Origin of the sequence: Streptomyces puniciscabiei, assembly GCF_006715785.1 — a bacterium.
GTDB lineage: Bacteria > Actinomycetota > Actinomycetes > Streptomycetales > Streptomycetaceae > Streptomyces > Streptomyces puniciscabiei.
Genome location: NZ_VFNX01000003.1, coordinates 54,164 through 281,327 on the forward strand (window position 1 = coordinate 54,164; position 227,164 = coordinate 281,327).

199 protein-coding genes, 3 tRNA genes, 7 pseudogenes and 1 riboswitch (2 of these 210 cut by a window edge) are annotated in these 227,164 nt (G+C 72.0%); of the genes and pseudogenes, 90 read left to right on the forward strand and 119 right to left on the reverse strand.

Going from position 1 to position 227,164, the window contains the following annotated elements:
- Together FB563_RS36055 and FB563_RS36060 are read left to right on the forward strand one after the other, a co-directional pair.
- Positions 1 to 479, forward strand: the 3' portion of a protein-coding gene (locus FB563_RS36055; RefSeq protein ID WP_142219173.1) for a hypothetical protein. 85 nt of this gene lie to the left of the window's left edge; only the last 479 of its 564 coding nucleotides appear in the window; its start codon lies beyond the left edge, outside the window; it ends in the stop codon at positions 477 to 479.
- A gap of 34 nt (positions 480 to 513) precedes the next feature.
- A complete protein-coding gene (locus FB563_RS36060; RefSeq protein ID WP_079048975.1) occupies positions 514 to 1,275 on the forward strand; it encodes a bestrophin-like domain in 762 nt (253 codons plus the stop codon).
- A gap of 152 nt (positions 1,276 to 1,427) precedes the next feature.
- Here the strand turns inward: FB563_RS36060 and FB563_RS36065 are convergent, their stop codons facing one another.
- Positions 1,428 to 2,270 (reverse strand): hypothetical protein, encoded by an 843-nt coding sequence (locus FB563_RS36065; protein WP_063797124.1) that lies wholly within the window; start codon positions 2,268 to 2,270, stop codon positions 1,428 to 1,430.
- 332 nt (positions 2,271 to 2,602) lie between these two features.
- On the opposite strand from FB563_RS36065, the gene FB563_RS36070 reads away from it, so the two are divergent.
- Complete coding sequence (locus FB563_RS36070) at positions 2,603 to 3,274, forward strand: class F sortase (RefSeq protein WP_055708647.1); 672 nt, start codon at positions 2,603 to 2,605, stop codon at positions 3,272 to 3,274.
- A gap of 38 nt (positions 3,275 to 3,312) precedes the next feature.
- Here FB563_RS36070 and FB563_RS36075 read toward each other — a convergent pair whose 3' ends face one another.
- Positions 3,313 to 4,146, reverse strand: coding sequence for a polysaccharide deacetylase family protein (locus FB563_RS36075; protein WP_055708646.1), 834 nt, complete (start codon positions 4,144 to 4,146; stop codon positions 3,313 to 3,315).
- 223 nt (positions 4,147 to 4,369) lie between these two features.
- Here FB563_RS36075 and FB563_RS36080 point away from each other — a divergent pair, with 223 nt between their 5' ends.
- Positions 4,370 to 4,567: a hypothetical protein gene (locus tag FB563_RS36080; RefSeq protein WP_055708645.1), complete on the forward strand. Its 198-nt coding sequence runs from the start codon at positions 4,370 to 4,372 to the stop codon at positions 4,565 to 4,567.
- A gap of 69 nt (positions 4,568 to 4,636) precedes the next feature.
- On the opposite strand, the gene lysX is transcribed toward FB563_RS36080, so the two are convergent.
- Positions 4,637 to 7,915, reverse strand: coding sequence for a bifunctional lysylphosphatidylglycerol synthetase/lysine--tRNA ligase LysX (gene lysX / locus FB563_RS36085; RefSeq protein ID WP_055708644.1), 3,279 nt, complete (start codon positions 7,913 to 7,915; stop codon positions 4,637 to 4,639).
- Positions 7,916 to 8,847: 932 nt separating this feature from the next.
- Between lysX and FB563_RS36090 the strand changes: the two genes are divergently transcribed.
- From FB563_RS36090 to FB563_RS36115, 5 genes are all read left to right on the forward strand, one after another.
- Positions 8,848 to 9,321 carry a universal stress protein gene (locus FB563_RS36090; protein WP_055708982.1) on the forward strand — a complete coding sequence of 158 codons (474 nt, stop codon included), beginning with the start codon at positions 8,848 to 8,850 and terminating at the stop codon, positions 9,319 to 9,321.
- Positions 9,322 to 9,527: 206 nt separating this feature from the next.
- A complete protein-coding gene (locus FB563_RS36100; RefSeq protein WP_055708983.1) occupies positions 9,528 to 10,952 on the forward strand; it encodes an amino acid permease in 1,425 nt (474 codons plus the stop codon).
- 176 nt (positions 10,953 to 11,128) lie between these two features.
- On the forward strand, positions 11,129 to 11,698 hold the full coding sequence (locus FB563_RS36105; RefSeq protein ID WP_055708984.1) for a sigma-70 family RNA polymerase sigma factor: 570 nt from the start codon (positions 11,129 to 11,131) through the stop codon (positions 11,696 to 11,698).
- A gap of 142 nt (positions 11,699 to 11,840) precedes the next feature.
- Complete coding sequence (locus tag FB563_RS36110) at positions 11,841 to 12,356, forward strand: hypothetical protein (RefSeq protein ID WP_055708985.1); 516 nt, start codon at positions 11,841 to 11,843, stop codon at positions 12,354 to 12,356.
- Positions 12,357 to 12,529: 173 nt separating this feature from the next.
- Positions 12,530 to 13,183, forward strand: a complete 654-nt coding sequence (locus FB563_RS36115) for a zf-HC2 domain-containing protein (protein ID WP_055708986.1) — start codon at positions 12,530 to 12,532, stop codon at positions 13,181 to 13,183.
- 3 nt (positions 13,184 to 13,186) lie between these two features.
- Here FB563_RS36115 and FB563_RS36120 read toward each other — a convergent pair whose 3' ends face one another.
- From FB563_RS36120 to FB563_RS36130, 3 genes are all read right to left on the reverse strand, one after another.
- A complete protein-coding gene (locus FB563_RS36120) occupies positions 13,187 to 14,050 on the reverse strand; it encodes an Fpg/Nei family DNA glycosylase (RefSeq protein WP_055708987.1) in 864 nt (287 codons plus the stop codon).
- A 45-nt stretch (positions 14,051 to 14,095) separates the two neighbouring features.
- Entirely contained in the window at positions 14,096 to 16,177 is a 2,082-nt protein-coding gene (locus FB563_RS36125) for a SpoIIE family protein phosphatase (RefSeq protein ID WP_055708988.1), read from the reverse strand.
- 127 nt (positions 16,178 to 16,304) lie between these two features.
- Entirely contained in the window at positions 16,305 to 16,751 is a 447-nt protein-coding gene (locus FB563_RS36130) for a hypothetical protein (protein ID WP_055708989.1), read from the reverse strand.
- 365 nt (positions 16,752 to 17,116) lie between these two features.
- On the opposite strand from FB563_RS36130, the gene FB563_RS36135 reads away from it, so the two are divergent.
- Entirely contained in the window at positions 17,117 to 18,538 is a 1,422-nt protein-coding gene (locus FB563_RS36135; RefSeq protein ID WP_055708990.1) for a lipase maturation factor family protein, read from the forward strand.
- 59 nt (positions 18,539 to 18,597) lie between these two features.
- Here the strand turns inward: FB563_RS36135 and FB563_RS36140 are convergent, their stop codons facing one another.
- The 9 genes from FB563_RS36140 to FB563_RS36180 form a co-directional block, all read right to left on the reverse strand.
- The gene (locus FB563_RS36140) at positions 18,598 to 18,975 is read right to left on the reverse strand and encodes an SH3 domain-containing protein (RefSeq protein ID WP_055708991.1); all 378 of its coding nucleotides are present in this window, start codon (positions 18,973 to 18,975) and stop codon (positions 18,598 to 18,600) included.
- Positions 18,976 to 19,127: 152 nt separating this feature from the next.
- The gene (locus tag FB563_RS36145; protein ID WP_142219174.1) at positions 19,128 to 20,003 is read right to left on the reverse strand and encodes an amidohydrolase family protein; all 876 of its coding nucleotides are present in this window, start codon (positions 20,001 to 20,003) and stop codon (positions 19,128 to 19,130) included.
- Positions 20,000 to 20,350, reverse strand: coding sequence for an L-rhamnose mutarotase (locus FB563_RS36150; protein ID WP_055708170.1), 351 nt, complete (start codon positions 20,348 to 20,350; stop codon positions 20,000 to 20,002). The genes FB563_RS36145 and FB563_RS36150 overlap by 4 nt, the downstream gene beginning before the upstream one ends.
- Entirely contained in the window at positions 20,347 to 21,318 is a 972-nt protein-coding gene (locus tag FB563_RS36155) for an aldo/keto reductase (RefSeq protein ID WP_055708171.1), read from the reverse strand. The genes FB563_RS36150 and FB563_RS36155 overlap by 4 nt, the downstream gene beginning before the upstream one ends.
- The gene (locus FB563_RS36160; protein WP_055708172.1) at positions 21,315 to 22,070 is read right to left on the reverse strand and encodes an SDR family NAD(P)-dependent oxidoreductase; all 756 of its coding nucleotides are present in this window, start codon (positions 22,068 to 22,070) and stop codon (positions 21,315 to 21,317) included. The genes FB563_RS36155 and FB563_RS36160 overlap by 4 nt, the downstream gene beginning before the upstream one ends.
- Positions 22,067 to 23,407 (reverse strand): L-fuconate dehydratase, encoded by a 1,341-nt coding sequence (locus tag FB563_RS36165; protein WP_055708173.1) that lies wholly within the window; start codon positions 23,405 to 23,407, stop codon positions 22,067 to 22,069. The genes FB563_RS36160 and FB563_RS36165 overlap by 4 nt, the downstream gene beginning before the upstream one ends.
- Positions 23,408 to 23,443: 36 nt before the next feature.
- On the reverse strand, positions 23,444 to 24,472 hold the full coding sequence (locus FB563_RS36170) for an ABC transporter permease (protein ID WP_055708174.1): 1,029 nt from the start codon (positions 24,470 to 24,472) through the stop codon (positions 23,444 to 23,446).
- Positions 24,465 to 25,955 carry a sugar ABC transporter ATP-binding protein gene (locus tag FB563_RS36175; protein WP_055708175.1) on the reverse strand — a complete coding sequence of 497 codons (1,491 nt, stop codon included), beginning with the start codon at positions 25,953 to 25,955 and terminating at the stop codon, positions 24,465 to 24,467. The genes FB563_RS36170 and FB563_RS36175 overlap by 8 nt, the downstream gene beginning before the upstream one ends.
- The gene (locus FB563_RS36180) at positions 25,952 to 27,016 is read right to left on the reverse strand and encodes a sugar ABC transporter substrate-binding protein (RefSeq protein WP_055708176.1); all 1,065 of its coding nucleotides are present in this window, start codon (positions 27,014 to 27,016) and stop codon (positions 25,952 to 25,954) included. Before FB563_RS36180 ends, FB563_RS36175 begins: the two co-directional genes overlap by 4 nt.
- Positions 27,017 to 27,179: 163 nt before the next feature.
- On the opposite strand from FB563_RS36180, the gene FB563_RS36185 reads away from it, so the two are divergent.
- On the forward strand, positions 27,180 to 27,896 hold the full coding sequence (locus tag FB563_RS36185) for a FadR/GntR family transcriptional regulator (protein ID WP_055708177.1): 717 nt from the start codon (positions 27,180 to 27,182) through the stop codon (positions 27,894 to 27,896).
- Positions 27,897 to 28,097: 201 nt separating this feature from the next.
- On the opposite strand, the gene FB563_RS36190 is transcribed toward FB563_RS36185, so the two are convergent.
- The 6 genes from FB563_RS36190 to FB563_RS36215 are packed head-to-tail and all read right to left on the reverse strand — an operon-like array spanning position 28,098 to position 37,544.
- A complete protein-coding gene (locus FB563_RS36190; RefSeq protein WP_055708178.1) occupies positions 28,098 to 31,118 on the reverse strand; it encodes an alpha-mannosidase in 3,021 nt (1,006 codons plus the stop codon).
- Positions 31,119 to 31,156: 38 nt separating this feature from the next.
- Complete coding sequence (locus FB563_RS36195; RefSeq protein ID WP_055708179.1) at positions 31,157 to 33,184, reverse strand: endo-beta-N-acetylglucosaminidase; 2,028 nt, start codon at positions 33,182 to 33,184, stop codon at positions 31,157 to 31,159.
- A complete protein-coding gene (locus FB563_RS36200) occupies positions 33,181 to 34,437 on the reverse strand; it encodes a glycoside hydrolase 5 family protein (protein ID WP_107100715.1) in 1,257 nt (418 codons plus the stop codon). Before FB563_RS36200 ends, FB563_RS36195 begins: the two co-directional genes overlap by 4 nt.
- A gap of 25 nt (positions 34,438 to 34,462) precedes the next feature.
- Entirely contained in the window at positions 34,463 to 35,368 is a 906-nt protein-coding gene (locus tag FB563_RS36205; RefSeq protein ID WP_055708180.1) for a carbohydrate ABC transporter permease, read from the reverse strand.
- The gene (locus tag FB563_RS36210) at positions 35,365 to 36,252 is read right to left on the reverse strand and encodes a carbohydrate ABC transporter permease (protein ID WP_055708181.1); all 888 of its coding nucleotides are present in this window, start codon (positions 36,250 to 36,252) and stop codon (positions 35,365 to 35,367) included. The genes FB563_RS36205 and FB563_RS36210 overlap by 4 nt, the downstream gene beginning before the upstream one ends.
- A gap of 5 nt (positions 36,253 to 36,257) precedes the next feature.
- The gene (locus FB563_RS36215; protein WP_055708182.1) at positions 36,258 to 37,544 is read right to left on the reverse strand and encodes an ABC transporter substrate-binding protein; all 1,287 of its coding nucleotides are present in this window, start codon (positions 37,542 to 37,544) and stop codon (positions 36,258 to 36,260) included.
- A gap of 220 nt (positions 37,545 to 37,764) precedes the next feature.
- Here FB563_RS36215 and FB563_RS36220 point away from each other — a divergent pair, with 220 nt between their 5' ends.
- The gene (locus FB563_RS36220; protein ID WP_055708183.1) at positions 37,765 to 38,832 is read left to right on the forward strand and encodes a LacI family DNA-binding transcriptional regulator; all 1,068 of its coding nucleotides are present in this window, start codon (positions 37,765 to 37,767) and stop codon (positions 38,830 to 38,832) included.
- 118 nt (positions 38,833 to 38,950) lie between these two features.
- Here FB563_RS36220 and FB563_RS36225 read toward each other — a convergent pair whose 3' ends face one another.
- On the reverse strand, positions 38,951 to 41,287 hold the full coding sequence (locus FB563_RS36225) for an alpha-L-fucosidase (RefSeq protein ID WP_055708184.1): 2,337 nt from the start codon (positions 41,285 to 41,287) through the stop codon (positions 38,951 to 38,953).
- A 219-nt stretch (positions 41,288 to 41,506) separates the two neighbouring features.
- On the opposite strand from FB563_RS36225, the gene FB563_RS36230 reads away from it, so the two are divergent.
- Positions 41,507 to 42,850 (forward strand): amidase, encoded by a 1,344-nt coding sequence (locus tag FB563_RS36230; protein ID WP_055708185.1) that lies wholly within the window; start codon positions 41,507 to 41,509, stop codon positions 42,848 to 42,850.
- Positions 42,851 to 42,865: 15 nt separating this feature from the next.
- Here FB563_RS36230 and FB563_RS36235 read toward each other — a convergent pair whose 3' ends face one another.
- Both FB563_RS36235 and FB563_RS36240 read right to left on the reverse strand, forming a co-directional pair.
- Positions 42,866 to 43,348 carry a GNAT family N-acetyltransferase gene (locus tag FB563_RS36235; protein WP_055708186.1) on the reverse strand — a complete coding sequence of 161 codons (483 nt, stop codon included), beginning with the start codon at positions 43,346 to 43,348 and terminating at the stop codon, positions 42,866 to 42,868.
- A 62-nt stretch (positions 43,349 to 43,410) separates the two neighbouring features.
- Positions 43,411 to 43,584 carry a hypothetical protein gene (locus tag FB563_RS36240; RefSeq protein WP_107100716.1) on the reverse strand — a complete coding sequence of 58 codons (174 nt, stop codon included), beginning with the start codon at positions 43,582 to 43,584 and terminating at the stop codon, positions 43,411 to 43,413.
- A 408-nt stretch (positions 43,585 to 43,992) separates the two neighbouring features.
- Here FB563_RS36240 and FB563_RS36245 point away from each other — a divergent pair, with 408 nt between their 5' ends.
- A complete protein-coding gene (locus FB563_RS36245; protein WP_055708187.1) occupies positions 43,993 to 44,388 on the forward strand; it encodes a hypothetical protein in 396 nt (131 codons plus the stop codon).
- A 163-nt stretch (positions 44,389 to 44,551) separates the two neighbouring features.
- Here the strand turns inward: FB563_RS36245 and FB563_RS36250 are convergent, their stop codons facing one another.
- The 6 genes from FB563_RS36250 to FB563_RS36280 form a co-directional block, all read right to left on the reverse strand.
- The gene (locus tag FB563_RS36250) at positions 44,552 to 46,045 is read right to left on the reverse strand and encodes an SDR family NAD(P)-dependent oxidoreductase (RefSeq protein ID WP_055708188.1); all 1,494 of its coding nucleotides are present in this window, start codon (positions 46,043 to 46,045) and stop codon (positions 44,552 to 44,554) included.
- Between the two features lie 724 nt (positions 46,046 to 46,769).
- Positions 46,770 to 48,101: a wax ester/triacylglycerol synthase family O-acyltransferase gene (locus FB563_RS36260; protein WP_142219175.1), complete on the reverse strand. Its 1,332-nt coding sequence runs from the start codon at positions 48,099 to 48,101 to the stop codon at positions 46,770 to 46,772.
- 153 nt (positions 48,102 to 48,254) lie between these two features.
- Positions 48,255 to 50,576 carry a GH92 family glycosyl hydrolase gene (locus FB563_RS36265; protein ID WP_055709774.1) on the reverse strand — a complete coding sequence of 774 codons (2,322 nt, stop codon included), beginning with the start codon at positions 50,574 to 50,576 and terminating at the stop codon, positions 48,255 to 48,257.
- Positions 50,577 to 50,740: 164 nt separating this feature from the next.
- Positions 50,741 to 51,961 (reverse strand): glucose-1-phosphate adenylyltransferase, encoded by a 1,221-nt coding sequence (glgC, locus tag FB563_RS36270; RefSeq protein WP_055709773.1) that lies wholly within the window; start codon positions 51,959 to 51,961, stop codon positions 50,741 to 50,743.
- 50 nt (positions 51,962 to 52,011) lie between these two features.
- A complete protein-coding gene (gene glgA, locus FB563_RS36275; protein ID WP_079049078.1) occupies positions 52,012 to 53,163 on the reverse strand; it encodes a glycogen synthase in 1,152 nt (383 codons plus the stop codon).
- 40 nt (positions 53,164 to 53,203) lie between these two features.
- Positions 53,204 to 53,953, reverse strand: coding sequence for a (2Fe-2S)-binding protein (locus FB563_RS36280; protein WP_055709772.1), 750 nt, complete (start codon positions 53,951 to 53,953; stop codon positions 53,204 to 53,206).
- A gap of 228 nt (positions 53,954 to 54,181) precedes the next feature.
- On the opposite strand from FB563_RS36280, the gene FB563_RS36285 reads away from it, so the two are divergent.
- Positions 54,182 to 55,360, forward strand: coding sequence for a DMT family transporter (locus FB563_RS36285; protein ID WP_234358043.1), 1,179 nt, complete (start codon positions 54,182 to 54,184; stop codon positions 55,358 to 55,360).
- Here the strand turns inward: FB563_RS36285 and FB563_RS36290 are convergent.
- A complete protein-coding gene (locus FB563_RS36290; protein WP_055709771.1) occupies positions 55,350 to 56,510 on the reverse strand; it encodes a transglycosylase family protein in 1,161 nt (386 codons plus the stop codon). The genes FB563_RS36285 and FB563_RS36290 overlap by 11 nt on opposite strands.
- 272 nt (positions 56,511 to 56,782) lie before the next feature.
- On the opposite strand from FB563_RS36290, the gene gndA reads away from it, so the two are divergent.
- Positions 56,783 to 58,222: an NADP-dependent phosphogluconate dehydrogenase gene (gndA, locus tag FB563_RS36295; protein ID WP_055709770.1), complete on the forward strand. Its 1,440-nt coding sequence runs from the start codon at positions 56,783 to 56,785 to the stop codon at positions 58,220 to 58,222.
- A 543-nt stretch (positions 58,223 to 58,765) separates the two neighbouring features.
- Here gndA and panD read toward each other — a convergent pair.
- The gene (gene panD, locus FB563_RS36305) at positions 58,766 to 59,185 is read right to left on the reverse strand and encodes an aspartate 1-decarboxylase (RefSeq protein WP_055708935.1); all 420 of its coding nucleotides are present in this window, start codon (positions 59,183 to 59,185) and stop codon (positions 58,766 to 58,768) included.
- A 605-nt stretch (positions 59,186 to 59,790) separates the two neighbouring features.
- Between panD and FB563_RS36310 the strand changes: the two genes are divergently transcribed.
- Both FB563_RS36310 and FB563_RS36315 read left to right on the forward strand, forming a co-directional pair.
- Entirely contained in the window at positions 59,791 to 59,967 is a 177-nt protein-coding gene (locus tag FB563_RS36310) for a helix-turn-helix domain-containing protein (RefSeq protein WP_079049003.1), read from the forward strand.
- Between the two features lie 249 nt (positions 59,968 to 60,216).
- Positions 60,217 to 61,923 carry an alpha-keto acid decarboxylase family protein gene (locus tag FB563_RS36315; RefSeq protein ID WP_055708936.1) on the forward strand — a complete coding sequence of 569 codons (1,707 nt, stop codon included), beginning with the start codon at positions 60,217 to 60,219 and terminating at the stop codon, positions 61,921 to 61,923.
- 76 nt (positions 61,924 to 61,999) lie between these two features.
- On the opposite strand, the pseudogene FB563_RS36320 reads toward FB563_RS36315, so the two are convergent.
- Positions 62,000 to 62,236, reverse strand: a pseudogene (locus tag FB563_RS36320) (cytochrome P450); the annotation flags it as partial.
- Between the two features lie 28 nt (positions 62,237 to 62,264).
- Here FB563_RS36320 and FB563_RS36325 point away from each other — a divergent pair.
- A complete protein-coding gene (locus FB563_RS36325) occupies positions 62,265 to 62,408 on the forward strand; it encodes a hypothetical protein (protein ID WP_199832960.1) in 144 nt (47 codons plus the stop codon).
- A gap of 75 nt (positions 62,409 to 62,483) precedes the next feature.
- Here FB563_RS36325 and FB563_RS36330 read toward each other — a convergent pair.
- The 5 genes and pseudogenes from FB563_RS36330 to FB563_RS36350 form a co-directional block, all read right to left on the reverse strand.
- Positions 62,484 to 63,178 (reverse strand): annotated as a pseudogene (locus tag FB563_RS36330) (FAD-dependent oxidoreductase); the annotation flags it as partial.
- Positions 63,179 to 63,431: 253 nt separating this feature from the next.
- Positions 63,432 to 63,827 (reverse strand): DUF3592 domain-containing protein, encoded by a 396-nt coding sequence (locus tag FB563_RS36335; RefSeq protein WP_055708938.1) that lies wholly within the window; start codon positions 63,825 to 63,827, stop codon positions 63,432 to 63,434.
- A 926-nt stretch (positions 63,828 to 64,753) separates the two neighbouring features.
- Positions 64,754 to 65,590 (reverse strand): enoyl-CoA hydratase/isomerase family protein, encoded by an 837-nt coding sequence (locus FB563_RS36340; RefSeq protein WP_055708939.1) that lies wholly within the window; start codon positions 65,588 to 65,590, stop codon positions 64,754 to 64,756.
- 368 nt (positions 65,591 to 65,958) lie between these two features.
- On the reverse strand, positions 65,959 to 66,852 hold the full coding sequence (locus tag FB563_RS36345; protein ID WP_055708940.1) for an alpha/beta hydrolase: 894 nt from the start codon (positions 66,850 to 66,852) through the stop codon (positions 65,959 to 65,961).
- 98 nt (positions 66,853 to 66,950) lie between these two features.
- Complete coding sequence (locus FB563_RS36350) at positions 66,951 to 67,418, reverse strand: winged helix-turn-helix transcriptional regulator (RefSeq protein ID WP_055708941.1); 468 nt, start codon at positions 67,416 to 67,418, stop codon at positions 66,951 to 66,953.
- A 257-nt stretch (positions 67,419 to 67,675) separates the two neighbouring features.
- Here FB563_RS36350 and FB563_RS36355 point away from each other — a divergent pair, with 257 nt between their 5' ends.
- The 6 genes from FB563_RS36355 (at position 67,676) to FB563_RS36380 (ending at position 73,372) form a co-directional block, all read left to right on the forward strand.
- A complete protein-coding gene (locus FB563_RS36355) occupies positions 67,676 to 68,077 on the forward strand; it encodes a tautomerase family protein (protein WP_055708942.1) in 402 nt (133 codons plus the stop codon).
- Positions 68,078 to 68,190: 113 nt separating this feature from the next.
- Positions 68,191 to 68,799, forward strand: a complete 609-nt coding sequence (locus FB563_RS36360) for a DJ-1/PfpI family protein (RefSeq protein WP_055708943.1) — start codon at positions 68,191 to 68,193, stop codon at positions 68,797 to 68,799.
- Positions 68,800 to 68,968: 169 nt separating this feature from the next.
- Positions 68,969 to 69,688, forward strand: coding sequence for a hypothetical protein (locus FB563_RS36365; protein ID WP_055708944.1), 720 nt, complete (start codon positions 68,969 to 68,971; stop codon positions 69,686 to 69,688).
- Between the two features lie 393 nt (positions 69,689 to 70,081).
- Positions 70,082 to 70,432, forward strand: a complete 351-nt coding sequence (locus FB563_RS36370) for a hypothetical protein (RefSeq protein ID WP_055708945.1) — start codon at positions 70,082 to 70,084, stop codon at positions 70,430 to 70,432.
- Positions 70,433 to 70,850: 418 nt separating this feature from the next.
- Positions 70,851 to 72,071 (forward strand): metallophosphoesterase, encoded by a 1,221-nt coding sequence (locus tag FB563_RS36375; protein ID WP_055708946.1) that lies wholly within the window; start codon positions 70,851 to 70,853, stop codon positions 72,069 to 72,071.
- Positions 72,072 to 72,658: 587 nt separating this feature from the next.
- The gene (locus tag FB563_RS36380) at positions 72,659 to 73,372 is read left to right on the forward strand and encodes an LmeA family phospholipid-binding protein (protein ID WP_199832961.1); all 714 of its coding nucleotides are present in this window, start codon (positions 72,659 to 72,661) and stop codon (positions 73,370 to 73,372) included.
- A gap of 73 nt (positions 73,373 to 73,445) precedes the next feature.
- Here FB563_RS36380 and FB563_RS36385 read toward each other — a convergent pair whose 3' ends face one another.
- From FB563_RS36385 to FB563_RS36395, 3 genes and pseudogenes are all read right to left on the reverse strand, one after another.
- Positions 73,446 to 74,720: an MFS transporter gene (locus FB563_RS36385; RefSeq protein WP_055708959.1), complete on the reverse strand. Its 1,275-nt coding sequence runs from the start codon at positions 74,718 to 74,720 to the stop codon at positions 73,446 to 73,448.
- A gap of 17 nt (positions 74,721 to 74,737) precedes the next feature.
- The gene (locus FB563_RS36390; RefSeq protein ID WP_055708947.1) at positions 74,738 to 75,277 is read right to left on the reverse strand and encodes an ArsR/SmtB family transcription factor; all 540 of its coding nucleotides are present in this window, start codon (positions 75,275 to 75,277) and stop codon (positions 74,738 to 74,740) included.
- Between the two features lie 141 nt (positions 75,278 to 75,418).
- Positions 75,419 to 75,826, reverse strand: a pseudogene (locus FB563_RS36395) (SDR family NAD(P)-dependent oxidoreductase); the annotation flags it as partial.
- A gap of 505 nt (positions 75,827 to 76,331) precedes the next feature.
- Here FB563_RS36395 and katG point away from each other — a divergent pair.
- The 3 genes from katG to FB563_RS36415 all read left to right on the forward strand — a co-directional run bounded on the left by katG (position 76,332) and on the right by FB563_RS36415 (position 80,457).
- Positions 76,332 to 78,524: a catalase/peroxidase HPI gene (gene katG / locus FB563_RS36405; RefSeq protein ID WP_055708948.1), complete on the forward strand. Its 2,193-nt coding sequence runs from the start codon at positions 76,332 to 76,334 to the stop codon at positions 78,522 to 78,524.
- Positions 78,525 to 78,677: 153 nt separating this feature from the next.
- Complete coding sequence (locus FB563_RS36410; RefSeq protein ID WP_055708949.1) at positions 78,678 to 79,514, forward strand: YihY/virulence factor BrkB family protein; 837 nt, start codon at positions 78,678 to 78,680, stop codon at positions 79,512 to 79,514.
- A gap of 112 nt (positions 79,515 to 79,626) precedes the next feature.
- Positions 79,627 to 80,457, forward strand: a complete 831-nt coding sequence (locus tag FB563_RS36415; RefSeq protein WP_055708960.1) for a class II glutamine amidotransferase — start codon at positions 79,627 to 79,629, stop codon at positions 80,455 to 80,457.
- Positions 80,458 to 80,490: 33 nt separating this feature from the next.
- Here FB563_RS36415 and FB563_RS36420 read toward each other — a convergent pair whose 3' ends face one another.
- From FB563_RS36420 to FB563_RS36435, 4 genes are all read right to left on the reverse strand, one after another.
- Positions 80,491 to 81,882 carry a diacylglycerol/lipid kinase family protein gene (locus FB563_RS36420; protein ID WP_411573216.1) on the reverse strand — a complete coding sequence of 464 codons (1,392 nt, stop codon included), beginning with the start codon at positions 81,880 to 81,882 and terminating at the stop codon, positions 80,491 to 80,493.
- A gap of 33 nt (positions 81,883 to 81,915) precedes the next feature.
- Entirely contained in the window at positions 81,916 to 82,344 is a 429-nt protein-coding gene (locus FB563_RS36425; protein ID WP_055708951.1) for a DUF7144 family membrane protein, read from the reverse strand.
- A 54-nt stretch (positions 82,345 to 82,398) separates the two neighbouring features.
- Positions 82,399 to 83,130, reverse strand: coding sequence for an SDR family oxidoreductase (locus FB563_RS36430; protein WP_055708952.1), 732 nt, complete (start codon positions 83,128 to 83,130; stop codon positions 82,399 to 82,401).
- Positions 83,131 to 83,249: 119 nt separating this feature from the next.
- Positions 83,250 to 83,585 (reverse strand): hypothetical protein, encoded by a 336-nt coding sequence (locus tag FB563_RS36435; protein ID WP_142219176.1) that lies wholly within the window; start codon positions 83,583 to 83,585, stop codon positions 83,250 to 83,252.
- A 394-nt stretch (positions 83,586 to 83,979) separates the two neighbouring features.
- Between FB563_RS36435 and FB563_RS36440 the strand changes: the two are divergent.
- A pseudogene (locus FB563_RS36440) lies at positions 83,980 to 84,883 on the forward strand (glycoside hydrolase family 15 protein); the annotation flags it as partial.
- A gap of 173 nt (positions 84,884 to 85,056) precedes the next feature.
- On the opposite strand, the gene FB563_RS36445 reads toward FB563_RS36440, so the two are convergent.
- The 3 genes from FB563_RS36445 to FB563_RS36460 all read right to left on the reverse strand — a co-directional run bounded on the left by FB563_RS36445 (position 85,057) and on the right by FB563_RS36460 (position 87,654).
- Entirely contained in the window at positions 85,057 to 85,896 is an 840-nt protein-coding gene (locus FB563_RS36445; RefSeq protein WP_234357931.1) for an SDR family oxidoreductase, read from the reverse strand.
- Positions 85,897 to 86,062: 166 nt separating this feature from the next.
- On the reverse strand, positions 86,063 to 86,401 hold the full coding sequence (locus FB563_RS44610) for a GMC oxidoreductase (protein ID WP_234357932.1): 339 nt from the start codon (positions 86,399 to 86,401) through the stop codon (positions 86,063 to 86,065).
- Between the two features lie 56 nt (positions 86,402 to 86,457).
- On the reverse strand, positions 86,458 to 87,654 hold the full coding sequence (locus tag FB563_RS36460; RefSeq protein WP_055708955.1) for a sensor histidine kinase: 1,197 nt from the start codon (positions 87,652 to 87,654) through the stop codon (positions 86,458 to 86,460).
- 119 nt (positions 87,655 to 87,773) lie between these two features.
- Here FB563_RS36460 and FB563_RS36465 point away from each other — a divergent pair, with 119 nt between their 5' ends.
- The gene (locus tag FB563_RS36465) at positions 87,774 to 88,745 is read left to right on the forward strand and encodes a hypothetical protein (protein ID WP_055708956.1); all 972 of its coding nucleotides are present in this window, start codon (positions 87,774 to 87,776) and stop codon (positions 88,743 to 88,745) included.
- Here the strand turns inward: FB563_RS36465 and FB563_RS36470 are convergent.
- The 9 genes from FB563_RS36470 to FB563_RS36510 form a co-directional block, all read right to left on the reverse strand.
- Positions 88,645 to 90,369, reverse strand: coding sequence for a sodium/solute symporter (locus FB563_RS36470; RefSeq protein WP_055708957.1), 1,725 nt, complete (start codon positions 90,367 to 90,369; stop codon positions 88,645 to 88,647). The two genes, FB563_RS36465 and FB563_RS36470, sit on opposite strands and share 101 nt — an antisense overlap.
- A gap of 31 nt (positions 90,370 to 90,400) precedes the next feature.
- Complete coding sequence (locus FB563_RS36475) at positions 90,401 to 90,646, reverse strand: hypothetical protein (protein ID WP_244329066.1); 246 nt, start codon at positions 90,644 to 90,646, stop codon at positions 90,401 to 90,403.
- Between the two features lie 251 nt (positions 90,647 to 90,897).
- Positions 90,898 to 91,713 (reverse strand): LytR/AlgR family response regulator transcription factor, encoded by an 816-nt coding sequence (locus FB563_RS36480; RefSeq protein ID WP_055709728.1) that lies wholly within the window; start codon positions 91,711 to 91,713, stop codon positions 90,898 to 90,900.
- A gap of 122 nt (positions 91,714 to 91,835) precedes the next feature.
- Positions 91,836 to 94,205, reverse strand: coding sequence for a glycoside hydrolase family 65 protein (locus tag FB563_RS36485; protein WP_199833001.1), 2,370 nt, complete (start codon positions 94,203 to 94,205; stop codon positions 91,836 to 91,838).
- A gap of 2 nt (positions 94,206 to 94,207) precedes the next feature.
- Entirely contained in the window at positions 94,208 to 96,292 is a 2,085-nt protein-coding gene (locus FB563_RS36490; RefSeq protein WP_055709729.1) for a xanthine dehydrogenase family protein molybdopterin-binding subunit, read from the reverse strand.
- 462 nt (positions 96,293 to 96,754) lie between these two features.
- Positions 96,755 to 97,750, reverse strand: coding sequence for an FAD binding domain-containing protein (locus FB563_RS36495; protein WP_142219178.1), 996 nt, complete (start codon positions 97,748 to 97,750; stop codon positions 96,755 to 96,757).
- A complete protein-coding gene (locus FB563_RS36500; RefSeq protein ID WP_055710452.1) occupies positions 97,747 to 98,286 on the reverse strand; it encodes a (2Fe-2S)-binding protein in 540 nt (179 codons plus the stop codon). The genes FB563_RS36495 and FB563_RS36500 overlap by 4 nt, the downstream gene beginning before the upstream one ends.
- A 94-nt stretch (positions 98,287 to 98,380) precedes the next feature.
- Positions 98,381 to 99,676 (reverse strand): RICIN domain-containing protein, encoded by a 1,296-nt coding sequence (locus FB563_RS36505; RefSeq protein WP_055710451.1) that lies wholly within the window; start codon positions 99,674 to 99,676, stop codon positions 98,381 to 98,383.
- A gap of 19 nt (positions 99,677 to 99,695) precedes the next feature.
- Positions 99,696 to 101,054 carry a lectin gene (locus FB563_RS36510; RefSeq protein ID WP_055710450.1) on the reverse strand — a complete coding sequence of 453 codons (1,359 nt, stop codon included), beginning with the start codon at positions 101,052 to 101,054 and terminating at the stop codon, positions 99,696 to 99,698.
- 151 nt (positions 101,055 to 101,205) lie between these two features.
- Between FB563_RS36510 and FB563_RS36515 the strand changes: the two genes are divergently transcribed.
- On the forward strand, positions 101,206 to 102,144 hold the full coding sequence (locus FB563_RS36515) for a hypothetical protein (protein ID WP_055710449.1): 939 nt from the start codon (positions 101,206 to 101,208) through the stop codon (positions 102,142 to 102,144).
- Positions 102,145 to 102,402: 258 nt separating this feature from the next.
- Here FB563_RS36515 and FB563_RS36520 read toward each other — a convergent pair whose 3' ends face one another.
- Positions 102,403 to 104,289, reverse strand: coding sequence for an ABC transporter ATP-binding protein (locus tag FB563_RS36520; RefSeq protein ID WP_142219208.1), 1,887 nt, complete (start codon positions 104,287 to 104,289; stop codon positions 102,403 to 102,405).
- A 96-nt stretch (positions 104,290 to 104,385) separates the two neighbouring features.
- On the opposite strand from FB563_RS36520, the gene FB563_RS36525 reads away from it, so the two are divergent.
- Positions 104,386 to 105,360 (forward strand): lysylphosphatidylglycerol synthase transmembrane domain-containing protein, encoded by a 975-nt coding sequence (locus tag FB563_RS36525; protein WP_055707957.1) that lies wholly within the window; start codon positions 104,386 to 104,388, stop codon positions 105,358 to 105,360.
- A gap of 41 nt (positions 105,361 to 105,401) precedes the next feature.
- Positions 105,402 to 106,166 carry a crotonase/enoyl-CoA hydratase family protein gene (locus FB563_RS36530; RefSeq protein ID WP_055707956.1) on the forward strand — a complete coding sequence of 255 codons (765 nt, stop codon included), beginning with the start codon at positions 105,402 to 105,404 and terminating at the stop codon, positions 106,164 to 106,166.
- Between the two features lie 43 nt (positions 106,167 to 106,209).
- Here the strand turns inward: FB563_RS36530 and FB563_RS36535 are convergent, their stop codons facing one another.
- The 3 genes and pseudogenes from FB563_RS36535 to FB563_RS36550 form a co-directional block, all read right to left on the reverse strand.
- Positions 106,210 to 107,739, reverse strand: a complete 1,530-nt coding sequence (locus FB563_RS36535) for an FAD-dependent oxidoreductase (RefSeq protein ID WP_411573202.1) — start codon at positions 107,737 to 107,739, stop codon at positions 106,210 to 106,212.
- 329 nt (positions 107,740 to 108,068) lie between these two features.
- Positions 108,069 to 109,457, reverse strand: a pseudogene (locus tag FB563_RS36545) (FAD-dependent oxidoreductase); the annotation flags it as partial.
- Entirely contained in the window at positions 109,454 to 110,884 is a 1,431-nt protein-coding gene (locus FB563_RS36550) for an FGGY family carbohydrate kinase (protein WP_055707955.1), read from the reverse strand. The gene FB563_RS36550 and the pseudogene FB563_RS36545, both read right to left, overlap by 4 nt.
- 250 nt (positions 110,885 to 111,134) lie before the next feature.
- On the opposite strand from FB563_RS36550, the gene FB563_RS36555 reads away from it, so the two are divergent.
- The 3 genes from FB563_RS36555 to FB563_RS36565 all read left to right on the forward strand — a co-directional run bounded on the left by FB563_RS36555 (position 111,135) and on the right by FB563_RS36565 (position 114,969).
- Positions 111,135 to 112,121: a hypothetical protein gene (locus FB563_RS36555; RefSeq protein WP_055707954.1), complete on the forward strand. Its 987-nt coding sequence runs from the start codon at positions 111,135 to 111,137 to the stop codon at positions 112,119 to 112,121.
- Between the two features lie 41 nt (positions 112,122 to 112,162).
- Positions 112,163 to 113,695, forward strand: coding sequence for an amino acid permease (locus FB563_RS36560; RefSeq protein ID WP_055707953.1), 1,533 nt, complete (start codon positions 112,163 to 112,165; stop codon positions 113,693 to 113,695).
- Between the two features lie 182 nt (positions 113,696 to 113,877).
- Positions 113,878 to 114,969: a mechanosensitive ion channel family protein gene (locus FB563_RS36565; RefSeq protein WP_055707952.1), complete on the forward strand. Its 1,092-nt coding sequence runs from the start codon at positions 113,878 to 113,880 to the stop codon at positions 114,967 to 114,969.
- Positions 114,970 to 115,072: 103 nt separating this feature from the next.
- On the opposite strand, the gene FB563_RS36570 is transcribed toward FB563_RS36565, so the two are convergent.
- The 3 genes from FB563_RS36570 to FB563_RS36580 form a co-directional block, all read right to left on the reverse strand.
- Positions 115,073 to 115,504, reverse strand: coding sequence for a DUF7144 family membrane protein (locus FB563_RS36570; RefSeq protein ID WP_055707951.1), 432 nt, complete (start codon positions 115,502 to 115,504; stop codon positions 115,073 to 115,075).
- A gap of 34 nt (positions 115,505 to 115,538) precedes the next feature.
- Positions 115,539 to 116,006: an SHOCT domain-containing protein gene (locus FB563_RS36575; protein WP_055707950.1), complete on the reverse strand. Its 468-nt coding sequence runs from the start codon at positions 116,004 to 116,006 to the stop codon at positions 115,539 to 115,541.
- A gap of 120 nt (positions 116,007 to 116,126) precedes the next feature.
- Positions 116,127 to 116,774: an HdeD family acid-resistance protein gene (locus FB563_RS36580; protein ID WP_055707949.1), complete on the reverse strand. Its 648-nt coding sequence runs from the start codon at positions 116,772 to 116,774 to the stop codon at positions 116,127 to 116,129.
- Positions 116,775 to 116,964: 190 nt separating this feature from the next.
- On the opposite strand from FB563_RS36580, the gene FB563_RS36585 reads away from it, so the two are divergent.
- Positions 116,965 to 118,368, forward strand: a complete 1,404-nt coding sequence (locus tag FB563_RS36585) for a DUF2252 domain-containing protein (protein WP_055707948.1) — start codon at positions 116,965 to 116,967, stop codon at positions 118,366 to 118,368.
- 33 nt (positions 118,369 to 118,401) lie between these two features.
- Here FB563_RS36585 and FB563_RS36590 read toward each other — a convergent pair whose 3' ends face one another.
- The 6 genes from FB563_RS36590 to FB563_RS36615 form a co-directional block, all read right to left on the reverse strand.
- Positions 118,402 to 118,599, reverse strand: a complete 198-nt coding sequence (locus FB563_RS36590) for a hypothetical protein (protein WP_055707947.1) — start codon at positions 118,597 to 118,599, stop codon at positions 118,402 to 118,404.
- A 102-nt stretch (positions 118,600 to 118,701) separates the two neighbouring features.
- Complete coding sequence (locus tag FB563_RS36595; protein ID WP_055707946.1) at positions 118,702 to 119,235, reverse strand: hypothetical protein; 534 nt, start codon at positions 119,233 to 119,235, stop codon at positions 118,702 to 118,704.
- 5 nt (positions 119,236 to 119,240) lie between these two features.
- Positions 119,241 to 120,905 (reverse strand): MFS transporter, encoded by a 1,665-nt coding sequence (locus FB563_RS36600; protein WP_324615858.1) that lies wholly within the window; start codon positions 120,903 to 120,905, stop codon positions 119,241 to 119,243.
- A gap of 68 nt (positions 120,906 to 120,973) precedes the next feature.
- Complete coding sequence (locus FB563_RS36605; RefSeq protein ID WP_055707945.1) at positions 120,974 to 123,625, reverse strand: winged helix-turn-helix domain-containing protein; 2,652 nt, start codon at positions 123,623 to 123,625, stop codon at positions 120,974 to 120,976.
- A gap of 292 nt (positions 123,626 to 123,917) precedes the next feature.
- Positions 123,918 to 125,132, reverse strand: coding sequence for a hypothetical protein (locus tag FB563_RS36610; protein WP_063797107.1), 1,215 nt, complete (start codon positions 125,130 to 125,132; stop codon positions 123,918 to 123,920).
- 1,078 nt (positions 125,133 to 126,210) lie between these two features.
- Complete coding sequence (locus tag FB563_RS36615) at positions 126,211 to 127,119, reverse strand: YhjD/YihY/BrkB family envelope integrity protein (protein WP_324615882.1); 909 nt, start codon at positions 127,117 to 127,119, stop codon at positions 126,211 to 126,213.
- Between the two features lie 263 nt (positions 127,120 to 127,382).
- Between FB563_RS36615 and FB563_RS36620 the strand changes: the two genes are divergently transcribed.
- The 3 genes from FB563_RS36620 (at position 127,383) to FB563_RS36630 (ending at position 128,689) form a co-directional block, all read left to right on the forward strand.
- The gene (locus FB563_RS36620; protein WP_411573223.1) at positions 127,383 to 127,841 is read left to right on the forward strand and encodes a DUF6325 family protein; all 459 of its coding nucleotides are present in this window, start codon (positions 127,383 to 127,385) and stop codon (positions 127,839 to 127,841) included.
- Positions 127,842 to 127,910: 69 nt separating this feature from the next.
- Positions 127,911 to 128,237 carry an SHOCT domain-containing protein gene (locus FB563_RS36625; protein WP_142219179.1) on the forward strand — a complete coding sequence of 109 codons (327 nt, stop codon included), beginning with the start codon at positions 127,911 to 127,913 and terminating at the stop codon, positions 128,235 to 128,237.
- Positions 128,238 to 128,269: 32 nt separating this feature from the next.
- Complete coding sequence (locus tag FB563_RS36630; RefSeq protein WP_055706792.1) at positions 128,270 to 128,689, forward strand: DUF4186 domain-containing protein; 420 nt, start codon at positions 128,270 to 128,272, stop codon at positions 128,687 to 128,689.
- Here the strand turns inward: FB563_RS36630 and FB563_RS36635 are convergent, their stop codons facing one another.
- Positions 128,690 to 130,237: a M1 family metallopeptidase gene (locus FB563_RS36635; protein ID WP_055706791.1), complete on the reverse strand. Its 1,548-nt coding sequence runs from the start codon at positions 130,235 to 130,237 to the stop codon at positions 128,690 to 128,692.
- A 218-nt stretch (positions 130,238 to 130,455) separates the two neighbouring features.
- Here FB563_RS36635 and FB563_RS36640 point away from each other — a divergent pair, with 218 nt between their 5' ends.
- Entirely contained in the window at positions 130,456 to 132,675 is a 2,220-nt protein-coding gene (locus tag FB563_RS36640; protein ID WP_055706790.1) for an NADP-dependent isocitrate dehydrogenase, read from the forward strand.
- Between the two features lie 94 nt (positions 132,676 to 132,769).
- Here FB563_RS36640 and FB563_RS36645 read toward each other — a convergent pair whose 3' ends face one another.
- Complete coding sequence (locus tag FB563_RS36645; RefSeq protein ID WP_055706789.1) at positions 132,770 to 133,111, reverse strand: DUF5713 family protein; 342 nt, start codon at positions 133,109 to 133,111, stop codon at positions 132,770 to 132,772.
- 50 nt (positions 133,112 to 133,161) lie between these two features.
- Between FB563_RS36645 and FB563_RS36650 the strand changes: the two genes are divergently transcribed.
- Both FB563_RS36650 and FB563_RS36655 read left to right on the forward strand, forming a co-directional pair.
- Positions 133,162 to 133,983: an N-formylglutamate amidohydrolase gene (locus FB563_RS36650; protein WP_411573186.1), complete on the forward strand. Its 822-nt coding sequence runs from the start codon at positions 133,162 to 133,164 to the stop codon at positions 133,981 to 133,983.
- 88 nt (positions 133,984 to 134,071) lie between these two features.
- Positions 134,072 to 135,295 carry a cytochrome P450 gene (locus FB563_RS36655; protein ID WP_055706787.1) on the forward strand — a complete coding sequence of 408 codons (1,224 nt, stop codon included), beginning with the start codon at positions 134,072 to 134,074 and terminating at the stop codon, positions 135,293 to 135,295.
- Between the two features lie 39 nt (positions 135,296 to 135,334).
- Here the strand turns inward: FB563_RS36655 and FB563_RS36660 are convergent, their stop codons facing one another.
- Genes FB563_RS36660 through FB563_RS36670 form a run of 3 tightly spaced genes read right to left on the reverse strand, consistent with a single transcriptional unit; the run spans position 135,335 to position 137,915 of the window.
- Positions 135,335 to 135,859, reverse strand: a complete 525-nt coding sequence (locus FB563_RS36660; RefSeq protein WP_055706786.1) for a hypothetical protein — start codon at positions 135,857 to 135,859, stop codon at positions 135,335 to 135,337.
- Positions 135,856 to 136,494 (reverse strand): RNA polymerase sigma factor, encoded by a 639-nt coding sequence (locus FB563_RS36665; RefSeq protein WP_199832845.1) that lies wholly within the window; start codon positions 136,492 to 136,494, stop codon positions 135,856 to 135,858. The genes FB563_RS36660 and FB563_RS36665 overlap by 4 nt, the downstream gene beginning before the upstream one ends.
- Positions 136,491 to 137,915 (reverse strand): S8/S53 family peptidase, encoded by a 1,425-nt coding sequence (locus tag FB563_RS36670; protein ID WP_055706784.1) that lies wholly within the window; start codon positions 137,913 to 137,915, stop codon positions 136,491 to 136,493. Before FB563_RS36670 ends, FB563_RS36665 begins: the two co-directional genes overlap by 4 nt.
- Positions 137,916 to 137,991: 76 nt before the next feature.
- Here FB563_RS36670 and FB563_RS36675 point away from each other — a divergent pair, with 76 nt between their 5' ends.
- Positions 137,992 to 140,604, forward strand: a complete 2,613-nt coding sequence (locus tag FB563_RS36675) for a CHAT domain-containing protein (protein ID WP_199832844.1) — start codon at positions 137,992 to 137,994, stop codon at positions 140,602 to 140,604.
- Positions 140,605 to 140,608: 4 nt separating this feature from the next.
- On the opposite strand, the gene FB563_RS36680 is transcribed toward FB563_RS36675, so the two are convergent.
- From FB563_RS36680 to FB563_RS45025, 11 genes are all read right to left on the reverse strand, one after another.
- The gene (locus FB563_RS36680) at positions 140,609 to 142,315 is read right to left on the reverse strand and encodes a LuxR family transcriptional regulator AbsR2 (RefSeq protein ID WP_055706783.1); all 1,707 of its coding nucleotides are present in this window, start codon (positions 142,313 to 142,315) and stop codon (positions 140,609 to 140,611) included.
- A gap of 57 nt (positions 142,316 to 142,372) precedes the next feature.
- Complete coding sequence (locus tag FB563_RS36685; protein WP_055706782.1) at positions 142,373 to 142,606, reverse strand: hypothetical protein; 234 nt, start codon at positions 142,604 to 142,606, stop codon at positions 142,373 to 142,375.
- Positions 142,607 to 142,666: 60 nt separating this feature from the next.
- Entirely contained in the window at positions 142,667 to 144,049 is a 1,383-nt protein-coding gene (locus FB563_RS36690; RefSeq protein WP_055706781.1) for an NtaA/DmoA family FMN-dependent monooxygenase, read from the reverse strand.
- A 25-nt stretch (positions 144,050 to 144,074) separates the two neighbouring features.
- Positions 144,075 to 145,283, reverse strand: a complete 1,209-nt coding sequence (locus FB563_RS36695) for an LLM class flavin-dependent oxidoreductase (RefSeq protein ID WP_055706780.1) — start codon at positions 145,281 to 145,283, stop codon at positions 144,075 to 144,077.
- A gap of 110 nt (positions 145,284 to 145,393) precedes the next feature.
- Positions 145,394 to 145,561 (reverse strand): putative leader peptide, encoded by a 168-nt coding sequence (locus FB563_RS45660; RefSeq protein ID WP_324615848.1) that lies wholly within the window; start codon positions 145,559 to 145,561, stop codon positions 145,394 to 145,396.
- 355 nt (positions 145,562 to 145,916) lie between these two features.
- Complete coding sequence (locus FB563_RS36705; RefSeq protein WP_055706779.1) at positions 145,917 to 146,936, reverse strand: transporter substrate-binding domain-containing protein; 1,020 nt, start codon at positions 146,934 to 146,936, stop codon at positions 145,917 to 145,919.
- A gap of 41 nt (positions 146,937 to 146,977) precedes the next feature.
- Positions 146,978 to 147,769: an amino acid ABC transporter ATP-binding protein gene (locus FB563_RS36710; protein WP_055706778.1), complete on the reverse strand. Its 792-nt coding sequence runs from the start codon at positions 147,767 to 147,769 to the stop codon at positions 146,978 to 146,980.
- The gene (locus FB563_RS36715; protein WP_055706777.1) at positions 147,766 to 148,746 is read right to left on the reverse strand and encodes an amino acid ABC transporter permease; all 981 of its coding nucleotides are present in this window, start codon (positions 148,744 to 148,746) and stop codon (positions 147,766 to 147,768) included. The genes FB563_RS36710 and FB563_RS36715 overlap by 4 nt, the downstream gene beginning before the upstream one ends.
- Positions 148,747 to 148,933: 187 nt before the next feature.
- Positions 148,934 to 149,083 (reverse strand): hypothetical protein, encoded by a 150-nt coding sequence (locus tag FB563_RS43340; RefSeq protein WP_159045524.1) that lies wholly within the window; start codon positions 149,081 to 149,083, stop codon positions 148,934 to 148,936.
- Positions 149,084 to 149,116: 33 nt separating this feature from the next.
- Positions 149,117 to 149,228: riboswitch (SAM riboswitch) on the reverse strand.
- 78 nt (positions 149,229 to 149,306) lie between these two features.
- On the reverse strand, positions 149,307 to 150,197 hold the full coding sequence (locus FB563_RS36720) for a glutathione S-transferase C-terminal domain-containing protein (protein WP_055706776.1): 891 nt from the start codon (positions 150,195 to 150,197) through the stop codon (positions 149,307 to 149,309).
- A 58-nt stretch (positions 150,198 to 150,255) separates the two neighbouring features.
- Positions 150,256 to 150,378, reverse strand: coding sequence for a putative leader peptide (locus FB563_RS45025; RefSeq protein WP_267888651.1), 123 nt, complete (start codon positions 150,376 to 150,378; stop codon positions 150,256 to 150,258).
- Between the two features lie 172 nt (positions 150,379 to 150,550).
- On the opposite strand from FB563_RS45025, the gene FB563_RS36725 reads away from it, so the two are divergent.
- From FB563_RS36725 to FB563_RS36755, 7 genes are all read left to right on the forward strand, one after another.
- Positions 150,551 to 151,720: an NAD(P)/FAD-dependent oxidoreductase gene (locus FB563_RS36725; protein WP_055706775.1), complete on the forward strand. Its 1,170-nt coding sequence runs from the start codon at positions 150,551 to 150,553 to the stop codon at positions 151,718 to 151,720.
- On the forward strand, positions 151,717 to 152,019 hold the full coding sequence (locus tag FB563_RS36730) for a (2Fe-2S)-binding protein (RefSeq protein WP_055706774.1): 303 nt from the start codon (positions 151,717 to 151,719) through the stop codon (positions 152,017 to 152,019). Before FB563_RS36725 ends, FB563_RS36730 begins: the two co-directional genes overlap by 4 nt.
- Complete coding sequence (locus FB563_RS36735; protein ID WP_055706773.1) at positions 152,012 to 153,403, forward strand: NAD(P)/FAD-dependent oxidoreductase; 1,392 nt, start codon at positions 152,012 to 152,014, stop codon at positions 153,401 to 153,403. The genes FB563_RS36730 and FB563_RS36735 overlap by 8 nt, the downstream gene beginning before the upstream one ends.
- A 75-nt stretch (positions 153,404 to 153,478) precedes the next feature.
- Positions 153,479 to 154,375 carry a dihydrodipicolinate synthase family protein gene (locus tag FB563_RS36740; RefSeq protein WP_055706772.1) on the forward strand — a complete coding sequence of 299 codons (897 nt, stop codon included), beginning with the start codon at positions 153,479 to 153,481 and terminating at the stop codon, positions 154,373 to 154,375.
- 16 nt (positions 154,376 to 154,391) lie between these two features.
- Positions 154,392 to 155,393: a proline racemase family protein gene (locus FB563_RS36745; protein WP_055706771.1), complete on the forward strand. Its 1,002-nt coding sequence runs from the start codon at positions 154,392 to 154,394 to the stop codon at positions 155,391 to 155,393.
- Positions 155,394 to 155,435: 42 nt separating this feature from the next.
- Positions 155,436 to 156,131: a GntR family transcriptional regulator gene (locus tag FB563_RS36750; RefSeq protein ID WP_234357787.1), complete on the forward strand. Its 696-nt coding sequence runs from the start codon at positions 155,436 to 155,438 to the stop codon at positions 156,129 to 156,131.
- A 226-nt stretch (positions 156,132 to 156,357) separates the two neighbouring features.
- Positions 156,358 to 157,779, forward strand: a complete 1,422-nt coding sequence (locus tag FB563_RS36755; RefSeq protein WP_055706769.1) for an amino acid permease — start codon at positions 156,358 to 156,360, stop codon at positions 157,777 to 157,779.
- A 17-nt stretch (positions 157,780 to 157,796) separates the two neighbouring features.
- On the opposite strand, the gene FB563_RS36760 is transcribed toward FB563_RS36755, so the two are convergent.
- Together FB563_RS36760 and FB563_RS36765 are read right to left on the reverse strand one after the other, a co-directional pair.
- On the reverse strand, positions 157,797 to 158,486 hold the full coding sequence (locus tag FB563_RS36760; RefSeq protein ID WP_055706768.1) for a response regulator: 690 nt from the start codon (positions 158,484 to 158,486) through the stop codon (positions 157,797 to 157,799).
- Positions 158,486 to 160,150 (reverse strand): ATP-binding protein, encoded by a 1,665-nt coding sequence (locus FB563_RS36765; protein WP_234357786.1) that lies wholly within the window; start codon positions 160,148 to 160,150, stop codon positions 158,486 to 158,488. Before FB563_RS36765 ends, FB563_RS36760 begins: the two co-directional genes overlap by 1 nt.
- 237 nt (positions 160,151 to 160,387) lie before the next feature.
- On the opposite strand from FB563_RS36765, the gene FB563_RS36770 reads away from it, so the two are divergent.
- From FB563_RS36770 to FB563_RS36780, 3 genes are read left to right on the forward strand one after another with little or no spacing between them, the layout of a single operon-like run.
- Entirely contained in the window at positions 160,388 to 161,248 is an 861-nt protein-coding gene (locus FB563_RS36770) for an ABC transporter ATP-binding protein (RefSeq protein WP_079048816.1), read from the forward strand.
- A complete protein-coding gene (locus tag FB563_RS36775; RefSeq protein WP_055706766.1) occupies positions 161,245 to 162,123 on the forward strand; it encodes an ABC transporter permease in 879 nt (292 codons plus the stop codon). The genes FB563_RS36770 and FB563_RS36775 overlap by 4 nt, the downstream gene beginning before the upstream one ends.
- A gap of 58 nt (positions 162,124 to 162,181) precedes the next feature.
- Positions 162,182 to 163,261, forward strand: a complete 1,080-nt coding sequence (locus FB563_RS36780) for an ABC transporter substrate-binding protein (protein WP_055706765.1) — start codon at positions 162,182 to 162,184, stop codon at positions 163,259 to 163,261.
- Positions 163,262 to 163,514: 253 nt separating this feature from the next.
- Here the strand turns inward: FB563_RS36780 and FB563_RS36785 are convergent, their stop codons facing one another.
- The 4 genes from FB563_RS36785 to FB563_RS36800 all read right to left on the reverse strand — a co-directional run bounded on the left by FB563_RS36785 (position 163,515) and on the right by FB563_RS36800 (position 168,289).
- Positions 163,515 to 164,777, reverse strand: a complete 1,263-nt coding sequence (locus FB563_RS36785) for an acyl-CoA dehydrogenase family protein (RefSeq protein ID WP_079048815.1) — start codon at positions 164,775 to 164,777, stop codon at positions 163,515 to 163,517.
- Positions 164,778 to 164,977: 200 nt separating this feature from the next.
- On the reverse strand, positions 164,978 to 166,477 hold the full coding sequence (locus FB563_RS36790) for a sensor histidine kinase (RefSeq protein ID WP_142219180.1): 1,500 nt from the start codon (positions 166,475 to 166,477) through the stop codon (positions 164,978 to 164,980).
- Entirely contained in the window at positions 166,474 to 167,190 is a 717-nt protein-coding gene (locus FB563_RS36795; protein WP_142219181.1) for a response regulator transcription factor, read from the reverse strand. Before FB563_RS36795 ends, FB563_RS36790 begins: the two co-directional genes overlap by 4 nt.
- A gap of 49 nt (positions 167,191 to 167,239) precedes the next feature.
- On the reverse strand, positions 167,240 to 168,289 hold the full coding sequence (locus FB563_RS36800; RefSeq protein ID WP_167528550.1) for a helix-turn-helix domain-containing protein: 1,050 nt from the start codon (positions 168,287 to 168,289) through the stop codon (positions 167,240 to 167,242).
- Between the two features lie 9 nt (positions 168,290 to 168,298).
- On the opposite strand from FB563_RS36800, the gene FB563_RS36805 reads away from it, so the two are divergent.
- From FB563_RS36805 to FB563_RS36815, 3 genes are all read left to right on the forward strand, one after another.
- Complete coding sequence (locus tag FB563_RS36805; RefSeq protein ID WP_142219183.1) at positions 168,299 to 169,810, forward strand: sulfatase family protein; 1,512 nt, start codon at positions 168,299 to 168,301, stop codon at positions 169,808 to 169,810.
- Positions 169,811 to 169,935: 125 nt separating this feature from the next.
- Positions 169,936 to 171,138 carry a beta-1,3-glucanase family protein gene (locus FB563_RS36810; protein WP_142219184.1) on the forward strand — a complete coding sequence of 401 codons (1,203 nt, stop codon included), beginning with the start codon at positions 169,936 to 169,938 and terminating at the stop codon, positions 171,136 to 171,138.
- Positions 171,139 to 171,184: 46 nt separating this feature from the next.
- Positions 171,185 to 172,006, forward strand: coding sequence for a thaumatin family protein (locus tag FB563_RS36815; protein WP_244329067.1), 822 nt, complete (start codon positions 171,185 to 171,187; stop codon positions 172,004 to 172,006).
- Between the two features lie 122 nt (positions 172,007 to 172,128).
- On the opposite strand, the gene FB563_RS36820 is transcribed toward FB563_RS36815, so the two are convergent.
- Both FB563_RS36820 and FB563_RS36825 read right to left on the reverse strand, forming a co-directional pair.
- Entirely contained in the window at positions 172,129 to 172,419 is a 291-nt protein-coding gene (locus FB563_RS36820) for a CAP domain-containing protein (protein WP_244329068.1), read from the reverse strand.
- A 92-nt stretch (positions 172,420 to 172,511) separates the two neighbouring features.
- Positions 172,512 to 172,964: a DUF6924 domain-containing protein gene (locus tag FB563_RS36825; protein WP_142219186.1), complete on the reverse strand. Its 453-nt coding sequence runs from the start codon at positions 172,962 to 172,964 to the stop codon at positions 172,512 to 172,514.
- 271 nt (positions 172,965 to 173,235) lie between these two features.
- On the opposite strand from FB563_RS36825, the gene FB563_RS36830 reads away from it, so the two are divergent.
- The 3 genes from FB563_RS36830 to FB563_RS36840 are packed head-to-tail and all read left to right on the forward strand — an operon-like array spanning position 173,236 to position 175,248.
- Positions 173,236 to 173,904, forward strand: a complete 669-nt coding sequence (locus FB563_RS36830; protein ID WP_244329070.1) for a chitinase — start codon at positions 173,236 to 173,238, stop codon at positions 173,902 to 173,904.
- Positions 173,905 to 173,914: 10 nt separating this feature from the next.
- Positions 173,915 to 174,769 carry a glycoside hydrolase family protein gene (locus tag FB563_RS36835; protein WP_142219188.1) on the forward strand — a complete coding sequence of 285 codons (855 nt, stop codon included), beginning with the start codon at positions 173,915 to 173,917 and terminating at the stop codon, positions 174,767 to 174,769.
- 44 nt (positions 174,770 to 174,813) lie between these two features.
- Entirely contained in the window at positions 174,814 to 175,248 is a 435-nt protein-coding gene (locus FB563_RS36840) for a septal ring lytic transglycosylase RlpA family protein (RefSeq protein ID WP_142219189.1), read from the forward strand.
- Between the two features lie 52 nt (positions 175,249 to 175,300).
- On the opposite strand, the gene FB563_RS36845 is transcribed toward FB563_RS36840, so the two are convergent.
- Complete coding sequence (locus FB563_RS36845) at positions 175,301 to 176,485, reverse strand: ROK family transcriptional regulator (RefSeq protein WP_142219190.1); 1,185 nt, start codon at positions 176,483 to 176,485, stop codon at positions 175,301 to 175,303.
- A 184-nt stretch (positions 176,486 to 176,669) separates the two neighbouring features.
- Positions 176,670 to 178,232: a serine/threonine-protein kinase gene (locus FB563_RS36850; RefSeq protein WP_142219191.1), complete on the reverse strand. Its 1,563-nt coding sequence runs from the start codon at positions 178,230 to 178,232 to the stop codon at positions 176,670 to 176,672.
- A gap of 505 nt (positions 178,233 to 178,737) precedes the next feature.
- Between FB563_RS36850 and FB563_RS36855 the strand changes: the two are divergent.
- Positions 178,738 to 178,860: pseudogene (locus FB563_RS36855) on the forward strand (aldo/keto reductase); the annotation flags it as partial.
- A gap of 483 nt (positions 178,861 to 179,343) precedes the next feature.
- Here FB563_RS36855 and FB563_RS36870 read toward each other — a convergent pair.
- The 4 genes from FB563_RS36870 to FB563_RS36895 form a co-directional block, all read right to left on the reverse strand.
- The gene (locus FB563_RS36870) at positions 179,344 to 180,021 is read right to left on the reverse strand and encodes a TetR/AcrR family transcriptional regulator (protein WP_167528551.1); all 678 of its coding nucleotides are present in this window, start codon (positions 180,019 to 180,021) and stop codon (positions 179,344 to 179,346) included.
- A complete protein-coding gene (locus tag FB563_RS36875; RefSeq protein WP_055708756.1) occupies positions 180,014 to 180,418 on the reverse strand; it encodes a PaaI family thioesterase in 405 nt (134 codons plus the stop codon). Before FB563_RS36875 ends, FB563_RS36870 begins: the two co-directional genes overlap by 8 nt.
- A 1,157-nt stretch (positions 180,419 to 181,575) precedes the next feature.
- Positions 181,576 to 181,649 (reverse strand) — tRNA-Pro (locus FB563_RS36890).
- 45 nt (positions 181,650 to 181,694) lie between these two features.
- Positions 181,695 to 183,122 (reverse strand): MFS transporter, encoded by a 1,428-nt coding sequence (locus FB563_RS36895; RefSeq protein WP_055708757.1) that lies wholly within the window; start codon positions 183,120 to 183,122, stop codon positions 181,695 to 181,697.
- A 193-nt stretch (positions 183,123 to 183,315) separates the two neighbouring features.
- On the opposite strand from FB563_RS36895, the gene FB563_RS36900 reads away from it, so the two are divergent.
- A complete protein-coding gene (locus FB563_RS36900; protein WP_055708758.1) occupies positions 183,316 to 183,894 on the forward strand; it encodes a TetR/AcrR family transcriptional regulator in 579 nt (192 codons plus the stop codon).
- A gap of 26 nt (positions 183,895 to 183,920) precedes the next feature.
- Here FB563_RS36900 and FB563_RS36905 read toward each other — a convergent pair whose 3' ends face one another.
- Complete coding sequence (locus tag FB563_RS36905; protein WP_055708811.1) at positions 183,921 to 184,436, reverse strand: hypothetical protein; 516 nt, start codon at positions 184,434 to 184,436, stop codon at positions 183,921 to 183,923.
- A 130-nt stretch (positions 184,437 to 184,566) separates the two neighbouring features.
- Here FB563_RS36905 and FB563_RS36910 point away from each other — a divergent pair, with 130 nt between their 5' ends.
- A complete protein-coding gene (locus FB563_RS36910) occupies positions 184,567 to 184,911 on the forward strand; it encodes a cupin domain-containing protein (RefSeq protein ID WP_055708759.1) in 345 nt (114 codons plus the stop codon).
- 8 nt (positions 184,912 to 184,919) lie between these two features.
- On the opposite strand, the gene FB563_RS36915 is transcribed toward FB563_RS36910, so the two are convergent.
- Together FB563_RS36915 and FB563_RS36920 are read right to left on the reverse strand one after the other, a co-directional pair.
- Positions 184,920 to 185,501, reverse strand: coding sequence for a poly-gamma-glutamate hydrolase family protein (locus FB563_RS36915; RefSeq protein WP_055708760.1), 582 nt, complete (start codon positions 185,499 to 185,501; stop codon positions 184,920 to 184,922).
- Between the two features lie 13 nt (positions 185,502 to 185,514).
- Positions 185,515 to 186,546 carry a LacI family DNA-binding transcriptional regulator gene (locus FB563_RS36920; protein WP_055708761.1) on the reverse strand — a complete coding sequence of 344 codons (1,032 nt, stop codon included), beginning with the start codon at positions 186,544 to 186,546 and terminating at the stop codon, positions 185,515 to 185,517.
- A gap of 109 nt (positions 186,547 to 186,655) precedes the next feature.
- Here FB563_RS36920 and FB563_RS36925 point away from each other — a divergent pair, with 109 nt between their 5' ends.
- The 4 genes and pseudogenes from FB563_RS36925 (at position 186,656) to FB563_RS36940 (ending at position 190,920) form a co-directional block, all read left to right on the forward strand.
- A complete protein-coding gene (locus FB563_RS36925) occupies positions 186,656 to 187,822 on the forward strand; it encodes a phytanoyl-CoA dioxygenase family protein (RefSeq protein WP_055708762.1) in 1,167 nt (388 codons plus the stop codon).
- Positions 187,823 to 187,840: 18 nt separating this feature from the next.
- Positions 187,841 to 188,666, forward strand: a pseudogene (locus tag FB563_RS36930) (SDR family oxidoreductase).
- Between the two features lie 52 nt (positions 188,667 to 188,718).
- Positions 188,719 to 189,723, forward strand: a complete 1,005-nt coding sequence (locus FB563_RS36935) for a Gfo/Idh/MocA family protein (protein WP_055708763.1) — start codon at positions 188,719 to 188,721, stop codon at positions 189,721 to 189,723.
- A 105-nt stretch (positions 189,724 to 189,828) separates the two neighbouring features.
- Positions 189,829 to 190,920: a hypothetical protein gene (locus FB563_RS36940; protein ID WP_142219193.1), complete on the forward strand. Its 1,092-nt coding sequence runs from the start codon at positions 189,829 to 189,831 to the stop codon at positions 190,918 to 190,920.
- A 27-nt stretch (positions 190,921 to 190,947) separates the two neighbouring features.
- On the opposite strand, the gene FB563_RS36945 is transcribed toward FB563_RS36940, so the two are convergent.
- From FB563_RS36945 to FB563_RS36965, 5 genes are all read right to left on the reverse strand, one after another.
- Positions 190,948 to 191,142 carry a hypothetical protein gene (locus FB563_RS36945; RefSeq protein WP_055708765.1) on the reverse strand — a complete coding sequence of 65 codons (195 nt, stop codon included), beginning with the start codon at positions 191,140 to 191,142 and terminating at the stop codon, positions 190,948 to 190,950.
- 146 nt (positions 191,143 to 191,288) lie between these two features.
- Entirely contained in the window at positions 191,289 to 192,197 is a 909-nt protein-coding gene (locus tag FB563_RS36950) for a sugar phosphate isomerase/epimerase family protein (RefSeq protein WP_055708766.1), read from the reverse strand.
- 2 nt (positions 192,198 to 192,199) lie between these two features.
- Positions 192,200 to 193,111: an ATP-binding cassette domain-containing protein gene (locus tag FB563_RS36955; protein ID WP_055708767.1), complete on the reverse strand. Its 912-nt coding sequence runs from the start codon at positions 193,109 to 193,111 to the stop codon at positions 192,200 to 192,202.
- Between the two features lie 3 nt (positions 193,112 to 193,114).
- Positions 193,115 to 194,185, reverse strand: coding sequence for an ABC transporter permease (locus tag FB563_RS36960; protein WP_055708768.1), 1,071 nt, complete (start codon positions 194,183 to 194,185; stop codon positions 193,115 to 193,117).
- Positions 194,185 to 195,204 carry a sugar ABC transporter substrate-binding protein gene (locus FB563_RS36965; RefSeq protein WP_055708769.1) on the reverse strand — a complete coding sequence of 340 codons (1,020 nt, stop codon included), beginning with the start codon at positions 195,202 to 195,204 and terminating at the stop codon, positions 194,185 to 194,187. The genes FB563_RS36960 and FB563_RS36965 overlap by 1 nt, the downstream gene beginning before the upstream one ends.
- A 179-nt stretch (positions 195,205 to 195,383) precedes the next feature.
- Between FB563_RS36965 and FB563_RS36970 the strand changes: the two genes are divergently transcribed.
- The 5 genes from FB563_RS36970 (at position 195,384) to FB563_RS36990 (ending at position 201,724) form a co-directional block, all read left to right on the forward strand.
- Positions 195,384 to 196,175: a GntR family transcriptional regulator gene (locus tag FB563_RS36970; protein WP_055708770.1), complete on the forward strand. Its 792-nt coding sequence runs from the start codon at positions 195,384 to 195,386 to the stop codon at positions 196,173 to 196,175.
- Positions 196,176 to 196,484: 309 nt separating this feature from the next.
- The gene (locus FB563_RS36975) at positions 196,485 to 197,798 is read left to right on the forward strand and encodes an ABC transporter substrate-binding protein (RefSeq protein WP_055708771.1); all 1,314 of its coding nucleotides are present in this window, start codon (positions 196,485 to 196,487) and stop codon (positions 197,796 to 197,798) included.
- 8 nt (positions 197,799 to 197,806) lie between these two features.
- Positions 197,807 to 198,787 carry a carbohydrate ABC transporter permease gene (locus tag FB563_RS36980; protein WP_055708772.1) on the forward strand — a complete coding sequence of 327 codons (981 nt, stop codon included), beginning with the start codon at positions 197,807 to 197,809 and terminating at the stop codon, positions 198,785 to 198,787.
- The gene (locus FB563_RS36985) at positions 198,784 to 199,677 is read left to right on the forward strand and encodes a carbohydrate ABC transporter permease (RefSeq protein ID WP_055708773.1); all 894 of its coding nucleotides are present in this window, start codon (positions 198,784 to 198,786) and stop codon (positions 199,675 to 199,677) included. The genes FB563_RS36980 and FB563_RS36985 overlap by 4 nt, the downstream gene beginning before the upstream one ends.
- 34 nt (positions 199,678 to 199,711) lie before the next feature.
- Complete coding sequence (locus tag FB563_RS36990; protein WP_055708774.1) at positions 199,712 to 201,724, forward strand: beta-galactosidase; 2,013 nt, start codon at positions 199,712 to 199,714, stop codon at positions 201,722 to 201,724.
- Between the two features lie 3 nt (positions 201,725 to 201,727).
- Here the strand turns inward: FB563_RS36990 and FB563_RS36995 are convergent, their stop codons facing one another.
- Both FB563_RS36995 and FB563_RS37000 read right to left on the reverse strand, forming a co-directional pair.
- Positions 201,728 to 202,666: an aminoglycoside phosphotransferase family protein gene (locus tag FB563_RS36995; protein ID WP_055708812.1), complete on the reverse strand. Its 939-nt coding sequence runs from the start codon at positions 202,664 to 202,666 to the stop codon at positions 201,728 to 201,730.
- A gap of 138 nt (positions 202,667 to 202,804) precedes the next feature.
- Positions 202,805 to 202,878: transfer RNA gene (locus tag FB563_RS37000), tRNA-Pro, on the reverse strand.
- 105 nt (positions 202,879 to 202,983) lie between these two features.
- On the opposite strand from FB563_RS37000, the gene FB563_RS37005 reads away from it, so the two are divergent.
- The 3 genes from FB563_RS37005 (at position 202,984) to FB563_RS37015 (ending at position 204,916) form a co-directional block, all read left to right on the forward strand.
- Entirely contained in the window at positions 202,984 to 203,490 is a 507-nt protein-coding gene (locus FB563_RS37005; protein WP_055708775.1) for a DUF309 domain-containing protein, read from the forward strand.
- A 67-nt stretch (positions 203,491 to 203,557) separates the two neighbouring features.
- A complete protein-coding gene (gene cobF, locus FB563_RS37010) occupies positions 203,558 to 204,331 on the forward strand; it encodes a precorrin-6A synthase (deacetylating) (protein WP_107100745.1) in 774 nt (257 codons plus the stop codon).
- Between the two features lie 90 nt (positions 204,332 to 204,421).
- Entirely contained in the window at positions 204,422 to 204,916 is a 495-nt protein-coding gene (locus tag FB563_RS37015; RefSeq protein WP_055708777.1) for a hypothetical protein, read from the forward strand.
- Here FB563_RS37015 and FB563_RS37020 read toward each other — a convergent pair.
- On the reverse strand, positions 204,903 to 205,649 hold the full coding sequence (locus FB563_RS37020) for a cobalt-precorrin-6A reductase (protein WP_055708778.1): 747 nt from the start codon (positions 205,647 to 205,649) through the stop codon (positions 204,903 to 204,905). The two genes, FB563_RS37015 and FB563_RS37020, sit on opposite strands and share 14 nt — an antisense overlap.
- A 69-nt stretch (positions 205,650 to 205,718) precedes the next feature.
- Between FB563_RS37020 and FB563_RS37025 the strand changes: the two genes are divergently transcribed.
- Positions 205,719 to 206,498, forward strand: a complete 780-nt coding sequence (locus tag FB563_RS37025) for an HAD-IIA family hydrolase (RefSeq protein WP_199832953.1) — start codon at positions 205,719 to 205,721, stop codon at positions 206,496 to 206,498.
- Here the strand turns inward: FB563_RS37025 and FB563_RS37030 are convergent.
- The 3 genes from FB563_RS37030 to FB563_RS37040 all read right to left on the reverse strand — a co-directional run bounded on the left by FB563_RS37030 (position 206,487) and on the right by FB563_RS37040 (position 210,256).
- Complete coding sequence (locus FB563_RS37030; protein WP_055708779.1) at positions 206,487 to 207,266, reverse strand: sulfite exporter TauE/SafE family protein; 780 nt, start codon at positions 207,264 to 207,266, stop codon at positions 206,487 to 206,489. The genes FB563_RS37025 and FB563_RS37030 overlap by 12 nt on opposite strands.
- A gap of 105 nt (positions 207,267 to 207,371) precedes the next feature.
- A complete protein-coding gene (locus FB563_RS37035; protein ID WP_055708780.1) occupies positions 207,372 to 208,886 on the reverse strand; it encodes a long-chain-fatty-acid--CoA ligase in 1,515 nt (504 codons plus the stop codon).
- Positions 208,887 to 209,068: 182 nt separating this feature from the next.
- Positions 209,069 to 210,256 carry a thiolase family protein gene (locus tag FB563_RS37040; protein ID WP_055708781.1) on the reverse strand — a complete coding sequence of 396 codons (1,188 nt, stop codon included), beginning with the start codon at positions 210,254 to 210,256 and terminating at the stop codon, positions 209,069 to 209,071.
- Between the two features lie 156 nt (positions 210,257 to 210,412).
- On the opposite strand from FB563_RS37040, the gene FB563_RS37045 reads away from it, so the two are divergent.
- The 5 genes from FB563_RS37045 to FB563_RS37065 all read left to right on the forward strand — a co-directional run bounded on the left by FB563_RS37045 (position 210,413) and on the right by FB563_RS37065 (position 213,687).
- The gene (locus FB563_RS37045; protein ID WP_055708782.1) at positions 210,413 to 211,222 is read left to right on the forward strand and encodes an alpha/beta hydrolase; all 810 of its coding nucleotides are present in this window, start codon (positions 210,413 to 210,415) and stop codon (positions 211,220 to 211,222) included.
- Between the two features lie 85 nt (positions 211,223 to 211,307).
- On the forward strand, positions 211,308 to 211,814 hold the full coding sequence (locus FB563_RS37050) for a Dps family protein (RefSeq protein WP_055708783.1): 507 nt from the start codon (positions 211,308 to 211,310) through the stop codon (positions 211,812 to 211,814).
- A gap of 29 nt (positions 211,815 to 211,843) precedes the next feature.
- Positions 211,844 to 212,188, forward strand: coding sequence for a DUF3140 domain-containing protein (locus FB563_RS37055; RefSeq protein WP_055708784.1), 345 nt, complete (start codon positions 211,844 to 211,846; stop codon positions 212,186 to 212,188).
- A gap of 2 nt (positions 212,189 to 212,190) precedes the next feature.
- Positions 212,191 to 212,838 (forward strand): HhH-GDP family DNA glycosylase, encoded by a 648-nt coding sequence (locus FB563_RS37060; protein ID WP_055708785.1) that lies wholly within the window; start codon positions 212,191 to 212,193, stop codon positions 212,836 to 212,838.
- A gap of 48 nt (positions 212,839 to 212,886) precedes the next feature.
- A complete protein-coding gene (locus FB563_RS37065) occupies positions 212,887 to 213,687 on the forward strand; it encodes an SAM-dependent methyltransferase (protein ID WP_055708786.1) in 801 nt (266 codons plus the stop codon).
- A gap of 42 nt (positions 213,688 to 213,729) precedes the next feature.
- On the opposite strand, the gene FB563_RS37070 is transcribed toward FB563_RS37065, so the two are convergent.
- Complete coding sequence (locus FB563_RS37070) at positions 213,730 to 214,584, reverse strand: Cof-type HAD-IIB family hydrolase (RefSeq protein ID WP_055708787.1); 855 nt, start codon at positions 214,582 to 214,584, stop codon at positions 213,730 to 213,732.
- Between the two features lie 224 nt (positions 214,585 to 214,808).
- Between FB563_RS37070 and FB563_RS37075 the strand changes: the two genes are divergently transcribed.
- From FB563_RS37075 to FB563_RS37105, 7 genes are all read left to right on the forward strand, one after another.
- Positions 214,809 to 215,621, forward strand: coding sequence for an SAM-dependent methyltransferase (locus tag FB563_RS37075; protein WP_055708814.1), 813 nt, complete (start codon positions 214,809 to 214,811; stop codon positions 215,619 to 215,621).
- 116 nt (positions 215,622 to 215,737) lie between these two features.
- Positions 215,738 to 217,141, forward strand: a complete 1,404-nt coding sequence (locus FB563_RS37080) for a type I glutamate--ammonia ligase (RefSeq protein ID WP_055708788.1) — start codon at positions 215,738 to 215,740, stop codon at positions 217,139 to 217,141.
- Between the two features lie 2 nt (positions 217,142 to 217,143).
- Positions 217,144 to 218,379 (forward strand): amidohydrolase family protein, encoded by a 1,236-nt coding sequence (locus FB563_RS37085; protein ID WP_055708789.1) that lies wholly within the window; start codon positions 217,144 to 217,146, stop codon positions 218,377 to 218,379.
- Positions 218,380 to 218,386: 7 nt separating this feature from the next.
- A complete protein-coding gene (locus FB563_RS37090) occupies positions 218,387 to 218,923 on the forward strand; it encodes an NUDIX hydrolase family protein (protein ID WP_107100742.1) in 537 nt (178 codons plus the stop codon).
- A gap of 183 nt (positions 218,924 to 219,106) precedes the next feature.
- A complete protein-coding gene (locus FB563_RS37095) occupies positions 219,107 to 219,910 on the forward strand; it encodes a COG4705 family protein (protein WP_055708791.1) in 804 nt (267 codons plus the stop codon).
- 832 nt (positions 219,911 to 220,742) lie between these two features.
- Positions 220,743 to 222,077, forward strand: a complete 1,335-nt coding sequence (locus tag FB563_RS37100; RefSeq protein WP_055708792.1) for a PP2C family protein-serine/threonine phosphatase — start codon at positions 220,743 to 220,745, stop codon at positions 222,075 to 222,077.
- A 195-nt stretch (positions 222,078 to 222,272) separates the two neighbouring features.
- Positions 222,273 to 223,337, forward strand: coding sequence for an MASE1 domain-containing protein (locus FB563_RS37105; RefSeq protein ID WP_055708793.1), 1,065 nt, complete (start codon positions 222,273 to 222,275; stop codon positions 223,335 to 223,337).
- A 28-nt stretch (positions 223,338 to 223,365) separates the two neighbouring features.
- Here the strand turns inward: FB563_RS37105 and FB563_RS37110 are convergent.
- A tRNA-Pro gene (locus FB563_RS37110) sits at positions 223,366 to 223,442 on the reverse strand.
- Positions 223,443 to 223,567: 125 nt separating this feature from the next.
- Between FB563_RS37110 and FB563_RS37115 the strand changes: the two genes are divergently transcribed.
- The gene (locus FB563_RS37115; protein WP_055708794.1) at positions 223,568 to 224,275 is read left to right on the forward strand and encodes a thiamine pyrophosphate-dependent enzyme; all 708 of its coding nucleotides are present in this window, start codon (positions 223,568 to 223,570) and stop codon (positions 224,273 to 224,275) included.
- A 43-nt stretch (positions 224,276 to 224,318) separates the two neighbouring features.
- Complete coding sequence (locus FB563_RS37120) at positions 224,319 to 225,233, forward strand: transketolase family protein (RefSeq protein ID WP_055708795.1); 915 nt, start codon at positions 224,319 to 224,321, stop codon at positions 225,231 to 225,233.
- Between the two features lie 140 nt (positions 225,234 to 225,373).
- Here FB563_RS37120 and FB563_RS37125 read toward each other — a convergent pair whose 3' ends face one another.
- The 3 genes from FB563_RS37125 to FB563_RS37135 all read right to left on the reverse strand — a co-directional run.
- Positions 225,374 to 226,663: an MFS transporter gene (locus FB563_RS37125; protein ID WP_055708796.1), complete on the reverse strand. Its 1,290-nt coding sequence runs from the start codon at positions 226,661 to 226,663 to the stop codon at positions 225,374 to 225,376.
- Between the two features lie 94 nt (positions 226,664 to 226,757).
- Complete coding sequence (locus FB563_RS37130) at positions 226,758 to 227,117, reverse strand: MmcQ/YjbR family DNA-binding protein (protein ID WP_055708797.1); 360 nt, start codon at positions 227,115 to 227,117, stop codon at positions 226,758 to 226,760.
- Positions 227,118 to 227,147: 30 nt separating this feature from the next.
- Positions 227,148 to 227,164: the end of a GNAT family N-acetyltransferase gene (locus FB563_RS37135; RefSeq protein ID WP_199832951.1), read on the reverse strand. It continues 514 nt past the right edge of the window; 17 of the gene's 531 nt are visible here — the last part of the coding sequence; the start codon falls outside the window, past its right edge; its stop codon occupies positions 227,148 to 227,150.

Here is a 227,164-nt window from a genome sequence, read left to right on the forward strand (position 1 = left end):
CGGCCGGCAGCGCGTCGGCCGACGCCTGCGCGTACGCCTCCACGGGGCCGGACGGCACGGTGGCGGTGGCCTACGCCGGCGACCACTGGCCGTCCCCGCCGCCACCCTGTACGACGCCCGACCCGCCCACACCCACACCGACCCCGGTGCCCAAGCCGACTCCGACTCCGACGCCGCCACCGCCGAAGCCGACGCCGCGTCCGGCGCCGAGACCCATCCCGAAACCGAAGCCGGCGGACCCACCCGCCCCGGCTCCACCGGCCCCGCGGCCGACCCCGACACCCACCCCCACGCCACCGCCGGCACCCGAGCCGAAGCCGAGGATCGTCCCACGGCCCTCGGCGACGCCGGTGAGCTATCCGGCGTACCACCCCCACACCGCCGCGCATGTCGCGCCCGGCCGCACCACACCGGTCGTCTACGTCCTGCTCATCACCGTTCCGGCGATCGTCGCCGTCGCGGCCCTGCGCCCGCGCTGACGCGCCGGCCCCGCTCACCTTCTGGAGGTATCCGTTGCCGGATTGGCTTGTTCTCGTCCTCGCGATGCTGGCGGCCTGCGCCGTGGTGGTGATCGTCACCGTCGTGCGGCACAAGCGCGCCCCCGAGGACGAGGATCCCAGCGAGACCCCGGACGTCATCGAGTACATGACGATGTGGATCGGTGTCGTGTACGCGATCGTCCTGGGCCTTGCCATCGCGGGCGTGTGGGAGGCCCGCAGCTCCGCGCAGGACCATGTGCAGTCCGAGGCCCAGGCGCTGCACGAGATCTCGGAGCGGGTCCGGGTCTACCCGCCCGACGTCCGTGACAAGGTCCGCCACGATGTCAACACCTATGTCAGCTATGTCGTCCACCACGAGTGGCGGACGATGGCGCACGACGAGCGCGTCACCGACCGCGGCGCGCAGCTGCTGCAGAAGGTCCGCCAGGACGTCACCGACTACCGGCCCAGGAGCGACTTCGAGGCGCAGGCCTACCAGCCGCTGCTGGACCAGATGACCGCCGCCGACCAGGCCCGCAACGCCCGTGCCGACTCCACCGGGGCCACCATGCCGCCCGTGGTGTGGTGGGGCCTGCTCACCGGGGCCGTGGTCACCATCGGCATGGTGTTCGCGCTGCAGATCCGGCGCACCCGGCGCGAGCTGGTCCTGGCGGGGCTGTTCTCCGCGACCATCGCGTTCATGCTGTTCCTCATCTGGGACTTCGACGCCCCCTTCAGCCGGGGCATCGCGGTGACGGCGGAACCGTTCATGAACCTGTTCTCCGGGGTCACCTGACAGCTCCCGACCGCGGGGCGTTTCCCCGAACGTCCGCACACCATGGATCTCCGGCAGGGCTTCGCCCCGGCTCCCCCGCGGGCCGGGGCGATTGCCGTGTCGACGTCCCCCGCACGGCTTCGGGGCCTGGGGAAGGCCGGGCGGCAGGGGCGTCAGGTCCGCTTCTCGTTCCGGCGGCGCAGCCAGAACGCACCGCCCCCCACGACCGCGAGGGTCACGAGTCCGGCGCCGATGGCCATGTCGACCGGAGTGGCACCGGTGGATCTGCCGCCGCCGACACCGCCCTGGACACCGCCGAGCACGGTGAACGCGGCCGGGCGGATCAGGGTCCTGCCCTCGCAGCGGATCCTGATCTCGTACCGGCCGGGACGTGCGTCACGGTCGACGTTGATGGTGCCGCGCGCGGTGTCGTCCTGGAAGGCGTTGAACTGGGTGGTGCGGAAGGCGGGGGAGGAGATGGTGCCGCCGTGGCAGCCGTCCACGGTGACGGCGAGCCGCCCGCCGGCCGGAAGCACGCCGGGTTTGGCGACGATGTTCCGGGGGCCGTCGTCACCACCGCCGCCGAAGTCGTCCGCGCTGTCGGCGAAGTCGCCGTCCTGGCCGGAGTCGTCACCCCGGCCGAGGCTCTCGCCACGGCGGTCGGAGTCGTCACCCCGGCCGAGGCTCTCGCCACGGCGGTCGGAGTCGTCACCCCGGCCGAGGCTGTCGCCACGACGGTCGGAGTCGTCACCCCGGCCGCCGTCCCCGTTGTCGTCGCCCTGACCGGAGTCGTCCCCGTGGGCCGGGGCGCGGCCGTGGCTCGCGGTGTCGTTGAAGTGATCGGGGATGTCGAGGTTGCCGTCGATGCCGGAGATGCCGTCGTCCGGGCCGAGGCCCGCGTTGTTGTGGTACGGGCCGCCGCCGTTGCCCATACCTTGCGGGACGGCTTCCGGGGCGGCGAACCCGAGCACGGCGACCGCGGTGCACGCGGCCGCCAGGGCACGTTGGTTTCGCATGTGATCCTCCGCGGGAGGTGCCCGGGGCCTGTCCCCGGTGGATCGGCGAGAAAACACCTCCCGGAAAGACCGTCCGGCGCGCGGAACACGCCCGCACGTCGAGAATCGTCCGTCCTGGTGAGGCAACACACCGCGCGAAAAGCACATAATCGGATATTGCCGCAGGTCACGGGCCGTCAGAATTTTTCTCGGAATGGCAACTCGGATGGCGCACCAGGCAGGCCGTGGGCCACCCGTTCGCCATTCGTCCCGTTCGCCCGCGGTGCACACGGGATTTAGCGTTTTCCCATGCGCGATGGCTGTGGCGAGGCCGCGTCGAGAGGGGATGGCGAATGTCTGCGTCCGGGCTTTTCGAGCTCGCCGAGGAGGAGGAACGGCGGAGGAGGCGCGCCCCATGGGGCGTGTTGGCGCTTGTTCTGCTGACCGGTGTGGCACTCATCCGGAACGGTTCGGGGGAGTTCGACATCGGTCCGCCGCAGCCTGCCTCGGCGGCGGCCCCCGACAGCCGCGTCGGCGCGGGCACCTTCTCCAGGGCTCCGGCGTCGCTCGGGTTCTCCGCCGCCGGCCGGATCCGCATCCCCGCGATCCAGGTGAACGCGCCGGTCATGCCCGTCAGTCTGGACTCGGCGGGCTGGGTCGCCGCGCCGCCACCGGAGGACCCCAACCTGGCGGGCTGGTTCACCGGTGCGGTCTCCCCCGGCGAGAAGGGCACCGCCGTCATCGTCGGGCATGTCGACAACAAGCGGGGCCCGGCCGTGTTCTACGGACTCGGGTCCCTGAGGAAGGGAAACCGGATCGAGGTCCTGCGCAAGGACGGAAAGACCGCGGTGTTCGAGACCTATGGGGTCGAGGTCTTCTCCAAGAGCAGTTTTCCCGGCGACCGCGTGTACGGCTCGAAGGGAACACCGGAACTGCGGGTGATCACCTGTGGCGGCGGTTTTTCCAGGCAGAACGGATACGACGGGAACGTCGTCGTCTTCGCCCGCCTGGTCGCGGTGAACTGACGCCGCCGCGACCGGGCGGGCGAAGACCCGGGAAACGGTCACACACGCCGGCTCGGCACGGTCATGTGGTATCCGGAATCGAGGAGATGGGGCAGCCATTCACGGATCGCCTCGACGGTCTGTGTCCGGTCGCCCCCGGCGTCGTGGGAGAGCACCACGACGCCGGGGGCGGCGCCGCTCTCCACCCGGTCGACGATGGTGTCGGTGCCGGGCTCCATCCAGTCGGTGGTGTCGACCGTCCAGGCCATCGGCTCCATGCCCATCTCGGCGCCCAGCTGGAATGCGGCCCGGTTCCAGGCGCCGTAGGGCGCGCGGAACCACTGCGGGCGCTCGCCGTAGGTGTCCTCGATGACATCACTCGTCCGCTTCATCTCGGAGCGGATCTGCTTGCGGTTGAGGGTCGTCAGCAGCGGATGCGTCCAGGTGTGGTTGCCCACGACATGGCCTTCGTCGGCCATCCGGGCCACCAGTTCCCTGTTGTCGACGACGCACTCGCCACACACGAAGAACATGGCCCGCACGTCGTACTTGGCGAGGGTGTCCAGGATGTGCGGGGTGTACTCCGGGTTGGGGCCGTCGTCGAAGGTCAGCATCATGCGCCGGCCACGCCCGGAGATCTGGAGAATGGGCTCCTTGCGGACCTTCAGTCTGCGTGGCGCGGCACGCGGCGGTCCGTAGCCGGTGAGCGGCTGGAGCCGGAAGGCGGAGGACCCCGGCGCCTGACGGGCCTGCGGTCCTGGAGCGGGGGCGGCGGTACCGGCGCTGTCCTCGGCGCCGCCCGCGAGGACGACTCCGGCGGTACCCGCGGCGCCCAGCGCGGCGGCGCCGGCCAGGAACATCCCCCGCCGGGTGAGCAACTGATCCTTCTGCATGACCCATCAGTCGCCCCCCATGACTCCGGCGCTCCACAACGACACCGGTACGACAGCGGGAATACACCCGAACGGCCGAGCGCGGGCGCCGTGGTGATCCGCCGCGCGGGCCTCTGACAAGCGATCGGTCCGCAGCAAGTGCCAAGAGGGACACGGGGGTCGAGCCGAGCTGGCCGCACACGGGGGAACACACACGAACGCCGTACCGCGCAGCGCGCTCGCGGTGGTTCTGCCGGCCGTCGCCCCGTTCCTGGTCGCCTTCGACACGACGGCCTACTTCGCGGACGTACTGGTGCCGCTGCTGCTGATCACGTTCGGCTGCGGTGTGCTGGCGCCGCCCGTGGGCTTCACACGGTCCCGGAGCGGCGCTGCCCCGGGGACTGAACTCACTGCTTCGAGCTCGGTGCGGCGCTCTGTCTGACCGGCGCGGCCATCGCCCTGCCCACCCTGCCCCGGCGCGACGACCGCACGACCGCCCCGGTCCCCGGTGTCAGCGGCGGCGCACCAGCGGAAACGGCAGGGTCTCCCTGATCGTCAGGCCGGTGAGGAACATCACGAGCCGGTCGACGCCGATGCCGAGGCCGCCCGTCGGGGGCATCGCGTACTCGAGGGCCCGGAGGAAGTCCTCGTCCAGCTCCATGGCCTCCGGATCACCGCCGGCGGCCAGCAGCGACTGCTCGGTGAGCCGCCGGCGCTGTTCCACGGGGTCGGTCAACTCCGAGTAGGCGGTGCCGAGTTCGGTGCCGAAGGCAACGAGGTCCCAGCGCTCGGCGAGCCGCGGGTCGGTGCGGTGCTGCCGGGTCAGCGGGGAGACGTCGGTGGGGAAGTCCTTGTAGAAGGTGGGGAGTTGGGTGCGTTCCTCGACGAGGCGCTCGTACATCTCCAGGACGATGTCGCCGGGCCCGTCGTCGGCGGTGTACGGCACCCCGGCCCGGTCGCACAGCCGGTGCAGCCGCAGCAGCTCGGTGCCGGGGCCGATCTCCTCCCCCAGCACCTCGGAGATCGCGCCGTAGACCGTTCTGACCGGCCACTTCCCGGAGATGTCGTACTCTTCCCCGTCCTTGCGGGCCACCGGGGAGCCGAAGGCGGCCGTCGCCGCGCCCTGGATCAGCTCGCGGGTGAGGTCGAGCATCACGTCGTAGTCGGCGTGCGCCTGGTAGGCCTCCAGCATCGTGAACTCGGGGTTGTGCTTGTAGGAGACGCCCTCGTTGCGGAAGGTGCGGCCCAGTTCGAAGACCTTCTCCAGGCCGCCGACGCACAGCCGCTTCAGGTACAGCTCGGGGGCGATACGCAGGTACAGGTCGAGGTCGTAGGCGTTGATGTGGGTGGTGAAGGGGCGGGCGGTCGCGCCGCCGTGGATCGGCTGCAGCATCGGCGTCTCGACCTCCACGAAGCCGCGGTCCAGCAGGCCCTGGCGCAGGGCCTGTACGGCGGCTGAGCGGGCCCGGAGCACCGCGCGGGCGGCGGGGCTGGTGGCCAGGTCGAGGTAGCGGCGGCGGACTTTCGCCTCGGGGTCGGTGAGACCCCGGCGTTTGTCGGGCAGCGGGCGCAGACACTTGCCGGTGAGCTGCCAGGAGGTGACGAAGACGGTGGGCTCGCCCTTGTCGCTGAGGCCGGAGCGGCCGGTCGCCGTGAGGTGGTCGCCGATGTCGCATCCGGCGGTGAAGCGGTCGAGGGCGGCGCCGGAGCGGTCGCGGGTGAGGGCGATCTGGTGGTCGCCGGACCAGTCGCGCAGCACGGCGAAGACGATGCCGCCGAAGTCGCGGACCAGCATGAGCCGTCCGGCGACGGTGACGTCCTCGCCGGGCGGCACGTCGGCGAGGGCGTGGGTGGGGGCGGGGACGCCGACCGGGTAGGGGTCGGTGCCGGCGGCGCGCAGCCGGTCGAGCTTGTGGTACCGGACGCGGACCTGTTCCGGCAGACCCGCGTCCGGTGGTGCGGGCCCGGCCTGGTCCCCTCCGGCGAGGCCGAGCGCCGTCAGGGGCGGCAGCCCGTGGGTGGTCGCGGGCCGCTGCCCGGCCTTCGGGTGCCCTTTTCCCCAGAGTTTGCGCAACGACGGTACGGAGACGAAGCCTTCGGCGATGCCGGAGGCCAGGCCGATGCGGGCGAGGGCGGCGGTGTCGCCGTAGCAGATGAAGCGCGGGTACCACTCCGGGTGGTACTTGGCGTTGGAGCGGTACAGGGCCTCCAGCTGCCACCAGCGCGAGAAGAACAGCAGCAGGCGGCGCCACAGCCTGAGGACGGGGCCGGCGCCGATGCGGGCGCCCTCCTCGAAGACCGACCGGAAGACCGCGAAGTTCAGCGAGATCCGGCGGACGCCCAGCTTGGGGGCGGCGGCGCACAGTTCGGCGACCATGAACTCCATGACCCCGTTGGGGGCGGCCCGGTCACGGCGCATCAGGTCCAGGGAGACGCCGTCGCGGCCCCACGGCACGAAGGAGAGCAGGGCGAGGAGCCGGCCGTCCTCGCCGAGGGCCTCCACCAGCAGGCAGTCGCCGTCGGCGGGGTCGCCGAGCCGGTCCAGGGCCATGGAGAAGCCGCGCTCGGTCTCGGTGTCGCGCCAGGCGTCGGCCTTGTCGACGATCTCCTCCATCTCCCGTTCGGTGAGGGTGGCGTGCCGGCGGATGCGGCAGGTGGCGCCGGTACGGCGGACCCGGTGCACGGCCTGCCGGGTCACGCGCATGTCCCGGCCGTTCAGGTCGAAGGCGGCCACCTGCACGATCGCCTCGTCGCCGAGCTGGAGGGCGCCGAGTCCGGCGCGGGCGTAGGCGCGGGCGCCGTCCTCGGAGGCGCCCATGACGGCGGGCGCCCAGGCGTAGCGGCGGGCCACGTCCAGCCAGGCGGCGATGGCGTGCGGCCAGGCCTCCATGTCCCCGACGGGGTCGCCGCTGGCCAGGCAGACGCCGGCCTCGACGCGGTAGGTGACGGCGGCCTTGCCGCTGGGCGAGAAGACCACGGCCTTGTCACGGCGGGTGGCGAAGTAGCCGAGGGAGTCCCGTTCGCCGTAGGCGGCCAGGAGGGCGCGGATGCGGGCCTCCTCGTCGTCGTGCAGGGCGGCCTCCAGGCGCTGGGAGCGGAACAGCGCGGCGGCGGCGTTGAGCAGGGCCAGGGCGCCGAGCAGGCCGAGCACGAAGGTGACCTTGCGGGGCGGGCGGCCGGAGAAGGAGCTGCCCGAGACCAGGCCGCCGCACACCCGGTCGGCCGCCCAGGCCAGGTGCTCGTTCGCCGGCAGGGTGCCCGGGAACAGCATGACCAGGCCCCAGCCCAGCAGGATGGCCACGGCGAGCCCGCCCAGCAGCACGGCGAGCGCCCGCCACACGGCACCGCGCCGGGAGGCGGCGTAGAACTCCTTTCTGGCCACGACGAGCAGGAGCAGCAGCAGGCCGCACAGCACCAGCGACGGCAGCGACTGGGCGTACAGGCCGAGGCTCACGCCGAGCGCGTCGGTGAGGACGACCAGGCCGAGATAGACGACGACCAGCCACCAGGCGACCTTCTTGCGGGCGGCGGTGGCGCCGGCCAGCAGGAACAGGAAGACGGCGTAGGCCAGATTGGCGCTGATGGGAAGGAGCACCAGGTCGAGGGCGTGCGCGACCGGGCGCAGCAGGCGACGCAGCGGTTCGATGAGCGCGAGCAGGGCGCACAGCAGCCCGAGCGCGGCGAAGAGCGCCCCGAAGGCCTCGGGCACCCAGCCGAGGCGTCCACCGGCGGGCGGGCGTACCGGGGCCGTGGGATCCCTCCGTGCGGCGGACTCCGCGCTGGCGGTCATGGTTCCGACTGTAGAAAGGGGCCGCTCGGCTCGCCCGTCGAGGAGGTACGGGGGCGGCCGGGGTGAGCGAGGCCGCGTGCCGGACCCGGGCGCAGGGGGCGCGCGGCTGTTGCGCCGAGGGATGGCGGGTGGCCGTACGAGTCCAGGACCGAGTGCCGGACCCGAAGCGCCAGAGGCCGCACGACTCGCCCGACGAGGGACACCGGGGCGGCCACCAAGGCGCGTCCGGATCACCGCCGAGGGATGCCGGGGCAGTCCCGCGAGGCCAGGTCCGCGAGCCGGAACCGAACGACAAGAGGTCGCGCGCCTGGCACTCCGAGGGACACCGGGGCGGCCCAAGGGGGGCACGCGGCTGCCGGGGCGGCCCCAGGGAGGCCGGGACCGTGAGCCGGAACCGAACGACAAGAGATCGCGCGCCTGGCACTCCGAGGCACACCGGGGCGGCCCAAGGGGGGCACGCGGCTGCCGGGGCGGCCCCAGCGAGGCCGGGACCGTGAGCCGGAACCGAACGACAAGAGATCGCGCGCCTGGCACGCCGAGGCACACCGGGGCGGCCCAAGGGGGGCACGCGGCTGCCGGGGCGGCCCCAGCGAGGCCGGGACCGTGACCCGGAACGGGAGGCAAGGACACGCGCGGCTCCGCCCGCCGGGGGCCTGCCGAGGTGGTCCCGGGAAGCCCTGCCCCGCCCGCCCGGACGGCACCCGGACTTGATCGCCCGTCCGACAACCCGTCCGGCCCACAACCGGGCCACCCGGCAACGGGCGACCCGGAAACCGGCCCACCTCCAAAGCGGCCCGCCCCGGAACCGGCCCCTCCGACCGGCCCGCCCGACGACCGGCCCGCCCGGCGACCGCCCCGCCGGACAGTGACGTGGCCCCGGCCCAGCCCCCCACGGCTCTGCGGGAACGGTGGATTCCGATAGCCTCACGGCTGTGACGGAACAGCACTCGCACTCGCCCTCGCACCAGTTCGAGCGGGGTACGGACGGGCCGAAGGTCATCCTGGTCGGGGTGGACGGCTCCGACTCCTCGTTGCGTGCGGCGGCGTACGCCGGCGGGCTCGCCCGGCGGCAGCGGGCGCTGCTGGCCGTGGTGTACGTGCAGCCGGTACTGGCCGCCGGGGCGGCGCTCGGGGCGCCGGTGGCGGAGACGACCGACGAGATCGCCGAGGACCTGGTCACCTACATCCGGGAGGCGGCCGAGCGGGTCAAGGGGATATTCGAGGTGCGCTGGGAGTTCCACACCTTCCGCGGCGACCCGTACAGCGGGCTGGTCAAGGCGGCCGACGAGCTCAAGGCGGACGCGGTGGTCGTCGGCGCCTCCGAGCAGGCCGGCCACCGGATCATCGGCTCGGTGGCGGTCCGGCTGGTGAAGGCGGGGCGCTGGCCGGTGACGGTCGTGCCGTAGGGCGGGGCGCCGGCCGCAGCACTCCGGCGAGGGCGCAGCTCATCAGGCCGACGTCACAACCGACAGTTGTAGGCGCGCGCGGCAGACCCTCTCCCGGCGGGACTCGCGGCGCCCGCCGGGGCCGTGCGTGGCGTCTTCCCTGTGCTGCGGGCCTGAGCCATCATGATCCGGCGTCAGCCGTTGCCGTCGGCGAAGAGGTGAGGCGCATGGCCGGGCTCCGCGCGGGTGAGGGGATTCTCCGCCGCAAACCCATCGAACACATCGAGGAGACCGAGGTCGGCCAGGGCCCCCGGCTGGAGAAGTCGCTCGGGCTGTGGCAGCTCACCGCGATCGGGGTGGGCGGCATCATCGGCGCCGGCATCTTCACGCTGGCCGGCACGGTCGCCAACGGCACGGCCGGCCCCGCGGTGGTGGTCTCGTTCCTGATCGCCGGTGTGGCGAGCGCCTGTGCCGCGCTGTCGTACGCCGAGTTCGCCGGGCTCATCCCGAAGGCGGGATCGGCGTACACGTACGGCTATGCGGTGCTCGGCGAGTTCGCGGGCTGGTTCATCGGCTGGGACCTGCTGCTGGAGTACACCGCGATCGTGGCGGTGGTGGCGATCGGCATCTCGGGCTACTTCGGCTTCCTGGTGCAGGAGATGGGCGCGAAGCTGCCGCACTGGATGCTGGGGGCGCCGGGCACCGGTCCCGGGCACCGGGTGGACCTGTTCGCGGCGATCCTGTGCCTGCTGATCGCCTGGCTGCTGAACCTCGGCATCCGCAGTGCGGCCCGCTTCGAGACGTTCGTCGTCGTGGTGAAGGTGCTGGTGGTGCTGCTGGTGATCGGGGTGGGCGTGTTCCACATCGACTCGGCGAACTACCACCCGTTCGTCCCGTTCGGCATCGGCGGCGTCTTCACCGGCGCGGCGACCGTGTTCTTCGCGGTGTTCGGCTACGACGCCATGTCGACCGCCGCCGAGGAGTCCAGGGACGCCCAGCGGCACATGCCGAAGGCGATCATCTACTCACTGGTGATCTCGATGGTGCTGTACGTGGCGGCCTGCCTGGTGCTGACCGGCATGCAGGACTACAGGCACATCGACCCGGAGAGCGGTTTCTCGAGCGCGTTCAAGGCGGTGGGCCTGAACGGGCTCGCGGACGTGATCGCGGTCGGCGCGATCATCGGCATCCTCACCGTGATGTTCACGTTCATGCTGGGCGTCACCCGGGTCTGGTTCTCCATGTCCCGGGACGGTCTGCTGCCCCCGTGGTTCGCCAGGACGCACCCGACGCGGCACGTGCCGACCCGGGTGACCTGGATCGTCGGGGTGGCCGCGGCCGCCATCGCCGGGTTCGTCCCGATCGGCTCGGCCGCCGAGCTGACCAACATCGGCATCCTGCTGGCGTTCGTGGTGGTGTGCGCCGCGGTGATCGTGCTGCGCTACCGGCGCCCGGAGCTGCCGCGCACCTTCCGCACGCCGTGGATGCCGGTCGTACCCGCGCTGGGCTGCGTCTTCTCGGTCTGGCTGATCACGTTCCTGCAGTGGCAGACCTGGGTGCGGTTCGCCGTGTGGTTCGTGGTCGGGTGCCTGATCTACTTCGGCTACTCCTACAAGCGCTCCGCGCTGGCCAGGACACGGCCCACCGACTGACCGCCGGGGACCGCCGACCGGCTCGTCCAGGAAGGCTGTACGGTCCAGGAAGGTTGTACGTCCGGGAAGGTTGTGCGGACCGTTCGTCCGACCGTTCGCCGACGCGATCGACCGTCCGTCGCTCCGGCCGTACGCGCACCCTGTCCCCCGCCCGTGCTCTGCGCTGCCATACGCCCATGACGGCCGGAACCTCACTGATCCGCAAGGCGGCGGCACGGGCCCACGGGGCGACGACCGCCGAGCACGAACTGGCCGCGCTCCAGCGTGAGCACGGCGGACCGCTCTTCACCCTGCTGCTCAGGCTCTGCGACGGCGACCGGCAGCGCGCCGAGGACCTGGTCCAGGAGACCCTGGTGCGCGCCTGGCAGCATCCCGAGGCGCTGCACGCCGAGGACTACGACTCCGTACGGCCCTGGCTGCTGACGGTCGCCCGGCGGCTCGCGATCGACGCCCGGCGGGCCCGGCAGGCCCGGCCCCCGGAGAGCGGCGCCGAGATCCCGGAGAGCGCACGGGTGACCGCCGATCACGCCGAACGGGCCGCCGCGATGCTCGATGTCCGGGAGGCTGTGAAGACACTCACGCCCGAGCACCGTGACGTACTCGTACTCGTGTACTTCCTCGGGGCCAGTGTGGCGGAAGCGGCGCAGACCCTGGGCGTGCCACCCGGTACCGTGAAGTCCCGCGCGTACTACGCGCTGCGCGCGCTGCGCCGGGTCCTTCCGGATTATGCGGCCGACCTGCACTGAAACCGGAGCCCGGGTCAAACCTCGGTAAAGCGCCTTGCTGTGCCCCCCGTTGGGGCAATGGGCTGTCCTCATCCGCGTTCCGGGCAAGCGGCCGGACCCGGGGTCGGGCGACGCGCGCATACCGGAGGAAGGGCAGGAAGGGATGCTGCACAGAGGGCACGAGAGCACGGACGGCACCGACGGCGGTGAACTGGCCGTCCCCATGGCCTGGTTGTACGCCGAGTACATCGCCGACGAGCTGCTGCGCACCGGCGATCTGATGCCACCGACCTCCTTCGAGTTCCGGGCGGGGCGGGACGCCCTGGCGCTCACCGTCTTCCTGTCCGACACCGACGGGGAGCTGTCCGGCATCCGGGTGATCTCCCAGCTGGAGAACTGGCTGTCCCTGACCGCCTACGACCAGCCGTGGCGGGACTGGGTGGGCGAGCGCATGGCCGAGCTGACGGAACGGGACAAGCGGTCCGGCACCCGCTCGCCCGACCTGGCCCTCGCCGCCGACGCCTGGCGCTGGCTGGAGGAGACCGAGCTGCTCGCGCCGGACCTGGACGCGGTGCCGGGCGGCGGTGGGCCGGCCGGGGAGGACGACGGGCCGAAGGTGTGGACTCCGGCGTGGCGGCTCGGGCTGCCCCTCGGGCACCTCGCGATCCATCTGTTCTGAGCCCTCGCGCCGGGCTTTCCGAAGTTTTCCGGAACCGGACCAATCCGCGGGCCGCGCGGCTCCGAATCTCTCGTCCGGGATTCTGTGGGTGGCTTGAGTGATTCGGCTGTCGGCTGCGTACGGGTGGGAGCACGGAGTAACCCCACCCGCACCCATCGGCACGAGGATTCGGCATGAGGTCCCTGGAAAGGCATCGCGACGTCGGCGCGTACGCGCTCGGCGTGCTGAACGAGGCGGAGGCCTTCCGCTTCGAGGACCACCTCATGGAGTGCCCTCAGTGCGCGGCACAGGTCACCGAATTCGGGCCCGCCACACGGCAGTTGATGCTGTACCGCCGGGCCACGCCGCGCTTTGTGCACCCCATGGCGCAGCCCGGTCCCCGGCTGCTGGACCGGCTGCTCGGCGAGGTCGCGCACCGGCACCGGGCGCGCCGCCGGCGCTTTCTGTACGGCCTGGCCGCCTCAGTGGTGCTGGCCGTGGCCGGATCCGGGATCGTGGCCTTCACCGGCCATGAGGAGCCGGCCGCGCATGTCACCGCGGCGACCGATCCGAAGACCGGAGTGTGGGCCGAGGTCACCGCCGACGACGGGGACACCGGCAGCCGACTGCTGCTGAAGGTGAAGGACGGCACCGGTCCCCATGCCTGCCGGCTCGTCGTCGTCGGACGCGACGGCTCCGAGCAGGTCGTCGGCGGCTGGATGGAGCCCGGCCACGCCACCGGCACCTTCACCACCCTCGGGTCCTCCACGATGCACCCCGACCAGATCGCCCGCTACGAGGTGCGCACCACGGACGGGCAGCACCTGGTGTCCGTGGATGCGTCGTAGGAACTACTTCAGCAGCCGGGACAGTCTGCGGTCCGCCAGGGGCTTGCCGCCCGTCTGGCAGGTGGGGCAGTACTGCAGCGAGGAGTCGCTGAAGGAGACCTCGCGGATGGTGTCGCCGCACACCGGGCAGGGCTCGCCGGTCCGGCCGTGGACGCGCAGGCCGCTCCTCTTCTCGGCCTTCAGCCGCCCGGCGGCCAGGCCCCGGGAGCGGTCCACCGCCTCGGTGAGCGTGGAGCGCAGCGCCTCGTAGAGCCGGTGGGTCTCCCCCGGGGTCAGGGACGCGGCGAGCTTGAACGGGGACATCTTCGCGGCGTGCAGGATCTCGTCGCTGTAGGCGTTGCCGACGCCGGCGATCAGGGACTGGTCGCGCAGGGCGCCCTTGAGCTGCCGTCTCTCCTCCCTGAGCAGGGCGGCGAGGCGGTCCTCGTCGAAGTCGGCGGCGAGCGGGTCCGGGCCGAGCCGGGCGATGCCCTCGACCTGCCGCGGGTCGCGGACGACATACACCGCGAGGCGTTTCTGGGTGCCGGCCTCGGTGAGGTCGAAGCCCTCGCCGGTCTCCAGCGCCACGCGCAGCGCGAGCGGCCCCCTGCCGGGCTTGGGCGGGCCGTCCGGCAGCCGGTCCTTCCACTGCAGCCAGCCGGCCCGGGCCAGGTGGGTCACCAGGTGCAGCCCGCTGTCGGCCGCCAGGTCCAGGAACTTGCCGTACCGGTGCACGGCCGTCACCTCCGCGCCCTCGAAGGCGGTGACCGGCGGGTCGTAGGTCTTCAGGACGCTGACGGCGACCGGTAGCACGCGGGCCACCCGGCGGCCGACCAGGTGCTCGGTGAGGAAGTCCTTCAGCGCTTCTACCTCGGGCAGTTCCGGCATGGGTCCAGAGTGCCACCCGGCACTGACACTGCCAGGTGAACCAGGTCAGCCGTCCCGGCGGAACTCGCACCACACCGCCTTGCCGCCGCCGCGCGCCTCCACTCCCCAGGCGTCGGCGAGCATCTCCACGAGCAGCAGCCCCCGTCCGGAGACGCCGTCCTCGCCCGCCTCGCGGCGGCGCGGCAGGGCGCTGGAGGAGTCCTCGACCTCGATCCGCAGCCTGCGGTGGCCGCCGTCGAGGGCCCGCAGGGTCACGATCGCGGAGCCCTCGGTGTGCATCAGCGCGTTGGTGATCAGCTCGTCTGCGACCAGCTCTATCTCGTCGGCACGGTCGCGGTAGCCCCAGGAGCGGACCGCGGAGCGGATCAGGTGCCGGGCCTGGGTGAGGGCGTGCGGGTCGCCGGGCGCCACGTGCTGCTGGAGCCGGCCGCCGGCGGGCGGGGCCTCCGCGGTGCGCCGGCGCAGCAGGAGCAGCGCCACGTCGTCGTCGCCGGCCTGCTCCTCGGCCACCTGGATCAGCGTGTCGGCGAGTTCGCGCACGTCCTCGGGGCCGTCCGCGACGAGCGCCGTCAGGCGGCGCATGCCGTCGTCGAGGTCGGCGCCGGGCTGTTCGACGAGCCCGTCGGTGCACAGCAGCAGCGTGTGGCCCGGGTCGAGTTCGAGGGTGGAGACGGGGTAGTCCAGCCGGCCGAACTCGGCGGACAGCCCGAGCGGCAGGCCGCCCTCGACCGGCGCCCGCCGGCAGCTGCCGTCGGCGTGCCGGATCAGCGGGTCGATGTGCCCGGCGCGGACCGCCTGGACGACTCCGGTGGACAGGTCGGCCTCGGCGTACAGGCAGGTGGCGAAGCGGTCGGTGTCGAGTTCGTGCAGGAAGACGGAGGCACGGGCCATCACGGCCGCCGGGGTGTGTCCCTCGGCGGCGTAGGCGCGCAGCACGATCCGCAGCTGGCCCATGACGGCCGCCGCGTGGGTGTCGTGGCCCTGGACGTCGCCGATGACCGCGCCGACCCGGCCGCCGGGCAGCGGGATCAGGTCGTACCAGTCGCCGCCGATGTCCCGGCCGAGGGCGCCCACGGCGGTGCCCGCGCGGTAGCGGACGGCGACGTCGGCGCCGCGGACGCTGGGGATGGTGCGGGGCAGCATCGCCTGCTGCAGCCCCTGGGCGAGGTCCTTCTCCTGCTCGTAGAGCATGGCCCGCTGCAGGCTCTGCGCGATGCTGCTGCCGAGGGCGACCAGGACGGCGCGCTCCTCGGTGGAGAAGCCGCGCCGGTCGCTGTAGAGCAGCCCCATCGCGCCGATCGGGCGGGCCTGGGCGATCAGCGGCAGATAGGCGGCCGAGGTGACGTGCAGGCCGGTCAGGTGCGGCCAGAGGATCGGATAGCCCTCGGCGAACTCCTCCGGCGACTCGATGAACCGCGGCAGGAGCGTGCGGACGACCTCGCTCATCGGGTACGGCTCCTCGATCCCGGTGACCCCGGTGCCGGGGACGGAGGCCTCGACGGGCCCCTGCGCGACCAGCCGGATGCGGCCGGCCTCGACCAGCCCCATCACCAGGCTGGTCGCGCCGAGATGGCGGATTCCGTGGGTGTCCTTGAGGGCGTCGATGACCTCCTGGACGCTGCGCGCGTGGGCGAGGGCGGCGGAGACGGCCTGGACGACGCTGGTCTGCTGGCGGAACGCCTCGTCCTGGGCGGCCCGCAGGCTGCGTGTCTCGCTCTCGGTGAGTTCCTCGGTGGCGTCGCGGACGATGCCGACGACCCGGCGCGGACGGCCGGTGTCGTCCCGGCGGATGTAGCCCTGGGTGTGGGTCCAGCGGAGGCTGCCGTCGCGGCAGCGGATGCGGAAGTAGCCCCCGTAGTTCTCGCTGCCGTCCTTGATGGCCTGGGCCACCAGGGCGTCCAGCCGGGCCACCTCGGGCTGCGGCACCCGGAGGGACAGGGACTCGGGGTGTCCGTCGTACTCCCCTGGCAGCAGGTCGAACACCTCGTGGGCCTGGGCGTCCATGTGGAACAGGCCCGTGTCCAGGTCCCAGTCGAAGCTGCCCATGCGGTTGAGCGCCAGGATCGGATCCGGGTGGGCGGGCCAGTCCGCCGGGAGTGACACGGCACTCGCTGCCCGAACTGCCATGCGCCCACCTTGCCAGGATTTATCCGATTCTTCGACCTGTTCCTCCGGTGAGCTCCGCGGCGTACGGGCCGATGCCGGACGGGCCCAGCCGCCGGGTCGACCCGCGGTGGCGCCGCCGTCCGCCGCATCAGGGGGGCCGCCCCGGAGCCGGGGCCCGGTGTGACGTCCGGAACCGGTCCGCCGCCGGGGCTTCCGGGATCCGAGCGGGGGACGGCGCGGTCCGCGGGCCCGCCGGATCGGGGGCCGAGGCGGTCCGTTGGGGCGCTCCGCCGGGCGCTCCGCCGGCGGGCGGGCCGGTGCCGTCGGGGTGGTGGGCGGCGGGTCTGCCGGTCGTGCCCGGAGAAGCGCCCGGCCGGTTCTGCCGCGGACCTGACTGGACGGGGTACGGCGCTGCGGTGCCCGGGGATGCGGTCTGCGCCGGCTCGTCGTCGCCGCAGGGCGCGGCGGTGGCCCGGGCCGGCGCGGGTACGGCCTGGTCGTGGCGTACGTCGTGACCGAAGCGGCGTTCGATCCGGGAGCGTGTCGAGGCGTTGACGGTGGCGCTGCCGGTGACCGCCCGGGGTACCGGTGTCACCGCGATCACCTGCCCGGACGGTAGCCGGACCAGGCGCTGCCCCGGGCCCCGAAGCCGCCGCGGGCCGGCGCGGGCGACCGCAGCGGGTTGCCGCAGAACGCACGTGGGTGTCGGCGCGCGGCACGACAGGGGTCGGGCCGCGCTGACAGTGGCGAGACGGGCGGTACCGCCGTAGGGGCCGGGTCCCTGGGGCGCGGCGGGAAGCCACGACGATGGATCCGGCGGATATCCGCACCGTACATCCTCCATCACTGTGGGTGCTTCCTCCTCCTGGTTTGCATCGCTCCCGTTTGGCCGGCAACTCGGGGGCGGGTCATGATGAAAGACGACACCGGCGGTTTGGCCGCGACGAAGGGCGCAGGGCCGTGAACTGGTTCACCGCTCCCGACTACTGGCTGAGCCGGCTGGTCCTCCAGCGGGCTCTGGCGGCCCTGTACCTGGTGGCGTTCCTGACGGCCGCGCGGCAGTTCCGGGCCCTGCTGGGCGAGCGAGGCATGCTGCCGATCCCCCACTATGTGGCGCGGATCCCCTTCAAACGGGCGCCGAGCCTGTTCCATCTGCACTACTCCGACCGCTTCTTCGCCGGCTGCGCGTGGGCCGGTTGCGCGGTGTCGGCGGCGCTGCTGGCCGGCGCGGACTCCCTGCTGCCGCTGTGGGCCGGGATCCTGCTGTGGCTGGTGCCGTGGGCGCTGTATCTGTCGGTCGTGAACGTGGGCCAGACGTGGTACGCGTTCGGCTGGGAGTCGCTGCTGCTGGAGACGGGTTTCCTGGCCGCGTTCCTCGGCAACGACGAGGTGGCGCCGCCGATCCTCGTGCTGTTCCTGCTGCGCTGGATCCTGTTCCGGGTGGAGTTCGGCGCCGGGCTGATCAAGCTGCGGGGCGACGCGTGCTGGCGGAAGCTGACCTGCCTGTACTACCACCACGAGACCCAGCCCATGCCGGGCCCGCTGAGCTGGTTCTTCCACCATCTGCCGAAGCCGCTGCACCGGGTGGAGGTGGCCGCCAACCATGTGACCCAACTGCTCGTGCCGGTGCTGCTGTTCACGCCGCAGCCGATCGCCTCGGCCGCGGCCGCGCTGATGATCGTCACGCAGCTGTGGCTGGTGCTGTCCGGCAACTTCTCCTGGCTGAACTGGATCACCATCGTGCTGGCCGTGTCCGCGCTGCGGCTGCCCGGGTCCGCCCCGCCGGTGCCGGCGGCGCCGCTGTGGTACGAGGTCCTGGTGCTGGCTCTCGCCGCGCTGCTGCTCTTCCTGAGCTACCACCCCGTGGTCAACATGATCTCCCGGCGCCAGGTCATGAACCGTTCGTTCGACCCGCTGCACCTGGTGAACACCTACGGCGCGTTCGGCAGCGTCAGCCGGGTCCGCTACGAGGTCGTGGTCGAGGGCACGCTGGACGACGTACCCCGCGAGGACGCGGACTGGCGGGAGTACGAGTTCCGGGGCAAGCCCGGAGACACCCGGCACTGGCCGCGCCAGTTCGCCCCCTACCATCTGCGCCTGGACTGGCTGATGTGGTTCGCGGCGCTGTCCCCCGCCTATGCCGGGGAATGGTTCGGCGGCCTGGTGGAACGCCTGCTGGAGAACGACCGCGACACCCTGCGCCTGCTGCGCCGCTCCCCCTTCCCGCCGGACACCCCGCCCCGGTACGTCCGCGCGCGCCTGTTCCGCTACCGCTACACCACCTGGCGGGAGCTGCGGGAGTCGGGCGCGTGCTGGGAGCGGACGTATGTGCGCGAGTACCTGCCGCCCATCAGGCTGGCGGAAGGAGCCGAGCGTGCGTAGCGGTGGGTGGGGCCGGTGGGCCCGGCGGCGGGGCGCGCACGCCGCCGGGCGGCGGGGACTCAGCAGTGGCCGACGTAGCTCTGCACGTACCCGGTCGTGAGGTAGTAGTCGCTGACGTAGTGGCCGCCGCCCGCCGAGTACAGGCGGTCCCAGACGGTGTAGTCGTTGACGGAGCTGCCGGTGGTCCAGCAGTCCACCTCGACCTTGGTCCCGTTGGCCGGCGTGAAGGCGACCGGGGCCGAGGTGCTCGGGCTGGTGCGCACCTTCAGGCCGCTGGGCGCCTTCTGCACGTAGGCGCACCACGCCCGGGGGTCGCTGCCGAAGGAACCGCAGCGGAACGCGTCCGCGCCGGCCGCGGGTGCGAAGGCCACCGCGGAGGCGAAGAGCCCGGCGGAGCCCGCCGTGACGACGACGGCCTTCCAGCGTGCGAATCCCATGACTTCCCCTGTGCTGTCGGTGCCGTCCGCCGGTCGGTGCGGACGGCTCGGCCGTGGACAGGGACGACGGTACGCAGGGGCGTGGCGGGGACACATCAACCGGGGGGTGGGCTCGGGGCAAACCTGTGCGGTAGCCGCATCGGAGGCCGTGCTCACTGGCCGGGGGCGCAGGTTCCCAGGCCGTAGACGCGGGTGGCGGTGGCGTCGAACAGCTGGGCGCGCTCGTCCCCGGTCAGGTCCCGGGCCAGGCCGCGCACGACTTGCGCCACCTGTGCGTACGTCCCCGCCGGCGTGCACGCCGGCCAGTCCGAGCCGAACATCAGGCGGCCGGGCCCGAAGGCGTTCAGCACCGTGTCCCAGTAGGGGCGTACGGGTGCGAGCGGCCAGGTGTCGCGGCCCCACAGCGACCGGTCCGCCTCGGTGAGCATCCCGGACACCTTGCACACCGTGTTGGGCAGCGCGGACAGCGCCCTGATGTGCGTGGCCCAGGGTTCGACCGCGCCGGACGCGACGGGCGGCTTGCCCAGGTGGTCCAGGACGAACGTGAGCTGGGGCAGCGCCTCGGCCGCCCGGACACACGCCGGGAGCTGGTGGGGCAGGACGACCAGGTCGTACACCAGGCCCGCCGCCGCCACGGCCGCGAGTCCCCGCCGTACGTCCTCGCGCAGCAGCCACTCCGGGTCCGGCTCGCCCTGGACCTGGTGCCGGATGCCCTTCAGGTAGGCGCCGCCGGGGAGTTCGCGCAGCCGGACCAGTTCGTCGGTGACGTCCGGGCGGGTCAGGTCGGTCCAGCCCACGACACCCGCGATCAGCTCGTGCCCGGCCGCCAGGGCCAGGAACTCCGGGGTCTCCTCCGGGACGGTGACCGTCTGGACGAGGACCGTACGGTCCACGCCGGCCGCGCGGGCCTCGGGCTCCAGGTCGGTCACCGTGAAGTTCCGTCGCAGGGACTGGAGTTCAGGCCCCTTGATCCAGTCCTGGTCGCGGACGGACAGATCCCAGACGTGGTGGTGGGCGTCGACGGTCACGGCAGCTCCCAGACGACGGGCAGTCCGGCGTTCCCGCCGCCTTCGGAGTAGTCGTGCACGACGTCGAGCAGTTCGGCCGTGCGGGCCTGCCAGGCCACGTTGACCGGCAGCTGTTCCAGTTGGGCGAGCAGGCGGCCGTAGTCCGCACAGTCCAGCAGATGGAACAGGGCGCTCCCTCCCCCACGCTCGGCTTCGCTCGCGCGGGGGGACCCCCACCGCCAGATGGTCCAGGAGGTGGCACCGGCGGCGCGGATGGCCCGGGTCAGTTCCTCCGGGACCGCGCGATGGGCCGCCTCGTACGCGGCGATCCGGTCGGGGCGGACCTTGGTGTGCAGGGCGACTCTCATGACGGGCCCTCCTCTCGGGGCAGCAGACCGGACTCCCGCAGCTCCCGCCAGAACTCCGCCGGGACGGCCGTCGCGAACTGCTCGGCGCAGTCGTGGACTTCGGGCACGGAGCGGGGACCGGGCAGGACACTGGCGACGGCCGGGTGGGCGGCGGCGAAGGCCAGCGCGGCGGCGCGCAGGGTGATGCCGTGCCGCTCGGCCACCGCCTTCATCCGCAGGGCCCTGTCCAGCGTCTCCGGTGGGACACGGCGGTAGTCGTACGTCGACTCGGGCGTCGGGTCGGCCAGCAGGCCCGAGTTGAAGACGCCGCCGAGGACCACCGACACCCCGTGCTCGGCGGCCGCCGGCAGCAGTTCGGCGCCGGCGCTCTGGTCGAGCAGGGTGTAGCGGCCCGCGCACAGGACCACGTCCACGTCGGTGTCGCGGACGAACCGGGTGAGCATGGCGGTCTGGTTCATGCCCGCGCCGATCGCACCGACGACGCCCTCGGCGCGCAGCTTCTCCAGGGCCGGGTAGCCCTCGCGGAAGGCCTGCTCGGCGTGGTCGTCGGGGTCGTGCAGGTAGACGACGTCGACGCGGTCCAGGCCGAGGCGGCCCAGGCTCGCCTCCAGGGTGCGGCGGACGCCGTCGGCGCTGAAGTCCCACACCCGGCGGTGGGTCGCGGGTACGGCGAAGCCGTGGGCCAGGTCGTCACCCGTGCCGTCGGCCGGGTCGAGGCGGCGGCCGACCTTGGTGGAGAGGGTGTAGCCGGCCCGGTCGTACTGCCGCAGGGCGGCGCCGAGCCGGCGTTCGGACAGCCCGAGGCCGTAGTGCGGGGCGGTGTCGAAGTACCGGATGCCGCGCTGCCAGGCGGCCCGTACGGCCTGTCCCGCCTGCTCGTCGTCCACCGGGCGGTAGAGGTTGCCGAGCGCCGCGGCGCCGAAGCCGAGCGGGGTGACCTCGACGCCGCTGCGGCCGAGCCGCGTCACCGGCCCACCGGCCGCAGCCTCAGGCCCTGCATGCCGCCGTCGACGGCGAGGGCGGTGCCGGTGGTAGCGCCGGACAGCGGACTGGCCAAGTAGGCGATGGCGCCCGCCACTTCGGCGGCGGAGACCAGCCGGCCGGTGGGCTGGCGGGCCTCCAGCGCCGCGCGTTCGGCGGCCGGGTCCGGGGCCGCGTCCAGCAGCCGGCCGATCCACGGGGTGTCCGCCGTACCGGGGTTGACGCAGTTCACGCGGATGCCCTCGCGGACGTGGTCGGCGGCCATGGCGAGGGTCAGGGAGTACACGGCGCCCTTGGTGGCGCTGTACAGGGCCCGCTGGGGCAGTCCGGCGGTGGCAGCGATGGAGCAGGTGTTGACGATGGCGGCGTGCGACGAGCGGCGCAGGTGCGGGAGGGCGGCCCGGGCGGTGCGGACCATGCCGAGGACGTTGACGTCGAAGACGCGGAGCCACTCGTCGTCGTCGTTGTCCTCGACCGTGCCCTGGGCGCCGATCCCGGCGTTGTTGACCAGCACGTCGAGGCCGCCGAGGTCCTCGGCGGCCCGCTCGACGGCGGCGCGGACCGAGGCGTCGTCGGTGACGTCGGCGCGGTGGGCGAGGAGCGGCTTGTCGACGTCCGCGGGGTCCCGGTCGAGGACGGCGACCCGGGCGCCACGGGCGGCGAGGAGGTCGGCGGTGGCCCGGCCTATGCCGGACGCGCCGCCGGTGACCAGGGCGCTGAGGCCCTCGAAGTCGCTCATGCGGCCTGTCCCTTCTGGGTGTCGGGGTCGGCGGCCCAGTAGGTGCCGCCGGGGAAGGTGTAGCGCGCGATCGACTCCGGGCGCAGGGCGGCGGAGAAGCCGGGCGCGGTGGGGGCGGTGTAGTGGCCGTCGCGGATGACGACCGGGGTGGTGAAGTGCTCGTGAAGGTGGTCGACGTACTCGATGACCCGGTCCTCGGTGGTGCCCGAGACGGCCACGTAGTCGAACATCGACAGGTGCTGGACGAGTTCGCACAGGCCGACGCCCCCCGCGTGCGGGCAGACCGGGACGCCGAACCTGGCGGCGAGCAGCAGGATGGCGAGGTTCTCGTTGACGCCGGCGACCCGGGCGGCGTCGATCTGGACGATGTCGAGGGCGCCCGCCTGGAGGAGCTGCTTGAACATGATCCGGTTGTGCACGTGCTCGCCCGTGGCGACCTTGACCGGGGCCACCGCGCGGCGGATGGCGGCGTGGCCCAGGACGTCGTCGGGGCTGGTGGGCTCCTCGATCCAGTACGGGCCGAACTCGGCGAGGGCCTTGGTCCAGCGGATCGCCTCGTCGACGTTCCAGCGCTGGTTGGCGTCGACGGCGAGCCGGATGTCCGGACCGACGGCCGCGCGGGCGACCCGGCAGCGCCGGAGGTCGTCGTCGAGGTCGGCGCCGACCTTCAGCTTGATCTGCGTGAAACCGTCGGCGACGGCCTGCGCGGCGAGCCGGGTCAGCTTGTCGTCGTCGTAGCCGAGCCAGCCCGGGGAGGTGGTGTAGGCGGGGTAGCCCCGCTCCAGCAGCCGGGCCCGGCGCTCCCCGGCGCCTTCTCTCCCCCGCCTCAGCAGGTCGAGGGCCTCGGCGGGGGTGAGCGCGTCCGCGATGTACCGGAAGTCGATCTGCCCGACCAGCCACTCGGGTTCGGCGTCGGCGAGCAGCTGCCACAGGGGCTTTCCGGCGCGCCGGGCGGCGAGGTCCCAGACGGCGTTGACCACGGCCCCTACCGCCATGTGCATCACGCCCTTCTCCGGGCCGAGCCAGCGCAGCTGGCTGTCGCCGATCAGGTCCCGGAGGAGCGAGCCGGGGTCGGCGCACAGCTCGGCCACCTCGCGGCCGAGCACATGGTCCCTGAGCGCGTCGATCGCGGCGACCTGGACGTCGTTGCCCCGCCCGATGGTGAAGACGAACCCGTGTCCCTCGTGCCCGTCGGCGGCGTCGGTGCGCAGCACGGCGTAGGCCGCCGAGTAGTCGGGGTCGGGGTTCATCGCGTCGGAGCCGTCCAGCTCGCGCGAGGTGGGGAAACGGATGTCGTGGGTGTCGACCGCGATGACGCGGGCGGGGGCCTGGGACACTGAAGTCCTTTCGGTCATGGGGCAGCTGATGGCTCGTCAGTCCTGGGCGCGGCCCGTCGTCACGCGCGCGATCATGAGGGCGACGAGGATGATCCCTCCGTAGATGGCCTGGATCCAGAACGACGGGACCTGGGCGAGGGTGAGCAGGTTCTGTACGACGCCCAGGAGGAGGACACCGGTCAGGGCGCCGAACATGGTGCCCTTGCCGCCGTCCAGGCTGATGCCGCCGATCACGGCGGCCGCGAACACGGTGAAGATCATGTTCTGGCCCTGGTTGGCGCTGATCGCGCCGACGTACCCGGTCTGCAGCAGCCCGCCGACCGAGGCGAGCACACCCGCGACGACGTACACGCCGAGCATCACCCGGTCCACGCGGACACCGGCCGCGCGGGCGGCGTCCGCGTTGCCTCCGATCGCGTACAGGGCGCGGCCGGTGCGGTGGTACTTCAGCACGAACCCGGTGACGCCGAAGGCGACGGCGGCGAGCCACACGGACAGCGGGGCGTCGAGGAAGGTGGTGGTGGCCAGGGAGTAGAAGCTGTCGGGCATGCCGAACAGGGTCTTGCCCTTGGTGGCGCCGACCAGCAGACCGCGCAGCACGATGAGCATCGCGAGCGTGACGATGAAGGCGTTGAGCCGGAACTTCACGACCAGGACGCCGTTGAAGGCGCCGATCACCGCGCCGACCACGGGGATCGCGAGCAGGGCGAGCCCGGCCGGGAATTCCGTGCCCCAGCCGGACTGGCTCGCGGGCAGCACCAGCAGGGCCCCGACGGCCGGCGCGATGCCGACCACCGACTCCAGGGACAGGTCGAACCTGCCGGTGATCAGCACGAGGGACTCGGCGAGCACGACCATCGCGAGCGCGGCGGAGGCCCCGAGGATCGAGATCAGGTTCCGCTCGGTCAGGAACGAGTCGTTGACCACCGCGCCGAGCACCATGAGCAGCAACAGGGCGGGTACCAGGGCGAGTTCGCGGGCGCGGCGGAGCAGGACGGTCCTGGCCGACCGGGCGTCCGGGGTCTTCGTGGGTGCGAGCGGCGGGGCGGCCCGGGTGTCAGCCATGGTCAACTCCTTCGATGGAGGCGATCAGCTCGTGGTCGCGCCAGCCGGCCGGGTGCTCGGCGACGACACGGCCGTGGAAGAGGACGAGGACGCGGTCGCAGCGGCGCAGGTCGTCGAGTTCGTCGGAGACGACGAGCACGGCGGTGCCGTCCTCGCGGGCGCTGTCCATGCGGGCCAGCAGCGACTCCTTGGACTTCACGTCGACACCGGCGGTGGGGTTGATCAGGATCAGGAGGCGGGGGCCGGACGCGAGGGCGCGGGCCATCACCACCTTCTGGGCGTTGCCGCCGGACAGGTCGGACACCGGCTGGTCGGGGCCCTCGGCGTGGATGTCTAGGCGGTCGATCAGCTCGGCGGCGAAGCGGCGCCGCGCGTCGGTGGCGACGAATCCGGCCCGGCCCAGCCGGTCCAGCACGCTCAGCGTGGCGTTGTCGCCGATGCTCATGCCGGACACCAGTCCCTGCTCGTGCCGGTCGCGGGGCACACAGCCGACGCCGGCCCGCAGGGCGGCCGTGACGTCCCCGAACGGCAGGCGTTCCTTGTCGAGTTGAGCGGTGCCACCGGTCGGGGTGTGCAGCCCGGCGAAGGACTCGGCGAGCTCGGTCTTGCCGCTGCCGCTGGAGCCGGCGAGTCCGACGACCTCACCGCGGCGAACGGTGAGGTCGACGTCCTGGTACGCCGGTGAGGTGAGGCCCTGTGCTCGCAGCAGGACCGGAGCCCCGTCGTCAACCACCGTACGACGTACCGCCTGTTCGGCGACGGACTCCCCAGCCATGGCCTCCACCAGCGCCGCCTTCGGCAGGTCGGCGACGGGGGCGGTGGTGATCCAGCGGGCGTCGCGCAGCACGGTGACCGTCTGACAGACCTCGTACACCTCCTGCAGGTGGTGGGAGATGAACAGGAAGGTGACGCCGGAGTCCTGCAGGGAGCGCATGCGGGTGAAGAGCCGTTCGATCTCCCGGTTGTCGAGCTGGGCGGTGGGTTCGTCCAGCACGATGAACCGGGCGCCGAAGCTCAGCGCGCGGGCGATCTCGACCATCTGGCGGTCCTCGACCCTGAGGTCGGCGGTGCGCGCCTCGGGGTCGACGCGCACGTCCCAGGTGTCGAGGAGTTCGGCGGCCTGCCGGCGCAGGCGGCGCCAGCTGATGAGGCCGCGGCCGGTCGGCTGCCGGTTGAGGAACAGGTTCTCGGCGACCGTCAGCTCCGGGACGACCGTGGGCTTCTGGTAGACGCAGGCCACCTTGCGGCGCCAGGCGTCCCGGGCGGCGAGCGCGGGCGCGGGCGTGCCGTCGAAGCGGATGGTGCCCGCGTCCGGTGCCTGCAGGCCGGTGAGGACGTTGACGAGGGTGGACTTGCCGGCGCCGTTGCGGCCGACCAGGGCGTGGGACTCGCCGGGGCGGACGGTGAGCCGGCCGTCGGCGAGGGCGACGGTGGGGCCGTAGCGCTTGACGATCCCCTCGGCTTCCACAAGCGGTGTGCTCATTTGACCGTGTTGCCCCACAGTTGGGGATCGTCGACGTTGGCCTTGGTGACCAGGGGCGCGGGCAGCTGGTCCTCGAGGATGCCGCCGGGCAGTTCGACGATCGTGGACCCGTGGTCGGTCGGCCCCGGCTTGAACGTCTTCCCGGCCATCGCGGCCTTGATGTAGTACAGGCCGTACTTGGCGTAGGCGTCGGCGGGCTGGGAGACCGTGGCGTCGATCTCGCCCTTGCGGATGGCGTCGAACTCCTGCGGGATGCCGTCGTTGGAGACGATCGCGATGTGGCCCTTCTGCCCGGCCGCTTTCAGCATGTTCTTGGACTTCAGGGTCTGCAGGGTCGGCGCGAGGTAGACACCGCCGGCCTGCAGGTAGATCCCCTTGATGTCGGGGTTGGCGTTGAGGAGCGTGTCGAGCTTGGCGGCGGCGGTGTCGGACTCCCACTTGGCGGGGATCTCCAGCACCTTCAGCTTCGGGTACTTCTTCTTCACGCAGGACCGGAAGGCCGCGGAGCGGTCCCGGCCGTTGACCGAGGCAAGGTCGCCCATGACCTGTACGACCTTGCCGCTGCTCACGTGCTGTCCGAGGTAGTCGCAGGCCTTCTCGCCGTAGGCCACGTTGTCGGCGCGCACCACCATGGCGACCTTGCCCTTGTCGGGCGCGACGTCCACGGCGACCACGGGGACGCCCTTGCGCTCGGCCTGGTCGAGTCCGGCCTGGATCGCGGCGCTGTCCAGCGGGGCGACCACCAGTCCCTTGACGCCCTGGGTGAGTTCGTTGTCGATGTCGGTGATCTGCTGGGAGGGGTCGCTGTTGGAGTTGACCGTCTTCAGCACCTCGACGCCCTCGGACCTGGCCATCTTGGGCACGTAGTCGTTGTACGACTGCCAGAACGGCGAGGTCAGCAGCGGCAGGATCACGCCCACCTTGCCGGTGCCGCCGCTGCCCGCGCTCGCGGTGTCCTTGGTGCTGCCGCAGGCGGCGAGCATGAGCGAGGCACCGGCGGCCAGAGCCACCGCGCCGATGATCCGTGACCTGCTGCGCTTCCTGACTGTGCTGGCGGGCATCTCGCGGCTCCTCGTCGAGGGTGTTCGAGCAGACGCCGCATACTTATCAGACCAATAAGCCGAGTCAACACCCTCGTGCACGGAAAATTCGCGGATTCAGGGCGTAGTGGTCGGACCACTCGGCTGGCTAGACTGCGGCGCACCGGGGGGAAGGAGGAGTGGTGTGGACGAGGAGGAAGTGCCGCAGAAGGGCACGGTGACCCAGCGCGCCATCGAGGAGATCAAGGCGATGATCGCCGAGGGCCGGCTGGAGCCCGGCCAGCGGCTGCCCACCGAGCGGGATCTCGCGGCCCGGCTGGGCATCTCCCGCAGCTCGATGCGGGAGGCGATCCGCGCCCTGACCGTGATGGGCGTCCTGGAGGCCCGGCACGGTTCCGGCATCTACGTCACCGCCCTGGAGGCCGGCGACCTGCTGGAGACCTTCGGGGTGGTCGCGGACCTGTCCCGTGGCCCCCGCCTGGTGGAGCTGCTGGAGGTCCGCCGGATCCTGGAGTCGACGGCGACCGCGCTGGCCGCCGCGCGCATCACCGAGGACCAGCTCACCGCCGTCGAGAAGCACCTGGCGGCGATGAACGCCACCGACGACCCCGAGGAGATCCTCGCCCACGACCTCGCCTTCCACCGCGAGATCGCCGCCGCGGCGGGCAACGAGACCATGGCCGCCATCCTGGAGGGCCTGTCCTCGCGCACCTTCCGCGCCCGGGTCTGGCGCGGCTACCAGGAGGAGGGCGCCTTCGCCCGCACCCGCCGCGAACACGCCGCCATCCACCGCGCCCTCACCGCCCGCGACCCGGAGGCGGCACGAGCGGCGGCGGCGGCCCACGTCGGCGAGGTGGAGGAGTGGCTGCGGGCACAGCTCGGGGGGCAGGCCGGGGAGTAGCCCGTCGTCCGTCGGTCGTTTCGGCCGCCCTCACCCGGCCCGTGCGGAGGTGTGAGGAGGGCCGGGCCAACGAGGCGCTGGGCGGGATGCGGCGGCAGAACCCGGGCCCGAGGGCGCCGCTGCGCCGCGCGCACCCGTCCGGCGGCGATCCGGCACCGCCCGCGTCACCCCCGGCGGACTGACGCGGGCCCCGCGCCCCGGTCAGCGGCGGCGCAACCGGAGCGTCATCAGCTGGAACGGCCGCAGCGCCACGGCGATCCGGCGGCCGTCCCGCACCGGCGGCTCGCCCTCGCCCGCCGGCCGTTCCAGCAGGTCGGTCACGGTCACGTCCGCCACCTCGAACCCGGCGGTGAGCGTCGCCCGGGCCCGGCCGCCGTGGGCCTCGTGGAAGCGGACCACCACGTCCCCGCTGCCGTCGTCGGCGAGTTTCACCGCCGTGATCACTACGGCGTCGTCGTCGGCGGTGACCAGCGGGGCGACGTCATGGGCGCCGGTGACGTGCCGTTCCGGCAGGTTGATCCGCCAGCCCTCGCGGACCGCGTCGGCGATCGAGGCGCCCGGCACCAGGGCGTGCTGGAAGCGGTGGACGCCCTGGTCGGTCTCGGGGTCGGGGAAGCGCGGGGCGCGCAGCAGGGAGACACGCACCGTGGTCGTCGTACCGCGGTCGCCGTCGGTGCGCACCGCGCGGGTCACGTCGTGGCCGTACGTCGAGTCGTTGACGACGGCCACGCCCCAGCCGGGCTCCTTCAGGTGGACGAAGCGGTGGTTGCACGCCTCGAACTTGGCCGCCTCCCAGGAGGTGTTGGTGTGCGTGGGGCGGAAGACATGCCCGAACTGGGTCTCGGCGGCGTACCGTTCGGCGTGCAGGTCGAGCGGGAAGGCCAGCTTGAGGAACTTCTCCGTCTCGTGCCAGTCGACCTCGGTGTCGATGACCAGCCTCCGCTCGCCCGGCGGCAGTGACAGCTCCTGGGTGACCCGGGAGGCGCCGAAGGACCGGACGATCCGCACCGACATCCCGTCCTCGCCGGCACTCACCTCGTCCGCCTGCGTGAGGTCCGTGACCGTGTTGCGGTAGAAGGCGTCCACGTCCCACGCGTCCCACATGTTCGGGAAGTCCGGGTGGAGCTGGAGGAGGTTCGCGCTCTTGCCGGGGGCGATGGTCTCGCGGTCGGCGGTGATGTCGTAGGCGGAGACCACCAGGCCCCGCGGGTCGATGCCGATCCGGAGCAGTCCGTTGTCCAGCACGAATCCGCCGTTCCCGCGCGGGGCGAGCCGGGTGTGGCCCGTCACGGCGGGGACGGCGGCACCGCCCGCGGCGACCGCGGCCCGGGGGTGCGGCGCCGAATTGAAGACCAGGTCCCGGTCTCCGTCCCCGGCCAGGGCCCGCTGCGCCGCGCGGACGATGTCGTTCAGCTCGGCGGCGATCCGCTCGTACGTCGCCCGTGCCTCCCGGTGCACCCAGGCGATGGACGAGCCGGGCAGGATGTCGTGGAACTGGTGCAGCAGGACCGTCTTCCAGATCCGGTCCAGCTCCTCGTAGGGGTAGGGGAATCCGGTGCGTACGGCCGCGGTGGCCGCCCACAGCTCGGCCTCCCGCAGCAGGTGTTCGCTGCGCCGGTTGCCCTGCTTGGTCTTCGCCTGGCTGGTGAGGGTGGCCCGGTGCAGTTCCAGGTACAGCTCGCCGACCCAGACGGGCGGTTCCGGGTACTCGGCCTCGGCCTTCTCGAAGAAGGCGCGGGGGGTCTCCCAGACGACGGTGGCCGAGCCCTCGAGGTCGCGCAGCCGGGCCGCCTTGGCGACCATCTCGCGGGTGGTGCCGCCGCCTCCGTCGCCCCAGCCGGTGGGCGCCAGGGAGTGCCGGGCGCGCCCCTTGTCCTTGAAGTTGCGTGCCGCGTGGGCGAGTTCACTGCCCTTCATGGAACAGTTGTAGGTGTCGACGGGCGGGAAGTGGGTGAAGATCCGGGTGCCGTCGATGCCCTCCCACTGGAAGGTGTGGTGCGGGAACCTGTTCGTCTGGGACCAGGAGATCTTCTGGGTCAGCAGCCACCTGGAGCCGGCCGCCCTGATGATCTGCGGGAGCCCGGCGGCGAAGCCGAAGGTGTCGGGCAGCCAGGCCTCCTCGTTCTCGATCCCGAACTCGTCGAGGAAGAACCGTTTGCCGTGCACGAACTGCCGGGCCATCGCCTCCGAGCCCGGCATGTTGGTGTCCGACTCCACCCACATCCCGCCGGCCGGCACGAACCGCCCCTCCGCCACGGCCTTCTTCACCCGCGCCCACACCTCGGGCCGGTGCTGCTTCACCCAGGCCCACTGCTGGGCCTGGGACATGGCGAAGACGAACTCCGGCTCGTCCTCGATGAGCGCGGTCATGTTGGAGGTCGTACGGGCCACCTTGCGGACCGTCTCCCTGAGCGGCCACAGCCAGGCCGAGTCGATGTGCGCGTGCCCGACGGCGCTGATCCGGTGCGCGGACGGTACGGCCGGGGCCGAGAGCACTCCGGTGAGTTCGGCGCGGGCGCGGTCGGCCGTGCCGTTCACGTCCTGCAGGTCGACGGCGTCCAGGGCCCGCTCGACGGCGCGCAGGATGTCGTGCCGGCGCGCGGAGTCCACGGGCAGCTCGGCCATCAGCTCGCCGAGCACCTCCAGGTCCATGACCAGCTGCCAGACGGTCTCGTCGAAGACGGCGAGGTCCATGCGGGTGAGGGTGTACTGCGGTTCGTGCCCGGCGGTGTCCTTGTCGCCGAGCCGGGTGGGCCGGAAGGGGCGGTAGTCGAGGATGACCGGGTTGGAGGCGGCCTCGATGTGCAGGACCACCTCCTCGCCGCCCGCCACCGGGGCGCCGACGCGCACCCACTGGTTGCGGGGGTTGAGGCCCTTCACGGGGGTGCCGTCGGGCCGGTAGACCAGGCCCTCGCACTGGAAGCCGGGCATGTTCTCGTCGAAGCCCAGGTCGAGCAGGGCCTCGACGGTCCTCCCGGCCCACGCCTCGGGCACGGTCCCGGTCACCCGGAACCAGCTGGTGCCCCACGGAGCACCCCAGCGGGCGCCGACCTCGACGGGGTTCGGCTCGGCCGCGAGTCCCTCCTCGACCGGCACGGGCTCGCCTGGCGCGTGCCACACCGCGACCTGCAGCGGCACGGACTCGGGGTACACGGCGGGGCGGATGCGTTCGTCGAGGACGCGCCGGAGGCGGCCCTCCACCAGAGTGCGGTCGTCATGCATGCGGGGTGCTCCCTGCGGGTTCCGGGCAGTTGCGGTCGTTACCAGGGGTGGGTGACGGTGACGGGGGCCGAGGTGGTGTAGAGCTCCCCCACGGCACGCAGTTCGAATCGTGCGGTTTTCTCGCCTTGTTCGGGCTGGAGGCCGGTGAGGAAGCAGGCGCACTGGCAGGTGCCGGCGAGGAAGCGGCGGGTGCCGTCGGGCAGGAGGCGGTGCAGCTCGTAGTGGCGGACGGCGCCGGGGGCGGCGTTCCAGGCCAGCCGGAGGTCGCCACCGGTCGCGGCGGTGACGCGGGCGCCCGTGGGGGCGGCGGGGCCGGTGACGGTGTCCCGGACGGCGAGGGCGCCGAGACGCCAGCGGACCGGGCCATCGGTGGCGGTGAGGCGGACGCCGAGGGCGTGGACGGTGCCGGTCAGCCCGGTGAGCGGGACTGTCACGGTCTGCCAGCCGTTGACCCCGTTCACAGGAGCCCGGTTGTTGCCGTGGTTCACGGCCGGATACGTGTACGGCGGTGCCGTCCCGGGCCCGCCCGGCTCGGCCGTCGCCACCGCCGGCTCGACGTTCACAGTGCCCGCGTCGGTCCGGTAGGTGAGCTCGACGACCGAGTTCACACCGACCGGCAGCCGGGTCGCGTACAGATCCACCACGACCGGTTGATCGAGTTCACCGTCCACCAGCACGCTGCTGCCGCCCCGCCAGGCATCGGCGAAGTCGAAGGACACCGCCGGCCGCTCCCCCGCCGTGCGCACCACCCACCGCCGCGCCGGCAGCCGGTCCTGCAGCCCGAGGTGGTTCCAGGGGGCGTCCGAGGTGACGGCCCCGTCCTCGTACCAGCGCAGCCCGTGCCCCGTGTTGAAGACGGTCGCGAACGGCAGCGAGGTCACCGTGGACCGGTCCGCGACCGACACCGCCGGCGCCCGCCACGGATCGGTCGGGTCCGGCCGGGACGGGTCCAGCGAGCGCCCGGTCCAGAACCGGTCGTCGGCGGCGTGGAAGTCCTCCGGGGACCGCTGGTCGGCGGGCAGGTGGTTCCGGGTCCACTCCGGCCGGTAGAAGCCGATCGAGGTGACGTGCGGCTTGCCGGACGGCACGATTGTGTCCCAGTCCACCGGCGTGTCGGACCCGTTCGACTCGACGTCCACTCCGGCCCACAACTCGTAGCGGCTGCGTCCCAGTTGGTCCGCCTTCGTCCCCGAGGACGCGAGGGTGGCCGCGCTCCACCGGAAGTCCACGAACATGTCGTCGGCGGCCTGGAAGAAGGCCTGGTTCTGGTTGTTCAGCGCGCCCTGCCAGCCGACCGTGCCGCTCACCGTCATCGCGTCGTACCAGGTCACCCGCTGACCCTCGGCCGCCGCGAGCGCCTTCAGCTCCTTGACGAACCCGAGCATGGCCTGGCCCAGCGCGCTGTTCCCGCCGCCCGTCTCGGCGTTCACGAACCAGCCGTCGAAGCCGTAGGCCGCCGCGACCGCGACGAGCTGCGCGGCGAGCGGGTGGTGCCCGGCGGCATCCTTCTGTACGAGGTCGCGCGTCCACTGCAGCTGGCCGCCGTAGGCCACCGGCGGCAGGAAGATGTTCCCCAGCACCGGGACGCCGTGCCGGTGGGCGGCGTCCACGATCGGTGCGTTCGGCGCGAGGATCAGGCCCTCGCCGGCCGAGCCGCCCCAGAAGACCAGCTCGTCCAGGTAGGCCCAGTGGGTGAGGGCGTAGTAGTCGGCGGTGGCCGAGCCCTGGGAGGGGTTGGCGGACGTCGGCCCGAAGGAGACCAGGGCCTGGATGCGGGCCCGGCCGGAGCGGGCGGTGGGGTTCGCCGGGGTCGGGGTGAAACGGGCGGCGAGCGGCACGGACGCCGCGTTGAAGGCGAGGTCGGGGTCGTCGGCCGCGCGCCAGCTCTTCAGGCCGCGCCAGGTGATGCCGGGGCCGGGGCTGCCGGCGGGGAGCGAGTCCGGGTACCAGTAGGAGGCGTACGGCGGGGTCGCCCCGGCTCTGGGACGGACGGCCGCGACGGCGGGCAGCGGGAACAGACCGGCGGCGGCGCCGGCGATCAGGACGGTGCGTCTGCTGGGGTTCACGAGCGGGTGCCTCCTTGTGGGGTGGGGAGTACCTGATCGGGAGTGACGACCTCGGTGATGCCGCGCGCGGCGAGGTGGTCCTTGTCGTCCGCGCGGGTGTCGAGGACGGTGGTGGGGCGGGCGCCGTCGGCGACGAGCCGGAAGAACGCGTCGAAGACGGGCCCGCCGGGCGCGCAGTGGGAGCGGCGGCCCGGATCGTCGGGTACGAGGAGGGCCGTGGTGCGCGGGATGGGGGCCGCGTGCGGCCGCCGTGCCGCCTCGGCCAGCACGCGGGCGATGTCCTTGGGCGCCCGGTCGTTGGTGAACACGCCGAGCCCGTACTCCAGTTGGGGAAAGTCGGCGAGGTCGCGCGAGACGTCGTGGGAGCACCACCAGGTGATCCCCCACAGGTCCGGGCAGTCCAGAGCGTTCCCGATCGTCGCCTCGGCGAAGGCGGCGGCGTGCTCGGCGGGTACGAGCGGGGCGGGCGCGCCGACCTCCTGGAGCCAGACGGGCCGGTGCGGCTCCGCGGCCCAGGCCTTGCTCAGCTCGATCAGGTAGGCGGCGTGGTGCTCGGCCGGCACGGAGGTACGGCCGTGGCGCTGGGCGGTGCCGTTGAACACCCAGGAATGCACGGCGGTGAGGTCGCCGAGCCGGGCGCAGTGGCCGGGGGTGAAGGGCTGGTCGTCCTGGTACCAGGCGGCGTCGTAGGAGGCGTGCAGATGGAGCCGGCCGGGGGCGCCCTCGGCACAGGCGGCCAGCATCCGGACGAGCCATCGCTCGGCCTCGTCCGCCGTGATGCGGTCGGGGTCGGGGTGGGGGCCGGCGGCGAACTGGTTGACCTCGTTGCCGACGGTCATGCCGAGGAAGTTCGGCCGGTCGGCGAGGGCGGCGGCGAGGGTGCGCAGATAGGCCGCCTGGCCCTCGGTCACGTCCGGGTCGGTGAAGAGGTTGCGCCGGTGCCAGGTGCGGGTCCAGGCGGGCAGGAAGTCGAAGCTGCTCAAGTGCCCCTGCAGGCCGTCGACGCCGACGTCCAGGCCGCGTTCGGCTGCCGCGTCGGCGAGGGCCACGAGCTGCTCGACGGCGCGCGGGCGGATCAGGGTCCGGTTGGGCTGGAAGTAGGGCCACAGCGGGAAGACCCGGATGTGGTCGAGGCCGAGCGCGGCGATCGCGTCGAGGTCGGCGCGCACGGAGTCGAGGTCGAAGTCGAGCCAGTGGTGGAACCACCCGACGCTCGGGGTGTAGTTGACGCCGAAGCGCACGGCAGGGGGCATGGAGTGTCCTTGTGACGTACGGGGTTCAGCCCTTCACGGCCCCCTCGCCGACCCCGCGGAAGAAGTACCGCTGCAGGCAGGCGAACAGCGCGATGAGCGGGGCCACGGCGATCACGGTGCCGGCGGCGACGAGGCGTTCGTCGTTCGCGAAGGTGCCGTGCAGGTAGTTCAGGCCGATGGTGAGGGTGAACTTGGACGGGTCGCTGAGCACGATCAGGGGCCACAGGAAGTCGTCCCAGGCGCCCATGAAGGCGAAGATCGCGACGACGGCCAGCGTGCCCTTCACCGAGGGCAGGGCGACGCGCAGGAACCGCTGCCAGACGTTGGCGCCGTCGACGTAGGCCGCCTCCTCGATCTCGTACGGCAGGTTCCGGAACGCGTTCCGCATCAGCAGCACGTTCATCGCGCCGACCGCGCCGGGCAGCACGACGCCGATGAGCGTGTTGTTCAGGCCGAGTTCGCGCATGGTGGTGAACTGGGCGATGACGATGCCCTCGACCGGCACGAGCATCGCCAGCACGAACACCAGGGTGGTCACGCGCCGGCCACGGAAGCGCAGCCGGGCCAGGGCGTACCCGGCGAGCGCCGAGCCGACGCAGTTGGTGACGACGTTGGCGGTGGCGACCTTGAGGGAGTTCAGGGCGTAGTCCCAGACGGGGATGGTGTCGGCGACCCGGGTGTAGTTGTGCAGGGTGGGGTGCGCGGGCAGGAAGCTCGGCGGTGAGCCGTAGATGTCCTCGGTGGGGCCCTTGAGGGAGGTGGACAGCTGCCAGAGGAACGGGCCGACGGTCAGCGCGAGGACGGCGAGCAGCAGCAGATAGCGCCAGGCCAGCTCGCCGACGCGGATGCGCCGGCCGTGCTCGTCGGTGACGCGCCGCTCCTTGCGCGCGGTGACCGGCGGCCCGGGCCGCACCTTCTCCAGGACGCTCACGACTCCTCCCGGCGGTCGGCGCGCAGCACCAGCAGCATGAGCGCGACGGTGACGAGGAACACGACGACCGACAGCGCGGAGGCGTAGCCCACGCGGCCGGTCAGGCCCGTGCCGGTGCGCTGGACGAGCATGACCAGCGTGGTGTCCTCGCCGGCCGGGCCGCCGTCGGGGCCGGCCATCAGATACACCTCGGAGAACACCTTGAAGGCGGCGACCGAGGAGAGGGCGGCGACCAGCACCATGGTGGAGCGGACGGCGGGCACGGTGACCGAGAGGAAGCGGCGCACCGGGCCCGCGCCGTCCACGGCGGCGGCCTCGTGCAGTTCGCGCGGCACGTTCGCCAGCGCCGCCAGGTAGATGATCATGTAGTAGCCGAGGCCCTTCCACACCGTGACGGCCATCGCGCTCAGCAGGAGCAGCCACTGGTCGCTGAGGAAGCCGACCCGGCCGATCCCGATCGTCTCCAGCAGCGAGTTGACCAGTCCGCGTTCGTCCAGCAGCCACACCCAGATCAGCCCGACGACCACGATCGAGGCGACGACCGGGGTGTAGAAGGCGGAGCGGAAGAAGGTGATGCCGGGGATGTTCTTCTGCACCAGCAGCGCGAGCAGCAGGGGCAGGACGACCAGGGCGGGTACGACGCCGACGATGTACAGGGTGCTGTTGCGCAGGCCGGTCCAGAACATGTCGTCGTGCAGCAGCTCACGGAAGTTGGCGAGGCCCACGAAGTGGCCCGGCAGCAGGGTGCGGCGGTCGGTGAAGGAGTTCACCAGGGTGGAGACGAACGGGTAGAGCACGAAGACGCCCGTGACGAGCAGTCCCGGCACGGCGAACAGCCAGGGGCTGAAGGGCAGTTGGCGCCTGATGCGGACCGGGGTCGCCATGGCCGTCAGCCCTGCTGGAGCAGTCGGTCGGCGGCGTTGACAGCGTTGTCAAGAGCCTGCTCGGGGCTCTCCTTGCCCTGGAGCGCCTTGGCCACCTCGTTGCGCAGCGCGGTCTTCATCTGGTCGCTGAACAGCACGGGCGTGTAATTGACCGCGCTTTTGAGGGACTTGGCGGCGGCGACGCGCACCCGGGTCTCGTCGGTGCCGTCCTCCTTGGTGAAGTAGGGGTCGTTCAGGGAGCCGGCGGTGCTGGGGAAGATGGCGACCTGCTTGGCGAAGGCCATCTGGTTCTGCGCGTCGGTGACGAAGTGGGCGAAGGCGACGGCGGCCGGGGTGTGCCTGGTGCGGGAGTTGACCATCACGCCCATCACGTACATGTTGACGTGCCCGGTGCTGGTGATCTGGTCGGTGATGCCGATGTTCCGGTACAGGCTGGGCGCGTTCTTCTTGAAGTTGTCCAGGTCGAGGGCGCTGCCGGGGTTCATGGCGACGGCGCCGGTGAGGAACTTCTTGCCGGAGGACTCCGGGGTGGCGGTCAGCGCCTGCGGGTCGAGGGCCTTGGCGTCGTACAACTCCTTGTACTTGCTGAGGAGTTCGACTCCCTTGGCGTCGTTGAAGGCGAACGCGGTGCCCTGCTTGTTCATCAGGGTGACGCCGTAGCGGCCGAAGTCCTCGATGGTGGGCACGTTCGCGAGGGTGGCGACCTTGCCGCCGCTCTTCTTCGCCATCCGCAGGGCGTCGGCGAAGAGTTCGTCGTACGTCTGCGGCGGATGGTCGGGGTTCAGTCCGGCCTTGGTGAACAGGGCCTTGTTGTAGAAGAGCGGCCCGGTGTTCAGGTACCAGGGGAAGGCGTACGTGCCGCTCATGCCCGGCACCTGGTGGCCGGCCCAGGCGCCGGGCAGGTACTCGGACCTGTACGTGGCGGCCGCCTTGTCGAGGTCGAGGGCGAGGCCCGCCTTGGCGAGCGGCGCGACCAGGTCCGGGGAGACGTTGACGACGTCGGGCAGGGTGCCGCCGCCGGCCTCCGCGCTGAGCTTGTCGGCGTAGCCCTCGGCGGGCTGGTCGACCCACTTCACATGCGTGCCGGGGTACTTCTTCTCGAAGTCGGCTATGAGGCCCTCGAAGTACGGCTTGAAGTTCGCGCGCAGATTCCAGGTCTGGAAGGTGATGTCGCCCTCGACCTTGCCGGACGCGTCGGTCGAGCCGCCGCCGTCGCCGCCCGAGCCGCAGGCGCTCAGCGGCAGGACGAGGGCGACGGCAGCGGCGGCGAGGGCTCTGCGAGACATGGGCACGGTGACACGGCTCCCTTGCTGTGTCAGGGGTCGGGGGGCGCCAGAGACCTTGCCCGCGGCGTTCGAGGAAAGTCAATGCATTCACCGGGACTAAAGAAATCAGCTCTTTATTAGTCCAGGTCAGAGACGTTTCAGCACAAGCTTGCCGTCAACCGCTAATGCGCTTTAGGGTCTTGACGCTCAAGCGCATTAGCAGCACAGTCGGGAAGGGAGGACGAACGTGCCGACCAAACGGTCCCCCGCGCGCCGGCCCACCATGAAGGACATCGCCCGGCGGGCCGGAGTCTCCGAGAGCGCCGTGTCCTTCGCGCTCAACGGCCGCCCCGGCGTCTCCGAGGCCACCCGGGCGCGGGTCCGCCGGGTCGCCGAGCAGCTCGGCTGGCGGCCCAGCACCGCCGCCCGCGCCCTGTCCGGCGAGGGCGCCGCCACGGTCGGCTTCGTCCTCGCCCGCCCCGCACACACGCTGGGCGTCGACTCCTTCTTCCTCCAGCTCGTCTCCGGCATCCAGGAGGTGCTGGCCGAGCGGCACTTGGGCCTGCTGTTCCAGGTCGCGGAGGACGTGCCCGAGGAGTGCGCGGTGTACCGGCGCTGGTGGGCCGAGCACCGGGTCGACGGCGTCCTGGTGGCCGACCCGCGCGCCGCCGACCCGCGCCCCGACCTGCTGGACGAACTCGGGCTGCCCGCCGTGGTGATCGGCGGCGCACCCGACGTACGGCACCCCGGCCTGGCCACGGTCCGGGCGGACGACGCGGGCGCTATGGCCTCCGTGGTGGACGAGCTGACGGCGCTCGGTCATCGCCGGATCGTGCACATCGCCGGGCTGCCCGAACTGGCCCACACCCAGCGCCGTATCGCCACGCTGCGGGCCGAGGCGGAGCGGCGCGGGCTCACCGAGGTCCGCTCGGTCACCACCGACTACTCCGACGCCCAGGGCGCCGCCGTCACCCGCCGCGTGCTCGGCGACCCGCCCGTCCCCACGGCGCTCATCTACGACAACGACGTGATGGCCGTGGCCGGCCTGGCCGCCGCCGCGGAACGGGGCTTCCGCATCCCGCAGGACGTGTCGGTGGTCTCCTGGGAGGACTCGGCCCTGTGCCGCATGGTCACCCCCCGGCTGTCCGCGCTCTCCCGCGACAGCGCGGAGTTCGGCCGCACGGCGGCCCGCGAACTGCTGTCGCTGCTGGACGGCAACCCGGCCCGCTCGGTGGGGGTGCCGGTGCCACGGCTGACGGGGCGGGGCAGTACGGCGTCGGTTCCCGTCAACCCGCCCTCTGGGCAGCCCACTTGAGGAACCGCGTGACAGCTGCTTGGTCCCGCCCAGGAAACCGGCCCGGACGAGAGCGGGCGGGAGCAGACCCTGGAGCCGCTCCCGCCCGACCTGCGTGCCTGCGCACGGTCCCTGCTGTTCAGGCCCGCCAGCTCACCTTGAACACCCACACATGGCGGCCCGCCCTCCGTGCGGCCTCCGGTACGTCGACGACCAGCGAGCCGCCTGAGACGGTCCAGTTCAGGGGGCGGTCGTAGCCGAGCATGGTGACCTTGTCACCGGACCGCACCGGCACCGGCGCCTCGACGATCAGCCTCGCGCCCGGCTCGGCCAGCGAGTGGATGTAGAACGCCTCGTCGGGGCGGACCGTGAACCGCAGGTCCTCGCCGAGCTGCGCCATCCGCGACCAGTACGTCGTGTCGTAGATCGCCTCGCCGTTGACCTTGAGCCAGGCGCCCGTCTCCCGCAGCCGGGACTGCAGGATCTCCGCGATGGTGCCGTCGGCGCGCGGCCCGATGTCCAGGAGGAAGTTGCCGTTCTTGGAGACGATGTCGACGAGGCTGTGCACGACCTCCTCGGCCGTCATGTAGGCGGCGTCCGGGGTTGCCCGGTTGTAGCCGTAGCTGAACGGATCGAGCCCCCGGCTGGACTCCCACTTGGCGACGACCGTGTTGGCGTACGTCGTGTACTCGGGCGTCGTGAAGTCGTGGAAGGCGATGCCCGAGCGGTTGTTGACGGTCACGTCGATCGGGCGGGCCCGGTTCTTGGCGTGGTTGAAGTACTCGGCGAGGACATGGAGGCTGTCGTTCGCACCGCCGATGTCGCACCAGATGATCTCCGGGTCGTAGCCGTGGATCAGTTCGAGCATCTGCGGGGCCTGGTAGTCGTGCACGTAGTCCTTGCCCGCGGTGTATCCCGTGTACGGAACCGGCCGCAGGGTGTACGGGTTGCGCGGGGCGTGGCCCATCCACGGGTTGTCGGGGTTGAACCACTCCGGCATGGAGAAGTAGAGCCCGCGGTGGAGTTCGGGGGCGTACCGCCGGGATGCCTCGAACAGTTCCCCGACCAGGTCGCGCTTCGGGCCCAGCCGGACGGCGTTGCGGTCGGAGACCTTCGTGTCCCACAGGGCGAAGCCCTCGTGGTGTTTGGAGGTCAGGACGTGGTACTGGGCGCCGGCCTCCCGGAACAGCTCCACCCAGGCACGCGGGTCGAAGCGCTCGGCGGTGAAGCGCGGGATGAAGTCGTCGTAGGCGAAGTCCTCACCGTAGGTGGCGCGGTGGTAGGCGTGCGTGGGGTTGGCAGGGTCCTGCATCTGGTCCCAGTACCACTCGGCGTACTGCTTGCCGACCGGTGCCCAGGCGGGCACCGAGTAGACGCCCCAGTGGATGAAGATGCCGAACTTGGCGCCCTGGAACCAGTACGGCGCCTGATGCCCGGAGAGGGATGACCCGGTGGGCTGGTAGTCGGCCACTCCGAGGGTCAACCTGCTGCGGGCGGACGCGGCTTGAGCGCCTCGGCCGACCACGGTCACCGTGCCGTCCTGCCGGGTACCGGGGGCTGTGCCCGTGCGATTGCGGATGCCGATGCGGACGCGGGTCTGTTCGCCGGGGTCGAGGCGGCGGATGCGGGCGGGCTCGACGGTGCGGGCGCCGGGGACGTCGACGCGCGCGGACACGTCGTCGCCGGAGAGGATCGGGACGGTGCCGGCGTTGACGACCGTGGCCTCGACGCTCTGGGCGCCGGTGGCCTCCAGCAGGGAGGCGGTGGAGTGGGCGTCGCGCAGGGCCAACGCCCGTCCCTGGGCGGCGGGTTGGAGGGAGAGGGCGAAGACGTGCAGGGACGCCTTGTTCGCCTCGGCGGGGTTCGTGACCGGCAGGGTCATGGCGACGGCCGCGCGCCGCGGGTCGATCCACACCTCCGACGTGCCGATACCGACGGTGTGCTCGTCCTTGGTGCCGTCCGGCTTGTAGCGGTACGGCGCCGACAGTGAACCGCCCGCCGCGTACCAGTCGGCGCCGCCGAGGCCGGCGGTGCTGGTGGAACCGTCGGCGTAGTGGACGGTGACCTGGCCGGACGCGTCGCCATAACTCCCGGCGGTGAGGAAGGCGGCCGACAGGTAGCGGCCTCGGGGCAGGTCGATGCGCTGGCCGAGCGCGACGACGTTGTTCTTGGCGCCCGCAGTCGACGCGGGGAAGGCGAAGGGGATGCCGTCGACCTCGATGCGGCCCGCGGGGAGTTCGTCGCCCGGGAACGTGTAGCCCGAGCCGTCGAAGTCGCCGCCGCGGGCGGAGCCGGTGTCGATGCCGTCGTTGTCGTAGAGGGCGTCGAGCGGGACGGGCACCGGGTCGGGGACGGTGGCCCACGTCATCTGCTGTCCGGCGGCCCGCGCGGGGGGTGGGGTGGTGAGCGGCAGGGCGGCCGCAGCGGTCGCGCCGGCTGCCGCGCCCAGGATCAGACGTCTGGGATACATGCTCATGAGCGGCTCCCAATAACTCCGATTCATCGGATGTCTGATGATGGTGGGGTCGCCATGACACTGTCAACCAGCCTGAAGTGGCCCAGAATTCAGGCATTGATCGGATGATGCGGGCGTTACCTGAAACGGCGTCTCGACGTACCGCCGCCGACCGGGCACAGTTCTCCCTGCGCCGCGATTCGTACCAGCAAGTAGCCGACGACCGAGCGAGGAGTGCCCGTGGGTGACTGGGCCGGGCGGAGTGCCGCCGAGATTGCCGCCGCCGTACGCGAGAAGCGGGTGACACCCCGGGAGGTGGCGGCCGAGCACCTCGCCCGGATCGAACGGCTCGACGGCCGGATCGGGGCGTTCCGGAAGGTGCGGGCCGAGGCGGCGCTCGCCGAGGCCGACGAGGTGGCCTCCCGCACCGATCTGGCCGAACTGCCGCTCGCCGGCGTGCCGGTGGCCGTGAAGGACAACCTGGCGGTGCGCGGCGAGTCCCACCGCGACGGCTCCGCCGCCACCCCCGACACCCCGGCCGCCGAGGACCACGTCACGGTGGCCCGGCTGCGGGCCGCCGGTGCGGTGGTCGTGGGCCTGACGAACGTGCCGGAGCTGTGTGTCTACGGCACCACCGAGGGCGTGTTCGGCACCGCCCGCAATCCGTGGGACACCTCCCGCACGGCGGGCGGCTCCTCCGGCGGCAGCGCGGCCGCGGTGGCCGCGGGCCTGGTACCGGTCGCGCTCGGCAACGACGGGATGGGGTCGCTGCGCATCCCGGCGGCGAACTGCGGCCTCGTCACGCTGAAGCCGGGGCACGGCGTGGTGCCGGCGGGGATCGGCAACGGCGACTGGTTCGGCATGTCGGAGAACGGCCCCCTGGCCACGACGGTCGAGGACCTGCGGCTGGTGCTGGGCGTGCTGGCGGGCTCCGACGTCCCGGCCGTGGACGAGGCACCGCGCCGGCGGATCGCCGCGGCCGTGCGCAGCCCGCTCGCCGGGGTGAGCGTGAGCGGATCGTATACGACCGCGGTCCGCGAGGCGGCCGGGGAGCTCGCCCGGGCCGGTCACCGGGTGCGGCGGGCCGAGCCGCCGTATCCCCTCTCGCTGGGCGTGACCGCGCTGCGGCACTGGACGGCCGGGACCGCGGTGGACGCCGAGGGCCTGGACCAGGCGCGGCTGGCCCGGCGGACCCGGGTGCACGCGGCGGTGGGACGGCGGTTCGTCCGCTCGGTGCGCACCGGGGACAGCCGCGAGCGCCTGCGCGCCCGGCTGACCCCCTTCTTCACCGAGTACGACGCCCTGCTCACCCCGGCGCTGGCCCGGCGCTCCCCCAAGGCCGGCCCGTGGCACGAACGCGGCTGGCTGCGCAATGTGCTGGTCAACACCGCGTACTCCCCGTTCACCCCGCCCTGGAACCTGACCGGCTGGCCCGCGATGTCGGTCCCGTTCGGCACCCTTCCCTCGGGCGCCCCCTGTGCCGTGCAGCTGGTGGGCCGGCCGGGCTCGGAGTCCGTGCTGCTGGAGCTGGCGGAGGAACTCCAGGCGCTGCGTCCGTGGCGGCGGACGGCGCCGGTGGACTGACCCTCAGCCCGGCTGTTACAGCGAGCGGTACATGATGTGCAGCCCCACCCGTCCGTGCCGGGGGTGTTCGAAGGCTTCCGGCACCGTGCCGAGGACGGTGAAGCCGAGGGAGGTCCAGAGCCGGACGGCGGGGTTGGTCTCGACCACGGCGTTGAACACCATCGCGCGGTAGCCGTGGGCCTTGGCCTCCGCGAGGACGTGTTCGGCCAGGGCGCGGCCGATACCCTCGCCGGTGCGAGCGGGGTCGACCATGAAGCCGGCGTTGGCGACGCGGGCGGCGGGGCCGCCGTAGTTGGGGGTGAGGTAGGCCGAGCCCACCACGGCTCCGGTGGCGTCCTCGGCGACGTACACACGCTTGGCCGGGTTCATCCAGAGCGCGCGGGCGTCGTCCTCGCAGGTGCCGGGGTCCCAGGCGTAGGTTTCGGCGGCGGCGACGATCCGGTGCCAGAAAGGCCAGATCCGCGGCCAGTCGTCGGCCACGGCTTGTCTGATCAGCATGGGCGTGAGTCTGTCAGGTCACGCCCATGCGTGCGGCGCTCGCGAACGGCCCGACCCGGGGGTCAGTCCACGCTGGGCAGGATGTGGGGTTCGGCGAGGTCGTCCTCGTAGCCCGCCAGGCGGATCGGGGCGGACCGGGCCCACACGTCGAGGCTGCCGAGTTCTCCGGGCCGCCGGTGCGCACGCTCCGTGCGTTCCTTGGGGCGCTGATCGCGATTCGTCTTCTCCGGTGTCACCGCGCACTCCTTATGTGTCGGTCACCCTCGGGGCTTGCCGGACAGCCTGCGCTCCGGCGCTCGGCGCCCGCTCGGGTCTGGGTGGAAGGCCAGTTCGGACGCGGTGGCGCCGGTACGGACGTCTGGGTCTGGGTGGGACCCGGTACTGCTGTCCGTCCCCCCAAGAGTACCCAAATGAGCGGGCTCGCGCTCGATCGGGAGTGCAAACAAGGTGTAACTATCAGAAGTCGTTTCGCCCCCCAATACCTCCTAATATGCGGCCATTTACCATGAGGCGCATCACCCGGCCGCCCGGCGAATCACCCGCTCGGGCTACATGCGGCGCAGTTCAGGTGCCGTTGGCCGGGGCGCAAGCTCGCCATGATCTGCTGCTCGGCGGCAACGGCAGTCTCGCGGGAGGACTGACGCATGGAGCTGCGCAGCGTCGAGGAGCTGATGGATCTGCTGTACGCCGGCCGGCACCAGCACGCGCTGAGATGCGCCGCGCTGCTGCGCCGCAGCCGCCCCGCCGACAAGGAGCTCCAGGTGGCGGGGCTGGTGCAGGGCATCGGGGCGGTGCTGTGCCCGGGCGACGGGACGGACCGGCCGCTCCGTACGGCCCAGGCGGTGCGCTCGCTGCTCGGGGAGCGGGTGTTCCGGCTGGTGCGCGGGGACGCGGACCCGGCCGACGACGATCTGCTGCGGCTGCGCCAGGCGGACGAGGAGAGCCGTGCGGCGGGCTTCGACGCGGGCGTCCTGGAGGACTGGCGCACCGTGCTGGAGCTGGTGGCGGCCCGCAACTCCCGGCTCGGGGCCGTCGACTGAGCGCGATCCGGCCACACGCCGGCCCGAGGGGCCCGCAGTCCCGCTGGGGTCCGCCGATGGATCACAGCCATGAAGAACGCGTCACCCGCGCACCGGGCACCCCGGCACGACCGTCACAGCCTTGGACCGGGACGGTCGCACCGCCCACCGGTTCCGGCGCCCGTCACCACTTGCCGGGCGCGTAGTCCTTCAGGAAGACGCCGTAGAGGTCCTCGCCCGCCTCGCCGCGCACGATCGGGTCGTAGACGCGGGCCGCGCCGTCGACCAGGTCGAGGGGGGCGTGGAAGCCGGCCTCGGCGAGGCGCAGCTTGTCGTAGTGCGGGCGCTCGTCGGTGATCCAGCCGGTGTCGACGGAGGTCATCAGGATGCCGTCGGTCTCGAACATCTCCGCCGCGCTGGTCCGCGTGACCATGTTCATGGCGGCCTTCGCGGCGTTGGTGTTCGGGTGCCCGGCGCCCTTGTAGCCGCGGTTGAAGACGCCTTCCATCGCCGAGACGTTCACGACGTAGGCGCGCCCGCTGGCGGCCTTCTTCGCGGCGTCGGCCATGGCCGGGCGCAGCGTGCTGATGAGGATGAACGGCGCCGTGTAGTTGCACAGCTGGGTCTCCAGCAGCTCCACCGGGGAGATCTCCTCGATGGTCTGCACCCAGGTGTTGCTGTCGACGACGTCGGGGACGAGGCCGCCGGCGTCGATGGCGGTGCCCTCCAGGTGCCGGGCGACGCTGGCGTTGCCCGCGACGAGGGCGAGGTCGGCGACCTTCTGTGCGTCCAGGCCGCTGGCACCGAGGGGCAGTGCGGCGATGCCGTCGACGGCGCCGGAGTTGAAGGCGCCGATGACGTGGTGGGCGGGGAGCTCACCGGCGGGCAGGGGCGCGCTCTCGCCCTCGACCAGGGCGGCGTACGCGGAGGGCAGGCGGCGTACGGTCTGGGTCGCGTTGTTGATCAGGATGTCCAGCGGGCCCGCCTCGGCGGCCTGCTCGCCCAGGGCCACGGCCTGAGCGGGGTCGCGCAGGTCGATCCCGACGACCTCCAGGCGGTGCAGCCAGTCCGCCGAGTCGTCCATGGCCTTGAAACGGCGGATGGCGTCCTTCGGGAACCGGGTGGTGATCGTGGTGTGCGCGCCGTCGCGCAGCAGCCGCAGCGCGATGTACATGCCGATCTTGGCGCGGCCGCCGGTGAGCAGGGCGCGCTTTCCGGTGAGGTCGGTGCGGGCGTCCCGCTTGGCGCGGTTCTCGGCGGCGCACTTCTGGCAGAGCTGGTGGTAGAAGTAGTCGACCTCGACGTAGCGCTGCTTGCAGGTGTAGCAGGAGCGGGGGCGCTGGAGTATGCCCGCGATCCTGCCCGCCTCGACCTTGGAGGAGGGCAGGATGCCCTCGGTCTCGTCGTCGATGCGCTCGGCGGAGCCGGTCGCGGTGGCCTCCGTGACCGCCTTGTCGTGGGCGGTCTTGGCGGCCCGGCGCTCCTGGCGGCGGCGCTGCTTGACCGTGCGGTAGATGTGCGAGGTGGCCCGGCGCACCTTGATCGCGTCCGGGTGGTCGACCTCGAGCCGGTCCAGCTCCTCGAGCACGCTGAGGCAGACGGCCAACCGCTCCGGATCGATGCCGGGGCCGTACACGACCTCGTCCATGGCCGCGGGGCCGTCTTCTGTCACCGTCATCGCGCTGCCGCTTCCCTGATCACCCGCGCAGCGCTCCCACTCGCGCCCGCTTTCGAACGGGGAATCTTACGGAGCGCACAGCCTCGCCGCCAAACCCGATCGAACCAGCAGCGAAGCCACGACCCGAGCCACCGCCACCCCGGCTCGCCCCGGGCCCTTGATCCCAACCACCGCGCCGCACACGAGCCACCCGACCGAATCCGCCTCCTCCCCGGGCCGCCGACCAGAGAACCGGACCCCGGCCTGCCTCACCCAGCACCGAAGGCACGCCCGGCTCCCGCCGCGGAAGCAGATGCGGTTGCCCTGCGGGTGAGCGCGACCCGACCGGCTCGCCCGGCCCGGAGGCCCGCTCAGCTCCCGCCAGGGCCGGAGATCCGGTTGCCTTTCAGGAGGGCGGTGGTTCGGCCGCATTTGGGATGCGTGGAGTTGCGGTTCGCCGGCGGTTGGGCCGTGCGCGGGCGAGAACGTGCGCGGGCGAGGCCGGAGCCGCCGCCGGCGCATCCCCCGCTCCCCGCCACCGGCCCGCGGCCGCCGACGGCGAATCCACCCCACGAGGGCCACCCGCACCCGACGACGAAAGCCGCACGGGTGGTGCGGGCGGGAACCCCCATCCCACCCACCGGCCCGCAGCCGCCGACGCCGAATCCACCCCACAGGGGCCACCCGCACCCGACGACGAAAGCCGCACGGGTGGGCGGGCGGGAACCCCCGGAACCTCAAGCCGTCACGCGCCGCACGCATCCAGCAGCACCGACACCTCGGCCGACACCGCGTGAGCGAACCGGTCCAGGTCCGGCACAGCCTCCGCATCGGCGACCAGCCCGTAGTGCACGCGGCCGCGATACGTGGAGATGGCCACCGCCAGCGACTGCCCCGGCGCGAGCGGCGCCAGCGGATACACCTCCCTCAGCTCGTGCCCACCGAGCCGCAGCCCCAGCCCCGGCAGCGGCACGCTGGTGACGAGGATGTCGAACCACAGCCGGGCGGCCTGCCCGACCAGCGGCCCCCCGAGCCGGTGACCCAGCGCCGGTACGTGATCGGCCAGCAGCGCCACCGCACCCGCGCCCCGGTTCGGCCCCGCGTCCTTGTTGCGGACCATCGCGGTGCGTACCGTGCCCAGCCGGCCGAGCGGATCCGGCTCGTCGACGGGGAGCCGTATCAGATATCCGGAGAGCCGGTTGCCCTGTGGGTGCGCGGCGCGCGGACGCCGCCGGGAGACGGGGATGAGGGCGCGGGGCGCCACCCCGTTCGTGCTGTCGCCGCGTTCCTCCAGCCAGCGCCGCAGCGCCCCGGCGACCACCGCGATCAGCACGTCGTTGACGGTGCCGCCGGCGGTCTTGCGCACCCGGTGCACGTCGTCGATGTCGAAGACGACCCCGGCGGTGCGGCGGGTGCCGCTCGGCGCGGAGGTCAGCGCGGAGGTGGGCCGCATGCCGAGGGTGGAGCGGGCGAGGGAGGCGCCGATGTCCAGGGCCCGGCCGACGTCGGACAGCGCGCCCTTGACCAGCTCGGGGACGAGCCCCGGCAGCTTGCGGATCTCGGGCAGCAGCCCGCGCGGCGGCTCGATGGCGCGGGGCGCCCGCTCGGGCAGGTCCACCGGGTCCAGGATGCCGGCGGCGAGCTTCAGCGCACGCAGCCCGTCGGCGAGGGCGTGGTGGAACTTGAACAGCACGGCGAAGGACATCCCGTCCTCGCCGGGCAGCACATGCGCCTCCCACGGTGGCCGGCCGCGCTCCAGCGGGCGCTCCATGAGCCGGCCGGCGACGGCGTGGAAGTCGGCGGTCGGGGCGTGCAGCCGTACGTGGTTGAGCGGGTCGAAGTCCGGGTCGGGCTCCCGGGTGGCGCCGCCGAAGGCGAACGGCTGCCACACGTCGCGGATGCGCAGGCGCAGCCCGGGCACGGCGGCGGCGCGGGCGGCGAGCAGGTCGGCGGCATGGGCACCGGCGGTGGGCGAGTGCGCGCCGAAGACGCCGAGCGCGCCGAGGTGCATCGGATGCCGGTCGGACTCGATGTTCCAGAACGCCAGGTCGAGTGGAGCGAGCAGGTGGGAAGTCAAGGGCGTGCCTCACGTCGACGACGGGTGGATCTGCAGTCACTCGCAGTCAATCTCTGTCACCCGATTACGGTCAAGTACGATCAGGCTACGCTCAGTTAACAGAAGATTAAGTCCCGCCCCTGTGACCAGGGCGGGACCTAGAGTTATGTGAGGTCACTTCAGGACTGGCTGCGCCGCCCCGGGTGACGTACCCCACTCAGACGGGCGCGGGCCGACCGTGAACGCGAGGGAGCGCAGGGAGCGCAGCGCACCCGTCGTCAGATAGGTCTGCCTGTGCGGTGTTCCGTCGGCGCGGACGCTCTGGATGTACCGGTCGGCGGCGGAGGTGCCCGGCGCGGCGACGGTGAGCCGGCCGCTCGGCCAGTACCGGCGGTCCAGGGTGAGGTCGACACGGTCGAAGACCGGCGTGGACAGGCCCCAGGTGCCGTAGCCGGGCTGGATCGGGAAGAGCCCGATGGACGACAGCACGTTCCACGCGGACATCGTGCCCAGGTCGTCGTTGCCGGTGATGCCGGTGGGCCCGTCGGTGAAGAGGGTCAGGGCGGCGTGCACCACGTCGGTGGTCTTCCACGGCTGGCCGGTGGCCAGATAGGTGTAGGGGGCGATGAGGTCGGGCTCGTTCATCGGGTTGTACTTGTCGGCGTTGTAGTACGCGTACGCGTCGCCGTGCACCCACGCCTCGCGGGCGGTCCGCGCGGGGTCGGCCAGCAGCTTGTCGTAGGCGAAGAAGGAGTCCAGCCGGTCGTTGGCCGCGCGCTCGCCGCCGATGAGCCGCACCATGCCGGGCACGTCCTGCGGCACGAGCCACTGGTACTGCCAGGCGGTGCCCTCGTGGAAGCCGGTGCCACGCGCCGGGTCGGCCGAGCCGGTGAAGGCGCCGGATGCGTCGCGGGCGCGGAAGAAGCCGGTCGTGGGGTCGAAGATGTTGCGGTAGTTCTGCGCCCGTGCCGCGTAGCGGGCGGCGTCGGCGTCATGGCCGAGGCCGCGCGCCATCTGGGCCAGCATGGCGTCGGCGAGCGCGTACTCCAGCGTGACCGAGGCACCGTGGTGGTAGTCGGAGTCGCCCATCTTGGCGAGCGGGCGGTCCTGGTCGAAAGGGGCGAAGCCCTGCGCGAGGTACTCGGCGTTGGCCTCCCGGCCGATGCCCGGGTACGCCGCCGGGGGGACGCCGTCGGCGTTCTTCTTCAGCGCGCGGTAGGTCCGCTCCTCGAAGCCCTTGAGCAGCCCCGTGTGGTAGGCCGTGGTCAGGAAGGGGGTGACGGGGTCGCCGCTCATGACGTTCGTCTCGACCGGGCCGTACCCCCACTTGGGCAGCCAGCCGCCGTCCTCGTCGATCGCGAGGACCGAGCGGGCCATGTCCCGCGCCTCGCGCGGCGCGAGGAGGGCGAGCAGCTGGGCCTGGGTGCGGTAGGTGTCCCACAGCGACCAGTTCTGATAGTACGTGAAGCCCCGGGCGTGGTGGACACGGCGGTCCCAGCCGAAGTAGCGGCCGTCGGAGTCGCTGCCGACGTTCGGCGCGAGGAAGGACCGGTACAGCGAGGAGTAGAAGGTCCGCCGCAGTGTGTCCGTGCCGCCCTGGACGCGGACGGCGGCGAGCCGCCTCTCCCACTCCTCGCGGGCCCGCTCGCGCACCGCGTCGAAGTTCCGGGCGCCCTCGGCGGCCAGATTCCCGGCCGCGCCCCGTGCGTCGACGTACGACATCGCGGTGGTCGCCTCGACCGTACGGTCCCTGGTCGTGTCGAAGCGGACGTAGGCGCCGCCGCGCCCGCTGCGGGAGCCTGGGGTGAGGGTCGCGCCGTCCCAGGTGCCGTACGCGGTGAAGGGCCGGCTGAAGCGGGTGATGGTGTAGACGGTATAGGGGCCGGTGTCCCGGCAGAAGCCGTGGCCGGTGATCTCGGTGCGCACGGTGTGGTCGTCGAGGATCTCGACGGAGCTGGAGACCCCCTTGTGCAGCGACTGGGCCGCGTTCAGCAGGACGTTGGCCTTGTCGGTGGCGGGGAAGGTGTAGCGCTGTACGCCGGTGCGCTCGGTCGCGGTCAGCTCGGCACGGATGCCGGAGGAGAGACCGACCCGGTAGTAGCCGGGGCTCGCCGTCTCGCCCTGGTGCGAGAAGCCGGCCGCGTACCGGGTGTAGTCCGTCTGCGTGACCTCACCGGTGGTGGGCAGCACGGGCAGGTCGCCGCCGATGCGGCAGCCGACGCCCGAGAGGTGCACCAGGGAGAAGCCGCGGATGCGGTTCTGCGTGTAGTCGTAGCCGGTGTTGTGCCCGGTGTCCGGGGAGAGCTGCACCATGCCGAAGGGCACGGCCGCGCCGGGGAAGGTGTTGCCCTCGTCCTGGGTCCCGATGAACGGGTTGACCAGGTCGGTGAGGTGGCCGTCGGTCCGCTCGGCGGCCCGTGCGGCGGGGGTGGCGATCAGCGTGGACGCTGCCATCACCCCGGCCAGGCACAGCCTCGTACGCCGGGTCCCTCTCATGTCGCATGACCTCCGCAGGTTCGACATCGATGTCTGCATCCTGAAGGTCGAACGACTCAGAACCGGGCAAGGTACGGTTATCGGGCGAACGCGTCGCGCCGGGCATAGGCCGGACGGTGACGGTTCGTCAGGGCGTCGGCGGCTGCGCGCGACGCGTGTCCGCCCTAGGGCACCCGCTGCCCCTTCCCCAGTGCGATCACCCCGCCCTTGGACACGGTGTACAGCTCCGCGTCCCGCTCCGGGTTGACGCCGATGGTGGCGCCGGGCGGGACCTCCACGTTCTTGTCCAGGACGGCGCCGCGGACCACCGCGCCCCGGCCGATGCGCACGTTGTCGTGCACCACCGAGCCCTGGACCACCGCGCCCGGGTCGACCCGTACGCCCGGGGAGAGGACTGACCGGGTGACCTGACCACGGATCAGGCAGCCCGCGCTGATGATGGACTCGCTCGCGATGCCGCCCGCGTTGAAGCGGGCCGGGGAGAGCTGGTACGAGTGCGTGTAGATGGGCCACTGGCGGTTGTAGAGGTTGAACGCCGGGCGCTCGGCGATGAGGTCCATGTGGGCCTCGTAGTAGGCGTCCAGGGTGCCCACGTCCCGCCAGTAGCCCTGGTCGCGGGTGGTCTCGCCGGGCACGTGGTTCTCGCCGAAGTCGTACAGCTGGGCCTCGCCGCGCACGGTGAGCTGGGGCAGGATCGAGCCGCCCATGTCGTGCAGGGAACTCTCGTCCTCGGCGTCCCGGTGCAGGGCCTCGATCAGCGCCTTGGTGGTGAAGATGTAGTTGCCCATCGAGGCGAAGACGGTCTCCGGGTCGTCCGGCAGGCCCGGCGGGTCCGCGGGCTTCTCCAGGAAACGCTGCACCGTACGGCCGTCCGAGCCCGGCGTGATCACCCCGAAGGACGAGGACTCCGCGCGCGGCACCCGGATGCCGGCCACCGTCACGCCCGCCCCGCCGTCGATGTGCTGGGCGAGCATCTGCCGCGGATCCATGCGGTAGACGTGGTCGGCGCCGAACACGGCCACGTACTCGGGCTGTTCGTCGTGGATCAGGTTCAGCGACTGCAGGATCGCGTCGGCGCTGCCCAGGTACCAGCGCGGGCCGAGGCGCTGCTGGGCCGGGACCGGTGTGACGTAGTTGCCGAGCAGGCTGGACATCCGCCAGGTGGTGGTGATGTGCCGGTCCAGCGAGTGCGACTTGTACTGGGTCAGCACGCAGATCCGCAGCACGTCGGCGTTGACGAGGTTGGACAGCACGAAGTCGACGAGGCGGTAGGTGCCGCCGAACGTGACGGCTGGTTTGGCGCGGTCGGCGGTCAGCGGCATCAGGCGTTTGCCCTCCCCGCCCGCCAGTACGATCCCGAGTACGGAAGGCCCTCCACGACGCATGGCCGCTCCCCTCACCCTGGTTCCACCATGGATGCCCCGAGCACACGGGACTAAGCCTGCTTGAGGATCTCCTCGTAGAGCGCGGCCGTGCGCCGGGCCACCGCGTCCCAGCCGAACTCCCCCACCGCGCGCTCCCGTCCGGCCTCCCCCATCCGCCGGGCCGCCTCCGGGTCGCCGAGGACGGTGTCCAGCGCTCGGGCGAGGCCCGCCTCGAAACCGTCGTCCACCGCCACCAGCACGCCCGTACGGCCGTCGTCCACGACCTCGGGGATGCCCCCGACCCGGGAGGCCACGACCGGGGTGCCGCAGGCCATCGCCTCCAGATTGACGATGCCGAGGGGTTCGTACACCGAGGGACAGACGAACACGGCGGCCCGCGTGAGGAGTTGGATCACCTCGGGGCGCGGCAGCATCTGCGGGATCCAGAACACCCCGGCACGGGCCCGGCTCAGCTCCTCGAACAGCTCCCGGAACTCCCGGTCGATCTCCGGGGTGTCGGGGGCGCCCGCGCACAGCACGACCTGGACGCCCGGGTCGATGTCCCGTGCCGCGCGCAGCAGATGGGGCACGCCCTTCTGGCGGGTGATCCGGCCGACGAACAGGACGTACGGGCGGGCGGGGTCGATGCCGTGCCGGGTGAGGGCGTCGGTGCCGTGGTCGGGGCGGTACAGGTGGGTGTCGATGCCGTTGTGCACGACGTGCACGCGGGCCGGGTCGAGCGCCGGGTAGCAGGCGAGGATGTCCTCGCGCATGGCGCCGGACACGGCGATCACCGCGTCGGCGGCCTCGGTCGCGGTGCGTTCGGCCCAGCCCGACAGCGCGTACCCGCCGCCCAGTTGTTCGGCCTTCCAGGGCCGCAGCGGCTCCAGGGAGTGGGCGGTGACCACGTGCGGGACGCCGTACAGGAGCTTGGCGACGTGGCCGGCGAGGTTCGCGTACCAGGTGTGGGAGTGGACGAGTTCGCGGCCTTCGAGGGCGGCGGCGATGGACAGGTCCACGGAGAAGGTGCGCAGCGCGTCATTGGAGCCGTCGAGGACGGACCAGGGGCGGTGGCGTACGACGCCGACGCCGCGGCCCTCGCCCCAGCAGTGCACCTCCAGGTCCACCAGGGAGGCCAGCTCCCGGGCCAGGAACTCCACATGGACACCGGCGCCGCCGTACACGTCCGGGGGGTACTCCCGGGTCAGCAGTCCCACTCGCACCCGACAACCCCCTTGTACCGGTGGCAGGTTCCCTTCATGGTCACCCAGAAGCGGCCCCTGGGGAAGAGCCCGGCGGCCGGGTGAAGCAGCAGTCGCCGCAGACCCCGCCGCCGGGCACCCGGTAGTACAGGCAGCAACTGCGGCGGCGGAAGGCGGTTCCCGTGCGGGTGCCGGTGGAGCGCAGGAGGGGATGGGCGAAGAGTTCGTCCGTCAGGGCGCGGGCCCGGTCGGCCAGGTCGGTACGGCCGTGTGCGCGGGCCCAGCGGTCCAGCTCGCGGGCCGCCCCGGCGAGCGCGGAGCCGGCGTTGCCCCACAGCAGTCCGGGCGCGCTGCCGTAGCCGGTCCTCAGCGCCTCGGTGAGGGGTTCCAGGTGTCCGTGCAGCACAGCGGCGGCCAGGCCGGCGGCGTCGCCGGGCAGCGGACGCAGCTCGGTCAGGCAGAGGTCGTCGGGGGCGGCGGCGAGCGGGTCCCAGCGCAGCAGGCGCGGGTCGAGGTCGGGCAGCCGGCCGTACCGGACGGCGCAGCCCAGGGCAGCCGACCACAGCCGGGCGGCCAGGCCCTGGTGGGCGATGGAGGCGGCCACGCGTGGCTCGCGGGTGCGGAGCCGGTCCGCGACCACGGCCACGCGCGCGCCCAGCGCGTCCGGCGTCACCCGCGCGTAGGTCTCGGCGAGGGTCGGCAGCCGCCCCGGATCCGGTCGGCCGGTGACCGCGGCCGGGCCGGGGACCGTACGCAGGACGAAGAAGCCGCCGAGCGGGCGGAGGGCGGCGAGAGCGGGGTCGAGGTCCACGAACAGTACTGGTATCAGGCGCGTTCCCGGCTCCGGGCATGAGGTGCCGGCCTTCCGTCACCCATCGCGAGGATGATCGCGCGGCTGGTGTACTCCATCGGCAGTAGGGCGCATTGCGTGCTCAGGTACGACGACGGGAGGAGCGCGGCCGGGCAGAGTGAGGGCCATGCAAGCCGACCGTACGTCGCGCCGGGCTCAGGGCCCCCGCCGCCCGCACAGGAGACGCCGATGAGCGCCCTCGCGCTGTCCGTGCTGCTGTCGTTCGTGTCCGCCCTCGCCTACGCGGCCGGCGCGATCGTGCAGGAGCAGGTGGCGGTCTCCGCTGCCGGCGGCGCGTCCCTGCCGCTGCGGCGGCCCGGCTGGTGGGGCGCCCTGGCGCTCAACGGTCTCGGCGGCGTCCTGCACGTGGTGGCGCTGGCCTGCGGTCCGCTCAGCCTGGTCCAGCCGCTCGGCGCGCTGACCATCGTCTTCGCCCTGCCGATGGCGGCGCTGTTCGTGGGCCGCAGGGCCGGGGCGACCGCCTGGCGCGGCGCGGTCATGGCCACCGTGGGTCTCGCCGGGCTGCTGGCCCTGGTCGGTTCCTCCGACGGCCACGCTCTCGATACGGCCCAGCGGGTGGCGATGGCCCTGGTCACCGGCGGCGCCGTCGTGGCTCTGATGTGCGGCGGCCGGGCCGCGCACCGGCACCCGGCGGTGCGCAGCGTGCTGCTCGCCACCGCCTCCGGCATCGCGTTCGGCATGTCGTCCGTCTTCACCAAGACGGTCGCCGTCGACTGGACGCACGGCGTCGACCTGGACGATCTGCCGTGCCTCGCGATGATCGCCCTGTTCGCCGTCGCCGGCGTCCTGCTGTCCCAGGTCTCCTACCGGGGCGGCGGCCTCGCCGCCCCGCTGGCGACGCTCACCGTGGTCAATCCGGTGCTGGCGGCCGCGGTCGGCATCCTGATGTTCGGCGAGACGTTCCGCTACGGCGGCGAGGGCACCGCGCTCGCCGTGAGCTGCGGGGTGCTGGCGGCGGGCGGACTGACCATGCTGACGACCGAGCGGATCGAACGCGCCGAGCCGCCCGCTCTGCCGGACGGCGGCCCGGAACCGGTCCTCGCCGCGGACGCGTCCTGCGTCATGCCCCAGCAGCGCGGGGCGGCCGACGCGGCCGACGCGGCCGAGCCGGAGCGGGGCGGGCTTCCCGGGGCCGGCGGCGCGTCCGGCGCGCCGGTGCAGCGGGACCTGCTCGTGCCCGGCCCGGCCGGCTGCCTCATGCCGGGACCGGTCCCCGGCGGGGAGGGCGCCGGCGGCGGCGAACCGCCGGACCTCCGCTCGCTGTCCGCGTCGTACCTCGCGCTGCCCGCCATCGTCGGCGCACCGCTGCCGGTCCCGGACCGGCCCGGTCCGTGCGTCAGATCCTGACGCCGCCGGCCCGCAGGTAGGCGAGCGGGTCGATGTCGGTGCCGAACCCGGGTCCGGTCCGCACCTCGAAGTGCAGGTGCGGGCCGGTGACGTTCCCGGTGGCTCCGGAACGGCCGATGCGCCCGCCCGTGGCGACGTTCTGCCCGGTCCGCACCGAGATGGCCGACAGGTGGCCGTACTGGGTGTAGCGGCCGTCGGCGTGCCGGATCACCACCTGGTAGCCGTACGAGCCGCCCCACCCCGCGGCCACCACCTGCCCGGCCTCCGCGGCCCGCACGGAGGTGCCGGTCGGCACGAGGAAGTCCACGCCGGTGTGGTAGCCCTTCGACCAGTGCGAGCCGGCCACGCGGTAGCCGGTGCCGATGGGCGCGTCGACGGGGGCCACGAGCGTGCGGCCGGTGCTCTTGGTGCTCTTGGCCCGGTGCGGCGTGGTCCGGTGCTCCGAAGTGGTCTTCTGCTCAGGCGTGTTCGGGGCCTTCCGGGAGGGGGTCCCGGTGGCGGCCGCGCCGCGCAGGCTGAGCCGCTGGCCCGGCAGGATCAGGTCGGGATCGGCGCCGATCGTGCGGCGGTTGCCGGCGTAGAGCGCGTGCCAGCCACCGCGGACGTGGTGCTCATCGGCGATCCCGGAGAGGGTGTCACCGCGCACCACCGTGTACATCTCGGCCCGGCCGGCGCGGGACTGCGGGGTGGTGTGCGCCTGTACGTCCTCCAGGGCGGCGCTCCTCGCGGGGCGCGTGCCGGTGCTGTCGGTGTGCACGCCGGGGTCGCCGTCCCCCCGGCTCAGACCGGCCCGCACCGAGCAGACCGGCCAGGCGCCCGGCCCCTGCCCGTCCAGGACCTTCTCGGCGACGGCGATCTGCTGCTCCCTGGTGGCGAGGTCGGCGCGCGGGGCGTACCGGGTGCCGCCGTACGCCTCCCAGGTGGACTGGGTGAACTGCAGCCCGCCGTAGTAGCCGTTGCCCGTGTTGATGCTCCAGTTTCCGCTGGACTCGCAGGCGGCGACCTTGTTCCAGGTGGTGGCGTCGGCCGCGTCGGCGGTGCCGGCGGCGACCAGCGGGATCGCGAGGCCGGCGCCGCCCGCCGTGACGGTGAGTGAGGCGCGGTTGATCCTGTTCGGCTGGTACCGGCGATGCCGGCCGCGTACGGCCATGTCCGAATTCCCCTCGGCATGCGTCAGGAGGGGCCAAAAGTAAGTGCCGCGAACAGGCCATGACAAGACGGAAAACCGGCCTCTCACACCACCCAAGTGGCCGGGACCGGACCTTCGTTGACCGGCTTGCGCGAAGACTGAGGCTTCGGCGGGCCTGGTCTCGTACTGAGGGTGTGGCGGGTCGGATGTGCGCTCGCCGGAGCGGCACGTCAGGATGGGCGAGGAGCCGTACGGACGGAGCCGTAGTCACTAGGCAGCTAGGAGCAGGCGGTATGAGCACTTCAGCGCAGATCGGTGTCACGGGCCTCGCGGTCATGGGCCGCAACCTCGCCCGGAACTTCGCCCGCAACGGCTACACGGTCGCCGTGCACAACCGTACGTCGTCGCGGACCAAGGCGCTGGTGGAGGAGTTCGGGCACGAGGGAGACTTCATCGGGGCCGAGACCGCGGAGGAGTTCGTGGCGGCGCTGGAGCGCCCGCGCCGCCTGGTGATCATGGTGAAGGCGGGCGAGCCGACGGACGCGGTGATCCAGGAGTTCGCGCCGCTCCTCGAACCCGGCGACATGATCATCGATGGCGGCAACGCGCACTTCGCCGACACCCGGCGCCGCGAGCGGGAGCTGCGCGAGCGCGGCATCCACTTCGTCGGCACGGGCATCTCCGGCGGCGAGGAGGGCGCGCTGCACGGGCCGAGCATCATGCCGGGCGGTTCGAAGGAGTCGTACGACTCCCTCGGCCCGATGCTGGAGAAGATCTCCGCGAAGGCCGCGGACGGCGCGCCCTGCGTCACGCACTGCGGCCCCGACGGTGCCGGGCACTTCGTGAAGATGGTCCACAACGGCATCGAGTACGCCGACATGCAGCTGATCGGCGAGGCCTACCAGCTGCTGCGCGATGTCGCCGGCTACTCCCCCGCCGAGATCGCGGAGATCTTCCGCACGTGGAACACGGGCCGCCTCGACTCGTACCTGATCGAGATCACGGCGGAGGTGCTGTCGCACGTGGACGCGGCGACGGGCAAGCCGTTCGTGGACGTGGTCGTCGACCAGGCCGAGCAGAAGGGCACCGGCCGCTGGACCGTCCAGATCGCGCTGGACCTGGGCGTGCCGGTGTCCGGCATCGCCGAGGCCGTCTTCGCGCGCTCGCTGTCCGGACACGCGAAGCTCCGCGAGGCCTCGCAGGGGCTCGCGGGACCGAAGGCGGCGCCGCTGGGCAAGGCGGAGGCGGCCGCCTTCGCGGACCGGGTGGAGCAGGCGCTGTACGCGTCCAAGATCGTGTCGTACACGCAGGGCTTCCACGAGATCGCCGCGGGCAGCGAGGAGTACGGCTGGGACATCGATCTCGGCGCCGTGTCCTCGATCTGGCGGGGCGGCTGCATCATCCGGGCCGCGTTCCTGGACCGGATCCGCGCGGCGTACGACGCCCGCCCCGATCTGCCGAGCCTGCTGTCGGACGAGACCTTCGCACGCGAGATCGCCGAGGCGCAGGACGACTGGCGTGAGGTGCTCATCGCCGCGACGCGGCAGGGCGTGCCGACGCCGGGCTTCGCGGCGGCGCTGGCGTACTACGACGCGTTGCGGGCGCCTCGCCTGCCGGCGGCTCTGACGCAGGGGCAGCGGGACTTCTTCGGGGCGCACACGTACCGGAGGGTGGACCGGGAGGGGTCGTTCCACACGTTGTGGGGTGGGGACCGGTCGGAGGTGTCCGCCTAAGGGTGGTGCGGGGACCGCGCGGCCGGCGTGTGCGGGTGCGACGTGGCCGGTCGCGCGGTTCGCTCGCCGCGCCCCTTTCGGGGCGCTGGTGTGCCCGGTGCCCTCACGTGAGCGGTGGGCCCGGCTCGGGATTCGGAACCGGCTCCGGGCCCGGTGGGATCGGGGACGGTGACGGCTCCGGTGGGCCGGGGGCCGGGGGCGCCGGGGGCGGCGTCGGGTCGGGGCCCGGCGGAGGCGGTGTGGGCTGGGGGCCCGGTTCGGGAGGCGGGACGGGGCTCGGGTAGGGGTCCGGTGGGGTGGGACCGGGACCCGGAGTCGGGCCCGGGGGGACCGGGTCGGGATGCGGGTTCGTCATGATGTCCTCCGGGCAGTCGCGGGACGTCGCCTCTGGACTACTCCCCCGCCTACCCGACCCCCGTACGGCCACTCACCCGACAGGACGAGCCGCCGCCCGGCACGCTCCGGGCCCGGTCCGAAGCAGGCCCGGCTCGGCAGCGGGCTGCGCTCCGGCGCGCGCGCCGACGGCGCGCCGCGGCCCCTCGGTCAGGCCCGGACGGCCTGCGGGCTGCGCCGCTGGTCGGAGCCGGGCACCGGCTCGGACGGGTCGGCGCCGAGGGAGACGATCCGGTTGGCGGCGTCGACATGCACGACGCGCGGCTTCAGCTCGCGCGCCTCGGCGTCGCTGACCTGGGCATAGCTGATGATGATCACCAGGTCACCGGGCTGCACGAGATGGGCGGCCGCCCCGTTGATCCCGATCACCCCGGACCCGCGCTCCCCCTCGATGACGTACGTCTCCAGCCGGGCGCCGTTGGTGATGTCCACGATGTGCACCAGCTCGCCCGGCAGCAGGTCGGCGGCGTCGAGCAGATCGGCGTCGATCGTTACCGATCCCACGTAGTGCAGGTTGGCCTGGGTGACGGTGGCACGGTGGATCTTGGACTTGAACATGGTACGAAGCACTTTGGACTCCCAGAAGACGGCTCCCTGCCAGCTTTTTGCAGGTCAAGGGCGTCGATCACTGTACCTCGGCATGCCTTTCAAACGAAGACTGGCCAGAACACCGTGCGCCAGGGCGAGCAGGCTTCTCACCCGCGCGATCTGCGCACATCAAGCTGCCGCGTTGCCGTCGACCAGGAGCATGTACGGAAGACTGTCCCGGTCCCATGCTGAGGTAGAGGACCGGGACCGACCAGCACGCGCCTCCACCACACGACTGAGTGCTTCCGCGTCATCTCTCCTTTTCAACACGCCCAAGGCGAGCCTCCGGGCGCGACGATCATCGACCGCCGCTTGGCCGCGCGTCCCGCATGGGCCACTCCCGCCAGTGCCGCGGTCCGAAGGCGCCGTCCGGATCGCCCTGTGCCGCCGTGCCCTAGCCGGGGGCGTGGCAGGGGCAGTCGGGATCATCGCTGTCGGGGACCCGAGGCGCCCGACTCTCCATGACCGCAGCCGCTTCGTCCCGCAGCGCGAACCCACAATGGCGTGCGCTGTTCCCGGGCAGGCCGACGGTTTGGGGGCGACGGCGTAGATCAGCCCCTGTGTGACACCGTGGGTACGACGGCACGATGCTGCCCGGCGAGGACGTACCCACAGTCGGCGACATGTCGCAGGCCCACGGTGTCTCGGTCGTTACCGCGCACCGGGCCTTCACCCGGCTCAAAAAGGACGGCCTGATCGACGTCAGCCGGGGCTGCCGAGCCATCGTCCGCCAGCTCCAGGAGGAGACCGTCGATGCCGCGTAGCACCCGCGCTCGCCGCACTCCCGCCCCTGCGCGCGTCGAGGCCCGTACACCTCAACAGTGAGCTTTCGCCGGCCGTGGCGACCACCGCCACGGGGACCGGGGTACGAGAGCGCCCGCGACTCCCTGGTCGATCCGCCCGTGCGTGGGAGCACGAGCCCCCAGAGGCCTCCAACCATCTCTCACCGCAAAATGGATATAAGCCGCTCCCCTCCTGGAGGAGACGATATCGGCGATTCGGAGGCACAGGCGATGTCCACCAGCCCGAGCCGATGGATGACGATCGGCGACTTCCTGCTCCGGCGTCTGGAGGAGGCCGGCGTCGGCCACCTCTTCGGCGTTCCCGGTGACTTCAACCTCGAACTGCTGCAGCAGCTCCAGGACACGGGCACGCTGAAATGGGTCGGCAACTGCAGTGAGCTGAACGCGTCCTACGCAGCCGACGGCTACGCCCGGCTGAACGGCATGGGCGCGCTCCTCGTGACGAACGCCGTCGGCGCCCTGAGCGCGATCAACGGGGTCGCCGGCTCCTACAGCGAGCACGTGCCGGTGGTCTGTATCTGCGGGTCGATACCGCTCAGGTCCATCGATCGCGGCCTGGGGATGCACCACACGATGGCCGACGGCACGTGGGACCGCTTCCTCGGCGCCTACGCGCAGGTGACCGCCGCCCAGGCGAGACTGACCCCGCACAACGCCGTCACCGAGATCGACAGGCTGATCCTCACCGCGTGGCGGGAAAAGCTCCCGGTGTACCTGGAGTTGCCTTCCGACATCGCCTATCTCGACATCGAGGTTCCCGAGGCCCCGCTGGTGCTCGCGCAACCGCCCAGCGACCCGGAACGGCTGCGGTCGTGCGTCACCGCAATCGCAGACCATCTGTCCGCCGCCAAGTCACCGGCGGTCCTGGTGGATCTGGACGCGGACCGCTTCGGCGTGGCAGCCGACGTCATGGGACTGGCCGAGAAGATGCGGCTCCCCGTAGCAGTGATCAGCACGGCCAAGGCGGTCATCGACGAGACGTTCCCCTATTACGTCGGCATCTACAACGGCCAGGCAAGCGAGCCGCACACGCGAGCGGCGATCGAGACCAGCGACTGTCTGCTCTCCATCGGCTACCGGCCGATCGAGGTGACCACGGGCGACTTCACCGCTTCACTGCCCGCCGACACGATCCGCGCCCGCAGCCACTCGGTGGACATCGGCGATGACAACTACCAGGCAGTGACGCTCCAGGAAGTCATCCGCGGCGTACGGGACACCGTCCCGCAGGTCACGAGCCGCGCTGCACCACAGCGGGGGTCTACGGCGGCGAAGACCCCCGCAGGCGGCTCCACCAACCTGACGCAGGCCGCGTACTGGCAGGCGGTCCAGGGCTATCTCCGGGCCAGGGACGTGCTCCTCCTCGACAACGGCACGTCGTACGCCCTCCTCGGCCTGCAACTGCCCCCGGACTGCACCTTCGTCGGATCGATCAACTGGGGCTCGATCGGCTACTCGGTCGCAGCCCTGCTCGGCACGCTGACCGCAGCACCAGACCGTCGCCACCTGCTGTTCCTGGGCGACGGCTCGTTCCAGCTGACCGCGCAGGAGCTGTCGACCATCCTCCGGCACGACCACAAGCCGGTGATCTTCCTGATCAACAACGGCGGATACACCATCGAACGCGGTTACCTCGGCAGAACCGAGCAGTACAACGACATCGCCACCTGGGCCTACGCGGATCTACCGAGAGTGCTCCGCCCGGACACCACGGCGCGATCGTTCGTCGTCAAGACCACCGCGGACCTGGCGGAGGCCCTCAGCGCGCCCAACGACACGCTGATCCTCATCGAAGCGGTCATGGATCCCTACGACGCTCCCGCCGCGGTCATGGCCAGCAGCAACACCGGCGCGGACATCGACTACGGGCCTCGCGGCCCGCAACACCGCGACAACGCACAGCTCAGGCCGGCCTGACTCCCCTGCCGACACGAAACAGCGGCGCGGCCAAGAGACGCAGCTGGACCAGTTCCCCCAGCCCCTGCGGCGGGGCTCAGGCCGTGAAGCCCTCGATCGCCATGGGAAGGTGCCGGGGGCCGCGCAGCACGGCGTTGGCGCGGTACGGCGGCGGGTCCTCGAGCAGCCCGGAGAACTTGACCCGGCGGAACAATTCGGGGATGGCCGCGTGGAGTTCGATGCGGGCGAGGGGGGCGCCGAAGCAGTAGTGGATGCGGTTGTACATGCCCAGGTGTTCGTTGTCCCTGCGGTCGGGGTCGAACCGGTCGGGGTCCCACCTGGCCGTCCCGCTCATCGAGGAGGTGCTGCGGTACGAGTCCCCGGTCCAGTTCATCCCATTCACCACCGCCCTGGCCGACATCGACGTCGCCGGCACCACGATCCCGGCCGGCTCACCGGTCTGGCTCATGCTGGCCGCGGCCAACCGCGAGGGGCGAGTGCGCTGAGCATTCCGGGGCCGGGGTGGCGGCGTTTGGTCTCGATCAGCTCGGTCAGGTAGGCGCCCATGTCCTGACGTGCCTGCCCAGCCACCTGGCTCCGTCGAAGGCCACCGCGGCGATGACACGGCCGCGGTACCCGTAGACCGCGACGAACCGCTCGTCGTCGAGCGCCCCCTGGGCGACCACCAGCTTGTCGCCCAGCGAGGGCACACCGACCGACTTGATGTTGACACCGAACTGGGAGGACCAGAACATCGGCAGCCACAGGTGCGGACGGCGGTCCGGGCCCGCGCAGATCATGTTGTGGGCGGCGATCTCGGCCTGCTCGACCGCGTTGCCCCAGTGCTCCAGCGCCAGGAACTGGTAGTCGAACAGCGGGTGGGGCTACGGGCGACGTCACCGGCGGCGTAGATGTCGTCGGTGACGATGCCGTTGACGTCGAACACCCGGCACCCGGCGTCGCACGCGATCCCCCGGGGACCCGCGGCCACCCCCGAGCCCGCGAGCCACTCCGTGTTCCGCATGGCGCCGAGCGAGACGACCGCCACGTCCACGTCGATCGCCGAACCGTCGGACAGATGGGCACGCCTGAGCCGCCCCACGTCGTCGCCCTCCAGGGCGGTCACGCTGACGCCGCAGCGCAGGTCGACCCCGTGCCCCCGCTGCAGCCGCTCCTCGACCGCGCCGATCACCCCGCCGAGTGCGCCCACCAGCGGTGCCGGGCCGCGTTCGGCGACCGTGACCTGAAGGCCCCGTTCCCGGCAGGCGGAGGCGACCCGGTGGTCGACATGCCTCTTTCAGGAGGGGCCTCTGCGCAGGGCGCTCGCAAGGCGAAGGCTGCCCAGCAGGCCGATGCGCACCCGACCGGTCAACCGCAAGGTCTTGGGGGCCGGTAGACCTGCAATCTGAGTCGGGCGGTCCGCGGGAACTCAGGACAGGCGCCGAACGATGCGTGTCGTGACAAACAGGCCGCTACCGAAGACGGGCTGACGGTGGATCCGTAAGTGAGAGAGAGGTGGGAGAACATGCTCAGCGCGTGAGCACGCACCCAGCCGCGACGCCGAGCCAGAGAATGGCTCCGAAGAACAGGCCGACGATCGGATACAGGCGGTACTTCCGGGTGAATACCCTTGCGCTTTTCGGCCTTTCGGGCAGGTAGGCGACCGGTACATGGGTTCCGAGGGCCAGCCCCGTCCCCGTCGTGGCGGGCCGGAACCTGACGGGTCGGCCCTGCCGGTCGGTGAACTCGATGACGGGTTTCGAATAGTCGTCCCCCGGCTCATGCTCCTGGGCCACCACCACTCCCTCGGCGTGCAGCCCGTAGCGGCTCAGCCGCATCTGCAGCCGTGTCTCCCGGGCGCCGGCCCACAGACTCACCAGGCCCGCCAATACGGCGAGCCCGATACCGATCGTCTCACCCGTCATCGGTCCCCTGCTCTCCCTCGCACAGCACCCGCCCGGCACGGGCCGCGCATCGGGAGGACGCGGCACGCAGCCCGATGGTTCACGAGGATGCGCGGGCACACCGGCTCCTCGGGCTTACGTGGTCGTGGCGAGAGGCCACGAAGGGCCGGTAGCCGCCTTCGCCGTCCGGTACGCGACTGCCGCCCCTGATCAGCCTTCGTAGAGGCGAGCCAGTCAACTGAGTCATTGCAGCCAACTGACCAGGCACGACAAGCTCGCTGACCCATCGGCCACCCCCTAGCCCGCATCGAATGCAGTGCAGGACGGCGTTCGCCTGCCGGTCGCCGCCATGGTTGAGCCGGCGCGAGCTCCGCCGGCCCTCGGAGTTCAGCCGCTCAGGACCAGCAGCGGCTTGGACCTCTCCAGTCGGTGGTCGTCAGCCATGCTGCCGGGGGTACGAGGCGATCGTGACCGGCACAGGGTTCGGCACTGCGGTGTCGGGGCGCAGGGTGAGGCCGCTGTGCAGGAACTCCTCGATGTCGGCTGGCCCGAGTCCGAGGGTGCGGGCGTTCCTTCGTCGTCCTGGGCGAAGGCGAGCAAGACCTTGCGGCCGGCAGGGTCGGCTGCTACTTGTTGCGGGGCGTTCCCCACGGCCGGGAGCGAGCCGGGCGCGATACCCAGGGTGTATCGGACGTCTGCACGGTCGGGATCGGTCACCGCGTCCTTCCAGCGACGAGACGGAAAGCGGCGCGGACATCCAGCGTTCGACGCACACGACGGATCGCCGACCTCACCGTTCGCAGCGACTCCCCCGGCCTTGGCGCTGACCGGCTTGGTCGGGTCGGCGGCGAAGGTGAGGCCAGCAGGGTCCTGCGTCTGGCCTCTGTGGGGTCATCGCACTCGCCGAGAAGGGTGCTGATTCTGCGACGAGGCAGCCGCTGGCGCTGTCAGCGAGGGAACTCCGCCACGGCCTTGCCGAGGTCGCGTTCGAGATCACCAGGCGTCTGGAGGCCCCGGTTCGCGAGGTAGTCCAGGCGCTCGCGGGATTCGGGCAGTGCGACCAGGCTGAGGAACGTGGCCGAGTCGGAGCGGACATTCGCTGGGTGTGGCAGCGTGAGGTCGTTGATCGCGCGTTTGGCGGCCTTGACCCCCGCGGGTGGGAATCCGGCGATGCGCTTGGCCAGGCGCTCGACGAAGCCGTCCAGTTCGGCGTCGGGCAGGGCGCGGTTGATCCAGCCGTAGCGCTCGGCGAGGTCGGCGTCGAAGTCGTCGGCGCCGGTGATGGCCTCGATGGCACGCGTTCTGCCCAGCCGCCGGGTCAGGTGCTGGATTCCGCCGGCGCCGGGCAGGGCGCCGGTGCCCGACTCGAACTGCCCGAAGACCGCGTTCTCGCGCGCGGCGAAGATCATGTCGCAGGCCAGGGCGAGTTCGTTGCCACCGCCGCGGGCCCTGCCGCGCACCTTGGCGATGGTGATCACCGGGACGTGCGCCAGTTTGTACAGGAACATGCCGAGCGAGGCGTCACCGGGACCGCCGGCCTTGGCGGCCTCTGCGGTGTACTGCGGGATCGCCGTGAGGTCCACGTGCGCCGAGAAGAATTCGGGCGAGGCGCTGTCGATGACGACGACCCGCACGTCACCCGGGTCGGTGTGCAGTGTCTCGACGAGCGAGACGAGGTCACGGACGAGGTCGACACTGATGAGGTTCAGGGGGCCGGCATCGAGGGTGGCGAACAGGACACCGTCCTCCTGACGGGTCCGAATCGACGAGTAGGCAAAGCTCATGATCTTTCCTTGGGGTGGGGGTGAGGGGTGAGGAAGAGAGCCGGGAAAGGGCGGAGGTTCTACCGGAACCACTCCAGGGCCGCAGAGCGCCGGGCCTCGTCCGGAAGTCGGTCAGCTCCCACGGCAACGTCACCGCTGGAGTCGGATTCGGGCCTTCGCTGCGCAGGAGGCCCGCTGGGGCGCTGCTGCGGCCGAGGGCGCTCGGTGCCTCGGTGAGTTCGTGGCCATCTGCTGGGCGATGCGGTTCTGCGGCGGACTGCTCACCACCGGCGTGGCGAGGCTGTCGTTGCTGAGACAGCACAGAGGGAGCATGGTTCTTCCTCGGATCGCTTGAGGCACGCCGGGGAAGGGGTGCGTGCGTTCGCCTGTCAGGCGAGGTGCTCGCGGAACCAGGTGCGGGCGGCGCCGCTCGCCCGGTCGAACTGGCTGGTGTACGGGTCGAAGTGGCCGCCCGGGATGAGCTGCAGCCGCTTGGGCTCAAGGGCACGTTCGTAGGCGGCGAGTGCCAGGTCGGTCACGGTGACCGCGTCGCCCAGGGCGACCACCATGAGCAGCGGCGTGGGCGAGACCCGTGTGATCCAGATTCCGGGCTCGTACATGCGCGCCGCGCGGGTTGAACGGACCGTGACCTTGTTCTCCCATGCGCCGTCCGGTGTGGGCTGCAGGTAGAAGTCGATGGCCTCTTGTGATCGGTAGGAGGCGGGCACCGCCGGATCGCTGCTGACGATGGCCACGGTACGCGGATCCTCTCCGCGGAACCGGGCACGCTCGTCCTCTGAGAAGGACTTCTCGAGGCTCGGCACGGCGTCCGGTGCTACGCGGCGCAGGCCCTGCTCGTACCCGCTGATGGTCGGCACCTGGGAGACGACGGCGCGCAGCCGGCGGTCGGTCGCGCCCAATACGACCGCGTGCCCGCCGGCATAGCTGCTCCCCCACAGGCCGATGCGGTCGGCATCGACCTCTGGCCGGCTCTCCAGGTAGGAGATGGCCCGCCGCCAGTCGGCGATCTGCTGCCAGGGGTCGACGTCCTGCCGTGGCTCGCCTTCGCTGGCCCCGAAGGTGCGGTGGTCGTGCACCAGGACGACGAATCCGTCCTCGGCGAAGGCTCGCGCGAAGGGCTCCAGACCGTGCTCCTTCACTCCCGCATAGCCGTGGGCCATGGTGATCGCCGGATGAGGCCCCGGCCCGTCCGGCAGGAACAGCCATCCGCGGAGCGTGACCGCGCCGTCGGCTTCGAACTCGACATCCTTGCGTTCGATCATGAAAACCTCTCAGGGAAGCAGGATGCAGTCCTGCTGGAACGGTCAGCCTCCATGACGCCGCGCAGTGCCGCGGAAGGCCGGGATCGGGGGTGACTGTGTCAGGTGGACAGTCGGACGGCGCCGGGGCCCAGGACCGGCTCCACATCGGAACCGGCGACCTCGTGGCCGCACGAGCAGCGCAGCTCGACGTGGACTTGGCCGCCGCAGCCGGAATGGCGCAGCACCACCGGCGCGGCCGCAGGGTCACCGAGGTGGGTGTCGCCGTACTGGAGCAGCGCGGCCAGAACCCATTGCAGGTCGTGGGCGCGCGCAGTGAGGTGATACTCATGGCGCGAGCGCTGCCCGGCCTCCTGGTAGCTCCGGCGTTCCAGCAGGCCGGCGTCGACCAGTTGCCGGAGGCGCTCCGTGAGGGCCCTGCGGGAGATCCCGAGGTGCTCGGCTATCTCGTCGAATCGGTGCAGTCCCGCGAAGACCTCGCGCAGGATGAGCAGGGTCCATCGCTCGCCGACCAGGCTCAGTGTGGCGGCGACGCTGCAGTTGCCCAGATCAAGTTCTCGCCACTCCATGACGCCAGGGTACCCCTTGAGTTCCGGTTTGGAACTCAGCCTTGACGCCTCCTGGGTTCCAGATGGAGACTTAGACGGTCGGCTGGCCCACGGATCGCTTTCATCCGGTGGTCGGAAGCCTGATCAGCTCCGCTTCGGCTGTGCGGGGAGCGCGAGCAGTCTCTCCGCCCGCGTCCTCCCGCCGCCTCCACCGCGACCGGAGCCGATCAATCCCCCCGGCTGCACAAGCCGACACTGCAACTCCCGAGGAGCAGCTCATGCCCGTCTTCAATGCCCACATTCCCGCCAACCGCTTCTCCTCGGCGCAGAAGCGCGTTCTCGCCGACGCGCTGAACCAGTCACTGGTCCAGGCCCTCGGAATTCCTGAGGGTGACCGGTTCATCATGATCAGTGAGCACGGCGAGAACGAACTCTTCCTGGACCCGACGTTCATGGGCATGCAGCGCAGCAGCGACGCCATGATCATCACGCTTCAGCTCGGGGCCCACCGGCCTCTGGAGGACAAGCGGGCCGTGGCGGCGGCCATCAACAAGCTGGTGGTGGAGGCACTCGGCGTCTCGCCCGACGACATCTTCATCGCGTTGATTCCGGTCCCGAACGAGAACTTCTCCTTCGGCCGGGGTGAACTCCACCTTGCCGACGGCGCCCCACGCTGGTGAACCAGGGCCGTGTGGTGAGGTTGCCGCAGGGGCCAGCCGCCGACCGGGCTCTCGACCCGGACCGGCACGCCAGGGAAGAGGACAGATCCGATGCCATGCTTGAAGGAGATGTGATGCAGGTAGCCGTGGTCACCTTCGACGGGTTCAACGAACTCGACAGCTTCATCGCATCCGCGCTGATCAACCGATGCCGCAAGGATGGCCTGGAAGCCTTCATCACCACGCCGACGCCGGTGGTCACGTCGATGAACGGCGTCGAGGTGAGGGGGCAGCGCCCCATGGAGTTCGTGACCGACGCCGACGTCGTGCTGATCGGCAGCGGCGTGAAGGCGCGAGACGTGGTCGCCGACGACCAGCTGATCTCCCGGCTGCCACTCGACTCTTCGCGACAACTGATCGGTGCGCAATGCTCCGGCGCGCTGGTGCTCGCCCGGCTCGGACTGCTGGACGGCATGCCCGCCTGCACGGACATGAAGAGCCGGCCCTTTGTCGAAGCCTGCGACATCACCGTGCTTGACGCGCCGTTCCACGCCGAGGGAAACATCGCCACGGCAGGAGGCTGCCTGGCGTCCCAGTACCTCGCCACCTGGGTGATCACCCGCATGCTCGGAGAGGACGCCGCGCGCGACGTCATCGGCTACGTTGCCCCGGTCGGCGAAAATCAGGAGACCGTCGAGCGCGCCATGCGCGCCGTCCACACAGGCGCGGTCGCGCTGCACTGACGCCCGCGATCAGTCTCGGCACGATGAACATCCATCCTCTTGAAGCCGTCTGGTCACGGCCTGAGATGTGGGTGGCGGTCGTTGGTCACGGACGGTTGCCGGGGTTCAAGCTTTCGTGTGCCGCTTCGGCGATCAAGGGCGGATGGATGCCGCGCCTCAGGAGACCGACATGAACGAACTGCTCACCGAGGCGATCGAAGCCCACGGCGGGACCACACGCTGGCGCCGGCTGACTCAGGCGCGAGCCACCCTGGTCAGCGGCGGTCATCTGTTCGCCGTGAAAGGCTTGCCGCAGGATCCCGCGCCCCGCGAGATGACCGTTCTCCTCCACGAGGAGCACGCCTCGGTCAGACCCTTCGGCGCCCCCGACCAGAAGACCGACTTCACACCCGGACGTGTGAGCATCGACAAGCTCGACGGGCGGGTGGTGGCCCAACGCCAGGACCCACGGTCGTCCTTCGGCGGCCACACTCTGGAGACCCCCTGGGACGCACTGGACCGCGCCTACTTCAACGGCTACGCCCTGTGGACCTACCTCACCACACCGTTCCTGCTCGCCATGCCCGGATTCACGGTCACCGAGATCGATCCGTGGCGGGAAGGTGACGAACTCTGGCAAGGACTGCGCGCCACCTTCCCACCCGGCATCGCCAGCCACAGCACCCACCAGGACTTCTACTTCGGCCCCGACCGGCTGCTGCGCCGACACGACTATCACGTCGACGTGGCAGGTGGGTTCGCCGCCGCGCAGTACGTCTACGACTGCGTGGAAGCGGACGGCATCGTGCTGCCCACCAAGCGCCGGGCCTACCGCCGCGACGCCGATGGCCACCCGATCCTCGATCAGGTCATGGTCTCGATCGACCTCAGTGACGTCCGCTTCAGCTGACAGCAAGGCGCCGCCGGCGGCGGTACAACAGCGTCTGCGGAGAGCTGTGGATCAGATGCTCCCCCGTACCCCCGCCGCAGGCAGCCGCTTCCCCAGAACCCATCTTTGTACCTCTGATGATCTCGTTCTTGCGCCTCGTTGGACGGCCTGGTGCGCTTCGCGCCTTCCAGGCAGTGGAGTCCCAGCGGTATGGCAGGGGGCTTCGCGGAGAGCTTTCCAGTTCGCCAGGCGCCGTGGTGGCACGCCTTTCGGGCGGGGGATGGCGGGCGGATTCTGCCCAGATCACTCTGGCGGGTGGATTGATCCCACGAACGGCCCTATCGGTGCTTGCTCCGGACTGATGCCAGCACCATGTGCATGGTCCGGCCCGCACCACCGCCGAAGGGATCCCCCGTGCGTCTGCGCCCCGCACTGCTCGCCCTCGCGAGCGCCTTCACCCTGGCCTTCTCGGTCTCCACATCCGCGCACGCAGCGACCGAGACCGGGGTCGCGTTCTCCTACCACGACAGGGACGGCGACCATAGCGGACATCTCGAAGGGCAAGTGGATAACTGCATCGACATCCCCGAACTCCAAGCAAGCGAAACCAACTACGCGTTTGCGCCGCAGAACACCAGCGCCAATGCCTATGTCGATGTCTACGAGGATCTCGAGTGCAAGGGCACCAAGACCACCCTCCGCCCCGATCAGTCGAGGGACAAATCGCTGCAGTTCCGGTCGGTGATCTTCCGGCCCATGGGGTGAGGTTTCCTGACCGCGGCTCGGGCCTGGCGGTATTGGGTCCGCGGACCCGACCTCAACCAGATGATCGACCACCTCAAGACCACCGACAAGCCCCGGAAATCTCACGCCGGCAGTGGGCCGAGCAAGGGTTCCCCCGCCGTGGGATGTCGGGGACGGCTTGGGCCAGTCGGCGAACGTGCCGGCATAGGCCAGGTCGGCCCAGACGATGGGGATCTCGGGGTGCATCAGCCGCTGACGAAATGCCGACTTACCTGACGGCATGTCAGGGCCCCCGGGTGCATAGGCGAGTCACTTCCCGGGAGCGCCTGACGAGGCACTGCGTGGGAGCCGATCTCAGCCTGCATGAACCTGTCCGCGGCCGCCCCCAGGGTGACCGGATACAGTGCGCGAGACGGCAGCCCGGTCAGGGAGGGGAAGCGTGACCACCACCAGCAACACCCGGCCCGCCGAGGGTGAGGCGCGAGCGCCGCGGCAGAGCCGGCTGCAGCGCCTGATGCGCTACATCCCCCTGATCGCCCCCATCCTGCTGTGGAGCGTGCCCTGCTGGGTGCTCCTGTACACCGGCCAGCACTGGCCGCTGCCCGTCACGCTGGCCGGCACCGCCCTGTTCGTCCTCGGCCTCGTCGGTATGCCGCTCGCGATGGTGCGCGGCCACGGCCGGCGCCAGCAGGACCGGGCGGCGATCGTCGGTGACACCCTGCTGGGCACCAGCTGGGTCCTGTTCACCTGGTCCGTCCTGCTCGGCGCCGTGCTGCGGCTCGCCCTGACCGTGGCCGGCGTCGGCGAGAGCCTGGACCGGGCCCGCATCGTCACGTGGGCCGTACTCGGCACAACCGCCGTACTGCTCGCCTGGGGATACGCCGAGGCTCGCCGCGTGCCCCGCATGCGCAGACTCGACGTGCAACTCCCGCGGCTGGGCGCGGGGTTGGACGGCCTGCGGGTCGTGCTCATCACCGACACCCACTACGGCCCACTCGACCGCGCCCGCTGGTCGGCACGGGTGTGCGAGACGGTGAACACCCTGGAGGCCGACCTGGTCTGCCACACCGGCGACATCGCGGACGGCACGGCCGAACGCCGCCGCGCCCAGGCCGCCCCACTCGGTACCGTGCGGGCCAGCCGGGCCTGTGTCTACGTCACCGGCAACCACGAGTACTACAGCGAGGCCCAGGGCTGGGTCGACCTGATGGGTGAGCTGGGCTGGGAGCCGCTGCGCAACCGCCATCTGCTGCTCGAACGCGGAGGTGACACCCTCGTGGTCGCCGGCGTGGACGACGTCACCGCCGAGTCCTCCGGCCTGGCAGGCCACCGCGCCCACCTCGCCGGAGCCTTGAACGGCGCCGACCCCGACCTGCCCGTCCTGCTCCTGGCACACCAGCCCAAGTTCGTCGACCGGGCGGCAGCCGCCGGCATCGACCTCCAGCTCTCCGGCCACACCCATGGCGGCCAGATCTGGCCCTTCCACCACCTGGTCCGCATCGACCAGCCCGCCCTCGCCGGCCTCAGCCACCACGGCACCCGTACCCTCCTCTACACCAGCCGCGGCACCGGCTTCTGGGGCCCGCCGTTCCGCGTCTTCGCCCCCAGCGAGATCACCCTGCTCGTGCTCCGCTCCCCGCACCCGCCCACCTCGCCGTGACATTCCCGGGCCGAAGGCGCCAACGAGCCCGATGTGGCCATGTTTTACGCAGGTCAGCGATGCATGGCGCCGGTCCCTGGAGCAACGGGCCAGGGCTTCCGCACCCGCCAGGCTGCCTGGGCCCGCCCTGACGAGGATCCGACTGACGCCCTGTCCGGCGAGGGCAGGGCAGCGCGGAGAACTGCCGTGCAGGAGCGGAGAACTGCCGTGCAGGAGAAGAGCCGACCGTTTCGAGGGGAACGGCCGTCACGGGTCCCAGGGCGGCTGGGGAGCCTTCGGCGGCGGGAGAAGGAACCCGTACGAGCCGGCACCCGACGCGGCTCGCAGACGCGGACAGTAACAGTCCGCCAGAACCGCAGCTACAGGCGAATGACACAGGAGGGGTTGGCAGATGCCGCACATGACGGCCGTCCGGCCTTGAACGTGCGGCCCCTGCCTCCACGCTCGCCTGTGGTGACTGCCCGTCGGGGCCGGCCGCCGGGCGAGGCTTCTCCACAAGGTTGTTGCCCGAGCCGTCGACCGTGCATGATCGGTTCCGACCGATGGTGTTCGACCGAAGGCGTAGAGCCGTACAACGGGGGATTCATATGAGGCGTCGCTGGGTCAAGGTGCTCGCGATCACGGTGGTAGTGCTGGCCGTCCTCTTCACTGTCGCGGACCGAGTCGCCGTGCACTACGCCGACAAGGAGGTCTCCCGTCTCGCCGCGGAGAAGTACGGCTACCGGAACAGCACCGACGGGCACCTGGACGTGTCCATCGAGGGTTTTCCCTTTCTGACCCAGGCGTTCAGCCAGAACTTCGACCATGTCAGCCTGGACGCGGGGCAGTTCACCATCGACACCACGAACAATGCCGAGGGTGGCTACCTGCCCGTCAAGCAACTGCGTCTCGACCTGCACGGCGTGCAGGTGACCTCGCTGACCGCACGCAGTGCCGAGGCGAACCTCGCCACCGGCACTTTGACGCTCTCGTACGAGGCGCTGTCCGGCGTCGTCACGCGGGTGGCGGGCACCGGCGGCCCCGTCCACATCTCGCAGGCCGCGGGGTCGGCGGGGCAGGCCGCCCGGATCAAGGTCACGGGCACCGCCGGCGGGAGCGAGCTCAACAGCACGGGCACGCTGCTCGCCCAGGGAAACGAGATCTCCTTCAGCCTGCCCGGGGCGGAGCAGCCGACGGCCACCTGGCGGGTCCAGCTCCCTGAGAACGTCGGCTTCACCGCGGCACGCAGCACCTCGGACGGTGTGGAGATCAGCATGGTCGGTCACCTGGTGAACCTCGGCGCCTCGCGCTTCACCAGGTGAGCCGACCCCGCCCCTGGGGGGAGGACCGCGGCGGCCTGGCACCCGACGTGTGGTGACGGCAGCCGCGACGGCGTCACAACAGGTCGGGTGCAGTCTCCTGGGCGGGATCCCGGGGTGCCGGGTGATCCGGACCGCCGGCCGGGGCGGCGGCACGCAGCGCCGCTTCGACCCGGCGGTTGCTGGTCATGGATGCCGTGATGGCGGTCATGGTCAGGAGGAGGACGGCGGCGGCGTAGAGCGGGGTGCGGATGTCGTAGGTGGTGGCCAGCCAGCCGCCCAGGAAGGCCCCGATGGGGGCGGCGCACATGGCCAGCATGCGGGAGGTGGAGGCGACCCGGCCCATGAGGTGGGCCGGGACGATCGCCTGCCGGAGGGAGGGCCCGAGCACCATCGTGGCGCCCATGCCGGCCCCGCAGACGGCGAGCGCCAGCCCGGCCACGTACGGGTTCGGGGCAGCGGCCAGGCCCAGGATGGCAAGCCCCTCGACAGCGGCCGTGCAGGTCAGTGCGGTGCCGGTGCCGAGTCGCCGGCCGAGGGAGGAGGCGATGCCTGAACCGAGCAGGCCGCCGGTGGCCTCCGCCGTGAGAAGCAGGCCGAAGCCGTAGGTGTCGATGCCGAGGCGGTCGTGCGCGAACAGGGCGAGGACTGTCTCCACGGCGAGGAAGGCGACGTTCCCGACCGCCGGGCGGAGCGCCAGCCCGAGCAGAACCCGGTCCCGGAAGACGTACGAGGCCCCGGCCCGCGCCTGCCGAAGCAGCGATTCGCGGGCCTCCGGCACGGGCCGGGGCCTGGCGGGCAGCGTACGAACGAACAGCGCGGAGAGCATGAACGACACCGCGTCGGCGAGCAGCGGAACCGCCCGCCCGAGTGCGAGCAGCGCACTGCCCGCAGGCGGCCCCGCGAAGCCGGACATGGCGGTCTGGGCGCCGCGCAGGCGGGAGTTGGCGCGCTCCAGGAGTGCGGGGTCGCGGCGGAGCAGATCCGGCAGATAGGCCGTGGCGGCCGTGTCGAAGAAGAGTCCGCCGAGGCCGAGCAGGAAGGCGACGGCCGCGAGCAGCGGAATGCTCAGCACGTCGAGCACGGCCGCCGCCGCGGGTATCCCGAGCAGCACCGCACGTGCCGTGTCCGTGACCCACATCGTGCGCCGGCGGTCCCAACGGTCCACCAGCGCACCGCCGAGCACCCCGAAGAGCAGCCACGGCAGCGTCCCCGCGGCCGAGACGACGGCGAGCGCCATCGGATCCCGCGTCAACGTCAACGCGAGCAGCGGCAGCGCGGCCTGCGTCACCCCGTCACCGAGCGAGGAGATCGTCTGCGCGGTCCACAGCCGTCCGAATCCGGTCGGCAGCTTCCTGGCCCCCTGGATCACTTGGCGTCACCTTCCGCCTGCTCACGCGGCGCCGGCCGGAACAGCGCGAAGACGAGGGACGCGTCCGGCAGCGACGGATCGGACAGCTCCCGGTACTCGTCCGCCAGCGCCTCCAACCGCGCCCCCAGCTGCGCGAACTGCTGCTCGGTGAGTCGCAGATGCGCCATCCGTACGTGCCGCCCGCCATCCACCGGCGACGCCTCCAGATCCGCCACCGCATGCCGCATCAGCAGATCCGGCCCGCCCTCGGCCGGATCCGGCAGCACGATCGCCCGCGCGGCCATCGCGTAGTACCGCTCGGTGACCCCCCGCACCTTCCGCGTCCGCACCACCTTCACCAGGCCGGCCCGCTCCAGCAACCGCACGTGATAGCTGGAACTCCCCTTCGCGAGGCCCACTCGCTCGGCGATCTGCGTGATCGTCGCCGGCTCGAAGCGGAGCACGGCCATGATCCGGTGACGCGTGAGATTGGAGACGGCGCGCAGCTGTTCGTCAGTCGTGACGTGAAACGTCTCGGGAAGATCATCGGTAGGCATGCCGACAATGGTCAACGATTCTTGACCATTGAGCAAGGGGTTTACGCGCACAGGTCCGGCCGGGGTGGACCAAGAGCGGGCCGGCTTGGTGATGACGGCCGCCGTCGAGGCCACCCGCCGGGGGCCCGACAGCGAGTGACGTCAGACGGACCGGCTGGCGTCGTCGAAGTCGGTGGAGGCCGACAGCTCGGCCCATGCCAGCATGTCGCGCTCGAAGGCGTCGCGTCCGGCCCGCACGAGCCGAAGCGCGTCGGTGCCGAGCAGCAGGCGCGTCGGCGGCCGGTCGGCCGCCACGATGCGCAGCACTGCGGCCGCGGCCTTGTCCGGGTCGCCCGGCTGGCGCCCGCTGCCCTGGATCCGCCGGGCGCGCAGCGGCTCGAACAGCTCGTCGTAGTCGGCGATCGCACGGGGTGCGCGGATCATCGAGCGGCCGGCCCAGTCGGTCCGGAAACTGCCCGGCTCGACGGCGGTGACATGGATGCCGAAATCGGCGACCTCCTTGCCGAGCGTCTCGAGGATGCCCTCCACCGCGAACTTGCTGCCGTGGTAAAAGCACGGCAGCAAACACTTCCACCACCCGGTCGTCGGCCCGCTCACCCTCATTACGAGTCCCTCACCCTGCCCGCCGGCCCGGACCAGCGGCTGAGTGTGTACACCGCCGAGGCAGGCTCCAGCTCCGAAGAGGCGCTTCGGCTACTGGCCGCGTGGACACGGCAGCCCGAGACCTCGCCCGGGCGGCACGCGGATCATTAGACGCCCGCCGGTCCGCGCGGAGCGGAACAAGGCGTGAATTTCCTGCCGGAGAAGGGTGCGCAATCACGGGCACAAAAAGGCCGCCCTTTCTCTCACGTCTGTCATGCGGGGTGCTCTGCGTGTTTCATGGAGGTGTGCTCCGCGATACGCGACCATACGGACGCGGTACAGCACATCTTCCAGCCGGTGGGCGCCATGGCGCGCTGATTGTGTGGGTCGACGTGCTCGACACCAGCAAAGCCGACGACGTCAAGAGCGGCGGCCGGCAGAAGGAACACCGAGACAGGAAGAAGGTACGGGCATGGCCGGCAGTGAAAGCGAGAATCCGGTAATCCCTTCGCCGACGCCCACACCGACTCGGCGGCCCAGGACGAACCGGGACTGGTGGCCCGATCAGCTGGACCTTCAGGTTCTCCACCAGCACTCGCCCCGATCCAACCCGATGGACGAGGACTACGACTACGCGAAGGAGTTCGCGACCCTCGACGTCGACGCGCTGAAGCGTGACGTCTTCGAGGTGATGACGACATCCCAGGACTGGTGGCCCGCCGACTACGGTCACTACGGGCCGCTCTTCATCCGGATGAGCTGGCACGCCGCGGGGACGTACCGCATCGCGGACGGCCGCGGCGGTGGCGGCAGCGGCGCACAGCGCTTCGCCCCGCTCAACAGCTGGCCGGACAACGCGAGCCTGGACAAGGCGCGCCGTCTGCTGTGGCCGGTCAAACAGAAGTACGGCCGGAAAGTCTCCTGGGCCGATCTTCTGGTGTTCGCCGGAAACTGTGCCATGGAATCCATGGGATTCAAGACGTTCGGGTTCGGTTTCGGGCGGGAGGACATCTGGGAACCCGAGGAGATCTTCTGGGGGCCCGAGGACACATGGCTCGGGGATGAACGCTACAGCGGCGACAGGGAACTCACCGGTCCTTTCGCCGCCGTGCAGATGGGACTGATCTACGTCAATCCGGAGGGGCCCAACGGAAACCCGGACCCGATGGAGGCCGCCCGGGACATTCGGGAGACGTTCGGTCGCATGGCGATGAATGACGAGGAGACGGTCGCGCTCATCGTCGGGGGCCACACCTTCGGCAAGTGTCATGGCGCGGTCGATCCCAGTTATATCGGCGCGGAACCCGAGGCCGCCCCCATCGAGCAGCAGGGCCTCGGCTGGCGGAACACGTACGGCAGCGGCGCGGGCCCGCACACGCTCACCAGTGGCCTGGAGGGCGCGTGGACCACCGAGCCGACCAGGTGGGACAACGGCTACCTGGACAACCTCTACGGCTACGAGTGGGAGCTGACGAGCAGCCCCGCCGGGGCCCACCAGTGGACTCCCACGGACCCCGCGGCCCAGAACGCCGTACCCGACGCCCATGATCCGTCGAAGCGGCACGCCCCCATGATGCTGACGACGGACCTCGCGCTGAAGGTGGACCCGGTCTACGGCCCGATCACGAAGAGGTTCCACGAGAACCCGGACGAACTGGCGGTGGCGTTCGCCAAGGCCTGGTACAAACTGCTGCACCGCGACATGGGACCCGTCTCCCGTTACCTCGGCCCATGGATCCCCGAGCCGCAGCTGTGGCAGGACCCCGTTCCCGACGTCGATCACGAACTGGTCGGGGACGAGGACATCGCCGCCCTCAAGGGCAGGATCCTCGCCTCGGGCCTTTCCGTCCCCCAGCTGGTCACCACCGCCTGGGCGTCGGCGGCGAGCTTCCGCGGCACCGACAAGCGCGGCGGGGCGAACGGAGCACGGATCCGGCTCGCGCCGCAGAAGGACTGGGAGCTCAACGCCCTCCCCGAGGTGACGGAGGTACTGCGCACGCTCGAGCGGATCCAGCAGGACTTCAACGCCTCGCAGACCGGCGGTACGCGGGTCTCCCTCGCCGACCTGATCGTCCTCGGCGGGTGCGCGGCCGTCGAGCAGGCCGCGAGGAACGCGGGGTACGACGTCACGGTTCCGTTCGCACCGGGGCGTACGGACGCCTCGCAGGAGCAGACCGACGCGGCGTCCTTCGCCGTCCTGGAGCCCAAGGCGGATGCCTTCCGCAACTACCTTCCGGCGGGCGAGAAGCTGTCGCCGGAGACCCTCATGCTGGACCGCGCCAACCTGCTGACGCTGACCGCTCCCGAGATGACGGTGCTGATCGGCGGCATGCGGGCCCTGAACACCGGCTTCAAAGGCTCCCCCCACGGTGTCTTCACCGACCGGCCGGGAACCCTGACCAACGACTTCTTCGTCAACCTGCTCGACATGGGCACGGAGTGGAAGGCGTCGGCTACGGAAGAGAACGTGTTCGAAGGCCGGGATCGCGCCACCGGCGAGGTCAAGTGGACCGCCACCGCCGTCGACCTGATCTTCGGTGCGCACTCCCAGCTCCGGGCCGTCTCGGAGGTCTACGCGGCCCAGGACGCGGGAGAGAAGTTCGTACGTGACTTCGTGGCAGCGTGGAACAAGGTGATGAATCTCGACCGGTTCGACCTGGCCTGAACCCGACGTCCCGGTCGGCCCTCATCGGCCGGCCGGGACGCGGCACGTGGCGCTCCGCGGTCCTGAGCCGGGAACACCTTCACCGGCGCCGGTTGGCTCGACGCCTCTCGAGCCTGCGCGACACCGGCCGCTCGGCACGGTGTACTGCCTGATGTGCACAGTTGGAGGAGATCGCCCGGTAAAGGTCGCGGCACGACCCTGTGCTGGACTCGGCTGGACCACGCGTGGCAGGCGGCGGGCAGGCGCTTCGAGGCAAGTGCGGCGGGTCGTCTGTGGGGACGCCTCAGCGCAGCGGACTTCTTCGGCCATTCGTTCCAGCTGGCATCGCTCGCCTTCCTTTGCTTCTTCCCTTTCCTGATCCTGGTCACCGCCGCGTTCGGCCAGGACGCCGCGCACGTCATGGCGGGATGGCTCGGACTGAACGAGCAGGCGGCCCAGGCCGTGGCCGGTCTTTTCAAACCCAATCCCGGTTCGGTCACCCTCACGCTGATGAGCGCGCTGTTGTTGATCGCGGGGGCGGTCGCCGTGGCAGGCACCTTGCAAGGCTGGTATCAGTTCCTCTTCGGCGTGCCCCCACGTTGGTGGCGGGACCTGGGGGCTCAGCTCGCGTGGCTGGCGGTGCTGGTCGCCTACGGCGCGGCCCGGGCCGGGGCCGGCGCAGCACTCGGATCGCAGCTGAGCAGCCTGGCCGGTTTCGTCCTGGCGCTGTTCTTCTGGTGGGGGACCATGCGGCTGCTGCTCACCGGAGCGATCGCCTGGCGCTTCCTGCTGCCTGCGGCGCTGGCCACCGGTGTCGCCTGGACCGGCCTCGGATGGTTCTCCTCCCGCTTCTTCTCCGACACCATCGTGGCCAACAACCACAAGTACGGCCCTGTGGGCGTCGTCATGGTCATCCTTTCCTGGCTGGTGGCCGTGGGCGTGGTCATCCACCTCGGTGCCGTCGTCGGCCACGAGTTCGCCAGGCACCGCGCCATGCGTTCACACCGCTGACGGACCCGGGACACCTGAACGGGGCTGGGCGAGTGAACGGGGCTGGGCGAGCCACAACCGCCCGGGCAGCCCATACTTGTGGTGACCGGAACCGAGCGAGGTGGGTTCGGACATGTGCCGCTGGATCGTCTACTCGGGCACGCCTGTTCTCCTCAGCCAGGTCTTGTTCCAGCCGGAACACAGCCTGATCGATCAGAGCCTGCACTCCCGCCTGGGGGTGGAGACCACCAACGGTGACGGCTTCGGGGTCGGCTGGTACGGCCAGGGCCTGGCCACGCCGGCGGTTCTGCGGGATGTCGGCCCGGCGTGGAACAACCGGAACCTCCAGGAGGTCGCCCACCACGTCCGCTCGGGTCTGTTCCTCGCCCACATCCGGGCCACGACCGGAACCGCCGTGCAGCAAACCAACTGCCATCCCTTCCGCAAGGACCGCTGGCTGTGGATGCACAACGGCGTGATCAACGAGTTCCACCGGCTCAGACGTGACCTCGCGCTGGCCGTCGCCCCCGCCCTGTACCCCGACATCGAAGGGTCGACGGACTCCGAGCTCATGTTCTTCCTCGCGCTGACGTTCGGCCTCGTGGATGACCCGCCGGGTGCCGTCGCGCGCATGGCCGGTCTGGTCGAGAGCACGGGTCACCGGCACGGCGTGGAACACCCCCTGCAGATGACGGTCGCCGTGGCCGACGGTGAGAGTCTGTGGGCCTTCCGGCACTCCAGCGAGGGCGCATCACGGTCGTTGTACTTCAGCACCCAGGTGGATGCCCTGCGCGCGCTGCACCCGGACACCTCGTTCCTGCGGGAGATCTCGGAGGAGACACGTCTCGTCGTCTCCGAGCCGCTGGGTGACCTCCCAGGAGCCTGGAACGAGGTTCCGGAGAGCAGCTACGGCATCGTCCGCCCGGGCCAGGACACCCTCCACACGTTCGAGCCACGGTACTGATCCGGCGGTACGGCGCTTGGCCCCGACGGCCGGTCAAGCGGCCGCCGAGCCGCGGTGCCGGGTCGGACGGGCCAGGGCCAGGCGGAGCACTCGTCTCCAGTCGGGCGGGGGCCGGTTCGGCGGCGTTCCCGGACGGTGCCGCGGGACACGCACCCGCAGGGCCCCGGGAGCTACCCGGCAGACCACCGGAGCGGGCAGCACGACGGACTCACCGTCGATGCCGGCCGGGACGGTGTCCGTGTCGGCCTCGACGACCACTTCGGAGGCCGTCAGCCGGGTCACGCCCGGGGACCGCCGGCCACCCAGCAGCCGGGTCGACAGCCGGGCCGCCCGGCCCGGGGTGTCGACGCGCACGCACAGCACCCCCAGTCGTCCGGAATCCAGGCTTTCCCGGAGTACGGGACGCACCGAGTCGACGGCGGCGGGCCGGTAGGGATTGTTGCTGACGAGCAGGGCCTGCAGTCCCTCGATCCGCGTGTGTCCGGCACGCATGCGCAGCCGTGGCGCCTCCGGGCCGGTGAGCAGAACGGGCAGCGCCTGAAGTGCCGTGCGCAGTTTGGCGTCCCGGTAGGAGGGTTCGCGCACCACGGCGGCGTAGGTTCCGAAGGACGCGTTGTTGACGAACACCCGGTCGGCGGCGAATCCGAGGTCGACGCGGAACTCGACGGGATCGGTGAACGCGGCCAGGGCGGCCGCCGGGTCGTCACGGTCGAGACCGAGATCCAGGGCGAAGTGGTTGCGCGTTCCGGCCGGGATCACCATGAAGGGCACATCATGCCGGGCCGCCACCTCGGCGACCAGAGCCTGGGTGCCGTCCCCGCCGGCCACGGCCAGCAGGTCGGCCCCCTCGGCCACCGCACGCCGGGCCAGGTCCGCCACGTCCTGGTGTCGTACCGGATCCAGTACGACGACGCGCGCACCCGCCGCCCTCGCCTTCTCCTCCAGGTGGAAGCGCTCCACCTTGCCCCCACCGGAACGCGGGTTCATCACGACCCACGGATGCAGCGCCGCCGGCACCGGCCCGGGCTCGTGTCCGCGCCCGGCGGAGGGCCCCGTCGGGGTGATCGCGATCCGGGCGGCTGCGAGTGCCAGGATCCACAGGCCGAAGGACAGACAGGCCGGCCACAGCATGCCGTGCGTGGCGACCAGGACGAGCGTCGCGGCGGGAACCAGCACGGCAACGACGGCTCCTGCGGCCCGGACGATGCCGGAGTGGGCGAGGACCCACCACAGTCCGACGGCCGTGAGGGCCACACCCGCCACGGCGATGAGCACCCACAGCAGGCCTCTCAGCCCGGCGGTGACGAGCAGCACGAGCACGCTGCCCAGGAGGGCGAGGAGGGCCAGCCGGGCCCACGCCACGGGTGGCCCGCGGTCGGCTGACGAATCGGCGGCACGCGCGTCCGGGCGCCGTATCTGTCGCACGCCGAGCGTCTCCCCTTGGACGGGCGCGTTGCCCTATCGGAAACCGGCCGAGGGCTTCTCGGTCCGTACGACGCACAGCGCCCAGATCACGAATCCGGAGATCGCGATCGCCACGATCGACCACAACGGGTAGTACGGCAGGGAGAGGAAGTTGGCGAGAATGAGGAATCCGGCGATGACCACGCCGGCGACCCGAGCCCACGTCGCCGCCCGGAACAGGCCCAGACTGACCACGACGGCGACCGCCCCCAGCACGACGTGTATCCAGCCCCAGCCGGTCAGGTCGTACTGGAAGACGTATCCGTTCGTGGTGACGAACACGTTGTCCTGGGCGATGCCCATGATGCCGCGGAAGATGTCGAGCACTCCGCAGATCGTCAGCATGACGGCGCCGAACACCATCAGACCGCCGGCCCACTGCTGTTTCGCCGATTCCGGGTGGGCCGCATGTGTCGCAGTCATGGCCTGCCTCCTTGTGTGCTTGTCGGTCGACGGGCGGACGGCACACCTGCTGCATCAGGACAGCCAGTCCGTGTAGTGGGTGGGGGCGATCCGGGCGCCGCTCGGGGCGGTGAGGGCGTCTCCGGGTACGGCGGCGAACATGCCGGCGCTGTCGTCGGTGACGACGGAGCGCGCGTCGCCCTTGGCGGTCAGGGTGAGGCGCCCGAGCTCGTCCAGGGCGTAGACGTCGGGACCGGCGATGTTGATGACGCCGTTCAGAGGACTGCCTGCGGCGACCTCGGCGACGATGCCGGCGACATCCGCGGCGGCGATCGGCTGGATCGGCGTACGCGGCAGGCGGACGGTGTCGCCCTCGGCGGTCATGGCCAGGGTCGCGTCCATGAACTCCATGAACTGCGTGGCGCGGACGATGGAATAGGGGATCGGGCCGGCCTTGAGGATGTCTTCCTGCAGCACCTTCGCCCGGTAGTAGTCCAGATCGGGCACTTGATCCACGCCGACGATCGACAGGATGACGAAGTGCCCGACCCCGGCCTTCTCGCTCACGGCCACGAGGTTGTCCGTCGACGTCCGGAAGAAGGCGAGCGAGGCGTCGTCGAAGGTGGGGGAATTCGTGAGGTTGATGACGACGTCGGTGCCCGCCACCGCCGTCTCCAGGCCCTCGCCGGTGATGATGTTCACGCCCGTGGACAGGGAGTGCGGTACGGCTTGGTGCCCGGCCGCCTTCAGGTTCTCCACGACCCGCGACCCGATCAGACCGGTACCGCCGATGACTGCGAACTTCATGAGAGGTTTCCTTGTCCTCTGCAGCTCCCGATACGGCCTTCGCTCCGGCGGGTCCAGGCCTGTCCCGGTGACGGAACGGCACCTGATCCCTCTTCACCGGGCATGTCGAACAGACAGGGTCAGTCGGGGGCGAAGGAGAAGCTGCGCCAGAGGCCGGTGGTCAGGACCGCACGGTCCGACGCCCCGATGTCCAGGAAGGTGCTCTGCCCGCCCGGCGGCACGGTGCAGTCCGGTGTCGTGTACAGGAGCAGGCTGCTCTGCGTCTGATTGTTGATGTGGGTCACACCCTCGGAGAAACGGTGACATCCGTGGGTCGACGGGTTGGAGACGGTCTCCACGATCCTGACACCGTTGCGCGCCACGATCTGACCGGACGCCTGGTCCTGGCAGGCGGTGAGCGCGATGCCGAGCAGCGTGATGCCGGTCAGCGCGGCCAACAACCGTGAAGGGGGCATCGCGCCTCCTGAGGTACGGGGGAGCTGCCGGGAATCTCGTCCTCTCTTCACTATCCGCCAGATGGGGCGGAGCCGCACGATGAGGACGGACGAACGTGGCGGCACCCTGAGCCCGGGAAGCGGTAGCGGCCCCGTGGCCGGAGCAGGCCCCCCGGCCTACGCTGATCGAGGGGGCGCGTCCGGGTGAATCGCACACCGAGAGGGGCGCCCCGATGGACGACTACCCACTGATCGAGAACCACGGTCTCATCGGCGATCTGCAGACGGCCGCGCTGGTGACCACCGAGGGCGAGATCGACTGGTTCGTCGCTGCGGGCCGGGCAGCACCGCGGGCTGCATCGCCCCGCGGTTCGACTACGGGTGCGCCGGCCGGACCGTGCAGTGCCCGCTCAAGGAGCGGGCCGGCAGCGGCGGGGACACGGGCCCGCTCAACATCATGTACAAGGTCGACGGCTCCTCCGAACTGGAGGAGCGGATCCTCGGCCACTGGGAGGGCTATGCGGGCTCCGCGCCGGTGCGGATCGGCAACGGTGCTACGACGCAGCTCCAACTGGACATCTGCGGCGAGGCGTTGGACAGCATCTGCTTCGCGCACCGGCACGGCTTCCAGGTCGGGCACGGTGGATGGACCTCGATGCGGGCGGACCTGGACTGGCTCGCCGACCACTGGGACCAGGCGGAGGAGGGCATCGTGGAGACCCGCGGCGGTCGCCAGGACTTCACCTACGGGCGTGTCATGTCGTGGGTCGCGTTCGACCGCGCTGTGCGCCTGGCCGAGTCGAAGGGGTGGCCGTCGGCGGCCGGCCGCTGGCACGCCGAGCGGGACGCCGTCTACGAGCAGGTGACGGCCGAGGGGTGGAGCGAACAGCGGCGGGCCTTCGTCCAGCACTACGGCAGTGAGGTACTGGACTCCTCGCTGCTGCGCATGGCGACGGTCGGGTTTCTCAGCCCCGAGGATCCGCTGTGGGCATCGACCCTGGACGCCATGGAGGAGGAACCGGTCAGCGACAGCCTGGTCTACCGTTACAACCCCGACGCCTCGCCGGACGGCCTGCGCGGCTCGGAGGGGACCTTCTCGCTGTGCACGTTCATGTACGTCGACGCCCTGGCGCGCGGGCCGGATCAACCGGGCGAGGCTGGTGTTCGAGAAGATGATGGGGTACGCCAACCATCTGGGCCTGTACTCCGAGGAGATCGACCCGACCGGCCGTCAACTGGGCAATTTTCCCCAGGCGTTCACGCATCTCGCCCTCATCGACTCGGCCCTCATCCTGAACGAGGCCCTCGAGCGGCGGTAGTCCGGTCAGGGGTCGTGCTCACCACGGGGTCAGCCCGCGTCACCGAACTCGAAGGACAGCCCAGGGTGAAGGTCATCATCGATCTGGCCGGCAGCGTCTGCGCCGGCACGTCCGCGAGCAGCGGGACCATGTGCATGTGGGGCATCTCCGGAAGCCGACGCGGTGGAGACCGGTCAACCGCCGGTGGCGAAGCCCGGGAAGAGAGTCATCCCGCCGTCGACGTACAGGGTGGTGCCCACGACGTAGTCCATGCGGTCGGAGGCGAGGCCGACGACGGCATGGGCGATGTCGTCGGGGTCTCCGATCCGCTTGTAGGGGATCAGCCGCATGAGGTCCTGCTGTGCCTCCGGCGTCTCCCAGGCACTGCGGTTGATGGGGGTCTTGATTGCTCCGGGGGCGACGGCGTTCACCCGGATGCGCTTCGGGGCGAGTTCCTGGGCGAGGGTCGCCATCATCATCTGTACGCCGCCCTTGGACGAGGCGTAGTTGACGTGGCCGGCCCAGGGGATGATCTGGTGGACCGAACTCATGCAGATGATCTTCCCGGCCGCGCGTGACACCTCCGGGACGACCCCGCGGCGCAGGAACTCCTTGGCCGCCTCACGGGCGCAGAGGAACTGTCCGGTGAGGTTGACGTCCAGGACCTTCTGCCACTGGGCGAGGGTCATGTCCGTGACCGCCGCGTCCCGCTGGAGCCCCGCGTTGGCGACCAGGATGTCGATGGTGCCGAACTCCCCCACCATCCGGTCCGTCATGGCGACGACCTGCTGCTCGTCGGACACGTCCGCCTCGTAGGCGGCTGCCCGGACCCCGAAGCCGGTGATCTCCTCGACCACCGCCTCGGCCTCGTCGCGACCGGCCACGTAGTTCACCACGACATCGGCGCCCGCCCGGCCCAGGGCGACGGCGGTCGCCCTGCCGATGCCGGAGTTGGCGCCGGTCACGAGCGCCTTCTGCCCCCTCAGCAGCCGGCTGGGGACGACGCCCTGGGGTGCCCCCTCGGTGGAAGTCACGATGGCCTGCTCCTCCACTGCGTACCCGGTTCTGCCGGGCCCGTCGCCCGGAGGTCCAGGCATCAGACAAGCACCGGCCGGATCCGGCGGCAGTCCGGGGCGGACGGCGTTGCGCTGCCCGGCTGAGGATCTTCGCCCGGTCGGAGTCCGGGGGCCGACGCGGGGGTCAGCCCAGCCGCTCCAGCAGGTGGTCGCCCACCCGGAGAGCGTTCGCGATGGCCGTCAGGGACGGATTGACCGCGCCGATGCTCGGGAAGAAGCTCGTGTCGACGACGTAGAGGTTGTCCAGGTCGTGGGCCTTGCAGTTGACGAGCAGGGCCGAGGAGGCCGGGTCGGTGCCGAAGCACACCGTGCCCGCCTGGCCGGCTCCCGGATGCTGGTCGCGTTCAGTCCGCGCCGGCTGATCATGTCGGCGGCACCGACCAGGATGCGCCCGCGCGACGGCGCGCCGGGCTTGGTCACGGCCGACTGGGAGCAGCTCCCCGAAGCCCTGCCCGAGAAACACCTCAAGCCCGTCTTCGTCCGCGCCGACGGCTGAGCGGCGAGGAATGACACCGGGGCCTAGGGCTGGGCCGGGCCGGCCTGGATGCCGGGGCGGAACTTCGGGACGCGGAGGGTGATCTTCGTGCCCGCTCCGACTCCGGTCTCGATGACGAGGCCGTGGTCGTCGCCGTAGACGCGGCGCAGCCGGCGGTCGACGTTGCTCAGGCCGATGCCGGTGGCGGCTCCGGCCGTGCCGCGCAGAATCGCGCGCAGGCGTTCCGGTTCCATGCCGATGCCGTCGTCCTCGATGACGACCCGGGCCTCGGTGCCCTCGTCCTCGGCGACGATCGTGACGCCGATGCGCTCCACGGCTCCCCCCAGACCGTGTTTGAGGGCGTTCTCCACGAGGGGCTGCAGACAGAGGAAGGGCAGCGTCACCGGCAGCACCTCGGGGGCGATGCGCAGGGTGACCTTCAGGCGGCGGCCGAAGCGGGCGCGGGCGAGTTCCAGGTACTGCTCGATGGAGCGCAACTCCTCGGCGAGGGTGGTGAACTCGCCGCCCCGGCGGAAGGAGTAGCGGGTGAAGTCGGCGAATTCCTGGAGGAGTTCGCGGGCGCGTTCGGGATCCGTGCGGACGAAGGAGGCGATGCTCGCGAGGGAGTTGTAGATGAAGTGCGGGGAGATCTGGGCGCGCAGGGCCCGGACCTCGGCCTCGTGGGCGCTGGTGCGCGCCCGGTCGAGGCCGGCCAGCTCGAGCTCCAGGGAGAGCCGGCGGGCCGCTTCCTCGGCGGCCCGGACGAGGGCGGTGGATTCGGCGGTGGCGAACACGGCGAGGGCACCGGGGGTGCAGCCGTCGTCGGTGAGCGGCACCAGCGCGCCCCAGCGGACGGGGCAGCCGGCGTCCTGGCAGGACAGCGGGAAGGCCCGGGCGCGGGTTGGACGGGCGAGCCGTGCCGTCACCTCCGCGCGGTGGTGTTCGCCGGCACCGTCCCAGGCGAGCACGGCGGTGTCGTCGGTGAGGGCGAGCGCGGGGGTGCCGAGCAGAGGGCGCAGCCTGCGGACCGCCTTGCGGGCGGTGTCCGGGGCGAGCCCGGCGCGCAGGGGTGCCGCGGCGAGCCCGGCGGTGTGCAGGTCATGGGCGAGGGCGTGCCAAGCCCCGTCGGCGTCGGCCGCGTGCTCCTGCTGCCGGCGCGCCGCCGCGTGCCCGAGGGCGGCACCGAGCACGAACAGCGCGAACCCGGCGAGAGCGAGCGCCGCGGTACCGAGGACGGTCATGGGCGACGCGGGTTCGGGCCGAGGGGGTGGGTGGTGGAGCACCGAGGGGCGCCGCCGAGCGCGTGCCCGGTCCTCCGCCCGGCGTCTCCTCGGTGCCGTCGGACGTCGGGAGTCGGGCGGTGCCGGGGGACGCCGCGGGCTCGCCGGCGCGGGCGAGCGCCGGAACCGTACCGGTGACGCCCGGCACCAAGACCCTGCCCGAACCGGCGAGCGCCGGAACCATACGGACGACGCCCGAAGTCAAGACCCTGCCCACGCGGGCAAGCGCCGGAACCCTGCCGGTGACGCCCGGCACCAAGACCCTCCCCGAACCGGCGAGCGCCGGAACCGTGCCGGTGGCACCCGGCACTGAGATCCTGCCCGAACCGGCGAGCGCCGGAACCGTACTGACGACGCCCGGCGTCAAGACCCTGCCCACGCGGGCGAGCGCCGGAACCCTGCCGGTGACGCCCGGCACCAAGACCCTCCCCGAACCGGCGAGCGCCGGAACCATACGGACGACGCCCGGCGTCAAGACCCTGCCCACGCGGGCGAGCGCCGGAACCCTGCCGGTGACGCCCGGCACCAAGACCCTCCCCGAACCGGCGAGCGCCGGAACCGTACTCACGACGCCCGGTGTCGAGACCCTGCCGGTGTCGACCGTCATCGGGGCCGCTCCAGTGACACCGAGCATCGGATCCTTCCCGGCGCCGCCCGGCGCCGGGGCCCTGCCGGAGCCGTCCTACATCGGGACCGCTCTCATCCCACCCCGCATCGAGACCTTGCCGGTGCCGTCCAGCGCCGGAACCTGGGCGATACCGGCCGGCGTCGGGCTGCTGTCCGTGTCGTCCCGCCGCGGGTTCCTTCCGGTGGCGTGGAGCGTCGTCCTCCGGCCGGTCCGGGAGGCTCTCGTGCTCGCCTGTCCCCCGCCGGCCGGCAGGCGCCTCGGCACCGCCGCCGGGCACTCCGGCTCGGCTGTCCGTGTCGTCGGTCTGCACAACGGCTCCTCGGTCAGGTCGTCGCCGGAGAGGCTGGGGGTTCGGGGAGGTGGAGGCGGGCCATGGTGGCGGCGGTGCCGGGTGGGACGCGGCTGCGGGTGGCCAGCGAGGTGAGGATCATCGCCGCGAAGCCGACGGGGACGGACCACACCGCGGGCCAGGCCAGCAGGGTGTGCAGCCAGCCGGAGCGGGCGCCGCCGGCGATGGTGGCCGTCACCGCGGTGAGCGCCGAGCCGCCGCCGAGGACGAGTCCGGCGATCGCGCCCGGCGAAGTCAGGCCGCGCCACCAGATGCCGAGGACGAGCAGCGGGCAGAAGGAGGAGGCCGAGACGGCGAAGGCCAGGCCGACCGCGTCGGCCACCGGCAGGTCGCTGACCACGGCTGCGGCGGCGGTCGGCACCGCGATCGCGGGCAGCGTGGCGAGCCGGAAGTGGCGCACGCCGAGCGTGGGCAGCACGTCCTGGGCGAGGACGCCCGCGACGGACATGGTGAGCCCGGACGCCGTGGACAGGAACGCCGCGCAGGCGCCGCCGGCGACGAGGGCGCCGAGCAGGTCCCCGGCGGCTCCGCCGATCAGCCGCTGCGGCAGGACGAGGACCGCGGCGTCGGTGTCGCCCGTCAGGAGCAGGTCGGGGGCGTACAGGCGGCCGAGCATGCCGTACAGGGGGATGAGGAGATAGAACACGCCGAGCAGGGCGAGCACGCTGACGGTGGTGCGGCGGGCGGCGCGGCCGTCGGGGTTGGTGTAGAAGCGGACGACCACGTGCGGCAGGCCCATGGTGCCGAGGAAGGTGGCGAGGATCAGCCCGTAGGTGGCGTACAGGCCGTGCTGTGCGCGGTCCGAGGACAGCGGCCTGGCCCAGCTGGAGGGCGCGGCGCGGCCGGCCGCCGGGTCCGGCAGGGGGACGCGGGCGCCGGCCGGGAAGCGCAGGGCGGTCCGCGGGGCGATCCGGTGCCGGCCCTCGACGAGCCGCAGTGAAGTGCCGTGCAGCGTACGGCCGTCGACGGTGCCGGAGGCGGTCACCCGGACCGGCTCGCGCACGGTGAGGGTGAGCGGTGCGTCGACGCGCACCTCGGTGGAGCGGTGGAAGACGGGCCGCTCGTCCCAGGCGGGCGCCGGGGCGTCGTCGCCACGCCAGGCGAGCAGCAGGAACACCACCGGCACCAGCAGGGCGGTGAGTTTCAGCCAGTACTGGAAGGCCTGGACGAAGGTGATGCTGCGCATCCCGCCGGCGGCGACGGCCGCGGTCACCACGGCGGCGACGACCAGCCCGCCGAGCCAGCCGGGTGCGCCGGTGAGCAGCCGCAGGGTGAGGCCGGCGCCGCGCAGCTGGGGCAGCAGGTACAGCCAGCCGATGCCGACGACCAGCACTCCGGCGATCCGCCGCACCGCCCGGGACTCCAGCCGGGCCTCGGCGAAGTCGGGCAGGGTGTAGGCGCCGGAGCGGCGCAGCGGGGCGGCGACGAAGGCCAGCAGGACCAGGAACCCGGCGGTGTAGCCGATGGGGAACCAGAGCATGTCGACGCCCTGGGCGAGGACGAGTCCGGCGACGCCGAGGAAGGAGGCGGCGGACAGGTACTCGCCGCTGACCGCGCAGGCGTTGAGGCGGGGGGCGACCGTGCGCGAGGCGACGTAGAAGTCGGAGGTGGTGCGGGAGACGCGCAGGCCGAGCGCGCCGACGAGGACCGTGGCGAGGATCACGGCCGTCACGCCCACGATGCCGTACGTCTGGTTCACCGGCCGGCCCCGGCGGGAAGTCGGCGCATGGTCAGGGGCGTTCCGCGGGGGTGCCGGCGGCCGTGTCGGTCTCGTTGTGCTCGGCGCGGCGGACGTACCATGCGCCGATGGCCAGCAGGGCGGGGTACGGCGCCAGGCCCAGGACGACCCATACGGCCAGGGGGACATGGGGTGCGGTGTCGGCGAGCGGCAGGATCCGCAGCAGCACGGGGAGCAGGCCGAGCAGGACGGCGAGGAGGGCCGTGGTGACGAGCGCGGCCCGGAGCTGACGTCGCATCAACTGACCTACCTGGGCCTCGGATCGGGACTGCGGTAAGGGCGCGGGGCGGGGTGGGGCCGTACGGCCGGAGGGGCGCGGGCGTCCGGTGACCACCTCTCTGCGAGGGACGGATTCCGCACCCATGACGCACTCCCCGGCGCAGCGGTGATCACCTTGTGCTGCCGCGAGTGTACGCAGCGGTCCGGCGCCGAGACAGCGGGTGGACGAGAATCGCCACAGGTCCGTCACCCGGCGACCGCTCGCGTGGCTCAACGGGCCCGGCCCGCCGCGTGTCCGGCCAGCAGGTCCCGCAGTTCCCGGGCGTTGCGCCGGCTCACGGCGAGGACGCGGTCGCCGATCCGTACGGTCATGTTGCCGCCGTCCAGGCGCAGTTCCTCGATGCGGCCGAGTGCGACGAGCCGGCTGCGGTGGATGCGTACGAAGCCCCGGGCGCGCCACTGTTCCTCAAGGGTGGACAGCGGGACGCGCACCAGGTGGCTGCCGTGCGGGGTGTGCAGGCGCGCGTAGTCGCCCTGGGCCTCGACGTGGGTGATGTCGGCGATGGGCACGAACCGGGTCACCCCGCCCAGTTCGACGGGGACCTGATCGCCGAAGGCGGACGTCTCCTCGGGCGCGGTCCCGGCGTGGGCGGCGGCCGGCCGGGGGCCCTGCCCGGCCCGGACCAGTTCGGCGACCCGGCGTACGGCCTCGGCGAAGCGTTCCTCGCGGAGGGGCTTGAGCAGGTAGTCGACGGCCTTGAGGTCGAAGGCGCGGACCGCGAAGTCGTCGTGCGCGGTGACGAAGACGATCAGCGGCGGGGCGGCGAACCCGCCGAGCAGACGGGCCAGTTCGAGGCCGTCGAGGCCCGGCATGTTGATGTCGAGGAAGACGACGTCGACCGCTGTCTCGCCGTCCGGCCCGTCCGCCACGGCCCGGCCGAGCCGGCGCAGTGCCTCGGTGGGTCCGGCCGCGGGCACCACGGTGCCGACCCGGGGATCCCGCCGCAGGAGGTACAGCAGCTCCTCGAGCGCGGGTTCCTCGTCGTCCACCGCCAGCACACGCAGGGGCGCGTCGCTCGCGCTCATCTCCGCTGTCTCCTTCCTGCTTCAACCACTTACCGGTGCATGGTGGTCTTCCCCGGCCTCCGCGTCGAGATCGCGGCCCGCGGTGGGGTGAACCGGGGGACACGGTGACCGAGGGCTGAGCGTCAGTCCGGGACCACCAGCCGTGCCGCCTCTCCCGGGCCGACCGGGACCACCCGGTCGCGCAGGCAGACGTCGATGGGGGCGCGGTCGGAGTCCGGTACGGCGACCTCCAGGAGGCCGCTGCGCAGGCGGAGGTGGACGCCCCAGTGGCCGTGGTAGCGGATGGCGAATCCGTAGGAGGAGAGTTCGGGCAGCGGCACCGGGTCGAGGCACAGGGCGCCGTCGCGGGTCTCCAGGCCGGTCAGTCCGCGCTGGACGAGGTCGAGGGTGCCGGCCATGGCGCCGAGGTGGATGCCCTCGCCGGTGGTGCCGCCCTGCAGGTCGGCGATGTCACCGCGCAGCGCCTCCTGGACGAAGGCCCAGGCGTCGCCGCGGCGGCAGCGGGCCAGGACCCAGCCGTGGACCAGGCCGCTGAGGGTGGAGCCGTGGCTGGTGCGGTGCAGGTAGTGGTCGACGGTGGCCGTCCAGGTCCGTTCGTCGAGATGATGGCCCAACCGGTGGAAGAGGGCGCGGAGTTCGGCCGTCGAGAAGAGGTAGCCGAGCATGAGGACGTCGGCCTGCTTGGACGCCTTGTAGCGGTTGACGGTGTCGCCCTCGGCCTCCAGGATCCGGTCGAGGCGGCGGATGTCGTCGTACCGCTTGCGGTAGTCGTCCCAGTCCAGCTCGGCGAGGTCGCCGTAGCCCTCGAACTGGCTGATCACCCCGTCGTGGAAGGGGATGTGGAGGGAGCGGGAGATCTCCTCCCAGCGGGCGGGTTCGTCCTCGTCCAGGGCGATGCTCTCGGCGAGTTCCCGGCGGCGCGGCTCGGGCATGGTGCTCAGCAGGTCCAGGGTGCGGGCGAGCACCCACGCGGCGGTGACGTTGGTGTACGCGTTGTCGTCCAGGCCGGGTTCGGCCGCGCCGGGGTAGGCGTCGTGGTACTCGTCGGGGCCCATCACGCCCCGGATGCGGTACCGGCCGAGACGGTCGTCGTAACCGGCCGAGTCGGCCCAGAAGCGGGCGATGTGCAGCAGCATCTCGGCACCTTCGCCGTGCAGGAAGTCGATGTCCCCGGTGGCCTCGCAGTACTGCCAGATGTTGTACGCCACCGCCGAGCCGACGTGGTGCTGGAGCCGGGAGTGGTCCGGCACCCAGCGGCCGGAGCGGGGGTTGAGATGGACTTCCTGGGCCTCCTCGCGGCCGTCGCTGCCGCTCTGCCACGGGTAGAGCGCGCCGCGCCGGCCGAGTTCGCGGGCCGCGTGGCAGGCGGCGTCGAGACGCCGGTGCCGGTAGTGCAGCAGGGCGCGGGAGACCTCGGGGAGGTGCAGGTTGAGGTAGGGCAGGACGAACAGTTCGTCCCAGAAGACATGGCCGCGGTAGGCCTCCCCGTGCAGTCCGCGTGCGGGGACGCCGACGTCGAGGTCGGCCGTGTGCGGCGACAGCGTCTGCAGCACGTGGAACAGGTGCAGGCGCAGGATGCTGCCCGCCTCGCCGGGCACCTCGAGCGCGGTGCGCCGCCACAGCTGCTCCCAGGCCGCGGCGTGCGTCTGAAGCAGTGCGTCGAAGCCGGGGGCGGCGCCGACGCGGTCGACGGCCGCGTCCAGCGGGTCCCCGATGGCGGGGTCGTGCGAGGTGTGCAGCGCCACCGTCTTGTCGACGGTGACGGTGCGGTCGGGTGCCAGGCGCAGCCTCACGTGCTGGACGGCGCGCAGGGCCTCGTGTGCCGTCGCCACCGGCGCGTCGACGGCCAGCCGGGCCGCGAGGACGCACTCGATGCGGGAGGTGCGCGTGTGGCAGCGCAGCCACATCGCGCCGTGTGCGGCGAGGCCGGTCCGGATCTGGGTGAGGTGCCGGCCGTCCAGGTCCCGGTAGCGGGCCACGCCGGAGTTGGTGACGCGTCCGTCGAGCGCGGCCTCGACCTCCAGCTCGACCCCTCCGCCCTCGACGGTGAACTCCGTGCGCAGCGCGGCGAGATGACGGTCGGCCAGGTCGACCAGGCGCAGCTGGCGCACATGGAGAAGGGCGCCGCCGTCGAGGGCGTAGCTGGTGCGGCGTTCCAGCAGGCCGGGGTCGAGGTGGACGATCAGCAGGTGTTCGGTGACGGGGGCGGAGTCCGGGGTGAGCCAGGCGCTCCCCACCTGGCGGAACCGCAGCGGCAGCCAGTTGGGCAGGTTGACCATGTCCTCGTTCTCGACGCGGCGGCCGGCGATCTCGGAGGTGAGCCGGTCGTAGCAGCCGGCCACGTAGGTGCCCGGGTAGTGGACCTCGTCGGCGATGCACTCGGGCAGCGCCCCGCGGGTGGCGAAGTACCCGTTGCCCAGGGTGCACAGCGACTCCCGCAGGCGCTCCTCCTCCGGCCGGTAGCCCTCGTACTCCCAGGTCGGTCCCGTCACGGTCACCCCTCGGACAGCAGGCCCGTGAGGATCCGGTCGGGGGTCAGGGGCAGTTCGCGGAAGCGGATGCCGGTGGCGTGGTGGACGGCGTTGCCGATGGCGGCCGCGGTGCCGACGATGCCGATCTCGCCGATGCCCTTGCTGCCCATGGGGTTGAGGTGCGGGTCGTCCTCGTCGATCCAGTCGGCCTCGACGGCGGGGACGTCGGCGTGCGCGGGCACGTGGTAGGAGGCGAGGTCGGCCTCGGTGAAGTCGCCGAATGCGCCGTCCAGTGTGCTGTGCTCGGTCAGGGCCATGCCCAGACCCATGATCATGCCGCCGGTGAACTGGGAGCGCGCGGTCCGGGCGTTGAGGATCCGCCCGGCCGCGAAGATCCCGAGCAGCCGCCGTACCCGGGTCTCGCCGGTGACGGTGTCGACGGCGGCCTCGGCGAAGTGGGCGCCGAAGGCGTGCCGGGCGTAGGGGCTGTCCGCGTCGGCCCGCCCGGCGGTGTCGGCGTGGGTCTCGATGCCGTCGGCGGGCAGCGGTCCGGTGTGCGCGGCGAGCCGGGAAGCCAGCTCGGTACACGCCTCGTGCACGGCCCAGCCCCAGGAGGCGGTGCCCGTGGAGCCGCCGGCCAGCCACGCCGACGGCAGGTCGCTGTGCCCGATCTCGGTGCGGACCCGGTCGAGGGGCACGCCTAGGGCGTCGGCGGCGATCTGGGCGAGGACGGTACGCGCCCCGGTGCCGATGTCGGTCGCGTTGATCCTGACCACGCAGCTGCCGTCGGGCAGGGCGCGGGCGGTCGCGGTTGCCGGGACGGCCGCGGCCGGGTAGGTGGCCGCGGCCACGCCGGTGCCGATGAGCAGCGGGCCCTCGCGGCGCACGCCTGGACGTGGGTCGCGCCCGTCCCAGCCGAAGCGGCGGGCGCCCTCGCGCAGGCACTCCACCAGGTGCCGGCTGCTGAACGGCTTGCCGCCGTCCGGCTCCCGTTCGGGTTCGTTGCGGACGCGCAGCTCCACCGGGTCCATGCCGAGGGCGTGGGCGAGTTCGTCCACGGCCGACTCCAGGGCGTACATGCCGGGCGCCTCGCCGGGGGCGCGCATCCAGGACGGGGTGGGCACGTCGAGGGGGACCACCCGGTGGGAGCTGAGCAGGGCCGGGGTGGCGTACATGACGCGTGAGGGCACCGCGGCCTGCTCCACGAACTCCTTCACCCGGGAGGTGTGGGTGGTCACCTCGTGCAGTACGGCGGTGAGCCGGCCGTCCGCGCTCGCGCCGAGGCGCAGCCGTTGCACGGTGGGGGCGCGGTGGCCGACGGTGGTGGGCAGGTACCGGCGGGGGTAGGCGAGGGTGACGGGCCGGCCGGTGCGCCGGGCGGCCATCGCGGCGAGCACGACGTCCGGGCGTGGGGTGCCCTTGGAGCCGAAGCCGCCGCCGACGTGCTCGGTGACGACGGTGACGCGGTCCTCGGGCAGCTCGAACATGTGGGCGAGCACCTCCCGCACGGTCGTGCCGCCCTGGCTGGAGGTGTACACGGTGAGCCGGTCCCCGTCCCAGTGGGCCGTGCTGGCGTGCGGCTCCATGGGGTGATTGTGCAGCGGCGGCACCCGGTAGGTGACGTCGACGCGGACCTCGGCGGCGGCGAAGGCGGCCTCCGGGTCGCCGTGCTCGACCCGGCCCGGGAAGCCGGCGTTGGCCTCCTGAGGCTCATAGGCGTCCGGGCTCCCAGGATCGAGATCGGCGTGATGGGGTTCGGTCGTGTAGGTGACCCGTACCGCCCGGGCGGCCGCGCGGGCCGTCTCCAGGGTGTCGGCGACGGCCAGGGCGACGCACCACCCCCGGTGCGGCACCTGCGGGCCCTGCAGGACGGCGAGCGTGGCGTCCTCGGGTGCGGCCAGGCGCGGGGCGTCGTCGGGGGTGAGGACGGCGAGGACACCGGGCAGCGCGAGGGCGGCCGAGGCGTCGACGGCGGCGACCCGTCCACGGGCGATGCCCGCGGGCACGGGCCAGGCGTGGACCCGGCCCGGCAGGGCGTACTCGGCGGCGTAACGGGCGACCCCGGTGACCTTCTGCCGCCCTTCCCGCCGCTCGGCGGGGGCGCCCAGGGCGGTGCCGGGGGCCGGGCGACGCTCGCCAGGAGCCCCGGTGGGGGTGTCACCGGCGGCGCCCCGCGTCTCCGGGCGCTCGGCCCGGGCGCCCAGGGCACTGTCACGGGCCGACGGCCCTGAGGCACGGCGCCCCCCGGCAACCGTGCCGAGGCCAGCGGACCGTACGTCCTGGGGCTCGACGGACGCGTCCACGGCACCGCCGGGCGCCGGACGCCCCGCTGGTGGCCGCTCACCGAAGCCCCCGGGTGAGGCACCGGGCACCGGGGGCCGTGCCTCCCGACCTTCCGCGGACGCGGCCGGGGCACTGCCGCGGGCCGACGGCCCTCGTGCCCGGTGCTGGTCCGAAGCCCGGGCCGGGGTGCCGGGGGCCGGGGGCCGTGCGGGCCGGGGCTCTGCGGGAGTGGCCGGGGAGTTGCCGGTCATGGGTTCCTCCTGGTCTGGTCGGTCCTCCCGCGCGGCTCAGGCCGGCGCCGGGGCCGGTGCGAGGCGGTTCAGGACGTCCAGGGCGAGGTTGCGGGCGAGGGGCACCTTGTAGGCGTTGTCGCGCAGCGGCTCGGCGTGCGCGAGTTCCAGCGCCACCGCGCCCTCGAAGGCCTCGGGGGTCGCGGGGGCACCGAGCAGGGCCAGCTCGGTGTGCCGGGCCCGCCAGGGGATGTGGGCGAGCCCGCCGAAGGCGACCCCGACCTGGTCGACGACGCCGTCCGCGACCCGCAGCACGACGGCCACGGAGGCGAGGGCGAAGGCGTACGACGCCCGGTCACGGGCCTTGCGGTAGGCGGACGGGACACCGGCGGTGGCGGCCGGGAGCAGCACACCGGTGATCAGTTCGCCGGGGCGGATCCAGGTGTCCCGTTCGGGATGCTCGCCCGGCAGCCGGTGGAACTCGGCCGCCGGCAGCCGCCGGGTGCCCTCGGTGCCGTACAGCTCGACCTGGGCGTCCAGCGCGGCGAGGGCCACGGCCATGTCGGACGGGTTGGTGGCGATGCAGTGCTCCGAGTGTCCGAGGACGGCGTGGTCGCGGTGGACGCCCTCCCGGGCGCCGCAGCCGCTGCCGGGCTCGCGTTTGTTGCAGGGTTTGTCCAGGTCCTGGAAGTAGGGGCAGCGGGTGCGCTGGAGCAGGTTGCCGCCGGTGGTGGCGGCGTTGCGCAGCTGCCCGGATGCGCCCGCGAGGAGCGCCTGGGACAGCGCCGGGTAGCGGTCGCGGACCCGGGGGTCGGCGGCCAGGTCGCTGTTGCGGACGGTGGCGCCGACGCGCAGGGAGCCGTCGGGCAGCTCCTCGATGGTGCCGAGCGGCAGCCGGCCGACGTCGATCAGGACGGCGGGGCGCTCCACGCCGAGTTTCATCAGGTCGACCAGGTTGGTGCCGCCGGCCAGATAGCGGGCGCCGGGGTGGGCGGCGTACGCCTCGACGGCCTCCTGGACGCTGCCGGGCCTGAGGTATCCGAAGCCGTTCACCGGATCACGTCCTCGACCGCCTCGACGATGCGCGGGTAGGCGCCGCAGCGGCACAGATTGCCGCTCAGGCGCTCGCGGATCTCGGCCCGGTCCAGCGGGACCGGGCGGCCGGAGGGCGCCGCGGGGTCCGTGGCGTGGGAGGGGTGGCCGGCGGCGGCCTCGGCGAGCATGCCGACGGCGGAGCAGATCTGCCCCGGGGTGCAGTAGCCGCACTGGAAGGCGTCGCGGTCGACGAAGGCCCGCTGCAGCGGGTGCGGCTCCTCGCCGTCCCCGCCGAGGCCCTCGACGGTGGTGATCTCGCAGCCGTCGAGGGCGACCGCGAGCAGCAGGCAGCTGTTGACGCGACGGCCGTCGGCCAGCACGGTGCAGGCACCGCACTGGCCGTGGTCACAGCCCTTCTTCGCCCCGGCGAGGCCGAGGTCCTCGCGGAGCAGGTCCAGCAGGACACGCCGGTGGTCGACGTGCACGGTGTGGGGTTTGCCGTTGACCCGGAGGGTGATCTCCGAGGCGACGGGGAGCTGGTTCTGTCTGGTCATGGCAGGCGTTGCCTTCCGGACGGGCCCTGGTGTCCGTCCAGACCGCGTATCCACGCGGCGGTGCCTCACACGTCCGGGAGGCCACGCCCTTCGCTCACGGGTAGCGGACGAGGTCCGCGACGTTGGCCGAGGAGTTCGAGGGTCCTCCGGTGTTGTCGATGACGTGACCGATGGTGCCGGTGCCGGCGAGGGAGACGGTGACCATGCTGGTGAAGCGGACGTTCGGGTTGTCCGGCACCTCGAAGGCACGGTCGGCGGTCACGCTCGGGTCGGCGTTGAAGTAGCAGTAGCTGCCGAGGCCGTACGCCTGGTGGCTGGTGACCGAGTCGGCGACCTCGTAGGCGGCGTAGCCCTTGGTGGAGCCGTTCATCCAGGCGGACTGGTTCGGCGGGTCGTACGGCATCTCGTTCTGGAAGAAGTAGGTGCGGCCGCCGTTGCCGTTCCAGATCACCTGGTACTTCTGGAAGTGCTCCACGAACAGGCCGTACATCGTCACGTCGTCGCCGTTGACGACGAGTCCGGTGTCGGCGGTGTTGCTGGTCCAGCCGACGCCGCTGCCGTGGTCGGCGCGCCAGATCCACATGTGGTCGCCGATCACGTTCCTGCTGTTCACGACGAGGCTGGTGACCGCCTTGCCGACACCCGCGCCGCCGTCCGCGCTGTAGGCGCCGGGCTTGAACAGGACGGCGTAGCGCTGGGAGCCGAACTGGTTGGTCTCCTGCTGCTTGAAGATCGTGTCCAGCCTGCTCTGGATGGTGGACGACGACATCGACGGGTCGAAGACGACGACGTTCGGGCCGAGATCCGGATCGCTGCTCGACGGGGTCACCGGAACCACCTGGAAGCGCTGGGCGGCGGTGCCGTTGCAGGTGTACTGCACGAACTGCACGCTCTCGGCGGTGGATGCGCTGGGGTCGTCCAGGCACTTGCCGCTGTTCTTGTTGACGAAGTGGAAGGCGCCGCCGCCGTCGTGCACGGCCTGCCACTGCTGGTTGGCGCCGCCGCCGTAACTCCACAGATGCACCGGCGCGTTGTCGGCCGTGGACACGTCGCTGACGTCGACGACCTGGTTGGTGTCGTTGCGGCTGTCGATGTGGACGTAGCCGCTGCCGGCGTCGGTGAAGCTCCATTGCTGGGCCGTGGTGCCGTTGCAGGCGTACTGCTGGACGGCGGTGCCGTTCGCGGTGGCGGCGGCCTTGGCGTCGAGGCACTTGCCGCTCGCGGCGTTGACGACCGTCGCGAAGCCGGTGGGCAGCGCGGCGGCCTGGGCGGTGGCGGCGTGCGCGGGCCCGGCGCCGAGCAGGGGCGTCGGCGCGGTGGTGAGCAGGGCGGCGGCCGCTGCCGCGACGAGCGCGACGGCGGTTGGTCCGCGACGTGAGAGGGGAAGCACGGGTTCTCCTGCGGGGGGATCAGCCGGTGTATGCGGCGAAGACGCGGGTGTAGTCCCAGTCGGACTGGCTCACGCCGGAGCAGCTGTCGGCGGGACCGCCGGTGCACGGCCGGTCGCGGTTGGCGGACCAGAAGGTCAGCCTGGCGAGGTGGTGGGCCTGTGCGTAGGCGAGGATGGTGCGGAAGTCGTTCACCGTGACGGTCTCGTTGTTGTCGGTGATCCCGTTCATGGACGAGATGCCCATGTCCCGGTACGCCTGGTCGTCGCTGTAGTGGTAGGCGTTCTTCAGCGCGTTCTTCAGGCCCTCGGCGGCCTGCGTGGTGAGGTTGCCCATGTTCTGTCCGGCGCCGCCGAAGTCGAACGGCATGATGGCCCAGGCGTCCACGGTCAGCCCGGAGGAGGCGGCCCGGTTGATGAGGCTGGTGTCGGGGCCGGACTGTCCCGTGCCCTGGGTGATGTACACCTTCAGGCCGGGGTTGTCGGCCTTGACGGTCTTCAGCGCGTCCACGGTGCGCTGCTGCACGGTGGCGCTGCTGTAGGCGTCGGCCTCGATGTCGATGTCGATCGCCTTGAGGCCGTAGGCGTTGATGACCTTCTGGTAGGCAGCGGCCAGTTCGCCGGCGCTGGAGCAGGAGCTCTCCAGCTTGTTGCCGCTGTAGCCGCCGAAGGACGGGATGATGTCACCGCCGTTCGCCCGCACGGTGTTGACGGTCTGCTGGTCGACCCCGCCGGTCAGCGGGCGGCTGCCGTCCCACTGCGGGTTGCAGTAGCCGTTGCTGAGCACGAAGGCGAGGGTGAACCACTTCACGCCGGTGGCCTGGGTGATGGTGGACGGGTTGGGCGGGCTGCCCCAGCCGTTGTAGAGGTACGGCGCGACGGCCATCGGCGCGGACGGGGTGCCGTCGCCGCCGCTCGCGGGTGCGTTCCACTTCTGGTTGGCGCCGCCGCTGCAGCTCCAGATCTGCGTCCGGGTGCCGTTGGCGGAGTTGTTGTCGGTGACGTCCAGGCACTTGTTCGCCTGGGGGTTGACGATGTCGTGGGCGGCGGTGACGGTCCACTTCTGGTTCGCGCCGCCGGTACAGGACCACAGCTGCACCTTGGCGCCGTCGGCGGTCGAATTGCCGGTCACGTCGAGGCACTTGCCGAGGGCGCGGATCGTGCCGTCGCTGCCGACCGTCCACTGCTGGGCGTTCGTGCCGTTGCAGTCGTAGAGCTGGACGGGCGTGCCGTCGGCCGAGTTGGCCCCGGCGACGTCGAGACACTTGCCGGCGAGCCCGGTGATGGCTCCGGTCGCGGCCTGGGCGGGGGAAGCGGTGAGCAGTCCGGCGGAGAGTGCCAGGACGCCGAGGGAGACTGCTGCCGGGAGAGGTCTGGCCATGTTCGGGCGGCCTTTCGCGTGGGGGGTTGCGGGCCAACGCCCATGAGCGAACCGGGCGTTGAAGGTCCGTAGACTTTATTTAAGGCGTGAAACTAAAGGTACGGACCAGCTGCGTCAAGTGGTGTGACAGGTCTTCACTAGCGTGGGTCCCATGGGTTATGACACGAGCTTCCACCCCGTCGACCTGCCGCTGATCGAGCGACGGCTGCTGCCGTACCTCGCCGGACACGGGGACGACGACGCCATCGACGATCTGATCGCCCGCGCCGTCGCGCTACGAAAGAACCGCTTCCGCGCCAAGGCCTGGGCGCTGGGCGTGCTGGAGCACGCCCTCGACGACGAGAGCCTCGGGTTCGAGACACGACTGCACCTGTGGGGCCGCCCCTTCCTCATCGTCGGGGCCGGCCCGGAGCGGATCAGCGAGGACATGCAGCGGTATCTCGCCGCCTCCCCGGAGGAGGTGGACACGATCGCGCTCGAGATGATCGGCAGGCTCGACCCCGCCCTGCCCGCAAAGGTCCGGCCCGACACGGACGGGCGGTTGCCCGGCGATGCCGTGATCGCGCAGGGCCTCGCAGGCCCCTTGCGCATCCTGCGCGGTGCGGCGCTGGCCCTGCGCGCGGGAACGCCGGTCGTGCGGCACCCCTCCGACGGCAGGGAGCTGGACGCGGCCCGGCTGCTGACCCGCGAGGTTCCGTTCACGGTGCTGGAGTTCGCCTCCGCCCTGCTGCCGGGCTGGATGTCACGTGGCTACACCTGGCCCACTCGGCTGTGCGCGGAAGCCGGCCTGGCCGTCGAGGGCTTCACCGCGCCCACGGCGCTGGACGGTCTGCTGCGCGCGGAGTTCCCCCGTCTGGAGTGGCCCGAACCGCCCGCCACGATCGTCGCGAACTACTCGGTCGGCGGCCTGGTCCCGGCAACGGCGACCGGCGCGGCGCGCGCCCATCTCGCCGGGCACCAGGGGAAGTTGGCAGGTGACCCCGTCGATCTGCGGAAGATCGACGAGGCCCTCGGCGTGGCCGGCCGTCTCGGTGTCGCCTTCTGCGAGGCCACCGAGGTCTACAGCGGCCTGGAAGGCAACCTCAACTGACCCCGCCCCCCGCCTCCGACCTCCCGCACCACAGCAGCCTGGAAGGCGACCTCAACTGCCTCCCAACCCCGGCCTCCGCCCTCCCCCACCCCGCGAACCGCCGCCGGCACAGCTCCGCGTACCACCCAGCACCCGGGCCGGTCGGCGCGCACTCCCCCGAACCGCGGAAGACCGACAACGCCCTGAGCGCGGCCACCGCCGTCCCGGTGTCGCCCTTTGCGGAAACCACCGAGGTCCGCAGAAGCCTGGAAGGCAGCCTCAGCTGACCGCCACTTCGGCGTCCGGCTCCGCTCGCCCCGCGAACTGCGTCCGGTGCAGCTCGGCATAGCGTCCGTCCGCCGCCAGCAACTCCTCGTGCGTGCCCCGTTCCACGATCCGCCCGGACTCCACGACGAGGATCTGGTCGGCGGCCCGGACCGTGGACAGGCGGTGGGCGATGACCACGGCGGTGCGGCCCTCCAGGGCCTCGGTGAGGGCCTCCTGGACGGCCGCCTCGGAGGTGTTGTCCAGGTGGGCGGTGGCCTCGTCCAGGATGACCACACGCTGCCGGGCCAGCAGCAGCCGGGCGATGGTCATGCGCTGGCGTTCGCCGCCGGACAGACGGTAGCCGCGCTCGCCGACCACCGTGTCCAGGCCGTCGGGCAGGGACCGTACGACGTCGGCCAGGCGGGCGCGGCCGAGGGCGTCCCAGAGCTCCTCGTCCGTGGCGTCGGGCCGGGCCAGCAGCAGGTTGGCGCGGACGCTGTCGTGGAACAGGTGGCCGTCCTGGGTGACCATGCCGAGCGTGCCGCGCAGGGACGCGGCCGTGAGGTCGCGGACGTCGACCCCGCCCAGCCGCACCGCGCCCGCGTCGACGTCGTACAGGCGCGGCAGCAGCTGGGCGATGGTGGACTTGCCGGCACCGGAGGAGCCGACGAGGGCGACGGTCTGTCCGGGTTCGGCGCGGAAGGAGACGCCGTGCAGGACCTCGGAGCCGCCGCGGCTGTCGAGGGCGGCGACCTCCTCCAGGGAGGCGAGGGAGACCTGGTCGGCCGAGGGGTACGAGAAGCGGACGTCGTCGAACTCGACGGCGACCGGACCCTCGGGGACCTCGCGGGCGTCCGGCTTCTCCTCGATCAGCGGCTTGAGGTCCAGCACCTCGAAGACCCGCTCGAAGCTGACGAGCGCGCTCATGACCTCGACCCGGGCTCCGGCGAGCGCGGTCAGCGGGGCGTACAGACGGGTCAGCAGCAGGGCGAGGGAGACGACCGCGCCGGCCTGCAGAGTGCCGTGCAGCGCGAACCAGCCGCCGAGGCCGTAGACGAGGGCCAGCGCGAGGGCGGAGACCAGGGTGAGGGAGGTGATGAACACCGACTGGGCCGTGGCCGTGCGGACGCCGATGTCCCGGACTCGCGCGGCGCGGGCCGTGAACTCCGCCGACTCCTCCTCGGGGCGGCCGAACAGCTTGACCAGGGTGGCGCCGGGCGCGGAGAAGCGCTCGGTCATCCGGGTTCCCATGGCCGCGTTGAGCGCCGCCGCCTCGCGCTGCATGCGCGCCATCCGGGTGCCCATGCGGCGTGCGGGCAGCACGAACACAGGCAGCAGCACCAGCGCGAGCAGGGTGATCTGCCAGGACAGGGTGAGCATCACCGCGAGGGTGAGCAGCAGCGTGACCAGGTTGCTGACCACGCCGGAGAGAGTGTTGGCGAACGCCCGCTGGGCGCCGATCACGTCGTTGTTGAGTCGGCTGACCAGCGCTCCCGTACGAGTCCGTGTGAAGAACGCGACGGGCATGCGCTGCACATGATCGAACACAGCCGTTCTGAGGTCGAGGATGAGTCCCTCCCCGAGCGTCGCCGACAGGCGCCGGCCGAGGATGCCGAGCCCCGCCTCCGCGAGGGCGACGAGCGCGATGAGCAGGGAGAGCCGGACCACCGTGCCGGAGTCGTGCCCCGCCACGATCGCGTCCACGACACGGCCGGCGAGCACCGGGGTGGCCACGGCGAGCAGGGCCGTGGCCACCCCGAGCAGTACGAACCGGACGATGCCCGCGCGGTGCGGGCGGGCGAAGGCGGCGATACGGCGCAGCGTGGCCCGGGCGAAGGGTCTGCGCTCGGACTGTGCGTTCATCACGCTGTGCAGCTGCATCCATGCGGTGGTCTCCATGCTCATAAGAGAGAACGTAGAACCTCAACCTTCGTTGAGGTCAATGTTCCCGTCTTTTCACCCCCCGTTGGGACGGCAGGGAGAACCTCTGCGGATGTGACTGCCGTCCCGCTCTCCCCACCTCCCCGGGGACGACTCCCCCGTCGCGTCCCCGTCCGCCACGTGCTGTGCCTGGTGCCGCTCGTCCTCGTCGCCGTGGTCGCCCTGCGGAACCGCTCGCTGCTCGCCGAGGGCTTCGGCCAGCTGCGCACCGCCTCCTGGCCGTGGCTGCTCGCGGCGGCCGGTGCCACGTGTCTGACCTGGGTGGCCGCCGCGTTCACCCGGCAGGGCGCGGTGGTGCAGCCGCTGCCGAAGGGGCGGCTGCTGGCCACCCAGTTCGCGGCGGCCTCGGCCAACCATCTGCTGCCCACCGGGCTGGGCGCGGGCGCGGTGAACCTGCGCTTCATGACCGTGTGCGGGGTGCCGCTCGCCCGCTCCTCGGCCGCGCTCGCCCTGTATCTGCTGGCCGAGTCGGTGGGCCGGGTCGGTCTGCTGTCCGTGCTGCTGCTGGCCTTCCCCGACGCACTGGACCTCGGCCCCCTGCTGCCGGACGGCTCGGCCCTGCCGCTGCTGCTGGGCGCGGCCGGCCTGCTGGTGACGGCGGCGGCCGTCGTGGCCCTCGTACGACCGCTGCGCGCACGCGTGTGCGCGTTCGTCCGGGACGCCCTCGGCGAGGCACGGTCGGTGCACACCCGGCCGGCCCGGGCGCTGGCTCTGTGGGGCGGCTCGCTGGCCTTCCCCGCGCTGCAGGCGGCCGGTCTGGCCGCGGTCGGCCAGGCGCTCAGGCTGCCGGTGCCGGTGGCGCACATGGTGCTCGCCTACCTCGCGGCGACGGTGGCGGTGGCGCTGGTGCCCACTCCGGGCGGGCTGGGCTCGGTCGAGGCGGCGCTGATCGTGGCCCTGGTCGCGGTCGGCGGCCCGGCCGCGGTGGCCACGGCGGTGGTCCTCGCCTACCGGATCATCACCGTGTGGGTGCCGCTGCTGCCGGGCGCGCTGACCCTGGGGGCGCTGGTACGGCTCAAGGTCATCTGAGGCACAGTGGCCTTGCCGAACCAGAACCAGGAGGGCTTCCCATGCCGGTCCGCGTGGAGCGCACGGAGTACGTCACCACGGTCGTCCTGTCCCGGCCGGCGGCCCGCAACGCGGTGGACGGCCCCACGGCCGCCGAACTCGCCTCCGCCTTCCGCGAGTTCGAGGCCGACGACACCGCCCGGGTGGCGGTGCTGTGGGGTGAGGGCGGCACGTTCTGCGCGGGGGCGGACCTGAAGGCGATCGGTACCGGGCGCGGCAACCGGGTGGCCGAGGACGGTGACGGGCCGATGGGGCCGACCCGGATGCGGCTGTCGAAACCGGTGATCGCTGCCGTCGCCGGGCACGCGGTCGCGGGCGGCCTCGAACTCGCCCTGTGGTGCGATCTGCGGGTCGCTGAGGAGGACGCCGTGTTCGGGGTGTTCTGCCGCCGCTGGGGCGTGCCGCTGATCGACGGCGGCACGGTACGGCTGCCCCGGCTGATCGGCACCGGCCGGGCCATGGACATGATCCTCACCGGCCGCCCGGTACAGGCCCGGGAGGCCCACGAGATGGGCCTCGTGAACCGTGTGGTGCCCACGGGGCGCGCCCGCGCCGAGGCCGAGGCGCTGGCCGCTGCCATCGCCCGCTTCCCGCAGGCCTGCCTGCGCAGCGACCGCGCGTCGGTCCTCGACCAGGAGGGCCTGGACGAGGAGACGGCCCTGCGCGGGGAACTCCGGCACGGCCTGGGCGTGCTGGCGGAGAGCGCGGAGGGCGCCGCCCGGTTCGCCGCCGGGTCGGGGCGGCACGGGTCGTTCACGGACCTGTGAGCGCCCCCTGTCGGCCCTCGGACGCTTCCGGCGGCCGGCCCGCTCAGCCCGCGCTCACCCGTACCTCGCCGCCCTTCGGGTCGACCCGGCCCGTCCAGCCTGCGGTCAGGGTCAGGGTGCGGTTGGGCAGTGCGGTCCCGAGCGTCGGCCGCTCGCGGTGCAGGAGGCGGCCGTCCTGGTGGACCCGGAGGACGGGGCGGGTCAGCGGGGTGCTGGTGCGCAGGACGTAACGGGTGGGCGGGTCGGCGGGGACGACACGGTTGGGGGCGATCCAGCGCAGCGGAGCCTCGACGGCGAGCGGGACTGCCGGGTCCGGCCAGGGGGCGCCCGCCAGGAAGTCCAGGACGGTGCCGGCCACCCCGTTCCCCTCGGCGGCCGCGGTGCCGGCGCGCTCGACGGCGTGCAGGACGTTCCCGGCGGCGAAGACCCCGGGGCGCGAGGTGCGCAGGGCGCCGTCGACGGCGGGACCGCGGGTGCCGGGGTCCAGGGCGAGGGCGCCACGGCGGGCGAGTTCGTGGTCGGGGAGGAAGTCGCCGGTGAACACGACGGTGTCGCAGGCCAGTACGGCCGTACGGCCGTCGCGGTGACGGACGCGGACGCCGGACAGGCGGCCGTGCCCGAGGAGTTCGGTGACCGTGGTGTACGTCAGCAGCGGGACGCGGTCGAGCAGCCGGGCCGACCGGGCGCGGACCCGGCCGGTCTGGGCGCACGGGTGTTCCGTGACCAGAGCCACGACCTCGGCGCCGGCCGCGCGCACGGTGTCGGCGGCCGCGTACGAGACGTCCTCGGAGCCGACGACGACCGCACGGGTGCCGACGCGCTGCCCGAACAGGTGGACCGCCTGTTGGAGTTCGCCGGTGGTGTAGACACCGGCGGGCCGGGTTCCGGGCACCAGCCGGGCGGTGCGCGGCCGTTCGCGGGCCCCGGTGGCCAGTACGACGGCCCGCGCCTCGATGACCTCGGGCCCGCCGGGTCCGACGGCGGTGAGCAGCGTGCCGATCCTCGGTCCGACAGTGGTGAGAGGCGTGCCGATGCTCGGTCCCACGGTGGTGAGCGGCGTGCCGATGCTCGGTCCCACGGCACCGGACACCGGCCCGCGGCCGGCGCCGGCACGGTCGGCCGGGCTCGCCGGTCCGACCGGCCCGGTTCCGGCAGCGCTCGCCCCCACGGTCCGGCCGGTCGCGGCGGGTGCCGCCGGGAACTCCTCGGCCCGGCCCCGGTCCGTGAAACTCCCCCCTGCCCCGGGGCCCCGGTCCGCCGCCGCATCCTGGTCGTTCCCGGCCTCCGGAGCCGCAGCCCACGCCCAGTCCAGTACGGTCACCCCGGTGCGGATCACCGCTCCCGCGCGGTCGGCGGCCTCGGTCAGCAGGCGGGCGTAGGCGGGTCCGGTCAGCGGGCGGGTCCATGCGCCGAAGCCGCCGTGCGCACAGTGCCGCGGCACTCCGCCCGCCTCCGCCTCCCGCTCCAGCACCTCCACCCGTCCCACGCCGGAGACTGCCAGCCGTGCCGCGGCGGCGAGTCCGGCTGGCCCGGCACCGACGACGAGAACGTCGACGCGGCGAGGTGTCGTCATGCCCGCCCCTTCCCGAACGGCTTCCGCCGCCGCACCGTCTCCCCGGCGCACGGCTCCTGCCGCACCGGCTCTCGGGCCGACGACTCCCGTCCCAAGCGCTCCCCGTCGGCCGACTGCCGTCGCACCGCCTCCCCCGTGCACCAACCCTGCCCCACCGGCCCGCCGCCGGCCGGCTCTCGCCCTACCGCCTCCCCGTCGGGCAGCTCTCGCCTCATCGCCTCCCCGTCGGGCAGCTCTCGCCGCGGCGCCTCCCCGTCCGCGGGATCTCGCCGCACCGCTGCACCAACGGCTGGCTCCCGCGGCGCCGACCCGCCCTCGGGAAAGCCCCGTTCGAACAGCTCGCGCACCGCCGCCCCGCAGGAGAACCCCTGGCACCGGCCCGCCCGGGCCCGGGTCCGGCGGCGCAGGCCCTCCAGGGTGCGGGGTGGGATCGTGCTCGCGAGGGCGTCGCGGATCTCGCCGCGGGAGACGCGCTCGCAGTGGCAGACGAGGCGGCCGTACTCGGGATCGGCGGCGATGAGTCCGGGCCGCTGGTAGGGGCGCGGGAAGGCCTCGCCGAGGTTGGGCATGGTCAGCGGGTCCGGCTCACGCACCGGGCCGAGGTCGAGCCCGGTGCCGGCCAGCAGGCCGGTGACGTGGGCGGCGATGGCCATCGACGCGGTCAGGCCGGTGGAGCGGATGCCGCCGACGGTGACGTACGCCTGCTCGGGGTGGGCGGCGATGCGGTAGTCCTCCTGGCCGGTGGCCGCGCGCAGGCCGGCGTAGACGGCGGTGACCTCCTCGTCGAGGAGCGCGGGCAGGACACGGCGGCCCTTGTCCCGCAACCCGGCCAGGCCCTCGGCGGTCAAGCCGGTGGCCCGCTTGTCGTCCAGGTCCTCGGCGGTGGGGCCGAGCAGCACGTTGCCGTAGACGGTCGGCGCGACCAGCACACCCTTGCCGAGCGCGGTCGGGACGGGCAGCAGGATGTGCCTCACGAGCGGGCGGGCGAACTTGTCGTACACCAGCAGCTGGCCGCGGCGCGGGGTGACGGTGAAGTCCTCGTGGCCGAGCAGCCGGTCGACGGTGTCGGCGTGGAGTCCGGCCGCGTTGACCAGGTGGCGGGCGTGCAGGGTGCCGCGGGAGGTGGTCAGGCGGTGGCCGCGCTGTGAGTGACTCGCCCGCTGGACCGCCGTGTTCAGGTGCAGGTCCGCTCCGGCGCGCACCGCCTGGGTGGCGTACGCCAGGGTCGTCGTCCAGGGGCAGATGATGCTCTCGCCGGGCACGTGCAGGGCGCCGAGCGCTCCGGGGCCGAGGTGGGGCTCGCGGGCGTACAGTTCGCCGGGGCCCAGCAGGCGCGTCTCGTGGTAGCCGTTGCGCTCGGCCTTCCCGGCCAGCCGGGGCAGCGCGGCCAGCTGCTCCTCGTCCCAGGCGACCAGCAGGGCGCCGACCCGTTCGACGGGGATGCCGGACTCGGCCGCGTAGGCGCCGAGCCGCTCGTACCCCTCGCGGACCAGCCGGGCCTCCAGGGTTCCCGGGGCCGCGTCGAAACCGGTGTGCAGGATCGCCGTGTTGGCCTTGGAGGTGCCCTGCCCGACGTCGTCCTGGGCCTCGACCAGCGCCACGTCCAGGCGGGGGTGGCGGGCGAGTTCGCGGGCGATGGCGCAGCCGACCACCCCGGCGCCGACGATCGCGACGTCGTACGTCCGTGGGGGCAGCGGGCCTTCCGCGGTGACGGTCATGAACCGAGCAGTGCGGCCACGGCGGCCCGGAAGCCGGCGCGGCGTTCGGCGGCCTGGTCGGCGGTGATGCGGGGTTCGTACACGGCGGCGGGCTTCCAGTCGGGCAGGGCCTGTTCGACGCCCAGGGTACGGTCCGCGCCGAGGCGGGCCAGGGCGGCCGCACCGAGCGCGGTCGCGTCGGGCAGCGCCGAGACCTCGACGGGGCGTTGCAGCAGGTCGGCCTGGGTCTGCATGAGCAGGGCCGAGCGGGTGAGGCCGCCGTCGACGCGGAGGGTGTCCAGGGGGGCGCCGAGGTCGGTGGCGGCCGCGTCGGCGAGCTCGGCGACCTGGGCGGCGACGCCCTCGCACAGCGCCCGCACCAGATGGCCGGGGCCGGTGTCGAGGCCGAGTCCGGTCAGCGAGCCGCGCAGGTCGCCGCGCCACCAGGGTGCGGCGAGTCCGGCGAGGGCGGGCACGAAGGTGACGCCGCCGCTGTCGGGGACGGCGCCGCCGACGGGGTCGAGGTCGGCGGCGGAGGAGATGACCCCGAGGTCGCACAGCCAGCGGACGGCGGAGGCCGCGGTGTAGACCTGGCCGTCGAGGCAGTAGCTGGTCGCGCCGGCCAGCCGCCAGGCCACGCAGCTGACCAGGCCGGAAGTGCCGCGCCGGGGCCGGTCGCCGGTGTGCGCGAGCAGGAACGCGCCGGTGCCGTAGGTGCACTTGGCGGCGCCGGGTGCGGTGACGCGCTGGGCGAGCAGGGCGGCCTGCTGGTCGACGATCAGTCCGGTGAGCGGGATCTCGCGGCCGAACGCCGTGGTGACGCCGATGTGCTGGGCGTTGTCGGCGGGCTGCGGGAGCCGTTCGTCGGCCAGGCCGTACATCTCCAGCGCCCTCGGCGACCAGTGGGCGCCGTCGAGGTCGAGGAGCTGGGTACGGCCCGCGGTGGCGGCGTCGGTGGCGAAGGCGCCGGTGAGGCGGTGCACCAGCCAGGCGTCGGAGGTGGTGACGACGCCCTCGCGGGTGAGGTGGCGGCGGATCCAGGCCATCTTGGGCGCGGCGAAGTACGGGTCGAGGGGCAGCCCCGTCAGGTGGCGCAACTCCTCGGCGTGCGCCGCGAGTTCGGTACACACGGTCTCGGCGCGCCGGTCCTGCCACACCAGGGCGTCGGTGAGCGGGCGGCCGTCGGCGGGGTCCCAGGCGAGGACGGTCTCGCCCTGGTTGGCCAGGCCCAGGGCCACGACGTCCTCGCCGGCCTCGGCGAGCGCCCGCCGGCCGGCGTCGACCACGGAGCCGTACAGCTCGGCCGGGTCCACCTCGACCAGCCCGCCCGGCAGATACCGGGGGCGGACCTCGGCGAAGGCGGAGCCCAGGACTCCGCGCTCCGGACAGACCACGAGGGCCTTGGTGCCGGACGTGCCCTGGTCGACGGCGAGCACCGGACCCGTCATCGCGCCCTACCCCGTTCCGCACCGAAGATCACCGCGCCAGCCTGCCGCCGCGGCGGGACGGCGTCAAGCACCCCTGGGCGGTCAACTGGCCCGAGCGGATGGTTGAGTTGGCAACAATGGCATGGTGAAACCCGCGCCTCTATAGTGACCGCCGACCAGCACCCCACACCTCCGTACCGCCCACAGGAGGGCTGTTGCCACGCCACCCCGCCAGCTCGCCCGCGCGCCAGTGGCCGGGGGCGGACGGCTGATGGCCAGAGAAGGACCCCGTCCCTCCTACGACCCCGCCGGCCCCGACCACGCCCTGCGCGCCGCCCTGCAGGACCTGCGCACCGGCCGCTGGATGGCCATGCGCACGCTGCTCGCGGACACCCCGCCCGGATGGCAGTGGACCCAGCGCACCCAGGTCCTCGGGGCGGCCGCCGCCGGCACCGATGTGGTGCGCGCCTGGCTCACGGAGGAGCCGGGCAGCTTGTACGCCGCGGTGATGCAGGCGCGGGTCGGGGTGGAGCGGGCCCTGCGCGCCCGGCGTGAACGGCACCGCCGTACCCACGAGTTGTGGATCGAAGCCTGGGACGCCGCCCAGTCCGCCACCGTCCTCGCCCCGCGGGACCCGGTGCCCTGGGTGTGTCTGCTGGCGCTGGCCCAGCTGGATCCGGAGCAGCGCTGGGAGGAGCACCGGGTGCCCGCGCCCGAGCCGATGCTGCCGCCGGGACCCTGGGGGCTGCTGGCCGAGGCCGGCCGGCGCGACCCGTACAACCGGGAGGCCCACCACCGGATGCTGCAGTTCCTGTACGTGCGCGGCGGCTCGGGCCGGATCGCGGAGGCCGCCGGCTACGCCCAGTGGGCCGCCGGGCAGGCGCCGCCCGGCTCGGCGCTGCACCTGCTGCCGCTGTACGTCCGCGTCGAGCGCTACCGGCGCGACAGCGGGCACGACGCGGCGCTCGACCTGCACTGGGTGGCGGAGGACGCGGCCCGCGAGGCCCGGCGCGCCCTGCGATCCTGGTTCGAGCGCACTCACGAGGCCGAGCGCGCGCTGCCGGACCTCAACCACCTGGCCCACGCCCTGTGGGGCTCGCTCCAATTCCCCGACGCGGCCCGGGTGTTCGACGCCATCGGACCGTACTTCACGCCCCCGCCCTGGATGTACCGCACGCCCGACCGCGACCGTGCCGTGGAGGTCTTCACCCAGGCCCGGGACCGCTGCCGCGCGGCCGCGGACGGCTCCCGCACCTGAACGGCACCTGTCTCCGCCCCTCTTGACCCGGAGGTCCCCGCATGTCCCCCACCCCCGAACCCGCGCCCTCCTCGGGCCTGCCCCAGCAGGACGAGGAGAAGCGGCTGCGCGAACTCGGCTACCGGCCGGTGCTGGCGCGCCGCATGGGCGGCTTCGGCAACTTCGCGATCAGCTTCTCGGTGATCTCGATCCTGTCCGGCTGCATGACCCTGTACGGCTTCGGCCTGAACACCGGCGGCCCGGCCGTGATGCTGTGGGGCTGGGCGGGCGTCGGCCTGTTCGTGCTGTGCGTCGGCCTCGCGCTCGCCGAGGTCACCAGCGCCTACCCGACCTCCGGCGCCCTGTACTACATGGCCGACCGGCTCGGCGGCCGGCGCTGGGGCTGGTACACCGGCTGGCTGAATCTGCTCGGTCTGCTGGGCGCGATCGCCGGCATCGACTACGGCGCCGCCCTGTTCACCGGCGCGTTCGCCAACCTCCAGTGGGGCTTCACGCCCACGCCCGGCAGGACCATGCTGATCTTCTGCGCCATCCTGCTGCTGCACGCGGTGCTGAACCTGTTCGGCGTCCGCCTGGTCAGCCTGCTCAACTCGGTCAGCGTGTGGTGGCATCTGGCGGGTGTCGCGCTCATCGTCGGCGCGCTCGCGATCGTCCCCGACCACCACCGGTCGGCGTCCTTCGTGTTCACGAAGTTCGTCAACGAGACCGGCTGGCACAACCCGCTCTACGTGGCGGCGATCGGCCTGCTGCTCGCGCAGTACACGTTCTCCGGTTACGACGCCTCCGCGCACCTGTCCGAGGAGACCTCGCAGGCCTCGGTGTCCGCGGCGCGCGGCATCGTACGGTCCATCTGGGCGTCCTGGATCGCGGGCTTCGTCCTGCTCGCCGGGCTGACCTTCGCCATCCAGGACTACGACGCCACGCGCAACACCGCCACCGGTGTGCCGCCCGCGCAGATCCTGCTCGACGGCCTGGGCACCGGCGGCGCGAGCGCGCTGCTGCTGGTGGTGATCGTCGCCCAGCTGTTCTGCGGCAACGCCGAGGTCGCGGCGGCCAGCCGGATGGTGTTCGCGTTCAGCCGCGACGGCGCGCTGCCCGGCTCCCACCTGTGGCGCACGGTGAGCAGCCGCACCCAGACCCCGGTCGCCGCCGTCTGGCTGTCCGTCGTCGTGGCCGGCGTGCTCGCCCTGCCGTCGCTGTACTCGGCGACGGCGTACAACGCGGTGACGGCCATCAACGTCATCGGCATCACCCCCGCCTACGCCATTCCCGTGCTGCTGCGGCTGCGCGCGGGCGACCGTTTCCGGCCAGGGCCCTGGCATCTGGGCCGCTGGAGCAGGCCGGTCGGCTGGATCGCGGTGGTCTGGGTGGCCTGTGTGACGGTGCTGTTCTGCCTGCCGCAGGCCTCGCCGGTCACCGTCGACACGATGAACTACGCGTCGGTGGCGCTCGCCGTCGTCCTGGTCCTGGCGACCGTCTGGTGGTACGTCGCCCGCCGTTCGTACGGCACGCCCACCGCCGCCGCGTACGGCGACGACCGCGACCAGGCCGAACTCGCGGAGGGCATCGTCTGAGCGGTGGCGCGGTGCGGCCGGTCCGGGTGCGAACTGGCGTTCCGGATACGGCAGGATGAGCGATCGCGCCGGTCACCGGGGTTCACGGGCAGCCGGCGCGATCGCACATCCGCACATCGAGCAGGTGACAACGTGACGAGACCTCACAACTTGGCAGCAGGCGCGCACCCCGGAGGTGACCGGTGAACCGCGCGCTGACCCTGGACGACCTCGTCCTCGCCGGAATCGCGGTGGCGGCGGGCCTGTTGCTCGCCTTCCTGTCCCGCACCCTGCTGCGCTGGCTCGCGAAGCACGCCAAGCGGACCCGCTGGAGCGGCGACGACGTCATCGTGGACGCCCTGCGCTCGGTCGTGCCGTGGGCGGCGATCGCGGGCGGTGCGGCGGCGGCCGCGGTGGTGCTCCCGCTGACCCGGACCGTCCAGCAACACGTCAACCAGGTCCTGGAGGTCTGGCTGATCTTCGTGGTGACCCTGTCCGCGGCCCGGGTGATCGCGGGTCTGGTCCGCACGGTCACCCAGTCCCGCTCGGGCGTGGCGGGCTCGGCGACCATCTTCGTCAACATCACCCGGGTCCTGGTCCTGGCCATCGGCTTCCTGGTGGTCCTGCAGACCCTCGGCATCTCCATCGCGCCCCTGCTGACCGCCCTGGGCGTCGGCGGTCTGGCGGTCGCCCTCGCCCTGCAGGACACCCTCGCCAACCTCTTCGCCGGCATCCACATCCTGGCCTCCAAGACGGTCCAGCCGGGCGACTACATCCGGCTGGGCAGCGGCGAGGAGGGGTACGTCGTCGACATCAACTGGCGCCAGACGACGGTCCGCCAGCTCTCCAACAACCTGGTGGTCATCCCCAACGGCCAGCTCGCCAAGGCCAACATGACCAACTACACGCATCCCGAGCAGCGGCTGACGGTGCTGGTGCAGGTCGGCGTCGGCTACGACTCCGACCTGGAGCACGTGGAGCGGGTCACCGCGGAGGTCGTCGCCGAGACCATGCGCGAGGTCGAGGGTGCCGTACCGGAACACGAACCCGCCATCCGCTTCCACACCTTCGGCGACTCCCGCATCGGCTTCACCGTGGTCCTCGGCGTCGGCGAGTTCAGCGACCAGTACCGCATCAAGCACGAGTTCATCAAGCGCCTGCACCGCCGCTACCGCGCGGAGGGCATCTCCATCCCCGCCCCCACCCGGACGGTGGCGCTGCAGCAGGGTGCGGTGGTGATCCCGCAGCAGCGCAGCCCGGAGGACGTGGCGGCGGGGCCCGTCCGGGGCGACTAGGCCCTGTCGTCGAACGCCAGGGCCCGGGCCGGGTCCGCGCGGGCCGGCCCGCGCGACCCCGAGAGGAGTCGTGCGAGCCGGCCGGTGCGGTGCGGGTCCCCGGCTACGGGCTCTCCATGGACTCCCTCCCCTGGACCACGCACAGGGCCCAGATGATGAAGCCGGACAGGGCGATCATCACGACGGACCACACCGGGTAGTACGGCAGGGACAGGAAGTTGGCGATGATCACCAGCCCGGCGATGCCCACGCCGGCGACGCGCGCCCACATCGAGGGTGTGAACAGGCCGAAGCTGACGATCACGGCGATCGCGCCCAGGACCAGATGGATCCAGCCCCAGCTGGTGAGGTCGAACTTGAAGACGTAGTTCGGCGTCGTCACGAAGACGTTGTCCTGGGCGATCGCCATGATGCCCCGGAATATCCCGAGCAGCCCGGCAAGCAGCAGCATGACACCCGCGAAGGCCGTCAGGCCGCCCGCCCAGGCCTGCCGGGTGGTGCGGGTGTGGGCGCGAGCGGAGGGGGTCGTGGTCATAGGGGGGCCTCGATTCGAATCTCGTGGGCGCGCCTCAGCGCCCGGAGGGGGCGTGGAAGGTGTCGGAAGGCCGGGCCGACCCGGCACCGCTGAGGACCAGCTCCTTGGCCCTGCGGAACTCGTCGTCGGTGATCTCACCGCGGGAGCGCATGGCGGAGAGCTTGGCGAGCTCGTCGGCGCTGCTGGCCGGGGTCGCGCCCTGTGCGGCCTGCCGGACATAGGAGTCGAAGGCCTCCTGCTGGGCGCGCGCCTGCGCCACCTCCCGCTCCCCCATGCCCTTGCCCCGGGCGATCAGGTAGACCAGGACGCCCAGGAAGGGGACCACGATCACGAAGAGTGTCCAGGCGGCCTTGGCCCAGCCGTTCATGCCGTCGTCGCGGAAGACGTCGACGATGACCCGGAACAGCAGGACGAACCACATGATCCACAGGAAGAACACCAGCATGGACCAGAAGACACCCAGTACCGGGTAGTCGTACGCGAGATAGGTCTGCGCACTCATGTCTTTCCTCCATCCGGGGCAGCGGCTCACGGGGTTCGCCGAGCCGGTCTCTGCCGTTCTCACCATGCACACGGTGAGAACGGCACGTCCTCACCCGAGGCGGGTGATCGTGCGCCCGGGTCACTCCACGGGACCGGGTGCGCCCGGCAGCACCCCGCCCCTGCGCAGCGCGGCCCGCCAGGCGAAGGCGGCCACCAGCTCCACCAGGCCCAGCAGTACGAGCCACAGCCCCAGCAGCCGGGTCAGCGCCCGCGCCGATTCGGCGGGCAGGGCCAGCACGACGATCCCGGCGACGATGCCGAGCAGTGCGGCTCCCAGGACGACACCGCGGTGCGGCAGGTCCCTGGCGGCGATCGCCGGGTAGAGCGTGAGGAGGCCGGACACCAGCCACACCAGTCCGACGATCAGTGACAGCGCGGTGATGGTCTGCAGCGGATTGCGCAGGCACAGCACGCCGGCCAGGACGTACAGCACGGCGGCCAGCAGGCCGGGAAGCCGGTCCGCGTGGTCCTCCCGCGCGAACGCCGTCACGAACCGGATCGCGCCGCCGAGCAGCAGGTAGAGGCCGAGGACGACGGCGAGGACGTGCAGCGTCTCGTCCGGCCAGACGAGGATCAGCACGCCCGGTACCAGCGTCATGACCGCCGACACCAGGATCCAGGTCCAGGAGCGGGCGATCACCGTCACGGCCTGTGCGGGACCGTTGCCCGCCTCGCCGGGCGGATATGGCATCCCGGCCCGCGGCTGCTGTCCACGCGGTGCGGTCATGGCTCCTCCTCGCGATCGGCACGGGCCTCGCACGCACTGCCGGCGGGCGGCCCGCGGCCCTGGAGCGGACAGCATTCCCGGGGCCGCAGGTGCGCCGGATCACCCGCCGCGGGTGATCCCTCCCGCCGGAGGGGGCGGTGGGGTGGAGCGCACCGGCCCACGGCCGGCCGAAGGACCAGGAGGGTGGATCATGAGCACACCGAGTGCCGTCGCTGTGTCGCCGGCCGACCGTGCCGCCCGGGGCAGGAGGGCGCGTCGGCGCGCGCCGCGCTCGGTCCACGGCGTGTTCGAGGCCGCGCCGGACCGACCGGACGCGGTCGACGTGCTGGAGCGGCAGTCGGCCAGCCGCGTCCCGGAGCTGGTGCCGATCCGCTACGGCCGCATGCTCGCGTCCCCCTTCCGCTTCTACCGGGGCGCGGCGGCGGTCATGGCGGCGGACCTGGCCCCGCTGCCGCGGACCGGCCTCGAGGTGCAGTTGTGCGGGGACGCCCATCTGCTCAACTTCGGGCTGCTGGCCTCGCCGGAACGGCATCTGGTGTTCGACATCAACGACTTCGACGAGACGTTCCCGGGCCCGTTCGAGTGGGACGTCAAGCGGCTGGCGGCCAGTATCGCCGTCGCGGGGCGGGACAACGGCTTCACCCAGCAGGAGCAGGACGACGCGGTGCGCACCGGCGTGCGGGCCTACCGGCAACGGATGCGGGAGTTCGCGGGCATGCGCACCCTGGACGTCTGGTACGCCCGGGACGACGCCGACCGGCTGCGCGGGCTGCTGGCCGCCTCGATGGACGAGGAGAGCAGGCGTCGTACGGCCGGGGCGGCCGCCCGCGCCCGTTCCCGGACCCATCTGCGGGCCTTCGCCAAACTCACCCGGCGTACGCCGGAGGGCCGCCGGATCGCCGCGGACCCACCGCTGCTCACCCCCCTGCGGGAACTGCGCGGCGAGACCTCCCCCGACGAGGAGGACAAGGCGCTGCAGGCGCTGCTGGAGTCGTACGCGCGCAGCCTGCCCCCGGACCGGCGGCACCTGCTGCGGCACTACCGACTGGTGGACATGGCGCGGAAGGTGGTGGGGGTCGGCAGCGTCGGCACCCGGTGCTGGATCCTGCTGCTGCTCGGCCGGGACGACGACGATCCGCTGCTGTTGCAGGCCAAGGAGGCCGGGGAGTCGGTGCTCGCGGCGCACACGGGCGGCGAGCGGTACGACAACCAGGGCCGCAGGGTGGTGGCCGGGCAGCGGCTCCTGCAGGCGGCCAGTGACATCTTCCTGGGCTGGACGCGTGTGGCCGGCCTCGACGGGCGCGACCGGGACTTCTACGTACGGCAGTTGTGGGACTGGAAGGGCGGCCTCCGGCCGGAGGGCTGGGATCCCGGCCTGCTGAGCCTGTCCGGCCGGGTGTGCGGGGCGGCCCTGGCACGGGCCCATGCGCGCTCCGGTGATCCGGTCGCCATCGCCGCCTATCTCGGCGGCGGGGACCGCTTCGACCGTGCGCTGTGCGGGTTCGCGCAGGCCTACGCGGACCGCACCGAGCGGGACTTCGAGGCGCTGGGCGGGGCGGTCCGCGCGGGCCGGATCGTCGCGGCCGAGCTGTGAGGGACGGCCACCGGGCCTGTCCGCGGGCGGCGCTCACTCCGGCATCTGCCGCATCTCCACGACCCGGAGTCCCAGCGACTGGCAGCGGTTCAGCAGCCCGTAGAGGTGGGCCTCGTCGATGATGGGACCGAACAGCACCGTCTGACCGGACATCATCACGTGATCCAGCTCCGGGAAGGCCTTGGTGAGGGTCTCCGACATCTGTCCATCGACGCGGATCTCGTAGCGCATGGGCCGTTCTCCCGCCGCGGGCCTGCTGCCGTCTTGCCCCCGATCCTGCTCCGCCCGGCCGCACCGGGCCTCACCCGGCACAGGTGATCCGGGGTCCGGGCCTCAGTGCGACAGAGCGATCTTGAACGTGATGATCGCCAGGCCGAGCAGCAGATTGACCGCGGCGGTGCCCGCCACCAGGCACCAGGACGCGCCCGCCTGCCGTGCGCCGGCCGCGGACCAGCCCACCTGGCCGGTCACGGCGACGGCGACCGCCAGCCAGATCGTGCCGTCGACGTCCAGGCCGAGCAGCGGGCTGACGGCGACGGCGAGGGCGGGCGGCACTGCCGCCTTGACGATCGGCCATTCTTCGGCGCACACCCGCAGGACGGTCGGCCGGTCCAGGGCCCGTTGCGCGAGACGGGCGCCGAACAACTGGGCGTGGACATGCCCCACCCAGAAGACGAGGCCGGTCAGCAACAGCAGAATGACCAGTTGCACCCGGGGGAACTGCCCCAGCGCACCAGCGCCGATCACCACCGACGCCGCGAGCATCGATCCGTAGACGGCACCCGTGTAGTCGGCGTGGGCACGGCGCTCGGCACGACGTTCCCGGGCCGTGGTGCGGCCGGTCGAGGGCGTCCCCGTGACCTTCATGCTCCCTACTCCACGGCGTTCGCGAGGCCGGCCGGTGCGCCGCCCTGCGAGGTCCGCCCACGGCGGGGCGGCGCGGTCGGCAGGTGCGGGGTGACGAGGAGGCTCGCGAGAGTGATGCCTCCGGTGGCGAGGATCGCCGCCTTCAGGCCGTCGAGCTGTGCCGAGGCGTATGCGGAGGTGAGGGCGTCGACCTCGGACGGTGGCAGTCCGGCGCGCTGGGCCCCCGCGCGGACCTGGTCGGTGGGCACGAAGCTGATCCCGGCCTGCAGGCGGACGCTGGTCTGCTGCTTGGTCTGGGCCGACAGCTGGGGATGGCTCTCCACCCCGGCGGTGAACGCGTGCGCCAGCGCGCCGATGAGCATCGACCCGATGAGCGCGGTACCCAGCGCCGAACCCAGGTTCTGGGCCGTGAACTGCAGGCCGCCGACCTCGCTGCGCTCGGCCTCCCCGGCACTCGACTGGACGACGTTGCCCAGCTGGGAGGCGAGCAGCCCCATGCCGATGCCGAGTACCGCCATGGCACCGGCGAACTGCGCGTCGTCGATCTTCGGCTGGATGGTGGCGAGCAGCCACACGATGGCCACGGCCAGCGTCAGCAGGCCCAGCCGGACGACCAGGCGGGGCCCCAAGGTGCGGCCGAGCCGCGCGGCGCCCAGGGAGGTGACGAGCATCGTGGCGGACACCGGCAGCAGTCTGAGCCCCGTCTGGAAGGCATCGAACCCCTGCACCACCTGCAGGTACAGCGGGATGGTGAAGAACAGTCCGAGCAGGATCAGGTTCTGGCTGAGCAGGGTGAGCAGACCCGAGCGCAGAGGCGGCCGGCCGAACAGGGACAGGTGCACCAGGGGGTCGGCGCCCGCGGCCTCCCGCCTGCGGTCCCAGCGCACGAACAGCGCCAGTACGGCAGCCCCGGCGGCGACGACGAAGAGGGTGGGCGCGAAGCCCAGAACGGTGAAGGGCGGGTTGCGCGGGTGCACCCAGCCCCAGGTGCTGCTCTGCAGCACACCGAGCACGCCCAGCCCCAGTCCGCCCGCGGAGAGCGCCGCGCCGACCACGTCCAGCCGGGGCGGCGGTCCGGTGCGCGCGGCCTCCTTGACGACCCGGTGGCACAGCAGGACGACGAGGACGACGACGACCTCGCCCGCGAAGACCAGCCGCCAGGTCAGATACGTCGTCACCCAGCCGCCCAGCAGCGGGCCCACCGCGATACCGGCACCGGCCAGCCCGCCGATCACGCCGTAGGCGACGGCCCGGTCCCTGCCGCGGTAGGCCTCGGCGACCAGGGCCGCCATCGCGGGCAGCACCATCGCGGCGCCGAGTCCCTCGATCACCGACCAGCCCAGGGCGAGCACCCACAGGGTGGGCGCCAGGGCGGTGAGCGCCGAGCCGACGCCGTAGACCATCAGGCCGAGCAGGAACAGACGGCGGCGGCCGTGGATGTCGCCGAGCCTGCCTCCGACGATCATGAACGCGGCCATGACCAGCGCGTACAGGGTGATGACGGCCTGGATGGCGGTGACCTCGGTGTGGAAGTCCTCGACCAGTTGGCTGATGGAGACGTTCATGACGGACGTGTCCAGGACCATCAGGAACTGGGCCGTGCCCAGCACCATCAGAGTGCGCCAGTGTCCCATGGTGTCCACCACCTCGCCGAGTGCTCCCGCCCCCAGGGGAGCGGCAGGTGCCGCCGCGCGCCTCACCCGCCGCGGGCGAGATGCCCGGCCACGGTCGGCCCCCGTCAGATCAGCCCGTGGTCGCGCGCCCGGCGCACCGCCTCGGCGCGGCCGTTCACGCCGAGTTTCCGGTAGGCGCTCTTGAGGTGGGTCTTGACCGTGTTGACCGACACGTACAGGTCGGCGGCGATCTCCTCCGTGGACATCAGGTCGGCCAGCCTGCCCACGACCTCGCGTTCGCGTCCGCTCAGCTCCTCGACGACCGGGGACGAGGTCTCCTCGGCCGCGCCCCCACTGCCGCACGGGGTGAGCCAGCCGGCGGCCAGGCCCTGCAGCGGCGGCGTGTCCAGCAAGTGCCGGATCCCCGGTCCAGCTTCGAGGAACGGGCGCCGCAGCCGTTCCCGCCGGGCCTCCCGCAGTGCCCGGGCGAGCAGTCCGCGCGCGGTGTCGGCGTCGGACTCCTGAGCGGCCTCGGCGCGCACCAGCGCGGCCCGGACGCTCGCCCTCGGGCCGGTACGGCCCTGCGTCCGCATGTGGTCGAGCAGGTCCACCGCTGCTGCCCGGTCGCCCGCGGCGAAACGGGCCCACGCCATCTCCGCCGCGCACGTGGGCTCACCGGCGCAGGAGATGTCGTCGAGCACCTTCAAGGCGCTGTCCCGGCGGCCCTCGGCCAGCTGCGCCGCGGCGGCGACCAGCGCCGTCTGCGCCCGCGCCCAGGGGGAGGTCACCAGGGCCGGCACGGCGGGGTCGGCCGCCGCCGCGGCGGCCCGTGGCTCGCCCTGCGACAGCAGCAGCCGTGCCGTCGCCAGGGACCGGCCGACGGCCGTCACCGGGTCGCGCGGGGCTCCCGCGTCCGCCGCCTCGTCCAACAGGGCCTGGGCCTGAGCCAGTTCGCCGCGATCGACGGCCACGGCCGCCAGCACCAGCTGCCCGAGGCCCGAGCCGCAGGAGTGGGGGCGGCCGAGGCCGTACCTCTCCGCTTCCCGCCGGGCCGCCTGTGCCGTGCGCTCCGCCCGGCACAGCCGGCCGTCGAGGTAGTCGATCAGCGCCAGCTGTCCGAGGGCGTCCTCGCGCGGCAGCGCCGTGGAGACATCACTGGGGCATGCGGCCACCTCGGACAGCGCGGCGCGCGCGTCGTCGAAGCGCCCGGCCCACAGCCGGGCCGAGCCCAGGTGGGTCAGCAGCAGCGCGGTGAACTCGGGGTGGTTCTCCAGCAGTTGGGCGGGGACCGCGCCCCGCAGTTCCCCGGCCGCCGCCACGGCCTGCTCGGCCATGCCGGGCGAGCCGGTGAGCCGGGCCGCCAGGGACTGCAGCAGCACGCAGCTCAGCCGGCCCGCCGCGTCCGGCTCCGCGGCGAGGCGCTTCTCGGCGCGGCGCAGATGGACCAGGCCGTGTTCCACGTCGTACGCGGACAGGTCGCGCGCGGCGCGCACGAGGTCCGCCGCCGCGGTCGTCGCCTCGGGTCCCATCCGGGAGAACAGCTCGGCGAGGTCGCTCGAGCGCAGCCCGGTGAAGAGCCGGCCGATCGACAGGTCGTCGACGAGGGCCTGTGCGGTGAAGTTCCAGTCGCCCGCGGCGGCACCGTGCGCCAGTGCCTCGGGCAGGGCGCCGGAGCCGCGCAGCCACCGCGCGGCGCGCCGGTGGAGTTCGGTCTCGAGCCCGGGCGAGCGGACCCTCAGATGGACCCGGAGGATCTCGCCGAACAGCGGGTGCAGGCGGTACCACGAGTGTCCGAGGTCCTCCACGAACGCGTTCTGGCGGTGCAGTGCGGCGAGGGCCTGTTCGGCACCGCCGCGCCCGGTCAGTTCGGCCACCAGTGCGGGGGTGAACCGCTCCACGACACTGACGCGCAGCAGCAGGTCCTGGGTGCGGGCCGGCTGCCGTTTCAGCACCTCGGCCAGCAGGAAGTCGGCGATCGGGCTCCGGCCCGCCTCGAAGTCCTTCAGATACGTCTCGGGGTCCGGGCTCTGCCGGGCGGCCAGGGCGCACAGGCGCAGCCCGGCGGCCCAGCCCCTGGTGCGCTCCACCAGGGCGCGGGTGGCGTCCTCGGGAAGCCGCAGCCCGTGCCGGTCCAGGAGCGCGGCGGCCTCGTCCACGGTGAAGGCCAGCTCGGCGTCCCGGATCTCGGTCATGGCCCCGGCCGCCCGGTAGCGGTGCAGCGGCAGCAGCGGCTCGGTGCGGGTGACGAGGACCAGGCGCAGCCCCTGCCCGGCGTGGTGCAGGACGAACTCCAGCTGTTCCGCGATCCGTGCGGAGGTCACCCGGTCGAACTCGTCCAGCACGAGGACGACGGGCCGCTCCCGCCCGCTCAGTTCGTCGGCGAGACGGGCCAGCAGCTTGTGGTCCACGCGATGCGCCTCGCCGGGGAAGCCGAGATCGGCCGGGAGCGGCACCTCGGCGGTCCGAAGGGCCTGGAGCACATAGGCCCAGAAGACTCCGCAGCCTTGGTTTCCTTCCTCGTCGGTGAGCCAGGCGACCGGTTGTCCGAGCCGGGCGGCCCAGTCCGCGACCAGCAGCGTCTTGCCCGCGCCGGCCGAACCGTTGACCATCGTCAGGGGGGTGTCGAAGCCCTGGTCGAGATGTTCGGCGAGCCGCGGGCGCCGCAGGAACGTGGCCGGCGTGGCCGGGAGGGCGAACCGGGTCTGCAGAAACGGCTCTCCCAGGGGATCGACGCGGGGACCGGCCGATCGCCTCGTGATCTCGTGCCGCGTGGTCACAGGGTCACCCCCTGTCGTCGGCGTGCGGAGCGGGCTCCACTCGATCAGGATCCCAGCTTTCCGGCCCGCACGCAGATCGCAGCGGGCCGGGCGTCCCCTCCCGCTTCCCGCATCGCACCCGTAGGTCCCTGTTCGCACCTGTAGGCCCCTGTGACGGGCCGCGGTCGTCGGTCGTCGACCGACGACCGACGACCGGCGGGGGCGGCGCCCGAACCCTGCGACGCCTGCCGGGTGGCCGCCGGCGAGCGGGGCCGGCTGCACGGCCTGCCCGGGATCCGGCAGGGTCCTGCCGTCAGCGCGCGTTGCCCGCCCGGCCCGGTTTGCCGCGTGCCGCCTCGAGCTGGACGCGGCCCGCGGCCGCCAGCAGGGTGAGCACGGCCAGGACGCCGAGCAGGACGAGGACCAGCAACAGGACGGTGAGCACCGTCGGGTGGTTCCAGAGCGCGAAGACGAGCGCGATGATCAGCAGGGCGAGGAGCGTGACGGCCCGCCGGTAGGCCAGCGCGTACGCGCCGACGCGCCCGACGCCGATGTGGTGGCCGGCCGCCCAGCGTGCCGCGGAGTCCGCCGTGTGGTCGGAGTAGCCGCGGAGGGCCACGGGCAGCCGTCCTGGTCCGACGAGATACGCGCCCAGGGCGATGACCACGCCCAGCACGATGACCGTACGCAGACTGACCCGCAGAAAGCGCAGCAGGGTGTCGAAGACGGCCCCCGCCGCGGCCCTCGACTGCACCTGGGGCGGGAGGTGGTCGAGGTAGTAGTCGCGCGCCACGACCAGGCCGATGGCCACGACCAGGCAGGCGAAGGCGGCGCCGAGCGCGGTACGGGCCAGGGCCCGGCGCCGGTGGTGGGCCAGGAACACGCCGGCGGCACCGAGCAGCACGACGAGCACCGGGAACCAGTTCCCGACGGCGTCGAGGAGGCGGGCGCCCTTGCGGAGCTTGGCGAGCTGGTCGGACTGGAACAGCACCAGTTGCTTGTTCACCTGCGGGATCTTGGCGGCTGGTTTCAGGCCGGCGGCGACGAGCTCGTCCTTCACCCGGTCGACGGCCTTGCCCACGTCCAGGGTGACGGTGCCGTCGCTGACCCCGAACGCTCCGCGCCCCTTGCCGGTCAGGGCGTGCACGACGGCGTTGTGGGCAGCGCGGTTGGCGTCCCGCCACACCGTCGCGAAGACGCCGCTGTGGACGACACGGGTGGCGATCCTGGTCACGGCCGAGTCCACGGCGGAGTCGATCTGCGGTCCGAGCCGGCTGATCGCGTCGGCGGCGAGCGGCGGCAGGCCCTGGGACTGCAGCCAGGAGGCGATGTCCCCGGCGACCTTCTTGCCGTCGACGTGCGCCCCCACCGCCTCGGTGATCCGGTGGACCGCCGCGTCCTGGACGGCCGGCTCGGTGGCCAGCGGGGCGACCGTGGACACATAGCGATCGGTGTCGAGCGCGATGTCGTGCACCCAGGTGGCGAGCAGCGCGACCGGTACGAGGACGCAGGTCAGCACGATGAGCACGGCCGAGGCGACGGTGCGCCCGACCCGCCCCGGGCCGGAGCCCCCGGCACGGCCCCGGGGCGGCCGCGCGCTCCCCCCACCGCCCGCGCCCCTGCGCTCCGGCGGAGGCGGAACCAGGTCGGGCCGGTGCGGCTCCCGGTCCGGCGGATCCACCGCGCCCCCCACCCGACCCGGCTCCGGCTCCGGCTCCGGCTCCGGCTGGTGCGAACCCTGCTCCGGCTGGTACGAGCCCCGATCCACCCGGTACGAGTCCCGGCCCGACAAGTCCACCTCCCCGCCCACCCGGCCCGGACCCGGATCCGGCCGGCGCGAACCCCGCTCCGGCCAGTGCGAGTCCCCGCCCGCCAACTCCGAACCCCGAGCCACCCCAACTGAAGCCCGATCCACCCCGCCGAAGCCCCGATCCACCTGGTTCGAGTCCCGGCCCGGCGGGTCCACCTCCCCGCCCACCCGGCCCGGACCCGGATCCGGCCGGCGCGAACCCCGCTCCGGCCAGTGCGAGTCCCCGCCCGCCAACTCCGAACCCCGAGCCACCCCAACTGAAGCCCGATCCACCCCGCCGAAGCCCCGATCCACCTGGTTCGAGTCCCGGCCCGGGGTGTCCACAGTGCCACTCGCCCGGTCGGAGCCCCGATCCTCCCGGTACGAGTCCCGGACCCACGGGTCCACTGCGACCACCTGGGCCGGAGCCGGACCCGGTTGCAGTGAACCCCGCTCCGGCCGGTGCGCGTCCTGAGCGCCCACCCGGACCGGACCCGGATCCGGGTACGGCGAACCCCGCTCCAGCTGGTACGACCCCCCATCCGGCCGGTCCATCTCCCCGCCCGCCACCTCCAAACCCCCAGCCGGCCGGTGCGTGGCCCCGGGTCTTCCTGGTGCGTCGTCCGGCGCCTGTGCCTGCCGCGTCCCGTGCGCCTCCCGCGGTGCATGCGGTTCGGGTCGCTGCGGGGCGGGTGGCTTGGTCACGGGGTCTCCGGCTGGGTGGGGGAACGAACACCCCCATTGCGTCAGCCCCGTGGACGTTCCGCGCGGCGGGTGGACCGGACGGGCGAGGGCGCACCCCCACACAGGCGAGGACTCACGAACCCCGCGCCGCACGGTCCCGCCGCGCAGGCGGGCTGCCGAGGCGGTCCGCCAGGAAGGGCTCCTGCGCGAGGACGGCGCCGACGCTGACGGCGACCGCCGCGGCGACGCACACCACGATCAGCCAGGACAGGAGCACGAACACCGACCCCACGGAGCCGTAGTCGGTGAGGGCCCGCTCGAGGGCCCGCGGCATGTACAGACGCGCGGTCACCGCCACCGCGGTCAGAACGGTCGCCGTGATCAAGGCGCCCGGCAGCAGCGGCTTCCAGCCGACCAGGCCGCCGAGCAGGAGATGCTGGGTCCACCACCACAGACCCACCTGACTGACCCAGGTGAGGGGGATGCCGAGCCAGGCGCCGGCTCCGAAGCCGTCGCGCAGCGGGCCCTGGAGCACCAGGACGCCGACCCACAGGCCCAGCCAGGCCAGCCACCGCCAGGGGGCGATCCTGGTGCCGGTGCGCGGGATCTCCCAGGCTCGCTTGCACAGGCGTTGCATCGACCGGCTGACCGCGGTCGCCGACAGCAGCACCATCAGCACGCCCACCACGCCGGTGGTCTGCTTCAGGTCGCCGGACGTGGGCTGGAGCGCCTGCTCCAGTTCGGCACGCGCCGCACCCGTCAGCCCGAGGACCGCTGTCACGGAGGCGATCAGCTGGTGGCGCACCCTCTCCGGAGCGTAGGCCGCGACGACGAACAGCAGGGGGACCGCGGTCAGAAAGCACTGCGCCGCGAGGCGCGTGGCGGAATCGAAGATGTTCACGGACACCATGCGGTCCGCGAGATGGGTGACCACGGGGAACCGGCTCTCCGCCCGCCGGTGCACCGATTTCGCCCAGGCGGCCAGCTTCCGGGCACGCTCCGCGGCCGCCATCAGCATCCCGGCGGAAAGCTCTGCGGGCACGACAACCGGCCCGCGCCTGCGGACGACGCTCCGACGGTCGGCATCACATCGCCCCTTTCCGGCCTTTCCGACTTCCGACCTTTCCGACTGGGACCAGCGTGGCGGGCCGGGCGCCCCGTGGCACTCCGGAGCCGAATGTGCGGGCCCCCGCCCCGCGTGGTGGACTGGAATGGCAACGGGGGCGGCGAGCGTCGGCCGCGGGCCGCTGTCGCGGGGCGACGGCCCGAGCGGTACCGGCTCCCTGCGCCTCACGAGGAGAAGTCATGGACAGCGTCGAAGAGATGGGGCCCGTCGACTACCTGGTCATCGAGTTCCCCGGCAACCGTATGACGGGAGAGGCGTTCCCACTGCTGGTCGACCTCGTCGACCGCGGGATCGTCCGGATCATCGACCTCGCGTTCGTGCGGAAGGAGACCGACGGCTCGGTCGTCGCACTGGAGTTGCGGGACGTCGGCGGCGAGACCGATCTGACGGTCTTCGAGGGGGCCTCGGCCCGGGTGCTCGACCAGAGCGACCTCGAGGAGGCGGCCAACGCGCTGGAGGCCGGGAATTCGGCTGCGGTGCTGATCTACGAGAACCTGTGGGCCGCTCCCCTGGCCGGCGCGCTCCGGCGCAGCGGGGCGCAGCTCGTCGCGAGCGGCCGTATCCCGGTGCAGGCTCTGCTGGCGGCGTTGGACGCCACGGAGGAGACGGTGCCGCCGGGCGGCTCCGCGGCTGCCTGAGAGCGGCCACCGGAGTGTCCCCCAGGCTGTCCCCCGCCCCTCCGCATCGATCATGGGAGATGACCGAACATGCCCGGACTGCTTCGCGGTGTCGCCCGCACGGCCGTCGTCGCCGGTACCGCCACCGCCGTGTCCAACCGCGTCTCTCGGCGCCAGGCCGGCCGCTGGGCCCAGCAGGACTACGAACGGCGGCAACAGTACGAGCAGCAGTACGCACAACCGGAGTACGCGCAGCCGCAACAGCCACCGCCGCCCCCTCCCGCCGCACCGCCGCCCGCGGCCGCCGACGACATGACCCAGAAGATCGACCAGCTCAAACAGCTGGCGGATCTGAGGGCCCAGGGAGTCCTGACGGACGAGGAGTTCGCCGCCCAGAAGCGGCTGCTCCTGGGCTGAGCCACGTCCGCACGGCGTACGCTCGGCACAGCATGACCACCTCGCCCGACCCGCGTCCGCCCGACGCCCGCGCCCTGGACCAGCGCCTCGACGCCCTCGCCCGGCAGCCGTTCCGGGCCCGGTTCCATCTGCGCGGCCGGGACCGGGCGACCGCCGGGCTGAAGGGGCCGGCGACGATCCGGTGGCATGCCTATGACCTGATCGCCAAGCGGCTCGCGCCCGCCGAGCCGTACAAGGACGGCAAGCAGACGCCGTACCGCGGTCACCCGGTCTTCGTCGCCCAGCACGCGACGGCCACCTGCTGCCGGGGCTGTCTGGAGCGCTGGCACGGGATTCCCAAGGGGCGGGAGCTGACCCGTGCCGAGCATGTGTACGTGGTGGACGTGATCTGCCGGTGGATCGAGCGGGAGATGGCGGGCGGGACCGGTCCCGGCCCCGCCCGTCGGCGCTGATCAGAGCGTCGCGGAGTTCTCGTGCCAGTGCCCGCCGCGCCTGCTGTGCGGGGCCATGAGCGACGAGGTGACCGGGGTCACCGTCCAGTCGGGGTGGCCCGGCATGCGCGGGGTCTTCGTGCCGTACAGCCAGTCATGCAGGAAGCCGGACTGGTCCTGGCCGGAGACCTCCGAGGCGACGGCGATGTAGTCGGCCGTCGACGCCGACGTGTTGCGGAACCGGTCCAGGAAGGCACGCTCGACGGCGTGGAACACGTCCTCGCCGACCAGCTGGCGGAAGGCGTACAGGACGAGGACGCCGCCCAGGTAGCGCTGGCTGTCGAAGAGGTTGGTGGCGTTGGGCGCGGCCACCGGGCCGGAGTCGTGGCGCCACTGGTCGCCGCGGGCGTAGGTGTCCTTCATCCGGGCCTCCATCGTGGTGAGCCCGAGGGAGTCGGTCCAGCCGCGCTCGTAGCGGTAGAGCAGCCCGTAGAAGTCGGCGTGTCCCTCGTTCAGCCATAGGTCGGCCCAGGTGGCGGGGCTGACGAGATTGCCGAACCAGGAGTGGACCAGCTCGTGCATCATGTGCGAGCCGATCTTCTTCTCCTCCTGGAGCAGGAAGTTCGGCTTGTACAGGGTGAGGGTCTGGGTCTCCAGGCCGGTGAAGTCGAAGGCGTTCGGGTCGTCGGAGTTGCACGGCAGCAGGCCGTACGTCTCGAAGGGGAAGGCGCCGAGGCGGTCCTCCAGCCAGGTCACGAGGCCGGGGGTGAGCGCGAGGGCCGGTTCCAGGGCGGCGGCGCGGGCCGCGGGGACCACGTCGCGCAGGGGCAGACCGTGCGGACCCTGCCGTTCCTTGATCACATAGTCGCCGACGGTGATCTGGACGAGTTCCGTGGCGATCGGCGAGAGCGAGCGGTAGGAGAAGGCCGTACGGCCGTCTTCGAGTGTCTCGCTGCCGGTGAGCACGCCGTTCGCGACCGCCCGCAGGCCGGCCGGGACGGTGAGGCGGAAACTGAAGGCCGCCTTGTCGGACGGGTGGTCGTTGCACGGGAAGACGGTGTGCGCGGAGTTCGGCTGCGGGCAGACCGCGAAGCCGTCCGGGGTGGGCACCCAGGCCGTGTGCGCCAGGGTGCGGTGCGGGTCGGCGGAGTAGGTGACGCGGACGGTCGCGGCCGCGTCCTCCGGGAGCGGCTCGGCCGGTGTGATGCGCAGCTTCTCGTCCGCCTGTTCCCAGCCGGCACTCCGGCCGCAGACGGACACGGAGGCTATGTCCAGGCCGAGCGCGTCCAGCGAGAGCCGGGTCAGCGCCCGGGTGGTGCGGATCCGCAGGGCGGCGGTGGCCTGCACCAGCTTGGTCGTGGGGTCGTAGGCGAGGTCGAGGTGGTACGACGACACGCCGTAGCCGTCGTTGCCGAGGGCCGGGAAGACCGGGTCGCCGAGGGTCTCCGCACCGGGCTCCCCCGTGCGCGCCGCGGTGCCGGCCGCGTGGGCCGGGGAGCCCGCGGTCAGCGCCGTGGCCGTACCGATGAGGGCGGCCGCGGGGGCCGTCACTCTGCTGCGATATCTCATGGTCCGCCTTCGCTCGGGCGGCCGGGTGGTCGGGTCCGGCCGCCGGGTCAGTGGGCGATCACCCGTGGTCGGCGGGTGATCGCTTGTCATGACCATCAAGGGCGGCTTCCGGTTGCACCGGGGCGGCACGTTTTCCGGCCGGGACCCCTGTCGAGCGGATCCCGATCACGAGATATCTTGATGTCGAGCAATGTTGCAGACGTGGAGCGGAGCACCCGGTGACTGACTCGACCATCATCTACACCTACACAGACGAGGCCCCGGCCCTGGCGACGCATTCGTTCCTGCCGGTGATCCAGGCGTACGCCTCGCAGGCCGGTGTGCCCGTGACGACCCGGGACATCTCGCTGGCCGGGCGCATCATCGCCCACTTCCCGGAGTACCTGAACGAGGCCCAGCGCATCCCGGACGCGCTGGCCGAGCTGGGTGACCTGGCCAAGACTCCCGAGGCCAACATCGTCAAGCTGCCGAACATCTCGGCGTCCATCCCGCAGCTGCGCGCCGCCATCGCCGAGCTGCAGGGCAAGGGCTACGCGCTGCCGGACTACCCGGACGACCCGAAGACCGACGAGGAGCGCGAGATCCGCGCCCGCTACGACAAGGTCAAGGGCTCCGCCGTCAACCCGGTCCTGCGTGAGGGCAACTCCGACCGCCGCGCCCCGGCCTCGGTGAAGAACTACGCCAAGAGCCACCCGCACCGCATGGGCGCCTGGACCCCCGAGTCCAGGACGAATGTGGCGACCATGGGCGAGAACGACTTCCGCTCCACCGAGAAGTCGGTCGTCATCGCCGAGGACGGCACGCTGCGCATCGAGCTGGTCGCCGAGGACGGCACCACCACGGTGCTGCGCGAGTCCGTGCCGGTCCTCAAGGACGAGGTCGTCGACGCCTCCGTCATGCACGTGGCCGAGCTGGAGCAGTTCCTCGCCGCCCAGGTCGCCCGGGCGAAGCAGGAGGGCGTCCTGTTCTCCGTGCACCTGAAGGCCACGATGATGAAGGTCTCCGACCCGATCATCTTCGGTCACGTGGTGCGCGCCTTCTTCCCGAAGACGTTCGCGAAGTACGGCGAGACCCTCAAGGCGGCCGGCCTCACCCCGAACGACGGCCTCGGCGGCATCCTCAAGGGCCTGGAGAACCTGCCCGAGGGCGCCGAGATCAAGGCCTCCTTCGACGCCGAGATCGCCGAGGGCCCGGCCCTCGCGATGGTCGACTCCGACAAGGGCATCACCAACCTGCACGTGCCCTCGGACGTCATCGTGGACGCCTCCATGCCCGCGATGATCCGCACCTCCGGCCACATGTGGGGCCCGGACGGCCAGGAGCACGACACCCTCGCCGTCCTCCCGGACTCCTCCTACGCCGGTGTCTACCAGGCCGTCATCGACGACTGCCGGGCCAACGGCGCCTACGACCCGTCCACCATGGGCTCGGTCCCGAACGTCGGCCTGATGGCACAGAAGGCCGAGGAGTACGGCTCCCACGACAAGACCTTCGAGGTCCCGGCCGCCGGCACGGTCCGCCTGGTCGACCAGAACGGCACCGCGCTGATCGAGCAGCCGGTCGCGCAGGGCGACATCTTCCGCGCCTGCCAGACCAAGGACGCCCCGATCCGCGACTGGGTCAAGCTGGCCGTCACCCGCGCCCGCGCCACCGGCGACCCGGCCGTGTTCTGGCTGGACGAGACCCGCGCCCACGACGCCAACCTGATCGCCAAGGTCCGGCAGTACCTGCCGGAGCACGACACCGAGGGCCTGGACATCAGGATCCTGTCCCCGGTCGAGGCCACCAAGCTGTCGGTGGAGCGCATCCGCCGCGGCGAGAACACCATCTCGGTGACCGGCAACGTCCTGCGTGACTACCTGACCGACCTGTTCCCGATCCTGGAGCTGGGCACCAGCGCCAAGATGCTGTCGGTCGTCCCGCTGATGGCCGGCGGCGGCCTGTTCGAGACGGGCGCCGGCGGCTCCGCGCCGAAGCACGTCCAGCAGCTGGTCAAGGAGAACTACCTGCGCTGGGACTCCCTCGGTGAGTTCTTCGCGCTCGTCCCGTCCTTCGAGCAGTACGCGGCGGCCACCGGCAACGCCCGTGCCAAGGTCCTCGCCGACACCCTCGACCGCGCCACGGCGACCTTCCTCAACGAGGACAAGTCCCCGACCCGGCGCGTCGGCGGCATCGACAACCGCGGCAGCCACTTCTACCTGTCCCTGTACTGGGCGCAGGAGCTGGCCCGGCAGACCGACGACGCCGACCTGGCCAAGGCCTTCGCGCCGCTCGCCGAGACCCTCGCCGCGAACGAGCAGAAGATCGTGGACGAGCTGATCGCCGTCCAGGGCAAGCCGGCCGACATCGGCGGCTACTACCAGGTCGACAAGGCCAAGGCGGACGCCGTCATGCGCCCGTCGGCCACCTGGAACGAGGCGCTGGCGTCCCTGAGCTGACGCCTGCGGCACGAGCGCCCGCGGCGCCCGAGCCGCCCTCGTGAGTGCCCCTCCGCCCCGGCCGGCAACCCCGGCCGGGGCGGAGGCCGTCGTGTCACCACTCCCGGGTGGCGATCAGCTCTTCCACGTCCGCGTCCTCGAAGCCGTAGGCCTGCGCGACGAACCAGAAGTCACCGCCTATCTCCTCGCGGGCCACCGTCTCGAACTCGCTGTCCGCCGCCTCGAACTCGGCCTCCAGGGCGTTGAACTCCTCGGTGGCGGCATGCGTGAGCCGGTACAGACCGGCGAGGTCGGCGGGCCGCTCGGCCTCGATGCGCTCGCACAGACCGAGCAGGATCGCCCTGCCCTTGTCCACGAGGTGATCGGGGAAGTACCCGTCTTCGTACAGCACTTCAAGAAACCGGTGCCCGGCCACCCGGGTGTTGCCGATCGGCATGCGCCCGCCCTCCCTCGCGCTCTGCGACTGCGACACCTTGATCCTGCACCATGCCACTGACAACGCCCCTGGAGCAGCCCGTGACCTGGTCCGGTCCCTCGTACGAACTCCTCCCCGGTGACCCCGCCTCTCCCGTGCTGCTGCACGTGCCGCACTCCGCGCGGGTGATCCCCGAGGACGTGCGCCGCGGGATCATGCTGGACGACGCCGAACTGGCAAGGGAGCTGGACCACATCACGGACGCGCACACGGCCGAGCTCACCGAACGGGCCGCGCCTCTGGCCGCCGTCACACCCTGGCGGTTCGTCAACCGGCTGTCCCGGCTGGTCGTGGACCCCGAGCGATTCCCGGACGAGCGGGAGGAGATGGCGGCCGTCGGCATGGGTGCCGTGTACACGCGGACCACGCACCGGGGCGAGCTGCGGTGCGCGGACACCGATCCGGAGCCGCTGCTGGCGCGGTACTTCCGGCCGTACGCGCGGGCCATGACCGAGGCGGTCGCCGGCCGGCTGGCCGCCACCGGGCGGGCCGTGGTCATCGACGTGCACTCCTATCCGACCGAGCCGCTGCCCTACGAGCTGCACGGCGCCGGGCCGCGTCCCCCGGTCTGCCTGGGCACGGATGCCTTCCACACCCCGCCGGACCTGGTCCGGGCGGCCCGGAAGGCGTTCGCGGGCTGCGGGGAGATCGGCCTGGACAGCCCGTTCGCGGGGACGTACGTACCGCTGGAGTTCTACGGCACCGACGCCCGGGTCAGCGCCCTTATGGTGGAGATACGGCGGGACACCTACATGGCGGAGCCGGGCGGGGCCGCTGGACCGGGGTTGGACCGACTCGCCGAGGCGCTGGCCGCACTCGTGGACGCGGTCTGAGGCCCCACGCCCCATCGGGGTGCTCCCAGCCCTCCACCTGGAGCACTCCCGCAGGACAGCTGGAGGCACCCGTACCAGGCTGGACGGCATGACCGAGGAGACCACGCTCACCGGCCAGGCCCCACCACCCGTACGGGACTGGCCCACACCCGACCTGGACGGAACCGACTTCGACCCGGTCCTCGCCGGCCTGATGCGTGAGGGTCCGCTGACCCGGATCCGGCTGCCGTTCGGCGAGGGCTGGGCGTGGCTGGCGACCCGCCACGAGGACGTGAAGCTGATCACCAACGACCCGCGGTTCAGCCGCGCCGAGGTGACCCGCCGTCAGGTCACCCGCATGGCCCCGAACTTCGCGCCCCGCCCGGGCTCGCTCGCCTGGGCCGACCAGCCCGACCACAACCGGCTGCGCAAGCCGGTCGCCGGCGCCTTCACGGTGAGCGCCATGAAGCGGCTGCGGCCCCGTGCGCAGGAGATCCTGGACGAGCTGGTGGACGGTGTCGTACGGGACGGGCCGCCGGCCGATCTGATCGAGCGGGTGCTGGAGCCGTTCCCGCTCAGCGTCGTCAGCGAGGTGATGGGCGTGCCCGCCGCCGACCGGGAGCAGGTGCACGCCTGGACCCGGGAGATCATCTCCACCAACGGGGCCGAGGCGGCCGGCCGGGCCAAGGAGGGCCTGTACGGGTGGATCAGGACGATCATCCGAGCCCGGGCCAACAACCCGGGCGAGGACGTCTACTCGATGCTCGGCGGGGCCGTGGCGCGCGAGGAGATCAGCGAGGAGGAGGCCGTCGGGCTGGCCGGGCCGCTGCAGATCGGCGGCGAGGCCGTCACGCACAACTGCGGGCAGATGCTGTACCTGGTGCTGACCAGGCCGGAGCTGATGGAGCGGATGCGGGCGCGTCCCGAGGACCGCGGCCCCGTGCTGGACGAGCTGCTGAGGTGGATCCCGCACCGCAGCTCGGTCGGGCTCGCCCGGATCGCGCTGGAGGACGTGGAGATCGCCGGGCACCGGATCGCGGCGGGCGAGCCGGTCTACGTCTCCTATCTCGCAGCCAACCGCGACCCGGCCGTCTTCCCCGACCCGGACCGCATCGACCCCGACCGCGATCCGAACCCGCACGTGGCGTTCGGCAACGGCCCGCACTTCTGCACCGGCACGCTGCTCGCCCGGCTGCAGACCGAGCTGCTGGTGGACACCCTGCTGGACCGGCTGCCCGGCCTGCGGCTCGCGGTGCCGGCCGAGGAGGTGCGCTGGCGGCACCGGACGATGATCCGCGGGCCGCGGACGCTCCCCGTGACCTGGACCGCATGACGTCCTGAGCGGGGTGTCGGCATGAGGTCCTGACCGGGTTCAGGCCCGCAGCCACTCCGTGACGATCACCTCCGCGCCGGTCCGCAGCCTGAGGGCGAACGGGCCGGCCGGCGGCGTGTCGCTGGTGAAGCGGCCGAGGGTGTCGACCGTGACCGGGCGGGCGGTCCGCGGGCCGCCGAGCACCTCGATGCGCGCGGACTGCGGCGGCAGCACCTGGCCGATCAGCCCGTCCTCGGTGACCTCGACGTCGACGGTGACCTCGCCCGCGCTGAACGTGAGCATCCGCGGGGCGTCCGGCACGCCCCGGACCGGCAGCGCGTCCACGAGCGAGTCGAAGGTCAGCTCGGCGATCCTCGCGTCCAGGTCGTGCAACGCATAGGCATCCAGGGCGAGTTGGCGCAGGGCCTCCGGGACCGGGTCGAGAACGCCGGCCGCCCGGCGCAGCTCCTCCTCCAGCAGGCAGTCGGCCAACTCCTGGTCCGCCGCGTCCGGTTCCGGGAGGCCGTCTCCGTTGCGCCCCGGGAACTCCCGTCCCGGCTCCGGGAACTGATGGTCGTCCTTCACGCCGCACCCCGTGCGTCCATCCGGGCCCGCAGCCGGCGCAGACAGCGCTGGCGCAGCGGTCCGATGCTGCCGACCGCGATACCGAGCGCGGCCGAGATCTCACCGTAGCTGGGCGGCGGGGAGGCCACCAGCACGCGCAGCAGCTGCCGGCAGCGCTCCCCCATTCCGTCCAGCTCCTGCCACAGGCGGCGCACCCGCTCGGTCCGGTCCGCCTCGTCCTCGGAGTCGATCAGCGACTCCTCCGGGGTCCGGTCGTCGCTGGCCCGGTCCAGCACCCGTGGGTCGTCCGTCAGGGTCAGCCGGGTCAGGCTCTTGATCACCTTCAGGCACTCGTGGCGGGCCGTACTGGCCAGCCAGGAACCCGCCTTGTCGGGTTCGCGGATCCGGCCCAGGTGCTGGGCGAAGCGGAACCACACGGTCTGGTAGACCTCGTGCCCGTCGGCCTCGGAGAGCCGGTGTGCGCGCACGACCGACCACACCAGCGGACTCATCCCTTCCACCAGCGCCTTCCAGGCCGCGGCGTCCCCGTCGACGGCGGACCGGACGAGCGCGCCGACCTCTGTTCGGTCCACGGCTCCACCCCTCGTGTACGGCACGTCATCGTACGCCGTGGAGCGGAGCGTTCCGGACCTCATGCGGGCACGGCCGGGGCCACGACCGGTACCGGGCGCCAGGTGGCCGGCCGGAGCGCCGGGACGTGCGCCCCGCGCACCACCGCGGTGTCGGTGGTGGCCGCGAGCAGCCGGGCGAGGGCGGTGCGCGGGTCGCGCTCCCCCTGCGCCGTCATCCGGGCGGCGACGAGGCCCGCCGCGACCGGGGTGGCGAAGGAGGTGCCGCTCCACTGCGCCAGGCCGTCGAACATCACCTGGTCCGGCTTGGCGCCGGTGCTCTGCCGGCCCTCGCTCAGCACACCGGTGTGGCGCGGGAATTGGCAGGTGCAGGGGTAGTCGAAGCCGAACCGGCAGGCGTCGTAGGTGGAGTGCTGGTAGACGTACGGCACGGGGGTGCCGAAGCCGGTGAGGGCGCTGGTGAGGCGCTCGCCGGGGGCGTGGATCCGCACCCAGGGCCCGTGGTTGCTGAAGCAGGCCGCGCCGTCGCCGTCCGCGCGCAGCGCGCCGACCGACAGGACGCTGTCCGCGTACTCGGGCAGGGCGGCGTAGGCGGCGGGCCAGAACGGCGTGTCACTGGCGTTGTTGCCGGCCGCCGCCACCAACAGGGTGCGCTGCTGGCGCAGTTCGCTCATGAAGGCGTCCAGACCGATCAGCCCGTCGCCGTCCCCGGTCGTGGTCCCGGCGGAGAGGCTGATGATGTCGGGCCAGCCGCTTTCGCCGACCGCCTCGAAGAGCCGGGAGCCGAACTCGGACTCCAGGACCGCCCCGGCGTCGTTCAGGGTGCCGCGGACGGTCACGTCGGTGTTGGGCGCGACGGCCGCGAGGATCCCGGCGATGAAGGTGCCGTGGCCGACGTACTGGCACAGCACGCCGTCGGCGTCGGTCTCGGCCGTCTGGACGTCGCCGGTGGTGTGGGCGAGCAGCGGGTAGGAGCGGTGGTCGTGCACCAGGCCGGTGTCGATCACGAGGACGCCGACGGCACTGTCCGCGTCGTAACCGCCCTCCGCGGCCGAGGGGTTGGCCCGCTGGGTGCGGGCGACCGGCACCGGCTCGTCGCCGGGGCAGGCGTTGACCGCGATGTGCACCACGTGGTTACGGCCCACCAGCCGGCGCCCCTGGCGGTCCTCGGCCTCCCGCAGGGCGCGCAGCGCGTGCGGGACGGTGTCCTCGCCGGACGCCGGGTCGCCGACCCGGATGCGGGTGACGCCGGTGCGGCTGGTCTCCGGGCCGTCCCGCCGGACGTGGCCGGGCACCAGGCCCTCGGTCGCGGTGAAGTGGGCGCGTACGGCGCGCTCGACGACCTGCGCCTCCTCGCCGTCCCGGGCCAGGACGACACCCTTCTCGTAGAGGAAGTGGGCGTCGTCGTCCGGCCCCATGGCCAGGGACACGTCGGGCATGGAGCGCTGGATGTGCTCGAACTGCTCGTGGAACCGCTGTGGTGCCATGACCTGTCCTCCCCCTGGAGACGGTGTTCGACAGTGAGAGCCGGGGGGCCACCGTCTGATACAGGTGGCCACTACCATGCGAGACGTGACGGCGGGAAGCGAGTCGGTCCTCGAACTGCTGCCCCTGGTGTTCGCCGACCCGGGCGGGGCCCGGGCGCGCGCCGAAGAGGTGCTGGGGGCCTCCCCGCCGCCGCTGCACGCCAGCGTCGCCCACCAGGTACTCGGCATCTGGCAGCGGGACTTCGGCGATCTGCGGATCGCGCTCAGGCATCTGCGCCGGGCCCGGGACCTGGCCGCGCGCGCCGAGTCGGCCGACCGCGAGGCGGATGTGCTCGCCACGCTGGGGGTCGCACTGGTGCACGCGGGGCGCACTCGGCAGGGGCTCACCTCCTTCGAGCGCGGGGTCGCCCGGGGCAGCGGCCACACCCGGGCCCGGGTGCTGTACCGGCGGGCGTACGTGTGGTGGGTGCTGGGCCGTCACCGGGAGGCCCTGGAGGACGTACGGCGGGCGCTGCCCGTGTTGCGGCAGGTGGGCGACGACATCTGGACCGCGCGGGCGCTGACCCTGCGGGCCACCGTGCATCTGGCGCTCGGCGCGGTGGACCGGGCGGTCGCGGACTTCACGGCGGCCGAGCGGCTGTGGGACACCACCGGCCAGGAGCACGACAAGGCCGACGCGGTGGAGAGCCGGGGCCTGGCCGCCTTCCGGTCCGGGGACATCCCGGCGGCCCTGCGGCTGCTGGACGAGGCCGAGGAACGGTACGCGAAACTCGGCACGCCCACCTACATGCTGTCCATCCGGCGCTGCGAGGTGCTGATGGCGGCCGGACTCGCCCCGGAGGCGCTGGCCGAGGCCGACACGGCGATCGCGCTGCTGGACCGGATCGGCGGGCAGTCCACCCGCAAGGCCGAGCTGCTGCTGGCCGCCGCGCGGGCCGCCCGCTCGGCCGGCGACGCGCACACCGCCGTGGCCCGCGCCGACGCCGCCGTACGGCTGTTCGCGGCGCAGCGCCGGATGTGGTGGGAGACCCACGCCCGGCTGGTGCTGATCGAGGCGCGGGTGGCGGCCGGACGCCGCTCGGGGCGGCTGGTCGCGGACGCGGCGGCGGTCGCCGGGAAGCTGGCCTCCTTCGGCTCCCCCGCCGCGCCGGAGGCGTCGCTGCTCGCGGGCCGGATCGCGCTCGCGCTGGGCCGGCGGGCCGACGCGGAACGGCATCTGGCGGTGGCCGCGCGCAGCCGGTACGGCGGCCCGCCCCCGGCCCGGGTGACGGGCTGGGCGGCGCAGGCGCTGCGGGCACGCTCGGCCGGGTCCCGGCGAGGCGTGCTGGAGGCCTGCCGGCGCGGCCTGGACGTGCTGGACGACCACCGGACGACGCTCGGCGCCTCCGAGCTGCGGGCGCACGTCACCGCGCAGGGCGCCGAACTGGCCGCACTCGCCCAGGAGGTGAGCCTCGAGCACGGCTCACCACGCCGGCTGCTGGAGTGGAGCGAGCGCTGGCGCGCGACGGTACTGTCCGCGCCGCCCACCCGGCCCCCCGCCGACCCGGCACTGCTGAGCGGCCTGACCGCCTACCGGGAGATCGCGGCCCGCGCCGAGGAGGCCCGGATGGAGGGCCGTCCGGTGCCCGCGCTGGAGCGCGAACAGCGGCGCCTGGAACGGGAGATCCGCTCCCGCACCCGCCACATCCGCGGCTCCGCGCCGCACGGGGGCGACCGCTTCGACACCGCCCGGCTGCTGGACCGGCTCGGCGAGGCACGCCTGGCCGAACTCGCCGTGGTCGACGGCCGGGTGCATGTGCTGCTGTGCGGGCAGGGCCGGGTACGGCGGTTCACGGGCGGCCCGCTGGCCGAAGCGGTGGCCGAGGCCGAGCACGTCCAGGCCGGGCTGCGGCGCCTCGCCCACCCCGGCGCCGAGGCCCGGCTGCCGCTGGTCGAGGCCGCGGGCCTGCGCCTGCAGGAGCTGCTACTGGGCGGCGCGGCGGCACACCTGGGGTCCGGTCCGGTGGTGATCGTGCCACCGGGGGCGCTGCACCGGGTGCCGTGGGCGCTGCTGCCCGCGCTGCGGGACCGGGTGCTCAGCGTGTCCCCGTCGGCGGGCAGCTGGCTGCGCGCCCGCGAGACCGAGCCGCCGCCCGGTGGCCGGCAGGTGCTGGTGCGCGGACCGGGTCTCGCCACCGGCGGCGCGGAGGTGCCGGAACTGGCCGGCCGGTACGGCACGGCGACGGTCCTGGAGGGCGACGACGCCGCGGTCCCGCGGGTCCTGGACCACCTCGACGGGGCGGCCCTCGCGCACCTCGCGGCGCACGGCACGTTCCGCGCCGACAGCCCGCTGTTCTCGGCGCTCCGCATGGCCGACGGCCCGCTGATCGTGCACGACTTCGAACGGCTCGCCCGCAGCCCGTACCGGATCATCCTCTCCAGCTGCGACACCGCCCGCCTGGCCTCCGTCGGTGCCGACGAACTCCTCGGCCTGGTCACGGCGTTGCTCCCGCTGGGCACGGCCGGGGTGGTGGCGAGCAGCGCACCGGTCAACGACGCGGCGGTGGTCCCCCTGATGCTCACCCTCCACAAGGGCCTGGACGCCGGCCTGTCGCTGGCGGAGGCCCTCCGGGACGCCCGCACCGCCCTGCCGGGCGACGCGGTGCACCAGGCGACGGGGTGGGCCTTCGCCGCGTTCGGGGCGGCGTAGGGTCCTATGCGGACTCGCACAGCCACGGCAACGCTCCGCGATCCCCCGTGCCGAGCCTGCTGTAGGCGCTGTACAGGTGATTCCCCACCGTCCGCACGGACAGGGTCAGCCGCTCGGCGATCTCCCGATTGCTGAGCCCCTCCGCCGCGAGGCTCACGATCTGCCGCTGCCGGGCGGTCAGTTCGCCCAGCACCAGACCGGCCAGGGCGGGGGTACGCGCACCCTGGCAGCGCCGCGTGAGCGCCACCGCCCGGGTGCGGGACACCCGCGCGGCCCGCGGATCGCCGTGCGCCCGCACGGCCTGCGCGTACGCCTCGGCCGCGAACAGCAGGAAGCCGCGCTGTTCCAGGGCCGCGGCGGCCCGGTCGAGTCCGGCACCGTCCTGTCCCGCCAGCGCCTCGGAATGCATCGCGAACACACTCCCCGCCGGGAGCCGTCCGGCGGCCCGCTCGGGGTCACCGAGGCGTACGGCGTCGTACCGGGCGTACACGTCATCGTCCCCGCTCTGCAGCAACTCGCCCTCGGCTGCGCGGAGTTCCGCATGGCATCCCTGGTCTCCCGGCGCCCCCCGCAGCCCTTCCCGCGCCCAGGCGGCGGCGTCGCGGACCTCCCCCCGCAGCCGCGCGAACCGGGCCCGGACGGCGGCGTAGCCGGCCGGGAGCACCGCGCCCCGGGCCACCAGCCACTCCCCCACCGGAGTCGCCACCTCCCGGACATCCAGCCGCTCGATCCGCCGTACCAGCAGGCGCTCTTCGGCCTCCAGAGCGGATGCGTGCGAGGGGGGCGCGCCCGCCAGCCGGCGTGCCCGCAGCCGTCCGGCCGTGGCCCGCAGGGCCGGCCCGTGCAGCGGATGCGCCAGAGCGACCGCACCCTGATCGTCGACGCGGATCAGCCCGTCCGTCTCCAGACGCTCCAGGACATCCAGATCGAGGCCGTCCAGGGAGTGCGACAGCGGCTCGGCGAACGCGAGGCGCTCGAGGACGTCCCGTTCACCGGGGTCGGAGCGATCGAGCACGGGCCCGAGCCGCTCACGTACGGCCGCGGTGACCGGCAGCGCCCCCCGCCAGGCCCGCTCGTCCGTGCCGGGCACGGGAACCAGGCTCCCGGCGCTGCCCAGCGCGGCGACCAGGTCGCGCAGCAGCCGCAGATCGCCCCGGCACATCCGGTGCAGGCGGCGGACGGTGAGCGGTTCCAGCCCGGCGGTGGCGAGCAGACGGGCGACGTCCTCGCGGGGCAGCGGTTCGAGGGCCAGCCGGGGCAGCAGTTCCCCGCTCCACAGCCGGGACACCGCGCCGGGCGTGGGCGCGCCGTCCACCGCGGCCACGACGAGCCGGGTGCGGCCGTGCACGGCCAGCTGGTGGACGAGGGCGGCGGAGGCCTCGTCCAGCAGATGGGCGTCGTCCACGACGAGGAGCCGTACGCCGGACAGGATGCGCACCGCGCGGTGCGGCGGGACGGTGTCGGGCAGCAGGTGGGCGAACGCCGCGAAGGGCAGGTGCCGGGCCTCGGGCGTGCCGGTGACCAGGGCGTGTTCCGTGCCCCGGAGCGCCTCGGTGATCAGCCGGGTCTTGCCGTGGCCGGCCGGTGCGGTCACCACGATCCCGTGCCGGCCACCGGCCGACGCCCCGCGCACCAGCTCCAGTTCGTCGTCCCGGCCGGTGAACGGCCAGGGCAGCTCCAGCGTCCTCGCGTCCTGCTCGTAAGTCCTCACATCATGCAGAGCGGGCGTACTCAGGTTTGATACAGGGCGACTTGAGTAGCCCCCGACTCAGGCGCCCGGCTCCGGCCGGCTGGCACCCTGGACCGGTCGGCGCCGCTCCGCCTCGGGCCCGGCGAGCACTCGCCAGGGGCCGCCGCTGTCCCGTCCGTCCGCCTCTGCGACACCGACCACGTGCCCGGCGCCGGGGGAGCGGTCGCGGTCGTCACCCACGGGGGAGGTGACGACCGCGACCACACAGTGCGCTTCAGTGATGCGGCCCTCGGCGGTACGGATGCTGCGCACCCACGGGCCGTACCCGGCGGCGAGCTCCCGTGCGCGCCGAGAGGGTGATCGCGAGGAACTTCACGACGCGGCCCGCTCGGGTGCTGCGGTGGTGCCGGCGTCGGGGTGGGCGAGGCCGAGGTGGTCGCGCAGGGTGGTGCCCTCGTAGTCGGCGCGGAAGACGCCCTGCTCCTGGAGCAGGGGGACGACCTTGTCGGCGAAGGGGTCGAGGCCGCCGGGGGTGATGTGCGGGACCAGGATGAAGCCGTCGGAGGCGTCCGCCTGCACGAAGTCGTTGATGGTCTGCGCGACGGTGGCCGGGGAGCCGACGAAGGTCTGCCGGTTGCCGGTGTTGATGACCAGGTCGCGGATGGACCACTTGTTGGCCTCCGCGAGCTGCCGCCACTCGCGGGCGATTGCGACCGGGTCCCGGTACATCCGCACCTGGGCGCGGCCCCGGGAGATGTGCTCCTCGCTCACCACCGGGTCGACGTCGGGCAGCGGGCCCTCCGGGTCGTACGCCGACAGGTCCCGGTTCCAGACGAACTCCAGGTGCTTGATGGCGGTGGCGCCGCTGACCTGCTGCCGGCGCACCTCGCGGGCGAGCTCGGCGGCCTCCTGGTCGGTGTCGCCGAGGACGAAGGTGGCGGCGGGCAGGATGAGCAGGTCCTCGGGGCGGCGGCCGTACTTGGCGAGGCGGGACTTGACGTCCGTGTAGAAGGCCTGGCCCTCCTTCAGCGTGGAGTAGCGGCTGAAGATCGCGTCCGCGTCGGCGGCGGCGAACTCGCGGCCCTCGTCGGAGTCGCCGGCCTGGAAGATCACCGGGCGGCCCTGCGGGGAGCGCGGGACGTTGAACCGGCCGTGGATGTCGAAGTGCTGCCCCTGGTGCACGAAGGCGCCGGCCTTGGCGTCCCGCAGGAAGGTGCCGGTCGCCCGGTCGGCGAGGATCTCGTCGCCGCGCCAGGAGTCGAAGAGCTCGTGCGCGGTGGTGAGGAACTCCTTGGCGCGGGAGTAGCGCTCCTCCTGCGGCAGGAAGCCGCCGCGGCGGAAGTTCTCGCCGGTGAAGGCGTCCCAGGAGGTGACCACGTTCCACGCGGAGCGGCCGCCGGAGAGGTGGTCGAGGCTGGCGAACTGGCGGGCCACCTCGTACGGCTCGTTGAAGGTGGAGTTGATGGTGCCGGTCAGGCCGAGCCGGTCGGTGACGGCGGCGAGCGCGGCCAGCACGGTGAAGGTGTCGGGGCGGCCGACGACGTCCAGGTCGTAGATCCTGCCGCCCTGTTCGCGCAGCCTGAGTCCCTCGGCGAGGAAGAGGAAGTCGAACTTGGCGCGTTCGGCGGTCTTCGCGAAGTGCGCGAAGGAGCTGAACTCGATGTGGCTGCCGGCGGCCGGGTCGCTCCACACGGTGGTGTTGTTGACGCCGGGGAAGTGGGCGGCCAGGTGGATCTGCTTCAGCGGCTTGCTCATGGGTGCGGTCGTCCTCTCCGGCTGCTCAGGCGATGGCTGCGGCATAGCGGTTGGCGGGGCGGGCGAGGCCGAGCAGGCCGCGCAGGGTGTCGGACTCGTAGGCGTCCCGGAAGCGGCCCCGGCGTTGCAGTTCGGGCACCAGGTCACGGCTGATGCGGGGCAGGTCGTGCCCGGCGACGGCCGGCCTCAGCCGGAACCCGGTCAGCCCGCCGGTCGCGAACTCCTCCAGCAGATCGGCGAGTTCGGCGGCCGTACCAGTGAAGATCCGCGCGTCGCTGGTGTACGGCTCGCCCGCGAGCGCGTCCAGCCGCTCGCGCCGGGCCCCGGCCTCGGCCCGGCTGTCGTCGAGGAGGACGACGAGGTCGCCGAAGACGTGCAGGGTGTCCCCGGCGCGGCCCGCCGCCCGCTGCTCGGCGCGGATCTCGGCGACGATGGCGCGGGCCTGCTCCGCGTCGTGCGGGGTGACATAGCCGACGTCGGCCTGGTGGGCGACGAGCCGGTAGGGCACGCTCTGGTGGGCGAGGGCGGTGACCGGCGGCTGCCCCTGGGGCGGTCGGGGCGTGATCGAGGGACCCTTGACGCTGAAGTGGCGGCCCTCGAAGTCGATGTAGTGCAGCTTGTCCCGGTCGATGAAGCGGCCCGTCGCCGCGTCCCGGATCTCGGCGTCGTCCTCCCAGCTGTCCCAGAGCCGGCGCACCACTTCCACGTGGTCGGCGGCCTCGTCGAACAGTTCGGTGACGATGTCCTGGGCGGCCGGGCTGTCGTAGGCCTCGATCCGGCCGATGGTACGGCGGCCGAAGTGGGCCGCCTCGTTCGGCCGGGCGCTGATCTGCACCCGCAGGCCCGCGCGGCCGGTGCTGACGTAGTCGAGGGTGGCGATCGCCTTGGAGATGTGGAACGGCTCGGTGTGCGTGGCCACCACGGTCGGGACCAGGCCTATGTGCCGGGTGAGCGGGGCGACGCGGGAGGCGATGAGCACCGCGTCGAGCCGGCCGCGCACCTGGTCGGTGCGCTCGTCGGGGTCGAGGAAGTGCGAGGACTGCAGGCCGAGGCCGTCCTCGATGGTGACGAAGTCGATCAGGCCCCGTTCGGCCTCGGCGACCAGGTCGGCCCAGTAGCCGGCGGTGAACAGGTCCCGGGGGCGGGCGACCGGCTCGCGCCAGGACGCGGGGTGCCAGCCGGTGCCGTCCAGGGCGACGGCAAGGTGCAGAGGAGAGGCGGGAGTTGAGGACACGGCGGTGCCTTCCTTGATGGCCGTAACGAGAACACCGGCTCGCGAGGGCAGGCGTCGGCGAGGGGCGAGCGCGGCAGGAAGCGGGCCCGGCCTTGCGGCCGGGAGAGAGGTCAGCGGCGACAGAGTGCGGCGGACACGCGCTGGAGGTCTATGTGCGGCCGGGTGGTCAGCCGGACGGAGCGGTACGGGCGCGGGGCGTGCGGCGGGAGGACACGTGTCACGGCCGTCACCTCCGTCCGTCGGGCGGGGCGGGCCGGGTGAGCGACCGCCTCGCGCATCTCGTCATGACCCACAACGCGCGGCCGGCCGCGGTTGTTCCCGCTCGGCGGACCCTCATGCCGGTTTCCGCGCCGGGGACTTCCCCGCCTGCCTCCGCGCTGCGGACCGGCCCGCGCGCCTCCGCACCGAGGACCGCGCCGCGGACCTGTTCACGGGTTCCCGCGCCACGGACCCGCACGATGCGCGAGCGGCGGCGCAGGGCGCAGCGCGGTGTCGACCAGCTGCACACCCTCCCCGCTGCCTTCGGCCCGTCGGCCGTCGGGCACCCGGTCGGGTCCCCCCTCCGCGGAGGGGGGACCGCTGAGGCACGGAGGCGAAAGTCCTCTCCAGTCGGCTTGGACGCTGCTGGGCGGGTCAGGAGTTGCTCAGCGGCAGCCCCGGCGGGTTGACCTCGGACTTGGCGACGGCCTCGTTGGAGAGGTTGTAGGCCTTGAGCCACTCGGCGTACTGACCATTCTTGATCAGGTAGTTGATGGCGTCGGCGATGGGCTTGGCGAGGCCGCTGTCCTTCTTGGTGGTGGCCGCGATCAGACCCTGGAGACGTGCACCGGCGCCGGAGAACGTGCCCGCGCTGCGGGTCGGGTTCGGCGACTTGGCGGTCTGCGTGACGTGGTAGGCGACCCCGGGGTTCGCCGCGAAGTAGGCGTCGATCCTGCCGCCGGTCAGCGCCAGGTAGGTGGCGTTCTTGCTGGCGTAGTGCTTGACGGTGAGGTTCTTGCCCTCCCTCTTCAGCTTCGTCTGCCACTCCAGGAGGATCTTCTCCTGGTTGGTGCCGTTGTCGACGGCGACCGTCTTGCCGGCGAGGTTCTCGTAGTCGCCGTCGAAGTTCCAGGTGCTCTTCTTCAGCACCTCGAAGCCGACGTTGTCCTTGCGGTAGGAGGCGAAGTCGTACTTCTTCTTGCGTTCCTCGGTGTCGGTGATGTTGGCGAAGCCGACGTCGGCCTTGCCGCTGTCGATACCGACGAACATGTTCTCCCAGGTGGCGTTGGACAGCTGGGGCCTGAGTCCGAGGACGGCCGCGACCAGGCGGCCGAAGTCGGGCTCCGCGCCGGTGAGCGTCTTCTGGTCGCCGCCGATGTAGGCGAGCGGCGGGAAGCCGTCGGGCAGCGCGCCCACCACGATCTTCAGGGTGCCGCGCTTGCGGACGGCCGCGGGCAGTTCCGCCTTGAGGGACTCGACCTCGGCGACCTTCAGCGTGGTCTGCTGGGCCGCGCCGTTGGACACCCTGCCCACGGTCACCGTACCGGCGCTGTCGGTCGTGGTCGCCGCGTCGCTGTCGCCACCGCAGGCGGCGAGCCCGCCGGCGAGGGAGGCGACGGCGGTCGCCGCGGTGATGCCGCGTATCAGGCTGCGTCGGGAGAGGTGGCTGTGCATGGCTGTCCTTGTCGTTCGGTACTGATCGGGGGAAAGGGGAGTCAGAGGACCTTGGCGAGGAAGTCCCGGGTCCGCTCGTGCCGGGGCCGGTCCAGGACCTCCTCGGGCGGGCCCTGTTCGACGATCCGGCCGCCGTCGATGAAGACGATCCGGTCGGCGACCTCGCGGGCGAAGCCGATCTCGTGGGTGACGATGACCAGGGTGGTGCCGCTGGTGGCGAGGTCCTTGATGACGGAGAGCACCTCGCCGACCGTCTCGGGGTCGAGCGCGGAGGTCGGCTCGTCGAAGAGGATGATGCCGGGGCGCAGCGCGAGGGCGCGGGCGATGGCGACCCGCTGCTGCTGTCCGCCGGAGAGTTGGCGGGGATAGGCGCCGGTACGGTCGCCGAGGCCGACCCGGGTGAGCAGTTCCCGGGCCAGGTCCAGCGCTTCGGGCTTGGTCAGCTTCCCGGTGGCGACGGGCGCGGCGGCGACGTTGTCGAGGACGGTCAGGTGCGGGAAGAGGTTGAAGTTCTGGAAGACGAAGCCGATCCGGCTGCGCTGGGCCAGGATGGCCCGCTCGCTGAGCTCCTTCAGCCGGCCGCCGCTGCCGCGTTGGACGCCGATCGGCTCGCCGCCGACGCTGACGTGGCCGATCTCGGGTTTCTCCAGGTGGTTGATGACCCGCAGCAGGGTGGACTTGCCGGAGCCGGAGGGGCCGATGACGACGGTGACCTCGCCGGGGCGCACGGTCAGGTCGATGCCGTCGAGCACGCGGTGGGTGCCGTACCACTTGTGGACGCCGTGAATCTCCAGCGCGGCCGGGGTGGTCTCCAGGGTGTCGGTGGCGGTCATACGGCGGCCTCCCTGCGCAGCCGGGCCCGGAACCCGTCGAGGCCGGCGCGCGCCTTCTGCAGCGGGGTCGGCGGCAGGGTGCGGGTGGCGCCCCGGGCGAAGTACCGCTCGACGTAGAACTGGACGACGGACACGACGCTGGTGAGGATCAGGTACCAGACGGTGGCGACGAGCAGCAGGGGCACGATGTCGCCGGGGTAGGTGCTGCCCATGGTCTGCACGGAGCCGAAGAGGTCGAGCAGCGAGACGTAGAAGACCAGCGAGGTGCTCTTGATCAGGCCGATGAGCTGGTTGACGTAGTTCGGCGTGATCGACCTGAGGGCCTGCGGGAACACGATCCTGGTGAACTGGTAGCCCCTGGGCAGGCCGAGCGCGGCCGCCGCCTCGTGCTGGCCCTGGTCGACGGAGAGGAGGCCGCCGCGTACGACCTCCGCCGCGTACGCCGCCTCGTTGAGGCTGAGCCCGACCACGGCGACCGTCATGTCGGTGGCCAGCCTGGACTCGTCGAAGGTGACGAAGGCGGGGCCGAAGGGGATGCCGAGGCTCACCGTCTTGTACAGGGCCGAGAAGTTGTAGAGGAAGATGAGGACGACGATGAGCGGCACCGAGCGGAAGAGCCAGGTGTAGGTCCAGCTCACGGCGCGCAGCACCGGGCTGCCGGACTGCCGGCCGAGAGCGAGCAGGATGCCGCCGAGGAGGCCGAAGACCGCGCTGAGAGCGGCGACTTCGAGGGTGACGAGGAGCCCGTCGAGGACCGTGGGGCGCAGGAACCAGTAGCGGAAGCGGTCCCATTGGTAGAACGGGTTCGTGGCCAGTCCGTGCACGATCTGTGCGACGAGCACGAGGACGACGGCGGTGGCGATCCACCGGCCGGGCCGGCGCAGCGGCTGAACCCGCTGAGCGCTCAGCGGCTTTGACGGGGTGTCGGCGGGCGGCGCCTCGGCGAGGGAGACGGCGGCGCCTGGGGGTTCACTCATGGCGGGCTCCGGTGGAGTCGGACACCCCGGCTCACGACGCTCGGGCGTGGGCACCGCCACGGCACGACGGCACGGGGCGGCGCACGGCAGCGCGCGGGAACCGGGGGCTGGGCGGGCGATGGCACACCGGCGTGGCGGTGGGCGTCAGGAACGCGGGTGCTGGAGATGCGAGGGCTGGAAGGAGACGTCAGCCCTGACAGCGGGCAGAGCCCGGGGCGGTACACAGTGCGCTGTTGACGCGGAGCAGATCGACGGCGCGGTCGGCGACGAGGAGCCCGGCGTACGACCGTACGCAGCCCTGGGGCCGGCTCGCGGCCGTCCTGGGAGCTGCGTACATGGCGTCACCTGTCACTGTTCCGGCCCCGCGGGGCCCTCGCGCTTACCGAAAACGTCATTCCGGTCCGGTCGTCACCTGGGGCACCCCACCGCGATGCGAGGGTTGCCGGTCAGCCAGCCAGGGCTTGGTGCTGACGCTCATGACCGTTCTGAGCCGTAAGTAAGGCAGTCGTCCGTTCACATGTCAACGGCTGTCCGCGGAGTGGACGCCGCCCGACCGTTTCTCACCTGCGGGAAGCGTCCTCGGCGCCCGCGAGGTGGCCCGCCCAGTCCAGGATCTGGACGGCGGCCCCGGCGGCCTCCAGTCCCCGGCAACGACCGTGGTGGCGGCGGGAGATGCCGTCGAGGTCGAGGTGGCGGCCGAAGGCGGGATGGGCGGCCAGGCGGCGGGCGTAGGCCCACAGGGCGCGGTGGCCGGCGATGCGGTGGACGGCGGCGGCGTCCAGGTGGCAGCGGTGGACGGTGTCCAACTGCACCAGGGTGACCCACAGTTCGATGTCGGCGGCGGTGAGCCGGTCGTCGACCAGGTACGCCTCCGCGGCCAGCCGGCTCTCCAGCCGGCCCAGGGTGTCCAGGAGCACGTCCAGGGCGGCGGCCCGCTCGGCGGCGTCGGTGCCGGCCTGTCCGGCGCGCTGCGCGGCCTCCTCGATCCCCTCGGCGCACATCCGCTCGACGGCCTCGATCACGGACTCCTGACCGCACGGGTACAGGGCGAGGCGGTCCTCGCGCGGGAAGAAGCGGTCGAGGTCGCGCAGGATGTCGCGGGCCTGGGTGCTGACGATCCGTCCGGACCAGTCGTCGCTGAGCACGGGCGCGAGGGCCGGGCCGGTGTAGTGGTGGGCGCTCGCCTCGTACAGCGGGCGCAGCGCCGAGTGGCCGCCGCCGGGACAGTCCGGTACGGCGGGCAGGACCGTGACCGGACAACTGCCGTCCAGGCCGAGGAGGCTGTGTCCGACGGCGAGGCGGAGCCCGTCGGGGCAGGCGGTCGAGAGATGGAGCCGGTAGCGGTGCGGCACGGCGTAATGGCCGCTGCGCGCGTCCTGGCCGATGCGGCCCCGGAAGACGGGCGCGACGCGGTGGACGGACGGGACGGCGGCGAGCGGAGTGATGGACATGCGTCTCCCCGGGTGATGGACGTACGGATGTGCGTGCCGGCGGGCGCGGGGCTCCGGCTCAGCGCTGAGGGCTGATCGCGCTGCAGACGCGCAGCAGATCGATGTGCCGGCGGGAGGTGAGCAGGGGTGCGCACAGCGGCGTACGGCGCGCGGGGCCGGTGCCGGTGTCGAGGCGCGTCATCATTCCCTACCTGTTCACTAGGATTCCCACCCTGGAGTGTCGATCCGGCATCCGGCGACGTCAAGGGGGCGTCCACGCCTGGGACGGGAATGGGGCGCGAATGGGGCGGGAGTGTCGGGACGAAGCTGTCCGAGGTCTCCTCGGAATCGGCGACATGTGACATAGTACTGCTGTGGCAAAGCGACTGACCTGCGATGTCGTGGTCGTCGGAGCCGGCATGGTGGGTGCGGCCTGTGCGCTGTACGCCGCCCGGTCCGGCCTCGGCGTCCGGGTGGTGGACCGGGGCCCGGTGGCCGGCGGCACCACCGGCGCGGGCGAGGGCAACCTGCTCGTCTCCGACAAGGAACCGGGCCCCGAGCTCGACCTCGCCCTGCTGTCCGCCCGGTTGTGGGCGCAGCTGGGCGACGAGCTGGGGGCGGCGGTCGAGTACGAGCCCAAGGGCGGCCTGGTCGTCGCCTCCGCCCCCGAGTCCCTCGCCGCGCTGCACGCGTTCGCGGACGCCCAGCGGGCCGCGGGAGTCGTGGCCGACCCGGTGGCGGCAGCGCAACTCCCTTCCCTGGAACCGCATGTGGTCCCGGGCCTGACGGGCGGGGTGCACTATCCACAGGACGCCCAGGTCATGCCCGCCCTCGCCGCCGCCCACCTGCTCCGCGCCTCCGGCGCCCGCCTGCACACGGGCTGGACCGTGACCGGGGTGCTGCGCTCGGCCGGCGGCGCCGTGACCGGCGTCCGTACCGACCAGGGCGATCTGCACGCACCGGCGGTGGTGAACGCGGCCGGTACCTGGGGCGGTGCCCTCGCGGCGCTCGCCGGTGTCCGGCTGCCGGTGCTCCCCCGGCGCGGCTTCGTCCTCGTCACCGAGCCGTTGCCGCGGATGGTCCGGCACAAGGTGTACGCCGCGGACTACGTGGCCGACGTCGCGAGCGACTCGGCCTCCTTGCGCACCTCGCCGGTGGTGGAGGGGACGGCCGCCGGGCCGGTGCTGATCGGCGCGAGCCGGGAGCGGGTCGGCTTCGACCGCTCGCTGTCGCTTCCGGCCGTACGGGCGCTCGCGGCCGGAGCGATCGGGCTGTTCCCCTTCCTGGAGCGGGTGCGCGCGCTGCGCACGTACGCGGGCTTCCGGCCGTATCTGCCCGACCACCTCCCGGCGATCGGCCCCGACCCCCGCGCGCCGGGGCTGTTCCACGCCTGCGGGCACGAGGGCGCCGGCATCGGACTGGCCGCCGGTACCGGGCAGTTGATCGCGCAGACGCTCACCGGGAAGACACCGGAACTGGATCTCACGCCGTTCCGGCCGGAGCGGTTCGAGGGACACGACACCGACGGAGGCGACACACCGTGAATCCCCTGGAGCTGGCCCGGGCCCGCCCGGGCGAGGCCTTCACCGTCAGCTTCGACGGGCGGCCCCTCGCGGCCCTGCCCGGGCAGACGGTCGCGGCGGCGCTGTGGGCGGCGGGCGTGACCTCCTGGCGCAGCACCCGCGGGGCCGGCCGGCCGCGCGGGGTGTTCTGCGGGATCGGGGTGTGCTTCGACTGCCTGGTGACCCTCAACGGACAGGTGAACCAACGGGCTTGCCTGGTGCCGGTGCGGCCGGGCGACGTGATCCGCACCCAGGAGGGGACGGGCCGGGACGATGACTGAGCGCGCGCATCTCGCCGTCGTCGGGGCGGGCCCGGCGGGGCTCGCCGGGGCACTGGCGGCGGCCGCCCGGGGTGTACGGGTCACCCTCGTCGACGCGGCCGGGCAGGCGGGCGGCCAGTTCTACCGGCAGCCCGCCCGGGCGCTCGGCGCCCGCCGACCCGAGGCCCTGCACCACCAGTGGCGCGCCTGGCAGCGGCTGCGGGACGGCATCGGCCGGCACATCACGGCCGGGCGCGTCACCCACCTGCCGGATCATCATGTCTGGTGCGTGAAGCAGGGGTCGGGGGCCTTCCGGGTGCACGCCCTGCGCGGCCCCGCACAGGAGGAGGGCGTCACCGTCCGCGCCGACGCCGTGCTGCTCGCCACCGGCGGGTACGAGCGCGTACTGCCCTTCCCCGGCTGGACGCTGCCCGGCGTGGTCACGGCGGGCGGCGCGCAGGCCATGCTCAAGGGCGGCCTGGTGCTGCCCGGCCGTACGGTCGTGGTCGCCGGCACCGGACCCCTGCTGCTGCCGGTGGCCACGGGGCTCGCCGCGGCCGGGGCGCGCGTGGCCGCGCTGGTCGAGTCCGCCGACCCCGCGGCCGTACTGCGCCGCACACCGGCCCTCGCGGCGACGGAGCCCGGCAAGCTCGCCGAAGGCGCGTGGTACGCGGGGCGGTTGCTGCGGCACCGGGTACGGACGCTTTCCCGGTACACCGTGCTGGAGGCGCACGGCACCGACCGGCTGGAGGCGGTCACCGTCGCAGCGCTGGAGCGGGGCGGGCGGGTCAGGCCCGGCAGCGCGCGCCGCATCCCCTGTGACACCCTCGCCGTCGGACACGGCATGCTGCCGCACACCGACCTCGCCGAGACGCTCGGCTGCACCCTGGCCGGCACGGACGTACGGGTCGACGACGAGCAGCGCACCGACGTGCCCGGGGTCTGGGCGGCCGGGGAGACCACCGGGATCGGCGGGGCGGCCCTCGCGCTCGCCGAGGGGCACATCGCCGGCCGCTCGATCGCCGCCCGCCTGCGCGGCACCGCCCCCGACCCGCACGACTGGGCGGCGGCGGCCCGGGCCAGGACCCGGCAACGGGCGTTCTTCGCGGCCCTGGAGACGGTGTACGCGCCACCCCCGGGCTGGGCGGACCGGATCACGGACGACACGGTGGTGTGCCGGTGCGAGGAGGTCACCGCCGGCCAGGTACGGGCGGCCGCCGGCACGCTCGGCGCCGGGGATCTGCGCACCGCGAAGCTGCTCACCCGGGCCGGGATGGGCTGGTGCCAGGGCCGCGTGTGCGCGCCCGCGGTGGCCGGTCTGACCGGATGCCCGTTCACGCCCGGCCGTCGTCCCTTCGCCCGGCCGGTGCCGCTCGGCGTCCTGGCCGGGCTGCCGGAGGACTGAACCAGCCGAACCGAGACCTGGTCCCCAGGTCACCGCGACAGTAATATGTCACACCTCATTGGATAAGGGATCCGCATGACCCAGTCACCGAACCGCCCCTGGCGCGGCGTCCTCGTCGCCACCGCCCTCCCGCTGCGCGACGACCTCTCGATCGACTACGACCGCTACGCCGAGCACTGCGCCTGGCTGGTCGGACACGGCTGCGACGGCGTCGTACCGAACGGCTCGCTCGGCGAGTACCAGGTGCTCACCCCCGAGGAGCGGACCCGGGTGGTGGAGACGGCCGTGGCGGCGGTCGGCGGCGCGCGGGTGATGCCGGGCGTCGCCGCGTACGGCTCCGCCGAGGCGCGACGCTGGGCCGAGCGGGCGGGCGAGGCCGGCTGTGCGTCGGTGATGCTGCTGCCGCCCAACGCCTACCGCGCCGACGAGCGTTCCGTCCTCGCCCACTACGCCGAGGTCGCCCGCGCGGGCCTGCCGGTGGTGGCGTACAACAACCCGATCGACACCAAGGTCGACCTGGTGCCCGAACTCCTCGCCCGGCTGTACGGCGAGGGCCACATCCACGGCGTCAAGGAGTTCTCCGGTGACGTCCGCCGCGCCTACCGCATCGCCGAACTCGCCCCGGAACTGGATCTGTTGATCGGCGCCGACGACGTCCTGCTGGAGCTGGCCGTGGCGGGCGCCAAGGGCTGGGTGGCCGGCTACCCGAACGCGCTCCCCCGGGCCTCGGTGGAGCTGTACCGCGCCGCGGTGGCCGGGGACCTCACCACCGCGCTCCCCCTGTACCGGCAGCTCCATCCGCTGCTGCGCTGGGACTCCCGGGTCGAGTTCGTGCAGGCCATCAAACTGTCCATGGACGTCGTCGGCCGGTACGGCGGGCCGGTGCGCCCGCCGCGCGTCCCGCTGCTCCCCGAGCAGGAGGCGGCGGTCCGGGCGGCCACCGAGAAGGCCGTAGCCACAGGGCTCGTCTGAGAAGGGGGCGAAAAGCGTGCGCAGCAAGCTCGTCCTGCACGCCGTCGACTCGCACACCGAGGGCATGCCGACCCGGGTCGTCACCGGCGGGATCGGCACCGTACCGGGTGTGACCATGAACGAGCGGCGGCTGTACTTCCGTGAACACCGCGACCACATCAAGCGGTTGCTGATGAACGAACCTCGGGGCCACTCCGCGATGAGCGGCGCGATCCTGCAACCGCCGGCCCGCCCCGACTGCGACTGGGGCGTGATCTACATCGAGGTCTCCGGCTATCTGCCGATGTGCGGGCACGGCACCATCGGGGTGGCGACCGTGCTGGTCGAGACCGGCATGGTGGAGGTGGTGGAGCCGGTGACCACCATCCGGCTCGACACCCCGGCGGGGCCGGTGGTGGCCGAGGTGGCGGTGGAGAACGGCGCCGCGCGGAACGTGACCCTGAGGAACGTGCCGTCGTTCGCCGTCGCCCTGGACCGCAGGATCACCCTGCCCGACGGGCGCACGGTCACCTACGACCTCGCCTACGGCGGCAACTTCTACGCGATCCTCCCGCTCGACGCGTTCGGGCTGCCCTTCGACCGCGCCCGCAAGGACGACATCCTCGCGGCCGGTCTGACGCTCATGGACGCGATCAACTCGGAGGCGGAGCCGGTGCATCCGGAGGATCCCTCCATCCGCGGCTGCCACCACGTCCACCTGTACGCGCCCGGCGCCACGGCACGCCACTCGCGCCATGCGATGGTCATCCACCCCGGCTGGTTCGACCGCTCCCCGTGCGGCACGGGCACCAGCGCACGCATGGCGCAGTTGCACGCGCGCGGCGAACTGCCGTTGCACACCGAGTTCGTGAACGAGTCCTTCATCGGCACCCGGTTCACCGGGCGGCTGCTCGGCACGACGGAGGTGGCGGGCCGCCCGGCGGTGCTGCCCAGCTTCACCGGCCGGGCGTGGATCACCGGCACCGCGCAGTACCTCCTGGACCCCACCGACCCCTTCCCGGAGGGCTTCGTCCTCTAGGCCATCCGGGCCATCCTCTAGACTCATCCGGTGATGCGTGACATGGCACAAGACGAGCGAGGCACGCAGATGCCCGCGCTTCCCCGACTGGGCGGCCGGCGCAGCAGCTACCGCGAGCGCGTCGCCGACGCGCTGCGCGCCGCGCTGATCGCCGGCGAGCTGCGGCCGGGCGCGGTCTACTCCGCGCCCTCGCTCGCGGCCCGCTTCGGCGTCTCCGCGACGCCGGTGCGGGAGGCGATGCTGGACCTGGCCAAGGAGGGCCTGGTCGACACCGTGCCGAACAAGGGCTTCCGGGTCACCGTCGTCTCCGACAGGCAGCTGGACGAGTACACGCACATCCGCGCCCTCGTCGAGATTCCGACCGTCGTCGAACTGGCCCGCACCGCCGACCGTGTCTCGCTGGAGGCGCTGCGCCCGGCGGCCCGCGAGATCGTCACGGCCGCGGTGGCGGGCGACCTGATCGCCTATGTCGAGGCCGACACCCGCTTCCACCTCGGCCTGCTCGCCCTCGCGGGCAACGCCCACCTGGTCGAGGTGGTCGCCGACCTGCGCAAACGCTCCCGCCTCTACGGCCTGACGGCCCTGGTGGAGGCCGGCCGGCTGCTCGCCTCGGCCGAGGAGCACCTGGAACTCCTCGACGCCCTGTTGGAACGGGACGAGAAGGCCGTCCACGCGATCATGACCCGGCATCTGGGTCATGTGCGCAGTCTGTGGGCGGAGGGAACGGACCGGGGCTAGCCGGCGCGGGACCGAGGCAGGGCCGACGCGGGACCGAGGCGAGGCCGAGGCGAGGCCGAGGCGCGGAAAATCTGGCGGAGGAGACGCCGCGTCAGCGCACTTTTTTCACGAACGACCCGCCCGGACGGCACAAGAAACGGCGATTTTGCGGCGGGCCGGGGCATCCCGGACCATGGCGGGGTCCCGGCGATCCTGGGACATCTGTTCGATGAGAGGCGCACCACTCATGCACGTCACCGGAACCGCCCCGCAGCCGGCTCCGGCCACCTCCGCGGAGCTCACCGCTGCCGTCGGAGACCTTCCCGACACCGGCAGGCACGCCCGCCGGTTCGGCCTGCCCGTCGCGACCGCGCTGGTCATGGGCAACATCATCGGCGGCGGCATCTTTCTGCTCCCCGCCTCCATCGCCCCGTACGGCTGGGTCAGCCTGGTCGCCTTCGGGGTGCTGACCGTGGGTGCCATCGCGCTCGCGCTGGTCTTCGGCCGGCTCGCCGCACGCGACCCGCGCACCGGCGGCCCCTACGTCTACGCCCGCGAGGCCTTCGGCGACTTCGCCGGGTTCCTCGCCGCCTGGGCGTACTGGATCACCACCTGGGTGTCGAACGCGGCGCTCGCCGTCGCCGCCGTCGGCTACCTGGACGTGCTGATCCCGGTGGGCGGCCACAAGTGGACCGCGTGTCTGGCCGCCCTGGTCCTGCAGTGGCTGCCCGCCCTCGCCAACTTCGCCGGCACCCGGTACGTGGGCGCGGTCCAGCTGGTCTCGACCGTGCTGAAGTTCGTGCCGCTGCTGCTCGTCGCGGTCGGCGGCCTGTTCTTCTTCGACCCGTCCCGGCTCGGGCCGTTCAACGCGAGCGGGCACAGCGCGATCGGAGCCGTCTCCGCCTCCGCCGCCCTGCTGCTCTTCTCCTACCTCGGGGTGGAGTCCGCCGCCGTGAGCGCCGGCGAGGTCAGGAACGCCCGCCGCAACGTGGGGCGCGCCACCGTGATCGGCACCGCGGGCGCCGCGCTGGTCTACCTCCTGGGCACGCTGTCCGTCTTCGGCACGGTCGCTCACCACCGCCTGGTGGCCTCCACGGCCCCCTTCTCCGACGCCGTGAACACGATGTTCGGGGGCAGCTGGGGTGGTACGGCGGTGGCGCTGGCGGCGCTGGTGTCGATGACGGGCTGCCTCAACGGCTGGACGCTGCTGAGCGCGCAGACGCCGTACGCCGCGGCGAAGGACGGCCTGTTCCCGGCCGCTTTCGCACGCCGCCGCCGGGGCGTGCCGACGGTCGGTGTCGGCGTCACGGTCGTGCTGTCCTCCCTGCTCACGGCGTACAACTACCTGTCGGGCTCGGCGAAGGTCTTCGACGTCCTGGTCCTCGTCACCACGTTCACCGCGACCGTGCCGTACCTGCTGGCGACCGGCGCGCAGCTCTTCCACCTGGTCTCCGGCCGGTCCGTGGACCGCTCGCGCCTGGTGCGGGACTCGGTGATCACCGCGGTCGCGGCCGCCTTCTCCATCTGGCTGATGGCGGGCGCCGGCTACGCGGCGGTGTACCAGGGTGTGCTGTTCCTGTTCGCCGGGATCCTGGTCTACGCGGTGATGGCGGCGCGTCGGCAGCGGAAGCCGGCGGAGACGATCGGGGGCGTGGCCCCCAGCCGGTGAACGGCCGGTCCGCCGCTTCAGGTGACGATGCGATAGCGGTGCTCCGGACGCCCGGTCGCGCCGTATCGCAGTTCCAGGCGGACCATGCCCTCCTTGACCAGGTAGGACAGATAGCGCTGGGCCGTGGCGCGGGAGACGCCGGTGAGTTCGGCCGCCTCGGCCGCCGACACCGGGCCGCGCGCGGTGCGCAGCGCCTGGTGGACCAGGGTCAGGGTGGGCGCCGAGTGGCCCTTGGCCGGCACCCGTGGCACGGCGGGCGGCCGGGCGGCGCTGAACAGGGCGTCCACATCGGCCTGATCGGTCTCGGCGGCCGGGCCGAGCACCTCCACGCGCTGCTGGAGCTCCCGGTAGGCGGTGAGCCGTTCGCACAGGTCGGGGGAGCCGAACGGCTTGACCAGGTAGCCCACGGCGCCGAGCTTCATGGCGGTGCGCACCGACTCGATGTCCCGGTCCGCGGTGATCATCAGGGCGTCGGGGCGGTCGCCTCCCTCGTCCCCGGTGAGCCGGCGCAGCACGTCGAGCCCGCTGCCGTCGGGCAGGAAGATGTCGAGCAGCAGCAGGTCGGGGCGCAGTGCCCGGACCGCCTCCAGCGCCTCGGCGACGCTCGCCGCCTCGCCGACCACGTCGAAGCCCGCGACGCGGCTCACGTACTCGCTGTGGATGTGGCTCACCCGGAAGTCGTCGTCCACGACCAGGGTCCGGATCATCAGCGCTCGCCTCCCACCGGCAACGCCTTGGTGAACAGTGCTCCCTCAGGCGCGAGGGCCTTGTCCGGCAGGGGCAGTACGACCGTGAAGACGGCGCCGGGGCCTTCGCTGACCGTGATGGTGCCGCCGTGCCGTTGCACCAGGCGGTGCACCAGGGCCAGGCCGAGGCCACGCCGGGCGGTGCCCCGTTCCGGCCGGGTCGAGAAGCCGTCCTCGAAGATCGACTCGGCCGCCTCCGGCGGGATCCCCGGACCGGTGTCCGCGACCCGGATGCGCACCTCGCGAGGGCCCTCGGTCAGGGTGAGCCGTACCTCGCGGCCGTCCGCCGGGCGCGGACCCTCGCCGGCCGCGTCGACCGCGTTGTCCAGCAGGTTGCCCACGATGGTCAGCAGCCGGTGCAGGTGCGGCGGGTCCTGGCCGAGGGACGAGTCGTCGGTCAGCACGATCCGTACCCCGCGTTCGCCGGCGACCGTGGTCTTGGCCACGAGCAGACCGACCATGAGCGAGTTCCCGATCCGCCTGCGCACCGATTCGGTGAGCGCCTGCCCGGTGCCGGCCGCGCCGACGGCGAACTCGTAGGCGTCGTCGTACTCCCCGATGTCGAGCAGGCCGGCCAGGGTGTGCATGCGGTTGGTGAACTCGTGCTGCTGGGCCCGCAGCGCGTCTGTCAGGCCCCGCACGGAGTCCAGTTCGCGCAGCAGCCCGACCATTTCGGTGCGGTCCCGTACGGTGACCACGGCGCCGAGTTCCCGGCCGTGCAGGGTGACCGGCATACGGTTGACGACGAGGCAGTGCTCGTCGGTCAGGACGCTGACGTCGGTGCCGGTCAGGGTGCCGTCCAGGGCGCGGCGCAGCCGGCCGTCGGGCAGCACCTCCTCGACGGTCCGGCCGAGCGCGGTACCGAGGCCGAGCAGCCGGCGGGCCTCGTCGTTCACCACGGTGATCCGGCCGTCGGGGTCGAAGGCGACCACGCCCTCGCGGATGCCGTGCAGCATCGCCTCGCGGTCCTGCAGCAGTCCGGCGATCTCCTCCAGCTCCAGCCCGAACGTGGTCCGCTTCAGCCGCCTGGCCAGCAGATACGCGGCCGTGGCACCGAGCGTGGTGGCGATCGCGGCGTACAGGCCGAAGGTGGGCAGCTCGCGCCACAGCTCGCTGAGCACATGCCGTTCGGGGATGCCCACCGACACCTCGCCGACCAGCCTGTGCGTCGGCCCGTACAGCGGGGCCTTGCCGTTGGCGGACCGTCCGGTCGCGCCCTGGTCGGTGCCGACGTGCGTCCGCCCGTCCAGCACCACGAGCGGCTCGGCCACCGGCGAGCCCACCAGGTGCGGCATGGGGTGCGAGTGGCGGACCCCGTGCAGGTCGATCACCACCACGTACGACGCGCCCGACGCGATCCGGATCCGCTCGGCGGCGGTCTGCACCACGTCACCGCCGTCGCCGTACTCCATGGCGCGCCGGATCTGCGGGTCCGCGGCCGCGGTCTGCGCGATGCCCACAGCCCGCTCCTCGTAGGTGCGGTCGAGCGCGGAGCGCTGCGCGAAGGCGAACAGGACGAATCCGATGGCGCCGGTCAGCGCCAGGATGACGAGCTGGCTGGCGAGGATCCGCGCGGAGAGTCTCCCCCTCCCGCCGCGCCCGATCCGCATACGGATGGGTGTCACAGGTGCCTCTTCGCCTCTGTCCCGCGTGGTGCCGGGCCGGCCCGGCGCCGGACCCGTGGTGGCGTGATTGTGCCTGATGGCCGAAATCCTGCCCACCCCCGTTTCACTGAGCAGAACGAGCAGAACCCCGGTTAACGCGGCTTTCGCGAGATACCTGGGAAACAGCGACGTAACACGGGGTGACCTCTAGCGTCTGCCTTCCTCGACCCCACGAGGTGTGGAAGGAGACGGCCTCACATGGCTTCGCGAAACGATGTCGCGAGGAGCCCGATCGCCGATGCAGCAGAGCGCGAGGACGCGCGCATCGAGATCTCCGGGCTCACCAAGCGATTCCTGACCCCTGCCGGTGAGGTGTTCACGGCGCTGCAAGGCGTTTCGTTCACCGTGGAGCCGGGTCAGTTCTGTGCGGTGGTCGGCCCCACCGGCTGCGGCAAGTCCACCACGCTCGGCATGGTGTCCGGGCTCGACCGGCCCAGCGAGGGCTCGGTCAAGGTCGGCGGCCGCGAGGTGGACGGCATCACCGACGGCGTCAGCTTCATGTTCCAGGCGGACGCGCTGCTGCCCTGGAAGACGGTCCTCGGCAATGTGCTCATGGGCCCGATATTCCGCGGCGTGCCCAAGCAGCAGGCCCAGGCCTCGGCCCGGGACTGGCTGCGCCGCGTCGGCCTCTCCGGCTTCGAGGACCGCTACCCGCACCAGCTCTCCGGCGGCATGCGCAAGCGCGTGGCGATGGCCGCGGCGCTGATCAACGAACCCAAGATCCTGATCATGGACGAGCCGTTCGGCGCCCTGGACGTACAGACCAAGGCGATCATGTCCACCGAGCTGCTGGACCTGTGGGAGCAGATCCGGCCCTCCGTCATCTTCATCACGCACGACCTGGACGAGGCCGTGGCGCTCGCCGACCGGGTCGTCGTCATGACGTCCAGCCCCGGGTCGGTCAAGGCCGTCTTCGACATCGACCTGCCCCGTCCGCGCGGCTCGGTCCAGGAGATCCGCTACCAGCCCCGCTTCATCGAACTCCAGCACCAGATCTGGGACACGCTGCGCGAAGAGGTGGAGCGCGCCTACGCACGCACCGCAGGAGGAAAGGCATGAGCACGACGTCCACCGCTTCCGCCGTCCCGGTCGCCGACGGCGGGCACGCCTCGGCCGCGGCCGCCGCCAAACGGGCCGCACGACGCCGCGTCGCGCTGGTGTGGGCGGGCCGCCTCGGCCTCGCCGCGTTCGTCCTCGGCGGCTGGCAGGCGTTCACCACCTGGGGCATCGTCGACCCGTTCTTCTTCGGGCAGCCGTCCGGGATCTGGCAGCGGCTGATCGACCTCTTCCAGAACGGCACCGAGTTCGGCTCCTTCTACGCGAACATCTGGACCACCATCCAGGAGGCGCTCATCGGCTTCGCCCTCGGCGCCGGCACCGGAGTCGTCTTCGGCGTCGCGCTGGGCCAGAGCCGCTATCTGTCCGACGTCCTCGGTCCCTACATCAAGATGGTCAACGCCATCCCGCGCATCGTACTCGGCTCGATCTTCATCGTCGCCTTCGGTATCGGCGTCACCCCGAAGATCCTGCTCGCCGCCGTGCTGGTGTTCTTCATCGTCTTCTTCAACGCCTTCCAGGGCGTCCGCGAGGTCGACCGCAACATCCTCGCCAACGCCCGGGTGCTCGGCGCCTCCCAGCTGCAGATCATCCGGCACGTCATCGTGCCCTCCGCGCTCACCTGGATCATCGCCAGCCTGCACAGCGCGTTCGGCTTCGCCATCGTCGGCGCGCTCGTCGGCGAGGTGCTCGGCGCGCAGAGCGGCCTCGGCCTCGTCATCAAGACCGCGCAGAACAACTTCGACCCCAACGGTGTGTTCGCCACGATGCTCGTCATCGCGGTGATCGTGCTCGGCGCGGAGTGGCTGATCGGCAAGCTCGAGCACCGGCTGCTGTCCTGGCGCCCGCCGGCCCCCACCGAGGCCAACAGCCTCTGATTCTCGCCTCTTCCCCTCCCCTACCGCCGTTCCTCAGAACGAAAACGAAAGAGCCGCCATGTCCAAGAGAATCCTCACCGCGTCCCTCGTCACCGTCCTCGCCCTCGGCGCGGCCACGGCGTGTTCCAGCAGCTCCTCCGGTTCCAGCGGCTCCGGCGGCACCCCGACCGTCAGGATCATGGTCGGCGGCATCGACAAGCAGATCTACCTGCCCTACCAGCTCGCCCAGAACCTCGGCTTCTACAAGAAGTACGGCGTCAACGTCGTGCTGAGCACCGAGCAGGACGGCGGCACCGGCGCCGAGGACGCCATGGCCTCGGGGCAGGTGGACATGGCGGGCGCCTGGTACAACCACACGATCGACTTCCAGGTGAAGGGCAAGGCCGTCGAGGACGTCGTCCAGCTGTCCGGTGCGCCGGGCGAGCGGGAGATGTGTGCCACCAAGAGCGGGGTGCACTCGGCGGCGGACTTCAAGGGCAAGACGCTGGGCGTGACCGACCTGGGCTCGGGCACCGACACGCTGACCCAGTTCCTGGCCGCCAAGAAGGGCATCAAGACGAGCGACTTCCACCGGATCGGGGTCGGCGCGGGCTCCACCGCCATCGCCGCGCTGCAGAACGGCAAGGTGGCCTGTGTCATGACGACGCAGCCGACGGTCGCCGCCATCGAGAAGAAGGGCGTCGGCTACTCGGCGGTCGATGTCGCCACCACCGAGGGTGCCAAGGCCGCGACCGGCGGCGCCTGGCCGGCCGCGGGTGTCATCGCCCGCACCGACTGGGTGAACTCGCACAAGGACGCGGTGCAGAAGGTCGTCGACGCGCTCGTGGCCACCATGCACTGGATCGACAAGCACAGCGCGGCGGACATCGCCGACAAGCTGCCGCAGTCGTTCGTGCAGAACCAGCTGGTCACCAAGGCCGACTACATCTCGGCCCTGACCCAGGACAAGGGGCAGTTCCTCCCGGACGGCATCATGCCGGCCGACGGTCCCAAGAACGTCCTGGCCACGGAGGAGCTGGTCGGCCACGCGACCTCGAAGGTGAACCTCGGCACGACGTTCACCAATGACTTCGCCCTCGCGGCCAACAAGAAGGAAGGCTTCACCACCACCACGACCCCGGCGGGCACGTCCGGCTGAGCCTCCGTCACACCGGAATGATCGGTGGCCGTGCCGGACTGACTCCGGCACGGCCACCGATCTGCGTTTTCGCACGGCGGGACGACAGGATTTGAACCTGCGACCCCTTGACCCCCAGGAGTGAGGGTCGGCCACCCTTTCTGGGCATAACGGGCGAATCTTGGGCGCAGGGCGTGCGTCGGCGTACGTGCCGCTCAATGCTGCTGACACCGTGTGGTCCCCCATTGGTCCCCATGGCTCACAAGCCCACGGCTTACTCACCGCTGCCGGGACCGACGCCGCCTCGTCTACTCGCCAGCGCGCCACGATCCTCTAGCTCGTCTGGTACCCGAGGTCTCGGCCGACCCCTCCTACCTCCGAACAGAACCCGGCCGTAGTCCTCCGCGACGGTGTGGGGGCCGAACTGCGGGTGGCGCATCATGACCGCCAGGTCGCGCCAGATGCGCCGCAGCGAGGCGCCCGGGGCGAAGCCGCCCAGGCTGTGCGGGTCCAGCAGCCAGTCCACGGCCTCCCGGCATTCCTGCGCGGCGGACGCCAGCTCCGCCCGCATGCGTGCGTGTTCCCGCGCGGGGCGGAACACGGAGTTCGCAGGAGCATGGAGCTGATGGAGCCGGTCGTCGAGGGCATCCGCTACGCGCAGAACGCGGCTTGTCGCCGAGTCGAGGAGCCGGCAGGCGGTGGTGAGCCACGGCCGGGACGGTGGGTGACGGACGGCCGGCGTGAGGGCGTCGACGCCCGCTGACACTTTCTCCATCGCGTGCTGGGCGCCGCGTGCGGCTCCGAGCAGCGGGGCGAGCATGACGACGGCGATGCCGAGCAGTGCCGTCGAAGCGGCGGGGAAGCCGGGGGCCCGGTCCGCTTCGGCGGTGGGGAACACCACGTGGGCCGGGGGTACCGCCACGTCCTGGGCCACGAGCGTGTGACTGCCCGTTCCGGCCATGCCGGTGACGGGCCGGTCGCGTTCGACGGAGAGGTCCCTGGTCGAGATCAACGCCGGGCAATACAGGGCGGGTTGGCCCTCCGCGTGCACGGGTACCGCGAGGACCGCCCACGCCGAGTCCTCGCAGCCGGCGACGGCCTGCCACCGCCCCGAGACGCTGAAACCGTAACCGGTCCGCTCGCCCAGGGCCCTCAGCGGTGTGGTGGAACCGCACATGATCGCGTCGGGGTCGGCGAACAGAACCTCGCGGGCGGCCTCGGGGAACACCGCCGAGCACACGGTCTTCAAGGCCGCGGACAGTGCGGTGATCCACGCCGTCGACGGACACCCCTGCCCCAGTTCGGCGATCACCCGCACCTGGGTCCGCAGACCGGCTCCGGCCCCACCGGCATCGCGCGGGACGCCCATCGCGAACAGTCCGGCCCGCCGTAGCACCGCCAGGGAATCCGCGGCCGGACGCAGATCATGCTCCGTCCGTGCGGCGTTCGCCGCCAACGTCCGTGCCGCGGTGCGGGCCCGCTCCACCAACTCCTCGTCGCAGGCGGCCGCGGGAGTTTCTCGCAATTCAGTACTCATGCCATATCCTTTGCATCCGCATCGCTGAGAGTTAATTGCATGCGAGGCCGCTGCAGAGTTCGGAAGGAGACAGGGACGCCAGGTCAGAATGCGGGCGTACCGGCGACAGTCGCAAGTCGACCGCCGCCGGATTAATTGGCACTGGCGGGGAATAATTCGACAGGGAGGAAAGCGGATACCGACCCTGGCCGAACGTAAACCTAGGTGCGCTTGGTGAACAGGCCCGGCGGGGCCTGTTCGGGGGTTCGGGTCAGCCAGTCGCGGTGCAGCAGCGGCAGGGTGTACTCCACGTCCTGGACGCCCGTGGCCGGCAGGTGGAGCTCGAAGCGTGTGCCGGGCCGGCCGTCAGGGCGGTCCGACACGGTGATGTGGCCCCCGTGGAGGGCGGCTTGCTGGGCGACCAGGGTGAGGCCCAGGCCGGAGCCGGGGCTGTCGGGGCCGCGGTGGAAACGCTGGAAGATCTCCTCGCGGCTTTCGGGAGGGATGCCGCGGCCGTGGTCGTCCACCACGAGCACCGCGGTCGCCTCGCGCCCACCGAGCGGCGGGCGCAGGGTCACCTCGATGCGGGCGACGCCGTCTTCGGCGCGGCCGTGGGTCCAGGCGTTGGTCAGCAGGTTGTCCACCGCCGAGCGCAGACCCTGCTCCCAGCCGTCGACACGCACCCCCGCGGTGGTGCGTACGGACACTTCGGCGTCGGGGCGAGTGCGCCGCAGGTCGCAGACCGACGCCTCCACGAGCTCCCCGAGGTCCAGTGACGAGAACGCGTCCGCCTCGATCAGGTCGCCCTGTGCGAGCGCCTTCAGCATCACCAGCAGCCCGAGCAGCCGGGTGTGTTCGCGCCCGAGGTCCCCGAGCACCTCCGCCCGGTCCTCGGGGTCGAGGTCGGGGTGGTCGGTGAGGATGTCGAGGTTGGTGCGCATGCTCATCAGCGGGGTGCGCAGCTCGTGGGAGGCGGTCGCGGCGAACGCGCGGGCGGTGGCCAGCGCCTCCCCGGTGCGCGCGGCCTGCTCGTCGTAGCGGGCGAGCACGGTCTGCACCGTGTACGCCAGGTCGTCCACCTCGGTGATCCGGGTCGGCGTGTGCTCCAGGCGTACGGTGCTGGTCCTGGGGTCCAGTCCACTGGTACGCCGCTGAAGCCGCCGTAGCGGAAGAACCGCCCGGGCGGCGATGGCCCAGGCGGTGGCACCGGCCAGTGCGGCGGCCACCAGCGCACCGGTCAGTACCCGTTGGCGCACCAGCGCCAGTTCGTCCTCGGCCGTGTCCGGTGACAGCAGCCACAGATTCGGGGTGTTGCTCTCTTTCGCCGCGGCACCGACGCACAGTGACAGGACGAGCCAGTCCTTGCCGCCGGAGGTCACGGTGACGGGCGTCAGGGCGTTGCGGGGCAGCGTGGGGTTCGGCTCGGGCTGCGGGCCGGCCGAGATCGTGTCCTGCGGCCCCTTCAGCCGGACGCCCACATCCCGGGCGGAGTTGATCAGCCGGCGTCGGCGGACCTGCTCCAGGAGCGGGTGGTCGGTCCCGGCCACGTCCAGATACGCCTTGGCGTTCTGGGCTACGACCGTCGCGCGGGCGCGTAGTTGGTCGTTCTGGTGCGTGCGCAGGTCGCTGCTGACCAGGTGGAGCAGCAGCCAGCCGGAAGCGAGGACCAGCACGGGCACACTCACGCCGACCGCGAGCGCGATACGGGTGGACAGTTTCACGGCGTGTCCTCGATGTGCGGGGTCTGGCGGTCCGCGCGCAGGACGAAACCGACCCCGCGCACGGTGTGCACCATCCGGGGCCGGCCGCCTGCCTCCAGCTTGCGCCGCAGATAGCTGACGAAGGTGTCGACGGCGTCACTGCGGACCTGGAAGTCGTATCCCCAGACCCAGTCCAGCAGTTGCTCGCGGGTGAGCACGATGCCCGCGTTGCGGGCCAGGATCTCCAGCAGCGCGAACTCGCGCCGGGTCAGTTGCAGTGGCCGGTCGTCCAGAACGGCCTGGTGGGCGGCCGGGTCGAGGACGAGGCCGCCGACGCGGAGGGGGGCGGTGGCGGCCGGCGGGCGGCGGCGCAGCAGGGCGTGCAGCCGCAGGACCAACTCCTGGAGTGCGAACGGCTTGACCAGGTAGTCGTCCCCGCCCGCCTGTAGGCCCGCCACCCGGTCGGCCGTCTCGTCCAGCGCGGAGAGCATCAGCACGGGTACGTCGTCGCCGTCGTCGCGCAGGGCCCGGCACACGTCGATGCCGCTGAGATCGGGCATGCTGACGTCCAGGACGACGATGTCGGGGCGGCCGGCGCGGGCCTCCGCCAGACCGGTGTGACCGCCGTCCGCGATCGTCACCGTGAATCCGCTCAGTCTCAGCCCCCGTGCCAGTGACCGCCGTATCGCCGCGTCGTCGTCGACCACCAGGACCCGCCCGGCCTTGCCTGCCATGCACACCTCGGTTTCACCGCGTCGAACGAGCTTGCCCGGAGGAGACCGATCAAAGCACGGGCAGTCTGTGCCCGACATTGCAGGTGCGCCTCGTCCGGTACTGCGACGGCGTGCATCCCATGATGCGGCGGAAGCTCCGCGAGAAGTGCTCGGAACCGGAGAATCCGCAGCGCCGTCCTATGCGGGCGATGGTGTCGTCGCCGGTCTCGAGGTACTTGCGGGCCAGGTCGATCCGGAGTTCGGTGAGATAGCGGTACGGGGTGAATCCGGTGGTGGCCTTGAAACAGCGTACGAAGTGGAAACGGCTGAAGGAGACCAGGGACGCCAGGTCGCCGACCGAGACCGGTTGTTCGAGGTTGGCCCGCATATAGGACAGAATCGTCTCGAGCTGCCCTGAGCTCAACAGACCGGCTGTCCTGCCCGAACCGGACGAGTGCGGCGCGAGCAGGTGGGCGGCGATGAACTGCGCCGCCGACTGCGCGTACAGGTCGTCAGCGCCGACCTCGCTCGCGGCCGCCACCGCCTTCACCATGGCCGCGAGGAGCGGGTCGAACCGCGTCACCGGGTGCGGATCCGACAGATACGGGACGCGTGACGGCAGGTCCTCCTCGGTGATGAACCGGCGCAGCGTGTCGACCGGGAGGGTGAGGGTGGCGATCGTCACGGGCTCGTCACCGGTCGGTGCCACGACCAGCGTCCGGCTCAGCCCCGGGGGAATGATGCACACGTCGTCGGGAAGTGGGAACGCCTCTTTCCCTGTCCGTGTGGCGTGGCCTTCGCGGATTTCCAGAAGCCCGCTCAGATGGGCATTCAGTTTGATTCCTGAAGACGACGGCAGATGGAACGTGTGGACGCCCTTCTTGAACGTTTGCTTCCACACGTGCAGGGAGTGCCATGCTTTGCTCCCCACTCCGCTGGTTACCTCCAACGCCCGGTTTCCTCTCGTCCGGTTCCACGGCTCTCGATGCAGGTGCCGTGTATAGAGTGCAGGGGAATCAGAGGCTGTCGCAAGGCGACCGGTCCGGATTAATTGGCCTGAGCACGGAATAATTCGGCAGGGGGCAATCTGATATTGACCGGGGCGGATTCCTGCTGCCACGCTCCCAGCATGATTCGCACTCGTCAATTGCTGACGCTTACAGCCGGCTTGGCGGCGATGGTGTTCGCCGCTCAGAGCGGAATGAACGCGGCGACAGCACACGCCACCGGCCCCACCGTGAAGCCGGCCGCGGCCACGGCAGCGGCCAAACCGAACATCGTCTTCGTACTCACCGACGACATGTCCACAAACCTGCTCCCGTACATGCCCCAGGTGCAGAAGCTCCAGTCACAGGGCACGTCGTTCAGCGACTTCGTGGTCAGCAACTCGCTCTGCTGTCCGTCCCGTTCGTCCATCTTCACCGGTGAGTACCCGCACAACACCGGCGTCCTCAGCAACACGGCAGGGTCCAACGGCGGCTTCAAGGCCTTCCACGACAACGGCCTGGAGAAGGACACCTTCGCTGCCGCCCTGAAGGCCAAGGGCTACCGCACCGCGATGATGGGCAAGTACCTCAACGGTTACGACCCCCAGTCCACGGTCGACGGCCAGCAGCCGTACGTGCCGCAGGGGTGGAGCCAGTGGGACGTCGTCGGCAACGGCTACCCGGAGTACAACTACAAGCTCGCCCACGACCACAAGATGGAACCCCACGGCGACAAGAACAAGGACTATCTGACCGACGTCCTGAGCGAGAAGGGTCAGTCGTTCATCAAGAAGTCCGCAGCGGCGCACAAGCCGTTCATGCTGGAGGTCGCCCTTTTCACACCGCACGGTCCGTCCACGCCGGCCCGCCGGGACACGAAGGACTTCCCCGGCCTGAAGGCGCCGCAGGGCCCCGCCTTCGACAAGCTCCCGACCAACGCGCCGCCGTGGCTGGCCCGGCAGAAACCGTTGACCCAGAGCGAGAAGACCGCGATCGACAAGAAGTTCCGCAAGCGCGCACAGTCGCTCCAGGCGGTCGACAAGATGCTCGGCAAGCTGCGCCAGAGCCTGACCAGCGCCCACGTCGCCGACAACACCTACGTCGTCTTCAGCTCCGACAACGGCTTCCACCTCGGTGAGTACCGGCTCAAGGCGGGCAAGCAGACGGCCTTCGACACGGACGTCCGCGTGCCGCTGGTGATCGCAGGACCCGGTGTCGCGGCCGGACGGACGAGCCACGCCCAGGTGTCGAACATCGACTTCGCGCCCACCTTCGAGAAGATCGGCGGCGCCGCGGTGTCGTCCAAGGTGGACGGGCACAGCATGCTCCCCCTCCTGGACGGCGGCTCGGACGCGGGCTGGCGCACGGCCAACCTGATCGAGCACCGCCACGCCAAGCCGGCTCCTGACGACCCGGACAACCACGGCACCGAGAGCGTCAGCCCGCCGAACTACCACGCCATGCGCACCAACTCCTACACCTACGTCGAGTACGACAGCGGCGCGAAGGAGTACTACGACCTGAGCACCGACCCCGACGAGCTGCACAACATCGCCGGACAGCTGAGCCAGGCCCGCCTGGCGAAGCTGCACGACGCGCTGACCGGGCTGAAGAACTGCCACGGCGACGGCTGCTGGAGCGCCGGACACCTGTAGCAGGGCTCCCACGCAGTGCCCTGGCCGCCCGCCGCGGCCAGGGCACTGCGTGGGCGGGCGTCCGCGCGCGCCCGTTTCCCCACGCGTGTTCCGTCACACCCAGCACTGGAGAGAGGAATTTCCGCATGTTCTCGTCCGACGCCCACCCGCCCACCCGCCGCGGAGCGCTCGCCTCGATGGCGGGTGCCCTGGCCGGATCCGCTCTCGTCTCCGCCGCCCCGCGCGCCTTCGCCGACTCCGACGGCGCCGACCCGGCCGCCGAGGCCGCGCGAGGGGGGCTGCCGCTCACGGTCGTCAACAGCAGCGGCACGTTCGCCAACGGCCAGGTCCATCTGTACGTCGTGGGCAGCAAGGGAGACCGGCAGGTACGGCTCACCCGGCGGGGCACCCTGGCCCCCGTCAAGCTCTCCGACAACCACGCGGGCGGCTTCGCCGACTACTCCATCCCGCTGGCCGCCCATGGCGCGACCGAGCTGCGACTGCCGCAGATGTCCGGACGCATCTACGTGGCCCTCGGCCACAAGCTGAAGTTCAAGGCCGTCAGGGGCGCCGACGGCAAGATCGGTCTTCAGCAGCCGGCCGGCTGGGTGGAGTCCGACCCCAACTTCTCCGTGCTGCACGACTTCGTGGAGTTCACCCACGACGCGTCCGGCATGCACTGCAACACCACCATGGTGGACATGTTCAGCGTTCCGATGATGATCGGGCTGAACGGAGCGAAGAACCACAGCACCGGCCGGCTGTCCGCCGGCGGCCGCGTGAAGGTCTTCAACGCCCTGCGGAACCACCCGGACTTCAAGCACCTCGTCATAGCCGACCGGCGCGTCATCGCCCCGAGCCACGGCCTCGACGCCGGCCGGTTCCCCCAGCACTACTTCGACGACTACATCGACAAGGTCTGGCACACCTACCAGAACAAGAACCTCGTCGTCAGGACGAACGCGGGCACGTTCACCGGCCGGGTCAGGAACCAGCAGCTGACCTTCAGCGGCCCCGCGCAGGTCTCCTTCGCCAAGCCCTCCACCCGTGACGTGCTCTTCTGCGACGGGGCGCTCGCCGCCCCCAACGACGGGATCACCGGCCCCGTCGCCGCCGTCCTGGGCGCCGCGTTCAACCGCTCGACGCTGCTGAGCCACAGCAAGCAGCCCACCACCCGCGCGGCCACCTTCTACGACACCGCCGTCACCAACCACTACGCCAAGGCCATCCACGCCGCGACCAGCAACGGCAAGGCCTACGGGTTCGCCTTCGACGACGTCGCCGGCTGGGCCTCCTACATCGAGGACCCCAGCCCCCAGCACATGCACCTGACGCTGACCCCGTTCTGAGACACCCGCTGTTGCGTGCAGCAAGCGACCACCGAGGGAGTACCAGGTGAAGGGATTACGTGAGCTGCTTCTCGCGGCCGTGCTGTGTCTCATGCCGGCCGGCGCGTCCGCCGGAGCCGCGCATGCCGCCGCGGCCGACGATTCCCGCACCGTGCCCGCCGCTACCACCGTCGCCGCACCCGAGGCGAGTGCGGCCGCCGGCGCCCACACGGTGACGTTCGTCAACCGGTCCGGGAAGAAGCTGTGGATCGGCAGCACCGCCAACAAGGACGAGCCCGACGGAGATTCGAAGAGCCTGAAGTCGCTGCCCGTGCTCAAGCCCGGGCAGTCGGCGACCGTGACCATCCCGGAGGACAAGGCCCCCCACCACTGGCGCGGCACGTTCTTCGCCCGCCAGGGATGTTCGGGCACGTCGGGAAGCACGTTCCACTGCGCCATCGGCGACTGCGGAGTATTCGCCCAGCGCTGCAAGACGGGCGAACAGCCGGTAAGCCTCGCCGAGTTCAACTTCGACAGGAAGGACACGAAGGCGCCCTGGTACGACGTCAGCTACGTCAACGCCTTCTCACTCCCCATCACCATCGCGCCCAAGGGAGCCGAGAAGGTCACCAAGAACGGCTCGTGCTCGCAGCAGGGCTGCCGGAAGAACCTGCTGCGTTACTGCCCGAAGGCCGACCGGCAGCACAACTCCGCCGGGAAGACCGTGCTGTGCGTGAACCCGAGCCGGGATGCCACCTCCGCCTACAGCGATGCCATCAAGAAGCACTGCCCCAAGGCCTACGCCTGGTCCAAGCAGGACCAGGAGACCGGCAACAAGACGATGCGGCAGTGCGCCAAGTGCAAGGGCTTCGTGGTGACGTTCTGGTGATCCCATGACCCCATGACCCCCTGCTCCACGAGTCGGCCGCCCCGCGCATACTCTCGCGGGGCGGCCGGCTCATATTCGGTTCAGACGCGTCGGCTCAGGCACGTCGGTTCAGAGGCATGGGTTCAGAACTTCGCGCCGAAGTCCTGCGTCCAGTACGGGCCACCCGCCGAGCCGGACGCCTTCACGTAGCCGACGCCTACGTGCTTGAGCGAGCAGTTGAGGATCCTCGCCCGGTGGCCCGGCGACTTCATCCACGCCTTGACCACGCCGGCGGCGGTGGCCTGACCGGCCGCGACGTTCTCCGCCAGTGAGCTCAGCCGGTGCAGCCGGCTGCCTCGACCCGGTCCACCATGGTGCTGCCGTTGGATCCGGTCGCCAAGTACGGTGAACAGACAAGAGTTCTCCCCAATCAAGACAGGAATCGAGAGCGGTAACTCAAGCTGCCCGGCGACGTTCTGATACAGCGCACCTCCATTGCTTCAAGACCGGCCGCTATTGCTCTCGGTCACCAGCGCAGGATCTTGTCCTCGGCGCGCACCGCGTTGTACGCGAACTCCCAGAAGTCCAGGTGTCCGATGGCCAGGTTCACATGCACATCGTTGACCAGCGTGGGCGACAGTCGGAATGCACAGCCGAGTTCCTCGTCGCCCTCTTCCAGCTCCTCGGGTCTGGTGGAGACCGCGAGGAGGCTGTGGTCGCCGGTCATCGTGGCGGCGTCGGCCAGGAACACCACTTCGAGTCCCGGGTCGGCGGCCACAGCGGAGAGGGCCATTTCGTCCGGGCTCGCTCCCGCATAGGCACGGTCGTCCACCAGATGGTGGCGGACTTCGAACCCGCCGTCGGACTGATTTAGGAGCGCCACGACCGCTCGCCACGCCTCGTCGTCCGAGTAGTCCGTGCGTATGACCAGGGCTTCGGTCTCGAAGTCGTGTCCTGCACGGTTGATGACCGGTCGCATGAATCCCCTCCAGAAGAACGCCGGCGCCCGATCGCGAGATGGCGACAGCTACTCCGGATCATATGCTCGTCTGTTCCGCACGCGGTTGTCGCGCTCGAACTCCCCGAGCAACAACTGCCGTTCCCGAAGCAATTTCTGAGCCCTTTCTCCGGGCGGCGGCAGGTAGCTTCGTATCCGGGTTCCGATGGGCAACCCGCCTTTACTCCAAGGAGTTTCCCGTATGCGAAAGCTACGTGCCGTCTACGCCGTGCTCACCGCCGCACTGATAGCGATGTCCGCGGTCAATCTGAGCACCAACACGGCGTCCGCCGCAGAGCAAAGCGGTGGATTCGTCGTCAGCAAGGCTCAGTACAACAAGATGTTCCCGCACCACAAGAAGCTCTACACCTACGAGGGCCTGGTCAAGGCGATGAAGGCATTCCCGGCCTTCGCGCACACCGGCGACGCCAAGACCAAGAAGCGTGAGGCCGCGGCCTTCCTCGCGAACGTCAGCCACGAGACCAGCGGGCTGATCTACATCAACGAGCAGAACAAGGCCAACTGGCCGACCTACTGCCAGCCAGAGCCCTACGGCTGCCCGGCCGGCCAGTCCGCGTACCACGGCCGCGGCCCGCTCCAGATCAGCTGGAACTACAACTACAAGGCGGCCGGCGACGCGGTCCACATCGACCTGCTGAACCACCCGAACCTCGCGGCGACGAACCCCGTCGTGACCTGGAAGCTCGCGCTCTGGTACTGGATGACCCAGTCCGGCCCCGGCACCATGACGCCCCACCACGCGATGGTCAAGAGCGGCGGCTTCGGCGAGACCATCCGCAGCATCAACGGCGCCATCGAGTGCAACGGCGGCAACCCGGCCGAGATGAAGGACCGGGTCGCCACGTACAAGAAGTTCACCAAGATGCTCCACGTCGGCGCCGGCGCGCACCTCAGCTGCTGAGGGAGGCGTCATGCGGAAGGTACGTGTCCTCGCCCTGCCGTTCCTGCTCTCGGCCGTGCTCGTGGCCGGCAGCCAGAGCGCCGCGCCCACTGCGTTCGCGGCCGGCGGCCATTCCGTTGCCGCCACCTCCGCGGCGAAGAAGAAGGGCATCAGCGCCTGGAAGTTCGACGGCGTCACCAAGGCGCTCGCCGACTCGAACTCCGGCTGGTTCTACACCTGGTCGTCGGGCAAGGGAGGAATCAAGCCGCCGCGCGGTGTCGAGTTCGTGCCCATGATCCATGACGCGGGCTCGGTGACGAGTAAGGAGCTCGGTCTGGCCAAGAAGCAGGGCAAGAACCTGCTCGGCTTCAACGAGCCCGACAGGTCGGATCAGGCACACATGACCGTGAAGCAGGCACTCGATCTGTGGCCCCGGCTCCAGTCGACCGGTCTGCGGCTCGGCGCCCCCGCCGTGGCCACCGGCGGCGATGTCGCCGGCGGCTGGCTGGACCGGTTCATGAAGGGCGCCGCCGCCCGCCACTACCAGGTCGACTTCATCCCCTTGCACTGGTACGGCGCGGACTTCGACGCCCAGCGCGCGACGGGGCAGTTGCGCAGCTATCTCGAGGCCGTGCACAAGCGCTACAAGAAGCCGATCTGGCTCACCGAATACGCCCTGATCGACTTCTCGTCCGGCACCCCGCGCTATCCGTCCAAGGCGCAACAGGCCGCATTCGTGAAGAAGTCGACGGCCATGCTCCAGCACCTGGACTACGTCCGGCGCTACGCGTGGTTCACCCTCTCCACCGACCACGGCGACGGCACCGGCCTTTACCACGGTGCGACGGCCAACCGGGTGGGCGTCGCCTATCGCTCCGCGGGCTGAACACAAGATCAATCAGTCAAATCACGAGAAACGAGGGAAAGAACATGAGCAAGCGGACCCTGCACGCCTCCATCGCGGCCGGTGCGGCCCTACTGACCGCGATGGTCGCCCTGGCTCCGGCGAGTTCCGCCGCGACCGCCTCCGCGCAGGCTCAGAGGCCGACGTGCTGGGCGACGCACTACGGCCCGATACCCGCCGGCAGCACCACCGCCAACGGCGACATCTTCGACAACAGCAAGAACACCGCGGCGACTTCGCTCACCCGCCATCCCCAGCTGCCCTTCGGCACGAGGGTGCGGGTCACCAACGTGGCGAACGGCAAGTCCCTGGTCGTGCGCATCAACGACCGCGGCACGTTCAAGCACACGAAGGCGGAACCCAAGTGCCTCGACCTGACCGACGGCGCCTTCAGGCGGCTCGGCGGGAGCCTCAACCCCGACGCCGGTCACATCGTCGTCCGGCAGAAGGTGCTGAAGTGACCCTCTGAGAAAGACGGGGTGACCGGCGGCCGGAACGGCTGACGTCTCCATGTCACGGTATGAGCGCCCGGGTTGCCTCCCGCAGCCCGGGCGCTTCGTGATCCGGGTGCCGCCGGAGCAGAGCGAGGGCGCCGAGGGCGGCGCCGGTATCGCCGAGTCCGGCCGGAATCACTCGGGGCACCCCGTACGAGCAGCGCGCGACATGCGTGTCGAGCATGTGCTCGATCGGTGCCATCAGGGCTCGACCGGCGCCGACCAGCTCACCGCCGATGACGATCACGTCGGGTCCGACGGCATGGCTCACATCGGCCAGCACCCTGCCGACATGCGTGCCCACCCGTGCCAGAACCGCGTGCGCGGCCGCGTCGCCGGACTCCAGCGCGCTCACCAGTTCCGGCAGGTCCGCTGCCGCGGTTCCCGCGGTGCGGCAGGCGTCGAGTACGGCCCCGATCGACGCCACTGTCTCCAGGCATCCGATCGCACCGCACTCGCAGGGCGCGCCGCCCGGGTCCACGGTGATGTGGCCGAACATCCCGGAGCGGCCGTGGGCGCCGCGGTGCAGTGTGCCGGCCATCACGAGTCCGCCGCCGACGCCGTGCGACAACCGCAGGTACAGCACGTTCTGTTCACCCGCGGCGGCACCCCAGATCGTCTCGGCCAGGGTGGCCAGCCGGGTGTTGTTGTCGATCAGTGCCGGTGCGCCGAAGCGTTCGCGCACGCGTGCCGCCACGATGTCGTGCCGAGGCGCCCACAGCGGGCCCTGCCCCGGCGTGCCGACCGGTCCGACCACCCCGACGCCGATGCCGTTCAGGGCGCCCGGTCGCAGCGTCCCGTGCGTCAGCTTGTCCGCCAGTCGCCACGCGAGGTCGATGCGGGTCTGCCACGGGGTGTCGGGGTCGTGCGGTTCGCCGGTGGTGCCGACGATCTCGTGCGCCGCGTTCATCGCGGCCACCCGCACCGCCCGTCGCGCGAACTCGATGCCGAGCAGCCGGCCGCACCCGGGGTTCACGGTCAGTACCTCCGCCGGGCGGCCCCGCTTGCGCCGGGCCGCCTCCGGAACCGAGGCGAGGACGCTGCCCTTGTCCATCAGCGCCCCGACGGCGTCGTAGAGCGTGGTGCGGGACAGGCCGCTCAGGATCCGTAAGTCTCCCCGAGTGAGCGGACCGTGCTCGCGCAGCAGGCTCAGTACCAGGGCCTCGTGCGCGCTGGAGGCCCGTGTCGTCGTCTCAGTCAGCATGGCGGAAGGCGCCCCCCTCTTTGAGCACAACTGTTGCGTGGGGGGACGGAGATCAGTCGTCCGTCCCCCGTGGCGCAAGAAGCTAGAGGGCGTCCTTGTGGGATTTCTGTGGAGCTGCTCAGAGGGAGGACACCTGGGCGTATGCGGTGTTGCCGCGCGCCGGAGGGGGCTGACGCCGCCCGGGTCAGGGTTGAGGCGTGACGTGCACCTGCACGGTCAGCGTGCCGCTGTTGTCCTGGGAGCAGGCACCGGGGGCGTCGTTCATGCCCAGTTGCAGGCGGGCGTCGCCGGACGCCCGGAAAGTCAGCTTCCGCCCGACGATGTGTATCGGGAAATCCTGCTCACCCACGAGTCGGGCCAGCAAGGAGCCGTACGGAGCCCCGACTTTGACCTTGCAGGCCTTCGTTCCCTCCGGCAGCTGGTTGGTTTTCGGGTCGTAACCGGCCGGCCCGGTCATGGGCAGCTTTCGGGAGTTGGCCGTCCATTCTCCGGACACGAACTGGACGGTGATCCGGTCGCCCTGATGGACGGACACGCCGGTGACCGGCTGCCAACCGGCCGTCGATTCGATGACCTGACGAGCCGTCCCCATTTTCGGAGTGTTCGGAGTGCTCGAAACGTTCGGAGTGTTCGGATCATCCTTGAGCGGCAGTGTTCCGGTGAGGAAGAGACCGCTGGCAACGCCCGCCGCCAGTACGGCCGTTCCGGCCAGCCCCCACCGCAGCCGCTTCGGCCACGCCGAGCGGGATGCCTGCGCCTGCGGCTGCGGCTGTGGGAGTTCGAGCGGCGTGGTGTGGCGCCCCGGCGGCACGGTCTCCGCGGCCGGGACGCGCCATTTCGGCTTGGCGGCCATCGTGTCCGCGTCGGCCATCGGGGCCGCAGGCCGGAGCGCGAGTACGGTCGCCGGCGGCAGGAACTCGACGTCCGGCTCGCCGGCCACGATGCCTCGCAGCGCGGAACGCACGGCTGCCGTCGAAGGACGCTCGGCCGGGGACTTGCGCAGCAGCGCTTCGACGACCGGGCGCAGCGGACCGAGCCGCTCCGACAGGCTGGGTTCCTCGTACGCCACGGCGTGCATCGTCGCGGGTGCTCCCGGCCTGCGGAAGGGGGACTCGCCGCAGCACACCGTGGCGAGTGTGGCGCCCAGTGACCACAGGTCGGAGGCCGGTCCGACCTCTGTTTCCATCACGCGCTCCGGCGCCATGAACTCTACGGAGCCGACTACTTGACCGGTGCTCGTCAGGAACTCGCCGTCGTCCAGGGCCGCGATGCCGAAGTCGGTGAGGACGGCGCTGCCGTCACGGCGCAGCAGCACGTTGGCGGGCTTGATGTCCCGGTGCAGAGTCCCGACCGCGTGGACGGCGTCCAGCGCGTCGATCAGTTGCAGGCCGACGGCGGCGGTCTGCTGCGGTGTGAGCGGTCCGGTCTCGGCCGTCCGATTCGCCAGTGAGGACCCTTCGACGAGTTCCATGACGATCCACAGCCGGTCCTCGGACTCGACCAGGTCGTGGACTCCCACCACATGGGGATGCGGCACCCGGGCGACCGCGCGGGCCTCGCGGATGGCACGCCGTACCCGTACGCGGTGGTCCTCGTCGCCGTCGGTGAGGACGTGCAGTTCCTTGGCGGCGACCGGCCGGTCCAGCAGTTGGTCGTGGGCGCGCCAGACCGTGCCCATGCCGCCTCTGCCGAGGACGTCGTGAAGCAGATACCGTCCGGCGATCACCCGTTCCGAACGCGTGGTCACCTGGTCACCATCTCCGGATATCACGCGCTCTCACGTTTCCTTTGGGAGCGGTGTCCGCCGGAGCGCTCCAGCCGCCCGCGGAGCAATCCGCGCGCTTGTCCGCCGAGGTTGATGCTGGGATCCGCCGGTTGCGACGCCGGTCTGCCCGGTGGGGCACCCGCTGTATCTCCCCGAACTCGCGAGCCGTGGACCGGAGACGGCGCCGACGCGGTCCACGGCCCACCGGGTGTTGCTCCGCAACGGCCTGGTCCCCACCCAGGATGCCGATCTTGTCTTAGCTGGAATGGGAGCTTCCTTTGCTGGGTTCGTCCGGGCCAAGCGCTACGTGCGGATGGTGTGACACGGCCGGCGTCCCGCCGCTCGATCCCGAATTGCGGTTACTGGTTCGATCCACTCGGCACTCGTTTGTCCTGCCGTGAGCCTTTGCCAGACGCTAGAACCATGAGGAGAGCGGCAGCAAGGTCCGAAGGGGAGGATTAAATGCCCTGTCGCGCGGATTAATTCGAGGATCGACGCGATCGTGCCGCCCGGCACCGACACCGGCACGCTCGACATGGCCTACCAGCCGCAAGCCCTGCAGCGCCCCGAACTGCGCCGCCGACCGGCCGGCGAGCGCGCGGCGGCATGACGTCGGCTCCGGCCGGAGCCCTGCCTGATGTCGATGTGCAGTTCCACGGTCAGGCCGCCCGGCGGGGGGCCGGGCGGGAAGCCCGCCGAAGTCACGGTCGAATGCCTAGGCGATGCCCGGGCGCCGAATGGCGTCGGGGAAGGCGTCCGTGGCCGTGGCCGGCTTGGCCTGGTTCTCCTCCTCGACAGCCAGTTCCGCGAGGTAGGCGCGGACACTCATGCCGCGAGCAGTGGCGAGGGCGGCGAAGCCACTTCAAAATCGGCGCATGATCGGCAAGCAGCTCAACACCGCCGAGGCCCGCCACCGCCTGGCCCGGCGGTTCTTCTTGGGACAGCGCGGCGAACTGCGCCAGCACTACCGCAAGGGCAGGGAGGACCAGCCCTTCTTCCGCCCCGCGCAGGCCGGCCGCCGGCCGCTGCGCCAACCGTCGGCCGATGAGAACGCCAGCGAGGCGAAGCGGAGCGTTGCCCAGGGCAGAACAGTTCACGTTTCGCAGCGGCCGTGGTGCGCGCGTGAGAGGGCGGCGGCGCCCTGGCAGGCGAGGGTGGCGGCATCGTCTGCGTACTGGGGGATGTCGTCGGGCCATTTCGAGGTCGGCTGGAGGATCAGCAGCGAGACGGCACCGTGCAGGCACGCGCAGATGGCCCGGGTCAGCGCCGTCACATCGCCGTGGAGCACGCCGGCGTCGGCGCATCGCTGCACCGTTTCCCGCAGGAATCGGAAGCAGGCGTCGGCGACCTGCTCAGTGGCGGCTGTCGCGGGTCCGGTCGCGACCAGGCGGTAGCGCAGGGGATGGTCGAGTCCGAACCTGATGTAGGCGACACTGCGCTGGTGGAGTTCGGCGAACGGGTCGGTGGTCTGGGCGCTGATGCTCAGCATCCGTCGGCCGAGCTCGTCCCAGACCCGGAGGCACACGGTGTGCAGCAGTTCCAGTCGGTTGTCGAAGTGGAGATACACCGAGGGGGTGCTGACCCCGACAGCCTGTGCCACCGCACGGATGGTCACGCCGTCCTCGCCGGCGTCGTCGAGCAGCGTGCCGGCCGCTTCGATGAGCTCGTCCCTCAGCCGGCCGCCGTGGCCTCGCTTGGCGCGACTGCGCCGACGGCCTTCGGGTGTGCTGGCGCGGCCGTCGGCCGTGGACTGGCCGGGTCCCTCAGTCATGGCGCCTCCGGAGGGCGACGAGTTGAGTGACGCGGACGCAGAGCCGGTCCTTGTCATCCCTGATGTCGATTTCCACGGCGACCGTTGACTTGCCGACGTGCAGCGGGCGGGAGGTCGCGAAGGCGCCGGTGCCCTGTACGGGCCGCAGGAAGTGGGTGGTGGATTCCATGGTCGCGGGAACGGTGTCGGCGGTCCCGTTCAGCGTGGCGCACACGGCGCCGGCTACATCGGCCAGCCCCATCAGTGCCCCGCCGTGCATCGCGGCGCCGACGGTGGACTGCTCGGGCGTGTAGGCGAGTTGCGCGGTGACAGCGTCGGCCTTGAGGGCTCCGAAGCGTATCCCGAGCGTCCTGGCGAACGGCGCCATGGTGTAGACGTCTTGCGCGGTGATGGTCATCGCGGCCCTCAGGTTGTCGCCGTTAAGTTAACGGTGACATGTTATGGGGGCGTCACGGTTCGCGTCCAGCCTGTGGAGCGAGGCCGCAGGGCTGTGGAGTCTTCCGGTGCCGATCGCAGGCGTACTGAGAGACGCCGGGCTGCCACTCGGATGAGACAACTTCAAGTGCCTGAAGAACCATCCCATTTCGGCTGGAAAACCGGCTCACCCGGAAGCGCGCTGGGCGGTGGCAGCTGGTCACGGGCCTGCGCCAGCATCAGTTCAACCGGCGGTTGCAGCACCATGCACCCCGTCTACGGCACCACGTCCGGTACCGCGAGTCGTGCCGACGATTTCGACGCCACACCCATCGAAGGAACCGCCGCCCCTGCTCACCGCCGGCCGCGTCGCCCACCAGACCGGGCTCATTCCCAAGGCCGTACGCCTCTACGAAGCCCACGGACTCATCGACCCGCCTGCCCGCACCGCCTCCGGCTGCGGCAGTCCAGGTGCTGGGACTGACAGTCAGAGGGCAAGACCATCCTCGACACCGGGCGTGGTGGCCACACCACCTGCTCGACCCTGGCCCAACTCCTCGACAAGCACATCGCGGAGACAGAACGCCGTATCACCGAACCCCAGCTACTCCGCGCCTTTCAGCAAAACGCCCGCGACCGGGGCTGCCATGGGTCACCGCACCCTGGCCTGCCTCGGCGAGCTCTGCCCCGTCTGGAAACGCGCAACACGCGGTCACCCTGAGAGCCGATACCGGCCCATTCGCAGTCGCCTTCGGAGTTCGCTCCGACGCGACGCACTGGGACGACGTGGTCACCGAACTCGGCTACGAACACCTGCGTCGTCACGACCTACGACACACCGGCCTGACTTGGTTCGCCGACGCAGGAGTCCCGGTCCACATCCTGTGAAGAATCGCAGGCCACGGATCGCTTACTACCATCCAGCGCTACCTGCACCCGGACGTGCACAAGATCACTTCCGCTGGCGCGGCACTCTCGGCGCACCTGAGCGTGCTGCGCGCCCCGCGCTCCCTGCCGAGCCCGATCATCGTCACGCGCTAGCGCCGGTCAAGGGCACTGGTCCCCAACTGGTCCCCAAGCACGATCAAGGGCCGGTTTCGGAATCCCCCGAAACCGGCCCTGACCCGCGACTCTCTCGAGTCGGGACGACAGGATTTGAACCTGCGACCCCTTGACCCCCAGTCAAGTGCGCTACCAAGCTGCGCCACGTCCCGTTGCGGTCTCACCCGGGGCGTCCCGTGTGATCACGCAGGTCAACCCTACCGCACCCGTGCCGGTGCCCGTGTCGTCCCCGTCGGAGCGGGGATCGTCGTACGGTCCTGGCGGCGAGCCGGGACGAGGAGGGCGGCGCCGGCCGCGGCCAGGCACAGGAGGGCGAGCAGGGCCCAGCCGTGGGTGTAGCCGGAGGCGTAGGGCAGGCCGGAGGGCTGCAGGCGGCCGGTGACCAGGACGCTGGTGAGCGCGGCGCCGATGGAGCCGCCGATGGTGCGGATGTTGGCGTTCATACCGGTCGCGGCGCCGGTCTGCTCGGGCGGGACGCTGCCGACGACGAGGTTGGCCATGGAGGCGAAGGCCAGTCCGATACCCAGGCCGAACAGGCCGGCCACGACCGCGATCTGCCACTGGGCGTCATGCCAGAGGGTGAGGAATCCGCAGGCCAGCGCGCCCAGTGCGGCGCCCGTGGTGAGGAGTGCCTTGGCGCCGACGCGGGGTTCCAGGCGGCCCGAGAGGACGCCGGAGAGGAGCATCGCCAGCAGCATCGGGAGCATGAGGAGGCCGGAGGCGGTGACGCTCGCCCCGAAGCCGTAACCGGCGGCGGACGGGGTCTGGACGAAGCCCGGCAGGAAGGACCAGATCGCGTACATGCCCGCGCCGAAGAGCAGGGCGGCGGCGTTGGTGGTCCACACGGCGGGCAGCCGCATCACGCGCAGGTCGATGAGCGGGGTGCGGGAGCGGGCCTCGGCGGTGAGCCACAGGGCGAACAGCACGACGGCGGCGGCGAACAGGCCGAGCACCTTCGCCGAGCCCCAGCCCCACCGCCCGGCCTGGCTCAGCGGCAGCAGCAGGGCCACCAGCCACGCGGACAGCAGCGTGGCGCCGTACCAACTGACCTTGCCCTCAGCCCGTTTGGGCGACTCGGGGACGTACGCCACGGCGATCAGGACCGTCGCGGCGACGATCGCCACGGGGATCCAGAAGAGCCAGCGGTAGTCGAGCGCGGAGACGATCGGCCCGGCGGCCACCATGCCGACCCCGCCGCCCGCGGCGATGACCGCGGAGAGGTTGCTGATGCTGCCGCTCACCTCGGCGGGCGCGAACTCGTCGCGGATGATGCCGAAGGACAGCGGGAACAGGGCGCCGCCGACGCCCTGGACGACCCGGGCGACGATGAGGACACCGATGTTCGGGGCGAGCGCGGCGACGAGGCAGCCGGCGAGGACGGCGAGCAGGACGCCCACGAGGGTGCGCTTCTTGCCGGCGAGGTCGCCGACCCGGCCGAGGATCGGGGTGAAGACCGAGGCGGACAGCAGATACGCGGTCATCACCCAGGTGGCGGTCGACTGGGAGGCGTGCAGGGCGTGCTGGACGGTCGGCAGGGCCGGCGCGATCAGCGACTGGAGCATGGAGAACACGCCCGCACCGGTCGCGAGGACCGCGAAGGTGAGGCGGGTGGATTTGCGGGGCATGGGAGAGCCTCTCCGAGTGGGAGCGCTGTGGATGGGAGAAGGGGGCGTCTACGGCCGGGCACGTCTGCCCAGGGCGGAACGATCCCCGCACTGCTAAAGTGGAGGTGCCCCTCCACTCTAGCGGAGGCATACCTCCGGTTCAACCGAACCGGATGAGTTCCTCCGGTTCATCGATTCCCTCCGGGAGGCACCTGTGACGGCCACGCCGTTCCCCGTCGGCGAGATCGTGGCGGCCCGCCGGCCGCACCGCAAGGACGCCGCCCGCAACTTCGACGCGCTGCTCGCCGCCGCCCGTGAGGCGTTCGCGGAGCACGGCTCGGACGCCTCGCTGGAGGACATCGCCCGGCGCGCGGGCGTCGGCATCGGCACGCTGTACCGGAACTTCCCCACCCGCCGGGACCTCTTCGAGAGCGTCTACGCCGACGAGGTCGACGCCCTGTGCCGGGCCGCCGTGGAGGTCGCGGAGCTTCAGCCGTGGGAGGCGCTGACGGCCTGGCTGGACCGGTTCGCCGGCTACATGGTCACCAAGCGCGCGGTGCGCGAGGCCCTGAACGACGAGTCGGAGATCTTCCAGACCTGCCGCGACTCGATGTACGCCGCCGGCGGCCCGCTCCTGGAACGCGCCCAGCGGGCGGGCGTGGCCCGGCCGGACATGGACTTCGCCGACCTGCTGCGGATGGTCGCCGGCATCACGGCCACGGCGTTCGACGACGACGCCCAGCGCGACCGGGTCCTCGCCATCGCGCTGGACGGAGTGCGCACCGGCCGCTGACACCGGGGTTCAGCGCCTGCCGCCGCCTACTTGATGAGCGCGTTCGCCACCACCACGATCACGCCGAGCAGCGCGTCGCCCAGCCCCATGAGGACGGCCGTCGGCCAACTCCGGGACGACCAGCGGGCGGTGATCACGCCGAGGGTGAAGAGGATCCCGATGTTGAGGGCGAAGGCCGGGTACTCGACGCCGTTCGGCGGCCACCAGCCCCAGCCCGCGCCCGCGAGCAGGAAGACCGTGGGCAGCACGGCCGTGACCAGCGGCCACTCGTCCCGCAGCGTGCGCAGCACGTCCCATCGGCTGTGCGGGGCGCGTTCGGCGATGTAGTGGGCGTAGCCGTGCGCGAGGGCGGAGGCGAGGGCGGTCACCAGGAGCCACACGGCGTCGTAGCGGCGGCCGGCGGCGGTCGTACGGCCGTACTGGCTGAGCGCCGCCACCATCGAGCTGGCGAGGACGGCGCCGTACACACCGCCGAACAGGACGGCCTCGCGTGTGCTGTGCCGCCGGGGCGATGCGGGGCCGGCCGCGGTGGACTCCGCCATGTTCCCCACGATCACCCGTGCCGCGCCCGGCCGCCAGTCCGGGCGGACCGACGAAGTGTCCTCCCACCAGCCCCGATGCCCCACACACTGTCGGCTCCGGCGCGGGTCGGGGCTGGCTAGGCTCGCCCGCATGACGCACAGCTTCGCGCTCCACATCCCCGAGGCCGACCTGGAACCCGAGCCTCTCGACCCGGACCAGATCGTCTCCGGCGACCCGGAGGTCACCGGGAAGGTGGTCTGGCAGTCCCCGGACGGCCGGCAGATCCGTGGCATCTGGCAGATCACGCCGGGCGTGGTCACCGACACGGAGGCGGACGAACTGTTCGTCGTGATCAGCGGTTCGGCGACGATCGAGGTCGAGGACGGGCCGACGCTGAGCGTGGGGCCGGGCGACATGGCGGTGCTGCGCGCGGGCGACCGTACGACGTGGACCGTGCACGAGACGCTGCGCAAGGCTTACGCGATCAGCCTGTGAGGACCGGGTCAAGCCGGGCTCAGCTCCTTGACGCCGCTGGTCAGCGCATCGACCACCACCCCCGGCGGAATGTCCGCTCCCCCGCTCGTGCGGGCCGCGAGCGGCAGTTCCACCTGGACTCCGCCCAGCCGGGTCAGGTTGACCGGGTTGCCGGGATGCACGCCGCGCAGGGCCGCCGGGATGGCCGTCAGGTCGGTGACGGCCGGGAACTGCGGGGCTCCGGTGGCGAGCGCCTCGGCGAGCACGCGGGCCGCGGCGCGGTTGCGGCCGCCGAGGAAGACGGTGCGCGGTGCCTCGGGGCGCATGTGGCCGTGCAGGGAGACGGTGAGGCAGACCCGCTGAAGGAACTCCCGCAGGAGTGCGCAGTGGACGGCCGTCATGCGCGGGGACGGGATGTGCACGGGCCGCCGTACCCCGGGCTGGGTGAAGACGAGGCTCGTGGCGCCGCAGCGGCGCGCCACGAGGTCCGCGAGTTCGGCCGTACCCCCTTCGTTGCTGCCGTGCAGGGCCAGCAGCCCGATCTCGCTGCCCGGCACGAGGGTCGCGACCAGCGGTGTGCCCTCGATCTCCACGTGTTCGGTGCGGGTCACCGGCTCGCCTCCTTCACTCGACCGTCGGCGCGGACATGTTGTACGGCGTGACGACCTGGATCGCGGACGGCAGCGCCGGGCCGGCCGGGGGCAGCGCGCCGTGCGCCCGCATCACGAGGTGGCAGGCCTCCCTCATGTCCTGGCGCAGGTCGTGGTGGAGCACGGCGGAGAGCCGGTGCTCGCGCAGCAGCCGGGTGTTGTCGTGGTCGAGGTCGTGCGCGATGAACACCGCGCACTCGCGGCCGAGGTCGGCGAACGCGCGCAGGGTGGCGTCGTTGCCGCCGCCGATGGAGTAGACGGCCCGGATCTCCGGGTCCCGTTCCAGGGCGGCGCGGACCAGGTCGTACTGGGTGGCGTCCAGGCCCTGCCCCTCGGCGATCTCCACCAGGGTGCGCTCCGGATGCCGGGCCCGCATCACGCTCCGGAACCCCATCTCGCGCTCCTCCTCGTTGCGGAAGAAGCCGCTGCTCAGGCTGGTGAGGACATGGCCGGGCCGGTCGCCGAGCCACTGGCCCGTCAGATAGGCGGCGGTGGCGCCGGCGGCCCGGTTGTCGCTGCCGACGTAGCCGATCCGGCCGCTGGCGGGCAGGTCGGTGACCAGGGTGACGACCGGGATGCCGGCCGCGGTGAGCCGGCCCACGGCGGCGGTGACCTCGGGAACGTCCGGGGCTTTGAGGATCACGCCCTGGGAGCCGCGCCGGGCGATCCGGTCCAGCGTCCTGACCTGTTCGTCGGCCGGGCCGGTCTCACGGAAGTGGAAGCGCGAGCGGACCACGGCCGGGTGCAGGGACGGCAGTTCGGCCTCCAGGGCGGCGCGTACGGCGGTGCTGAACCGCTCCGGCGCCTGCACCACGATGTCGACCATGAACGTACGGCCGACCAGCCGGACCTGGGTGCGCTGCCGGTCGAGGTCGGCGATGGCCCGGTGCACCTCCTGCGCGGTGCTCTCGCGCACTCCTCCCCTGCCGTTGAGCACACGGTCCACCGTGGCCTCGCTCAGACCCGCCTGACGTGCGATCTCCCGGATCGGGAACGGGTGACCCATGGGCCGGCTCCTTGAGGGGTTTTTGATGGCTGGCTGCTGGTTGTTCGAGGGTTTTGTCATGACAAGAATGACAGGGCCGCGCCGCTCCTGTGACGAAAGAGGGACACCGATGTCCGTCGCCGCCGTATCCGGCCGTGCCTGGCTGTCCGAACAGGGCTGCGACCTGGCCGCCTTCCGCGCCCTGATCGACCGGACGACCCGCCTCGCGGACTACCCGCACGCCGCCTCGGTGGCGGAGAACGTCCTGGTGTACGAGGGTGAGCGGCTGCGCGCCGCACAGGACCGGGAGGCGCTGCGGGCCGAGCTGGTAGGGGCGCTCGCCGACGGCCCCGGAGTCGTCGTCATCCAGGGTGCCTGCCCCGACCCGCAGGTCGTCGACCGGGTCACGGCCGTGTTCGAGGCGCTGATCGCCGAGCAGCGGGCTTCCGGGGCCACCGCCGGTGACCACTTCGCGAAGCCGGGCGCCAACGACCGGGTGTGGAACGCGCTGGAGAAGACGGCCCTCTACGACCCGGAGGCGTTCGCCGACTACTACGCGAACGACGTCCTGGCCCTGCTCTGGGCGGCCTGGCTGGGCCCCGGCTACCAGGTGACCTCGCAGGTCAACGTGGTCAACCCCGGCGGCGCGGGGCAGACCGCGCACCGGGACTACCACCTCGGCTTCCTGAGCGACGCGGCCGCGGCCGCCTACCCGGCCCATGTGCACCGGCTCTCCCCCCTGCTCACCCTCCAGGGCGCGGTCGCCCACTGCGACATGCCGGTGGAATCGGGCCCGACGCTCTATCTGCCGTACTCGCAGCTGTACGAGCCGGGCTATCTGGCCTGGCGGCGCCCGGAGTTCCAGGCGTACTTCGAGGCGCACCGCGTACAGCTCCCGCTCGCCAAGGGCGACGCGGCCTTCTTCAGCCCGGCGCTCTTCCACGCCGCCGGCACCAACCGCACGGCGGACGTGCGGCGCACGGCCAATCTGCTCCAGGTGTCCTCCGCCTTCGGGCGCGCGATGGAGACGGTGGACCGTGAGGCGGTGGCGAACGCGGTGTACCCGGTGCTGCTGCGGCGGGCGGCCGAGGGCGCCGAAGAGGCATGGCTGGAGAACGTGATCGCGGCGAGTGCGGAGGGCTATCCCTTCCCGACCAACCTCGACAGCGATCCGCCGGTCGACGGTCTGGCCCCACCGGCGCAGGCGGACCTGGTACGGCGCGCGGTGCGCGAGAGGTGGACCTCGGAGCGGCTCCGTGCGGAGCTGCGGGCCGGTGCGGAACGGCGAGAGAGCTGAGGAAGGGCGGGGCGGGCCATGAGACTTCCCGACGGGCTTCTGCGGGAGAAGATCGTGCTCGTCAACGGCGGCAGTCAGGGGGTCGGTGCGGCGATCGCGCGGGCCGCCGCCCGGGAGGGCGCCGTCGTGGCGGTCACCGGGCGCCGTACGGAGCCGGGTGAGGCGCTGGTCGCCGAGCCGGCGTCGGCCGGGGGCGAGGCGTTGTTCGTGCGCGCCGACCTGGCGGACACCGAGCAGGCGAAGGCGGCGGTCGCCGAGGTGGTGGACGCCCACGGCCGGATCGACTGCCTGGTGAACTCGGCCGGGCTGACCTCCCGGGGCACGTTGCTGGACACGACCACGGAGCTGTTCGACGCGCACATCGCGATCAACCTCAAGGCGCCGTTCTTCGCGATGCAGGCGGCGGTCGCCGACATGGTGGCCCGCAAGGCGCCCGGCACGATCGTCAACATCATCACCTCCTCCGCGCACGGCGGCCAGCCGTTCCTGGCGCTGTACGTCGCCGCCAAGGCGGGCCTGGTGGGCCTGACCCTCCCCCACGCTCGAACCAAACTCGCGCGGGTGGACCCCCATCGCGGCGCACGCCCACCGCTGGGACCGGATCCGGATCAACGGCCTGAACATCGGCTGGACCGCGACGGAGGGCGAGGACGCCACCCAGCGCGCCTTCCACGGCGCCGGCGACGACTGGCGCGAACAGGCCGCGGCGCGGCTGCCGATGGGCCGGCTCGGCCAACCGGACGAGATCGCCGACTTCGTGGTCTTCCTGCTGTCCGATCGGTCGGGGGTGGTCACGGGGTCGGTGATCGACTGGGACCAGAACGTCCTCGGCGGCCTCGACTGACACTCCCCCTTCCGCTCGACCCCACATGAAACCCGCAAGGAGCCTCACTCTCATGCGCATCGGAATCCTCGGCCTCGGCCGCATCGGCGCCTTCCACGCCGAGACCCTCTCCGGACTGGACGCCGTCGCGTCGCTCGTCGTCACCGACCCGTTCGCGGACGCGGCCAAGGCCGCCGCCGAGCGGTTCGGGGCCGAGGTCGTGGACTCGCCGGAGGCGCTGCTGGCCGCCGGCGTGGACGGCATCGTGGTGGCGGCCGCGACCGACGCCCACCCCGCTCTGATCCTGGCCGGCGTCGAGGCCGGGGTACCGGTCTTCTGCGAGAAGCCCGTCGCGAAGACGATGGGCGAGGGCGTCGAGGTGCTGAAGGCCGTGCGCGACAGCGACGTGCCGATCCAGATCGGCTACAACCGCCGCTTCGACGCGGGCTTCGCCGCCGCGCGGGCCGCCGTACGGGCGGGCGAGCTGGGCACGCTGCACACGGTCCGCTCCACGACCCTGGACCCGGCGCCGCCGCCGGCCGCGTACATCGCCGCCTCCGGGGGCATCTTCCGCGACTGTTCCGTGCACGACTTCGACATCATCCGCTGGGTGACGGGCCGCGAGGTCACCGAGGTGTACGCGGTCGGCGGCAACCGGGGCGCCGACTACATCAGGGCGGCCGGCGACGCCGACACCACCGGCGCGATCCTCACCCTGGACGACGGCACCATCGCGATGGTGTCCAACTCCCGCCACAACGCCCGGGGTTACGACGTCCGCATGGAGCTCCACGGCTTCGCCGACTCCATCGCCGTCGGCCTGGACGACAAGCTCCCGCTGCGCTCGGTCGAACCCGGGGTGACCTTCCCGTCCGGCACCCCGCACGACTTCTTCATGGACCGCTTCACCGACGCCTACCGCGCCGAACTCACCGCGTTCACCGAGGTCGTGGCCGGCACCCGTCCCTCCCCCTGCACCGTGGAGGACGCCCTGGAGGCGGGCTGGATCGCCGAGGCCTGCACCCTGTCGTTGCACGAGCACCGGCCGGTGACGCTCGCGGAGGTGCGCGGGGCCTGACCGGCGGACCGCCCCGGCTGCTCGCCCTTTCGCCGGGAGCCGTCTCGGAAACCGGACTTCAGGAAAGGCGTCCGGGGAGAGAACGGGATCCACTACCGTGCGGCTGTGACAGCACCCGCGAGTGAACAGCCCGCACAACTCGGCCTGTTGGACCTCTCCGTGGACCTGTCCGTGCCCGAGGTCTACTCGGGCACGGACTTCACGCTCTACCTCCACATCAAGAACCCCTTCGCCGTGCCCGTGTGGGTCAAGTCGGTGGTACTGAGCCTGCCCACGCAGTTGTACTGGCGGTCACCGGACGCGGAGACACGGAAGGCGAGCCGTGAGAAGCACGTCCAGGCCGAGCGCAGCACGCTGGAACGGGTCATCGAGACGCGCAATCAGCGCATCCTGGAGATCACCCAGGAACTGAGCAGGTTGCCCGCCGATGCCGGGGAACAGACGGCACGCCTGCTGGATGTCATGCGCACCCTTCTCGACGAGAACAGTCGCGACGTCGACCTGCTGGCGGGGCAGGGGAACGCGCGGGTGCGCGCCGACGGCAGTTCCACGGTCAACCTGCACAGTCCACGAACCAGGAATCTGACGGTCGAGGCGCACCGCGAGTCCACCATCAACGTGTACGACATCCGTCCGGTGGAGGAGGAACCCGAGCGCGTCCCCCTCACCGGATCCCTGCCGCCGGGAGCCGCCCTGGAGCCGGGCTGCACCGACGTACAGACCATCCGCCTGGGAACGCGCAGGAACCCCCTCTTCCTGCCGGCCAGGTACCACCTGCAGCTCACCGTCATCTACACCGTCGAGCCGCCCCGGGACCCCGCCGCCGACACCGCTGCTGACTCACCCCACCAGCGGGTCTTCTCCAACACCACCTCCTTCACCGTGCCGGTGAAGGCCGCGCTGTGGAAAGTGATGTCCGGCGGTGTGATCGGCGGGTTCCTCGGCGGTGTCGGCAGGGCCCTGCAACAGACCCGGCATCCGGGTGCCCTGATCGAGACGGCCCGGCTCCTTCCGCTCATCGGCGCGTTGCTGCTGGCCGTCATACTCAGCGGAGTCGCCATCATCTTCTCGGCGCGCAAGTCCGACGCACAGTCCTTCGTCACGGTGGAGGACTTCTGGGGAGGCCTGCTCGTCGGCTTCCTCATCGGCTACTCGGGGACGGCGGCCTTCTCTGACATCACGCACATGAAGGTCTGACCGCCCCGAGGCCGCCGGCCGGGTCCGTCAGCCGCAATAGCGGATCAGCCACTCGTCCGGGTTGTACGTGTCCCGCGCCGGGTCCGGTACCGTGGCCGGCCTGGTCTCGACCGTGTCCTCCGGGCGTATCCGCTCGGGCAGCGAGCCGAAGCGGGTGCGGCGCAGCACCGCCGCGTCGGTGGTGTCCTGCGCGGTCTCCCGGGCTTCACTGGCCTTCGTCATCTCGTCCTCCCGTCTGCGCGGGCATCCCCCGTCGTCCCGACAACGGCCGCGTGCCCCCGGTTGTTCCCGGCCGGATTCGGGCCGAATCCATTGCCGTTGCGCAGGAACCGGGCCCCCGGCGGGAGCCCGGTTCACAAGGTTGCGGCTCAGGCCCCGCAGGAGCGCAGGAACCGTCGCGTCCGCACGGCGATCGGCAGGGGCTTGTCCGGCTCGCACGGGTACATGTCCTGCTCGACGATGGCGAACAGCTCCACGCCCAGCCCCTGCGCGGCCCGGAGGACGGGCCCCAGCTCGGGCACGCCGGACGGCGGTTCGCACATCACTCCGCGCTGCACCGCCGGCCCGAACGGCACCTCGTCCGCGATCACCCCGGCGAGCACGTCCGGGTCGACCTGCTTGAGGTGCAGATAGCCGATGCGCTCGCCGTAGGTCTCGATGAGCTTGACGCTGTCCCCGCCGCAGTAGGCGTAGTGCCCGGTGTCCAGGCAGAGGTTGACCAGCTCGGAGTCGGTCGAGTCCAGGAAGCGTTCGACGTGGTCCTCGGTGTCGATGTGGGTGTCGGCGTGCGGGTGGACCACGATGTCCAGGCCGTACGTCTCCTTGACCTCGTGGCCGAGCCGTTCCATGCCCTTGGTCAGGTGCGCCCACTGCTCGGCGGTCAGCTCCGGCGGTTCCAGGATCTCGGCGGTCTTGTCGTCCCGCCAGAAGGACGGGATGACCACCAGGTGCCGAGCGCCCGTCGCCTGGGTGAGCGCGGCGACCTGGCTGACGTGCGCCCAGGTCTCCGCCCAGACGGACGGGCCGCGGTGCATGCCGGTGAAGACCGTGCCCGCCGACACCTTCAGGTTCCGCCGGGCCACCTCGTCCTTCAGGCGCGCGGGGTCGGTGGGGAGGTAGCCGTAGGGGCCGAGCTCGATCCACTCGTAACCGGCCTCGGACACCTCGTCCAGGAAGCGTTCCCAGGGCACCTGCCGCGGGTCGTCGGGGAACCAGACGCCCCAGGAGTCGGGGGCCGAGCCGACCCGGATCCGGTCCAGCGGGGTGGGGGTGGCCATGGTCACGGGGTTCCTTCCGGAGAGGACGCGACGGGGGCGGTGAGGTCCTCCTCTTCGGGCAGTTCGTCGACGTCGACGCCGCGTACCTGGGCCAGTTCGTGTTTGAGGGCGGCGAGTTCGGCGCCGCCGGCCATGTGGTTGGTCAGCTCCTCCAGGCTGACCTCGGCGCGGGAGGCGGACAACTCCAGGGTGCCCAGGCGCAGGACGCTGAAGTGGTCGCCGACCATGTAGGCGTGGTGGGGGTTGTGGGTGATGAAGATGACGCCCAGGCCGCGGTCGCGGGCGGCGGCGATGTACTTCAGCACCACGCCCGACTGCTTCACACCGAGCGCGGCGGTGGGCTCGTCCAGGATGAGGACGCGGGCGCCGAAGTAGACGGCGCGGGCGATGGCCACGCACTGGCGCTGGCCGCCGGAGAGGGTGCCGATGGGCTGTTCCAGGTCGTCCAGGACGATGCCCATGTGGCGCAGTTCCTCGTCCGCGGTCTTCTTCATCCGCGCGATGTCCAACCGGCGGACCGGCCAGGGGCCCCGCGTCATCTCGGAGCCCAGGAAGAAGTTCCGCCACACCGGCATCAGCGGGACGGTGGCGAGATCCTGGTAGACCGCCGCGATGCCCTTGTCCAGGGCCTCGCGCGGGCTGGAGAAGCGCACCGGGGCGTTGTCGACGAGGAACTCGCCCTCGGTGTGCTGGTGCAGCCCGGAGATGATCTTGATGAGGGTGGACTTGCCGGCGCCGTTGTCGCCCAGCACGCAGGTGACCTGGCCCGCGTGCACCTTCAGGTCGACGCCGTGCAGGGCGCGGATGTTGCCGTAGGACTTGCCCGCCTTGCGCAGCTCGACCAGCAACCCGTCCTGCTGCGGCACGGCGTCCTGGACGATCGCGCCGTGGGTTCCGGATGTGTTGTCAGTCATCGGTTACCTCCGGGTCGCCGTGCGCTGGACCCACAGATTGATCAGGACGGCGCCGAGCAGCATCACGCCCAGGAAGGCCTTGAACCAGTCGGGGTTCCAGCCGGCGTAGACGATGCCCTGGTTGACCATGCCGAACATGAACGCCCCGAAGACCGGGCCGATCGCGGAGCCGGCGCCGCCGGTGAGCAGACAGCCGCCGATGACGGCCGCGGCGATGTAGATCAGCTCCTGGCCGACGCCCTCGCCGGACTGCACGGTGTTGAAGGAGAACAGGTTGTGCATGCCGATGAACCAGGCGCCGAAGCCGACCAGCATGAACAGCGAGATCTTGGTGAAGGTGACCGGGACACCGACGGCGCGGGCGCTGTCCTTGTTGCCGCCGACGGCGAAGATCCAGTTGCCGTACTTGGTGCGCAGCAGCACCCAGGTGGCCAGCGCGGCGAAGACCAGCCACCACACCACGGTGATCTTCACCTGGACCCCGGCCACGTCGAACGAGGAGGCGAAGACCTTCCTGGCCTGGTCGAAGCCGTCCATGTCGCTGATGTCGTCGGTGGCGACGTTGCCGGTGACCCACTTGGTCACGGCCAGGTTCACGCCCTGCAGGATCAGGAAGGTGCCCAGGGTGATCAGGAAGCTGGGGAGGCCGGTTCTGACCACCATCCAGCCGTTGAAGAACCCGATCGCCAGCGACACGACCAGGGCGGCGATCACACCGGTCCACACGTTCAGCGTCAGCTGGTAGCTGAGCATGCTCGCGGTCAGCGCCGAGGAGATCACGGCGACACCGGCGGACAGGTCGAACTCGCCGCCGATCATCAGCAGGGCGACCGGCAGCGCCATGATGCCGATGGTCGACGACTGATAGAGGATCGTGGCCATCGAGCTGCCCTGGCGGACCGAGGGCGCGACGACGAGGAAGAAGACCAGTACGGCGGCGGCACCGAGGAAGACGCCCACCTCGGGGCGGGCCAGCAGCCGCAGCGCCAGCGGGCGGCGTGCGGTGCGGCCGTCGCTCTGCCTGGGGCCTGGCGGGGTGGTCACCGCCGGCCCGGCCTGCTGGGCCATGCTCATCACCGGGTCCCCTTCGCGGCGAACTCGGCGACCTTGTCGACGTTGGACTTGTCGACGAAGGCCGGGCCGGTCAGCACCGGCTGGACCCCGCCGCCGCTGTAGTTGCCGTTGTACTTGTAGAGCCACAGCGCGTCGACGGCCAGGTAGCCCTGCAGATAGGGCTGCTGGTCGACGGCGAACTCGATCGAGCCGTTCTGGACGGCCTTCACCAGATCCTTGTTCAGGTCGAAGGTGGCCACCTTGGCCTTGCTGCCGGCGTCGCCCAGCGACTGCACCGCCGTGAGCGCGAACGGGGCGCCGAGGGTGACGACGGTGTCGATGGAGCTGTCCTGCTTCAGCTTGGCCGTGATGGTCGACTTCACGGACGGCATGTCGGTGCCGTTCACATACAGCGTCTCAGTGGTGCCCTTGAACGTCTTCTTCACTCCGTCGCAGCGCTGGGTGAGACCCACGTTGCCCTGCTCCTGGATCACACAGACGACCTTCTTGGCGCCGGTGGTGTTCAGCTTGTCGCCGAACGCCTCACCCGCCACGCTCTCGTCCTGCCCGAAGAACTCCAGCATGCCGAGCTTCTTCCAGTCGCTCAGTCCGGAGTTCAGGCCCACCACGGGTATGCCGGACTGCTCGGCCTTGCCGACGACGCCCTTCATCGCGTCCGGCTTGGCCAGGGTGACGGCGATGCCGTCGACCTTCTGGTCGATCGCGTTCTGCACCAGGTTGGCCTGGTTGCCGGCGTTGGGGTCGGCGGAGTAGACGAGCTTGACGTTGTCCTTGGCGGCGGCGGCCTCGGCACCCTTGCGGACGGTGTCCCAGAAGGTGTCGCCGGGCGCCTGGTGCGTGACCAGGGCGACGGTCATGCGCGGGGTGTTGGCCTTGCCCGCCGAGGCGTTCTGCGCCGCCTCCTCGGCCTTCTTGCCGCCGTGACTGCTGGCGCAGCCGGCGAGGGTCAGGGCCGCCGCGGCGGCGACCGCCACCACCGGGGCCAGTCTCCGGGGGCGGGAGGGAGAAGAGCGGTCCATCTTTCCTGCACCTCACTGTGCGTGCGACGGGGGGAAGGGACGCTGTTGCGTTGGGACGCGATCCAAACCCCTGGGAGGCCCACTGTCAATACTTTGTTAAGACATCATTTCAGAAGCAGGTTCGAATGTAAGTACAAACCATTGACACCTTCGGCGTCCGGGACCTACACCTGAGAGGCATGAGCCCAGTACACCGCACCCCGCAGCGAACGGCACCGGGTGATCGCGCGATCGACTCCCTCGGCTTCGCCCTGGACCGTACGAGCCCGGTGCCGCTGTACTACCAGCTCGCCCAGCAGCTCGAGGCGGCCATCGAACACGGCACGCTGGCCCCGGGCAACCTGCTGGGCAACGAGGTCGACCTCTCGGTACGCCTCGGCCTGTCCCGGCCCACCGTGCGCCAGGCGATCCAGTCGCTGGTCGACAAGGGCCTGCTGGTGCGCCGCCGCGGGGTGGGCACGCAGGTCGTGCACAGCAGGGTGAGACGGCCGCTGGAGCTCAGCAGCCTCTACGACGACCTGGAGTCGGCCGGCCAGGAGCCGACCACCCGGGTGCTGCGCAACGAGCGGGTCCCGGCGAGCGCGGAGGTGGCCGCCGCCCTCGGGGTCACGGAGGGCGCCGAGGTGGTCGTGCTGGAGCGGCTGCGCGGCACCCACGACCGGCCTGTGGCCTTCCTGTGCAACTACCTGCCGGCCTCACTCCTCGAACTCCCCACAGCACAGCTGGAATCCACGGGCCTGTACCGCATGATGCGGGCCGCCGGGATCGTCCTGCACAGCGCCCGCCAGTCCATCGGGGCCCGCAGCGCGACGGCCGAGGAGGGCACCCTGCTGGACGAGAAGGCGGGCGCGGCCCTGCTCACCATGCGGCGCACCGCGTACGACGTCACGGGCCGGCCGGTGGAGTACGGCAGCCATGTGTACCGGGCGTCGCGGTACACCTTCGACTTCCAACTGCTGGTCCGTACCTGAACGGCCGCCCCGGAACCGAACCGCTGGTCAGCAGCAGAAGCGGAACCACCCGTGTTCACACAGCCCCCGCGGCCGCCCGTGCCGCGGGGGCTGTCGGCTCTGCGCCCGGGCCGAACACGCAGGTGATCGTGACGATTACGTTTCGGGCAAGAGACAGCACAGAGAGGACCGGCCTATTGACTCATGAGCGGACATGGGGCTGTTATTACGCCCACGATGTTCGGTCGAGTTGGTTTCTGATCGGTTTCGAAGACCTTTCGGTGATCGACTCATCCCCTTGACCGAGCCCTGTATTCCTCAGGAGCCGCCATGCGCCTCTCCCCCTCCGGTCTCTCCGTCCCGGGTCCCAGCCGTCGTTCCGTCCTGCGCGGTGCGGGCAGTGCCGCCCTGCTCGCCGGTGCCGGCATACCCCTGCTGTCCGCCTGCGGAGGCAGCGGTTCCGCCTCGGACCCGAAGACCGTCACCCTCGGCTCCAACGCCTCGGACGCCGTGCCGAAGAAGGCCTTCGCGGCCGTGTACGCGGACTTCAAGAAGCAGTCCGGCATCACGGTCGATGTGAACACCAAGGACCACAACACCTTCCAGGAGCAGATCAACTCGTATCTGCAGGGCACGCCGGACGACGTGTTCAACTGGTTCGCCGGTTACCGCATGCAGTTCTTCGCGGCCAAGGGCCTGGCCTCGCCGATCGACGACGTGTGGGCGAAGATCGGGGACAACTTCCCGGACGCGATGAAGAAGCTCAGCAAGGGCCAGGACGGCAAGTACTACTTCGTGCCGCTGACGACGTACCCCTGGGCGATCTTCTACCGCAAGAGCGTCTTCACGCAGCACGGCTACAAGGTCCCCACCACCTGGGACGAACTCGTCGCCCTGTGCAAGCAGATGAAGAAGGACGGCCTGGTCCCGATCGCGTTCGGCGACAAGGACGCCTGGCCGGCGATGGGCACCTTCGACCAGATCAACTTCCGCCTGAACGGCTACGACTTCCACGTCCAGCTGATGGCGGGCAAGGCCTCCTGGACCGACGCCAAGGTGAAGGCCGTCTTCGACCACTGGGCCGAGCTCCTGCCCTACCACCAGGACGGCTTCATGGGCCGTACCTGGGAGGACGCCGCGCAGACGCTGGTGTCCAAGAAGGCCGGCATGTACCTCCTCGGTTCCTTCGTGGCCCAGCAGTTCACCAACAAGGCCGACCTGGACGACCTCGACTTCTTCCCCTTCCCGGAGATCAACTCCGCGTACGGCCAGGAGACGGTCGAGGCTCCCACCGACGGCTTCATGGTGAGCAAGTCCCCGAAGAACCACGACGGTGTCGTGAAGCTGCTGGAGTACCTGGGCAGTCCGGCTGCCGAGGAGATGTACCTCAAGACCGACCCGAGCGTGGTCGCCGCATCGAACAAGGCCAGCACCTCCGCCTACTCGGCGCTGCAGAAGAAGGCGTTCGACATGATCGGCAACGCCAAGAACCTCACCCAGTTCATGGACCGCGACTCCCGGCCGGACTTCACCTCCACGGTGATGCAGCCAGGACTGCAGAAGTTCCTGCAGAACCCGAAGGGCGTGGACAGCCTGCTGTCGTCCATCGAGCGCCAGAAGAAGACCATCTTCGCGTCCCAGTGAGCGGCCCGATGACGACCGATACGACCATGAAGTCCCCGGAGGCGGCCGCCGAGCCGCCTCCGGGCGCCTCGCCCGCGCGCACGCGGGCCACGCACGGCCATCGCCGCCTGCTGACCCGCCGTGACCGGTTCACGCTCGCCCTGATGGCGGGCGTACCGACGATCCTGCACGTGCTCCTGGTGTGGGTCACGGCCATCGCCTCGATCTTCCTCGCCTTCACCACCTGGGACGGCATCGGGTTCGACTCGATCAAGTGGGTGGGCCTGGACAACTTCAAGCAACTCTTCAACGACAACCCGCAGTTCTGGCCGGCCGTCCAGCACAACATCATCTGGTTCGTCGTACTGATCCTGATCCCGACGCCCTTCGGCCTGTTCCTGGCCGTGCAGCTGGACAAGCGGATCCGCTTCAGCCGGGTCTACCAGACCGCGTTCTTCCTGCCGGTCGTCATCTCGATGGCCTGCATCGGATTCGTCTGGCAGTTGGTCTACAACCCGGACACCGGCCTGATCAACAGCATCATCGGGGCCAACAAGCCGGGTCACTACATCGACTGGATCGGCGACCCGCACCTCAATCTGTGGGCGGTCCTCATCGCCGCGTCCTGGCGGCACACCGGCTACATGATGATCCTCTACCTGGCCGGCCTGAAGAGCGTCGACCCCTCGCTCAGGGAGGCCTCCGCGCTGGACGGCGCCAACGAGTGGCAGACGTTCAAGAGCGTCATCTTCCCGACCCTGCGCCCGACCAACACGGTCGTGCTGGTGGTCACGATCATCGAGGCGCTGCGCGCCTTCGACCTGGTCTTCGTCTTCAACAAGGGCGCCCAGGGCACCGAGTTGCTGTCGATCCTGGTCACCAACAACATCATCGGCGAGTCCAGCCGCATCGGTTACGGCTCCGCCATCGCCGTCGTCCTGCTGGTGATCTCCCTCGCGGTGATCATCCCGTATCTGATCGCCACCTTCCGGAAGGAGCGGCGCGCATGAGCAGCACCACCGTCGCGGCGCCGCTGAAGCGGCGTGCCCCGATCCGCCCGGCCCGCGTCCTGCTGCACGTCTTCCTCGCCGGTACGGCGCTGGCGTGGCTGGCGCCGCTGCTGTGGGCGATCTTCTCGGCCCTGCGGCCGTACAGCGAGACCAGCGCCAAGGGCTATGTCTCCTGGCCGGACAAGCTGACGTTCGAGAACTTCACGAACGCCTTCAAACAGTCGGACATGCTGCACTACTTCGGCAACACGCTGGTCATCGCGATCCCGGCCGTGCTGCTGACGCTGTTCCTGTCCTCCTGCGTGGCGTTCTACGTCGCCCGCTTCGACTTCCGCCTGAACCTCGCCCTGCTGCTGGTGTTCACGGCCGGCAACCTGCTGCCGCAGCAGGTCATCATCACCCCGCTGTACCGGCTGTACCTGCTGACGAACCTGCCGGGCATCACCCAGAGCGGCAAGCTGTACGACTCCGCGCTAGGCCTGGTCCTCATCCATGTGGCGTTCCAGTCCGGGTTCTGCGCGTTCGTGCTGAGCAACTACATGCGCTCGCTGCCGCACGAGCTGACGGAGGCCGCGCTGGTCGACGGCGCCTCGGTGTGGCGGCTGTACTGGCAGATCACACTGCCGCTGTGCAAGCCGGCGATGGCGGCCCTGGCGACCCTGCTGTCGATCTGGATCTACAACGACTTCTTCTGGGCGCTGGTGCTGATCTCGACGGGCCAGAACATGCCGATCACCTCGGCGCTGAACAACCTCTCCGGCCAGTACTTCACCGACCCCAACCTGGTCGCCGCCGGCTCCCTGCTGACCGCGATCCCGACCCTGATCGTCTACTTCGCGCTGCAGCGCCAGTTCGTCAGCGGCCTGACCCTGGGCTCCAACAAGGGCTGAGCCGCGTTTCGTGAAAGAGAACGAAGAGAACACAGTGAAACCCACCCTGTCCGTTCCCGGCCTCGCCTACGGCGGCGACTACAACCCCGAGCAGTGGCCCGAGGAGGTGTGGGCCGAGGACATGCGCCTGATGCGCGAGGCCGGGGTGAACCTGGTCAGCGTCGGCATCTTCTCCTGGGCACTGCTGGAGCCGTCCGAGGGCGTGTTCGACTTCTCGCACCTGGACAAGGTCCTCGGTCTGCTGCACGAGAACGGCATCGCCGCCGACCTGGCCACGCCCACGGCGGCGCCTCCGGCGTGGTTCTTCCGCGCCCATCCGGAGGCGCTGCCGGTCGACCGCGACGGCCGCACCCTCTCCTACGGCAGCCGGCAGACCTTCTGCCCGTCCTCCCCCGCCTACCGCGAGGCCGCGCTGCGCATCGCGGGCGCGCTCGCCGAGCGGTACGCGGACCACCCCTCGTTGCGCATGTGGCACGTGCACAACGAGTACGGCTGCCACAACGCCGCCTGCTACTGCGACACCAGCGCGGCCGCGTTCCGCCGCTGGCTGCGGGCACGCTACGGCGACGACCTGGCGGCCCTCAACGACGCCTGGGGCACGCGGTTCTGGAGCCAGTGGTACTCCGACTGGGAGGAGATCCTCCCGCCGCGCGCCACCGGCGCCGTACCCAACCCCACCCACCAGCTGGACTGGCGCCGGTTCTGCTCCGACGAGCTGCTGTCCCTGTGCACGGCGGAACGGGAGGTGCTGCGGGCGGCCGCGCCGTCGATCCCGGCCACCACCAACTTCATGGTGATGTTCAACTTCGACGCGCTCGACTACTGGCGCTGGGCGCCGCAGCTGGACATCGTCTCCAACGACCACTACCTGATGTCCACCGACCCGGAGTCGGAGATCGACATCGCGCTCAGCGGCGACCTGACCCGCTCCCTCGCGGGCGGCCCGTGGCTGCTGATGGAGCACTCCACCGGCGCGGTGAACTGGCAGCCCGTCAACCGCGCCAAGAAACCCGGTGAGTTGCGCCGCAACGCGCTCGCGCACGTGGCACGCGGCGCGGACGGCATCGCGTACTTCCAGTGGCGGCAGTCGAAGGCCGGGGCCGAGCAGTGGCACTCGGCGATGGTGCCGCACGCGGGCACCGACAGCCGGATCTGGCGGGACGTGGTGCAACTGGGAGCGGATCTGCGGGCGCTGGCGGAGGTACGCGGCAGCGCTTCGCCGGCGGAGGTGGCGATCGTCTGGGACTGGGACGCCCGCTGGGCCCTGGAACTGCCCTCGCAGCCCAGCGGCGAGCTGCGCTACGCGGACCTGGTCCGGGCCTGGTACGAGCCGCTGTGGCGGTCGGGCGTGGCGGTGGACTTCGTACGACCGCATGCCGACCTCTCCGCCTACCGCCTGGTCCTGGCGCCCAGCCTGTACCTGGTGGACGACGAGGGCGCGGCGAACCTGTCGGCGTTCGCCGAGCGCGGCGGCACGCTCGCCGTGGGCTTCCACAGCGGGGCCGTGGACGAGAACTGCCATGTGCGGCTGGGTGGTTACCCGGGCGCGTTCCGCGAGGTGCTCGGCGTCCGCTCGGACGAACCGTTCCCGCTGCTGCCCGGCGAGCGGGTCGCGCTCCGCGGTGCGGTGCCGGACGGGGCGGCGGGCACGCTGTGGTCGGAGCGGCTCCGGCCGGAGGGCGCCGAGACGGTCGCCTCGTACGCCGACGGTCCCCTGTCCGGCGTCCCCGCGGTGACCCGCCGCCCGCACGGCTCCGGTGCCGCCTGGTACCTGGCCACCCTGCCGGACCCGGCCACCCTGGCCGCCCTGCTGGACCGCGTCCGCGCCGAGGCGGGCGTGGAGCCGGTGCGCACGGCCCCGCCCGGCGTGGAGGTGGTCCGGCGGCGCGGCCCGGAGGCGGACTACCTGTTCGTCATCGACCATGCCGGGCAGGGCGCCGCACTCCCCGTGGCGCCGGGCTCGGTGGAGCTTCTGACGGGCAAGGAGACAACAGGCACGGTCACGGTCGCACCGGGCGACGTGGCGGTCGTCCGGGAACCGCGGTGACGTTCACCGGGTTCCCGCTTCGGTGAGCAGTTCCGCCAGGTGGTCGGCGAAGGCGACGAGCCGATCGAGCCGCGCCCCCTGGCGGGCCCTGCGGAATCCATGGCGGCGGCCGTGGAACGCGGCCTGGACGGCGTGCAGTTGGGCCCAGCGCCGGACGCGTTCGCGGTCGAGTGCTGCGGCCTCGGCGAAGACGTCGAGCGCGCGGTGCAGGGCCTGCGGCAGCTCGCCGGCCGTGGCCCGGTGCACCGCGTAGGTCTTCAGCAGCGTGCCCCCGTCGTACGCCGGGTCGCCCGCGTATCCCTTGGGGTCGACCGCGAGCCACGGCTCACGGTCGGCACGCAGGATGTTGCGGGCGTGCAGGTCACCGTGGACCAGCGTGTCCGGCTGTGCGCGGCCCAGCTCGCGTACGGTCGCCACGGCGGCGTCCACCACGTGCCGCGGCAGCCGGTGCCGCAGCGTCGTCTCGTCCGTGCGCAGCTGCTCCGCCCAGGCGTCGGCCCGCTCCCGCAGCCGGGGCAGTCCGGGCGGGGCGGGCACCGCGAGGCGGCGGTTGATCCGCCCGGCGACCGCCAGGAGTTCGTCGTCCGCCGCCTGCGCCAGGGTCGTGGTGTGGGCGCGCTCCAGCAGCAGCGCGAACCGTTCGTCGTCCCGTGCGTGCAGCAGGACGGCTCCCCGGCCGCGCCAGACCGCGAAGGCGTCCGGCTCGTGCACGTTGCCGGGGTGCGGGAAGGACACCTTCAGCACGGCGGCCCCGCCGCTCGCGGCCCGGCGCACCGGCACGATCAGGCCGACGCCCCCGTGCGTGACGGCGCCGTCGGGCCGGCACTCCCAGCGCCGCAACAGGTCCGCCACGATCCCGGGCAGGGCGGCGAGCCAGGCCCTGCCGGGCTCTCCTTCCCGGGCGACGGTGGTGCGTACGAACGCCCGCGGAAGTTCGATCACCGTTCCGTCCCGTCCGTCGTGCCCGGCGAGCGGCTCCGCCCGACGGCCCGTCAGCGCTGTCCCCGCACGGTCCCCGACCATGGCCAAGGGCCGCCCCGGATCTCTCCGAAGCGGCCCTTGGACCTGCGCCTTCGCAAGTCGGGACGACAGGATTTGAACCTGCGACCCCTTGACCCCCAGTCAAGTGCGCTACCAAGCTGCGCCACGTCCCGATGCGCTCACTCGCGGTGACCCGCGTGATCGCGCGAACAGCACTTTACCCCACCTTCGGGGGTGGGCCGAAGAGGGCCCGGGGTGAGCCGGGGACAATCGGTCGTATGACGGACGCGGACGCATCGGATGCCAGGGACCGGGACCCGGAGGGGCGGGCCCGCAGCGCGCGGCCCCGGGACGGGCTCGGCCGGCCGCTGCCCTACGGCACGCAGGGCGTTCCCCGGCAGCCGGAGGGTGTCGTGCGGCGGCCGCGGGAGACGGTCGAGGAGGCGCAGGCGCTGCTGGACGCGGGGAAGCCGTTCCACGCGCACGAGGTGTTCGAGGACGCCTGGAAGTCGGGGCCCGAGGAGGAGCGGACGCTGTGGCGGGGGCTCGCCCAGCTGGCGGTGGGCCTCACGCACGCGGCGCGCGGGAACGCCGTGGGCGGGGCCCGGCTGCTGCGGCGGGGCGCGGGGGCGCTCGCGGAATGGGAGAGCGGGCAGGGCGAGGACCGGCCGTACGGGATCGATCTGGCCGGGCTCACCCGGTGGGCGCGGGAGCTGGCGGCGCGGGTGGAGAGCGGCGAGGGGCCCGTGGACGCGGGGGACGAGGCGCCCCGGCTCCGTTCCTGAGGGCCGCTGTCGCCGTGCGTGTGGACGCGGTGCACCCGCTGTCAGTGGCATGCGGCAGACTCGGGGCGTGCGAAAGATTCATGTCATCGGTATCGGCGCGGGCGACCCCGAGCAGCTCACCCTGCAGGCGGTCAGGGCGCTGCGGAGCACGGACGTGTTCTTCCTGCTCGACAAGGGCGAGGTGAAGGGCGATCTCACCCAGCTCCGCCGGGACATGCTGGACGCGCATCTGCCTCAGGGGTCGTACCGGGTGGTGGAGGCACGTGACCCGGAGCGGGACCGGAAGGCGGGCGGGTCGGCGTACTCGCCGGCGGTGGAGGACTGGCGCAGCGCCCGCGCCGGGATCTACGAGCGCCTGATCGCCGAGGAGCTGGGCGAGGACGGCACCGGCGCCTTCCTCGTGTGGGGCGATCCGGCGTTGTACGACAGCACGCTCGGGATCCTCCAGGAGGTGCTGGAGCGCGGCGCGGTCGCGTTCGAGTACGAGGTGATACCCGGCATCAGCAGTGTCTCCACCCTGGTCGCCCGGCACCGTACGGGCCTGAACCGGGTGGCCCGGCCGGTGCAGATCACCACCGGGCGGCGGCTGGCCGAGGGGCTCCCCGAGGGCGTGGACGACGTGGTCGTGATGCTGGACGCCCACCAGGCCTTCCGGAAGTACGCGGGGGAGGACATCGACATCTACTGGGGCGCGTATCTCGGCACTCCGGACGAGCTCCTGGTCTCCGGCCCGATCGCCGAGGCCGGTCCGCGCATCGAGCGGGTGCGGGCCGAGGCGCGCGAGCGCAAGGGCTGGATCATGGACACGTACCTGCTGCGCAGAAACCCCGGGGACCGGTAGCCGCGCCACGCGGAGACCCCGGGGACCGGTAGCCGCGCCACCGTCGAAAACCGGGTGAGGCGGAGGCCTGACGCCGGTCATACTCGGGCCATGTCCGGCTCTCCCGTCCGCTTCCGCGATCCGCGCAGCACGGAGTACGACTTCCTGGACTCGATCCTGGTCCACTGCCCGCGCTGCGACCGCGTCGCCCGCGTCCAGCGGCAGCCGCACCCCGAGGCACGGCCGTTCTTCGCGCCCCGGCGGCTGGTCTGCCGGTCGTGCGGTCTGTCCCGGACCTGGGCGGGCCGGTGCGTCGGCCTGTGGGCGGGGTCGAGAGGGCCCGCCGAGGACCCCTGCTTCGGTGCCCGTCTGTGGCTGCAGCGCGAGACGCGGCACGGCTGGTTGTGGGCCTACGACCTGCGGCACCTCGACCTGATCCGCGGCTGGACCGCCGCCGGTCTGCGCGAGCGTGCCCCGTGGTACGACACCGGGCAGAGGATGACCCTGGCCGCCAGGCTGCCGGCCTGGATCAAGTCCGCCAAGAACCGGGACGAGGTGCTGCGCACCATCGACCGGATCCGGGCGTCCGTCCTCACTCCGGGCTGAGGCCGAGCCAGTCCAGTACGCCCGCCACGTCGGCGACGGCCGCCACGCCCTGCGGGAGCGGGGGGCGCCGTACGACGACCACGGGCAGGCCGAGTTCCCGCGCCGCCGTCAGCTTCGCGGCCGTGGCCTGCCCGCCGCTGTCCTTGGTCACCAGCACCTCGATCCGACGGGTGCGCAGCAGCTCCGTCTCGTCGGCGACGGTGAACGGGCCGCGTGCCAGGACCACTTCGGTGTCCGGGGGCATGGGCGGCCCGGGCGGTTCGACGGAGCGTACGACGAAGTGCAGATCCGTCAGGTGGGCGAACGCGGCGAGCCCCAGGCGCCCGGTGCTGAGGAAGACCCGGCGGCCGAGGCCGGACAGTGCCGTCGCGGCACCGGCCAGGGACGGGACGTCGTACCAGCGGTCGCCGGGGCCCGGCCGCCAGCCGGGGCGGCGCAGGACCACCGCCGGGACGCCGGTGGCGGCCGCCGCGCGGGCCGCGTTGACCGTGATCGCCGCGGCGAAGGGGTGCGTGGCGTCGACCAGGGCGTCCACGTGGTGCGTGCGCAGCCAGCCGGCCAGGCCCTCCGCGCCGCCGAAGCCGCCGATCCGTACCTCGCCCGCGACCGCTCCGGGCCGCGCGACCCGGCCGGCCAGGGAGGTGGTCACGCGGACGCCGGTGCGGGCGGCGAGGTCGGCGGCGAGGCGGCGGGCCTCGGTGGTGCCGCCGAGGATCAGGACGTGCGCGGGCATAGGGGTGAGCGTACGAGGTCGTACGGGACGGTCGGCCGTGCGGGTCGCTACCGTCGGGGCATGCAATCCGTGCAGTCCGTGCGTGCCGTGCTGATCGACATCGACGGTGTCCTCACCGTTTCCTGGAAGCCGCTGCCGGGAGCGGTCGAGGCGCTGCGATCCTTTCGGGAGGCGGGGCTGGGGGTGGTCCTGGTGACCAACACCACCTCCCGGTCCCGGGCGTCCATCGCGGGATCGCTCGCGGACGCGGGGTTCCCGGTGGGCGCCGAGGACATCCTGACGGCGCCCACGGCCACCGCCGACCATCTGGCCGGGGCCCGCGTCGCGCTGCTGAACAGCGGGGACATCGGCGAGGATCTGGAGGGGATCACCCTGGTCGGCGACTCCGACGAGGACGTACCGGATGTCGTGCTGCTGGGCGGCGCCGGGCCGGAGTTCGGTTACGAGGCGCTCAACCGCGCCTTCGGGCGGCTCCAGCGGGGCGCGCGGCTGGTCGCCATGCACCGGAACCTGTACTGGCGGACGGACGAGGGACTCCAGCTCGACGCGGGGGCCTTTCTGGCGGGCCTGGAGGCGGCCGCCGGGGCCGAGGCGGAGATCACCGGCAAGCCGTCGCGGGCGTTCTTCGAGGCGGCCCTCGGACGTCTCGGGGTGGGCGCGGAGCAGGCGCTGATGATCGGGGACGATGTCGAGTACGACGTCCTGGCGGCGCAACGGCTGGGCATCACCGGGGTGTTGGTCCGCACGGGCAAGTTCCTGCCGGAGTCCCTGGAGCGCGCGAGCGGCACCCCCGACCATGTCCTGGACTCCTTCGCGGACCTCCCGGCGCTGCTCGGGCTAGCGCAGTAGGAGCTGCACTCCGCCCACGACGGTGGCCGCGATCACGAGTTGTTCGAAGAGGCGCTGGTTGATCCTGTTCACAGCCCACGTGCCGAACAACGCACCGGGCACGACGAACACCGCGAGCGCGGCGTCGAGCAGCAGCGAGCGCCCGTCGATGAGACCGAGGCCCGCGCTGAACGGCACCTTGGACACGTTCACGATCAGGAAGAAGAAGGCGGAGGTGCCGAGGAAGCCCAGCTTCCGGAAGCCCGCCGACAGCAGGTACATCGACATCACCGGGCCGCCCGCGTTGGCGACCATCGTGGTGAACCCGCCGAGCACCCCGTACGAGCGGGCTTTGGCCCGGCCCGCCCGGGTGGTCACCGTGTCCGGCGCGTCCCCGGCCCCGCCGTTCTCCCGGCGCCGCCGCCACACCGTCACCCCCGCCATCAGCAGCAGGATCGCGCCGATCGAGGTCCGTACGATCCCGTCGTCGGCCCACATCAGGAACAGCGTGCCGGCCACCACGCCGGCCGCGACGGCCGGGAACAGCCGGCACAGGGTGGGCCAGTGGGCGTGCCGCCGGTAGGTGAGGACGGCGAGCACGTCGCCGGCGATCAGGACGGGCAGCAGGACGCCGGTGGAGGCGCGGGCGGGCAGGACGGCGGCGAAGATCGCGAGGCTGACCGTGTTGGCCCCGCTCACCGCGGTCTTGGAGAAGCCGACGAGGAGGGCCGCGAAGGCGAGCCCCGCGAACCCCCAGCCGGATATGTGCCAGAGCGTCATCGTGTTCATGCGGGGACCGATGCTATGTCCGGACAAGCCTCCGCGTAAGGACCGTCTCGCCAGGTGGCCCCTGCCGCACCCCTTGGGCCGGCCATGACCGGATCCCGCCGCCCGCTACGACCGTTCCGCGTACTGCGCGCGCAGCTCCCGCTTGAGCACCTTCATGCTGGGACCGAGCGGCATGGCGTCCGTGAACTCCACGCGCCGCGGGTACTTGTGCCGGCCGAGGTGTTCCTTGGACCACTCGGTGATCGCGGCGGCGTCGGGGCCGGCGCCCTGGGCCGGTACGACGACGGCGCAGACCTCCTCGCCGTGCAGCTCGTCGGGCAGGCCGATGACAGCGACCTGGGCGACGGCGGGGTGACGCATCAGCACCTCCTCGACCTCCCTCGGGTACACGTTGTAGCCGCCGCGGATGATGACGTCCTTCTTGCGGTCGACGATCCGGAGGAAGCCGTCCTCGTCCTTGGTGCCGAGGTCACCGGTGCGGAACCAGCCGTCGACCAGGGCCTCGGCGGTGGCCTCGGGCCGGCCGAGGTAACCGGAGAAGACGTTGTGGCCGCGGATGACGACCTCGCCGAGCTCCCCCGCCGGCAGCAGCTCGATGCGGCCCTCCACCTCGGCACGGGCGATCTCCACGTCGATGCCCCACAGCGGATGGCCGATGGTGCCCGCCTTCGTGCCGAAGACCGGCTGGTTGACGGTGGCCGTCGGCGAGGTCTCCGACAGCCCGTACCCCTCGTAGATCTTCGCCCCGAACGCCTCCTCGAACCGCTCCAGTACGGCGACCGGGAGCGAGGCCCCGCCGGAGATGCACACGCGCAGGGCGGGCAGCGTGCCGGCGTCCTGCGCGGCCGCCGCGAGGGCGACGAACATGGTCGGCACCCCGTGGAAGGTGTTCACCCCCTCCTTGGCCATCAGCTCGATGGCGCGGGCCGCGTCGAAGCGGGGCAGCAGCACGAGCGTGGCGCCCGCCCGCCAGGTCGAGTTGAGCGACACCGTCTGGCCGAAGGCGTGGAACAGCGGCAGCGCGCCGAGGGCGATGTCGTCGGCGCGGATGTCGTTGGCGTCGAAGGCGTTGACGGTCGCGTTCATCACGAGGTTGAAGTGACTGAGCACGGCACCCTTCGGGACGCCGGTCGTCCCGCTCGTGTAGAAGATCACCGCCGGGTCGTCGGCGGCCCGGGTGACGTACGACGGCAGCGGCTCGGCGTCACCGGCGAGCTGGTCGAACTCCTCGCCGAGCACGGCCACTCGGACGCCGGTGGCCTCGGCGGCGGCCCGGCCGGTCGCCGCCTGGGCCGGGTGGACGAGCAGCAGGGTCGCCGCGCTGTCCGTGAGCACGTGCTCGACCTCGCCGGCCGACAGCAGCAGATGCACGGGGACGACGACTCCGCCCGCCGCGGCGATCGCGTAGTAGGCGACCGGGAACTCGGCGGTGTTGGGGGCCATCAACGCCACGCGGTCGCCCGGCCGTACGCCGAGACGCGCGAGGGCGCCCGCCCGGGCCAGCGCTTTTCGCCACACCTCGGCGAAGGTGAGCCGCAGCTCCCCCTCGACGAGGGCGGTCTTGTCGGGACGGCGCCGGGCGTTCTCGGCGAGAATGGCGGCGACGGACAGGGTTGCCATGGAGTGCTGCTCCGTTTCCTGACTGCGGCTCGAGTGACCGGATCCCCCGTGGGAAAAGCGCCTGGGCCCAGGCCCTGTCGTCAAACTCCCTCCCCCAGCCTTCGGCCGGGGGGACCCCCAGAGCACGCACCTGACGCCGCAGGGCCGCCCTCCGGGCGACGACGGGAGTTCGACGACAAGACCTAGTGCCGCTCGACCAGCACCGCGCTCCCCTGCCCCACACCCACGCACATGGTCGCCAGGCCCCGCTCCGCTCCCGTGCGCCGCATCCGGTGCAGGAGCGTGGTCAGGATGCGGGCGCCGGAGCAGCCGAGGGGATGGCCGAGGGCGATCGCGCCGCCGGTGGGGTTGACCAGGTCGGGGTCGATGCCCAGCTGGTCGACGCAGGCGAGGGCCTGGGCGGCGAACGCCTCGTTGAACTCGGCCTCCTGCAGGCCGGCGATGTCCCAGCCGGCCCGGGCCAGCACCTTGCGGGTGGCGGGGACCGGGCCGATGCCCATCACGTCGGGGTGGACCCCGGCGGAGGCGCCCGCGACATAGCGCCCCAGGGACTCCAGGCCGAGCTCGTTCAGGGCCTCCTCGCTGACCAGGAGCAGCCCGGCCGCGCCGTCGTTCATCGGCGAGGCGTTGCCGGCGGTGACCGTACCGCCCTGGCGGAAGACGGGCTTCAGCCGGCCGAGCTTCTCCAGCGAGGTGTCCTCGCGGACGCACTCGTCCTGCTCGACCACGATGCCGTCCGGTCGCTCCACGGGCAGGAGTTCGTCGTCGAAGTGGCCGTTCTTGCGGGCGGCGGCGGCGAGTTGGTGGCTGCGCAGGGCGAACGCGTCCTGGCGCTCGCGGGAGATGCCGTACCGCTCGGCGACCTCCTCGGCGGTCTCGCCCATGGACAGCAGGCCGTGCAGGTCCTTCATCGCCGGGTTGACCAGGCGCCAGCCGAGCCGGGTGTCGTGGGTCTCGATGCGCTGCGGCAGGGCTTCGTCGGGGCGGGGCAGCACGAAGGGGGCGCGGCTCATGGATTCGGAGCCGCCCGCGATCACGATGTCGGCCTCGCCGGAGGCGATGGTGCGGGCGGCCGTGGTGACCGCCTCCAGGCCGGAGGCGCACAGCCGGTTGACGGTGGCGCCGGGCACGGACTCGGGCAGCCCGGCGAGCAGGGCGGCCATGCGGGCCACATTGCGGTTGTCCTCGCCGGCCTGGTTGGCCGCGCCCCAGTAGACGTCGTCGATCCGGGCCGGGTCGAGGGCGGGCACGTCGGCCACCAGGTGGCGGATCACGGTGGCCGCCAGGTCGTCGGGGCGGACGCAGGAGAGGGCTCCACGCAGCTTGCCGATGGGGGTGCGGCGGGCGGCCGCGAAGTGGACGGGACGCACGGCTTTCGACTCCTGACCTACGACCGATCGACGCCACTGTCGACCGGCGGACCACACGGGGACGCTTAATTAGCACTGCTAGTTTTGGACTATAGACCTCCGGGCGGCCCACTGGGAAGATCCCCCGTACCGGCCCCCGCGTCACCCGGAGGAGACATGCGCCACGTCCGCGAGCACACCCTCGACGGCACCCACGGTCCGGTCGCCGTGCGCGAGTGGCCGCACCCCGCGCCGAGGTACCTGGCCCTGGTGGTGCACGGATACGGCGAGCACGCGGGCCGGTACGAGGAGCTGGCCGCCGTACTGACCGGGCACGGGGCCGCCGTGTACGGGCCCGATCACGTCGGCCACGGCAGGTCGGGCGGGGAGCGGGTGCTGATCGAGGACTTCGAGGACGTGGTCACGGACGTCCACGCGGTGGCGGACCTCGCCCGGGCCGCGCACCCCGGCCTGCCGCTCGTCCTGGTCGGCCACTCGATGGGCGGCCTGATCGCATCCCGCTACGCCCAGCGGTACGGCGCCGAGCTGAGCGCGCTGATCCTGTCCGGACCGGTGATCGGCGCCTGGGAGCTGCCCGGGCGGCTGCTGGCCCTGCCGGAGATCCCGGACACCCCGGTGAGCCCCGCCGCGCTCTCCCGGGACCCGGCCGTCGGCGCCGCTTACGCGGCCGATCCGCTGGTGTGGCACGGGCCGATGAAGCGGCCGACGCTGGAGGCGTTCGCGCGCACCCTGCGGACCGTCGACCGGGGCGGTGACATCGGCCCGCTGCCCCTGCTGTGGCTGCACGGGGACGACGACCGGCTGGTGCCGCTGCCCGGCAGCCGGATCGGCGTGGAGCGGCTGGCGGGCTCCCGGCTGACCGAGCGGATCTTCGCCGGGGCCCGGCACGAGGTGTTCCACGAGACGGACAGGAAGGAGGCCTTCGCCGAGGTGATCCGCTTCCTGGACCGGTCACTGCTCCGCTGATCAGGCCTGTTTGCTCCTCCAGGCGCTGGGCACCCGCCCCTTCGGACAGGACCGTACACAGCCGATGAAAGGGGACGGACACACCATGACGGTGATGAAGAGCACGCTGCCCGAGGAGGCGCTCGGCGTCACCGGGACCGCCCTGCAGGAGACCCTGGTGGACCTGCTCGGACTGTCGCTGATCGGGAAGCAGGCGCACTGGAACATCGTGGGCCCGCGGTTCCGGTCGATCCACCTCCAGCTGGACGAGGTGGTGGCGACGGCCCGCGCCCACTCCGACACGGTCGCCGAGCGCGCCGCCGCACTGGGCGTGTCCCCGGACGGCCGGCCCGAGACCGTCGCCGCGACCTTCGCGCTGCCCGGCACCAAGGACGGCTGGCTGCGCGACACCGAGGTCGTGGAGCTGATGGTGTCGGCACTCGAAGCGGTCGTCGGACGGCTTCGCGAGCGGATCGCGGCCACGGCCGAGCCCGACCCGGTCACCCAGGACCTCCTGATCTCCGTCACCGCCGACCTGGAGAAGCAGCGCTGGATGTTCGAGGCCGAGAACCACCCGCGCGAGACCGCCTCCAGCCAGACCGCCTCCAGCTAGCCGACACTCCCGCACGGAAGGGGAGGCCCATGGCCGACTCCCTCGAACTCGAAGCGCTGTGGGAGGACTTCCACCGCGTGGTGAACATGACCTCGGCCGAGCTCGCGGCCTGGCTGCGGGTCCGGGACGCCGAGGAGGAGACCGAGCCGCTGCCCGAACAGGCGGGCCCGGAGACCGGACAGCATGTCCTCGCCATCCTCCAGAAGCGCCGCACCGACCTCACCGACGACGACATCCGCGTGATGCACCAGGTCGTCGACACGGTCGGGGACCTGGTGGACATGGCGGACGAGCCGGAACCGGAGACGGCGCCGGAGGACACCCGCCGCCGGCACCAGCTGATGACACTGGGCCACGACCCGCTCAAGCCGTAGCGATGAACCGCGACGAGAGAGTCCTGCGCGAGCTGCTGTCCGCGTACGGGCAGACCTACGCCGAGGAGGCGGGCATCAGGCTGAAGGACACCCCGCAGCCGCTGTACCGGCTGCTCGTCCTGGCCCTGCTGCTCAGCGCCCGGATCCGCGCCTCGGTCGCGGTGGCCACGGCGCAGGCCCTGCACGAGGACCACCTCGACAGCCCGCGCCGCATGGCCGAGGCCGACTGGCAGCAGCGGGTGGACGCGCTCGGCCGCGGCGGCTACCGGCGCTACGACGAGCGCACCGCCACCCAACTCGGCGACGGCGCCGAGCTGTTGCTGGACCGCTGGTCCGGCGACCTGCGCCGGTTGCACGAGGAGGCGCACGGCGACACCGGGGAACTCAGGCGGCTGCTCCAGGAGGAGCCGGGCATCGGTCCGGCGGGCGCCGACATCTTCCTGCGCGAGGCCCAGCGGGTCTGGCGCGAGATCGCGCCCTACCTGGACGACAAGGCGCTCTCCGGAGCACAGCGGCTCGGCCTGCCGAAGGACCCGGACAAGCTCACCGAGCTCGCCAGGAACACCGAACCGGCCGTACTGGCCGCCGCGTTGGTGCGGGCCGCACTCGACAAGGAGGTGGCCGAAGACTGTCTGCGCCGCGCGGCATGATCGTGTCAGACTGCTGCTCGCATCCCGGCGGGAGTGAAGGAGCAGCGGGTGACGGAGGCCGAGCCGGCCGCACAGCACATCGACACCACACGGCCGCACCCGGCCAGGGTGTACGACTGGTTCCTCGGCGGCAAGGACAACTACCCCGTCGACGAGCGACTCGGCCGGCGGATCGCGGCGGTGGACGACGGCGGCGCACCGCGCGCGGCCCGCGCCAACCGGGCGTTCATGCACCGGGCCACGCGCGCGCTCGCCGAGGACGGCATCCGCCAGTTCCTGGACATCGGCACCGGCATACCGACCGAGCCGAACCTGCACCGGATCGCGCAGTCGGTGGCGCCCGACGCGCGGGTCGTCTACGTCGACAACGACCCGATCGTGCTGGCCCACGCGGGCGCACTGCTGCGCGGCACTCCGGAGGGCGTGACCGAGTACGTGCAGGCCGACGCCCGCGATCCGCACGCCATCCTCGGACAGGCCGCCCGGGTCCTGGACTTCGGCCGTCCGGTGGCCCTCTCCCTGATCGCACTGCTGCACTTCGTCGCCGACGAGGACGGCGCCCACGAGGTGGTGGCGACATTGGTCGACGCGCTCGCCCCGGGCAGCTGCCTGGTGCTGTCGATGATGACGGCCGACTTCGAGCCGGAGAACGTGCACAAGGGCATCGCCGCGTACGCCGCCGGCGGGGTGACCCTGGTCGCACGGTCCCGGGACGAGGTCGCCGCCTTCTTCGAGGGACTGGATCTGCTGGAGCCGGGCGTCGTCCCCGTCGACGGCTGGCGCACCGCACAGCCCCCGGCCGGCGCCGGGCCGGTCTCACTGTACGGCGCGGTGGGCCGCAAGCCCTGACGCGGCCGTACCGCCGGGCGTGCGCCCGGCGCCGGCAGCCGGTTACAGGCCGAGTACGCGGGAGATCGTCCGCAGCACGCCGTTGTCGTTGTTGGACGGGGCGAGGTGGCGGGCCCGGCGGAGGACCTCCGGGTGGGCGTTGGCCATGGCGAAGGACCAGTCGGCGGCGGCCAGCATCTCCAGGTCGTTGAGGTAGTCGCCGAAGACCATGGTCTGCGCGGGCGTGATGCCGAGCGCCCGCTGGAGGCCGCGCAGTGCGGTGCCCTTGTCGGCGGTGCGGTTCATGACGTCCACCCAGTGCTCGCCGGAGACGACGACCTTGTGGGTGGCGGCGACGTCCTGCAGCGCCGGGGCGATGGTGTGCTCGGCGGAGCCGAAGTCGAACAGGGCGACCTTGATCACGTCGTCGTCGACGGCGGTGACGTCCTCGACCACCCGGTGCTCGACGTAGTACTGGCGGACCTCGGCCAGGAACGCCTCGTCGGTGCGCTCGACGTACGCGGACCGCTTGCCGCAGACGACGGCGCCCACGTCGGCCCCGTCCGCGACCAGCCCCCGTACCGTCCGGGCGACCTCGGCGGCGACGGACTTCTCCAGCGGGTCGGAGCTCAGCTCCACGCCGTCGCGGACCACGTACGTGCCGTTCTCCGCGATGAACACCATGCCCTCGGCGACCTCGGCGAACTGCCGGGCCAGCGTGGCGTACTGGCGGCCGCTCGCCGGACTGAACAGCACACCGCGGCGGCGCAGTTCGGCGAGGGTCGGCCACAGGCCGTCGGGGATCCGCTTGGCGTCGTCCAGCAGCGTGCCGTCCATGTCGGTGACGATCAGCCGGATGTCGGCGGGGCCCGCGGACGGTCCGGGGGTGTCGAGGAGGGGCGTGGGCGTGACGGGCATGTCCTGCTTCCGGTCGGGGACGGCGTACCGGTCCAGTCTTCCTCATGGGCCGAGACGTCCTGGAGCCGGTTCCACATCGACCGGAACATCCCGAAAGAGACCTTCCTGGAGCGAAACGTTCCGGAGCCGCCCCGAACCGCCCATGCTGTGCGTTTCCCGGGACAGCGCGATCACCGGGCGGCACAATGACGGCGGAGGACCGCGAGCGTCAGAAGGGCGGCGACGTGACCGAGGGGCACACTCCGACGACCGGACCGCAGAAGCTGGACACCTCCGTGGCGCACAACGCCCGGGTGTGGAACTACTGGATCGGCGGCAAGGACAACTACGAGGTCGACCAGCGGGTCGGTGAGCACGTCGCCGGGATGTTCCCGGTGATCCGGGCGGTGGCCCGCGCGGACCGGGAGTTCCTGGCCCGGGCGGTGCGGTTCCTGACCGCCGAGCGCGGGATACGGCAGTTCCTGGACGTCGGCACCGGCCTGCCGACCGTGGAGAACACCCACGAGATCGCGCAGCGGATCGCACCCGAGTCCCGGATCGTGTACGTCGACAACGACCCGATCGTGCTGGTGCACGCACGCTCGCTGCTCACGAGCTCTCCCGAGGGCGTCACCGACTACATCGACGCCGATGTGCACGACCCGGACGCCATCGTGCAGCGCGCCGCCGAGACCCTGGACCTGACCCGGCCGGTCGCCCTGATGATGCTGGGGATCCTGAACTTCGTGCTGGACACCGGCGAGGCCCGGGACATCGTGCGGCGGCTGCTGGCGGCGCTGCCCTCGGGCAGCCACCTCGTCCTCACCCACCCGACCCACGACGCCGACGTGGGCGGTGAGGGCAACCGGGCCGCGATGGAGTTCTGGAACGCCAACGCCACTCCGCCGATCACCGCCCGCAGCCGCGCGGAGATCGCCGGATTCCTCGACGGCCTGGAGCTGGTCGAGCCGGGTCTGGTGCCCTGCTCGCAGTGGCGCGCCGAGGCGGAGCCCGCCGCCGCGGTGCCGCAGTTCGGCGCCGTGGCCGTGAAACCCTGACGCCGGTCCGGGCGGACCGACGCCGGGCAGGACAACGGCACGCACCGGCGCCGAGAGGGACGTGCGGGCCGTGGCGGCGGGCTTCACCGAGGAGGACGTATGGCCGAGGAGGACGTATGACCACCCTTGCCGACCCCGTGCCCGGCGGGCGCCCGGAGGATCTGCGCCGGGTCGCGGGACTCACGGCCGACCTCGCCGCGCGGGGCGTGCGCGGGATCGTGCTGGCCTATGTGGACACCGCGGGTGTCTGCCGGGTGAAGACCATCCCGACGGCCCGGCTGGAGGCGGCCGTGTCCTGGGGTGTCGGCATGTCCCCGGTGTTCGACACCTTCCTCGCCGACGACTCGATCGTCACCACCGACGTCCTCGGCTCCCCGGACGGTGACCTCAGGCTCTATCCGGACCTGGACCGGCTGGTGGAACTGGCCGGGCAGCCCGGCTGGGCGTGGGCGCCGGTGGACCGGATCACCCAGGAGGGCACCCGGCACCCCGGCTGTGCCCGAACCTTTCTGCGCCGGATCGTCGCCGGCGCCGAGGAGCGGCACGGCCTGGCCTTCAAGGCGGCGATCGAGGTGGAGTGGGCGGTCGGGCTCGGCTCGGCACCGGCCGGGGAGTTCGTGCCGGCGGTGTCCGGCCCGGCGTACGGCGCGATCCGGCAGGTCGAGCTGAGCGACTACACCGCCGATCTGCTGGCCGCGCTCGCCGCGCAGGACGTGCCCGTCGACCAGCTCCACCCCGAGTACGCGGCCGGGCAGTTCGAGGTCTCGGCGGGCGCGCTGGACCCGGTGGCTGCGGCCGACCGCAGCGTGCTGGTCCGGCAGACGATCCGGGCGGTCGCGCAGCGGCACGGCCTCAGGGTGTCGTTCTCACCCGCGGTGTCCGCCGAGGGGGTCGGCAACGGCGGCCATCTGCATCTGTCCTGCTGGCGTGGCGGTACGAATCTGCACGCGGGCGGGGATCGCCGCCACGGCATGACGCCGGAGGCGGAGTCCTTCGCGGCCGGGATCCTGGCCCGGCTGCCCGCGCTGACGGCCGTCACGGCGCCGAGCCCCGCCAGCTATCTGCGGCTCAGACCCTCCCAGTGGGCGGGCGTGTTCACCGCCTGGGGCCGGGAGACCCGGGAGGCCGCGCTGCGGGTGATCACCGGCTCGGCGGGCCGCCGGGAGCAGGAGGCCAACCTGGAGGTCAAACCGGTCGACCTGGCCGCCAACCCCTATCTCGCCCTCGGCTGTGTCATCGCCGCCGGTCTGGACGGGATCGACGCCTCCCTCGCCCTCCCGGAGGAGATCACCGGCGATCCGGCCCGGTACGGCCCGGACGAGGCGGCCGCCCTCGGGGTGCGGCGGCTGCCGCAGTCGCTGCCGCAGGCCGCCCGGGAGTTCCGGGCGGACGAGGTGCTGCGGGCCGCGCTGGGCCCGGTCCTCGCGGACGCGGTGACCGCCGTACGGCTCGGCGAGGCGGCCGCCGTCCAGGGCCTGGACGACGCGCGGGTGGCGGCGGCCTACCGCTGGGTGTACTGACCATGGCCACGCCGGGAGCGGTCCACGAGGCCCTCGCGGGGCTGGAGTTGGTGGACCACCACTGCCACGGCGCGGTGACGGCCGGCCTCACGCCCGAGGAGCTGGCCTCGCTGCTGACCGAGGGCGAGGCCTGGCCCGGCGTCTCCCCCTTCGACACCCCGGCCGGCGTGGCCGTACGCCGGCACTGCGCGCCCCTGCTGGACCTGCCCCGGCACGCACCGCCGGCCGACTACGCGGCCCGCCGCGCGGAACTGGGCCCGCGCGAGGTCAACCGCCGCTTCCTGCGGGCCGCGGGAGCCGGGGCCTTCCTGGTGGACACCGGCTACGCCCCGCACCCGCTCACCTCCCCCGCCGAGCTGGCGGCGGCCTCCGGTGCCGCCGCCTTCGAGGTCGTACGCCTGGAACAGGTGGCGGAGGCGGTGGCCGCGGGGGGCGTCGAGCCGGGCGAGTACGCGGCCCGCTTCCGTGCCGCCGCCGAGGAGGCGGCACGGCGGCCGGGCGTGGTGGCGGTGAAGTCGGTGGCCGCCTACCGCACCGGCTTCGCCGTGGACCCGGCGCGCCCGGCGGACGCCGAGGTGACGGAGGCCGCCCGGCGCTGGCTCACGGCGAGACCGGATGGGGACGGGGCCCGGCTCACCGACCCGGTTCTGGTGCGGCACCTGCTGTGGACCGCCGTCGACCTCGGCCTGCCGCTGCAGCTGCACACCGGCTTCGGCGACGCCGACCTGCGGCTGCACCACGCCGACCCGGCCCTGCTGACCGACTGGCTGCGGCTGGTCTCCGGCACGGTCCCGGTACTGCTGCTGCACTGCTGGCCGTACCACCGCCAGGCCGCCTATCTGGCCGCGGTCTTCGAGCGGGTGTACCTGGACGTGGGCCTCGCCCTGCACCACACGGGCCCGGCCCGATGCCGGGCGGTGCTGGAGGAGGCGCTGGAGGTCACCCCCTTCCGCAAACTGCTGTACAGCTCCGACGCCTACGGTCTGGCCGAATTCCACCATCTCGGCGCCCTGTGCTTCCGGCAGGGTCTCGCCGGTCTCCTCCAGGCCCGTGTCGACGCCGACGAGCTGAGCCTGCCCGACGCCCTGCGGATCGCCGCCTGGACCGGCCGCGACAACGCGCTGCGCCTCTACGGACTCCAGGAACTCCACGGATTCCACGGATTTCGCGGACTCTTCGGACCGCCCGTATCCGACCCGGCCCGCGATCCCAGCGGGCCCCCCACCCGGAAAGTATGATCAAGCAATGTCTGACATGACCGAGACGACGCCCGGCTGGCTGACCACGGACGAGCTGGAAATGGCCAGGGCCCGGATGCCGATCCTGTACGTCGAGGCCGTGCCCGTGCGCGTGGACGACAGCGGCGAAGTGACCAGCATCGGACTGCTGCTGCGGATCGGCCCGGACGGGACGGTCAGCCGGACCCTGGTCTCCGGCCGCGTGCTGCACCACGAGCGGGTCCGCGACGCGTTGCTGCGCCACCTGGAGAAGGACCTCGGCCCGGTCGCGCTCCCCCGCGTCCCGCCGTCCCTGCAGCCGTTCACGGTGGCGGAGTACTTCCCGACGGCGGGCATCACGCCGTACCACGACCCGCGCCAGCACGCGGTGTCCCTCGCCTACATCGTCCCGGTCACCGGTGACTGCCGCCCCCGGCAGGACGCGCTGGACCTGGTCTGGTTCAGCCCGCAGGAGGCCGTCTCCCCGGCGGTGCAGAGCGAGATGCCGGGCGGGCACGGAGTGCTGCTGAAGCAGGCGCTCGCGCACGTGGGTCTGGCCCTCTGACGCCGACGGCCGCCTGACCCGCCTGTCTATCAGGCCGGTCAGGCCGCCGACCAGGGGTTTCCCCGTTGCGTTCAGGTTGCGTTCAGGTTCGTGGCGGTCCGTGGCAACAGCTGCACCAGAAGCCCCAAAACAATGGCAAAGAGGGCTGGGGGAAGATCAGTTGGGCGTGCGAAGGTGCGGGCCATGAGCACAGAGCACGTCCTGGATGACCGGCCCCGCGATCGCGCACGCGCGCGCATACGTGAGAGCGCGAACAAGGTGCCGGAGGTCACCGTCTACTTCTGGATCATCAAGGTCCTCACCACCGGCATGGGTGAGACCGCGTCCGACTTCCTGGCCCACACACTGGGCAACATCCCGGCGGTCGGCCTCGGCGGTCTCGCGTTCGTGGCATCGCTGGTGCTCCAGTTCGCCGTCCGCCGGTACGTGGCCTGGATCTACTGGACGGCGATCGTCATGGTCAGCGTGTTCGGCACGATGGCCGCGGACGCGCTCCACGTGGTCGTCGGCGTCCCGTACACCCTGTCCACCCCGCTGTTCATGATCGCCCTGGCCGCCGTCTTCGCCCTCTGGCACAAGTCCGAGCGCACCCTGTCCATCCACTCCATCCGCACCCGGCGCCGCGAGCTCTTCTACTGGGCGGCCGTCCTCGCCACCTTCGCCCTGGGCACCGCCGCGGGCGACCTCACCGCGACGATCGGCCTCGGCTACCTGGGCTCGGCCGTCCTGTTCGCCGTGGCGATCTGCGTCCCGGCCGTCGCCCACCGCGCCGGCCTGCTGGGCGCGGTGACCGCGTTCTGGACGGCGTACGTCATCACCCGCCCGCTCGGCGCCTCCCTCGCCGACTGGATGGCCATGAGCAAGGCGGACGGCCTGGGCTGGGGCCTGGGTCCGGTGACGCTGGCCTGGACGGTGGCGATCGTCGGCTTCGTGGCTTTCCTGGCGGTGTCCCGACGGGACACCGAGCCGACGTCCGCACACGGATGACACCGTGTCCTGTCACACGGCCGACCTTTCTGACAGGCCTCTGTCTGACAGGCCCATGTCTGACAGGCCCATGGAAGTCCTGCTGAAAGCCACCCGTGGGCGCGACGGGGCGGGGAAGCAGACTTGATCCGCGGAGCGCGGTCGTGCTCGTCACGACGGTCGCCAGGGACGGCCCCGAGCGGCGACGCGCCGTGGCGGACGGCGTGGCGGCGCACCGGCGGTCGAGCGGCCGGCCTGCGGAGCTGATCTGCTCAGCGCCTGCAGCAGGGACGGCGGCAGCGTTCCGCGGCACACCGGGCAGGGGGGACCGACGGCGTCCCGGAAGCCGTGGCCGTGCTCTTCCACCTGCAGCTGGTGGTGCGGGGCGGCGCCGTGGCGGAACCCGCGCCCGTGGCCCCGTCGTTCCCGGTGGCCTTCTCCGAGACCGGGAACGACACGCCCGCCCGCGAGTGGCTGGACGGACTGCTCGCGGGCGAGGAGCAGACGGAGGGCGGGGACCGCGCCTACCCCGGTGCGCTCGCCGCCCACCTCCACATCGGCGTGGCCGGCACGAGCGTGCTGAGCCTCTCGGAGTGGCTGTCCGAGGAAGGGGCCGCCGCCCACATCGAGGCGGGAGCTTCGGTCACATATGCCTGCTGTGCGACACATCGGGTGAGATGGTCCACAATCAAAGACGACGCAGCGATGGCCGTCCGCCCCGAGGGTGATCGGGGTCGTGGAAGGAGGCCGCGATGCAGCGCTCGAGCCAAGGGCTGTCCTGGCCGATCGGCTGTGACCGGCCGGCAGCCCCGGCGACGACCGGGACCGGCCGTCAGACCACTGGGCGCGGGTGATGGCGGGAGCGAGGCAGGGCAGACCGCTGAGGCATCCGCACCTCCCCGACCTGCACGAGCGTCTGCGGTCCGAGCTGAGCCGGATCGACGAGCAGCTGCGCGCCCTGCTGTCCTCCATGGACCGGCTCCAGGGCCTGCTGGACGCGGTGCTGGCCATCAGCCGCGAAGTGGAGCTGCCCGCGGTGCTGCACCGTATCGTGACGACCGCCATGGAGCTGGTCGGCGCCCGCTACGGAGCCCTGGGCGTGCTCGACGAATCCGGAGAACGCCTGGAGCAGTTCATCGCGGCCGGTCTGACCGAGCGGGAACGCGAGGCTCTGGCCGAGGCCGGGCTGCCGCGCGGTCTGGGCGTCCTCGGCCACCTGATCCGCTACCCCGACCCGCTGCGGATCGACGACATCCCGGCTCACCCCTCCTCCGCCGGATTCCCGCCCGGCCACCCGCGCCTGCACACCCTGCTCGGCGTCGCCATCACCGTGCGCGGCGAGATCTACGGCGACCTCTACCTCTCCGAGCGGAGCGACGGGCAGCCCTTCGACGCCCACGACGAGAACATCGTCGTCGCCCTGGCCGGCGCCGCCGGCATCGCGATCGAGAACGTCCGCCTGTTCGAACGGATTCGCGTCGGGGCCGAGCAGTTCCAGCGGCTTCTGCTGCCCACACTGCCCGACCTGCGGCCGTTCACCGCCGCCGCCATCTACCGGCCCGCCGCCGAGCCCAGTCAGCTCGGCGGGGACTGGTACGACGCCATCCCGCTGCCCGACGGCGCCGTGGCGGTCGTCATCGGGGACGTGGCCGGGCACGACCTGCAGGCCGCGGCCGCCATGGCCGCCACCCGGAACATGCTGCGCGCTCTCGTGTTCGACCAGAACAGTCCGCCCGGCGCGGTCCTCGCCCGGCTCGACCGCGCCCTGGAGACACTCACGAGCCCTCGCGTCACGACCACCACCCTGGCCCGCATCGAACCGGAGGAACCGGCCTGGCGACTGCGCTGGAGCACCGCGGGTCACGTCCCGCCGCTGCTGATCACCCGTGAGCACCACGTGGCCTATCTGCTCGGCGAGCCCGGGCTGCCGCTCGGTGTCGACACCGGGCAGCCCCGCCCGGACCACTCCCGCGTCCTGCCCCCGGAGGCCACCGTCGTCTTCTTCACCGACGGACTGATCGAGCACCCGGGCCACCCGGTGGACGAGAGCCTGCGTGAACTCGCCGGTCTCGCGGCGGCCCATGCCGCCCTCCCGCTGCCGGAGTTCGTCCAGGCGCTCGCCGATCAGCACCCCAGCGACGGTCACGACGACATGGCCATCCTCGCCGTGCGCACCCCACCGGGCTGACCTCCCGGGTCACCGCGGTCGTGACCGGGGCCGGGCCGGCCGGCCTGCCGTGGAGGAACCAGCTGATCCGGCGGATGATGGGGTGGTTCGGACGTTGGATTCGGGTGCTGGGTTCGGATGTCGGGTCCGGACGCCGGGCTCGCGTCCCGGATTCGCGTCTCGTGTTCGGGGCGATGTCGAAGCGGAGGTCGCCCGATGGCTGTCGCGCGGCGTCAAGGGCTCCGGCGCAGTGGTCCGGCCGCCCTGGAGATCTGTGTCATCGCCGCGCTGTACTACGGCTCGGCCAGGCTGGGACTGCTCCAGCAGCTGGTGCGCGGCCAGGTCACCCCGCTGTGGCCGCCGAGCGGTATCGCGGTGGCGAGCCTGCTCCTGCGCGGGCCACGGGTCTGGCCGGGCATCGCGCTCGGCGCGTTCCTGGTCAACATCTCGCTGGGGCCGTCGCTGCCGGCCGTGCTCGCCATCGCGGCGGGGAACACCCTCGCTCCGGTCTGCTCCTACCTGCTGCTGGGCCGAACGGGATTCCGCACGGAACTGGACCGGCTGCGGGACGCCCTCGCACTGATCTTTCTCGGTGGGTTCACGGGGATGCTGGTCAGCGCGACGACGGGCACCGGGACCCTGGCCCTCGCCGGGGCGCTGCGCCCCGGCGACTTCTGGCCGACGTGGTCGGTGTGGTGGACCGGCGACGCGATGGGCGTCCTGGTGGTCACGCCGGTCCTGCTCGCCCTGCGCTCGGCGTACCGGCCGAAGAGCGCGCGGCCGTCCCGGTGCGTGGAGGCACTGCTGCTCGCGGCCGCGACGGCCGGCGTCGGATTCCTCGTGGCCGGTCACGCGCCCCTGCTGTTCCTCGGCTTCCCGCTGCTGACCTGGGCGGCCTTCCGCTTCCAGCTGGCCGGGGCCGCGCCCTGCGCGCTGGCCGTGTCGACCTTCGCGATCATCGCCGGTGCCGAGCGGACGGGTCCGTTCGCCGGTCACGACCTGCTGACCAAGATGATCACCCTGCAGGCCTTCAACGGTTCCGCCGCACTGACCGCGCTGCTGCTCTCGGCGGTCGTCAGCGAGCGGAACCGGACCCAGCGGGAGATCGCACGGGCCTGCACGCAGCTCGCCGGGATGGCGGCCAGGATCGCGGCCGGCGACCACCGTCCGGCCCTCCCCGACACGGGGAAGGAGGACGAGAAGGCGGAGACGAGGCAAGAGGGGCATGGGAGGGAGGCCGGAGACCCGCGGACACCACAAAGGCCGTCTCCTCATCGCTGAGCAGACGGCCTCCGACCGGCTGAAAAGCTGGTCGGGACGACAGGATTTGAACCTGCGACCCCTTGACCCCCAGTCAAGTGCGCTACCAAGCTGCGCCACGTCCCGGTGCCGTTTGACCTGGGGTTTCCCCGGTCGAAACGCGCAGGGAAACAATACCGCACTCGGCTCGGTGATCGCGCACCGGTTTTCCGGTTGACCTCAAGTTTGGTTGAGGTTGCACGATCGTCGGCATGACGATCACAGCGGACGAAAGCCGCACCTACGGCTATGAGGACCTGCCCGGGCTGATGAGCCTGATGACCGGCGACGAGAAGCACGGACCGGCGGCCACCTCCACCCTCGACGTGCTGTGGGTGCTCTACGACCGGGTGCTCCGGGTGACGCCGGAGCGGCGCGACGATCCGGCGCGGGACCGGTTCCTGCTGAGCAAGGGGCACGGGCCCATGGCGTACTACGCCGTCCTGGCCGCGAAGGGGTTCGTGCCCGTGGACTGGCTGCCCGGGTTCGGATCGTACGACTCCCCGCTCGGGCACCACCCGGACCGGGTGCTGGTGCCGGGCGCGGAGATCGGCAGCGGCTCGCTCGGGCACGGGCTGCCGATCGCGGTGGGCAGCGCGCTGGGGCTGCGGGCGCAGGGGCTGCACGATCCGGCGGTCTGGGTGCTGATCGGCGACGCCGAGCTGGACGAGGGCAGCAACCACGAGGCGATCGCCTTCGCCGGGCCCGCCGGCCTGGAGCGGCTGCACACCATCGTGGTCGACAACTCCTCCGCCAGTCACGCCCGGCCCGGCGGGATCGCCGCCCGGTTCGAGGCGGCGGGCTGGTCGGCGGTGACCGTCGACGGGCGCGACCACGAGGCGCTGTACGCCGCGTTCACCGCGCCGCATCCCGGGCGGCCGCACGTGGTCGTGGCACGCGTCGAGCCGAAGAACGCCTGAATCCCGTCTCCCTGACTCCCGCCTCCTGGAAAGGCACACCCCGATGGACACCATGCGTGACCGTTTCGCCCCCGTCGTCTCCCGGCTGCTGGACGAGGATCCGCGCGTCGCGGTGGTCCTCGCCGAGATCGGCAAGGACGGCTTCCGCGAGGCCATGGCCCGGCATCCCGACCGGGTCGTCAACGTCGGCATCCGCGAGCAGCTGCTGGTCGGGGCGGCGGCGGGGCTGGCGCTGACCGGGCTGCGACCGGTGGTGCACACCTTCGCCAGCTTCCTCGTGGAGCGGCCGTTCGAGCAGGTCAAGCTCGATCTCGGACACCAGAACACCGGGGCGGTGCTGGTGAGCGCGGCCGCCTCCTTCGACTGGCCGGCCGGCGGCTACACCCACATGGCCCCGGGCGATGTGGCGCTCCTCGACACGCTGGACGGCTGGACCGTGCACGTGCCCGGACACCCGGACGAGGCCGAGACACTGCTGCACCACGCGGTCTCCGCCGGCGACGACAAGGTGTACGTACGGCTGTCCGTGCAGTCCAACCGGCAGGGACGGCTGATCGACGGCGAGCACGTCCTCACGGTCCGCGAGGGCCGCCGGGGTGTGGTGCTCGCCGTGGGCCCGGTGCTGGACCCGGTCCTGGCCGCCACGGAGGGCCTGGACGTGACCGTCCTGTACGCGACGACCGTACGGCCCTTCGACGCGGTCGGTCTGCGCCGGGCGACGGAGGCGGCGGGCACCGATGTCGTGCTCGTCGAGCCGTATCTCGCGGGCACGTCGACGACCGCGGTGAGCGAGGCCCTCTCGGACGTGCCGCACCGGATCCTCGGCCTCGGGGTCGGCCGCCGCGAGCTGCGCCGTTACGGGACGATCGAGGAGCACGTGGCCGCGCACGGGCTGGACCCGGAGTCCTTGCGCGAGCGGATCGCCGCGTTCACGACGCCCACGCACCGGGCCGGTTGAGCGCCGGACGCGGCTGCGGATCCATGGGGGCCGGTCGCGCGGTTCCCCGCGCCCCCAGGGGGTCGCAGTCACCCGCACCTTCATGCGCACCGCAACTGCGCGCGATCCTGCAGCGCAGGACAGCCGCACAGGCTGTGCGCTCAGTGCGCGGGCGCCTGCGCGTCCGCCCGGACCAGGTCCCGTATCGCCGGTACCGCGAGCAGCGCCAGGGCCACCGCCAGGCTGGTCACCGCGGAGACCAGCAGGACGTGGCCGGCACCGAGCGCACCGGCCGCCGGACCCGCGAGGGCCTGGCCCACCGGCATCATGGCGAGGGAGCCGGCGACGTCGTAGGCGTGGATGCGGTTGAGGACGTCCGGCGGGACCTGGGTCTGCACGCTGGTCGCCCACATCACGCCCCAGAACGACATCCCGGCGCCGGCCACGGCCGCTCCCGTCGCCATCGCCGGCACGCCGAGCCCGGCGCCGACGGCCGCGGGGAAGCCGAAGAAGGCGAACAGGGACAGCGCGCCGGCGCGGAGCATACGGCGCGGCCGCAGCCGGAGCGCGAGCAGGCCACCGACCACCGTGCCCGCGCCCAGGGCGGAGTTGACCAGGCCGTAGGCGCGCGGGCCGTGCCGCTGGACGACCTCGGTGGCGACGAGCGGGACGGTCGGACCCCAGACCGCGATCATGTACAGGCACCACACGGCGATCACGGCCCACAGCCAGGTCCGGGATCTGAACTCCCGCCAGCCCTGGACCAGATCGGCCCGGAAGGCACGCATCCCTCGCCCGGTGGCCGCGCGGGTGCCCTCGGGCAGTGGGGGCAGCCGGAGCAGCAGCAGGCACAGGGCGCTCGTCGCGTAGGTGGCGGCGTGCGCGGCGAACACCGCGCCGGGCGAGGCGAGGCCGACCAGAACACCGGCGACGGCCGGACCGGCGAGCTGGGCGGCGGACTCGGCGATGCGGATCGCGCCGTTGGCGCCCTGGACGTCGGCGGCCAGCCGGGGCACCGTACTGGCCACGCCCGGCTGGAAGACCGCACCCGCCGCGCCGCCCACCAGACCGATCGCGCAGATCTGCCACAGCACCACATGCCCGGCGAAGAACAGGCCCGCCGCGAGGGACTGGGTGACGAGCCGGACGAGGTCGGCGCCGATCATCAGCCTGCGGGTGCTGAACCGGTCGGCGATGACCCCGCCGAAGACGACGAGCCCGGCGAACGCAGCCGCCGTCGAGGCCATCGCGAGGCCGACCGCGCCCGCGCCGTATCCGTGCTGGAGCAGGCCGGCGGCCAGGGCCACGGGCAGCATGGTGTCGCCGAGGCGGGCGACGGCCCGGGCCACGAAGAACAGGGCGAAGTCCCGCGACCATACGGCCCGCCGGCCGGCCACGGCCCGGCCCGTCCCCCGGCTGGTGGTGTCGCGCCGTGCGTCCGTTCCCGTCATCGCGGATGCTCCCTCCCCGTCGCCCCCAGCGGTGCCGCGCCCGACTGCGCCGCGCGGGATCATGCCACGCCCGGCTCGCGCGCACCGGGCCTTTTCACTCTCCGGGCGGCAGGCCCAACTCGGGGTGGGCGTCCAGGAGTCGGGGCGGTGCGGCCTGCCGCCAGGAGTCGGCGAGGATGTCCCGCAGCTCGTCCTCGTCCTCCAGCGCGGAGAGTCTCGCTCTGACCCACGCGAACTGTGCCTCGTGGTCGGCGATCCAGAACTTCCCCGGCTCGGCCAGCACCAGTTCGTCGCGCTCGTCCTTGGGGCAGCGCACGGCGATGGACGTCTCGTCCTCGGGCAGGGTCGCGAACATCTTCCCGGCCACCCGGAACGTGGGCATGCTCCAGGCGATCTTCTCCGTGGTGTCCGGCAGGGACAGGGCGATACGGCGTACGTCTTCGGCATCCGGCATGCAACGCACGGTAGCCCCTGCCACTGACAGTCACCCGGCCGGCGGCT

Excerpts from the sequence above, each read along its gene's own strand:
- FB563_RS36245 (WP_055708187.1), top strand. The coding sequence starts at position 43,993 with ATGGAGCTGCGCAGCGTCGAGGAGCTGATGGATCTGCTGTACGCCGGC.
- FB563_RS36675 (WP_199832844.1), top strand. The coding sequence starts at position 137,992 with ATGCGAGACGTGACGGCGGGAAGCGAGTCGGTCCTCGAACTGCTGCCC.
- FB563_RS36520 (WP_142219208.1), bottom strand. The coding sequence starts at position 104,289 with ATGGAGACCACCGCATGGATGCAGCTGCACAGCGTGATGAACGCACAG.
- FB563_RS36775 (WP_055706766.1), top strand. The coding sequence starts at position 161,245 with ATGAGCACGACGTCCACCGCTTCCGCCGTCCCGGTCGCCGACGGCGGG.
- FB563_RS36910 (WP_055708759.1), top strand. The coding sequence starts at position 184,567 with ATGACGCACAGCTTCGCGCTCCACATCCCCGAGGCCGACCTGGAACCC.
- FB563_RS36390 (WP_055708947.1), bottom strand. The coding sequence starts at position 75,277 with ATGCCTACCGATGATCTTCCCGAGACGTTTCACGTCACGACTGACGAA.
- FB563_RS36380 (WP_199832961.1), top strand. The coding sequence starts at position 72,659 with ATGAGGCGTCGCTGGGTCAAGGTGCTCGCGATCACGGTGGTAGTGCTG.
- FB563_RS36105 (WP_055708984.1), top strand. The coding sequence starts at position 11,129 with ATGACGGCCGGAACCTCACTGATCCGCAAGGCGGCGGCACGGGCCCAC.
- FB563_RS36120 (WP_055708987.1), bottom strand. The coding sequence starts at position 14,050 with ATGCCGGAACTGCCCGAGGTAGAAGCGCTGAAGGACTTCCTCACCGAG.
- FB563_RS36875 (WP_055708756.1), bottom strand. The coding sequence starts at position 180,418 with ATGACCATCACCGCGCAAGACGTCTACACCATGGCGCCGTTCGCCAGG.
- FB563_RS36250 (WP_055708188.1), bottom strand. The coding sequence starts at position 46,045 with ATGACGGTGACAGAAGACGGCCCCGCGGCCATGGACGAGGTCGTGTAC.
- lysX (WP_055708644.1), bottom strand. The coding sequence starts at position 7,915 with ATGACCGCCAGCGCGGAGTCCGCCGCACGGAGGGATCCCACGGCCCCG.
- FB563_RS36645 (WP_055706789.1), bottom strand. The coding sequence starts at position 133,111 with ATGCCGATCGGCAACACCCGGGTGGCCGGGCACCGGTTTCTTGAAGTG.
- FB563_RS36780 (WP_055706765.1), top strand. The coding sequence starts at position 162,182 with ATGTCCAAGAGAATCCTCACCGCGTCCCTCGTCACCGTCCTCGCCCTC.
- FB563_RS37115 (WP_055708794.1), top strand. The coding sequence starts at position 223,568 with ATGACGATCACAGCGGACGAAAGCCGCACCTACGGCTATGAGGACCTG.
- FB563_RS36895 (WP_055708757.1), bottom strand. The coding sequence starts at position 183,122 with ATGCCCCGCAAATCCACCCGCCTCACCTTCGCGGTCCTCGCGACCGGT.
- FB563_RS45660 (WP_324615848.1), bottom strand. The coding sequence starts at position 145,561 with ATGCGCGAGGCGGTCGCTCACCCGGCCCGCCCCGCCCGACGGACGGAG.
- FB563_RS37100 (WP_055708792.1), top strand. The coding sequence starts at position 220,743 with ATGGCGGGAGCGAGGCAGGGCAGACCGCTGAGGCATCCGCACCTCCCC.
- FB563_RS36200 (WP_107100715.1), bottom strand. The coding sequence starts at position 34,437 with ATGCCCCCTGCCGTGCGCTTCGGCGTCAACTACACCCCGAGCGTCGGG.
- FB563_RS36920 (WP_055708761.1), bottom strand. The coding sequence starts at position 186,546 with ATGGGTCACCCGTTCCCGATCCGGGAGATCGCACGTCAGGCGGGTCTG.
- FB563_RS36265 (WP_055709774.1), bottom strand. The coding sequence starts at position 50,576 with ATGAGAGGGACCCGGCGTACGAGGCTGTGCCTGGCCGGGGTGATGGCA.
- FB563_RS36595 (WP_055707946.1), bottom strand. The coding sequence starts at position 119,235 with ATGAAGGTCACGGGGACGCCCTCGACCGGCCGCACCACGGCCCGGGAA.
- FB563_RS36950 (WP_055708766.1), bottom strand. The coding sequence starts at position 192,197 with ATGGCCACCCCCACCCCGCTGGACCGGATCCGGGTCGGCTCGGCCCCC.
- FB563_RS36925 (WP_055708762.1), top strand. The coding sequence starts at position 186,656 with ATGTCCGTCGCCGCCGTATCCGGCCGTGCCTGGCTGTCCGAACAGGGC.
- FB563_RS36665 (WP_199832845.1), bottom strand. The coding sequence starts at position 136,494 with ATGAGGTCCGGAACGCTCCGCTCCACGGCGTACGATGACGTGCCGTAC.
- FB563_RS36150 (WP_055708170.1), bottom strand. The coding sequence starts at position 20,350 with ATGAGAGTCGCCCTGCACACCAAGGTCCGCCCCGACCGGATCGCCGCG.
- FB563_RS36955 (WP_055708767.1), bottom strand. The coding sequence starts at position 193,111 with ATGACTGACAACACATCCGGAACCCACGGCGCGATCGTCCAGGACGCC.
- FB563_RS36210 (WP_055708181.1), bottom strand. The coding sequence starts at position 36,252 with ATGGCGACCCCGGTCCGCATCAGGCGCCAACTGCCCTTCAGCCCCTGG.
- FB563_RS36755 (WP_055706769.1), top strand. The coding sequence starts at position 156,358 with ATGCACGTCACCGGAACCGCCCCGCAGCCGGCTCCGGCCACCTCCGCG.
- FB563_RS36065 (WP_063797124.1), bottom strand. The coding sequence starts at position 2,270 with ATGCGAAACCAACGTGCCCTGGCGGCCGCGTGCACCGCGGTCGCCGTG.
- FB563_RS36235 (WP_055708186.1), bottom strand. The coding sequence starts at position 43,348 with ATGCTGATCAGACAAGCCGTGGCCGACGACTGGCCGCGGATCTGGCCT.
- FB563_RS36510 (WP_055710450.1), bottom strand. The coding sequence starts at position 101,054 with ATGGCCAGACCTCTCCCGGCAGCAGTCTCCCTCGGCGTCCTGGCACTC.
- FB563_RS36515 (WP_055710449.1), top strand. The coding sequence starts at position 101,206 with ATGGGTTATGACACGAGCTTCCACCCCGTCGACCTGCCGCTGATCGAG.
- FB563_RS36985 (WP_055708773.1), top strand. The coding sequence starts at position 198,784 with ATGAGCAGCACCACCGTCGCGGCGCCGCTGAAGCGGCGTGCCCCGATC.
- FB563_RS36620 (WP_411573223.1), top strand. The coding sequence starts at position 127,383 with ATGGACAGCGTCGAAGAGATGGGGCCCGTCGACTACCTGGTCATCGAG.
- FB563_RS36830 (WP_244329070.1), top strand. The coding sequence starts at position 173,236 with ATGTCCGCGGTCAATCTGAGCACCAACACGGCGTCCGCCGCAGAGCAA.
- FB563_RS36460 (WP_055708955.1), bottom strand. The coding sequence starts at position 87,654 with ATGACCGTCCTCGGTACCGCGGCGCTCGCTCTCGCCGGGTTCGCGCTG.
- FB563_RS36795 (WP_142219181.1), bottom strand. The coding sequence starts at position 167,190 with ATGGCAGGCAAGGCCGGGCGGGTCCTGGTGGTCGACGACGACGCGGCG.
- FB563_RS37120 (WP_055708795.1), top strand. The coding sequence starts at position 224,319 with ATGGACACCATGCGTGACCGTTTCGCCCCCGTCGTCTCCCGGCTGCTG.
- FB563_RS36760 (WP_055706768.1), bottom strand. The coding sequence starts at position 158,486 with ATGATCCGGACCCTGGTCGTGGACGACGACTTCCGGGTGAGCCACATC.
- FB563_RS37045 (WP_055708782.1), top strand. The coding sequence starts at position 210,413 with ATGCGCCACGTCCGCGAGCACACCCTCGACGGCACCCACGGTCCGGTC.
- FB563_RS37060 (WP_055708785.1), top strand. The coding sequence starts at position 212,191 with ATGAACCGCGACGAGAGAGTCCTGCGCGAGCTGCTGTCCGCGTACGGG.
- FB563_RS36430 (WP_055708952.1), bottom strand. The coding sequence starts at position 83,130 with ATGAAGTTCGCAGTCATCGGCGGTACCGGTCTGATCGGGTCGCGGGTC.
- FB563_RS36585 (WP_055707948.1), top strand. The coding sequence starts at position 116,965 with ATGAGCACACCGAGTGCCGTCGCTGTGTCGCCGGCCGACCGTGCCGCC.
- FB563_RS36625 (WP_142219179.1), top strand. The coding sequence starts at position 127,911 with ATGCCCGGACTGCTTCGCGGTGTCGCCCGCACGGCCGTCGTCGCCGGT.
- FB563_RS37105 (WP_055708793.1), top strand. The coding sequence starts at position 222,273 with ATGGCTGTCGCGCGGCGTCAAGGGCTCCGGCGCAGTGGTCCGGCCGCC.
- FB563_RS36290 (WP_055709771.1), bottom strand. The coding sequence starts at position 56,510 with ATGGCCGTACGCGGCCGGCATCGCCGGTACCAGCCGAACAGGATCAAC.
- FB563_RS36315 (WP_055708936.1), top strand. The coding sequence starts at position 60,217 with ATGTCCACCAGCCCGAGCCGATGGATGACGATCGGCGACTTCCTGCTC.
- FB563_RS36835 (WP_142219188.1), top strand. The coding sequence starts at position 173,915 with ATGCGGAAGGTACGTGTCCTCGCCCTGCCGTTCCTGCTCTCGGCCGTG.
- FB563_RS37090 (WP_107100742.1), top strand. The coding sequence starts at position 218,387 with ATGTCTGACATGACCGAGACGACGCCCGGCTGGCTGACCACGGACGAG.
- FB563_RS36965 (WP_055708769.1), bottom strand. The coding sequence starts at position 195,204 with ATGGACCGCTCTTCTCCCTCCCGCCCCCGGAGACTGGCCCCGGTGGTG.
- FB563_RS36740 (WP_055706772.1), top strand. The coding sequence starts at position 153,479 with ATGACCCAGTCACCGAACCGCCCCTGGCGCGGCGTCCTCGTCGCCACC.
- FB563_RS36935 (WP_055708763.1), top strand. The coding sequence starts at position 188,719 with ATGCGCATCGGAATCCTCGGCCTCGGCCGCATCGGCGCCTTCCACGCC.
- FB563_RS37005 (WP_055708775.1), top strand. The coding sequence starts at position 202,984 with ATGACGGACGCGGACGCATCGGATGCCAGGGACCGGGACCCGGAGGGG.
- FB563_RS36360 (WP_055708943.1), top strand. The coding sequence starts at position 68,191 with ATGCAGGTAGCCGTGGTCACCTTCGACGGGTTCAACGAACTCGACAGC.
- FB563_RS36690 (WP_055706781.1), bottom strand. The coding sequence starts at position 144,049 with ATGAGCAAGCCGCTGAAGCAGATCCACCTGGCCGCCCACTTCCCCGGC.
- FB563_RS36285 (WP_234358043.1), top strand. The coding sequence starts at position 54,182 with ATGAGCGCCCTCGCGCTGTCCGTGCTGCTGTCGTTCGTGTCCGCCCTC.
- FB563_RS36530 (WP_055707956.1), top strand. The coding sequence starts at position 105,402 with ATGCCGGTCCGCGTGGAGCGCACGGAGTACGTCACCACGGTCGTCCTG.
- FB563_RS36500 (WP_055710452.1), bottom strand. The coding sequence starts at position 98,286 with ATGACCAGACAGAACCAGCTCCCCGTCGCCTCGGAGATCACCCTCCGG.
- FB563_RS36435 (WP_142219176.1), bottom strand. The coding sequence starts at position 83,585 with ATGCCCCCTTCACGGTTGTTGGCCGCGCTGACCGGCATCACGCTGCTC.
- FB563_RS37095 (WP_055708791.1), top strand. The coding sequence starts at position 219,107 with ATGAGCACAGAGCACGTCCTGGATGACCGGCCCCGCGATCGCGCACGC.
- FB563_RS37050 (WP_055708783.1), top strand. The coding sequence starts at position 211,308 with ATGACGGTGATGAAGAGCACGCTGCCCGAGGAGGCGCTCGGCGTCACC.
- FB563_RS36650 (WP_411573186.1), top strand. The coding sequence starts at position 133,162 with ATGCCACTGACAACGCCCCTGGAGCAGCCCGTGACCTGGTCCGGTCCC.
- FB563_RS36110 (WP_055708985.1), top strand. The coding sequence starts at position 11,841 with ATGCTGCACAGAGGGCACGAGAGCACGGACGGCACCGACGGCGGTGAA.
- FB563_RS43340 (WP_159045524.1), bottom strand. The coding sequence starts at position 149,083 with ATGTACGCAGCTCCCAGGACGGCCGCGAGCCGGCCCCAGGGCTGCGTA.
- FB563_RS37070 (WP_055708787.1), bottom strand. The coding sequence starts at position 214,584 with ATGCCCGTCACGCCCACGCCCCTCCTCGACACCCCCGGACCGTCCGCG.
- FB563_RS36960 (WP_055708768.1), bottom strand. The coding sequence starts at position 194,185 with ATGAGCATGGCCCAGCAGGCCGGGCCGGCGGTGACCACCCCGCCAGGC.
- FB563_RS36580 (WP_055707949.1), bottom strand. The coding sequence starts at position 116,774 with ATGACCGCACCGCGTGGACAGCAGCCGCGGGCCGGGATGCCATATCCG.
- FB563_RS36140 (WP_055708991.1), bottom strand. The coding sequence starts at position 18,975 with ATGGGATTCGCACGCTGGAAGGCCGTCGTCGTCACGGCGGGCTCCGCC.
- FB563_RS36180 (WP_055708176.1), bottom strand. The coding sequence starts at position 27,016 with ATGCCCGCCAGCACAGTCAGGAAGCGCAGCAGGTCACGGATCATCGGC.
- FB563_RS36705 (WP_055706779.1), bottom strand. The coding sequence starts at position 146,936 with ATGCACAGCCACCTCTCCCGACGCAGCCTGATACGCGGCATCACCGCG.
- FB563_RS36335 (WP_055708938.1), bottom strand. The coding sequence starts at position 63,827 with ATGACGGGTGAGACGATCGGTATCGGGCTCGCCGTATTGGCGGGCCTG.
- FB563_RS37030 (WP_055708779.1), bottom strand. The coding sequence starts at position 207,266 with ATGAACACGATGACGCTCTGGCACATATCCGGCTGGGGGTTCGCGGGG.
- FB563_RS36845 (WP_142219190.1), bottom strand. The coding sequence starts at position 176,485 with ATGCTGACTGAGACGACGACACGGGCCTCCAGCGCGCACGAGGCCCTG.
- FB563_RS36170 (WP_055708174.1), bottom strand. The coding sequence starts at position 24,472 with ATGGCTGACACCCGGGCCGCCCCGCCGCTCGCACCCACGAAGACCCCG.
- FB563_RS36770 (WP_079048816.1), top strand. The coding sequence starts at position 160,388 with ATGGCTTCGCGAAACGATGTCGCGAGGAGCCCGATCGCCGATGCAGCA.
- FB563_RS36630 (WP_055706792.1), top strand. The coding sequence starts at position 128,270 with ATGACCACCTCGCCCGACCCGCGTCCGCCCGACGCCCGCGCCCTGGAC.
- FB563_RS36635 (WP_055706791.1), bottom strand. The coding sequence starts at position 130,237 with ATGAGATATCGCAGCAGAGTGACGGCCCCCGCGGCCGCCCTCATCGGT.
- FB563_RS36160 (WP_055708172.1), bottom strand. The coding sequence starts at position 22,070 with ATGAGCGACTTCGAGGGCCTCAGCGCCCTGGTCACCGGCGGCGCGTCC.
- FB563_RS37035 (WP_055708780.1), bottom strand. The coding sequence starts at position 208,886 with ATGGCAACCCTGTCCGTCGCCGCCATTCTCGCCGAGAACGCCCGGCGC.
- FB563_RS36980 (WP_055708772.1), top strand. The coding sequence starts at position 197,807 with ATGACGACCGATACGACCATGAAGTCCCCGGAGGCGGCCGCCGAGCCG.
- FB563_RS36475 (WP_244329066.1), bottom strand. The coding sequence starts at position 90,646 with ATGCGACGTCAGCTCCGGGCCGCGCTCGTCACCACGGCCCTCCTCGCC.
- FB563_RS36340 (WP_055708939.1), bottom strand. The coding sequence starts at position 65,590 with ATGAGCTTTGCCTACTCGTCGATTCGGACCCGTCAGGAGGACGGTGTC.
- FB563_RS36175 (WP_055708175.1), bottom strand. The coding sequence starts at position 25,955 with ATGAGCACACCGCTTGTGGAAGCCGAGGGGATCGTCAAGCGCTACGGC.
- FB563_RS37015 (WP_055708777.1), top strand. The coding sequence starts at position 204,422 with ATGTCCGGCTCTCCCGTCCGCTTCCGCGATCCGCGCAGCACGGAGTAC.
- FB563_RS36570 (WP_055707951.1), bottom strand. The coding sequence starts at position 115,504 with ATGACCACGACCCCCTCCGCTCGCGCCCACACCCGCACCACCCGGCAG.
- FB563_RS37085 (WP_055708789.1), top strand. The coding sequence starts at position 217,144 with ATGGCCACGCCGGGAGCGGTCCACGAGGCCCTCGCGGGGCTGGAGTTG.
- FB563_RS37080 (WP_055708788.1), top strand. The coding sequence starts at position 215,738 with ATGACCACCCTTGCCGACCCCGTGCCCGGCGGGCGCCCGGAGGATCTG.
- FB563_RS36415 (WP_055708960.1), top strand. The coding sequence starts at position 79,627 with ATGTGCCGCTGGATCGTCTACTCGGGCACGCCTGTTCTCCTCAGCCAG.
- FB563_RS36670 (WP_055706784.1), bottom strand. The coding sequence starts at position 137,915 with ATGGCACCACAGCGGTTCCACGAGCAGTTCGAGCACATCCAGCGCTCC.
- FB563_RS36480 (WP_055709728.1), bottom strand. The coding sequence starts at position 91,713 with ATGAGCGCGAGCGACGCGCCCCTGCGTGTGCTGGCGGTGGACGACGAG.
- FB563_RS36590 (WP_055707947.1), bottom strand. The coding sequence starts at position 118,599 with ATGCGCTACGAGATCCGCGTCGATGGACAGATGTCGGAGACCCTCACC.
- FB563_RS36825 (WP_142219186.1), bottom strand. The coding sequence starts at position 172,964 with ATGCGACCGGTCATCAACCGTGCAGGACACGACTTCGAGACCGAAGCC.
- FB563_RS36350 (WP_055708941.1), bottom strand. The coding sequence starts at position 67,418 with ATGGAGTGGCGAGAACTTGATCTGGGCAACTGCAGCGTCGCCGCCACA.
- FB563_RS36225 (WP_055708184.1), bottom strand. The coding sequence starts at position 41,287 with ATGAGCATGTATCCCAGACGTCTGATCCTGGGCGCGGCAGCCGGCGCG.
- FB563_RS36945 (WP_055708765.1), bottom strand. The coding sequence starts at position 191,142 with ATGACGAAGGCCAGTGAAGCCCGGGAGACCGCGCAGGACACCACCGAC.
- FB563_RS36735 (WP_055706773.1), top strand. The coding sequence starts at position 152,012 with ATGACTGAGCGCGCGCATCTCGCCGTCGTCGGGGCGGGCCCGGCGGGG.
- FB563_RS37125 (WP_055708796.1), bottom strand. The coding sequence starts at position 226,663 with ATGACGGGAACGGACGCACGGCGCGACACCACCAGCCGGGGGACGGGC.
- FB563_RS36125 (WP_055708988.1), bottom strand. The coding sequence starts at position 16,177 with ATGGCAGTTCGGGCAGCGAGTGCCGTGTCACTCCCGGCGGACTGGCCC.
- FB563_RS36575 (WP_055707950.1), bottom strand. The coding sequence starts at position 116,006 with ATGAGTGCGCAGACCTATCTCGCGTACGACTACCCGGTACTGGGTGTC.
- FB563_RS36555 (WP_055707954.1), top strand. The coding sequence starts at position 111,135 with ATGGCCAGAGAAGGACCCCGTCCCTCCTACGACCCCGCCGGCCCCGAC.
- FB563_RS37055 (WP_055708784.1), top strand. The coding sequence starts at position 211,844 with ATGGCCGACTCCCTCGAACTCGAAGCGCTGTGGGAGGACTTCCACCGC.
- FB563_RS36870 (WP_167528551.1), bottom strand. The coding sequence starts at position 180,021 with ATGACTGAGGGACCCGGCCAGTCCACGGCCGACGGCCGCGCCAGCACA.
- FB563_RS36840 (WP_142219189.1), top strand. The coding sequence starts at position 174,814 with ATGAGCAAGCGGACCCTGCACGCCTCCATCGCGGCCGGTGCGGCCCTA.
- FB563_RS36535 (WP_411573202.1), bottom strand. The coding sequence starts at position 107,739 with ATGACGACACCTCGCCGCGTCGACGTTCTCGTCGTCGGTGCCGGGCCA.
- FB563_RS36100 (WP_055708983.1), top strand. The coding sequence starts at position 9,528 with ATGGCCGGGCTCCGCGCGGGTGAGGGGATTCTCCGCCGCAAACCCATC.
- FB563_RS36715 (WP_055706777.1), bottom strand. The coding sequence starts at position 148,746 with ATGAGTGAACCCCCAGGCGCCGCCGTCTCCCTCGCCGAGGCGCCGCCC.
- FB563_RS36720 (WP_055706776.1), bottom strand. The coding sequence starts at position 150,197 with ATGTCCATCACTCCGCTCGCCGCCGTCCCGTCCGTCCACCGCGTCGCG.
- gndA (WP_055709770.1), top strand. The coding sequence starts at position 56,783 with ATGAGCACTTCAGCGCAGATCGGTGTCACGGGCCTCGCGGTCATGGGC.
- FB563_RS36975 (WP_055708771.1), top strand. The coding sequence starts at position 196,485 with ATGCGCCTCTCCCCCTCCGGTCTCTCCGTCCCGGGTCCCAGCCGTCGT.
- FB563_RS36805 (WP_142219183.1), top strand. The coding sequence starts at position 168,299 with ATGATTCGCACTCGTCAATTGCTGACGCTTACAGCCGGCTTGGCGGCG.
- FB563_RS36310 (WP_079049003.1), top strand. The coding sequence starts at position 59,791 with ATGCTGCCCGGCGAGGACGTACCCACAGTCGGCGACATGTCGCAGGCC.
- FB563_RS37020 (WP_055708778.1), bottom strand. The coding sequence starts at position 205,649 with ATGCCCGCGCACGTCCTGATCCTCGGCGGCACCACCGAGGCCCGCCGC.
- FB563_RS36810 (WP_142219184.1), top strand. The coding sequence starts at position 169,936 with ATGTTCTCGTCCGACGCCCACCCGCCCACCCGCCGCGGAGCGCTCGCC.
- FB563_RS36905 (WP_055708811.1), bottom strand. The coding sequence starts at position 184,436 with ATGGCGGAGTCCACCGCGGCCGGCCCCGCATCGCCCCGGCGGCACAGC.
- FB563_RS36070 (WP_055708647.1), top strand. The coding sequence starts at position 2,603 with ATGTCTGCGTCCGGGCTTTTCGAGCTCGCCGAGGAGGAGGAACGGCGG.
- FB563_RS36115 (WP_055708986.1), top strand. The coding sequence starts at position 12,530 with ATGAGGTCCCTGGAAAGGCATCGCGACGTCGGCGCGTACGCGCTCGGC.
- glgC (WP_055709773.1), bottom strand. The coding sequence starts at position 51,961 with ATGCGTCGTGGAGGGCCTTCCGTACTCGGGATCGTACTGGCGGGCGGG.
- FB563_RS36365 (WP_055708944.1), top strand. The coding sequence starts at position 68,969 with ATGAACGAACTGCTCACCGAGGCGATCGAAGCCCACGGCGGGACCACA.
- FB563_RS36345 (WP_055708940.1), bottom strand. The coding sequence starts at position 66,852 with ATGATCGAACGCAAGGATGTCGAGTTCGAAGCCGACGGCGCGGTCACG.
- katG (WP_055708948.1), top strand. The coding sequence starts at position 76,332 with ATGGCCGGCAGTGAAAGCGAGAATCCGGTAATCCCTTCGCCGACGCCC.
- FB563_RS36075 (WP_055708646.1), bottom strand. The coding sequence starts at position 4,146 with ATGCAGAAGGATCAGTTGCTCACCCGGCGGGGGATGTTCCTGGCCGGC.
- FB563_RS36425 (WP_055708951.1), bottom strand. The coding sequence starts at position 82,344 with ATGACTGCGACACATGCGGCCCACCCGGAATCGGCGAAACAGCAGTGG.
- FB563_RS36750 (WP_234357787.1), top strand. The coding sequence starts at position 155,436 with ATGGCACAAGACGAGCGAGGCACGCAGATGCCCGCGCTTCCCCGACTG.
- FB563_RS45025 (WP_267888651.1), bottom strand. The coding sequence starts at position 150,378 with ATGACGCGCCTCGACACCGGCACCGGCCCCGCGCGCCGTACGCCGCTG.
- FB563_RS37130 (WP_055708797.1), bottom strand. The coding sequence starts at position 227,117 with ATGCCGGATGCCGAAGACGTACGCCGTATCGCCCTGTCCCTGCCGGAC.
- FB563_RS36655 (WP_055706787.1), top strand. The coding sequence starts at position 134,072 with ATGACCGAGGAGACCACGCTCACCGGCCAGGCCCCACCACCCGTACGG.
- FB563_RS36560 (WP_055707953.1), top strand. The coding sequence starts at position 112,163 with ATGTCCCCCACCCCCGAACCCGCGCCCTCCTCGGGCCTGCCCCAGCAG.
- FB563_RS36190 (WP_055708178.1), bottom strand. The coding sequence starts at position 31,118 with ATGCATGACGACCGCACTCTGGTGGAGGGCCGCCTCCGGCGCGTCCTC.
- FB563_RS36785 (WP_079048815.1), bottom strand. The coding sequence starts at position 164,777 with ATGAGTACTGAATTGCGAGAAACTCCCGCGGCCGCCTGCGACGAGGAG.
- FB563_RS36710 (WP_055706778.1), bottom strand. The coding sequence starts at position 147,769 with ATGACCGCCACCGACACCCTGGAGACCACCCCGGCCGCGCTGGAGATT.
- FB563_RS36550 (WP_055707955.1), bottom strand. The coding sequence starts at position 110,884 with ATGACGGGTCCGGTGCTCGCCGTCGACCAGGGCACGTCCGGCACCAAG.
- FB563_RS36970 (WP_055708770.1), top strand. The coding sequence starts at position 195,384 with ATGAGCCCAGTACACCGCACCCCGCAGCGAACGGCACCGGGTGATCGC.
- FB563_RS36355 (WP_055708942.1), top strand. The coding sequence starts at position 67,676 with ATGCCCGTCTTCAATGCCCACATTCCCGCCAACCGCTTCTCCTCGGCG.